The following is a 230,686-nucleotide window of genomic DNA, read 5'->3' as shown; positions in this document are numbered from 1 at the left end:
GGGGCGGGAGAATGAAGGAAACCTCCACCCCCGATACCGCGTACGTGCAGGACAAAACCTCCGACACCCCGCAGGACGCCGTCTCACGAATCGACGAAGGACAGCTGCGCGCCATCGCAGACCAGCTCCACGTTCCCTACGCCCATAGGACAGGCACCGAGCCAACCTCGGACATGCTGAGCCAGGCCCGCCCCGGCACCATGACCGCAATGACCCCCGACGGTCCGGGCCGCGTGGAACTCTACTGGCTGCTCTCCCTGGCCGCTTTCCTTCTGGCGATCAACGAACCTTTGCGGCACTTCACCGCCCTCCAATCGCTTCGGCCCGCCGTGCGGAAGGGGACCACCCCATGAACGGACACAACGCACGACGGCGGCGAAGCAGGCTGGCGCTCTACTCAGCACCACCTGCGCTGCTGGCGCTCGCTGTTGCGGCGAAGCTCCTGAGCGTTGGTGTCCTTGGCGCCTCTGCCGGGCAGTCCTTCGACGCCGGGGAGCAGGAGGGGGTGGCCGGTGCGGCGTCGTGGTTGCAGGTAGCAAACCTGGTGGAGCCACATAAGGGACTTTTCGCCTCCGGTGATGCCCATGTTCTTGCGGGAGACTTTGCCGCCGCGCGGGAGGACTTTGAAGCGGCGTTGGAGGCCGGCCCTGGTATGGACGAATGCAGGGTGCGAGTCAACCTTGTGTTGAGCATCGAGAAGCTGGGGGATGCGGCCGGGGAGCCGGAAGTAGCGGCCCGCTTGTTCAGGGAGGCCAAGGCCGGGGTAGAAAGCGCACCGCCGCAATGCCATGCTGTGGGTCCGGCTAACTCCGCAGGTGAGGGTGAGAACCTGGATGCGGCCCGGGATCGTCTCAACGGAAAGATCTCAGCGGGTGAGTCGCCGCGCAACGATCCATCCACGTCCAACCCGGATACCCGGACTTCCCCTAACGAGGAGCAACTCCGGCAGCTAGAGGAGAACGCCAAGCAGGCCCAGCTTGAACGTTCGGAGGGTCAGGAACGGGGCGAGTACCTGCGGGGGCCGGACAAAGCCCCGGGGGTGGACCGTCCGTGGTGAGTTGTTACACGACGTAGTTACGACTCCCAGAGAATTTCGTCGTCCACCACGCCGTCCTCGTCAGCTGCAGCCACCAACAGTTCGTCGGTGAAGTGTGATCCGAGGGTGAAATCCAGTACGAAGTATCGTTCCGGCTGGCCGGGATAGATGGCCACGTGGCCAAGCTTGAGGGCTTTCAGGAAGACGTCGTTGGTGAGCTGGCCTTTGTCTTTGACGCCGAAGACGGATTGGAGTTGCTCTTCCTTGAGCTGCGAACAGTGAAAATGGAGGAACTGTTGGGGGTTGGTGCCGTCCTGGTCCAGTTCGTCGGCGATCATTTCCCTGACTTGGTCCACGAGTTCGGGCAGGAAGCGCAACCTGTAGTCCACCTTGCGCATGGCCGCCTCATCGAAGTGATCGTGCGCAGTGACGTTGAGGTCCAACTCAAGCTGGTTGCCGCCAAGTTCGTGTCTCGCAACGAAGCAATGTTCACGCCCGTGGTTGAGCTCGATCTCCCCAAAATGTTTGCTCGCTACCTTGCCCATGTGATCAATCTAACCCCATCAACCGGCGGGTTCCAGCACTTCGCTCCAATTCACCCTTTGGGGTTCCGGCCCTTGACAGGAGCGGATTTCAGGGGGTGGAGGCCACTCTTTCCCGAGGTGTCCCTCAGGGTGTCAGCGAGCAGCTGTGTGAACAACTGCACTTGGGCTGTCCTCTTTTCATTGATGAGAAGAGCGAAGACGTTCCGGGCCAGGCGGATGTCCGGAACATCAAGAACTACGACGCCGGGTGGCCGGTTGCGCAGCGCCAGTTCCGGTACCAGCGATGCCCCCAGGCCGGCTGCGGTCATCTCCAGGCTGGCATGGAAGTCATCGCTGTAAGCCACCACGCGGGGGTGCAGGTTGCAGCTGGCGAAGAGGCGTTCGATGACCAGGGCATCGCTGGTGCCGGGGTGGTGGACGATCCATGGCATGTCCGAGAGGTGAGCCGCTTCGATCTCGGCGTCCTCCCGGATTTTCCATGATGCGGGCAGCACCACCCGGAAGTCGTCGTCGCCAATCCACTGGCGCTCCAGCGAATGCGGCCACGCCAAACCGGATTGCCCCACCTGATAAACCAATGCCACATCCAGTTCGCCGCCGGTGCGAAGTCCTTGGATGGTCTGGGCCGGTTCGGCCACTGAGACGCGGAGCTCAATGCCCAGTCTCTTCCACCGATCGTTCCGGAGGATCTCCGGCAGTACATAAGTGGCGAGGCTGGGGAAAATACCCAGTCTCAGCTCCTGGGCGGGGGAGTCGTTGGTCCTTGAAGCCGCGGCCATGAGAGCTTCGACGTCGGTCAGCACCTTGGACGCGTGCCGGGTCATGGTCACCGCGGCCTCGGTGGGAATGACGCTGCGGGCAGAGCGTTGGAAGAGTTCGACGCCGGTATCGCGTTCCAGCGCGGCCATCTGTTGGGACACTGCCGACGCTGTGTAGCCGAGCTGGGCGGCCGCTGCGGCGAAGGAACCCAGCCGGGTGACCTCCATCAACGTGCGGAGATGGAGAAGGTTGACCATCAGGCGATTTTAGCTGTTCGCCACGCCACATTTTCAAACTGTCACGACACGCCGTATCCGGGCGACACGCTGAAGATTAAATGTGGCTAAGTAGTCCACAGGGTGTGGATGACATCTCTCAATTTCGCGGAATCACGGACATTTTGAGGGCCCTTGCCTGTGGACGAGCGGTGGATTGAATGACATACTTGTAATACATCATCTTGGGGTTCCAGTTCGGCGCTTGCACTACATGTAGTATCGATTTACGGATTGAGCGGGAAACCAGCACAAGACAAAATCAGAGCGTGTTGGCTGTCACGGCAGCCCGCGGGCCGGTATCGGATTCAGTAATAAAGTTCCGGTTGAGCCCGCCAGATACGAAGAGAATCAGACTTCAACTTAGGGGACAGGGATCATGACCGTAACGGTTTACACGAAGCCGGCCTGTGTTCAGTGCAACGCAACCTACCGAGCACTCGACAAGAAGGGCATTGCCTACCAGAGTGTGGACATCTCCCAGGACGCCGAGGCCCTCGAGCGCCTCAAGGCACTGGGTTACCTGCAGGCGCCGGTTGTCGTCACCGAGCAGGACCACTGGTCTGGTTTCCGCCCGGACAAGATCGAGGAACTGGCCCAGGCCGTTTCCTCCGTGGCCTAAGTTTTATTCAAACTTCGCCACCACATCACACTAAGAATTCCTATGTAGTAGAGGTGACTCCCATGGCACCGCTGGCAGCGGCACCCGTACGCGATGCTGCGGAAGCTGTGACCACGAGGAGTCACCTCATCTACTTTTCCTCGACCTCCGAGAACACCAAACGATTCGTCCAGAAACTGGGTATGGATGCAGCACGCATCCCGCTTTATGCCCAGGACGCTCCGCTTCAAGCTCTGGAACCCTTCGTCCTCGTGCTGCCTACTTATGGCGGGACAAACGGCGAAGGTTCCGTGCCAAAGCAGGTCATCAGATTCCTCAACGATCCCAGGAACAGGGAACTGATCCGCGGTGTTATTGGAGCAGGAAACACTAATTTCGCGGACAACTATTGCGCGGCAGGCGACATCGTCTCCGTCAAGTGCAACGTGCCGCATCTTTACAAATTTGAACTCATGGGAACGCCGGAAGACGTTCAGCGGGTCAACGAAGGGCTGGAAAAGTTTTGGACACAACTGTCGCAGAAACAGAAGTAACCGGGGGCGCTGTGGACACGGTCAAGAAGCCGCTGCCTGAGGCCTTCAAGGGCTTGGGTTATCACGAGCTCAACGCCATGCTGAACCTGTATGGCCCCAACGGCGAGATCCAGTTTGAAGCTGACCGTGAAGCTGCGCACCAGTACTTCCTGCAGCACGTGAACAACAACACGGTGTTCTTCCACGACCTGGAAGAGAAGCTCGACTACCTGGTGAAGAACCAGTACTACGAGCGCGAAACCCTCGACCAGTACACGATGAACTTCATCCGCGATCTCTTCAACCGCGCGTACAAGAAGAAGTTCCGCTTTGAGACATTCCTTGGCGCTTTCAAGTTCTACACGTCCTACACGCTGAAGACTTTTGACGGCAAGCGTTTCCTGGAGCGCTACGAAGACCGCGTCTGCATGGTGGCACTGCACCTGGCCCGCGGCGACGAAGACCTGGCCAACCGCCTTGTTGATGAAATCATCGACGGCCGCTTCCAGCCGGCTACCCCCACGTTCCTCAATGCAGGCAAGGCACAGCGCGGCGAGCTCGTCTCCTGCTTCCTGCTCCGCATCGAAGACAACATGGAGTCGATCGCCCGCGCCATCAACTCCGCGCTTCAGCTCTCCAAGCGTGGCGGCGGTGTAGCTCTCTCGCTCACCAACATCCGTGAGCACGGCGCCCCGATCAAGCAGATCGAGAACCAGTCCTCCGGCGTTATCCCCGTGATGAAGCTCCTCGAAGACAGCTTCTCCTACGCCAACCAGCTTGGTGCCCGCCAGGGTGCAGGTGCCGTGTACCTGCACGCCCACCACCCGGACATCCACCGCTTCCTGGACACCAAGCGTGAGAACGCTGACGAGAAGATCCGCATCAAGACGCTCTCCTTGGGTGTTGTGGTTCCGGACATCACGTTCGAGCTCGCCAAGAAGAACGAGGACATGTACCTCTTCTCCCCGTACGACGTGGAGAAGGTCTATGGTGTTCCGTTCTCCGACATTTCGGTGACCGAGAAGTACTACGAGATGGTTGACGATTCTCGGATCAAGAAGACCAAGATCAGCGCCCGTGAGTTCTTCCAGACCCTCGCGGAGATCCAGTTCGAGTCCGGCTACCCGTACATCATGTTCGAGGACACCGTGAACCGGGCTAACCCGATCGACGGCAAGATCACCATGAGCAACCTGTGCTCAGAGATCCTGCAGGTTTCCTCGCCGTCCATTTACGCCGAGGACCTCAGCTACGAGACCGTGGGCAAGGACATTTCCTGCAACCTCGGTTCCATGAACATCGCCAAGACCATGGACTCGCCGGACTTTGGCCGCTCCATCGAGACGTCCATTCGTGCCCTCAGCGCCGTGTCCGACATGTCCTACATCAACTCGGTGCCGTCCATCGCTCAGGGCAACGCCCAGAGCCACGCAATCGGCCTTGGCCAGATGAACCTCCACGGCTACCTTGCCCGCGAGCACGTCCACTACGGTTCCGAAGAGGGCCTGGACTTCACCAACATTTACTTCTACACGGTGCTGTTCCACGCTCTGCGCGCTTCCAACCGTCTCGCCATTGAGACCGGCCAGAAGTTCGGCGGCTTCGAGAAGTCCACGTACGCATCCGGTGAGTTCTTCGACAAGTACACCGAGCAGGAATGGGTTCCGGCAACGGAGCGCGTCAACGAGCTCTTCGCCGGCCACCATATCCCCACCCAGGATGACTGGCGCGAGCTGAAGGCTTCGGTCATGGAGCACGGTATCTACAACCAGAACCTCCAGGCTGTACCGCCTACCGGTTCCATCAGCTACATCAACAACTCCACGTCCTCCATCCACCCGGTGGCCGCCAAGATCGAAATCCGCAAGGAAGGCAAGATCGGTCGCGTCTACTACCCGGCTCCGTACCTGACCAACGACAACCTGGAGTACTACCAGGATGCCTACGAAATCGGCTATGAGAAGATCATCGACACCTACGCCGCTGCCACGCAGCACGTGGATCAGGGCCTGTCCCTGACGCTGTTCTTCAAGGACACCGCCACCACGCGGGACATCAACAAGGCGCAGATCTACGCATGGCGCAAGGGCATCAAGACCCTCTACTACATCCGTCTCCGCCAGCTCGCGCTGGAAGGGACTGAGGTTGAGGGCTGTGTTTCGTGCATGTTGTAACCGAAATCGGTTGATTTCTGCGGCGATTGCCGCTGCAAAAACTAAAGAGTACGACGGCGGGTCACCACCCGCCGTCGTAGGCTTACCTCAAGAACACCATCGCTTAAGGGGATGACATGACCGAGAAGGTCAAGCTGCTGACACACGTCGAGGCCATCAACTGGAACAAGATCCAGGACGATAAGGACGTGGAAGTCTGGAACCGCCTCGTCAACAACTTCTGGCTGCCGGAGAAGGTGCCGCTGTCCAACGACGTTCAGTCGTGGCACACGCTGACCCCGGAAGAGCAGCAGCTCACCATGCGCGTCTTCACGGGCCTCACCCTGTTGGACACCATCCAGGGTACCGTTGGCGCTGTTTCGCTGATCCCGGACGCCATCACCCCGCACGAAGAAGCCGTGTACACCAACATCGCCTTCATGGAGTCGGTGCACGCCAAGTCCTACTCGTCCATCTTCTCCACCCTGTGCTCCACCAAGGAGATTGACGACGCCTTCCGCTGGTCCCTCGAAAACGAGAACCTGCAGAAGAAGGCTCAGATCGTCATGGATTACTACCAGGGCGACGATCCCCTGAAGCGCAAGGTCGCCTCCACTCTGCTGGAGAGCTTCCTGTTCTACTCGGGCTTCTACCTGCCCATGTACTGGTCTTCACGGGCCAAGCTCACGAACACGGCTGACCTCATCCGCCTCATCATCCGCGACGAGGCCGTGCACGGCTACTACATCGGCTACAAGTTCCAGAAGGGTTTGGAGAAGGTTTCCGAGGCCCGCAAGCAGGAAATCAAGGACTACACGTTCGAGCTCCTGTTCGAGCTCTACGAAAACGAAGTCCAGTACACGCACGACCTCTACGACGGCGTCGGCCTGGCCGAGGACGTCAAGAAGTTCCTGCACTACAACGCCAACAAGGCCCTCATGAACCTCGGCTATGAGGCCATGTTCCCGGCATCCGTCACCGACGTGAACCCGGCCATCCTGTCGGCCCTGTCCCCGAACGCCGACGAGAACCACGACTTCTTCTCCGGCTCGGGCTCCTCCTACGTGATCGGCAAGGCCGTCAACACGGAAGACGAGGACTGGGAGTTCTAAATCTTCACCTTGCTGTCGGTTCTTTCAGGGCCCCTCCCGCTTCGGCGGGAGGGGCCCTATTTTGTTGTCGCTCGCGATCCGCCAACAATTGGGAGCTCCGTCACGTTCTCCCGAAATGAAGCACTTCCTGTATGACGACGGATTCAGACTCTGTGGCGTCGTTGACCACCATCAATCGCGAGCACGTGAGCTAGATACGTGACGGTTCGTAAGGGCGTTATCATTCTGGATCAGCTAAGTCCCAAAGTCCTTGTCCGCGTTATGGAAGAGGCAGAGGCATACCGAGGCCGCCTACTGAAGAGGACACTGGCGCATCTGCTCGTCAGCATCGTGGTCTGGCTTTTCGTTTGGATGGCGTCACTGAACGTGGACATGTCCTACAACCCGATCTTAAGGCGGATCCCTGGAGCTTCGGTGTTGTCGGGCTTCGGACTGCTGGCCACTCTAGTAGTGGCCGTCCAGCTTCAGGCACGATCCTTGAAGATCACTGACAAAAGGAAACACCCTGGCCCGGTTGAATTCCTAGATATGGCGTGCCGGGTTATTTCCCTTGCTGCTACAGGCCTGATGATGGTGTCCTTCGGGCAGTCTTTTGATTTCGGTTCATGGCCAAACCCTCCGCGTTTCGATGCTGTTCGCGGCCTCGGGTCTTTGGCCCTCGGCGGGCTTCTATCGCTGTTCGCCAGTGATGCTGCAGAGCACTCTAAGTTGGTTGACACCACGGCAGATGCTTACCTATGGAAACTTGTTCGCGAGAAGAAATCGGTACTCAGAGCCTTACCCCGGAGAAGGGTCGGCGCCCCCCGCCGACCCACTTGCCACGTTGTCATAATGTTTGCCATTTATCCGGTGTCCAGTGGCATTGTGGCAGCGTCGCTGGCGGGTGGGAAGGCGTTCATTCCAACTGTGGTCATCACCGCCGGCCTGGCATTTCTGGCTGTAGACCGGCTAAGCAAAATCTGTGTCCTTTGGTACAACAAGCAGTGGTGGTCAGTGACGGGAAGTGTGGCCATGGGCATACTCCTGTGGGCGATTTTCACGAGTCCGTTTATGGTGGCTGCGCTGGATATGGCCGCGGGGGGTCGCTGGGGGGTAAAGGCCACAGAGATCCTCGGCGGCTTGTTCCAATTTCTGGCTTTCTATATGGTGCTGACAGCTTTCCCCTTTTACGCTGGCGCATGGATGTGTTATTCGTCTGCCCGAGGCCGGGGTCTGGTCCTTGAAGTCGCGGTGCGGAAAACTCTGAGACAACTTCTGGCGCTTAGAAGGCGAACCGCCCTTCATACAGGTGCTGCTTCAAAGGAGCGTCCGATTGGTGGACCCGTCATGAGGATCCTTTCGGGCATGACGAGACGAGCGCCCATAATCGCGCTGGCTGCAACCGGGGTTATCTTCGTCTTAGGGGTGAGCTGGCTTGTAGTTTTTGGCCCCGGCACCGTCTCGGAACTGTTTCCTGGGCAATGAGTGGTCCTGTTCCCCAAGCGTCAGTAGAACTTGCATCATTCAGGAGGTATCGGCGTCCATAGGCTGGTGCCCGGGTAGGGGTGGAGCCTTGGATTGGTAGGTGTGCCCGGTGGGGGTGCGGATTTCCAGGGTGTGCACGTCGGCCTGTACTGCACGGGTGGTCCAGCCGGGGTTTTCCTTGGTGTGATTGCATGCTTCGCACAGACCAGCCCCGTTTGCGAGGTTCGTTTTCCCTCCTGAACGCCACGGAACCACATGGTCTGTGTGCCGGATGGGCGCATCACAATACGGCGTCCGGCAAGTGTCATCACGGGTCTCAATGAATCGCCGCAGCCTTGCCGGGAAGAACCGGGCCTTGGAATCCGTTGCCAGGAGCTCTCCGGTGCCCGGCGCGGTGTAGAGCCGACGGAGCCAGACATCGAACTCCTGGTCTTGGGCCGACTGTGATGTCTGTATTGCTCCTAAGCTGTTTGCTGTCGGCGGTGCGGCTGCCACTGGTGCGGGGGCGGTTAGCTCGGGACCGGCGTGCCTGACGTCAGCCACCGGCACGGAGCATTCGGCGGGCGCTGACTTTTCGGCCTGCCCTGAGCTTCCTTTTGGCCCCAGGCCGAGAAGTTTCCTTCCCCACTCTGCCGGGACGATTCCATATCCCTTGAGCCGGGCCGGTTCACTATCGCCCTGAAAGAGCGTCCGGTCGGTCATGACAAGATCCAGGTTGATCCCAGAAAACCCACCCGGCGTGCCGGTAACCCGTTCAACCAGAGTGTCGGCCATGACCTGGCCACGGGTCGGGGCTACTCCACCAGACCCGACACCCCCGCCAGTGCCAGCACCACCTGTGGAACGGGCAGTATCAGCGGCCCGGGACAACGCGGCATAAGCCGCCACCCCCTGAGCTACCGGCAACAGCGCCGTCAGGTATGTCATGGTGTCCGGCGCCGGACGCAAACTCACCGTCCGCTCAGCAGCGGCACGGCTGGCACGACCCACCACCGACCGCGGATCACGCCGATACGCAGCAGCCTTCACCGCCGCAACAATCGCCTTATCACCCTTGCCATCAAAAGTCCCGGTATCGGCGGCGAGTTCCTCATCCACCGCGCACCGGTCCTCAACAGACAAACACGCCGTTTCCCTCACCAGCAGCGTGGCGCGCCATTCATTCAACTGCCCCGACCGCAGAGCCGTCAACGTCCGCGGCATCTCCACCACCAGCGCCTTCGCAAAACCCAGCAACCTCGACCCACGGTTCGGGGACTCCCGCCTCGCCAACGCCACCTGAGCCCCCACCCCTTTACCTTGGTCAGAGGCGGGAACGCCTTGCTGTGCCTGCTCCTGCCTCTGGGCCAGGTCAAAGGCAACAGCGATCTTGGCCTGCAAACTCGAGATAGCTGACTTCATATCTTCAAGCACCCGCAACTGCTGGATCAGATCACCACTGACGGTGCCCGACAGAACGAACCCTCCGGAGGTGGCAGGAAGACGCGCAGCGGAAACCGCCGCCTCCACTTGCCTTTCCCGAATCCGCTCCATGTCATAACTCTGGCAGGGGGCACTGACATTATTAGAGTCTCATTCCCGGGGAGGTGGCGACAGATCCGGCACTGAACCATCTCACCCTTGCTCACGTCTTCACATCAAGGGAGGATCATCACATCGTCGGGAGGATCGCCGTGGTGCAGCTGGAGAAGTTCGAGAAGTACTTGATCGAAGAGTTCTACGATGACTACCGCTCGGGAGAGATGTCGCATAAGACATTCACCCGGCGGGTGGCGTTCATCATGGGAAGCATGTCGGCTGCAGGGGCGGCCATGGCCTTGGTGGGTTGCACGCCGGAGGAGGTTCCCAAGACCACGGACCCGATGCCCACGCCATCGACCACGTCGTCGGCGGCTTCTCCGGGGAACACCGTGAACGCCACTACCGCGGTTCCCAACGCCAAGAGCCCGTTGTCCGTTCCAGAGGGCGCGGCGGGTCTGGTTACTGCCACAGTGAAGTTCGACTCCGGCGGGACGGAGATCAGCGGTTACCTCGCCCGGCCTGAGGGAAGCCAGAGGGGCCCAGGCGTGTTGATCTGCCACGAGAACAGAGGCCTCACCCCGCACATCCAGGATGTCGCACGGCGTTTTGCCAAGGAAGGGTATGCGGCGTTGGCACTGGACCTCCTCAGCAGGGAGGGCGGGACAGCGTCGATGGACCCGGATGCCGTCCCGGGCGCTCTGACGCAGGCGGGTGCCCAAAGGCACGTGGGTGACTTTAAAGCCGCCTTTGAGTACCTCAATGGCCAGGGTTATGTGGAGGAGGGCCGGATCGCGATGGTTGGCTTTTGCTTCGGTGGCGGGATCACGTGGCAGGCGTCAACAGAGATAGGCGGGCTCAAGGCCACATCGGCCTTCTATGGCCCCGCACCGGACTTGACCAAAGTCCCCACTCTCAAGCCGGCTGTGTTCGGTGTCTACGCCGAGAAGGATGCCCGCATCACCGGCTCCATGCCTCAACTCCAAGAGGCGCTGGATAAAACCAACGTCAAGCACCAGCTCAAGGTGTACCCCGGCGTTGACCACGCCTTCCACAACGACACCAGTGAACGCTACGTGGAGGCCCAAGCCACAGCAGCCTGGAACGACACCCTGGCTTGGTTTAAGGACAACGTCTAGGGGACCCTGCCCGAGAACTCAACGCTGCAAGCGCGCAGCCTCACTAGCCAGCTCGGCCTCCAAGGTCTCAATACTGGGCAGGCTCGCCACCAATTCGTCGGGCAAGGAATCCGCGAGGGAGGTCCGCCACTCTGCGATGCCCACGGGAGCGTTGAACCCACGCAGTGCATACTCGGCCACCACGCTGTTCTTCTCCTTACACAAAAGCAATCCGATGGTGGGCTTGTCGTCCGGGTGCGCCAGGAGATCGTCCACCGCAGCCATGTACATCCCAAGCTGGCCCAGGAACCCGGGTTCGAACTTCACGGCCTTGAGCTCTATCACCATGTAGCAGCGCAACTTCAGATGGTAAAAGAGCAGGTCCGCGAAGAACTCGTCGCCGGCAATCTCCAGCCGGACCTGCTCGCCCACAAAGGCGAAACCCTGGCCCAGCTCCAACAGGAATTTCTCCACATGCTTCACCAACTGCAGCTCCAGGTCCCGTTCAGTGTGCCGGTCACTCATGGACAAAAAGTCAAAGACGTAGGGGTCCTTGGTTGCCTGCTGCGCGAGATCCGAATCTGCAGGGACCATAGTGGCCGCAAAGTTGGTGATTGCTTGGCCTGATCGCTCATGGAGACGCGTTGAAATCTGGTGCGTCAGCACGTTGCGCGACCAACCGTGTTGGGCCGCTGCCGATGCGTACCAAAGGCGAGTGGCGGCGTCGTCGAGCTTTTCCAAGAGTGCGATCTGGTGGTACCAGGGCAATGTTGCAAGCGGCGCTTGCAACATTGGGAAGTCCGGCCAGGCTTGGGCGAAGCTCTTCATGTACCTCAGGTTTCTAGGGGAGAAGCCCTTCGCGTCCGGGAACCGGGTGCGGATGTCGGCGGACAGCCGGGTGACTACTTTGGCACCCCAGCCTTGCTCGGATTCACGTTCGGCCAGCTGCCGGCCAATGCTCCAGTAGGAGTTCAGCAACTCACTGTTGGCGGCCGCCAGAGCCCGGGTCCTGCCGACGCGGACCTGGTCAGCCACCGTGTTGAGCAGTGTGGGGTACCAGTGAGGCATGGACGAGGCCGCCGGGACACCCGGAAATGATGCCTCGGTGGCGAGCTCTTGGGACGGCATGTTGCTCCTGTCGATTGCTGGTGGCACCACGCTATGGGAAGGCACTGACAAAATAGACGGGTGAGTGAAGCCGGTGAATTCGTGGACTACACACTGCAGATGGAGTCCACCTGGGAGAAAGCTGCAGAGGCCAGTGAGCGTTTGGGCGGGACCTTGAAGGTGTATGGCGCGTCGGTGGGCGCAGTACGGGGAACCGTGAGGGACATGCTCAAGCGGTACAAAACCCTGGACCATGACGACGTTACTGCCTTGAGCTCGGAGTTGTGGGCTGAGCCTGTGTTCGAGAGGCGACTTGCAGCAGTGGTTCTGCTGCAGACCAAAGTCAGCGTTCTGGTCAACACGGACCTCACCCGTATAGAGGGTTTCATCAGGCAGTCCGGGACACGGGAACTGGTGGATCCCCTCGCCAAAGATGTGGTCCGCCCATTAATGGACCGGCTGGAAGGCCTCGCTAAAGAACGCGCGGAACGCGTATTGGAGCGCTGGGCCGCTGATCCGGACGCTGAACTGCGGCACGCAGCGGCTTTGGTGGTAGGCGCCGCGACCCCTTGATAAGCACCAACGACGCGCCTACTCTTTGCCTCACCACAGGCCAGTGAATTGAGAGGCAGGTTCGTTGATGAAATCGCTGTGGTTGGACCGGGAATCCCGCTTCATGTCCGACTCAATTCCCGAAGGAAAGCACTTTGACACCATAGTGGTGGGCGCGGGGCTCACCGGTATGGTGGCTGCCCTGCTGTTGTCCAGGTCCGGGCAGCGCGTGGTGGTCTTCGAAGCCAGGACACTCGGCGCTGTGACCACCGGTAACACCACCGGTAAGTTAAGCCTCCTCCAAGGAGGAGCCCTTTCGGCCTTGCGCGGCCAGTATTCGCTGAAGGTGGTGCAGGCCTATGTGGAGGCCAATAAGTCCGGCCAAGCCTGGCTGACGCAGTATATGGAGCAGCAGGGCATCCCGTTTCAACGCCGGACCGCGGTCACCTTCGCAACCACGGACGACGGCGGCCAGCGGCTCCGCAAGGAGGCTGCGGTTTCGCGGGACGCAGGTTTGGACGTCCACTTCAGCCGTGACGCCGGGCTGCCGTTCCCCATAGTGGAGGCTTTGGAACTCGAAGGCCAGGCCCAGATTCACCCCATGGATGTGCTGGAAACCCTTGCCAGGGACATTCGAGGCCATGGCGGCCTCATTGTCGAGGGCATGCAGGTGGAGAACGTAGCTTCCGGGCAGCCTATGGAGGTCTCCACGGGCAAGGGCACTTTCACTGCAGACACTGTGGTGATAGCTACGGGCACCCCAATCCTGGACCGCGGACTGTATTTTGCCAAGCTTGAGCCCAACCGCTCCTATGCGGCTGCGTTGAAGGTCCCGGGCGATCTTCCGACGGGCATGTATCTGTCCATCGATTCACCTACCCGCTCGCAGCGCACCCACCCTACACCCGAGGGAGAGCTGCTCCTGGTCGGTGGTTATGGGCACACGGCGGGCCGGGCGACATCACCTAAGTCGCATTTGGATGACCTGCTGGGGTGGGCCACCCGGCACTACCCCGGAGCAGAGGTCACCCATACGTGGTCGGCTCAGGATTACCAAGCCACCAACCTGATGCCGTTCTTCGGCAAGCTTCCTCGTGGCCACGGACGCATCTTTTTCGGCACCGGCTACAACAAGTGGGGGATGAGCAACGGGGTAGCGGCAGCCCTATCCATCACCTCGGACATCCTGGGCGGCCAATCCGATTGGGCCACCACCATCCATCACCGCGTCACCTCGCCCCAAGGAGCGCTCCAAGCCGTGCGGTTGAACGCGAGCACCACCAAGCGAATGGTGGAGGACAGGGCAAGAATCAAGGCCAATCCTGACATCACGGATCAAACGCGTCCAGCCGAAGGAACCGGCGTTGTGGGGCTGTACAAGGGTGAACCAGCCGCAGTGTCCACCGTGGACGGCAACGTTTGCATGGTTTCGGCCAGGTGCTCACACCTGGGTGGCATCGTGACGTGGAATGATGCCGAAAAATCGTGGGACTGCCCTCTGCACGGTTCGCGCTTCACCCCCGAGGGCAAATATCTTGAGGGTCCTGCAACCCATCATTTGCAGGAGTCGCCGGTCAAGAAGAAGGACTAGCTCAGCCGATCGATGCGCCGTTGGGCTTGATCGGCGGCGCGGCGTTGCTGGGTTGCGGCCCGCACGGCCCGTTTCTTTTCTGATTCCGCGGATTCTGCATCACGGGTGACTCCAATGAGCTCGGCTTCAAGGGTTGCCAGACGTTTCTTGAGGTCTTCAATGTCGGCTTTGAGTTTGGTTCGGCGATCAGCCAGTGCATTGACGGTGTCCCACGCTTCGGATGCTGCCGCTTCTGCTTCCCTGGCCGTTTGGTCGGCGACGTCGAACTCGCTGCGGGCCTCTTTCAGTGCTGCTTGCTGCTTGGCGGCCCGCCGATCGGCCAAGGACGTCGCTTCTTCCTTGGAGGACTTCTGTTGCGGTGCCTTCCCCTTGGGCGGAATGTCTTGGGACGTCGGAGTGCTCTTGGCGTGTGGTGGGGGCACCTTCTTGACTGATCTCTCGACTGATCGCTCTTGTGTAGCTTCGGTCGCTTCGTCATCGGGACCTGCCGCAGCTATTGCTCCTGCAAGGTCCACTGCTTCGAAGCCGCTGCCGCTGAGCCCTCTGACCAGCCTGCCCGTTCGTACCGCGGCGGCTGCCCCGGCATCGGCCATGGCCGCCCTGAAAGTCTGCTCAACATCGGACGTTGCGGCCGCGCTCAGTGGAGCCCCCAGCTCTGCAGCGAGATCCCTGGCCGAATGGACGGCTGTTGTCAGCTGACTTTGGCGTTGCTGCCCGAGTTCACGGAATGCTTCGGTGTCCTGCTCCTCCTGGGCGCCTCGTAACGAAATGCCAAAACGTACGACGCCGTCAATTACCTCGGGTTTGTGAACGGTCAGGATGTTGATGGCCCAGGCTCCGGCAGCCGGCTTGGGAAGGCTGCCGATCTCTTGAGCCAAGTCTTTTTGCCCGGCGTCCTTCGCTTTGCGCACCAGAGCAGTACGTTCCGCCGTGAATTCACGAGGTGTCACGGCGTACAGCTCCTGGGCGGCGTCGCGGAGGTCCATGGAATCATCCTAGGGTTTGACCGTAGGAGTCCGGGACCTGGTCTTCAGCGAAGCGCTGCTTAGGGTAGCCTAAGTCGAGTGGATCAGATCATGAGTTTGCCCTTCGGCGTCGCACTCGCAGCGCTCTTCGCGATTGTCATGATCCGTGTCAACGTTACTTATTGGATCGGGCGGGGGGCCATGGCCGGGTTCGCACATACCCGCTTCGGTGGTTCTTTGGAGCGGCCCAAAGCTGCCCGCGCCCAGGCGCTGATCCAGCGCTGGGGCCCGTACGCCGTCGTACTGTCTTTTCTGACTGTTGGCCTCCAAACTGCCATTAACCTCGCAGCCGGTGCCGCCCGTATGCCACTCCGACGATATTTGCCCGCAGCTGTGGCGGGTTCTGTGATCTGGGCCCTGCTCTACGCAACCATTGGTCTTGCCGCTCTGGAGGCATGGTTGGCGGTAGCCGCCGCATCACCTGGTGGAGCTGCTGTGGGCGTGGCGGTCCTGGTGACCGCCATTACGTGGGTTGTTGTGTTCCGTCGGCGTCGGGCAAGGGCCACATCAGCGGATACAGTGGTCTGAGTTCTACAGCTGGATCGGCGAAAGGCCTGGGTTGACTACTGCATTACCGGAACTGGCGGACGGCGACTTTTACTACGAATCACTGGGTGGGGGCCGCTACCGGTCCACCCTTCACGCCCAAGGTGCCTGGAATCCCCACGAACAACATATGGCTCCGGCGTCGGGCATCATCGCAGATGCCTTGGTCCGCCATGAGCCACGGAACGACGTTCGCCTGGCGCGGATCAGCTATGAAATCCTCGGGCTGATTCCCGGCGGTGAATTCCAGGTCACCACCTCGACGCTGAGGCCGGGAAGGACCATTGAACTCCTTCAGGCAGAGCTTTCGGCAGGGGGTCGCGTGGCTATCCGTGCCGCCGCGTGGCGCATGATCACCAGCGACACCAGCGCCGTGGCCGCGGTGGAGGATGAGTCCATGCCGGCCCCTGATGAATGCAAGCCATGGGATGGGGCGAGCGTGTGGCCCGGCGGTTACATCCGGTCTTTGGAGATGCGCATCGCTGAGGGACACCGTCCTGGTTCAGGCAAGGTTTGGATCCGGACGTCTCATCCGCTGACGAACCACAACGACAGCTCTGATGTGGCCCGCCTGTTGGGGCTGGTGGACACCGCGAATGGCATAGCCGCACGCGTTCCTCCGGGTGAAAACAGCTACATTTTTCCTAACGTGGATCTTCAAATCCATATGTATCGCGCTCCGTCCGGTGAATGGCTGGGTCTGGATAACAAGGTCTCTTTCGGAGCGGACGGCATCGGCCTGACCTCCACTGTGCTCCATGACCTCAACGGACCCTTCGGGCGGGCCGAGCAGATCCTGACCCTGAGGAAAAGCTGATGAGCGGGTTGGAAGCAGAGGCCCGCCAGCTCACTGTCTACCGCCAGAAGGAATCCATGGGTGCGGCTGCGGACCTTGATTTCGCTTTGGAGCTGCTTCAGCATGCCCGTAACGGAAATCTGGGCCCGTCCCTTCGCCTGTATCGACCACAGCCCACGGTTGCTTTCGGTCAGCGCGACGCCAACTTGCCAGGGTTTCAGGCTGCGGCAGAGGCGTGCCGGGAGCTGGGGTTCGAGCCGCTCATACGCAAAGCCGGAGGCCGCGCCGCTGCTTATCACCAAGGGACCTTGGTCATTGATCACATTGAGCCTCACCCTGACGCGCTCGTTCGCGCCAAAGCCCGTTTTTCCGAGTTTGGTGAGCTGCTGGCCGGAGCGCTGAGAAGCGTAGGCGTTCATGCCGCCGTCGGTGAGATTCCCGGTGAATACTGTCCGGGGGAGTTTAGTGTCCACGGCGAGGACCCCGATTTCCCTGCACACCGCATCAAACTGATTGGTACAGCCCAACGTGTGGTTTCCGGCGGGTGGTTGTTCAGTTCGGTGATTGTGGTGGAGGATTCCAAGCCCATTCGTGAAGTCCTGGCGGCGAGCTACGCGGCGCTTGGGTTGGAGTGGGATCCTGCCACTGCTGGTGCGGCCAATGACCTGCTCCCGCACCTGGATGTTCAGTCGGTGGAGGATGCCGTTGTTGAGGCTTACCGCGGGTACGCGGAAGTTCTCGACGGCGACTTCCGCAGCCTAGTGGGGTAGGGGCGTCAGCCCGTACCCCACTATTTGCGCTTGGTGTCAGTGCCCGCGGGCGATCCATTCATCCAGGTGCGGCTTCTCTGCGCCGATGGTGGTGGAATCGCCGTGTCCCGTGCGGACCACGGTTTCCTCCGGTAGTGGCAGGAGCTTTGTCCGGATGGACTCGATGATGGTGGGGAAATCGCTGTAGGACCGTCCGGTCGCACCGGGTCCGCCTTGGAAGAGCGTGTCTCCGCTGAAGAGTGTCTCTTCGCTTGCAAGGTGGAACGAAACGGATCCTGGAGAGTGTCCGGGAGTGTGGATCGCTTTCACCGTTGCGCCGGCCACGGTGAACTCGTCACCGTCCACGATCGCCACATCAGGGTCAACGTGGGGGAACACGGCCTTCCACAGCATCCAATCGTCCTGATGCAGGTGGATGGGAGCCGTGACGAGCTCCCGGAAAGCACCTGCGGAACTGATGTGGTCGTCATGGCCGTGTGTTAGCAGGATGGCTTTGACGTCTCGGCCACCCACGGCCGCACGGATTGCTTCAGGGTTGTGGGCGGGGTCGATGACGATGCATTCGGTGGCGTTGCCGATGATCCAGACGTTGTTGTCCACGTCCCAGGTTCCTCCGTCGAGGGAGAATGTCCCGGAGGTTACTACCTGATCGATCGTGAGGTTGCCGGCGCTCACAGTTCAACCACCGATCGGAGGACTGCGCCATCGTGCATTTTGTCGAACGCCTCTTCCACCTGGTCGATGGTGATGCGCTCTGTAACGAAGGCGTCCAGGTCCAGTTTGCCCTGCTTATACAGGTCCACGAGCATGGGGAAGTCGCGGGAGGGCAGGCAGTCGCCATACCATGAGGATTTGAGTGAACCGCCGCGGCCGAAGACATCCAGCAGCGGCAGTTCCAAGGTCATCTCCGGTGTGGGGACACCAACCAGGACAACGGTGCCTGCGAGGTCGCGGGCGTAGAACGCCTGCTTATAAGTTTCGGGACGTCCGACGGCGTCAATCACCACGTCTGCGCCGAAGCCGGCTGTCAAGGCCCGGATTTCCTCGATGGGGTCCGCTGCGGATGAGTCCACGGTGTGGGTTGCGCCGAGGTCCTTGGCACGCTGGAGCTTCTTTGCGTCGATGTCGACGGCAATGATGGTGGTGGCCCCTGCGAGCGCGGCGCCGGCGATGGCTGCTACGCCCACTCCTCCGCAGCCGATCACAGCAACGGAGTCGCCTCGCTTGACGTTGCCGGTGTTGAGCGCTGCGCCCAAACCTGCCATGACGCCGCAGCCGAGCAGGCCGACGGCGGCGGCATCGGCGTCGGGGTCTACCTTGGTGCATTGGCCGGCGGCGACCAGGGTCTTTTCGATGAACGCGCCGATGCCGAGGGCCGGTGAGAGTTCCGTGCCGTCTTCGAGGGTCATTTTTTGGGTGGCGTTGTGGGTGTTGAAGCAGTACTGGGCTTGGCCGCGGTTGCATGCGCGACAGTTGCCGCAGACTGCACGCCAGTTCAGGACGACACGGTCGCCCGGGGCTACGTCTGTGACGTCGGGGCCTACTGCGCTGACAACGCCGGTGGCTTCATGGCCGAGGAGGAACGGAAAGTCGTCGCTGATGCCGCCGAGTTTGTAGTGGAGATCGGTGTGGCAGACGCCGCTGGTGAGGATGTCCACCAAGGCTTCGCCGGGGCCGGGTTCCGGGACGAGGATGGTTTCCAGGGTTGCGGGGGCGCCTTTGGAGCGGACGACGACACCTTTGACTGCGTGGACCATGGGATGTTCCCTTCGGGCTTTTGGGGCGCGGGTCCTTTCTGTGGTGCAAAAAGGGCCCGCTACGGATTCCCATTCTGTCTATCACAGGTGGCAGACAGAGTGGGATTGTTCCGTGCGGGCCCAACAGCGGTGGTGTGGCAGACTATGCGGCCAGTCGGCTCTCCACCTCGGAAGCGGACGGGTTGGTGGCCGCGGTTCCGTCAGGGAAAAGCACGGTGGGTACGGTGCGGTTGCCTCCGTTGAGCTGCTCGACGAGTTCGGCCGTGCCATCTACTTCTTCGATGTTGATCTCGGTGTAGCCGATGCCCTTGGCGTCCAGCTGCTTTTTGAGGCGGTTGCAATAACCGCACCAGGTGGTCGAGAACATGGTGATGGTGCCGGAGTCGGGAGTGAAGTCCACAGAGCTCTCCTCAGTATGGGTTGTTAATGCAGGGTGGTTCGTCGGTAACAACGGTAACCCGCGTCCGAATAATTCCCGTTCGGCAGCAGGGCCGGGTTACGTCACATGCCGGTGCTGGTGCGTTGTCCGAGGAGAGGGCAGACTGTTGCCATGTGTGGACGTTATGTAATGGCTCGTGCGGTGGGGGACCTCCTCGCTGATTTTGACGCCGAACTTGAGAACGAGATTGCGCTGGAGAAGTCGTGGAATGTGGCTCCGACCGATGCCGTTCCTATTGTTTTGGAGAGGCTGATTGACGAGGACGTGAAGCGGCAGCTCCATGTGGCGAAGTGGGGTCTGGTGCCATCATGGGCGAAGGATCCCAAGGCTGGTGCCAGGCTTATCAACGCTCGAAGCGAGACGCTGTTGGAAAAGCCGTCCTTCAAGAAGGCCGCCGTTGCCAGGCGTTGCGCAGTTCCGGCAGACGGTTATTACGAATGGAAGAAGGGCGAGGGTAAGAACAAGCAACCGTATTATGTGCACCCGGGGGATGGCCACGGTTTGGTCTTTGCAGGCTTGTATGAGTGGTGGCGTGACCAGTCTGCATCCGATGATGATCCGGGGCGTTGGTTGCTGTCCATGTCCATCCTGACTGCCGATACCCCAACGGCGGATGAGGCCAAGACCCGGCGCAGTGCCTCGGTGTTTGACGAACTGACTGCCCTCCATGACCGCGTTCCCTTGCCGATGAGCACTGAGACGATGGAAGCGTGGTTGGATCCGAGGGAGAAGGACGCTCAAGGGTTGGTGGATCTGGTCCGCTCCAAGGCGCACGATGCCGCGGCCGGGTGGAGGTTGGACGCTGTGGGCGCAGCGGTGGGAAATGTCCGCAATAACTCACCGGAACTCATTGAACCGGTGGAAGCTCTCTTCTAGGAACTACAGGAACTACAAAGCGTCCAGGACCTACAGAGCTTCGGTGACGGGCACGCCGGATTGGAACTCCCGGCCATCGGCTTCGCTGAAGCCTGTCATGACGTGGCCTTTGCTAAGCCCGTGGATGGCAGACATCGGAAAATTCCCTGTGATGACGTTGCCGGAATGCTCTACGCCTTTGATGTCGTAGTTCTCCTCGGCACTGAGGGAGTGGTTGAACGAATAGAAGGAAATCGCCTCTCCGTTCATGAACTCTATGCCGAGCCTGCGCTGTGAGGAATAGTCCTCGCTGGCAGCAACAAGGCCCACGACGTAAGCGCCGGAGCCTGGTATGTTGCCATCGATTTCGAACCTTGCCACGAGGTTGTCGTCTTCGGCCGAGATGTTGACCTGCTTCAGGAGTGCATCATTGGTGCTCATGCCACAATCCTGCTCTGTGGACCGGCTGCCGTCCACCCCTTGACTTTCATCCCTCCAACAGACGCAGGATGTTGCGCGCCACTGTGGCTGTGTCAAGGTCCTGCCCCGTCCTCGCGGTCAGCAGGTGAAGGGCGAGCCCGTCGCTGTAGTCGGAGATTGCTTCCGCCCGGCTGCGTGCTTCAGATATGCCCATGGCGTCGAGCAATTGCGCCAAGGCTGATACCAGCCGCTCGTGCCCGGCAGTGACAACACCTGGCTGGTCTAGGGCAAAGGCGAACCTGGCGCGGGTCAGTTCGGCGTTCTGGTGCGCGAGTCCCATGACTGCTCCGGCGATCTGATCCGCCAAGTCGGCTACCGACGTCGGGATGTCCGTTCCACCCTGCTGCAGCAGGAGGCGGTCACGTTCTTCAACGCGGTCGACGGCGGCCCCCATGAGTGCTGCCCGGTTGCGGAAATAGTTCGAGGTAGTTCCGACGGCGACACCTGCCTGGGCGTCGACGGCCCTGTGCGTGAGTCCTTTGAGTCCCTTGGCAGCAACGACGGCGAGGGCGGCGTCGGCTAGTTCACTTCGGCGGTCCGGCATGGCGAAAGTCTAGCTTCAACCCCTACCGGCACTACAAATGTAGTAGTACTGTGAACCCATGGAAAAGGTGGACATCATTGGTGGAGGGATCGCCGGGCTGGCGCTCGCAGGAATACTGGACCCCGGCAAGTTCGACGTCACCATCTACGAGCAGCGCCCCGAACTCCCCACTGTTGGAACAACCCTCGCCATGTGGCCGGAAGCCCAACGCGCGCTCTCAGAGCTGGGGATACTCGGAGCTGCACGGAGTCGCGGAGCCAAGATCAAAACCGGCGCCCTCCGCCGCCCCTCGGGAGAACCCCTGCTGTCCATGGAAGGTGAAGGCCTCCTTGGAATATCCCGGCCCGAACTCCTGAGGCTGCTGGACACGGCAGTGCCTCGTTCCGTGAGCCGGGCAGTAGCCAGAGTGGACAAGCTGCCGGGTACTGCCGGGCTGACCGTGGGCGCAGATGGCGTCAACAGCATTGTCCGGCGGCACTTCAGAGGCCCGCAGAGCGAAGCAAGGCCAACACCATTCCTGGCCGTCAGGGGAGTCATCCCCGGAACCCCGCTCCCGGAGGACATCGGCGAATACTGGGGGCGTGGCGAGATATTCGGCTTGGCGCCAGCTGAGGGCGGAAGCAACTGGTACGCTTCATTCCGCTCAGACCTGGGGCCGGACAAAGTAGACGTCGCAGAAGCCCTCGAAGTGACACGAAACCGCTACGCAAACCACGCGAGCGCCGTACAGGAAGTACTCGCAAAGGCCAGGCTGGACACCACGCTTGCCCAACGCATCTGGATCTGCCCTCCCCTGATCAAATACTCGCAGGGAAACGTTGTGTTGATAGGGGATGCCGCCCACGCCATGACACCAAACCTGGGGCGGGGCGCCTGTGAAGCGCTGATCGATGCAGTGACACTGGGCAAACTTCTAAATGGGCTGCCCAGTGAAAAGGCGCTCGCAGCCTATGGCAGGAAGCGCATCATGCGCACGCAACTACTCCGGGTTGCTTCTTCCCTCATGGGGACTGTCGCCCTCGCCCAGGGTGCACAACCATGGCGAGACGCCTTGCTCAAGCAAGTTGGAAAGCGAGTATCGCGAACCCGGGAAAGGGCATCAACTTCGAACTAGGTTTTGTCAGGGCGTCGGCGTAAACTGAAATTATTCGAACATACTTTCGAATCATTATTCCGGCGTAAGAGGTGAAGGCATGGGGCTGTTCAGCGAGTCAGTAGGCGTGAGCTGCACGGACACCGGCCAGCCGCAGGAAGTCCACTGGAAAGGAACGCAGTACACCGTCACCAACGAACCCGTTCGCTGGTACGAGCGCCGGCAATGGTGGCTTGAAGAAAGCCGTGCACCCCTGGGAAGCGGAGCCGGCCTGGTTGACCACGAGATCTGGCGGGTACAACTGCTGCCTTCTTCCGCTGAACCGGAAACCAGCCACTGCATCACCCTCGATCTGGTCCGGCACCTGGGCAGCGGACGGTGGAGACTCGTGCGCATCCATGACGCCGCACCATCACGTGCAGTAGAACCCGACGAAGCAGCGTGAACCCTTGAGCTTCACCCATCTGCACGTCTCCACAGCCTTCAGCGCACACTACGGCGTCTCCTGGCCCGAAGAACTCGCCCAAGCCGCCGCAGCAGACGGAGCCACAGCTCTCGCCTGTACCGACCGTGACGGCCTGTATGGCACTATCAAACACCTCAAAGCATGCATGGACGCAGGCATCCACCCCATCGTCGGAGTAGACCTGGCCGTATTCGACGACGACGGCGACCACCGCACCCAAGTGGCGGGCCGCGTCGTCGTACTCGCCCACGGAAACAACAACGGCGCCGGATACAGGGCACTGTGCCGCCTCATATCCGACGCCCACGCGCGCACCTCCGGGAAAGCCGGGGGAGCAATCCCACCTGCGGTCACCCGAGGCGAACTCGCCTCCAGAACCCTGGACCCCAAAACCCTCAAACCAGTCCTCACCGTACTCGTAGGGCCCGACTCCGACGTAGGCCGGGCCATGGGCGGACGCAAATACCTCAAGCCCAGAACCCTCTTCAAACAATGGATCGACGCCATGCCCCCCGGCACCATGGTGGCCGAAGTCGTTTCCCACCTCAGCGCCCCCGGACAGCCACTCAGCACAGCCCACGCCGTACGCATGCTCAAACTCGCCATCGAATTCAACACCCCCGCAATACTCAGCAACGCCGTCCGCTACTGCGCCCAGGACGGCGCCGCCACTGCAGATGTACTCGACTCCGCACGCACCCTCAAATCCCTTCCGGAACTCTCAACTGAACCCCTCCTCCAGCCAACAGGGCAGGGATGGCTGAAGACCCCGCAACAAATGCACCAACTCGGCAAAGAAATCATGAACGCCGCGGGCCAGGGGAAAGCCGACCTCACCAAACTCCTCGCAAACACAGAAGCGCTCGCCGACAAATGCCGCATCGACCCCATTCTCGACATGGGTTGGAAGAAGCCGGTAGTCCCTGAAGCCTCCATCATCGGCATCACCGCAGACCCCATGGTTGAACTCACCCAACGCTGTGAAGCAGGAATCAACAGACGGTTCCCAGGCATCAACGGAAACCTGGAAAAAAACCTGCGCTCGCGGTTGGAGCATGAGCTGGAAATCATTGCCGGACTCGGTTTTGCTTCGTACTTCCTCACCGTGGCAGAGGTCACCACAATGATCCTCGATATGGGTGTCCGTGTTGCTGCAAGGGGATCCGGCGCGTCAAGTCTGGTCAACTACTTGATCGATATCAGTCAGGTTGACCCGATACGCCACGACCTTATTTTTGAACGTTTTCTCTCCGGCCGGCGGTCCACCCTGCCTGATATCGACATTGATGTGGAAAGTGCTGAAAGGCATAACGTCTACCGAAAGATTTTTGACCGCTTCGGGGCTGAACGAGTCACCCTGATGAGCATGCAAAACGGGTACAGGGCACGTGGTGCAGTGCGGGATGCGGGCATGGCACTGGGGATGCCTGACGAAGAAGTGGGCGAAATTGCCAAGCAGCTGTGGAGATTCTCTGCGCGCAAATTCCGTGAAGCCCTGGTGGAGAAGCCGGAGCTTCGGGATTTTGCGGGGCGGGTGGAACGAGGAGCCCTGGAGGAGAACCAGCAGCTGGATTTGCTGGTGGATCTTACAGAAAGGCTGGATCGCTTGCCCCGGCATATTTCCATGCACCCTTGCGGAGTGATTTTGGGAGATGCCACCCTCCTGGATAGAACTCCGGTCCAACCCAGCGGTATGGGTCTGCCCATGAGCCAGTTCGATAAACACGATATGGACCCCATGGGCATGCTAAAGCTGGATGTCCTGGGAGTGCGCATGCAAAGTGCCATGGCCTTTGCGGTCCGGGAAGTGATTCGGCTTCATCCTTCCAAAGCTGAGGTTGTCGCAGCGGGTAAGCACCCCGTGGAGCCGGGCGGGAATGGTCCCGACTACATTGCTCATGACGGCAGGATTAACCTCAATGCCGTCCCTTTCGACGATCAGGCCACCTTTGAGCTGATACGTAGTACCCACACACTTGGTTGCTTCCAGATCGAGTCCCCGGGGCAGCGTGAACTCATCGGAAAAATGGCTCCCCGGGAATTCAATGACCTCATCATCGATATCTCTCTTTTCCGGCCTGGACCCATGAAGTCGGACATGGTGCGGCCCTTCCTGGAGCATCGCCATGGGTTTGCTCCTGAGATTTACCCCCACCCGGACCTCAAGCCAGTTCTCCAGGAAACGCACGGGGTCACGGTTTTCCATGAGCAGATTTTGAAAACCTTCCACGTTATGACCAATTGCGGCTTGGACAGGGCCGACGAATTTCGTCGAGCCCTGGGCGACGAAGTACATGAGCCGGGAGTAGAAAAGTACTTCCGACGGGAAGCAATCAAAAAATACCCTCCAGAAGTGGTGGATAAAGTTTGGGGGACCCTGAAAGCCTTCGGTAGTTTTGGCTTCTGCAAAGCCCACGGTGCTGCATTTGCCGTACCTACCTATCAGTCAGCCTGGCTCAAGGCCCATCATCCCGAGGCCTTTCTTGCTGGATTGTGGGAACACGATCCCGGGATGTATCCCAAACGGCTGTTGGTCGCTGAAGCGCGCAGGCTGGGGATCCCCATCCTGCCTTTGGATATCAACAGGAGCAAGGCTGAATACAGGGTGGAGAAAATCCATCATGGCTCGGATCAGGGCAAGCTGGGCATCCGCTTGAGCCTGACTGGTATTTACGGGCTTTCAGGAGTGGAACTCAAGAGGATCGTTGCCGGGCAACCTTTCGATTCCCTGGCAGACCTGAGGGCGCGGGCGCGGGTCAGTAAACCGAACATCAAAAGACTGGCCCAGCTGGGCGCCTTTGATGCTTTGCATAAGGACTCCGGAGGAACTGCGAACCGTGCTGACCTTGTGCACCATCTGCAAGCGCTCCAAAGCAGCCCCTCCAAGAAGGCCCCCGATGTCATAGAAGGGCAGCTGTCCTTTGCGCTGGGCGATGTTGAACTGAGAAACCTTGCTCCTGAGCTTCCTGAGCCAACCATGGTGGATAACGTCAGGGCAGAACTTGATCTCATGGCGGTGGATGTCAGCGAACATCTGATGGAAAGTCATCGGCCACTCTTGGACAAATTGGGGGTCACCACGGCAGACAAGCTCCTGGGCTTGCGCAACGGGACCGAAGTCCTGGTAGCAGGGGTCCGAATTGCCACTCAAACCCCGCCCATGCGTGGCGGGCGTCGCGTTGTCTTCATCAGCATCGATGACGGTACTGGCTGCGTGGATTCGGTCTTCTTCCATGAGGCTCAGGAAGACTCCGGGCCTCTGTTGTTTGGTACCCGCCTCCTGCTTATCCGGGGGACCACCAGAAGGACCGGCCCCAAAGGAATCAGCCTCAGTGCCAGCAAAGCCTGGGACCTCAGCCGTCCGGAAGCGTTGCCTTATGCCGAGCTTCTCCCCGCCGAAACCGGGCTACCTGATGGATACACCCACCATGGGCCGCTCCACGGTATTTCCAGGAACCTTGCCATTACTGGTCTGGGAAGCTGAAACCTTGGCACAACCCTGCCTTGAGTAGCCTGATTTAGCCCCGGCGCGCTGCTTTGGCCACCTTCGCTGCAGCGGATACGATTGACGGTGGCTGGCTGTGGTCCCCGTACGCCACAAGCTATGAAGCCTTAACTATGAATAGGAGACACCCGTGTCAGATGCCCAACAGATCACCCTCATCGTCGATGGCGAAGAGACCAAGGTGACGGAAGGGACTACCGGCGCGGAACTCTTCTTCGAGCGCCGCGACGTCGTTGTAGCCCGTGTCAATGGTGTACTCAAGGACCTTGACCAGGTCCTCACCGAGGGTGCAAACGTCGAGGGCGTCACCATCGATTCCCCTGATGGACTCAACGTTCTTCGCCACTCCACGGCCCATGTCATGGCACAGGCTGTGCAGCAGTTGCGCCCCGACGCCAAGCTCGGTATCGGTCCCTACATCACTGACGGCTTCTACTTCGACTTCGACGTTGCTGATCCGTTCACCCCGGAAGACCTGCGCACGCTGGAAAAGATGATGCAAAAAATCATCAACCAGAACCAGAAATTCGTTCGCCGTGTTGTCACTGAAGACGAAGCCCGTGTGGCGATGGCCAATGAGCCCTACAAGCTTGAGTTGCTGGGCAAGAAGAACGATGCAAGCGACGCCGCTGAGGGCGTCAACGTTGAGGTCGGTGCCGGCGACATCACGATTTACGACAATGTGGATCGCAAGAGCGGTGAGAGCATCTGGTGCGATCTTTGCCGCGGACCGCACCTGCAGAACACCAAAATCATCGCCAACGCCTTCGCGTTGACCCGCTCTTCAGCTGCGTACTGGTTGGGTAACCAGAACAACCAGCAACTGCAGCGCATTTACGGCACGGCGTGGCCCACCAAGGAAGCCCTCAAGGCATACCAGGAACGCATCGCCGAAGCAGAGCGACGCGACCACCGCAAGCTCGGCGTCGAGCTGGACCTGTTCTCGTTCCCGGACGAACTGGGCTCGGGCCTTCCTGTCTTCCACCCCAAGGGCGGAATCATCCGCAAGGCCATGGAGGATTACTCACGCCAGCGCCACGTGGACGCCGGATACGAGTTCGTCTACACACCCCACATCACCAAAGGCCACCTCTATGAGGTCTCCGGCCACCTTGACTGGTACAAGGACGGCATGTTCCCGGCGATGCAGGTGGACGCCGAATTCAACGAAGACGGCACAGTGCGGAAGCCGGCGCAGGATTACTACCTGAAGCCGATGAACTGCCCCATGCATAACCTGATCTTCCGCTCCCGGGGGCGCTCTTACCGCGAACTTCCGCTGCGCCTGTTCGAATTCGGATCGGTGTACCGCTACGAGAAGTCCGGCGTTGTGCACGGGCTGACCCGCGTCCGCGGCATGACACAGGACGACGCCCACATCTACTGCACCCGCGAGCAGATGAAGGACGAGCTCACCACCACGCTGAATTTCGTTCTGGGCCTGCTCAAGGACTACGGGCTGGATGATTTCTACTTGGAGCTTTCCACCAAGAACGAAGAGAAGTTCGTTGGCGACGACGCCGCGTGGGAGGAAGCCACGCGCACTCTTTCCGAGGTCGCCGCAGCCTCGGGTCTGGAACTCGTTCCGGATCCGGGTGGAGCAGCATTCTATGGCCCCAAGATCTCCGTCCAGGCAAAGGATGCCCTTGGCAGGACCTGGCAGATGTCCACCATTCAACTGGACTTCAACCTGCCGGAGCGCTTCGAACTGGAGTACCAGGCGGCCGACGGCACACGCCAGCGGCCTGTCATGATCCACCGGGCACTGTTCGGTTCGGTGGAACGCTTCATGGGTGTGCTCACCGAGCACTACGCCGGAGCGTTCCCGGCTTGGCTCGCTCCTGTCCAGGTAGTTGGCATTCCTGTGGCCGAGACCTTCAATGACTACATGTTCGACGTCGTCGGCCAACTCAAGGCAGCGGGCATCCGTGCCGAGGTGGACATCTCCTCTGACCGGTTCCCCAAGAAAATTCGTACAGCCAGCAAGGACAAGATTCCGTTCGTCCTGATTGCCGGCGGTGAGGACGCCGAGGCAGGTGCCGTGTCATTCCGCTTCCGGGATGGCAGCCAGGACAACGGCGTGCCCGTGGCCGAGGCGGTCCGCAGGATCGTTGACGCCGTCAAGAACCGCGAGAGCTGACGGAACGGACACATAGACGGTGCAGGAGAACACAGGCGCGGCAGCTGGCCTTCCGGGTGACGCCGACGTAACCGATGACTTCGGATTGGCCGGCGTACCGGACGCGTTTCAGCGCCTGTGGACTCCACACCGGATGGCTTACATCAAGGGCGGGCAGGATCAATTCAAGAACAAGGACGACTGCCCGTTCTGTGTAGGACCCACGCGCTCAGATGAGGAATCCCTGATCGTCCACCGCGGGCGGACCTGTTACGTCGTCCTGAACCTGTTCCCCTACAACCCGGGTCATCTCTTGATCTGCCCCTACCGGCACGTTCCCGATTACACAGACATCACCGTGGAAGAAACCGCCGAGTTCGCCGACCTCACTCAGACGGCTATGCGCGTGTTACGGAAGGTTTCAAATCCGAGCGGCTTCAACCTGGGCATGAACCAAGGGGTGACAGGGGGTGCCGGCATCGCCGCGCATCTGCACCAGCACGTGGTTCCTCGGTGGGGCGGGGACGGAAACTTCTTCCCGATCATCGCACAGACCAAGGCCATCACGCAGACACTCGATGAGGTCCGCAAGCTTGTGGCTGAAGCCTGGCCGGGGGAGTCGAATGCTCAATAGGCATGCGCGCGGCTTCTTCACTTCACTTTTTACTCCTTTAGCGCGTTGGCTCCTGAGGATCGGTGTGTCTCCGGACGCCGTGACTATTGCCGGGACCCTAGGGGTGATTTTGGGCGGACTCGTCCTCTACCCGCTGGGCTTCCTATGGTGGGGCTCTCTGGTGGTCGCCTTCTTCGCCTTCTCGGACGTCGTCGATGGCATCATGGCGAGGCTGCAGGGCCGCAGCGGTGGCTGGGGTAATTTCTTGGATTCCACCTTGGACAGGCTCGCCGATGGTGCGATCTTCGCAGGCCTCACCATCTGGTATTTCACCGGAGGTGAAGATCCTGCTATTGGTACTGCCGCCGTCATCTGCCTGGTACTCGGCATGGTTGTTTCCTATGCCCGGGCTAAAGCCGAGTCCTTGGGCTACCAGGCGAGCGTGGGAATCGCCGAACGCGCGGAACGTTTGGCATCAGTGTTGCTCATCACCGGGCTTACGGGATTGGGCCTCCCACCGGTGGTGTTATTCGGGACCCTGGTGCTCCTGGCCCTGGCGAGTGTCATCACCATTGTTCAGCGCATGTCCACCGTCCGGCGGCAAGCCATGGCCGAAGCCGATGGAACTGCGCCGGCGTAAAGGCCAGTGAACCATAGCTCACGTGTGGAACTGGCAACCGACCAGAGTCGCTCGGCCGCAGTTGTGCACTTGACCTACCACAGCCCGTTGTCTTGCCCTCCAAGGTGGTAATGAATGTACTGCCAGCATGCAAGGTGCGACTACTATTACTAGTACTTGGTCACCTTGACCTGAAACCCGGTGTGCGCTGATTGCGGTCGTGTGGCTGCGCGTGCCTCCGGCAAGAAGGTCGTTTATCTACCCATAGGGGTTTTTGTGTCTACACCAGATGTAAGCAACGAAGCCGGTTCGTCCGCGAACAGCGTCACGGGCAGCAGCCGCGTTAAGCGGGGCATGGCGGAGATGCTCAAGGGCGGCGTCATTATGGACGTCGTTAACGTCGAGCAGGCTCGCATCGCCGAGGATGCCGGTGCCGTGGCTGTCATGGCGCTCGAGCGTGTCCCGGCCGATATCCGCGCCCAGGGCGGCGTGTCCCGCATGTCCGATCCGGACATGATCGATGCGATCATCGCTGCCGTGTCCATCCCGGTCATGGCCAAGGCCCGCATCGGCCACTTCGTCGAAGCCCAGGTCCTGCAGTCCCTCGGTGTTGACTACATCGACGAGTCCGAGGTCCTCACCCCGGCCGACTACATCAACCACATCGACAAGTGGAACTTCACCGTTCCCTTCGTTTGTGGTGCCACCAACCTTGGTGAGGCCCTGCGCCGCATCAACGAGGGCGCGGCCATGATCCGTTCCAAGGGCGAAGCCGGCACCGGCGATGTTTCCAACGCCACCGGGCACATGCGCAAGATCCGCTCCGAGATCGCCAAACTCGCAGCCCTTCCCGAGGACGAGCTGTATGTTGCGGCCAAGGAACTGCAGGCCCCGTACGAGCTGGTCAAGGAAGTTGCCGCCACCGGCAAGCTCCCCGTGGTGCTGTTCACCGCCGGCGGCATCGCGACCCCGGCTGATGCTGCGATGATGATGCAGCTCGGCGCGGACGGTGTGTTCGTCGGTTCCGGTATCTTCAAGTCCGGCAACCCGGCAGAGCGCGCCGCCGCCGTCGTGAAGGCCACCACGTTCCACGACGACCCCGACGTCATCGCCAAGGTCTCCCGCGGCCTGGGCGAAGCCATGGTCGGCATCAACGTCGACGACATCCCCCAGCCCCACCGCCTCGCAGAGCGCGGCTGGTAAACAGCTAAAGTAGTACGACGCCGGGCCGGTCACCTTCCAAGGTGACCGGCCCGGCGTCGTTCTACTCCAGTCCGCGGCGCTTCAGGAGGGGTCCCAGCTCTGCGTCGCGGCCCCGGAAGGCGCGGAACGACTCCAGGGGATCGCGACTGTTGCCCCGGGAAAGCAGCTCTGATCGGAAGTGATCGCCGTTCGCGCGTGTGAGGCCACCGTGTTCCTTGAACCACTCCACGGTGTCGGCGTCCAGCACCTCGCTCCAAATGTAGGAGTAGTAGCCCGCTGCATACCCCGCACCGGCGAAGATGTGTTGGAAATACCCGGTGCGGTACCGCGGCGGGATCAGCGGGTGCACGATCGCCGCATCAGCCAGCGCCTTGGTTTCGAAGGCGAGAACGTCCTGCGGAACTTCGGACTCGGACAGCACGTGCCACGCCACGTCCAGAAGTGCGGCCCCGAGGTATTCGGTGGTCGCAAACCCTTCTCCCCATAGCAATGACTCGTTGAGATTGTCCACGGTGTCAGGGGGGAGTGCCTCCCCCGTGGAATAGTGGCGAGCATAGTTGGCCAGGACCTCGGGCCACATGATCCACATTTCGTTAACCTGGGACGGATACTCCACAAAGTCCCGAGGTACGGACGTCCCGGAGAACCGCGGATAGGTCACGTCGGAAAACAGGCCGTGAAGCGCGTGGCCGAACTCATGGAAAACTGTACGGACTTCGTCCAAGGACAAGAGCGTGGGCTCACCCGGTGCCGGTTTGGTGATGTTGAGGTTGTTGATCACCACGGAACGGGTTCCCAGCAGGCTGGATTGTTCTACAAGGGAATTCATCCAGGCACCTCCGCGCTTTGACTCACGGGTGTAGTAGTCGCCCAGGAAGAGGCCCAGCCCGCTGCCGCCTTCATGTCGGACCTCCCAGATGCGGACGTCAGGGTGATAGCCTTCCAAATCATCGCGCTCATGGAAAGTCACCCCGAAGAGTTGTGTCGCAGCATGGAATACTCCGTCGTTGAGCAAAGTATCGAGGCTGAAAAAGGGGCGGAGAGCCTGTTCATCCACCTTAAACTTTTCCTTGCGAACCCGGGCAGAGTAGTACGCCCAATCCCACGGCTCAAGTTCGTGGCCGGCGACTTCCGCTAAAGCCTCCGCCTCCGATTCGGCATTCCTCACGGCTGCGGGGGCCAGCCTACCCAGCATTGCCTTGACCTCACTGAATCCGGGTGCCGTCTGCTGGTCAATCACCAGCTCAGCAAAGTTGGCAAATCCCAAGAGCGCCGCCTTCTCAGCCCGCAATCGGGCAGTGGCCTTCACCAGGTCACGAACGTCCAAGGCGCCGCCATCGGTGCCCCGTGCCAGGGATGCTTCGTAAAGCCGACGGCGGATGGCCCGGTTTTCCAAGGACGCCAAAGCGGGTTGGTTGCTGGGCTGGATCAGGGTCAGTAAGTACTTGCCGTCATGCCCCGCATTCCTGGCTGCTTCCGCGGCGCCGGTGATCGCTTCAGCCGGCAGCCCTGCCAGCTCCTCGGCGTCGTTCAGGAGAAGGGCGGCAGACTTCATGGCCTCTTTGACGCGTTGGCCAAATTCAGTGCCCAATCGTGAGAGCTCGGCGTTGACTTCACGCAGGCGGTGTTGTCCGGCGGCATCGAGCTGGATGCCTGACTGCCGGAACTCTTTGAGGTACTCCTGCACCAGCCGGGACGACTCCGCATCCAATCCTGCTGTGTCGATTGCGGCGAATCGCTCATAGAGTCCGCGATTCAGGTAAACCGCGTCTTGATGTGCTGACAGTTTGGGGGACAGCTCTGTTTCCAGCGCTTTGATGGCGTCCGAAGCGTCGGCGGAAACCAGTGTGAAGAAGGCTGCGGCAGCCCTGCTGAGCAGTTGTCCTGACCGTTCCATGGCCACGGCTGTGTTTTCCAGGGTGGCGGGCTCCGGGTTGTTCGTGATGCTGGCGATTTCATCCAGATGTGCGCTCAAACCCTCCTCTACGGCCTGGGAGTAATGCTCGGCCGAAATGCCGGCGAAGGGCGGAAGCCCATAGGGCAGAGGGCTGGGGCTCAAGAGTGGGTTGGTCATGAAGTGACTCTTTCACGTAAGAATCGTGTCCTCAAGAGCGGCACGCCCGGATGCGTCGGGCCAGCGCCGTAGGATGAAATTCATGGGCAAGATCACATTTTCCATGGGACGGTTCCGTACCCACCGGTCGGCACTCGTGGTGAGCGGTATAGCTCTAGCCCTGTCCCTGAGCGCCTGCGGTGTTCTTGCAGAAAACGATGACGCTGAACGCAGCACCGGCGCCTCGGCCCCTGCTGCCCAGACACCCAGTCCGACGCGCACTCCGGCACCAAACCCCACCCCGGGCAAAGGCCCCGCCTGTCCGGAGCTCCGCTGCACCTCCATCACGGTGACAGGTGACATGCTGGTTCATACCCAGCTCTGGCAACAAGCGAGATCTGACGCAGCTGCGGCGGGTCAGCCCGGCTACACTTTCGTCCCGCTTCTCGAAGGACAACGACGCTACATTCGCAACAGCGACCTCGCCATTTGCCACCAGGAAACACCCGTGGCTGGTCCGGAAGGGCCGTTCTCTGCCTACCCGTCCTTCAACGTACCGCCGCAAATCATTACGGCCTCAAAGGATGTTGGATACAAGGCCTGCACGACGGCCAGCAATCACACCATTGACCGCGGCACCGAAGGTTTGCTCCGGACGCTGGACGCCCTGGACGCAGCGGGCCTAAAGCACACCGGTTCCTACCGGACGGAGGCAGCATCCAAGGAGATACTCATGCTCCAGACGGACGCAGCCAAAGTGGCCGTGATTATTGGAACGTATGGCCACAATGGTCAGATCCCGGAATACCCGTGGCTGGTTGACGAGCTGGATCCGGCGGCCATGATCGCGAAGGCAAAACAAGCCAAGGCCCTTGGGGCCGACATCGTCCTGGGAGTCATGCACGCCGGCGACGAGTACGCCAGCGAGGCCAATGCCCAGCAGCAGGAGGTTGCGCACGCGTTGGTGGACAGCGGCCAGTTCACCATGATCTACGGCCACCACACGCACTCGGTGCTGCCGATCGAGAACTACAAAGGCACGTGGATTGTGTACGGGCTCGGCAATGGTGTCACTGAATTGTCACCGTGGTACGTCGTGAACAACGAAGGACTATTGGTCAGGGCACAATTCAGTCAAAACACCTCAGGTGTATGGACTGCTTCTGACCTCGCATGGGCCCCCTCGGTTATTGTTCGGGACCCCTATCGATGGTGTTCCGTAGCCAGCGACGCACCACAAGGGGTCTGCGCGACCCCTGCAGCCGATGCCGCAACCCACCAGCGAACCAAAGCGGTTGTAGAGTCCATGGGAGCAGCCACCGCGGGAGCGCACGAACTGCTGATCACCAAGGAAAAGTAGCGGCTACCGCGGCCGGCGGGCTGCGTGTTCGCGCGCAAGGCGGGCGTAATCGTCGTCGGGCTTTCCTGGCACGAAGCTGCCGAACTTGCGTTCGGCTGCTGTGCGGATCAGGAAGTCCGCAATGGCCGGGTTCTTTGGGAGCAAGGAACCGTGCAGGTAGCTCGCTACAACATTGTTGTAACGGGCGCCCTCGTGCCCGTCCTTGCTGTTGTTGCCTGCGCCTTTTGTCACCGTGCCTAATGGCTCGACGCCGGGCCCCAACGTAGTCTGCCCACTGTGGTTCTCATAGCCAAGGATGTCGCCGAACTCAGTGGACTTCATGGTCACGTTGCCAATAAGGCGCTCGTCAGTACCATGGGTTTCCACGTCCAGGATGCCGATGCCCGGAATCACAGGGCCCGTGCTGGTCTTGAAGAACTTCCCGAAAAGCTGGTAGAGCCCACAGATCACCAGCATGGGAGCGCCCTCGTCCGCCAGCTGCTTCAGCTGGCTGGCACGCGATTGGAGGTCGTCCTGGATCACCAGCTGGCCGCTGTCCTGCCCGCCTCCGCCCACAATGATGTCGAGGTCGTCAGGAAAGTCGTCGCCCACGTTGTACTCGAGAAGCTCCGGAGTGTAGCCATGCCACTTGATCCGTTGTTTCAGGACCAGGGCGTTGCCCCAGTCACCGTAGATGTTCATTTCGCGCGGGTAGAGCTGGAGAACGCGGAGCGTTCCCTTGCTGGGCTGTGCTGCCGGCGTGGGTTGTGCTTCCGAGGTCATGAGACCACCTCAACTATGGTGATTTTGGCCAGTTCGCGGCGAATGGCGAGCATGGAAGTGTAGGTACAGAAAACGCGCTTTGGCTTACCTCGCGAGCCGTCGATGAACGTTCGCAGGGCCGCCGTGATGTCCGGTTCGACCACTCCGAAGTGAACATCGTCATACTGCAGACGCAGCGCCATGTCGTAGGCGCGAACGCCGGTGAGGACCTCCACGCCATCTTCGCGCAGGGAGTCGAATTCAACGTCCCACAGCCAGGACATGTCCCTGCCGTCGGCGTAGTTGTCGTTGATGGCGATCATGGTGGCGTAGCCGCCGGCGGGGAAGGACTTCAGCCCGAGACGGAAACCACTGGGGTTCTTCACGAGCACCAGCTCCAGAGGCTGTCCGTCCACGGTGAGGCTCTCACCGCGCCCGAACGCGGGAGCAACTTCTCCCAAAGCCTTCACGAGCTTAGGTGTATCAACGGGCCCGGTTCCCAAGACGGACCTCGCCAGGGACAAAGCCGCCGCTGCATTGAAGATGTTGTACACGCCGCGTAGTTTCATCGTTGTGGTGACGGTTTCGCCGTCGAACTCAAAGTCGGCGTCCTGGGCTCCAACGCGTCTGAGTACGACGTCGGCTGCCGGCAGATCTACATCCTCACCTGTTTCAGCGGCAACGGAAGTGCCCGAAGGGGACGGGCCGATTGCCGTGGTGCGCATTTCGTCGTCGTTGGGGAAGGTGCTGCGCAAAGATTCGTCGAGGCCGAAGTATCGGACTTCGGGGTGGTGGACGGCATCGAGGGTATTGATGGCGTTGGCAATCCGGGCGACGCGTGGGTCTTCCCGGTTGAGGACAACTGTGCCGGTGGTCTTGGAGGCGATGTGCTCCAGCAGCCGGGCGGTCTTGTCAATTTCCCCGAAGCGGTCCAATTGGTCGCGGAGGACATTCAACAGGAGGCTGTACCGCGGCTCAACCTTGTTGACGAAGTGCACGGCATGGGCTTCGTCCAATTCCAGGATGGCAATGTCTGCGTCCAGCCGACCGCGCCAGTCCACATCACCCAGGAGCGAAGCGGCCACCCCACGGGTGAAGTTGCTGCCACTGCGGTTGGTGAAGACTTTCAGGCCTTGGCTTTCAAGGAGTTCCACCACCATCTTGGTGGTGGTGGTCTTGCCGTTGGTGCCGCTGACCACGGCTACGCCCAGGGGGAGCGAAGCCAGCGTTCGCTGCATGAAGCCGGGATCGATTTTCTCAACCACCAAGCCGGGAAAAGCTGAGCCTCCGCCCCGGAGTCGGGACAGTGTGCGGACCAGCTTGCCGAGGGGAACGCTGAAGGAAAGCATGCTCTGTAATATATCCCAGTCAGGGCATGGAACCGGCTACCTCGCGTGTGGGCTTGGTCAACGCTGACAGCGCCATATGGCCCTGGGCCTCTATGATGGTCGAATGACCAACCCCCTTTCTGACGCTTCGTCGCGCGTGGGTTCAGGACTCCGGATCGGCGTGCTGGCTCTTCAGGGCGATTTCCGCGAGCATATCCACGCTGTAGAGGCCGCTGGCGCCACCGGCGTGGGTATACGCCGCCCGTCAGAGCTTGACGACATTGACGGCTTGATCATCCCCGGCGGCGAATCAACCACCATTGACAAGCTCTCCCGGATTTTCGAAGTCCGTGATCCACTTCAAAAGCGGATCGCGGACGGCCTGCCGGTCTACGGCTCCTGTGCCGGCATGATCCTGTTGGCCGATGAAATCGCGGACCCTGCAACTGACCTGCACGGAAATCCGCAGCAGACCTTTGGTGGGCTGGATATCACCGTGCGCAGGAATGCCTTTGGCCGCCAGCGGGAGTCCTTCGAGACCGACCTGGATTTCAGGGGGCTTGAATTCAGCGCAGGGGAGTCCGGTGTGGATCCCGTTCACGCTGTATTTATCCGGGGCCCCTGGGTGGAACGCGTAGGTCCGGGCGTGGAGGTCCTTGCCCAGGTCGACCCCGACCACGCCAGCCACACGGCTACTTTGCACGGAGTGGCTAGAATTGTTGCAGTGCGTTCCGGTCAACTACTGGCCACCTCCTTCCATCCGGAAGTGACGGGAGAGAAACGCGTGCATGAACTCTTTATTCGAATGATCAGAGGAGAAGCGTAAAGCATGTCAGGCCACTCCAAATGGGCGACCACCAAGCACAAGAAAGCCATCATTGACGGCAGGCGTGCAAAGTCGTTCGCAAAACTGATCAAGAATATCGAAGTTGCTGCCCGCATGGGTGGTCCGGACCTCGCCGGCAACCCGGGACTTGAACTTGCCGTCACGAAGGCCAAGAAGACGTCGGTTCCCAATGACAACATCGACCGCGCCATCAAACGCGGCGCTGGCCTCACCGGCGAAGTGGTGGACTACACCGAGATCATGTACGAGGCTCGTGGTCCCCAGGGTTCGGCCTTGTTGATCGAATGTCTGACGGACAACAAGAACCGCGCTGCATCCGAGGTGCGCCTTGCAATCTCCCGCAACGGCGGCACCATCGCCGATCCCGGTTCCGTGAGCTACCTCTTCGCCCGCAAGGGTGTTGTGGTCCTGCCCAAGAACGGCCTCAGCGAGGACGACATCCTGATGGCGGTCCTCGATGCCGGAGCCGAAGAAGTCAAAGACAGCGGAGAGAACTGGGAAATCCACTCCGAACCCTCTGATCTTCAGGCCATCCGCGACGCCCTGAAAGAAGCGGGCATCGAATACGAGACAGATGAAGCCGAGTTCGTTCCCTCCATGCAGGTGGAACTGGATGTCGACGGCGCCAAGAAGTTCATGAAACTCGTGGATGCCCTGGAAGATCTTGACGATGTCCAGAACGTCTACAGCAATGCGGACCTCAGCGAGGAAGTCCAGGCTGCCCTCGACGCCGAATAGCCGGCCACGGCGCAGCGCGTCATTTTGACATTTAGCAGCTTCACAGCCACCAGAAAGGCCCGGACTTGACTCTTCGCGTATTGGGAGTCGATCCGGGCCTCACCCGTTGCGGTATAGGTGTGGTGGACATTGAAAAGAACCGCAGGGCCACCATGGTGGCCGTTGGGGTAGTGGGGACCTCTGCTGAGCTCACTCTGGATAAGCGCCTGCTGGTCATTGCCCAAGCCATTGATGAATGGCTGGACCTGCATCAGCCGGACGTCGTCGCCGTCGAGCGTGTTTTCTCGCAGATGAACGTCAGCACGGTCATGGGTGTGGCCCAGGCTTCGGGCGTCGTCATCGCTGCGGCCGCACGCCGTGGCATCCCCGTCGCGTTGCACACACCGTCGGAGGTCAAAGCCGCGGTAACAGGCAGCGGCACGGCCAATAAGGATGCAGTGACCAAGCTCGTTACCAAGATCCTGCGCCTGGATGCTCCACCGAAGCCTGCTGATGCTGCGGACGCTCTTGCGCTTGCCCTGACCCATGCATGGCGCGCAGGTAGTGGAATGGGTTCAGCTATCGGCGCGAACGGTAAGGGCGGTCTCACTCCCGCCCAAAAAGCATGGGCTGACGCGGAAGCAAAAGCGCGCCGCGCACGGTGATTGTCGGCTCGCCTTGTTAGGGTATTCGTAGATATGTTCGGATAGTCCGCTTTGGCCGCAGTGTTGACACAGTATTGCGGCAACGGAGCAGGCAGTATTTCAGGAGCCGGGTCTTGATCAGTTTTCTCCGTGGAACGGTAGCCCACGTTGGTTTGTCCACCGCTGTCATCGACCTCAACGGTGCGGGAATGAGTGTCTTTGCCACGCCGCAGACCTTGAGCCACCTCAAGACAGGAACAGAAGCCAAGCTCTTCACGTCCATGATCGTCCGTGAAGATTCCTTGACACTGTTCGGCTTCGCCGACGACGACGAACGGGAAGTCTTTGATGTCCTGCTCAGCGTCAGCGGGGTAGGGCCACGTCTGGCCTTGGCCGTCCTTGCCGTGCATGAACCGGAGGCCATCCGGGTGGCGGCGCACACTGGAGACAGCAAGACGTTTACCAAGGTGCCGGGAATCGGTCCCAAGGTGGCCGGCCGGATTGTCCTTGAGCTCGCCGGTAAGTTGGTTCCCCACGGGACCGGCACAGGCACTGCGCCCGCCGCTGCCCCAAACGCCGAATGGAAGCCGCAGGTTGTCGCAGCCATGACCAGCTTGGGCTGGTCCGAGAAGGACGCCAACGGCAGCATCGACAAAGCCATGGCAGACTCCCCGGAACTCGTGGACGCAGGAAACGTGGCCCAAATCCTCCGGGCAACACTGCGTTGGTTGGGTCAGGATGGGGCGCGCGCAGGCAATCGTGTAGGCAGCCGTGGCTGAGCAGTCACTCGTCAGCGGGGGAGAGGAACCGGAAGAGCGGGTCATTGAAGCCGCACTCCGGCCCAAGAACCTGCACGATTTCGTGGGACAGCATCGGGTCCGCAAACAACTGGCATTGGTACTCGAGGCATCCAAAATGCGTGGCCGCAGCGCCGATCACGTGCTGATGTCAGGGCCGCCAGGACTAGGCAAGACAACCCTTGCCATGATCATCGCAGCGGAAATGAACGCGCCGTTGCGTATCAGCAGCGGCCCGGCCATCCAGCACGCGGGAGATCTTGCCGCCATCCTTTCCTCCCTATCGGAGGGGGAGGTCCTTTTCCTCGACGAAATACACCGCATGTCCAGGCCGGCGGAAGAAATGCTGTACATGGCCATGGAGGACTTCCGCGTGGACATTGTGGTGGGCAAGGGCGCTGGTGCAACCGCCATTCCTTTGGAACTGCCACCTTTCACCTTGGTGGGCGCAACAACCCGAGCTGGGCTTCTTCCGGGGCCTCTGAGGGATCGATTCGGATTCACCGGGCACCTTGAGTTCTACTCCGTCGCCGAACTCGAGCTCGTCCTGCGGCGCTCCGCGGGCCTACTGGACCTGAAGGTCAACTCTGCGGGCTTTACGGAGATAGCGGGCCGGTCCCGGGGAACGCCACGTATCGCCAACAGACTGCTTCGCCGTGTCCGTGACTGGGCGCTGGTTCATGGCATTGAGCAGATTGATGCACGTTCAGCTTCAGCGGCTCTGGATATGTATGAAGTAGACGAGCGTGGATTGGACAGGCTTGACCGGTCCGTTCTTGAAGCCCTGATCACCAAGTTCAACGGCGGTCCAGTGGGATTGTCCACTTTGGCTATCGCCGTGGGGGAAGAACCCGAGACGGTGGAGACCGTGGCTGAGCCGTTCCTGGTCCGTGAGGGTCTTTTGGGACGCACTCCGCGGGGCCGGATCGCGATGGCGTCCGCCTGGACGCACCTTGGCTACGCCGTCCCGGCCGGGGTGTTCGGTCAGGAGACACTGGCACTGTTTGGTGAGGATGAAAACCACGCCGAAAGCGTGGATACCGTGGGTTAACACCCTCTGTTCAGCTTTTCCCACTAGACTGGTATGACGCTCGGCACGTTCGAGTCCTTGATCCATGCCCGCTCTGCGGATCTGCCAGGGACGTTGCCGTGAACCAAAACGTAAGTACAGAACGGAACTTCCCTGTGGATCCAATGACCATATTGCTGTTCGTCATGTTGGGACTCTTTGTCTTCATGATGTTCCGCCGCAACAAGAAGACCCAGCAGCAGCAGGCTGAGATGCAGTCAAAGTTCGCTCCCGGGGTTGACGTCATGACCAGCTTCGGTCTCTTTGGCCGCATCGTGTCCATCGACGAAGCCGAGAACAAAGTCGTGATTGAGCTTTCGCCGGGTAACCAGGCAACGGTTCACCGTCAGGCTGTCACCAAGGTGGTCGAGACCACCCCCGAGGAAGCGCCCGTTGTTCCGGATGATGCGTCATCCCTGACCGCCGCGCAGACGGAAGCTCCTGCCGCCGTCGAGACCCCGGAAGAAACCATCGCGCGCCTCAACAAAGAGGACAAGAAGGACAACTAGCACCGTCAGTCGCGGCGACACCGCGCAAGGCAACTTCTACGGCAGCGGAGAGCCGCCGGCAGACGCTTACCAGCGTCGGCCGGCGGCTGTCCGGCGATAACAGGAAGATCGATAATGGCACGGACCGGCCCCAAAAACTCAGCCCGCAGGGTGCTGACCTGGCTTGGAGCAATTTTCGTTGTATTAACCGCTGTCCTGGCTGGCGGAGTAGTGACTGGCAACGCCAGTTGGGCTCCCAAGCTCGCTCTGGACCTCGAGGGCGGAACCCAGATGATTCTGGCCCCCCGGGTAGAGGGTTCCAGCGAGATCAATGAGGAGCAACTCAACCAGGCAGTAGCCATCATCCGGCAGCGTGTGGATGGCTCCGGTGTTGCCGAAGCTGAAATTAGCACCCAGTCCGGCCGGAACGTTGTGGTCAGTCTTCCGGGTACGCCTTCCAAGGAGACCCGCGACCTCATTCAAGCTTCGGCTGACATGAACTTCCGCCCAGTCATCACTTATGGCGACCCGGCAGCCGTTCCTGCGGAGCAGCGCACACCTGAGGACCAGCTTCCCAAGCCCACGGCGGAGCCGGCGAATGCCAGCGACATCAACTGGGTCACCGCGGACATTGTCCGGGAATTCGAAGCGCTTGACTGTGTGAACCCGTCACCGGAAAAACGTGATCGTTCGGATCCCGCCAAACCGCTGGTCACCTGCGAGGCAGCCACGGACAAGACTCCGGCCATCAAGTACATCCTTGGGCCCGTGGAGGTCAAAGGCCAGGACATCAGCGATTCCACTTTTACCCAGGTTCAGGGCGCTCAGGGCTCCGTGACCAATTCCTGGGGCGTGAACATCGTGTTCAACGCGGATGCAACCGCAAAGTTCAAAGCAGTCACCGAACGCCTCAACCAGTTCTACGCTGCGGCGCAGGCCCAGGGTACTGATGATCCAAAGTCACAGTTCGCCATTGTCCTGGACGACAAAGTTCTTTCCGCCCCGCGCGCCTTGGCTGTGATCACTGATGGAAAGCCCCAGATCACTGGTAACTTCACCCAGGCGTCGGCAAAGGCCCTCTCCGATCAACTCCGCTACGGCGCCCTGCCCATCAGCTTTGAGATCCAGTCACAAGAGCAGATCTCCGCGACGCTGGGTGGCGACCAACTTCGCCTCGGCTTGCTTGCAGGGATGATCGGCCTGTTGCTTGTTGTTGTCTACTCGCTCTTCCAATACCGTGCCCTTGGGCTCGTGACCATCGCATCCCTTGTGGTGGCGGGTGTGCTGACCTATCTGGCGATCGCCATCCTCGGGTGGACGGAAAACTACCGTCTGTCCCTGGCCGGTGTGGCTGGTCTGATTGTGGCCATCGGCCAGACCGCGGACTCGTTCATTGTCTACTTCGAGCGCATCAGGGATGAACTGCGCGAGGGCCGTGGACTGGTTTCCGCTGTCGAGAACGGCTGGAAGCGTGCCAAACGGACAGTTCTGGCCTCCAAGGCCGTCAACCTCCTCGCGGCCCTGGTCCTCTACTTCGTTGCTGTTGGCAACGTCCGCGGCTTTGCCTTCACCCTTGGCCTGACCGCCCTGGCCGACCTTCTGGTGGTGTTCATGTTTACGCACCCCATGCTGCAGGTTTTGGCCCGCACCAAGTTCTTTGGTGAAGGACACCGTTTCTCCGGGCTTTCTCCCGACCGTCTCGGCGCAGTTCCGCTCTACCGTGGCGCCGGCCGGTTACGCACGCCGGACGAAAAGCCCGCTGTGGTCCGCCCGCGCAACACCGGTGCGGCTGCCGAAGCCGAACGTCGCATGACCATTGCCGAGAGGCGCCTTGCCGAGAAGGGCCAGCTCACTGGTACTTCGAACGGCACCAAGGAGGAGAAGTAATGACTACGAGCTTCGCAACCTTCGGCCATGAGCTCTACACGGGCAAGCGCTCGTACAACTTTGTAAAGTCGAAGAAGATTTGGTTCATCATCGCTGCGGTCGCCGTAGCGCTCTCCATCCTGGTTCCTGTCGCCAAGGGCGGCTTCAACCTCGGAATCGAATTCCGTGGCGGTTCCGAATTCACTGTTTCAAACGTGAGCACCACGGATGCAGCACTCGGCGAGAAGGCTGTTCATGACGTCGTGCCCGGAGCCATCCCGCGCGTTGCCAACGTGGCAGGCAACACCATGCGCATCCAAACGGACCAGTTGACCGACGACGAGACGAACCGCATCAAAGACGGTCTCACAAGCGCCTACGGGGTGACCGAGAACGAGGTAACGTCCAACTTCGTGGGACCAACCTGGGGCCAGGACGTGACGCGTCAAGCCCTTATTGGTTTGGTGGTCTTTGTTGGGTTGGCCGCTGTCCTGATGGCGCTGTACTTCCGAACCTGGAAGATGTCGCTGTCCGCACTTGTTGGCATGCTCGTCACGATGTTCACCACGGCGGGTGTCTACGCGCTGAGCGATTTTGAAGTCACGCCGTCGGCAATCATCGGGTTCCTGACCGTCCTCAGCTACTCGCTGTACGACACAGTGGTGGTCTTCGACAAGATCCGTGAAAATACCGCGGACATTTCCACGTCAACGCGCCGCACGTTCAGCGAAGAGGTCAATCTGGCTGTCAACCAAACGTTGGTCCGCTCCATCAACACCATGATGGTGGCTATCCTTCCGGTTGCGGCGATCCTCTTCATTGGGGCCGGACTCCTGGGTGCCGGCACGCTGCGGGACCTGTCCTTGGCACTGTTCGTGGGCATCCTCATCGGTACTGCCGCCACGATTTTCATCGCCGCACCGCTGTACGCTTGGCTGCGGCAGGGCGAGCCTGAACTGGTGAAGCAAGCCAAGAAGGTGGCTCACCGCAGGAATGAAGCCACAGTCCAGGTCTGAACTTAGCCCGAACAGCTAGTTGGGTTGCCTTGAGCCGGTCCCCGCATCAGTGCGGAGGCCGGCTCTTTGACTTGCCCGTGTCATCGTCATGTGCTGCCCGGTTGCAGAAGGATTCACCTGCGGGAATAGACTGGGAGAATTAAATCGCTTGTGAGGGGTACTTCTGTGGAAGAACGTGCGACGTCGGCACCACCGGCGGGCGGGGATGACAGCCGCAAAGCTGTGGCAGTTCCGGCAACGAGTGTGCCCGGACGGACTGCTGCTGCGGTTCCGGTCGATGCTCCCGGCGTGCGTCCCACCTTTCCGGGGCGGAGGGAACGCACCCGCTCCCGGCTTGCCCGCCTGACGGGCCGGGGCATTGCTCCTTACTCGCCCATTTTGGAACCACTGCTGCGTACAGTCCGGGCAAATAATCCCAAAGAGGATTTCGATCTGATCCAACGCGCCTTCGCGGTGGCAGAGCAGAGCCACCAAGGACAAAAGCGCAAGAGTGGTGATCCCTACATCACCCATCCGGTGGCAGTGGCCACCATCCTGGCTGAACTCGGTATGACAGGGACAACCCTGGCGGCTGCGTTGCTCCACGACACCGTGGAGGACACCCCGTACACACTGGCTGACCTGACACGGGACTTCGGCCCCGAAGTTGCCATGTTGGTGGACGGTGTCACCAAGCTGGACAAAGTCAGTTTCGGTGAGGCTGCCCAGTCTGAGACCGTTCGTAAGATGGTCGTGGCGATGGCCAAGGACATTCGCGTCCTGATGATCAAGCTGGCGGACCGCCTCCACAATGCGCGGACCTGGCGTTTCGTTTCCGCGGAGTCCTCATCACGCAAGGCCCGCGAAACTCTGGAGATTTTCGCACCCCTGGCGCATCGCCTGGGTATGAACACCATCAAGTGGGAACTTGAAGACCTCTCCTTCGCAGCGCTGTACCCCAAGGTGTACGAGGAAATCGTGCGAATGGTGGGCGACCGCACTCCAGAACGCGAAAAGAGCCTGAGCGTCATCCGCAACCAGATCGCTGATGACCTTCGGACCGCTCGGATCAAGGCGACCATCACAGGCCGGCCCAAGCACTACTACTCGATTTATCAGAAGATGATCGTCCGCGACAAGGACTTCGACGACATCAACGACCTCATGGGCGTGCGGGTTCTGGTGGATTCCGTGCGAGATTGTTATGCCGCGCTGGGGACTTTGCATTCACGGTGGAACCCGCTTCCGGGCCGGTTCAAGGATTACATCGCCATGCCCAAGTTCAACATGTACCAATCCCTGCATACCACCGTGATTGGCCCCGGCGGCAAGCCCGTGGAGATTCAGATCCGCACCCACGAGATGCACCGGCGTGCAGAATACGGTGTGGCAGCCCACTGGAAGTACAAGGATCAACCCAACCGGACCGCACAGGGACCCGGCAGCCCGCGTGACGGTGACATGGGTTGGCTGCGGTCGCTGGTTGATTGGCAACAGGAGACCTCCGATCCCGGAGAATTCCTTGATTCACTTCGCTACGAGATCAACGCCCGCGAAGTCTTCGTCTTCACCCCCAAGGGCGAGGTCATGGCCCTTCCGGCCGGGTCAACTCCTGTGGACTTCGCCTACGCTGTGCACACCGAGGTGGGCCACCGAACCATCGGCGCCCGCGTCAACGGGAAGCTGGTTCCACTCAACAGCGAGCTCAACCACGGCGACTGGGTTGAGATTTTCACCTCCAAGGCAGAAGGCGCCGGCCCCAGCCAGGACTGGCAGCACTTCGTCAAATCTGCCCGTGCACGCAACAAGATTCGCCAGTGGTTCACCAAGGAACGCCGCGAAGAAGCGATTGAGCGTGGCAAGGACATGCTGACCCGGGCCATGCGCAAGCAGAACCTGCCCCTGCAGCGCCTGATGACGCACGATGCTTTGTCCGCCGTGGCAGAGGACTTCCACTACGTTGACATTTCCGGGCTGTACGCCGGCGTAGGTGACGGGCACACGTCAGCTCAGTCGGTCATGGAAAAGCTCGTTGAGCACCTGGGCGGTCATGAGACACCCGACGAAGACCTGGATGAAGTCAGTATCCCCACCCAGGTTGCGAAGTCGAAGTTCTCTGACTCCGGCGTCATTGTGCGGGGTGTGGGCGATGTCTGGGTCAAGCTGGCCCGGTGCTGCACCCCGGTACCGCCGGATCCCATTCTTGGCTTTGTGACCCGTGGTTCAGGAGTCTCTGTCCACCGGACGGACTGCACCAATGTGTCGGGTCTCCGGGACCAGCCGGACAGAATTGTTGAAGTTGAGTGGGCACCCACCCAGTCCAGTGTTTTCCTCGTGGAAATTCAGGTAGAAGCCCTGGACCGGAAGTCCCTTTTGTCGGATGTCACCCGCATTTTGTCCGAGAATCATGTCAACATCCTCGCAGCGTCGGTGCATACCTCCAGTGACAGGGTGGCAATCTCGAAATTTGCCTTCGAGATGGGTGATCCAAAGTATCTGCACCACGTCTTGAACGCCGTCCGTCGGATCGACGGAGTTTTCGACGTCTATAGGACCACTGGAAACCGCAGGCGCAGCTAACAGGGCCTCAGCTGTCAGGGTCTCAGCTAGCGGGCTCTGGTGAGGCAAGTTGAGCCAGAGTGGCCAGGGCCCGTCTCTTGTGAGGGACGCGCGGACTCGCTTCGACGGCCAGAACGAGCAGCCGGAGCTTGATGCCGAGCTCTTCCCGTGCCAGGAGACGCTTCAGCGCAGGTAGAGCCCGGTCAGTTTCCACATGGAGGGCGATGTCAGCTGCGGTCCGAAGCGGGCTGCTGACCAGCATTCCTCCCAGGCTGACGACGTCCATCTGACCTAGCCGGACTTCGTGCAGGGTGCATGCGATGCTGCCCCGCATGCTGGAGATGCGGTGTTTCGCGTCAACCAGCAGAGACAGGTGCTCGGGTGCTTTGGCGCAACCGTAAATCCACGCTGCCGTGAGCCGACCGGCGACAACCTTGGTTCGGATGCGTTCCGGGAGTGTAAGGGCCGCTGCGCGGGCTCTGAGGCGGTGGGTGACAGTCACGCCAGGTGAGGCATAACTCTTCCCGTAGAGGGGCAGCAGGATGCCATCGAATGCCATGCCCTGCAGTTCGTTCCACGAGAAGATGCGGCTGGGGGAATAGAGCTCGGATATGACCGGCTCCTGCAATTGGGGGGCGGTAACAGCGAGGACCATTCACCGATCATTCCGCGTGGCCACCTTACGAGTACAGGCTCCGCCCGGGTTATGTGGATAACCCGGGCGGAGCCTGCAGAAAAAGTGCCTTCTCAGAAATCGCTAAGCGAGGTCACTGGCGGAGCGCTGGATCTGATCGAGCCATGCTTGACGTGCTTCCAGGGCTTCGCGCGCGGCCTTGATCCGGCGCTGGTCGCCGGCCTTTTCAGCCTTCTCCAGATCGTCCTTGAGGCCCGCAATGGCTGATTCGAGCTGTGACAAGGCGCTGTTGGTGCGGGCCTTGGTTTCCGGGTTGCTCCGGCGCCACTTGTCTTCCTCGGCCTCACGGACAGCGTCTTCAACCTTGCGAAGCCCGGCTTCGATCCTGCCCATATCGGCGCGGGGAACCTTGCCGGCATCTTCCCAACGGTCCCGGATTGACTGGAGGGCCTTCTTGGCAGCGTTGAGGTCGTTGATGGGCAGGAGTGCCTGCGCTTCAGCCACCAACTGTTCCTTCACGACCAGATTCGCCGTGTATTCCTGGTCGATCTGGTCATTGGCGGCCTGGCGGTTGCTGAAGAAGACGTCCTGGGCGGCGCGGAAGCGGCCCCACAGTGCGTCATCGTCCTTGCGGCTTGCCCGAGGAGTGGTCTTCCACTGGTCCATCAGCCGGCGGTACTCGCCTGCGGCGAATCCCCAGTCAGTGGAGGTGGAGAGTGCTTCGGCCTCTGCGATGAGGGCTTCCTTGGCGGACTTTGCAGCGGAGTTATTGCTGTCCAGCTGGGAGAAGTAGGCGCGGCGGTGACGATCAAAGACCGTCCGAGCCGAACGGAAGCGCTTCCACAGAGCATCTTCGTTGCTGCGACCGAGCCTGACCCCGCTCTTCTGCGCGGCCTTCCACGTTTCAAACAACTCGTTCATTCGTGCGCTGGAGGTCTTCCATTGGATCTGCGCGGGGTCCTGACCGGCTATTGTCTCAGCTTCGGCAACGATTGCTTCGCGTGCTGCGAGCTCACTGGCGCGCACTGCGTCGTGGGCGGCTTTCTCCGACTTTTCCAGTTCAACGATCTGGGCTGACAGAGCATCCAAGCGGGCCTCGGCAGCACGGATGTCGCCCACCATGTTGCGCTCCGCGAGCTGCTCACGCAAGTGTGTGACCGTCTTCTGCATGTCCGTGGCAGGGGCCTTTGACTCCACGCGGTGTTCGAGCAGAACAACCTGCGCAATGACGTCGTCGAACTTGCGGGCGAAGTAGCCAAGTGCCTCGTCCTTGCTGACGCCGGGGTACTGACCAACGGCGATTTCTTCGCCGTCCAATGTCAGGAACACATGGCCGTCACCCTCGGCGCGTCCCCATTTGGCTGCCTCGGCGAGCGAGGCCGCGGAAACCGCGGGTGCAGCAGGAACGACGGCGGCGGGAGCCTTGGGGCGGGCAGCGAAAGCAGCGGGGGAGGGCGCCGGCGACGGCGTCGGACGAGGAGCAGCCGGTGCTGCGGGCGAGGCGGTCGGCGCTTCCTCCGTGATCTCCCCGGCAGTCGGAGCTTCCTCGGCTGCCTGAGCTGACTCGGCTGCGTCGTCGGCCGGAGCTTCCCCAGCCACCTGAGCTGCCTCGTCGGCTGGAGCGGCTGCGTCTGCCTGAGGTGCCTCGCTGGCTGGAGCATTCTCCCCGGGAGCCGGCGCGCCGGAACCGTTGTTGCCGGTTGCCTCGACGGCTTCTTCGTTGGCCACTACTGCTGTTTCGTCGGATTTCTGACTGTCTGTCACCGCTAAAAGTCTTTCGCTTGGAGGGAACTGCTCAGGTAATGCACTCCGGGCCGGGCCTGGAGCTGGTTACTTCAGAGAAAACGAGTCTATCGTGACAGGTGCCACAGGGGCGCCGTCGCTGGCGTTTTCACCGGGTTTAAGGCCTGCTGCCGCAATCTTGGCAACGACGTCCAGGCCGCTGGTCACCTTACCCACCACGGTGTAACCGCCGGCAGTGTCAGCCGGAATGGTGGTGTCCTTGTAGACGATGAAGAATTGGTGTCCGTTGCCGTAAGCATTGTTGCCGGTACGTGCCACGGCAATCGTCCCCGCGGGGTATTTATTGTCCGCGGGAGTATTTTCCAGTGGGCCCCACCGGTAATTTCCGTCTTCGGACCCGTCTTCGGTCTTGGCGCCGCATTGAAGGAGTCCGAATGTTTCGGATGTGGTCAACCGGTGGCAGAACGCTCCCTTGTAGTAGCCGGCGTCGCTGAGGGACTTGAAGACGGCAGCAGCCTGCGGAGCCGCAGTTCCGTTCAGTTCAATGCCGAGTACGCCACTGTTCAAGGCGAGTTCGCCGGTGAAGGTCTTTCCAGCAGCCGTTTCCGGGCCGGGTACGTCGGCGCTGTTCGATGCTGCCGGGGAAGCGGACGGTGAGCTGAGCCCTGCTTCGGCAGCGGCGAACTCCGCCTCGGTGGGGTTGGAGCTGAAGACTGTCAGTTGCAGCACTACGGCCAACACAACCGCCACGCCGGCTGCACTCGCGGCGATGGTGTTGTCGCGTTTGCGTCGCTTGCCCTGTTCCTGCCGCAGGGCACGCTTGGCTTCCATCTGCCTGATGCGCCGTTTCGCTTCGCGGTCATCCCGCGACCTTGTTGCCAAGAGTCCTCCTGATTGTGTCCACTTTTGGTGGCGGCCGACAGGAACCGGGCATGCTGCATTAGATGTGCACGCGCGGAAAGCATAAACTGGCTGCCGCACATAGTTTATGCATGACCGGCTGGTCGTCCGCCCTGTAAACGCCGAAAGGGCGTTTAAAGCTGCGGTGTGATGCCAGCGTCAGCCTTTTTTGAGGAGACTTTCCACCATGGCACGTACCGCCTCCCTGTCCGGATTCCCCGAGTGGCTTCCCCAGGAGCGGTTGGTGGAACTCCATGTGCTGGATACGCTCCGGAAGACGTTCGAGCTCCACGGCTTTTCCTCCATTGAGACCCGTGCTGTCGAAACCGTTGGACAGCTTCTCCGCAAAGGTGAGATCGACAAAGAGGTCTACGGCCTGAGCCGGCTTCAGGACGATGAAGGTGAGGCTGCCAAGTCGGACAAGTCTGACCCGAACGCCTTGGCCCTTCACTTCGACTTGACCGTTCCCTTTGCCCGCTACGTGGTGGAGAACGCCGGCTACCTGGCGTTTCCCTTCCGCCGGTATCAGATCCAGAAGGTTTGGCGGGGCGAGCGTCCGCAGGAAGGCCGTGCGCGTGAGTTCACCCAGGCAGACATCGATGTTGTGGGCGACGGCGAACTGCCGTTCCGGTACGACGTCGAAATCGCGTTGGTCATCGCTGAGGCCCTCAGTGCGCTGCCGATCCCGGACTTCCGGCTCCGGATCAACAACCGCAAACTGGCCGAAGGCTTCTACCGCGGCATTGGCCTGACGGACACAGCGGGTGTACTGCGCAGCATCGACAAACTGGAGAAAATCGGCGCCGCCAAGGTGGCTGAGCTGCTGAAGAGTGAGCTCGGAGCCACGGACGAGCAGGCTGTATTGGCGCTGGAATTGGCTGGCATCCGAACGGAAGACACCTCATTCGTGGAACGAGTGCGTGCACTTGGAGTCAAGGACGACCTCCTGGAAGAGGGCCTGAATGAGCTTCAGCAGGTTATTGAGGCTGCCGTCCAGCGGGCCCCTGGCAAGGTTATTGCCGACCTCAGCATTGCCCGCGGCCTGGACTACTACACCGGAACCGTTGTTGAGACGGTGCTCGTGGGCCACGAGCAGCTGGGGTCCATTTGTTCCGGAGGCCGCTACGACGCGTTGGCGAGCAAGGGCAACCGCAAGTTCCCCGGCGTCGGCCTTTCCATTGGCGTGACCCGACTTGTGTCCCGCATCCTCAGCCAGGAATTGGCCACGGCCTCCCGATCGGTGCCCACGGCGGTGTTGGTTGCCTTGAACTCAGATGACAGCTGGTACGCGGCGCAGGACATCGCCGCCCAGTTGCGCGGCCGCGGCATTGCCACGGAAGTTGCCGCCAAAGCGGAGAAGTTCGGCAAGCAGATCAAGTTTGCGGACCGTCGCGGCATTCCGTTCGTGTGGTTCACCGACGACCACGGGAAGCACCAGGTCAAGGACATCCGCTCCGGCGAGCAGGTAGACGCGGACCCTGCGAGCTGGGCACCGTCGGAAGAGGATCTGCACGTCCGGATCACCACGGCCAGCTAGGCGCCAACCACTGTTCCCTGGTTGTGGCGGGAGCCTTGGCCGGGGCGGGTAAACTCGGACGGGACCGCTTTGCAGCGGTCCCTCTAAATTTCATGCTGAAAGGAATGCTGTGCTGCGCACACATGACCTCGGATCCCTTCGCTCCGAGCACATTGGACAAACCGTTACCCTGGCCGGCTGGGTGGGCCGCCGCCGTGATCACGGTGGCGTTGCATTCGTTGACCTGCGTGATGCCTCCGGTGTCGCCCAGGTGGTTGTCCGTGAGGAAGAGGTCTTCCACGGCCTTCGGAACGAGTACGTGCTGCAGGTGACGGGTACCGTCAACAAGCGTCCTGAAGGCAACGAGAACCCGGCTCTGGCCACGGGCGACATCGAGGTTATCGCGGACAACGTTGTTATCCTCAACACCTCCGAGCCTCTCCCGTTCCAGATTGACGAGCACGTGGAGGTCGGCGAGGAAGCCCGTCTTAAGCACCGTTACCTGGATCTCCGCCGCCCTGGCCCCGCCCGCAACATGCGTCTGCGTTCCGAGGCAAACCGTGTGGCGCGCGAACTCCTGCACCAGCGCGGCTACGTGGAAATCGAGACCCCGACGTTGACGCGTTCGACGCCGGAAGGCGCCCGCGACTTCGTGGTTCCGGCTCGTCTTGCCCCGGGTTCCTGGTACGCTCTGCCGCAGTCGCCGCAGCTTTTCAAGCAGCTCCTCCAAGTGGGCGGCTTCGAGAAGTATTACCAGATTGCCCGTTGTTACCGTGACGAGGACTTCCGTGCCGACCGTCAGCCGGAGTTCACGCAGTTGGACATCGAAGCCAGCTTCGTTGACCAGGACGATGTCATTGAATTGGGCGAGGCAATCGTCAAGGCCTTGTGGCAGTTGATCGACGTCGAGATCCCCACCCCGATCCGCCGCATGACGTACCTGGACGCCATGGCCAAATACGGGTCAGATAAGCCTGACCTGCGCTTCGGCGTCGAGCTGACTGAACTGACCGAGTTCTTCAAGGACACCAACTTTGGCGTCTTCAAGGCACCGTACGTTGGCGCCGTGGTCATGCCGGGCGGCGCTTCCCAGCCGCGGCGTACCTTGGACGGCTGGCAGGAATTTGCCAAGCAGCGTGGTCACAAGGGCCTGGCCTATGTCCTCTTCAAGGAAGACGGCGAATTGGCTGGCCCGGTGGCCAAGAACCTTACTGACGCCGAGCGCGAAGGTCTGGCGGACGCCGTTGGCGCCAAGCCCGGCGACTGCATCTTCTTCGCCGCCGGCGAGAAGTCCGCAGCCCGCGCCTTGCTCGGTGCTGCGCGAGTGGAAATCGGTCACCGTACCGGCCTGATCGATCCCAAGGACTGGGCTTTCGTCTGGATCGTGGACGCTCCCATGTTCGAGCCCGCTGCCGCAGCTGTCGCCTCCGGTGACGTCGCGGTGGGTGGGGGACAATGGACGGCTGTTCACCACGCCTTCACCTCGCCCAAGCCGGAGTTCCTGGACACCTTTGATAAGGACCCGGAGTCCGCTCTCTCCTACGCCTACGACATCGTCTGCAACGGCAACGAGATCGGCGGCGGTTCCATCCGTATCCATGAGCGCGAAGTGCAGGAACGCGTCTTCCAGCTCATGGGCCTGGACAAGGAAGACGCTGAAACCAAGTTCGGCTTCCTGCTGGAAGGCTTCAAGTACGGCGCGCCTCCGCACGGTGGAATGGCCTTGGGCTGGGACCGTGTGGTTGCTTTGCTCGCCGGAGTGGAGTCCATCCGCGACGTCATTGCCTTCCCGAAATCGGGCAACGGCTACGACCCCCTGACAGCTGCGCCGGCACCGATCACTCCCCAGCAGCGCAAGGAAGCGGGCGTCGACTTCAAGCCCGAGGCCAAGCCTGCCGCCAAGCCGGACACGAAGTCCGAGTAAACGGTAGCCAAAGGCTCTCCACCACGGTGGGGGGCCTTTGGTGTTCCCGCCGCCGAAACCCTCCTGTTGACGAAAAGGTGCCGCTGAATGGTGGAGCAAGCATTTTTGGAATCCCTCATGGACAAGGCCTGGCCTGCGCTGGAACGTGAAGATACGGGGGAGTGGGTCCTGCGTGCTTCGGGAGGTGTGACCCAGCGGGCCAATTCGGTGTGGCCAAGGAACCCTGCCGGTGGGCAGGAGGAAAGCCCGGGCATGGCGCAGTCCGTACGTGCTGCGGCGGAGTGGTACCGGCTTCGCCGGATTCCCTTGATCTTTCAGGTCTTTGACGACTCCCGCAGCGCCGCCCTTAATGCCTACCTGGATGGACAGCGCTACACGCGGCAGTCGGCAACGAAGATCATGGTCCGGGGCACGGAATCTCTGCCGGTGGACTCCTCCGGCCGGGACGTTGAAATCACTGATGAACCATCCGAGGAATGGCTACGGGTGTGGTGGGCCGTCGACGGCCGGGGAGGCGACGCTGAACTGTCGGTCGCTCACAGGATTCTCAGCGCCTGCCCTGCGCTGTACGCACTGGTGAGGGACGACGACGGCGTCCCGGCCGCCGTAGGACGACTCGCTTTGGTTGGTGGCTGGGGCGGGATTTACAGCATGGCGACGTCAACAGGGCACCGGAGGCGCGGATACGGGACCACGGTTCTGGCGGCGTTGTTGAACGCAGGGACCCATCAAGATCTTGAGGGATTCTGGCTGCTGGTCACCGAGGCCAATCACGGAGCACAGCGGCTTTACTCCCACGCCGGTTTCACTGACTACGGCAGCTACCTGTACCGGCAGGCACCTCTGAGGCGTGCGTCCAGCGGCTGCTAGTTCCGCGGCTGCTCCTCCGCCTGGTGTCAGGCCGGCGGATCAGTCACCGTAATGCGGACGGCGCAGGCGTCGGCAGCGCACTTTGCCAGCACTGATGCCTTTGGAGCCTGAACGTCCAGGAACGCCAGGCGCGTACGCCCGGCAATGGTGCCAAGGAGGGGCTGGGCAAGAACCTGATCCACCAGTGCGCGGTCGCCGCCCGGGACAATGTACTCAACGCGGTGATCGTTGAAAATGCGCGCAGCGTGTTCTGCCGTGGCCTTGGCGTCGAGGAATCGGTTGCCGCTCTTCGAAGCGAGGATGGCGGACCCGCTAGCGGCGGCCAGGGCGTAACCGCCCTTGCGTACCAGCAGCAAGCCAAGCCCCCGTTCCTGGGCTGCCAGCGAAGCCATGCGGGCCACTTCGGTTGTTCCCCGGCCAGGACGCCCGTCGGCGGGCCAGGGTGCCTTCAGGAGCGCACTCGCACCATCGGCCGCCCTCAGAAGTACCCCGCCGTCGTCGAGGTCTTCGCCAACAGGACCATGGCTCGCCACAAAACGGTCCACCCAGCCCTGCAATCTGTCCGCGGGTACCAAAGCGGTCCGGCTGCCGGGCCTCTGACGAGGGGCAGATGATCGGCGATCCACGTCGATGTCTCCTTTGCTGGAACTATGAGTAGCCTATCCATGTGGAAGATCTCTTTGGTGCCGGTGCAGTGGATGACGACGAGTCCGAGGATCTGCCCGTGTCAGGGGGTCCCTCCGATGCTCACTGGATGGCTTCCCAGCGGAGTCCGCTCGCCGTCAGAATGCGCCCGCGTTCTCTTGACGAGGTAGTGGGGCAGCAGCATTTGCTGGGGCAGGGTTCGCCGTTGAGGCAGCTGGCCGCGGGTGCTGATGCCGCAGGCCCGGCGGGCCCAAGTTCGGTCATCCTGTGGGGTCCACCCGGCACTGGAAAGACGACGCTCGCCCATGTCATTGCTCGCGGACCGGGGCGTAAGTTCGTTGAATTGTCTGCCATCACCGCCGGCGTCAAGGATGTTCGCCGCGTTATGGACGATGCCTTGACTGCCCGCGACCTCTACAAGAAGACCACCGTGCTCTTCCTCGACGAGATCCATCGTTTCAATAAAGCCCAACAGGATGCCCTGCTCCCTGGTGTGGAAAATCGTTGGGTGGTGCTGGTGGCGGCCACCACGGAAAACCCGTCCTTCTCCGTGGTCTCGCCACTCCTGTCCCGCTCGCTACTGCTCACCCTGAAGCCGCTCACCGATGACGACATTTCGGGTTTGCTGCAGCGGGCCGTGGCTGACGCCCGTGGCCTTGCCGGCCGCGTTGAACTCAGTTCCGAGGCGCTGGACCATTTGGTCCGCCTCTCCGGAGGGGACGCCCGGAGGGCTCTGACAGCGTTGGAAGCCGCTGCCGGAGTAGCCTTCGGTGACTCAGCCGCCGTCGAGATTTCCGACGACGATTCGACAGGAACTGATGAGTTCAGCGACACCGACGGCGAAACCGGGCTCGCGAAGGACAGCCTTCCTGAGGCTCCCGTGCTGGTGGAGCTCCGCCACACAGAACGTGCCCTTGATGCTGCGGCCGTTCGCTACGACCGCGCCGGCGATCAGCACTACGATGTGGCCAGCGCGTTCATCAAGTCCATTAGGGGCTCGGATGTCGATGCTGCTTTGCATTATTTGGCGCGGATGCTTGAAGCCGGTGAGGACCCGAGGTTTGTTGCACGGCGGATCGTGATCTCTGCTGCGGAAGATATTGGAATGGCCGATCCCACGGCGCTGCAGACCGCGGTGGCCGCAGCGCAGGCAGTGCAACTGATCGGCATGCCGGAGGGCAGGATTGTGCTGGCTGAGGCGGTGGTCCACCTGGCCACAGCACCCAAGTCCAACGCCGCGTACATGGGTTTGAACAAAGCCGTGGCAGATGTTCGTGCCGGATTCGGCGGTGGCATCCCCATGCACCTGCGCGATGCGCACTACCCGGGGGCAAAGCAGTTGGGTCACGGCAAGAGCTACAAGTACGCCCACGATGAACCACACGGCGTGGCAACCCAGCAGTATCCACCGGATGACCTGGTGGGTAAGGACTATTACCAACCCACTGGTAACGGAGCCGAACGCGATATCGCCGCCAGGCTGGAACGGCTCCGCAAAATCGTGCGCGGGGAGTAGGGCCCTGATCACGACGCCTGCAGATGATAGCCCTGCCCATGGTAGGCTTGATCCTTGTCTGGCATGGCCTGACGCACAATCCCACTGAAGATTCCTTCAATAGAGCTGTGCGCCCGGGCTAGTAGCAAGAGGTAGCGGTTGGCCGATGCTCTCCCTGATGGAGGCCAGTAACACTGACACACCGCAGTAATTGGAAGGACACAAGTGGCTAACAACACTCGTGCTCGCCGTACCGCACGTCTTTCGCGTGCACTCGGCATTGCTCTGACCCCCAAGGCCGCCAAGTACATGGAGCGCCGCCCGTACGGCCCCGGTGAGCATGGCCGTGCCCGCAAGAAGCAGGACTCCGACTACGCCGTACGTCTGCGCGAAAAGCAGCGTCTGCGCGCCCAGTACGGCATCCGCGAAGCCCAGATGACCCGCGCCTTCGAAGAAGCACGCCGCACCAAGGGCCTCACCGGTGAAAACCTGGTTGAGCTCCTCGAAATGCGTCTGGACGCCCTGGTGCTCCGTGCAGGCTTCGCCCGCACCATCGCACAGGCCCGCCAGCTGGTTGTGCACCGCCACATCATGGTTGACGGCGTCCGCGTGGACCGCCCGTCCTTCCGCGTTGGCGAAGGCCAGCTCATCCACGTTCACAGCCGCTCCGAGGTTATGCCCCCGTTCCAGGTGGCAGCTGCTGGCGCACACGTGCTCAACAACGTGCCGGCATACCTGGACGTCAAGATTGACGCCCTCCAGGCCCGCCTGGTTCGTCGCCCGAAGCGCTCCGAGGTCCCCGTGATCTGTGAAGAGCAGCTCGTCGTCGAATTCTACGCTCGCTAAATTTCAGCAGCGCATACAGAGAAGCCCGTGGCACACGCCGCGGGCTTCTTTGTATGTAAGGTACCGGGCCAATATAGGTAAGGTACTGGGGGAGGCCTTGCCCAAAGCCCGGAATCGGCTGGTGCGAGGCAGCGAAACGATCCAAGGAGAAGAGTTCTATGTCTGGTGGCGACATCGCCGGCCTCATCGCAGCAGGAGTGTTTGCACTCCTCGTCCTGCTTTTGGCCGTGCCCATTTTGAAGCTGGGTGGCGTTTTTGACGAAGTGCGGACTTCCATCCGTTCCATCAGCGATGGCGCCACGCCCCTGATGGATGAAGTGACTGCCACGGTGACCACCACCAACCAGCAGTTGAAGAAAGTTGACGGCATTGCCTCCAACGTCTCTGATGCCTCGGCCAACATCTCCGCGTTGTCCTCGCTTGTAGCAGCCACGGTGGGTTCACCCTTGATTAAGGTGGCTGCCTTCAGCTACGGCGTCCGTTCGGCTTTTGCTGGACGCCGCACCACTTCCTCCGGCCGCCGCAGCCGCTGACCCAACCAGCCGCTTCTCCAGCCAGCCGCTGAACTACAGGGAGACCTTATGAAACGAATTGTGTGGATGGGCATCGGCGTCGCCATCGGCGTCATCGCCTTCCGTAAGATCACCGAAGCCCAGGCCAATCTTGGTCCGGAAGGGCTGAACCGGGCTGTTGGCCGGATGGCCGATGGCCTGTTCGACTTTGCCGATGCCGTGCGTACGGGGACGCACCAACGCGAAGAGGAATTGCGGGCCGCGTTGGGTATCGACGATGCCGTATCGTCACGGCGCTAGCGGAGCGGTTCGCCCCCGCGCCCTCAACAGGGCAGAATGGAAAGCTGCGGAACGGCACCAGCCGGTACCGCGCACATCGTGTGCAGTGAATTGAGAAGGGTAAGTAATCAGCTAATGAAGTCGCAGGAGATCACCAAGCGCTGGGTGGACTTTTTTGTCAACAAGGGCCACACCGCCGTTCCCTCCGCGTCGCTCGTTTCCAGCGACCCGTCACTTCTCTTCACTGTGGCCGGAATGGTGCCTTTCATTCCCTACCTCACTGCGCGCGAAGAGCCTCCCTACAGCCGTGCCACAAGCGTCCAGAAGTGCATCCGCACCGGAGACATCGAAGAAGTAGGCAAGACTGCCCGCCACGGCACGTTCTTCCAGATGTGCGGCAACTTTTCCTTTGGAGATTACTTCAAGGAAGACGCCATCAAGTTCGCTTACGAGCTGCTGACCACCAGCGTTGATGACGGCGGTTACGGACTTCCTGCCGAGCGCCTCTGGGTGACTGTCTACGAAGAGGATGACGAAGCCAAAGAACTCTGGCTCAAGAACACCGGCATTCCTGCCGAGCGTATCCAGCGCATGGGCAAGGCCGACAACTACTGGTCCACCGGACAGCCCGGCCCGGCCGGTCCCTGCTCTGAGATCTACTACGACCGCGGCCCTGCTTACGGCATCGAAGGCGGCCCCCTGGCCGACGAAACCCGCTACATCGAAATCTGGAACCTCGTGTTCATGCAGTACCAGATCGAAAACGTCCGCTCCAAGGTGGACTTCGACATCGTGGGTGAACTGCCGCAGAAGAACATCGACACCGGCCTGGGCATGGAGCGTCTTGCGATGATCCTCCAGGGTGTTGAAAACATGTACGAGACCGACCAGGTCCGTCCTGTGATCGATAAAGCCGCTGAATTGTCCGGCCGCGAGTACACCTCAGCTGAATCCCCGGATGATCCGCACCACACCGACGATGTCCGCATGCGCGTTGTTGGTGACCATATTCGTTCTGCCCTGATGCTCATTGCTGATGGCGTCGCACCGTCCAATGAAGGCCGCGGCTATGTGTTGCGCCGCCTGATTCGCCGCGCCGTCCGCGCCATGCGCCTGCTCGGCGTCGAAAAAGCCTGCCTGCCGGAGCTGCTCCCTGCCTCCCGTGACGCCATGAAGGGTGTCTACCCGGTGGTGGAGACCGATTTCGCGCGCATCAGCCGCATTGCCTACGCCGAAGAAAAGGCATTCCTGCGCACCATCGCTTCAGGTACGGCACGATTGGAAGATGCTGTAGCGGAGTCTAAGGCTGCCGGCGTTCCCCTTTCCGGTGCTGACGCCTTTGCCTTGCACGATACGTACGGATTCCCGATCGATCTGACCCTGGAAATGGCCGAGGAAGCCGGCCTCAAGGTGGACGAGGCAGGCTTCCGTGCTCTCATGCTCGAGCAGCGCCAGCGTGCCCAAGCCGATGCGAAGGGCAAGAAGGGTGGCCACGCCGACCTCAGCGCCTATCAGGAGCTTCTGGGTAAGGGCGAAACGGTCTTCACCGGATACAACGAACTTGAGGGCGAAGCAAAGGTCCGCGGCATCGTCAGCGGTGGCCGGCCGGTAGCCCACGCTTCCACCGGCGAGGAAATCGAGCTTGTCCTCAACGAGACCCCGTTCTATGCCGAAGCTGGTGGCCAGTCTGCTGACACCGGCCTCATCACCGGTGACGGGTTCGTGGTGGAGGTCCTGGACGTGCAGCGTCCCATCAAGGGGCTCAGCGTGCACAAGGCGATTGTCCGCGAAGGTGAGATCGCTTCCGATGCCTTGGTGCGCGCCGCCGTCGATCGTGAACGTCGTCACGCTGCTGAGCAGGCCCACACCGGCACGCACATTGTGCATGCTGCATTGCACCAGATCCTCGGCCCTGAAGCTACCCAGCGCGGTTCCTTCAACAAGGCCGGATACCTGCGCTTTGACTTCGCCTGGGGCGAAGGCCTCAGCACAGCAACGCGGTCTGAAATCGAAGAGGTCTCCAACATCGCCATCCGGAATAACTACCGGGTTGACACCAAGGTGATGGGGCTCGCCGAAGCCAAGGCGCTGGGCGCTATGGCTTTGTTCGGGGAAAACTACGGCAGCGAAGTGCGCGTGGTGGAGATCGACGGCGCGTGGTCCCGTGAGTTGTGCGGCGGTACCCACGTGGCAAATACGTCCCTGATCGGCAGCCTTTCCCTGCTGGGCGAGCAGTCTGTTGGCTCGGGAAACCGCCGTGTTGAGGCCTTTGTTGGCTTGGACGCCTTCCGCCATCTGGCGGCAGAGCGGGCTCTGGTTTCCGAGCTTACGGATTTGCTGAAAGTTCCATCCGGACAGCTTGCTGACCGCATCTCCAGCACCCTGAACAAGCTCAAGGCTGCGGAGAAGGAGCTTGATCGCCTCCGCAAAGAGCAGCTCGCCGCAGCGGCCGCAAACCTTACGGGTACTGCCAAGGATGCTGCCGGTGTTCGGGTTGTAGCCCACGACGCCGGCCAGGTGGGCGGCGCTGATGATCTGCGCAACCTTGCCCTCGATCTCCGCAATCGTCTTGGCTCGGAAGCCTCCACCGTGGCTGTTGCAGGTGTCAGCAATGACCGTCCCGTCATACTGATTGCCACCAACGAGGCTGCCCGCGAAGCAGGGGTAAAGGCCGGAGCGCTGGTGCGTTTGGCAGCAGGGATTCTCGGCGGCGGCGGCGGTGGCAAGGACGATGTCGCCCAGGGCGGCGGCACCGACGCTGGGAAGGTCTCTGAGGCCCTCACAGCGGTGGTGGATGCGATTGCCAAGCGCTGACGGTGGATTCCAGTTCTGACAGTGACGTCTACCCCCATGGCATCAAGCTGGGGGTAGACGTCGGTACCGTTCGGGTGGGTCTGGCCATCTGCGATCCGGACGGGATCCTGGCCACGCCGTTCAAGACGGTTGGCCGGGACAGCAAGAAAAATTCCGATGTGCGGGTAGTCGTCAAACACGCTGTCGAACTGCCGGCGGTACAGATTTTTGTGGGCCTTCCCCGCACCATGAAGGGCGAGGAACGTGCGTCCGCGCAGATGGCCATGGACTACGCGGATCTCCTTACCAGCGAGCTTCAACGTGCTGGTTTGGACGTTCCCGTAAACCTCGTCGATGAGCGACTTTCAACTGTTACGGCACACCGCAACCTGCACGAAGCTGGCATGAGCAGCAAGAACCACCGTAAAGTGGTTGATCAGGTTGCCGCTGCTGGAATACTGCAGCACGCAATCGACATGCAAAAAGCCAGAGGAACGGACGTTGGCCGCCGAGTGCAGGCACCGGTGCAGTCCGAAAAACCCAGCAGTGCCCCAACGCTGCGGGCTGCCTCCGGTAGTGAATCCGATTCTTCTAAGAGGGGACTGCAACTGTGAGCCCGGTCAACAACGACCCCTCAAGCGGTACCGCCGGCGGCGGTATGCCGCTCACCCGCAAAGAGCTGCGGGCGCGTGAACGATTCCTCGCCACGCAGAACCACAATGTGGTACCCGTTCCCGAAGCGACTCCGGGGGAGGCGACTCCCTCGGCGGAGGGTGAGCCCGAGTTGCCCCGACCAGTCCCTGCGGTACAGCCTGCCCCGGGGGTTAAGCCCGCCCCGGCGGATACTCCTGCCGCTGTTGCACCCCCAACGCCTGTGGCACCGCCAACGCCAGTTGCACCGCCGACTCCAGTTGCACCGCCAATGTCCGCAGCGTCCCCGTCGCAGGCCCAGTCGCCTGTTGTTGTGGCTGATGATGCCCCGGTTCATATGGTTGAAGCGCACGATGAGCCCTATGGGCATCAGCAGGACCGCCAGCAACAAGACGTCCAGGAACAACACGATCAGGAGCAACACGTCCCCTCTTTCGAGCAGGGCGGGGTTGATCACGGAGATACTCCGCACGGTAATCTTCACCCCGATGATGCCCATCACGGTGATGTGGAACATGAAGCCCTTTCGGCAGAGCATCCCGAAGCACACGCCGACGGCCACGAGTACGCTGAACACGATGCCCACTACCAGCTCGGCATCCATGACGAACTCCACAATGACGTCCTTCTTCATGACGAGCACCCCCATGACCTCATTGCCCCCGCGGCGAGTCCGGCGTCCAAGGCTGCCGCGAAAAGAGCCCGGCGTCGGCGTCGTGTTGTGGCTCTTCTGATCACGCTGGGTGTCTTCGTAGCCGCAATAGCCATTGGTGCGCAGTTCCTGAAGCCCTTGCTGGGCATGGACAAAGTGACCGATTACCCCGGCCCGGGCACGGGGTCGGTAACCATCACGGTGCCCGAAGGCTCCGGTCCCAAGGCTGTTGCAAACGATCTGGTTGCCAATCGTGTGGTTGCCGATTCCGATGCTTTCGTCAAGGAGTTCCTCAACGAAGGCGGCGAACTCTCGCCTGGATCCTTCACTTTCCGGACTGAGATGAAGAATTCGGATGCTGTGGCCGTCCTGGTGAACAAGGACGCATCCAAGGTGATGTACTTTGCGCTGAGCGCGGGCCTGCGTATCAATGAATCCCTGGAGGCTATCTCCAAGGGTTCGGGCATTCCCATGCAGGAGCTCAACGCCTTGAATCAGGCACCCGGGCAGTTTGGTGTTCCCGCCAAGGCCAAGAGCCTGGAAGGCTTCCTTGCCCCCGGCGAATATCGGTTCGAACTCGGTACGTCCGCCAAGGACATCATCCGGAAGTTGGTGGCCACCACCCTCGATGAACTCAAGGCCCAAGGCGTTACCGACCCCGCCAAGCAGTACGACACCGTGACCATCGCCAGCATTGTTCAGGCCGAAGGTGGTCAGGCGGACTATGGAAACGTGGCTGGAGCAATTTACAACAGGCTCAAGCCCAACAACGTTGAGACCAGCGGCCTGATCCAGTCTGATGCCACGGTGACGTACGGTCTGGGCAAGAAGTCGTTCCACCTCACCGAGGAGGAAAAGGCTGATAAGTCCAATGCCTACAACACCTACGCCAACGTTGGGCTTCCGGTAGGGCCCATTGGCTCGCCGGGCAAAACGGCCATTGATGCTGCGGCCAAACCCACCCAGAACGATTACCTCTACTGGGTGACCATCAACCTGGACACCAAGGAGACCAAGTTCTCCAAGACGTTGGCTGAGCACAACACCTATGTTGAGCAGTACAACGCGTGGTGCCAGGCTAATGCGGGACGGTGTGTGTGAGTCGTCGTGCCGCAGTCCTGGGGCACCCGATTTCACATTCGAAGTCTCCGGCACTGCACTGCGCAGCTTACGCAAAGTTGGGTGTGGACATCGACTACTCGGCGATCGACGTCACTGTTGAGAGGCTCCCATCGTTCATGGAGTCACTTCGCGGTGATGACGCCTGGTGCGGCCTTTCAGTGACCATGCCGTTGAAGTCTGCCATGGTCAAGGAAGTGGACGAAGTCCGCGGCGCCGGCGCCCACCTTGGTGTCATCAACACAGTCGTTTTCGAGCACGACGCCGGACAGGTGCGTCGGGTGGGGTACAACACCGATGTGGCTGGCATCGTCGAAGCGGTCCGCTATGCGGGCGTGGTTGCCGCACCTCATGCGGCCATCCTTGGTGGTGGCGGCACGTCGGCTGCGGCCGTTGCTGCTGCGCAGCAACTTGGCGCCCACCACGTTGACGTTTTCGTTCGTGATGCGGGACGGGCCGGGGATGCGAGAGCCGCCGCGGCCGCCGTCGGAATTTCCCTTGCCGTCCGGCCCTTGACGGAAGCGGCATCTGCTGTGGCCGGGACGGACCTGGTCATCTCCACGTTTCCACCCCGTGCCGCCGATTCCTTGGCGGAGGAGCTGGCGGCGCTGCCCGGCAGCGGCGCCGGCGTCCTGCTGGATGTCGCTTACGATCCCTGGCCAAGCCGCCTGGCGGAAGTGTGGCAACGCCATGGGGGAGCGGTGGTCCCGGGCCTGGAGATGCTGATGTACCAGGCGGCCGAGCAGATCAGGCGCTTTAGCGGCTGTGACGTCGACGCCGCCGTCATAGATGTGATGTGCGACTCAGTCGGGCTTCCCCGGCGAGTGTTCTAGACGCCCTACATGGCAGGATTGGTTATATGTTGCGTTGGTTGACTGCCGGTGAATCCCATGGTCCGGCCCTGATCGGAATTGTTGAAGGCGTGCCTGCCGGTGTTGAACTCACCAGCGGGCAGATTCGTGACGCGCTGGCGCGTCGCCGCCTGGGCTATGGACGTGGTGCCCGCATGAAGTTTGAGCAGGACGAGGTCACCATCATGGGTGGTGTCAGGCATGGTCTTACCCAAGGCGGCCCAGTGGCCATCCAGGTTGGGAACACCGAGTGGCCCAAATGGGAGCAGATCATGTCAGCTGATCCTGTAGACCCTGAAGTCCTCGCCGATCAGGCCCGCAACGCACCGCTGACCCGTCCACGCCCTGGGCACGCAGATTTTACCGGTATGCAAAAATACGGCTTTGACGAAGCCCGCCCGGTCCTCGAGCGTGCCAGCGCGCGCGAAACGGCCACACGCGTGGCCCTTGGTACCGTTGCCGCCCAGTTCCTGAAGCAGTTGGGCATCGAGCTGGTCAGCCACACTGTTTCCATTGCCAGCGTGACCGTCCCCGAGGGCAGGCCCCTGCCGTTGCCGAGGGACGTCATAGCCCTCGACGCCGACCCCTTGCGATGCTTCGACCGCGAGACCTCTAATGCGATGGTGGCAGAGGTGGATGCCGCGCACAAAGAAGGCGAGACGCTGGGAGGCGTGGTAGAGGTACTGGCTTACGGGCTTCCGCCGGGACTGGGCAGCTACGTCCACTGGGATCGTCGACTGGACTCCCGTCTGGCCGCCGCGCTGATGGGCATCCAGGCCATCAAGGGCGTGGAAGTAGGCGATGGATTCCTGACGGCGGCCCGCCGTGGATCTGCTGCCCATGATGAGATCCTCAAGGATGACAACGGCAAGATTGTTCGCCAGACCAACCGGGCCGGTGGCATCGAGGGCGGCATGAGCATTGGTGAAGTGCTTCGCGTCCGGGCTGCCATGAAGCCGATCGCCACAGTTCCGCGCGCGTTGCGCACCATTGACGTCAGCACCGGGGAGCCTGCCAAGGCACATCACCAGCGCTCTGATGTTTGTGCCGTGCCCGCGGCCGGCGTTGTGGCCGAAGCCATGGTGGCATTGGTGCTGGCTGAGGCTGTGGCCGAGAAATTCGGTGGTGATTCTGTGCCTGAGACCCAGCGCAACCTGCAAAGCTACCTTGAAAGCATCCCGGCTACCTTGGACACGGTCGGCCGGTAGTGGTCCGCTCTATCCCGGATGGCCGGCCCATAGTTCTGGTTGGACCCATGGCCGTCGGAAAATCGGCGATAGGTCAGCAGCTGGCCCATCAGATGCGTCTGCCTTTTGTGGACACTGATGCTGTGGTTGTTGCCGCCCATGGCAGCATTGCCGATATTTTCGCAGGCAGGGGAGAACACGCCTTCCGCGAGATTGAAGCGCGGGCTGTGGCCAAGGCCATCGAGTCCGCGAAGATCGATCCGGCCATTATTTCCCTCGGCGGCGGAGCAGTGCTCGACTCCGGGACCCAGCAATTGTTGGGGGAGTGCACCGTGGTCTATCTGGAGTGTGATGCGGAAACGGTCGCTGACAGAATTGCACGCAACACCGGGCGGCCCTTGCTGCAGGGTGACGCCATGACCCGTTGGGAGGCCTTGTTCGCCACCCGACGTCCGGTTTATGAGCGTCTTGCAGACATTGTCATGGATGTCCGTACCGGATCCGTGGCGGAAATCGGCCTCCACTTGGAGGAGCGGCTGCTCCAGCATGCAGCCTTGAAAGAGGAAGTTGAAAAGTGAGCTCCGAAGCAACTGTCATCAAGGTGACCGGTCAGTCCGTTAATGAAAACTACGACGTCGTGGTGGGCCGGGGCCTGTTGGGCACCCTGCCGGCGAAGCTGGGCGAACGTGTCCGCCGCGTTCTGGTGATCCACCCGCGGGCGCTTCGCCTGACCGGCGATACTGTGCGGGACGAGCTCGAAGCTGCAGGCTTCACCGCGCTCACGGCCGAAATCCCGGACGCTGAAGAAGGCAAGCACATCCAGGTGGCGGCGTTCTGCTGGCAGGTGCTGGGTCAGAACGACTTCACTCGATCTGATGCCATCGTGGCTGTCGGCGGCGGTGCAGTAACTGACCTTGCCGGCTTTGTGGCTGCAACCTGGCTTCGAGGGGTCAAAGTCATCCACATGCCAACGAGCCTTCTCGGCATGGTGGATGCCTCGGTGGGCGGCAAGACCGGCATCAATACTGCCGAGGGCAAGAACCTGGTGGGCTCTTTCCACCCGCCGGCTGCTGTCCTGGCTGACCTTGACACTCTTCAGACCCTGCCGAAGAACGAGCTCATTTCCGGAATGGCAGAGGTGATCAAATGCGGTTTCATCGCGGATCCGGCCATCCTTGACCTCGTCGAAAAGAACACCGACGCCGTGATGGACCCCGGATCGGATGTTGTCCGGGAGCTTATCGAACGTGCCATCGCTGTGAAGGCTGAGGTCGTCTCCCAGGACCTGAAGGAATCGGGCCTCCGCGAAATCCTGAACTACGGGCACACCCTGGGCCATGCCATCGAACTCGTGGAACGCTACTCGTGGCGTCACGGTGCCGCTGTATCCGTGGGCATGATGTTTGCAGCCGAGTTGTCGCGAAGCGTTGGCCGTTTGTCCGACGCTGACGCCGACCGGCACCGCACTATTCTGGAAAGCCTCGGTCTGCCCACCACCTACCGCAAGGACCGCTGGCAAGGCCTTCTTGATGGGATGCGCCGGGATAAGAAGTCCCGTGGTGACCTGCTCCGGTTTGTTGTCCTCGATGGCGTGGCCAAACCGGGCATACTGGAAGTTCCTGACACCTCGCTCCTGTTTGCCGCCTACCAGGAGATCGCATCATGACCGTCACTCTTCGTGAAGGCGTCAGCGACTGGCCAACAGCCGGATTCCCGGGAGTCCGCCTGAACCCGGACACTTTGCTGCCAGTGGTTGTCAATGAGGAAGCCATGGAGTCCGCCCTTGCGGCCTCGGAGGACCCTGCAGATCGCATCATGGCCCTTCTTCTGGACAATCAGCCCAAGGAGGCAGCGGAGCTCCTGGCTGAGGCCCGCTACAAAGATCCGGAGTCGTTCCGGTTGAGGATTTTTGAGGCCGAAGTCCATCGGGCAACCAACCGGCTGGACCGTGCTGTCCAGTTGTTCAGGCACCTGTTGCAGGATGTCCAGGGCAGCCCGAAGGAAGCTATTGTGCACCAGTATCTTGGCCGGGCATATTTCGTCAGCGGCAACGCACTGGCAGCGTCCGAAGAATTCGCCAGGGCCTTGGACCTGCGAGTAGCCATGGCAGCTGATGCTGCGCTGATATATTCCTCAGCTGTTGCCCTTCAGAGGGCCCGGAATGTGCTGGAACTCGCTTCCTGAAGCCGGGTGGAACACTCCCCGCAAGCCTTTGGCACATTTGCCGGTAGAATGGTTCTTGGATTTTTGATAAATACGCGCTGGCGGGCCGATTGGTACGCCTGCTTGGCATAGATAGCTGGCAGTCAGAACCAGTGCGATAACCAGAGGATACGAGTGGCAACCACAAACGACATCAAGAACGGGACCGTACTGAAGCTCGAGGGCCAGCTCTGGAACATCATCGAGTTCCAGCACGTCAAGCCAGGCAAGGGCGGCGCCTTCGTCCGTACCAAGATGCGCAATGTCATGTCCGGCAAGGTGGTTGACAAGACCTTCAACGCCGGCCTGAAGATTGAAACCGCTACGGTAGACCGCCGCGATTACCAGTACCTGTACCAGGACGGCGAAGACTTCGTGTTCATGGATACCCAGGACTACGACCAAATCACCGTATCGGGTGCCACGGTGGGCGACGCCACAAACTTCATGCTTGAGAACCAGATGGTCAACATCGCCATCCATGAGGGCACGCCGCTGTACATTGAACTGCCCCCGAGTGTTGTCCTCGAAATCACCTACACGGAGCCGGGCCTTCAGGGCGACCGCTCCTCGGCAGGCACCAAGCCTGCAACTGTCGAGACCGGTTACGAAATCCAGGTTCCGCTGTTCGTTGAGCAGGGCACCAAGGTCAAGGTCGACACCCGCGATGGCAGCTACTTGGGCCGGGTCAACGACTAGTGAGCGCACGCGGTAAAGCCCGTAGCAGGGCTCTTGAAGTACTTTTCGAGGCGGAGCAGCGTTCCGTTTCGGCTTTCGACGCGATGACAGCGCGGCGGGAGAAGACCGACCTTGTCATCAACCCCTACACGGTGGAAATCGTCGAGGGTGTTGTTTCCATGCAGGCAACCATCGATGAGTTCCTGCAGACGTACGCCCAAGGCTGGACGTTGGAGCGGATGCCCTCGGTTGACCGCATCATCCTTCGTATTGGCGCATGGGAACTTCTCTACAATGACGAGGTTCCCGACGGCGTAGCCGTCAGCGAAGCTGTTGCTCTCGCGAAGACCATGTCCACGGACGAGTCGCCTGCCTTCATCAATGGGCTGCTTGGCCGGCTCCAGAAGCTGAAGCCCTCGCTCCTGGCATAAGGAGTTGTTGGCCGCTGAAGAACCCGCATCCACTGGATGCGGGTTCTTTTGTGTTTACTGGAGGACCGCTGCCCTAAGCGTTGGGATCTTTCTGAGGAGCTCGAACTCGTCATGCTGATGGACATGGACGTCGCGGCCGCTGAGAATCCGTTGGCGGGTAAATGCCAGGGCTGTGGCCCCTTTGATGAAGGCTCTCATCTGCGCACCACGCCCGCGCGAGGACGCCCAGCGAATAGCCTGCCTCCGGCCTCCGGAGGTACCCATCATCTCCACTTCTGCGGGAGTAAACCAGCCTGCCCGGGCATATTCGAGGAGACGTTGCCGGGTGAGTTTTCCTTCGGCAACCCTGAGGAGGAGGATGCCCACTGCCGCCACCAGGAAGATCGGGACTTGGACAACAAAGTACTCCACCAGGAAGTTCTGTCCCATGCTGTTCCAGCGGTTGTGCAGGAACATCGCAGGCAACAAGCCGATGAAGAAGGCCAGGACCGCGTACCCCGAATGCCATTTGCGGGCAGCGAAACCCATGATCAGTCCGGTTGTACCCGTGAAAACTGCGTGCGCGAAGGGCGACATGACACCCCGGAGGATGAAGATCCTGATGAGGTCAGTGCTTGGATCTGATGATGAGGCTATTTCGCGGCCGAAGTAGAGGATGTTCTCCGTGAAGGCAAAGCCCGCGGCAATGGTGAAGGCAAACACCACCCCATCAACAGGTCCGTCAAAATATTTGCGTGCTGCCAGGATCAGGACCAGCAATCCCAGCGACTTGGTGAATTCCTCCACGATGGGGGCTTGGACCGTTGCCATGAAGTAGGTGAATGCTTCTTCGCTGGAGGTGGGAGCTGCAAGTGCGAAGAGCGGCTGGATAAGCAGTGTCCCGGCAATGGAAACCGCGGCACCCCACGTGAAAGCGAACCACAGGAGCCTTTTTGGTTCGGGTTCCCAGCGATCTATCAGGCGTACCGTCAGCAGCACTACGGAGAGTGGAATCAGTGAGGCAATGAAGCCGATGACAAACCCGCTGATGCCGGTGTTGCCGAGGAGAAACGGCACCACCAGGAACAGGCTGCCGAGGACCAGCACGGTTGCTCCGATGAGTAAAGGGAGCGTCCCCCAGGACCGGCGAGGCTGCGGCGCTGGCGGCATGGCCCAGGTTTGCTGCGGGAGCGTCGTCGGGTTGCCTGGGGCCGGTTGGTAATTACCGGGCTGGACGCGGCCAATCCACGTTGGGTTGGCGCCAGGTTCCAGGTAGGGACGCGGATAAGGTTGTCCGCCTGGTTGGCCGTGGTGGTTCATGGTCATGGGCAAGAGCCTATTCCACGGCACGGAGTGTGAGCTTAAACTCACGCGTCACTGCGGTCCCCGCTGAGGTGGGAAAGGGGCGCTGTGGTAGTTTTGAAAAGCAAATATTCCTTTTTTAATTCCGTCCCGTGAGGCGGGGAAAGGGGAGACGAGCGATGACTGAAGTCACTTCAGCACACGTGCCGTCGCGGGTTGTCCTCAATCAGGCGGACATTGATCGTGCGCTCACTCGTATCGCCCACGAGATCCTCGAAGCCAACAAAGGCTCCCAGGACCTGGTCCTGTTGGGCATTCCCAGCCGGGGCTACCCTCTGGCCGTGCGGCTTGCCAACAAGATCGCGGCAGCCGACCCCACGGTGAACGCCGACACTATGGTTGGCCAGTTGGATGTCACCATGTTCCGTGACGATCTCTCACATCAGCCCACACGGCCCCCACGCCACACCCGGCTTCCACTCTCAGGCATAGACAACAAGGTTGTTGTCCTGATCGACGACGTCCTGTACTCAGGCAGGACCATTCGAGCCGCTTTGGACGCCTTGGTCGATCTTGGCCGCCCACGCATCGTCCGTCTTGCGGTGCTGGTGGACAGGGGACACCGTGAGCTTCCCATCCGCGCGGATCACGTGGGCAAGAACCTGCCCACTTCCTCATCGGAGAAGGTCCGGGTCCATCTCGAGGAGATCGATTCCGTAGACGGCGTGCCCGTCAACGAGGTTGTTATCGAGGCCGGTAAATGAAGCATCTTCTTTCCACCGAAAACCTCAGTCTTTTCGACGCCATCCGTGTTCTGGACACGGCGGAGGAAATGTCCGCCGTCGGCGAGCGTGAAGTAAAGAAGCTCCCGGCACTGCGCGGCCGGACGGTGGTGAACCTCTTCTTCGAGGACTCCACCCGTACCCGCATTTCCTTTGAGGCGGCAGCCAAGCGACTGTCAGCCGATGTCATTAACTTCGCCGCCAAGGGATCCTCGGTATCCAAGGGAGAGTCCCTCAAGGACACTGCACAGACGCTGGCAGCCATGGGCGCGGACGCTGTCGTCATCCGCCACTGGGCCTCCGGCGCGCCGCACCGGCTTGCAGCCACTGACTGGATTGATGCAGCAGTCATCAACGCCGGCGACGGTACCCATGAGCACCCTACCCAGGCATTGCTGGATGCTTTCACCATGCGTCGGCACTGGTCACGGGTCAATGGCATTGAGTCCACGGGCGCAGACCTCAAAGGGATGCGCGTAGCGATTGCCGGCGATGTCCTGCACTCCCGCGTTGCCCGTTCCAATGTCTGGTTGCTCAAGACCCTCGGCGCCGAGGTCACGTTGGTGGCGCCACCCACCCTGCTGCCCATCGGCGTCGAGCACTGGCCTTGCAAGGTCAGCTACAACCTGGATGAGACGTTGGAAGCGGGCGTTGACGCCATGATGATGCTGCGTGTCCAGGGTGAGCGCATGAACGCATCGTTCTTCCCCTCTACCCGCGAGTACTCGCGCCGCTGGGGGTTCGACGACGCAAGGCTCCGTGCGCTGGACGATCTCGGCATGAAGGACACCATCATCATGCACCCCGGCCCCATGAACCGTGGCCTGGAGATTTCATCGGCAGCCGCAGATTCGCCGCGTTCAACTGTTCTCGCCCAGGTGCGAAACGGTGTTTCGGTCCGTATGGCCGCTCTTTACCTGCTGCTCTCCGGGGATTCCCGTGAAGCCGTTCCGAACGCAAGCCAGTCCAGCAAGGAGACCAACTGATGGCCCAGAACAGCTACCTGATTCGTGGGGCCGCCATCCTCGGCGGCGCAGCTGAAGACCTCTTGATCCGCGACGGTGTCATTGAAGCCCGCGGTACGGACTTGTCTGCGGACGACGCAACAGTGATCGACGCCCAGGGCCTCGTTGCACTGCCCGGCATGGTGGACGTGCACACCCACTTGCGCGAACCCGGCCGCGAAGACGCCGAAACAGTGGAGACCGGCACCCGCGCTGCCGCCCTGGGCGGTTTCACAGCTGTCCATGCCATGGCCAACAGCAACCCGGTGGCTGATACTGCCGGCGTCGTGGAGCAGGTTCATAGCCTTGGCCGAGCATCGGGCTGGGTGGACGTCCGCCCCGTCGGTGCGGTCACCGTAGGTTTGGCGGGCGAGCAACTGGCAGAGCTGGGCGCCATGGCCGATTCCCGCGCCCAGGTCCGGATGTTCTCCGACGACGGCATCTGCGTCCACGATCCCGTGCTGATGCGCCGCGCCTTGGAGTACGTCAAAGCGTTCGACGGCGTAGTGGCCCAGCACGCGCAGGAACCGCGCCTTACCGCCGGGGCACAAATGAATGAAGGCGCGGTGTCGGCCGTGCTTGGACTCACCGGCTGGCCCGCTGTTGCCGAGGAAAGCATCATCGCCCGCGACGTTCTGCTTGCCCAGCATGTTGGTTCCCGCCTCCATGTGTGCCACGTCTCCACGGCCGGTTCCGTGGAGATCGTTCGCTGGGCCAAGGCCCGTGGAATCAATGTCACCGCCGAGGTCACTCCGCACCACCTGCTGCTCACTGATGAGCTGGTCCGCAGCTACGACCCCGTCTACAAAGTCAACCCCCCGCTACGCACCGATGCCGACGTGCAGGCCCTCCGGGAGGGCCTGGCCGACGGCACCATCGACGTCGTGGGAACAGACCACGCCCCGCACCCCAGCGAGCATAAGGAATGCGAATGGGCGCAAGCAGCCATGGGCATGACCGGTCTTGAAACCGCACTGTCCGTGGTGCAGGAGACCATGATTGAAACCGGCCTCATGACGTGGGCTGATTTCGCCAGGGTTACCTCGTTCACCCCTGCAGTCATTGGGCGCGTCGCCGATCAGGGCCGTCCCTTGGAGGTTGGCGAACCTGCCAATGTCATCCTGGTGGACCCGGCTGCGCGTTGGACTGTTGACCCGCATAAAATGGCAACCATGGGCCGCAATTCACCGTTCAAGGGCAAGGAGCTGCCCGGATCCGTGGTGGCAACCTTCTTCAAAGGCCACCCCACGGTCCTTGATGGCCAGCTCAACACGCCGTACAGGTACCCGGCGGTCGGCAGCAACTAATGGACAACCAATCACTGACCGTGCTCATCACGGTGCCGCTGATTGTCGTCGTCCTGGCGATGATCTGGCTGGGATGGCGCAACAGGCTAAGGCGACAAGCCGACGTCGAACGCCTCCCCGAGGTGCCGAAGCAGCTGACGCCGGCCACGGTAGTGGCAGACGGCCAATACGTGGCCACCACAACGGCCGGCGATTGGCTGGACCGGATAGCAGTCCAGGGCCTGGGTATCCGCACCAACGCTGAACTGAGCATCCACGCCGAAGGTGTGCTGTTCGACCGAGCGGGTGCCGCTCCGGTCTTCATCCCGCGCTCAGCTCTGGTCGACAGCCGGGAAACCAATGGCATGGCCGGAAAATTCGTCGAAAAAGACGGACTCCTGGTCATCAACTGGAAGCTTGGCTCCCGGGAACTGGACACCGGATTCCGTTCCAGGCATGCAGCCGACAAGCAGCTCCTCCTCGAAGCCCTCCAAGAATTGATCTCCGCAGCCCCTCAGGCAGAAGCCGATAGTGGAAAGTAATAAAGTGACGGATAGTAAAGCAGCCACCACACCCACCCCCTCAGCAGCAGTACTCGTGCTCGAAGACGGCCGCATGTTCCGCGGCCGCAGCTACGGAGCCCAGGGAACCGCTCTCGGTGAGGCAGTCTTCGCCACCGGCATGACGGGCTACCAGGAGACCATTACCGATCCCTCCTACGCCCGCCAGCTGGTGGTGCAGACAGCGCCGCACATCGGCAACACCGGCGTCAACAGCGAAGACGCTGAATCCCGCCGCATCTGGGTGGCCGGGTACATCGTGCGCGACGCCGCCCGTCGCCCCTCCAACTGGCGTTCCGAGCGCAGCCTCGATGAGGAACTGGTGGAGCAGGGAATCGTCGGCATCCAGGGCGTAGACACCCGGGCCATCACCCGCCACCTCCGTGAGCACAAGACCATGCGGGCCGGCATTTTCTCCGGTGAGGCCGCGCACGCCACCGACAAAGAACTGCTGGACGCTGTCCTCGCCAGCGCCCCCATGGAAGGCGCAGCCCTGGCGGAGGAAGTCTCCATTGACGAGGCTTACGTCGTGGAACCAAAGGACCACGGCTGGGAAGGCGAGCCGCGCTTCTCCATCGCAGCCGTTGACCTCGGCATCAAGGCCATGACTCCGGTGCGTTTCGCAGAGCGTGGCGTGCGCGTGCACGTCCTTCCGGCCACCTCCACCCTGGAGGATGTCAACGCTGTCAAGCCCGACGGCTTTTTTATGTCCAACGGTCCAGGAGACCCTGCAACCGCTGACAACCAGGTTTCGTTGCTGCGTTCGGTACTGGATGAGAAGCTCCCGTACTTCGGTATCTGCTTCGGCAACCAGATCCTCGGCCGGGCCCTGGGCTTTGGCACCTACAAGCTCCGTTACGGCCACCGCGGCATCAACCAGCCCGTCATGGACCGCCGGACCGGCAAGGTGGAAATCACCTCGCAGAACCACGGCTTCGCCGTTGACGCCCCGTTGAACGGGGCCACCGTGGCACCGGAAGAACGATACGGACGTGTGGAAGTCAGCCACATTTCGCTCAATGACGACGTCGTCGAAGGACTCGCCTGCCTCGACATCCCCGCCTTCTCGGTCCAGTACCACCCCGAAGCTGCGGCCGGACCGCACGATGCTGCGTACCTCTTCGACCGCTTCATCGACCTCATGGCCGACACCAAGTCCAAGGCCACAGGCGCCAACTCCAACGACTCCAAGACTGAGGACAAGAAGTAATGCCCAAGCGTACAGATCTCAAGAGCGTCCTTGTCATCGGTTCCGGCCCCATCGTTATCGGCCAAGCGGCTGAGTTCGACTACTCCGGTACCCAGGCACTTCGCGTCCTGAAGGAGGAGGGCCTGCGGGTCATCCTGGTGAACTCCAACCCGGCCACCATCATGACGGACCCCGAATTCGCCGATGCCACCTATGTAGAGCCCATCACTCCAGAGGTGGTGGAAAAGATCATCGCCAAGGAGCGCCCGGACGCCATCCTGCCCACCCTCGGCGGCCAGACTGCGTTGAACACGGCCATCGCGCTGGACAAGAACGGTGTGCTGGAGAAGTACAACGTGGAACTCATTGGCGCGAACATCGCCGCCATTGAGCTCGGCGAAGACCGTGAGAAGTTCAAGGGCGTCGTGGAGCGTTGTGGCGCAGAGTCCGCACGCAGCCACATCATCCACACCATGGAAGAAGCCTTCGCTGCTGCCGAGGACCTCGGCTACCCCATGGTGGTCCGCCCGTCCTTTACCATGGGTGGCCTAGGCTCCGGGCTGGCTTACAACGAGGACGACCTCCGCCGCATCGTCGGCCAGGGCCTGCAGTACAGCCCCACCACCGAGGTCCTGCTTGAAGAGAGCATCCTCGGCTGGAAGGAATACGAGCTTGAGATGATGCGCGACAAGAACGACAACGTCGTTGTGGTCTGCTCCATCGAGAACTTCGACCCCGTGGGTGTCCACACCGGTGACTCCATCACGGTAGCTCCGGCCCTGACCCTCACGGACCGCGAGTACCAGAAGCTGCGCGACGTCTCCATCGCGGTCATCCGCGAAGTTGGTGTGGACACCGGTGGTTGCAACATCCAGTTCGCCATCGATCCCGCAACAGGCCGTGTAGTGGTGATCGAGATGAACCCCCGCGTATCCCGTTCCTCCGCGTTGGCCTCCAAGGCAACCGGCTTCGCCATCGCCAAGATCGCCACCAAGCTTTCCCTTGGTTACACCTTGGACGAAATCCCCAACGACATCACCCAGAAAACCCCTGCCTCTTTCGAGCCGACGTTGGACTACGTGGTAGTGAAGGTTCCGCGCTTCGCTTTCGAGAAGTTCCCGGCAGCGGATAACACCCTGACCACCACCATGAAGTCCGTGGGCGAAGCCATGGCCATGGGCCGCAACTTCACCGAGGCCCTCCAGAAGGCCCTTCGCTCATTGGAACAGAAGGGCTCACAGCTGGACTTCAGCTCCGTACCGGAGTACGAGGTTGCCGAGCTCATCGAGAAGGCCAAGCGCCCCACCACGGAACGACTGCACCAGGTGCAGCGTGCGCTCCTGGGTGGCGCCACGGTGGAAGAGGTCTTCCAAGCCACCAAGATCGACCCCTGGTTCCTGGACCAGCTGCAGCTCCTCAATGAGACGGCGCAGGAGATCCGCAAGGCCGGTGTTCTCACTGAGGAGATGCTGCGCAACGCCAAGCGTCACGGCTTCTCAGACGAGCAGATCGGTGCATTGACACATAACAATGAGGCAGTAGTCCGGGGCGTCCGGCAAGCACTGGGTATTCGTCCGGTCTACAAGACGGTGGACACCTGTGCCGCTGAGTTCGCTGCCTACACGCCCTACCACTACTCGTCCTATGACGAGGAAGACGAAGTAGGCCTGCACGCCAAGCCCTCCGTCATCATCCTGGGCTCCGGGCCCAACCGCATTGGCCAGGGCATCGAGTTCGACTACTCCTGCGTCCACGCCTCCATGGCGCTGCGCAAGGCCGGCTACGAGACCGTCATGGTCAACTGCAACCCGGAGACCGTCTCCACGGACTACGACGTCTCCACGCGCCTTTACTTCGAGCCGCTGACCCTTGAGGACGTCCTTGAGGTCATTGCTGCAGAGGAGCGTACCGGTGGAGTCATGGGTGTCTTCGTCCAGCTCGGTGGCCAGACCCCGCTGAAGCTGGCCCAACAGCTCGCTGATGCCGGTGTTCCGATCCTGGGCACTTCGCCGGAAGCGATCGACCTGGCGGAGCACCGCGGCGCCTTTGCCCGCGTCCTGGATGAAGCCGGACTGACCTCCCCGAAGAACGGCACCGCCGTGTCCTTCGAGGACGCCAAGAAGATCGCCGACGAAATCGGCTACCCGGTGCTGGTCCGCCCGTCCTACGTCCTGGGCGGCCGCGGCATGGAGATCGTCTACGACGAAGCAAACCTCTCCCGTTACATCGCCAATGCCACGGAAATCACCCCGGACCACCCGGTGCTGATTGACCGCTTCCTCGAAGATGCTGTCGAAATTGACGTCGACGCACTTTTCGATGGCACCGACATGTACCTCGGCGGCATCATGGAACACATCGAGGAAGCCGGCATCCACTCCGGTGACTCCGCATGCGTGCTTCCGCCGATTACCTTGGGCAACAACGTGATTGAGCGTGTGCGCACGGCAACCCGGGCCATCGCCGAAGGTGTTGGCGTCCGAGGCCTCATCAACATCCAGTTCGCGCTGGCCTCCGACGTCCTGTACGTCCTTGAAGCCAACCCGCGTGCTTCCCGCACCGTTCCTTTCGTTTCCAAGGCGACAGGCGTGCAAATGGCCAAGGCCGCTGCGCTCATCGGCACAGGTGTCACCATCAACCAGCTCCGCGGCGCCTACAAGATGCTGCCGGAAACCGGTGACGGTTCCACCCTGCCTTTGGACGCGCCGGTTGCCGTCAAGGAAGCGGTCCTTCCGTTCAGCCGCTTCCGTACTCCTGAGGGCAAGGTTGTGGACTCCCTGCTCGGCCCGGAAATGCGCTCCACCGGTGAAGTCATGGGCATCGACAAGCACTTCGACACCGCGTTCGCCAAGAGCCAGGCCGCAGCGAACAACGCCTTGCCCACCCAGGGCAAGATCTTCGTCTCGGTAGCCAACCGTGACAAGCGCTCAGTGATTATGGGCGTCAAGCGCCTCTCGGACCTGGGCTTCGAGATCGTTTCCACCGGTGGCACCGCTGACGTCCTGCGCCGCAACGGCATTCAGGCAACCCCTGTGCGTAAGGTGGCCGAGGGCAGCAGCGCAGAGGGCGAAGGCACCATTGCGGATCTGGTCATCGCCGGCGAGATCGACATGGTCTTCAACACACCCTCCGGCGGCGAAGCCCGCAGCGACGGTTACGAACTCCGTGCTGCGGCAACGTCCATTGGCATTCCCTGCATCACCACCGTTGCCGAGTTCAATGCCGCAGTGCAGGCCATTGAGGCACTGCGCACTTACGAATGGTCGGTGACCAGCCTGCAGGAGCACGCAGCCAACCTGTCAGCGGCAATGGAAGCAGCCAATGCCTGAGTCTGCTTCACCACAGCAAGGCCAGCAGCCGGCCGGGGAGTCTTTCGGATCCCGGCTGGCTGCGGCCATGGCCGCGCGCGGCCCGCTCTGCGTCGGAATCGACCCCCACCCGCAGCTCTTGGCCGATTGGGGATTGACCGACGACGTCGCCGGCTTGGAGCGCTTCTCGCTGACGGTGGTTGAGGCCGTGGCTTCCCTCGCTGCCGCGGTCAAGCCGCAGGTGGCGCTCTACGAGCGCCACGGCTCGGCCGGCATGGCTGTGCTGGAACGGACGCTCACCGCCTCCGCGGATGCGGGCGTGCTCAGCATCGCCGACGCCAAGCGTGGCGACATCGGCTCCACTATGGCCGCCTATGCGGATGCCTGGCTGCGTGACGGTTCTTCCTTGGCCGCGGACTCGGTGACGCTTAGCCCGTACCTGGGCTTTGAGTCGCTGCGCCCGGCATTGGACCTTGCTGCGCAGTATGGCAGGGGAGTGTTTGTGCTTGCACTGACATCGAACCCTGAAGGAAAGTCTGTGCAGCACGTCGGTGGAAGTGATTCCGTGGCGCGTAGGATTGCCGCTGCCGCGGCCCTCGAGAACCAGCGGTACAGCGGTTCCATGGGGTCAGTTGGCCTGGTGGTAGGGGCAACCATCGGCTCTGCCTTGGATGATCTGGATATTGAACTCGCGCCTGTGCGCGGTGCAATATTGGCCCCTGGCCTCGGTGCCCAGGGCGCCACTCCAGCTGACCTTCGCACAACGTTTGGCGCTGCTTACCCCACGGTCCTGGCCACTTCCAGCCGGGGGATCCTGGCGGCAGGACCGTCCTTGGCAAGCCTCCGTGCTGCCACTGAGGAAACTTTGCGCGGACTTCGCTTCGAGTAAGTTGTCCATGCTCATTGCGCAACCGGGCCCCTGCCGGTAAGTTCAGGATCAGTCCGCGTGATCTGGATCACATGTGCGATCTGACAGGGGTTTGGCAGTGGGCCTTAAAGAGCTGACACCGCAGGAGCGTTCAGATGCGCTTGAGAAAGCTGCCAAGGCGCGGTCAGTGCGTGCCGCCGCCAAGGAGAGACTCAAGCGCGGCGAAGTCAGCATTGCTGAGTTGATTTCCTCCGGAGCCACCGACGACGCGATTGCGCGCATGCGGGTAGTGGAGTTGTTGGAGGCCCTGCCGGGTATCGGGCCCGTCAGGGCTGCCGGGATTATGGCGGAGATTGGCATTGCAGGATCGCGGCGCATCAGAGGCCTGGGAATTCATCAGGCCCGGGCGCTGGTAGATTTTATGGATACCCAGCAAAGCGTTTGACGCATCTCCCCGAAGGAATCCGTGAGCAAGAAACCCGGACTGACTGTCCTTGCAGGCCCCACTGCCGTTGGCAAGGGAACCGTATCCACCTACATCAGGGACAACTATCCAGAGGTTTGGCTCTCAGTCTCGGCAACCACCAGGGCTGCGCGTCCGGGTGAAAAGGACGGGGTCCACTATTTTTTCAAGTCTGCTGAGGAGTTCGACTCCCTGGTGGCAGAGGGTGAACTCCTGGAGTGGGCTGTGGTGCATGGCCAGAACCGCTACGGGACCCTTCGAAGCACAGTTGATGCCGCTATTGCAGACGGTAAGTCTGTACTTCTGGAGATCGACCTCCAGGGCGCGCGACAGGTAAAAGCTGCCGTCCCGGACGCGAATTTTGTGTTCCTGGCGCCGCCCAGCTGGGACGAAATGGTTCGCCGACTGGTGGGCCGCGGCACCGAAACTCCCGAGGAACAGCAGCGCAGGCTGGAAACCGCTAAACTGGAACTTGCTGCTGAACCGGAGTTTGACCACACCGTCATCAATGACGACGTTCGCCGGGCAGCGGACGAGCTTGTTTCACTCATGGGGCTTACCCCGCACCAGCGCTAAGCGCTTGCATTTGTTGGCCCGCTAAAATTTGGAGAATTCGTGTCCACGAACCTTGAAGGCATCATCAACCCGCCGATCGATTCGCTGCTTGAGGCTGCTGATTCCAAGTACGGCCTGGTCATCTTCGGCGCCAAGCGCGCCCGCCAGATCAATGCCTACTACGCTCAGCTGCACGAGGGCCTGTTCGAGTACGTCGGCCCGTTGGTTGACACCAAGCTGAACGAGAAGTCGTTGTCCATCGCTCTGCGCGAGATCAACGAAGGCTTGCTGGTTTCCACGCCGATCGAGCCTGCAGAATAATAAAGACTGCCTGTTGACGGAGGTCACGTGCGCATAGTCCTCGGAGTCGGGGGAGGGATCGCAGCCTATAAGGTTGCATCGCTCCTCCGGCTTTTTACTGAATCCGGTCACAAGGTGACGGTCATCCCTACGGAAGCCGCTACCCGATTCGTCGGAGTGGCCACGTGGGAAGCCCTCTCCGGTAACCCTGTGAGCAACAGCGTCTTTGACGACGTCGAGAAGGTCAATCATGTCCGTCTAGGGCATGAGGCAGACCTGATAGTAGTTGCTCCTGCTACCGCTGACCTTTTGGCTAAAGCAGCAACCGGACACGCGGGCGACCTCCTTACCAACACCCTCCTCATGGCCCACGGGCCGGTTCTGTTTGCACCCGCCATGCACACGGAAATGTGGCAGCACGCCGCAACCCAAGCCAACGTGGAGACCTTGCGCAGCCGTGGTGTCACCGTGCTGGAGCCTGCCTCCGGTCGCCTGACGGGTGCCGATTCGGGTCCCGGACGCCTGCCCGAGCCCGAGGCAATTTTTGCTGCGGCCATGGCTCTTACAGAAGCCGCAGAACAGACCCAGGCTGTTACCGCCGCGGAGCAGACGCTGGCAGAGCGGATCGTGACGATCTCTGCCGGTGGCACGCGTGAAGCTCTGGACCCGGTCCGGTTCCTTGGAAACCGCTCGTCCGGCAAGCAGGGTGCGGCACTGGCTGCTGCAGCCTTGGCTGCCGGGGCAACTGTGAGATTTATCGCGGCTCACATGGACGTTGAGCCGCCTGCCGGCGTCGAGCTCGTCCGCGTTGAATCCGCCTTGGAACTGCGTGAGGCAGCGCTGAAAGCGGCGGCGGATTCCGACGTCGTGATTATGGCAGCCGCCGTGGCGGACTTCCGTCCGGCAGAGGTCTCGGATACGAAAATCAAGAAGGTGGACGGCGAGGACGCGCCCGTTGTGCGGTTAATCCGGAACCCGGACATCCTGCACGAGCTCGTGGAGCGTCGTAATGCCGATGGCGGCCAACAGTTGATTGTAGGGTTCGCAGCCGAAACCGGTGACGCCCATGGCGACGTCCTGGAGCATGCAACAGCCAAGCTCAAGCGCAAGGGCTGTGACCTCCTGGTGGTGAACCAGGTGGGCATTGGCCGGGTGTTCGGACAGGATGAGAATTCCGTCGTTATCTTGTCCGGTCACGGTGCGGACCCTGAGTCAGCCGCCGGCTCGAAGGCCGACGTCGCCGCTGCCGTCATTGATCGGGTAGGGGCCGAACTCACCCGGGTCTTCCCGGCCATGTAACTGAGCCCACACCCCAATTCTTAGCAAAGGGACACACGGCAAATACCGCCGTCCCGCAACCCAGTAAGGTGGTCGAGTGACTTTACCGCTGCACCATGAACACCATGGCACCCCGTCCAAGCTCAGGCTCTTCACGTCCGAATCGGTCACCGAAGGGCACCCGGACAAGATCTGCGACCAAATCAGCGACTCCATCCTGGACGCCCTGTTGGCTGCCGATCCTGAATCCCGTGTGGCCGTTGAAACCATGGCCACTACAGGTTTGGTGCACGTGGCTGGTGAGGTCACCACCGACGCTTACGTAGAAATTCCGCAGATTGTCCGCGAAACCATCCTGGGCATCGGCTACGACTCGTCCGCCAACGGTTTCGACGGCGCCCGTTGTGGTGTGTCCGTGTCCATCGGCCAGCAGTCAAACGACATCGCCGGTGGCGTGTTCAACTCACTTGAGGCCCGCGAAGGCCGCCAGGAGGATGACTATGACCTCCAGGGTGCCGGCGATCAGGGCATCATGTTTGGCTATGCCAGCGACGAGACGGCGTCCTACATGCCAACTCCCATCTGGCTGGCGCACCGTTTGTCAGAACGCCTCACCGAAGTCCGCAAGAACGGCGAGCTGGCCTACCTGCGTCCGGACGGCAAGACACAGGTCACGGTAGGTTACGACGGCGACCGGCCGGTTTCCGTGGAAACGGTGGTCATCTCCAGCCAGCACGCTGAAGACGCCAGCCTCGAGCAGCTGCGCGCGGACTTGGCCAGCTATGTGATCGACCCCGTCATGTCGGCGTCCAACCTGGATATCGCACACGCTGCGAACATTCTGAACCCCGCGGGCGCGTTCGTCATTGGTGGTCCGGTAGGCGATGCCGGGCTCACAGGCCGAAAGATCATCGTGGACACTTACGGTGGTTTCGCACGCCACGGCGGTGGCGCATTCTCCGGCAAGGATCCGTCCAAGGTGGACCGCTCGGCAGCTTACGCCATGCGGTGGGTTGCCAAGAATGTTGTGGCCGCCGGACTGGCCAAGCGTGCTGAGATCCAAATTGCCTACGCAATCGGCCAGGCACGCCCTGTTGGAACCTACGTTGAGACGTTCGGCACGGAAACCGTTGATCCGGCCCGCATCAGTGAAGCAATCGATGAGCTGTTCGACCTCCGTCCGCGGGCCATCATCGACGCCCTGGATCTCAAACGGCCCATCTATGCCAAGACGGCGGCCCACGGTCACTTTGGTCGCGACGACCCGGATTTCACGTGGGAACGGCTGGACCGGGTGGCGGACCTGAAGGAATACTTCAACGCCTGAGGTGTTGTTCCTGCAAGCCGTCCTGAGTGCTGATGTTGTTTTGTCGGTGCTTCGTGGTTGGCTGAAGCCAGAGAGATGCCCGCAGCGGGTCAATCCCGCTGTGGGCATTCCCGGTTAAGAATGCGTGGTGCATTTTCTGCGCTCAGAGTTGGAGGTGAAGTATGGCAGGACACGAGGCCCAGCCATCGTTGCTTCAACCATCGCTGCTGCAGGGTTTCCCGGACCGGGGTCCTGTCAACGGACCTCCGTTGGCAGCTGTGAATCCCGTTGCGCGCGTCGTTCTGGAGTCTTCCGTGCCGCACCTGGACAGGCCTTTCGACTACAGTGTTCCCGCGGAGCTCTCCGAAACTGCGGTCCCCGGTGTTCGGGTGAAAGTGAAGTTCAACGGCCAGGAGCTCAATGGTTACATCGTCGAGCGCCGTGCGGACTCGGATGCAGCCCACCCGCTGACGGCCCTGCATAAAGTTGTGTCCCCGGTTGCTGTCCTGACCCCGGCTATCAACGAGTTGGCCGGCAGGGTCGCTGCCCGGTACGCCGGTACGCTCAGCGATGTTCTCCGGACGGCTGTCCCTCCCCGTATGGCCAAGGTGGAGAAGGAATTCTTGGCCGGGGACCTCGACGCCGACGCAGCGGACCTGAAACCGTTCACGGAGGCCCGCGCGTGGGCGGCGTACTCCAACGGAGCGCCGTACCTGCAGCACCTTGCCAGTGGTGGTTCACCCAAAGCTGTCCTCACAGCTCTCCAAGGATTCGGCCCCGATGGTTGGCCGGCCATGATTGCTACGGCCGTTGCCACAGTTCGTAAATCGGGACGTGGCGCGGTTGTGGTGGTGCCGGATTATAGGGACCTTGAGCAGTTGGAGGCGGCGCTTGCCAACGTCCTGCCGTCTTCCGACGTCGCCCGGCTGACGGCGGACGACGGGCAAACTCCCCGCTATAGGAACTTTCTGCGGCTACTGAGCGGGACAGCGGGAGTGGCCATTGGTACCCGTTCGGCGGCCTATGCTCCTGTTCGCGATCTGGGTCTGGTGGTGTGTTGGGACGACGGCGACGACCTCCACATCGAGCAACGGGCACCTTATGCGCACACCAGGGAAGTACTGCTGTTGCGTGCCGAGCAGGAGAACGCCGCATGCCTCATGGCCTCCCACAACCGAAGTACCGAGCTCCAACGCCTTGTTGAAATGCAGTGGGCGGTGCCCCTTGAAGCGCCGCGACGTACTGTCCGCGCCACAGCACCCAGAGTTCTCAATACCGCTGACAGTTTTGAACAAGAACGTGATCCTCTGGCACGTATTGCGCGCTTGCCGGGCGCAGCGTGGCGGGCGGCCAAGGAGGGCCTGGAGCGGGGTCCTGTCCTGGTCCAAGTGGCCCGGGCCGGATACGCCCCGTCGTTGGTATGCGAGACGTGCCGGGAACTTGCCCGCTGCAATGCCTGTCAGGGGCCGCTGGCCGTATCAAGCAGCTCGGCCATGCCGGCATGCCGGTGGTGCTCCACGCCGGCCCCGCAATGGCGCTGCACGCACTGCAGTGGAACACGACTCCGCCGGGGAGCAGCTGGCGTGATGCGGACGGCCGAAGAACTGGGACGGGCTTTTCCCGGTAAAGCGGTGGTGACCTCTTCAGGCGAGCACGTCAAGGCCAGTGTGCCGGATACTCCCGCTCTGGTGGTCGCAACGGTGGGCGCTGAGCCTGTTGCGCCCAACGGTTACGCGGCCGCCCTGTTGCTGGACGGCAACTCGTTACTTCGGCGGGAGAACCTGCGGGCGGGAGAGGATACGGTTCGCCGATGGTTCAACGCCGCCTCCCTGGTGAAGCCGGCCACTCAAGGTGGACTTGTAGTGATCACCGCTGACGACACGGCGGCGACGGGGGCACTGTTGCGGTGGGACGCCTCCGGCTTTGCCTCACGTGAACTGGCGCTTCGGAAGGAACTTCAGCTGCCTCCTGCAGTCAGGGTAGCTTCCGTGACCGGGGCAAGGGCCGACGTCGCGCATTTCAGCGACGCCTTGGAGTCCAACGCCGGGCTGGCCTCGGCAGCAAAACTCCGAAAAGCCGGGCCTGCGCCCGTAGTGTTCTCCGGCAGCGGTCAGCTGTCCGGCGGGCAATCGTCAGGCGCTGAGGCTGATGCTGACGTCAGGACGCTCTACTTCATTCCCTACGGAGACGCTGCGGAAACCACGCGTGCTATGCGGGCCGTGAAGGCAGCCAGCGCCGCCAAGCGGACCTCAGGACCCGTTCAGTTGCGCCTGGACGGGGTGGACGTCCTCTGACGCAGGGCTACCACTTCCTCGGCTGCAGCAAGGAGCTGCCGCGCCGATTCGTCCCAGTTGAACTCTGCCGCACGCTCTGCGGACCTGCGGGAGCGTTCCTGCCAGAGAGATTCCTCGCCCAGCGCAGTTACAGCCGCCGCGAACTCCACGGGTGACTCCGGGTCTACGTAGCTGACGGCATTACCGCCGACTTCACGGAAGATCGGTATATCGCTTGCGATCACAGGGGTTCCCAGGGCCATGGCCTCCACCAACGGCAGGCCGTAGCCCTCGGCGCGTGAGAGGCTGATCAGCGCTGTGGCCCTGAGCAGGAGTTCGTCGTACTCTCCATCAGTAACACCGTTGTGGAATACCACCTTGGCTCCTTCAGGAACCATCGCCTCCAATTCTGCCTTGCGCTGCGGAGTGATCCTGCTCAGCAGGTGAAGGGTGTACTGGTGCAGGCCGGACATGCCCCGGATCATGGTTTCCACGTTCTTGTACGGCATGAAAGAACCCATGTAGAGCAGGGACTTGTCCGCGCCGGCTTCAGGCGCGCGAGGCTTTTGACCGGGTTGGGGTGCGTTGCCCACAATCCGCACGGGCCGCTTTGTCAGCCTGTACTTGGCCATGAGCGCCTCGGTAGTGCGGCTGATGGTGGCTACGATGTCCGCGCGGTTGAGTAGGAGCCGCTGCGGCCAAAAGGCCTTGTGGTAAAGCCTCCACAACAGGCGCACCGGGGCTGGCAGGAAGCCCGGGGGAGTCGGGTGCTCGTAGTAAATGAGGTCGTGGAGGGTCAATACCAGCCCGTACCGGCGGCCCAAGGTGCCCATGGTCTGCATGGGACACACCACCACGTCAGCGCCCAGGGGGTTGACCTTGCGCGCGACGAACAACTCCAAAGGAGACAAGGGGCTGTTGACCATCACATACGGAACGTCGGGCAGCAGGGCCAGTTGGCGTTTGTCGCTGATCAGCATGGTGACGTCGGCGATTTTGGACGTTGCGGCTATGAGGCTGGAACCGTAGCGGCTGATGCCATCGTGGTGGTCCGTTCGGGTAAAGCGGGCATCGATGACAATTTTCACGCGGGATGTTCCTCCAGAAAGGTGCGGATTGCTTCTGCCGCCGGAACCGGCGTCTCATAGTGGATTAAATGCCCGACGCCGGGAATCACTTCCAGCTTTGCCTCGGGTAGGCGTCTCATGAGTTTGTACTGGTTGGGAAGGGTGGCTATTTCATCCTTCTCGCCGGCGACCAGCAGCACGGGAAGAGTTAGCTGTTCGGCGACCTCGGCCACGTTGCCTGAGACGGAAGCCTTGAACGATTCGAGCAGGCTTTTTCTGTCTGCGAAGGCACTGAAGTAGGCGTCGTGCTGGGCATGGATGAAACGGCGCAGGTTCTTGTCGTTGGTTTTGGCCATGGTGATGCTCATGATGCGAACGATCAGCCGATTCCTCAGCACCGCCAGTCCCAGAGGGCGGGGAAGTTTGGCGGAGGCCTGGTAGTAGAGCACCGCAAGCTTTGTCATGAGGCCCTTGGGACCCTCCAATGCCGGCGCAGCGATTGGGTTGATCAGGATCAGCGGGTAGACGACTCCCGGATTCGCCGCGGCAAAATGGCTGGCGACGATTGATCCGAAGGAGTGCCCAAGCAGGACAGTTTTGTGATCCAAGCCGAGCGCCGCCATGAAACCGGAGATGAACTTTCCGTAGCGTTCAACGCTGTGTTCGTCCTCAACGAAAGGTTCTGAGCTGCCGAAGGCAGGCAAGTCCGGCATGATGATGCGCATTTCCGGAAGTTGATCAGCGACGCGCAACAGCCCGTGGTGGTCTCCCCGGAAGCCATGGATGACCAGAATGGTGCGTGTCATCGGAGAGACAGTGACCGGCTCGTACGTCCAGTACGCTACGTTGCTGCCGTCCACCTCAACGTCCGAGGCACGCGTCCGCCCCGCCAGGGATTTGCTGAAGAATTCACTGGGGGCCTGTGCACCCTGGGGGGAGTGCGCGGTGTCCACATTGTCCATTGCTTGGTTCCTAGTTCACGTTGTCCGGGTGGGACCCGGTCCGATGGTGCCGTTCGAGCGCGGCTATGCCGTCCATGTCCGCGGCGTCCAGTTCAAAATCAAAGACAGCATAGTTTTCCTTGATCCGTCCTGCCGAGCTTGCCTTGGGGATGACCAGGTTCCCCAGTTGCAGATGCCAACGCAAAATGACCTGTGCCGGAGTTCTTCCGTACTTATCGGCGAGCGACACAATGGCAGGGTCAGCCAGGACCTGCCCGCGGCCGAGGGGGCTCCAAGCCTCGGTGGCGATTCCCAACTGATCATGCAAGGTCCGCAGTCTGGTTTGCTGCAGCCAAGGGTGCAGCTCGATCTGGTTGACCGCGGGGACAACTTCTGCCTTCTGCATGAGTTCTTCAAGGTGTCCGGGCTGGAAATTGGAAACACCGATCGCCCGCACTTTGCCCTCCCGGTACAGGGTCTCCAATGCTTTGTAGGTCTCTGCAAACAGTCCCCGCCCGGCACAGGGCCAGTGGATGAGATAGAGGTCCACAAAGTCCAGCCCGAGGTTGGAGATGGAGGTATCGAACGCCCGGAGCGTGGCATCGTAGCCGTGGTCATCGTTCCATACCTTGGTGGTGACGAAGACGTCTTCGCGCGCAAGTGCGTGCACGGATTCGCCGGAGCCTCCGGTACCTCTGTTCGCTTCAGCGGCGTCTCCGATCGCACCGCCAAGCGCCCGGCCCACCCCCACTTCGTTGCCGTACATCGCTGCTGTATCGAATCTCCGGTAGCCCTCGCCCAAGGCTGTGGCAACCAATGCCTCGGCGTCTGTGGCGGGAACTTTGTAGAGTCCGTATCCCATGCGGTCCATCTGTACGCCGTTGTTGAGTGCCAACTTGTTCGATGTCAGCTTGGTGGGGGATCTCATAGCAACGACTCTACCCATTCCTTGCACGATTGCTTCAGGAATGGTTGTTGAAACTCACCAGGCGTCGGGCTGAGGCTTCGTCCAGAATAAGGTCAGTTGCCAGTCCTGCTGCCAGGGCTCCCTGGAGTCCGTTGATCTTGGAGGCCCCGGAGACCACGCAAATCCGGCGCCTGACTTGGCGCAACTGTTCATGGCTTGGACCGGTTGACCTCGCATTCAAGGTGATGCCGTCCGATGACCCATCGCTCCGGAAGAAGACGGTCGCCACGTCGCCAACGACGTCGTCTGCGGCCAGCATGGTGAGATCGTATTCATCGAGGTAACCACCGGCGTACACGTGGCTGGGGTAGTCCGAATCAACGGATCCGACGCCGAAAATGGCGATGCTCATGCGGGCCTGCAAGTCCAGGATGCGTTGAACGCTGCGCTCATTCCACATGGCGGTCTTGGTGGAGGCATGATCAAAAAAGGCCGGAACAGGGAACTGCTCCACGCGCGCACCGTACGCGCTGCCGAAGCGTCTCATGATGTCGCTGGCATAGGTAATGCCGGTGGTTTGCATGTTTCCGGCGCCGTTGAGTTGAACCACGATGCTGTCATGGGTGACCTTGCGGGTTAGGTGCCGGCTGACCGCGCTCAGTGTTGCGCCCCAGGCGACGCCGATGATGGCATTTGAGTCCACAAGGGGTCCGATTGTTCGTGCAGCCTGCATGGCTACGCGGTCCAGGGTCTCTGCTTCGTTGAGAGTATCCAGCACCGGAACCACGTGGACGTCCACTCCGTATTGGTTCCGGATCTGGCTTTCCAGCTCCGGGCCGGTATCAAAAGGGCTTCGAATCTGGACCTGAACCAAGCCGGTTTCCCGCGCCGAGGACAACAGTCTGGACACTGTGGATCGGGACGTCCGGAGCTCGCGGGCAATAGCATCCATGGTCAGGTCCTGCAGGTAATACATCTGTGCAGCCCGGAGTGCATCCGAGTGACGTGATCGTGCCATCTCATTTCCTTCCTGCACGTTTGTGCAAATAGCTTGACTCCATTTTCCACCTTCGCCAGATTAGTGGTGAACGGTGCAGCAGCGAGTGGCGCGGCGCACGAACCAAGCCCAAGGGAGCAGTTTTGGGACACAACAAGATTTCCGGTACCTCACAGCACACACAGCGCGACTCCGTCGTTGCACTGCAGGAGCGGCCCTCGGCCAAGGTACTCATCATCGGCGGTGGCATCAATGGTGTCGGAACGTTCCGCGATCTTGCCCTTCAAGGCGTCGACGTGGCGCTTGTTGAACGCGGGGATTACTGCCAAGGTGCCAGCGGCGCTTCTTCGCACATGATCCACGGCGGCATCCGCTACCTGGAAAACGGCGAGTTCCGCCTGGTCCAGGAATCAGTGGTTGAGCGCAACCGCCTCCTGCGGATTGCGCCGCACTACGTGAAGCCACTGCAGACCACCATCCCCATCTTCAGCACGTTCTCAGGCATCTTGTCCGCACCCATGCGCTTCCTCACCCACAAACAGGGCAAGCCCAAGGAGCGCGGCGCGTTCCTCATCAAGGTTGGCCTGAGCATGTACGACTTCTTCTCCCGCGACGGCGGAAGCGTACCCCGCCACCAGTTCCGCGGCCGCACCAGGGCCTTGGCCGAGCTTCCCAAGCTTCACTCCGGTATCAAGTACGCGGCTACCTACTTTGATGCCTCGGTTCACAACCCGGAACGCCTCACCCTTGATGTCCTGCAGGACGGAGAAAAGGCAGGCCGCGGCGGGGGCCTGCCGGGAGGAAGCGCCCGCGCCAGCAACTACGTCTCGCTCGTGTCCATGGGCTCGGACGGAGCCCGGCTTCGTGATGAACTGACCGGCAAGGAATTCGACTTCCAGGCTGACGTCATCGTCAACACCACAGGTGCCTGGGTAGACCTCACCAACCAATCCATGGGGGCCGTCAGCAAGTTCATGGGAGGCACCAAGGGATCCCACATCGTCCTGGACCACCCGGAACTGCTCGCAGCATGCAACGGCCGGGAAATCTTCTTCGAGCACACCGACGGCCGCATCGTCCTCATCTACCCCATGGGAGACCGCGTCCTGGTAGGTACCACGGACGTGGACGCTGATATGTCCGAAGACGCAGTGTGCACCGAAGAAGAAATCGACTACTTCTTCGACCTCGTCGGCCACGTGTTCCCCACCATCAAGGTGGAACGCGAACAGATCGTCTACAGCTTCGCTGGCGTCCGCCCGTTGCCTCGCCACGACGAAACCCAGCCGGGATTCGTCTCACGCGACTACCGCATCGAACGCAGCGTACGCACCGGCCGCGACGCCGTCACAACGCCGGGCGGTAAGGCCGCCGTCGTCCTCAGCTTGGTGGGCGGCAAGTGGACCACCTTCCGCGCCCTGGCCGAACACATGACCAACGACGTCCTCCGCGAACTGGGCATGGAACGGAAAGTCTCGACGGCGAAGCTCGCCATCGGCGGCGGCGCCGGCTTCCCGGCCACTGAACAAGGCGAACAGGAATGGATCAAAAAGCACATGGGTCCTGGCCTGGACGCCGACCGCGTAGCTGTCCTGCTGACCCGCTACGGAACCCGGGCAGATGCAGTTATCGAGTACCTGAACGCGGGACAGGACACGCTGCTGCGTGCCACGCGCGAGCTCAGTGTCCGGGAGCTGACTTACATGGCAGAACACGAGCAAATCGGGCACCTGGTGGATGTCCTCATCCGCAGGACCTCGCTGGCATTCCGTGGGCTGGTTACCGGCGAGCTGCTCAACGAGATCGCTGCAGCATTGGCCGAGCCGCTCGGTTGGGACGCAGCCACCCGTGAAGCGGAAATCCGCCACGCCCAGGAAGTACTGCAGCGGTTCCACAAGGTTGACGTGCACAGTCTCGTAGCCTGAGCACAAGCAGCGGAAAACAGCTTGACCGTCCCAGCGTGCGGTAGGGACGGAATGGGGTAGGTGGGCCCGCCAGGGGACCACCACGCCGGGACGGTTCCGGAGACAACGGAACCGTCCCAACAGCCTCTTCACCCGCGAGGAGGCTGACAACAGAAAAATGAGGAGTCAAAGATGTCTCTTGGAATTGTTTTCCTTTCCGAAGTATTCGGAACCATGATGCTGACCCTGCTGGGTTGTGGCGTCGTGGCAAACGTTGCGCTCAAAGGCACCAAGGGCAACAACGGTGGATTCTTGATGGTGACGTGGGGCTGGGGTATTGCGGTCTTCGCGGGCGTTTTCGTGGCTGCAAAGTCCGGTGCGCACCTTAACCCGGCTGTCACCCTGGGCCTGCTGGTCAATCAAAAAGCAGAGTACGCCCCCGGTGTGCCCGTCGATTTCGCGTCCACCCTGACGTACTTCGGTGCTGAACTACTGGGCGCTTTCCTGGGCGCAGTTGTCTGCTGGCTCGCTTACAAGCAGCACTTCGATGAAGAACCCCTCGCTGCGAACAAGCTGGGCACCTTCTCCACCGGTCCGGCCATCCGTTCCACCCCGTGGAACCTCATCACAGAAATCATCGGCACGTTCGTCCTGGTCTTCGTCATCCTGACCTTCGGCGGCACACCCTCCGGCCTCGGCCCGCTTGCCGTTGCACTGCTTGTTGTCGGTATCGGCGTTTCCCTCGGTGGTCCCACCGGCTACGCCATTAACCCTGCACGTGACCTCGGCCCCCGCATCGCCCACGCCCTCCTCCCCATCAAGGGCAAGGGCAGCAGCGACTGGGCCTACTCCTGGATCCCGGTGGTCGGACCGCTGGTTGGTGGCGCCCTCGCAGGGCTCGTGGCCTTGTGGGTTCCCGACATCATGCCTGCACTCGCCGGCTAATACTGCAAACACTCGCAACACCCATCCGCACGTCGTAAATCACCACCTGAGCACCAACAACAAAAGACAAGGACGTCACCATGAATCAATACGTCATCGCCATCGACCAAGGCACCACCAGCTCCCGCGCCATCGTCTTCGACCACGCGGGCAACATCGTCTCCACCGGCCAGATGGAGCACGAGCAGATCTTCCCCCAGGCCGGCTGGGTGGAGCACAACCCCGCCGAGATCTGGAACAACACCCGCGAAGTAATTGCTGCCGCCCTGTCCAAGGCGAACCTGACCCGGCACGACATCGCCGCCGTCGGCATCACCAACCAGCGCGAAACCGCTGTCGTCTGGGACAAGAACACCGGCGAGGCCGTCTACAACGCCATCGTCTGGCAGGACACCCGCACGCAGCCCATCGTCGACGAACTGGCACAGGACGGGGGAGTGGAACGCTTCAAACAGAAGGTCGGGCTGCCCTTGGCCACCTACTTCTCCGGTACCAAGATCAAGTGGATCCTGGACAACGTGGACGGTGCCCGGGAGCGCGCCGAGGCCGGCGACCTTCTCTTCGGCAACACCGATGCCTGGGTTCTGTGGAACCTGACCGGCGGCGTCGACGGCGGTGTACACGTCACCGATGTCACCAACGCCTCCCGCACCCTGTTCATGGATCTCGAGACCCTGCAATGGGACCAGGAAATCCTGGACATCTTCGGTGTACCGGCGTCCATGATGCCCGCCATCAAGTCCTCCTCCGAGGTCTACGGCCACGTCCACACCTCGCAACTGCTCCGGGAAACGCCTGTAGCAGGCATCCTCGGTGACCAGCAGGCGGCAACTTTTGGCCAGGCCGCGTTCCAGCCCGGCGAAGCCAAAAACACCTACGGCACCGGCTGTTTCCTGATCTTCAACACCGGCGAGGAAATCGTTCACTCCAAGAACGGCCTCCTCACCACCCTCGGATACAAGCTGGGCGACGCCAAGCCGCACTACGCGCTTGAAGGCTCCATCGCCGTCACCGGGTCCCTGATCCAGTGGCTCCGCGACAACCTCGGCATGATCAGCTCCGCCCCTGAGGTGGAGGAACTCGCTGCCGGCGTAAAGGACAACGGCGGCGTTTACATCGTCCCGGCCTTCTCAGGCCTGTTCGCACCCTACTGGCGGGCAGACGCACGCGGCGCCATCGTGGGCCTCACGCGTTTCGCCAACAAGGGCCACATCGCCCGTGCGGCACTGGAGGCCACCGCCTTCCAGACCCGCGAGGTCCTCGACGCCGTCAACGCAGACTCGGGAGTTCCGCTCACCGAGCTGAAGGTCGACGGCGGCATGGTCGCCAACGAGGCACTCATGCAGTTCCAGGCAGACATCCTGGGCGTGCCGGTGGTCCGTCCGAAAGTTGTTGAAACAACGGCCCTCGGTGCTGCGTACGCAGCCGGCCTGGCCGTCGGATTCTGGAAAGACCTGGGCGAGCTCAGCGCCAACTGGAACGAAGACAAGCGCTGGGAGCCGCAGCTGCCGGCAGAAGAGCAGGAGCGTCAGCTGCGGCTCTGGAAGAAGGCCGTGACAAAGTCCATGGACTGGGTCGACGAGGACGTTAAGTAGTCTGACCTGACGTTGACGGCAGCCGCGCCTGCCCCGCCCGCTTCGCGGTGCCCACCACACCCGGGCGAGGCGCGGCTGCCGTCAACTCAACCATCAGCTCTGTAAGCCGCTCGATGCGAACTGGGAGTTTAATCGTGCGCTATTGTAGATCTATGCGTGCGATCCTTCTGCTTAGCTAGCCGCCCGGCAATACATAGCCGTGCGGCCGCCCCTCCATTGTTGAGGGGCTTTTGTGTGTCCGGGACATTCCGGTGCCAGAGCAGGAGTCAGAACCGCCATCGAAGAACAGAAGAGGGCAGCAGTGAGCGTTCAGCCGGAGACAACCGGAACAGCACCAACAGCCGCAGCCGAAGCGCCCGAAGAGGGCGTCTACAGCTTCGCTGCGATGGAAGCCAAATGGCCGCAGGTATGGGAGGACCTCAAAGTCTTCACGCCTGCCGACGACGGTTCGCGGGAACGCCGCTACGTGTTGGACATGTTCCCCTACCCCTCCGGCGACCTCCACATGGGCCACGCCGAAGCGTTCGCAATGGGTGACGTCGTTGCGCGTTACCTGCGCCAGAAGGGCTTCGACGTTCTGCACCCCATCGGATGGGACTCGTTCGGTCTGCCCGCGGAGAACGCTGCGATCAAACGAAACGCCCACCCCAGCGAGTGGACGTACGCCAATATCGATACCCAGGCGGCCTCGTTCAAGCGCTACGCCATCTCTGCCGACTGGTCCCGCCGCATCCACACATCGGACCCCGAGTACTACCGGTGGACGCAGTGGCTGTTCAAGCGCTTCTACGAGCGTGGCCTGGCCTACCGCAAGGACTCGCCCGTCAACTGGTGCCCCAAGGACCTCACCGTCCTGGCTAACGAGCAAGTAGTCAATGGGGCTTGTGAGCGCTGCGGAACTGCTGTCACCAAAAAGTCCCTGAACCAGTGGTACTTCAAGATCACCGACTACGCCGACCGTCTGCTCGAGGACATGGACCAGCTCCAGGGCCACTGGCCCGAGCGCGTTCTGGCCATGCAGCGCAACTGGATCGGCCGCTCAGAGGGCGCCCACGTGCGCTTCGTCATCGAAGCCACGCAAGACCGTGCCGAGCGCGAAGTCACCGTGTTCACTACGCGGCCGGACACCCTCTACGGTGCAACGTTCTTCGTGGTTGCAGCAGATGCACACTTGGCGCTGGACCTGGTAACCCCGGAACAACATGATGAACTCATGGCCTACCGCGAAAAGGTCAAGGCGCTCTCGGAAATCGAGCGCCAGTCCACCGAGCGCGAGAAGACCGGCGTCTTCACCGGCCGCTACGCCATCAACCCCCTCAACGGCGAAAAGCTGCCGGTGTGGGCCGCTGACTACGTCCTGGCGGACTACGGCACTGGTGCCATCATGGCCGTGCCGGCGCACGACCAGCGTGACCTCGACTTTGCCAGGACTTTCGGACTTCCCGTCCGCGCTGTCCTGGACACCGGCGCCGAAGATCCGGCGGAGACGGGCGTTGCCACTGCTGGCGAAGGCACGCTCAAGAACTCCGGCGAACTGGACGGGCTCACCAAGTCTGAAGGCATCCCCGCAGCGATTGAGATCCTTGAGAAGCTTGGAACCGGCGAGAAGTTCGTCAACTTCCGGCTGCGTGACTGGCTGCTGAGCCGTCAACGCTTCTGGGGTACTCCCATCCCCATCATCCACTGCGGTGAATGTGGCGAAGTCCCTGTGCCCGATGACCAGCTCCCAGTCAGGTTGCCGGACAATTTGCGCGGTGAGGCGTTGTCGCCCAAGGGAACTTCGCCGCTGGCCGCCGCCGTCGAGTGGGTCAACGTTGAATGCCCCAACTGCGGACGAGCTGCGCAGCGGGACACCGACACCATGGACACGTTTGTGGACTCGTCCTGGTACTTCCTGCGGTTCGTGTCACCCGACTTCACCGAGGGCCCGTTTGATCCCGACAAGATCAACAACTGGATGCCGGTAGGACAGTATGTGGGCGGTGTGGAGCACGCCATCCTGCACCTCCTCTATGCGCGCTTCTTCACCAAGGTCATCAAAGACATTGGCCTGATTGAAGCCAACGAACCGTTCTCAGCACTGCTCAACCAGGGGCAGGTACTCAACGGTGGCAAGGCCATGAGCAAATCCCTCGGCAACGGTGTGGATTTGGGCGAGCAGTTGGACAAGTTCGGCGTGGACGCCGTCCGTCTCACCATGGTCTTTGCCTCCCCGCCGGAGGACGACGTCGACTGGGCCGACGTTTCGCCGTCGGGTTCGGCCAAGTTCCTCGCCCGTGCCTGGCGCCTTGGCCAGGACGTCAGCAGCGAACCCGGTGTCGATCCTGCTACCGGTGACCGGGCCCTGCGCACGGTCACGCACAAAACCATCGCCGACGCCGCCGAACTGTTGGACAACAACAAGTTCAATGTGGTGGTTGCCCGCCTGATGGAGTTGGTCAACGCAACCCGTAAAACCATCGACTCGGGTGCAGGTGCCGCTGACCCGGCCGTTCGTGAAGCGGTGGAAGCCGTTGCAGTGATCCTGAGCCTCTTCGCGCCCTACACCGCTGAAGACCTGTGGAACACCCTCGGTCACCCGGCTTCAGTAGCAAATGCAGGCTGGCCGAAGCACGACGACGCACTGCTGGTGCAGGACACCGTCACTGCTGTGGTTCAGGTCCAAGGTAAGGTTCGTGACCGCTTGGACGTTTCGCCGGACATCACGGAGGACGAACTGCGTGAGCTCGCCCTGGCCTCGGACAACGTCCAGCGCGCCTTGGACGGCCGCGGTATCCGCACCGTCATCGTGCGGGCACCTAAACTGGTGAACATCGTTCCTGCCTAGCAGGGACAGTGCGGCCGCCGGCAGACTGCCGGCGGCCGGCCATCATCTTTGGAGGTCGCGTGCCTGAGCGAGAACCACCCGCATGGATTTGGCTCAAGGAAAGAGTGGCGCGTCTTCGCCAGCCCACGGCGCCGGTTACTGTGGCGGACGTGCCGTTGGCCGCCGTCGTCAAAACCGCAATCGTTACTGATTCCGCGGCTGCCCTGCCGCCGGACTGGGTGTCCGCCTTCACGGCCGATGGGCGCCTCGCCGTTGTTCCCATGCCAGTGATGGTAGGGACCGAAATCTACGGTGAGGGCGAAGACGACATCACCCAAACCCTGTCGCTGGCTCTCGCGTCAGGCGCCTCGGTGAAAACGTCACGGCCATCGCCCGGGCAGTTTGAGCAGGCGTACCTCGCTGCGCAACGCCGGGGTTTCGAATCCGTGGTGTCCATCCATATTTCTTCCGAACTCTCCGGAACCGCCGATGCCGCAAGGCTGGCCGCTGCGAGGGTCACCATTCCGGTCGAAATAGTGGATTCGCGCACGGTGGGAATGGCCCAGGGAATGGGCGTGCAGAGTGCCGTCGTAGCGGCAGCCGATGGTCAGGGGGCGGCCGAAGTCCGCGGTTTCGCGGAAAAGCGCATGGAGCGCACGAAGGTCTATTTTTACGTGCCCAGCCTCGAGCAACTGAGGCGGGGTGGCCGGATCGGTGCGGCAGCATCCCTGTTCGGTACCGTCCTGGCTATAAAGCCCATACTGGCGGTGGACGACGGAAGGATCGTCCCGCTGGAAAAGGTCCGTTCCGCTGTGCGCGCCATAGCTCGCCTTGAGGAGATTGTTGCCGCCGACGTGGCCTCCAGGCCGGCCGGCCAGCAAAGGTTGGCGGTTCACCATTTTGGTAATCAACTGGAAGCCGAAGCTTTGGCGGCCCGCTTGAACGAGAAATGCCCGGAGTGCCCGGCGCCCCAAATCAGCGCTCTCCCGGCCGTGTTGGCAGCACATGCAGGACTGGGCGTGCTCGCGGTCATCGTTGGGGAGAGCAGCACGCCAACGGACTGATCCTTGGGCTCTCTTATCCACATAGGGCACCTCACCCCCATCGTTCCCGCAGTACGAGCCATAGGCTCGAAAGATGCCACGCCGGAACCGGGATGCCTCCCCAGATGCCGCCATGCAGGCAGCCCGTCAGCGTTACGCATCCCGCTTGGGTACGGATACCCAAACCCTTCCGCTGCTGCAGTTGCCCCAAGGCTCCGGGCAGGCCTTTGATGATTCAAACCCTGAAAGCCGCGTGCATCACGCACGCACCCGGTGGCGGACCCCGTGGCCGGTTGCTGTCCTCCTGGTCATCGTAGGAGTTGGCTTTATCGCCTGGCACTTATGGCAGTCTGCTGTGGGACAGTCCAGTTCCGAACCCCTGAGTCCCACGTTTTCTTCCGGACCTGCTGTGCCGGAGTCATCGGAGTCACCGCAAGCGGCTGCCTCCGGGAGCGTGGTCGTACACGTGGCCGGTGCGGTACATAAGCCCGGAATCGTGTCATTGCCGCAAGGCAGCAGGGTCTTTCAGGCAATAGAAGCCGCCGGGGGTGCTGTACCCAACGCGGAACTCAATGGTCTCAACCTTGCTGAGGTGCTAAGTGACGGCCTCAAAGTTCATGTGCCGCTGATCGGCGAGATGCAATCCGCACCTTCTCCACTTGCCGGCGGTTCCCTCAGCCCCGGTGGAACCGCCGCCCCTACGGCAAAGGGGGCCAAGGTCAACATCAACACTGCATCGTTGGAGGAACTGGGCACCCTACCCAGAGTGGGGCCCGTGACTGCGCAAGGAATCATTGACTGGCGGAAAGAGCATGGCCCCTTCGCTTCTGTAGATGAACTTGACGCCGTTGACGGCATTGGACCCAAACTCATGGAGTCCCTCAAAGAACTTGTGACGGTCCAGGGTGGCTGAGTCAGCGGGGGTGGCCGGGGTCGCCCGGACTCGAGGCGGCTCTGGTTCATCAAAGCGCGCGGATTTGAGACTGGTCCCTGCCGTGCTGGTCACCTGGTCCATTGCTTGCGCAGGATCCCTCATCGCTGCAGCATGGTCCGCAGCACTGGCGGGAGTCTTGGCGCTGGTGGTGGTATTGCTGCTGCTCAGGACATGGCGGCACCGGCGGGCAGTGCCACGGGCAAGAACAATTTCTGCAACCCTGGCCGTGGCATCCGTCCTGGGTGCAGCCGTGGCTGTTAGTTGTGCTGTCACCGCCAACACGCAAGAAGGTGGGCCGTTGGCTAAAGCTGTGGCGGAAGGAAACGGTGTCCTCCTTGAAGTTCGAATCACCGGAGTTCCTGCGGAGGTGTCTGCGCCGGGCCATTCAGGTGGAAACCGGTGGTCGGTGGCCGCGGGTTTGGTCAAGGTCACGTCCAAGGGTTCTGTGACACAAGGCTCTGCGGACGTGATGGTGGTCGGCGGAAGTGGCTGGCAAGACGTACAGCCCGGGCAGATCGTCAGAACCTCAGGAACGTTGAAGGCTGTGCGGGAGGGACAAGAGCAGGCGGCCCTCTTGTCCGCATCATCCGCACCCGTTGTCATCGCTTCTGGATTTGATGTCCGCCAGTCCGCCGCCGAGGCAAGAAGACAATTCGTCGCGGCCTCTGCATGGTTGCCTTCGGACCCGGCCGGTCTGATGCCCGGAATGGTCACCGGGGATACCAGTGCGCTCCCGGAGAGTCTAGAGGCAGATATGAAGACAACAGGAATGACGCACCTCACTGCCGTCAGCGGGGCGAATTGTAGTTTGCTGCTGGGTGGCTTCATCCTGTTGGCTAGATGCCTCAGGGTAAGCCGTCCGGTAGCCGGCGCTATTGCTGTGTGCGGACTGATGGCTTTTGTTGTCCTGGTAGGTCCGGAGCCGAGCGTTCTACGAGCTTCCGTCATGGGGAGCGTAGGCCTGGCAGCCATGGTGGGGGGCTTGAGGGGGCGATCCCTGACCTTCCTTTGCGTGGCCACCATCACCCTGCTGCTGCTGGATCCGAGCATGGCGTTAAACGTCGGGTTCCTGCTCTCTGTTCTGGCAACTCTGGGTATCGTCTTGCTGGCCGCCCGAATTGCCTCATGGATTCCTTCCGTGGTGCCGCGCTGGCTGGCCGCGGGTATTGCGGTACCGCTCTCCGCGCAAGTGCTGTGCGGTCCGGTCCTCGCGGCCCTCCAGCCGCAGTTCACACCCTATGCCCTGATCACCAACGTAGTGGCTGGTCCGTTGATAGCGCCGGTAACCATCTTTGGAACCATTGCCGTTCCAATTGCCACCCTTTTTCCGTGGTTGGCGGTGGTGCCCGTCGCTGTGGCTGGAGTCTGCGCGGGAGCGGTGGCCGGGATAGCGCGGTTCTTCGCCCATTTGCCCGGGGCGGCACTGCCGTGGGCCGAGGGCCCGGCCGGAGTCATTGCCATGGTGGCTCTTTCAGTTTTATCAGTAGCGGTGTTCTGGATGATGCTGCACCCGACAGGAGTCATGTATCACGTCAGGATGCTGCACCGCGCGGTGATGCTGACGCTGGAGCGCGGTGCCAGGGGTAAACATGGCAGACTTGAATCCTGCAATAAACCGTCCGGAAGGAACTACCAGTGGCTGCTGCCCAAAACACCCGGGCCAAGAGCGTCGCGGCAAACACCGTCAGCTGGCGGGATGCCGCGCCGGCTGCCGTAGTCCTGATCGTGGGCCCGGAAGAGTATCTGGGGATCCGCGCAATGGACGGCATCCGTAGCCACGTGCGAAGTGCTAACCCGGAGGTTGAGCTCAGTCGGCTGAACGCGGGCTCCTACGAGTCCGGATCCCTGGCCATGACCGTGACGCCGTCCCTCTTCGGCGAGGGAAAGCTCATTGAGGTTGAGGGCCTTGAGGCAATGAACGACGCCTTTCTGGCCGACGGATTGGCCTACCTCCGGCATCCGGACCCGGACGTAGTCCTCGTCCTTCGCCACGCCGGGGGAGTCCGGGGCAAGAAGCTCCTCGACGCCGTGAAGTCCGCCGGCTGGCCCGTCATTGACTGTCAACCGCTTAAGAAGGACTCTGACAAGACCGCGTTTGTCGTCTCGGAGTTCAGGGCTGGCGGACGACGCATAGAGGGCGAAGCTGTCCAGGCATTGGTGAACGCGGTGGGTGCCAATCTGTCCGAGCTTGCTGCTGCCTGCAGCCAGCTCATTGCCGATGCCACCACTGCTGTCACGGCCGAAACCGTGGAACGCTACTACGGTGGCAGGGTGGAAGCCACGGCCTTCAAAGTTGCCGATGCCGCCATGGCCGGCAACGGGCCGGTGGCCTTATCCACCCTGCGGCACGCCCTGGCCACCGGTGTTGATCCGGTTCCCTTGGTAGCGGCTCTTGCTGCCAAACTGCGGACCTTGGCCAAAGTTGCCGGCGCCAATGGTTCGCCGGCCACCATTGCCAGGAATCTGGGAATGCAGCCGTGGCTTGTGGAGCAGGCGCAGCGGGATGTCAGGCGCTGGACCCCTGAAGGCTTGATCCGCTCCATCCAAGTCATTGCAGAAGCCGATGCCCAAGTGAAAGGCGAGTCACGGGACCCTGTCTACGCAGTTGAGCACGCGGTCACGGTAATTGCCACCTCGGCCAGTCGCCGCTGATGTCGGCCGCGGCCTGTGCGCGTCGGTGCTGACTGGTCTGCATAACTCAAAGGCCGGTTAAACCCAAAGGCCGGCACCCACTGGGCGCCGGCCTTTTGATCAGCTCAGTCGAACTGGAAAAACCTTAGAGTGCGTTGACCTTCTTGGAGATCGCCGACTTGCGGTTTGCAGCGTTGTTCTTGTGAATAACGCCCTTGCTGACAGCCTTGTCCAGCTTGCGGCTGGCAGCAACAAGTGCAGTTCCAGCAGCATCCTTGTCAGCAGACTCAACGGCGGTGTTGACGGCGCGGATGGCCGTCTTCAGCTCAGACTTGACGGCGTTGTTACGCAGGCGAGCCTTCTCGTTGGTGAGGATGCGCTTCTTCTGGGACTTGATATTAGCCACGTATGAACTCTCTTTTTAATGCGGAAATGGTCTAGAGGGTTTTCAGGTTGGCCATCGACTGAGCGGCGTGGGGATGCCTATGGCAGCCAACCATGTGTGGCCGTCGACCTGCACGGACACACAGCTATAAAGGATAGCAGAAAGTCGGGACTCGCGCCGACTCCTGGTCTCAGTGCAGCTAATGCCGCTCTTGAAGGGCGCGGACTACCTCTTGGAATTGAGCCTTTTCCAGGACGGCGCCTTCGCGCCGGACGGCCTCAGGATCCAGGCGAATGATGCGGCCCACGTTGATCTCACTTGGCCTGCCTTGCCGATCCCAGGAACCTGCACCGATATCAACGTAGTTTCCGGCCCTGTTGCCGTTGTCGTGGTCCTTGGAGGTCAGCATGAGCCCTAGAAGCCACTGCCCGTCCCGCCCAATGAGGAGTACGGGGCGGTCTTTTCCTTTAGTGTGGTCTTCTTCGTACGGGACCCAGCTCCACACGATCTCACCAGGATCCGGTTGGCCATCGGGCTTGGGGGAGTAGCTGACCCTGACCGAACCGCGAAAGTCGCCGGGGTAGGGACCCGGTTGACGCTCGACGGCGGTCCGCCGGCTTCGCTGGCTGGAGGGACCTTGACCGGTGGCGCCGGAGGGGGTGCCGGCTTTGGTGGTGCTGCCTCCCAGAGCCTTGAGTGATCGCAGGAGGAGTTTGCCCAAGGGGCGCAAGTCGAAAGCCATGTGACAACGCTACAACCGTCTACGGCTGAAGCCGGGCACGCAATGTACGGCGAAGCGCCGGTTCATGGGAGACTAGAGGATCAGATGCGCGGCGTGTTCCGGCTGGCCTTTGCCCAGTTGCAGGAATTGCCGTGCGAGTGTCGACAGTAAGGATCCTGCGTGTCTCCCATGGCCCGCACCGCACCGGTGCCCGCCGCAACAGATCCGGCCATCATCCGGAACTTCTGCATTATTGCCCACATCGACCACGGTAAGTCCACCCTGGCCGACCGCATGCTGCAGTACACCGGCGTCGTTCAGCAACGCGACATGAAGGCCCAGTATCTGGACCGTATGGATATCGAACGTGAGCGCGGCATCACCATCAAGTCCCAGGCTGTCCGCATGCCGTGGGAACTCGATGGCCAGAGCTATGCGCTCAACATGATCGATACACCCGGCCACGTTGACTTCACCTACGAGGTCTCCCGCTCCTTGGCGGCCTGTGAAGGTGCAGTGCTGCTGGTGGATGCTGCCCAAGGTATCGAGGCTCAGACTCTTGCCAACCTTTACTTGGCGATGGAAAACAACCTCACCATCATTCCCGTGCTGAACAAGATCGACCTCCCGGCCGCCCAGCCTGAGAAGTACGCGGCGGAGCTTGCCAACCTCATCGGTGGTGACCCTGAGGACGTCCTCAAGGTTTCCGGCAAAACCGGCGTAGGCGTAGAGGCGCTGCTGGATAAAATCGTCCGCGACCTCCCCGGCCCCGTGGGCGATCCCAATGCTCCGGCCCGTGCCATGATCTTCGATTCTGTGTATGACACTTACCGCGGCGTCATTACCTACGTCCGAGTGGTGGACGGCATGCTGCATCCCCGCGAACGCATCCAGATGATGTCCACCCGGGCTACTCACGAACTCCTGGAAATTGGTGTCAGCTCCCCGGAGCCCACACCTTCCAAAGGCCTGGGTGTGGGGGAAGTGGGATACCTGATTACCGGTGTAAAGGACGTCCGTCAGTCCAAGGTGGGCGATACTGTCACCAACCTCGCCAAACCCGCGTCGGAGTCGCTGAGCGGTTACGCTGACGCCAAGCCGATGGTCTTCTCCGGTCTTTACCCCTTGGACGGTACGGACTACCCGGTCCTGCGTGACGCTCTTGAAAAGCTGATGCTTAACGACGCTGCGCTTGTCTATGAGCCGGAGACGTCCGCTGCACTGGGCTTCGGCTTCCGCGTTGGATTCCTGGGCCTTCTGCACCTCGAAATCACGCGTGATCGACTCGAACGCGAGTACAACCTGGACCTTATCTCCACTGCACCCAACGTGGAGTATGAGGTAACGCTTGAGGACAAGAAGGTCATCCACGTCACCAACCCGAGCGAATACCCCACCGGTAAGATCTCCGAGGTCCGGGAGCCCATGGTGTCCGCCACCATCCTCGCTCCTAACGAGTTTGTCGGTTCCATCATGGAACTGTGCCAAAGCCGCCGTGGCCAGATGCGAGGCATGGACTATTTGTCCGAGGACCGCGTTGAACTCCGCTACTGGATCCCGTTGGCCGAGATCGTTTTCGACTTCTTCGACCTCCTGAAGTCCAAGACGCGCGGTTACGCCTCACTGGACTGGAAGGCTGACGGCGAGCAGGTGGCCGATCTGGTCAAGGTCGACATCCTGCTGCAGGGTGAACAAGTTGATGCCTTCAGCGCCATCACCCACCGCGATAAGGCCTACGCCTACGGCGTGATGATGACCGGCAAGCTCCGTGAGCTGATTCCCCGGCAGCAATTCGAAGTGCCCATCCAGGCTGCCATCGGATCCCGCATCATTGCCCGCGAGAGCATCCGGGCCATCCGTAAGGACGTTCTTGCCAAGTGCTACGGCGGTGACATCACCCGTAAGCGCAAGCTGCTCGAGAAGCAGAAAGAGGGCAAGAAGCGCATGAAGATGGTCGGTCGCGTGGAGGTGCCCCAGGAGGCATTCATCGCAGCCCTGACCACCGATGAGTCCAAGGACAAGGCCAAGAAGTAAATGCCCAGCGTCCTCCCTTTGGGTGACCCGGCACCTGCGGATGGCATCTTGCCTCCGCAGGTGTTGGCCGGCGTCGAGCACCGCAAGTTCGGGCTCTATGTCCACATACCGTTCTGCGCCGTGCGCTGTGGCTACTGTGATTTCAACACTTACACTGCCACCGAACTCGGTGGCGGCGCCTCCCAGGACGCGTACGCCTCTACGGCGGTCTCTGAACTGGACTTCGCCTCTCTGGCACTGGACGCCTCGGGGTTACCCCGTCGTCCCCTCAGTACTGTTTTCTTTGGGGGTGGCACGCCCACCCTTCTCCCGGCAGAGGACCTGGCCCGGATCCTTAGGGCCGCCATCGGCCATTGGGGGCTGGAACCCGGCGCCGAGGTAACTACCGAAGCCAACCCGGATTCAGTAACTCCTGAATCCCTGAAGCTTTTGGCCGACGCAGGCTTCACCAGGGTCTCCTTCGGCATGCAGTCAGCCGTACCCCACGTGCTCAAGGTCCTGGACCGCACCCACACACCGAGCCGGGTGCCTCTTGTTGTGCAGTGGGCGCGGGAAGCCGGCCTCTCCGTGAGCCTGGACCTTATCTACGGCACCCCTGGAGAGTCCATGGGTGACTGGCAGCTGTCACTCGAAACCGCTTTGTCGTACCAGCCGGACCACATCAGTGCCTACGCTCTGATCGTTGAGGATGGCACTAAGCTGGCCGCCCAGATACGCCGGGGCGAGGTGCCCGGGATTGATGACGACGACCACGCCTCCAAATACGAGCTTGCCGACAAAATGATCTCCGAAGCGGGCTTGCACTGGTACGAGGTCAGCAACTGGTCGCGGACGCCGGACCAGGCTTGCCGGCACAATCTTGCCTACTGGCGGGGAGATGACTGGTGGGGCATCGGTCCAGGCGCCCACTCCCACGTGGGGGGTGTCCGGTGGTGGAACGTCAAGCACCCCACGGCGTACGCCTCGAGGCTCGGGAGCGCTAGCTCTCCGGCTGCCGGGCGGGAAACCCTCGATGCCGATACCCGGGAAGTCGAACGCATTATGCTGGAGGCACGGCTCGGCACAGGGTTGTCCGTAGATGCCTTGGACGCGATCGGACGGCACGCGATGGCCGGGCTTATTGCCGACGAATTGGTGGACCCTGTTCAGGCGTTCAAGGGCCGTTTGGTCCTTACGCTGAAGGGTCGTCTCCTGGCTGACGCCGTAGTTCGAAGGATCCTGCCCGACTGACCCGCGGGCTCATGCCCGTCGGAGCAAACAGTCCTGGACGAGCGGAGGTGAGCTACTTAATCCAGCGCAGGTTGACCTTGTAACGGTGAGGCTGCCCGTGGTTTACCCTGATGCCCGCCGAGACGGAGAAACACGTCAGGGCAACCCAGATCGCGGTGGCGATGACGGCGAAGATGTTGCCGACCACAGGAAGCAGGACCAAAATGTTGGCCAGAACTGCTGCGATGGTGGGAGGCAGCGTGAAGTTCAGCGCTTCTTTGGATTCCTGTGCGGTGAACGGTCCACGATCCCGGAAAATCAGGTAAATCAGAAGGGACGGCAGGCATCCCAGGATGCCGCCAAAGTGGGCCAGAGTAGCCCATTGCCTGTCCTCGCTGGCTGTCAACGGGAGTGCGTTGGCAGGCGCGCCATGGTACTGGGGCCGGCCTGCGGCGCTGCCCGGTTCTTCAGGAGCGTTATCTGCCACGTTGTCTTCCCTTTGCTTTAAAGATGCTGCGGTGTTGCTGTCCCAGAATACCGGCACCGACGCACTTGCCGGGACCAACGCCCCGTTGACACGGTAGTTGCTGATACCTGAAGGACTCCACCTCAAGGAACCGTCAAAAAATCGATGACTTCTTCCACCCGTCCCAAGAGCGATGGCTCAAGGTCGGCATAGGTGCGGACTGCGCCCAGAAGGCGTTGCCAGCCCAAGCCTATGTCCTCAGGGGTCTCATGGGGCCAGCCGAACGCGCTGAGGATTCCGGTCTTCCAATCGATCCCGCGGGGTACGGCGGGCCAGGCCCCAATGCCCAGGACCTTGGGCCTGATCGCCTGCCAGACATCCACGTAGGGGTGTCCAACAATGAGGACGTTTCCCGCAGCCCCCGGGACCGTCATGGCCTCGGCGGCAATTCGGGACTCTTTGGACCCGGGCACAAGGTGGTCCACGAGGATTCCAAGCCGGCGGCCTGAGCCGGGATTGAAGTCGGCGATGGCGGACTTCAGGTCATCAACGCCGTGCAATGGCTCCACCACGATGCCTTCCACCCGGAGATCATCACCCCAGACCTTCTCCACCAGTTCGGCGTCGTGCTTTCCTTCCACCCAAATGCGGCTGGCCTTGGCTACCTGTGCCCGTTGCCCCTGGACCCTGACGGAACCCGAGGCCGTCCGGCCGGATGGAACCCCGGATGCAGCGGTGCGGGGGGCGGGAGGCATCAAGCGGATAGCCTGACCTTCGAGCAGGAAGCCAAAGCCCAGCTGGAACGATTTGGTCTTTCCACGCCGGTCTTCCAAGGAGACCACGTGCATTCCGCCCGACTTCTCAACGCGGGTCACTTCACCCACCCAGCCCGACTGCACGTCCTCGAGGACCATTCCCCGCTGCACGGCTACTTCCGGCAGCTTCTGTTTGGCCGGAGCGGACAGATCCTGCGGGCCCCAATTGTTCAAAGCCAAGGGATTCCTACCTTTGTGCTGGTTTACGGTGCGGGCCGAAGCCGCCCGCGGCAGGTTTCAATGCTAACAACGGGGTGGCTCATACTAGACTTGTTAGCACTTGGGCATGTTGAGTGCTAAGTGTGGAGGTCTGAGCGGGATCCCGCGTTGACCGGTCGGAAGAACCATGGCAGTCGTCAGGAGGTGGAGCATTGAGTGAGCCGCGCAAGCTCGAAGTGCTGCGTGCCATCGTTGAGGATTACGTGCATTCCAGGGAACCTGTCGGGTCCAAGGCCCTCGTGGAGCGGCATCATCTTGGCGTTTCCAGCGCTACCATCAGGAATGACATGGCGGTTTTGGAAGAGGAAGGCCTGATTGCGGCGCCTCACACCAGTGCCGGTCGAATCCCCACTGACAAGGGCTATCGCCTTTTCGTTGACCGCATTTCGCAGGTCAAACCGCTCTCAGCGGCCGAGCGCAGGGCCATCCATTCTTTGCTCGAGGGCCCCGATGATGTCGACGACATCTTGGAGCGCACCGTAAGGCTTCTGTCACAGCTGACCAACCAGGTGGCCGTTGTGCAGTACCCGCATTCGAACCGCGCGCTTGTTCGCCACGTGGAATTCGTCCTCTTGGCCCCTCAACAGGTCCTCGTGGTCCTAATTGCGGACACCGGCAGCGTGGGGCAGAAGGTCATCGACGCTGGGTCCGATGTGAGCAATGAGGCCCTGATGCTCCTGAGGTCCCGGTTCCTGGGCAACATTGCCGGCACACAGCTGGCGCTTTTGCCTCAAGTGCTTCCTTCTGTCGTTGCGCTGTGTCCGCCGGAACTGCGCAGTCTGGCGCAGACGTTGGCCCAGGGGCTTCAATCGTTGAGCGACACCAGCCGCGAAGAGCGCATCCTGATGGCTGGAACGGCAAACCTGGCCCGCTCCAACGTTGACTTCCCCCTGAGCATAGGCCCTGTGCTGGAGGCGCTCGAGGAACAAGTTGTCATGCTCCGGTTGTTATCTGACATGGGGGATGATCCCCGCGGCGTTACGGTGAGCATTGGACGCGAGAATCCCTACGATGGCTTGGCGGAGGCCTCCGTCGTAGCTACGGGCTATGGCTCCGGTGCCAAGGTGGGGATTCTTGGTCCCACACGCATGGACTATCCCACCACCATGGCAGCAGTACGAGCCGTGGCCCGTTACCTTTCCCGCATTCTCGGCGGCTAAACACCGGTCCGAGGAAACATCCGTAGTACAACAAGGAAGAGATACCGACTTTGAGCAGCCACTATGACGTTTTGGGAGTCTCGCCGGAAGCCACCGGGGAAGAGATCAAAAAGGCGTACCGCAAGTTGGCGCGGAAACTGCACCCCGACGTAAACCCCGGTGAAGATGTCGCGGAACAGTTCAAGGCCGTGACCCACGCCTACGAGGTGTTGTCCGATCCCCAAAAGCGCCGGGTCTATGATGCCACGGGCAATGAAAACGGCACTGACAACGGTTTCGGTGGCGGCTACGCCGGCCAGGGTTTTGCCTTCCAGGACATCTTCGACACCTTCTTTGGTGGCGGCGGTCAGGGCGGACCGGCCTCCCGGGTCCGGCGGGGCCAGGACGCGCTCATCAGCGTCCGCATCGATTTGAAGGACGCCGTCTTCGGCGTCAACAAGAAGCTTGAAGTGGATACCGCCGTGATCTGCCCCACGTGCGATGGCAGTTGCTGCCGCCCGGGCACCCACCCGGAACGCTGCGACATCTGCGGTGGCAGCGGCCAGGTCCAACGGGCAGTCCGTTCCATCCTGGGCCAGGTCATGACTGCCGCCCCTTGCGGTTCGTGTGAAGGCTTCGGCACAGTCATTAAGGACCCCTGCAACGAGTGCAATGGACAGGGCCGCATCCGCAGTCGTCGTTCCCTCACCATCAAGGTTCCGGCCGGTGTCGCCACTGGTACACGCATCCAGCTGTCCGGGCAGGGTGAAGCGGGCCCCGCTGGAGGCCCCGCCGGCGATCTCTATGTGGAGATCCGGGTCAACAACGACTCCATGTTCATGCGTGAAGGCGACGACCTCCACGCAACACTAAGTGTGCCCATGACCGCTGCGGCACTTGGCACCGAACTGCAGCTGGACACCTTCGACGGCGCGCAGGACATCGACGTCAAGGCCGGTACCCAATCCGGCGAAGTCATTACCCTGCGCGGCTTGGGTGTTACGCACCTCCGGGGTTACGGACGCGGCGACCTCAAGGTGCACTTGCACGTGGAGACCCCGACCAAGCTCGACCCCGCCCAGGAGGAACTCCTGCAGCAGCTCGCCAAGCTGCGCGGCGAGCAGTTTACCGAGGGAAAGCTGGTGGCAAGCGGCGGAATGTTCGCGAAGCTTCGGGACAAGCTCGGTAACCTGTAGCGGTGAGCAATCCGGTTTTCTTTACACCGGCGGGAAGCCTTAACCAGCTGATCCCCGGGTCCACATTTGTGTTGGAAGGTGCTGAGGCGCGCCATGCCGTCACCGTCAAGCGACTGGCCGTGGGTGAGCCCGTGGACATAGCCGACGGTTCGGGCATGCGGTTGACTGGCGCCGTGGTTGACGCCGGTTCCAGCACCCTCACAGTGAAGGCATCCGAGGTAGTCCTCGAGGACCAGCCGGCGGTCCGGCTGGTGCTGGTTCAGGCACTTGCCAAGGGCGATCGGGACGAACTCGCCATCGAGACTGCCACGGAACTCGGAATAGACGCCGTCATTCCGTGGCAGTCCGAGCGGGCGATCGTGCGTTGGAAAGGCGAACGGGCCGCCAAGGCGCACGCGAAGTGGCAGTCCGTGGTCACGGCGGCAGCCAAGCAGGCGCGGCGTGCTTGGATTCCTGAGGTACGGTCCATGATGGACACTGCCGCTTTGGCGAAGGCCGTCGCGGCCGCTGATGTGGCCATCATCCTGCATGAAGACGCCAAGAACCCCCTGCGGACCGTCCTTGAAGAGTCGGTTGCGGTCCGGACTGGAGATGATGGGATCCCTCGCGAGGTCCTCTTGATTGTCGGACCGGAGGGTGGCATCTCACCAAGAGAGGTAACGCGGCTCAGTGACGCCGGTGCCGTCACGGCACTTCTGGGTCACCACGTGTTGAGGTCCTCGACGGCGGGACCCGCCGCCGTCGTTCTTGCAAGTGACGTCCTGGGCCGCTGGTAGCCGCCCCGCAGCTCGTCGAACCCGCAGCTAACCGACGTTGAACAGGCGGGTGTCGGTGCTCGTTTCGATGGTTGCGCCGGCCTCATCCACTTGTGAAACCCGCAGCTCATATTTGCCGGCCTTCAATGTGGCACTGAAGGTGAAGGCTCCGTATTGACCAGGCTCACCGGTTGCTTGCGTTCTCCCGGTGAGCAGGCTGCTCTTTTCGCCCTTGCCATTTTCCTGCAGGATCTGCCAGCTGACCGGCTTTGAACTGTCGGTGCTGCGGCCATTGAACTTGACCACTCCGGTAGGCAGTGTTGTTTCCTCTTGCGGATCGATGATCCACAGAGGTGCCACCAAGGATGCGTTCCGTTCCATGGGTTGGCCGAGCTTTACCTGCCCAAACGCCATGTAGTCCGTGTGTCCGTCAACCAGGATGACAACCTGGATCTGCTGGCCGGAGTTGATGAGCCCCGAGGACGAGGCTGCCGCCGTCGCCGTGTAGACCAATTGCTGGACAGCGCGCTGCGCCATTCCGGCGTCGAGGTTTGAGTTGAAGGCATCCCGCGAAATATCAACGGTGATGACGTTCTTGCCGGAGATGGAGGTGGCCAGGCTTTCGGGGGCCTGCCAGGGGGTGAAGAAGTCGTGGTCCAGGGGTTTTTCGGACATCATGATCCGGAGTGCGGTGGTCACGGGGTTTCCGTCGCTGGAGATATCCCTGAACTCACGGTAGAGATAAACCTGTTCCTTGCTGCGTCCAATCCAGTAAACCGGGATCTTCGTGGAAGCCTGCGTAGTTTCCAGCGGTGCCTGGCTGGCTGGCGCGTCGTTAACGCTGACGGATGGCGAACTCGTGCCGGTTTGGGAATCGCCGCCGTTGGCTATGCAACCAGTGAGCAACAGGACAGCAAGCATCGCCGGCACAGCGATAACGGATTTTGTCCGTCTGCGCGCGCCATCTCCAATGCTTCCTGGCTCCGAAATGGGTGTCCTGCCTAACCTTGTGTCTCATGGCGGCCCCAGCCGCCGATTCCCAGCCAACGGAGCCGGGCCGCAGGATGCTTGGATGCCACCCGCTATGCCAGCTTGGCACATCGTCGACGGCGGTCGGCCGGGATTGCGCGGATCAGCGCCAACTGAAACATGATTGATACCCGCTTGATGCCGAGTTGAGACAAAATGTACGCCATGACGGCAGGCGCCGGATGATGCCGGTGGTTTCGGTTCATCGCAGGCCGGGCTGGCGTAGGATTGAAGACATTCCGGCATCCGGACGTGCCCCATACAGCGGCCACGAATGCCGAATCGATGGCAGGTAGCACGACCAACCGGAGGAGAAAAGGCCTAAGGCCAACACTATGAGTGAATCTTTGAACGGGCGGCTTAGGACCGGAAACGGCAACCAGCCGCCCACCGAGTTCCCGCACACACTACCGGGTACGCGCACGGAAGTTGTCACGTTCGACAACTCCGACCAGATGGTTCACTCGTTGGGCAGCCACGACGAAGCCTTGCGGTACATCGAGGAACAGTTCCAGGACGTCAGTTTCCATGTCCGTGGCAACGAGCTCTCCATGACAGGCCCTTCCACCGTCATTCCACGCGTTATGCGTCTGTTGGAGGAAGTCCGTGGGCTCGTGGCGAAGGGGACCGTGGTGACTCCGGACATCCTTCAGCAGCTCGTGTCCCTTCTGAGGGCCCAGTCCGTGCAGAATCCTGCCGATGTGCTGACCCACAACATCCTCTCAAGCCGCGGTAAGACTATCCGGCCCAAGACGCTGAATCAGAAGAATTACGTTGACGCCATTGATGAGAACACCGTCATCTTTGGAATCGGCCCGGCAGGTACCGGCAAGACCTATCTTGCAATGGCCAAAGCGGTGCAAGCCTTGCAAACGAAGGAAGTCAGCCGGATCATCCTGACCCGGCCAGCCGTGGAAGCGGGGGAACGGCTGGGCTTCCTCCCCGGCACGCTGAGCGACAAGATCGACCCCTATCTTCGCCCACTATATGACGCCTTGCACGACATGATGGATCCCGAGTCCATTCCCCGCCTGATGGCTGCAGGAACCATCGAGGTAGCCCCGTTGGCCTATATGCGCGGACGCACGCTGAACGACGCCTTCATCATCCTGGACGAAGCCCAAAACACCACACCGGAGCAGATGAAGATGTTCCTTACACGTCTGGGTTTCGGTTCAAAAATGGTGGTTACCGGTGATGTCACGCAGATCGACCTGCCGTCCGGATCGACGTCCGGCCTGCGAATCGTCAGGGAAATCCTGAAGGGAATCGACGACGTCAATTTCTCGATCCTGGAAGCGGCTGACGTCGTGCGGCACCGTTTGGTTGCCGACATCGTTTCCGCCTACAGCGCATGGGATGACGCACATAGCAGCGACGTCGCGAGCACACAATATAAACCCGGAGCGCACTACAAACGTGGAGAACGTCAATGAGCATTGAAGTAAACAACGAGTCCGGTGTAGCGGTGGACGAGGCCCAACTGGTGACGTTGTCCCGCTTCATCTTCGAGCGTTTGTACATCCATCCCCAGGCAGAACTGTCCATCCTCCTTGTCGATGAACCGGCCATGGAGAAACTGCACATCGAACTGATGGACGAGCCCGGGGCTACGGACGTTTTGTCCGTACCCATGGACGAATTGACGCCGGGCACCCCGGACAAGCCCACGCCACAAGGCATGCTGGGTGACATCGCCATCTGCCCGCAGGTGGCAGAGGTGCAGGCAGCAAACGCAGGCCACGCGACGCAGGATGAGATGCTGCTCCTGACCACCCACGGAATTCTGCATCTGCTTGGCTTTGACCACGCAGAGCCGGAGGAAAAAGAAGAGATGTTCGGTTTGCAGCGGGAACTGCTGTCTGAATTCCTGGGCAAGGATGCCCCCATGGAGACCATGCAGTGACCTCGATCATCCTGGTCGGCATGGCGCTGGTGTTCCTCAGCTTCGTTGCACTGCTGACTGCAGCCGAGGCTGCATTGAACTTCCTGCCCCGGCATGAGGCCGAACAATCCATAGTGCGGAGCAAGGGCAAGGCCCTGGGCGGTATCCTCAAGAACCCGATCGCACATATGCGCGCTCTGCGTTTTTGGCGGGTCTGGTTTGAAATGGCGGCAGCAGTCGCCGTCGCCGTGGTCCTCCACAGTTTGCTGGACAACGTCTGGCTCGCCGGACTTGCAGCTACGGGGATCATGGCGGTGATCGGGTTTGTACTGGTCGGCGTTTCGCCCCGGCAGTTGGGCCGGGCGCACTCCGGACCCGTCGTTCGTTTCACCGCCCCGCTCATCAGGTTCCTCTGCTGGATACTAGGGCCCATCCCCGGCTGGTTGGTGGCGCTGGGACAGGCAGTCGCCCCCGGTGCCCCAAGTGGCGACGACGCTTTCGTCAGCGAGGAAGAGTTTCGCGAATTCGTCGATCGTGCCGCCGAGTCGGACATGATCGAAGACAATGAGGCAGAACTCATTCATTCGGTCTTTGATTTTGGTGATACTTTGGTGCGTTCCGTCATGGTACCCCGCACCGATATTGTGAGCATCGGTACGGGCTCGAATCTCGAAACGGCAATGGGCCTTTTCCTGCGGTCCGGTTACTCAAGGATCCCCGTCATCGGGGAGAACACCGATCAGATCCGTGGGATTTTGTACCTCAAGGATGTGGCTGCGGCCATGCATCGGAGGGAACCAGGACTGCAAGTTCACGATGTTGATTCACTCGCCCGGGACGTGCGGTATGTCCCGGAATCGAAGCCCGTGAGCGACCTCCTCAGGGAACTCCAGAAAGAGTCCACACACGTAGCGATCGTCATCGACGAGTACGGCGGCACCGCCGGGTTGGTCACCCTCGAGGATCTTATCGAGGAAATTGTTGGCGAGATCGTGGATGAGTACGACGCCGCCGCCGAAGAGGCCGTTCACCTCGATGATGGTACATATCGAGTAAGCGCCCGCATGAGCATCGATGACTTGGGTGAACTTTTCGACATCGATCTGGACGACGACGAGGTGGATACAGTAGGCGGTCTGCTCGCAAAGGCCCTTGGGCAGGTTCCCATTGTGGGGAGCGCCGTTGAAGTGAACGGAATATCGCTCCGGGCAGATAGGCTGGAGGGTCGCCGAAACAGAGTCAGCCACATCATTGCGGCAGCCATGCCAAAGGAAGACACTGACTTTGAAGACCTACTCGATGACGCCGACTCAACGCAACAGGGAGTTCCACGTGAGCAAGCAAAATAACAAATTTGACGCCGATGCAGACTTCGGTGGCTTCCACGCTGGCTTCTCGGTGCTGGTGGGCCGGCCCAACGCGGGTAAGTCGACGCTGACCAACGCGTTGGTTGGCCAGAAAGTGGCCATCACCTCGGCCAAACCGCAAACTACACGGCACACCATTCGCGGTATCGTCCACCGCGATGATGCCCAATTGATCCTTGTGGACACTCCCGGCCTTCACCGCCCACGTACCCTGCTGGGGAAGCGGCTCAACGAACTTGTTGCAGACACCCTGGCGGAAGTCGATGCCATCGGTTTCTGTCTGCCGGCCAACGAAAAAATCGGCCCCGGCGACAAATACATCGCCGCTCAGCTGGCCGCCGTCGGACGCAAGCCCATCGTGGCACTGGTGACCAAAACCGACCTGGTGGATCGTCAGGCGTTGACGGAGCAATTGCTCGCCGTCGCCGCGTTGGGCCGCGAGGTTCTTGGCGAGCAGGGCTGGGCCGACATCGTCCCTGTCTCTGCCGCCGACGGTTTTCAGGTCTCCACTGTTGCAGACGTCCTGATCAGCCACATGCCGTCCTCACCTCCGCTGTATCCTGACGGCGAGCTGACTGACGAGCCTGAGGCCGTCATGATCGCAGAGCTGATTCGCGAAGCGGCCCTTGAGGGCGTCCGCGATGAACTTCCCCACTCGCTCGCTGTGGTGGTGGAGGAAATCGTTCCCCGCGAAGGCCGGACCGAGGACAACCCGCTGTTGGATGTTCGCGTGAACCTTTACGTTGAGCGGCCTTCCCAGAAGGCCATCATCATCGGCAAGGGCGGAAGCCGTTTGCGAGAGGTGGGAACCAACGCCCGAAAGGGTATTGAGACTCTGCTCGGCACCCGCATCTACCTCGATCTTCACGTCAAGGTGGCCAAGGATTGGCAGCGCGATCCCAAGCAATTGGTCAAACTCGGCTTCTGATTCGCGTCGCTGGATCCGGCGTGGCTTGAGGCCCGATAAGGAACTTCCCAGAAACGGCAACTATGATTGCGGGGATCCAGCTGTTTGATGAAAGGTAAACCGAATAGTGCGACGTCGTGACGCCCGCCCGCAGGGCACCGGCACCGCTGGCCCCGCGGGGGCACGCCATGGTGAGGATGCCGACGGCACCCCTCGCCATATGAGGGTGCCCAAGGGGCTGCCACTTTGGTTGAAGATCGTCACCGGCGTAGTCTCCGTTGCCCTGGTTGCCGGCGTTGCCTTTGCTGCTTTTTGGTTTATCCGGCTGCAGAACAACATCACCAAGGCGCCCTTGAGCGCCGGGGAAACCCGTAATGCCGGTGACCCGCTGGTGGATGACAAAACGGATCGACTGCAGATCCTGATCCTTGGCTCCGATACCCGTGACGGAAAGAATGCCGAATACGGTAGCACCGAGGACTCCACCGGCTATGGCCATTCCGATGTCATGATGCTGTTGGACATCTCCGCGGATAACAAACGCGTCAATGTGCTGAGTTTCCCGCGAGACCTGTTGGTGGATGTGCCGCAGTGCACCGACCGCACCAACAACCAGACATTCCCTGCCCGCAGCGGCGTGATGATCAACGAGGCCATGGCTGAAGCTGGAATCGGTTGCGCCGTGGATACGGTCAACAAGCTCACCGGTTTGGAAATCGACCACTTCATGATGGCCGATTTCAACGCAGTCAAGGAGCTTTCGCATGCTGTGGGTGGCGTGAACGTTTGCGTCAGTGATCCGGTCTTTGACCCGGATTCCCGGCTCCGCCTCGCCAAGGGGGATTCCTTGGTGGAAGGCGAACAGGCTTTGGCATTCCTCCGGACCAGGCATGCTTTCGGCGATGGAGGTGACCTTGGCCGCATCAAGGGTCAGCAAGCGTTCCTTTCATCCCTCACCCGGAAGCTTAAGGATGAGGGGACTCTGGGTAACCCGCAGAGGCTGCTGCAGATCGCAGATGTGGTCACGCAGAACCTGACCGTGGACGAGGGCCTGGCGTCAGTTCCTTCACTGTTGACCATTGGCGGGCGACTCAAGGACATTGATGTTTCCAAGGTGGCGTTCGTAGCGGTGCCCACGCAGCAGGCAGCGGTGGACCTTAACAGGTTGGAGCTCGTCGAGCCCCAAGCATCACAGCTGTTCGCCGCGCTTCGTGCCGATCTTGACCTCACGACGCCTGGTGCGACGTCCACTCCTGTACCGAGCGAAAGCCCGGCCCCACAGCCCACGGCTACTACGCCTGCCGCACCTGCGTATGACAAAGCGATTCAGCCGGTGGCCGTCGCCAACGGCAGCGGCGTTCCAACCAGGGCGCAGGAGCTCATGACCGTGCTCACTGGCAACGGCTTCGCCCAGACGGTGTCCTACTTGGCTAATCCGGTGGATCAGACGGTGCTTTATTACGGACCGGGCTTTGCGGACGTTGCTGCTGACGTAGCTACACTTTTCGGCATCCCTGCCGCTCAGGTTCAGGAGTCCCCGGGTGTGGCGGGAGTGCAGCTTTACGTGGGTACTGACTTCGGCACGGGGACCGCTTACGGTGCGGCTTCGGTGCCGTCCGATGTAGTCAACCAAACAGCTAACGATGCCGTGTGCCAACAGGTGAATCCCCTGTACATCGATCAGCAATAGGTTCCATGCATTAGGAGCAAACAACAACGGCCGGCCAGTTTTTGAACTGGCCGGCCGTTGTGTCATGCGGGTACTACCAGATGCTGACGCGTTCCCCGGGTTCCATCCACATGCCGTCGGTTTCAGTCACGGCGAATGCTGCATGGAATGCGTCGAGGTTACGGGCAATGGCGTTGGTGCGGAACTCGTTGGGGGAGTGGGGGTCGGTAGCCAGTCTCCGGATGGCTTCTTCAGTGCGGATCACTTGGCGCCAGCCGGCAGCCCACGACATAAAGAATCGTTGGAATCCCGTGAAGCCGTCAATGACCTCCGGCTCGGCTCCGTTCAGGCTCAGGAGGTAGGCCTTGTAGGCAATCGTCAGGCCTCCGAGGTCGCCGATGTTCTCGCCCAGGGTCAGCTTGCCGTTGACCTTATGCTCCGGCGCAGCATAGGGGGACAAAGCGTCGTATTGGGAAACCAACTTCGCCGTCAGGGCTTCGAAGGCTGTCCGGTCGTCCTCGGTCCACCAATTGCGGAGCGCGCCGCTGCCATCGAATTGGGATCCTTGGTCGTCGAAACCATGGCCGATTTCGTGACCGATCACCGCGCCGATGCCGCCATAGTTCACCGCGTCGTCTGCATCCGCAGTGAAGAACGGGGGCTGAAGGATAGCCGCAGGGAAGACGATCTCATTGAGCATTGGATGATAGTAGGCGTTGACCGTCTGGGGTGTCATAAGCCACTTTGTCAGATCGACCGGCTTGCCGATTTCATCCAAGTGCCGGTTCACGTCCGCATCATGGGCACGCTCGACGTTGCCAAGAAGATCCGTGGGGTCGATCTCGACGGCAGAGTAGTCGATCCATTTTTCCGGGAAGCCGATTTTTGGACGGAATGCGTCCAGCTTTTTCAGGGCTTCCTTCTTGGTTTCCGCACCCATCCACGCCAGGGAGGAGATGCTCTCCCGGTAGGCTTCGATCAGGTTTGAGACCAGCGTCTCCATCCTTGCCTTGTGTCCCGCAGGGAAGTGCCGATCAACATAGATCTGGCCCACGGCCTCGCCGAGGGCTGCTTCGACCACTGCCACCCCGCGCTTCCACCGCTCTTTGTTCTGTGGCGTACCGCTAAGCGTGGTGCCGTAGAAGTCGAAGTTCGTGGAGACGAACCCTGATGACAGGTACGGGGCGGCCGAGCTGAGAACCCGGAGTGTCAGCCATTCCTTCCATGCTTCCAGCGACTCGGATTCCAGCAAAGCCGCAGCGCCCGCAAAGAAGTCCGGAGTGCTCACCACTATTTCACTCCGCTTTGCTGCGTCTACCCGCGCTGCCTGGAACCACGTGTCGAGCAGGGGGAAGATTGCCACTGCTTCATCTGCGGTCTTGAGGTTGTAGGTCTTTTGGGGGTCGCGCAGGGTGACGTTGTCCCAGTGGTGGGACGCCAGGGCGGTTTCCAGTGCGACGATGCGCTGTGCGGAAGCTTGCGCGTCCGCGATACCCGCGAGATTGAAAAGCTTTGAAATGTATTCACCGTAGGCAGCCACGATGCCCGCGAACTTTTCTTCGCGGTAGTAGGACTCGTCCGGCAAGCCCAGGCCCCCTTGCCCGATATACAGGAGGATGCGTTCGGGGTTGCCGGCGTCCGGAGCAGGATAGATGGAGAAGAGCCCGGAGACGTCTGAGCGGAACAGGCGTCCCATCAGGGCAGCCAGTTCCTCCACAGAGCCCACCGCCTGCACCTCATCAAGGCGGCTTCGCACGGGGTCCATACCTTTTGCTTCGACTGCTTCTTCGTCCATGAAGCTGGCGTAGAGACCGCCGACTTTCTGTTCGACGCCGGTGGCTGACTCTCCCTTGGCGGCCGCTTCTTCGATGATCGCCTTGACGGCCAATTCGGCGCCATCCCGCAAGGCGGTGAAGGTACCTTCCAGCGGCCTGTCGTCGGGGATCGTTGTGCTGTTGAGCCACGCGCCGTTGACGTGCTGATAAAGGTCGTCCTGGGGCCGGACGCTGTGATCGATATTCGAAAGAGAGATCCCCGATTGTGGCACTGTGGCTCCTTGTGTGGACACTGCAGCCGGCGTTGCCACCGTCGCGGCGTCTGCATAGTGGACGTTGCATGAGGTGTTGCACTGTCATCATACGCATCGTGTTACTGTGAATTTGTGCGTACGGCGATGCTTCTTCTTAGCTGCCGCGGCGAGGCCTGAAAGCTATCTGAAGCTGGGCCATCCTCGCCGCGGAGTTCCGTTGTGTCCGGCTAAGCTTTCACTTAGTTCTTAGAGAAAAGGCCACACGTCATGCGTAATGCACAAAAGCCCTCCGGTATGCCGATTCACCGCTACCTGCCGTTCCAGGACCAGATCTCCGTTGAGGTTCCGGACCGTACTTGGCCCGACAAAGTCATCACCAAGGCTCCGCGCTGGTGCGCAGTTGACCTGCGGGACGGCAACCAGGCGCTGATTGATCCCATGAGCCCGGCTCGCAAGCTGAAGATGTTCCAGCTGCTCGTCAAGATGGGCTACAAGGAGATCGAGGTTGGTTTCCCGTCAGCGTCGCAGACCGACTTCGACTTTGTTCGCCAACTCATTGAGGGTGGCCATATTCCGGATGATGTCAGCATCCAGGTTCTGACGCAGGCACGTGAGCATCTGATTGAGCGCACCTACGAGTCTTTGGTTGGCGCCAAGCAGGCAATTGTTCACCTGTATAACTCCACGTCCGTTCTGCAGCGTCGCGTGGTGTTCAACCAGGACGAGGACGGCATTTTGGACATTGCGCTTCAGGGTGCGCGCTTGTGCAAGAAGTACGAAGAGACCCTGACGGATACGCACATTACGTATGAGTACTCGCCTGAGTCCTTCACCGGAACCGAGCTCGAGTACGCCGCTCGCGTGTGCAACGCCATTGCCGACGTCTTCGAGGCATCGGCTGACAAGCAGGTCATCATCAACCTGCCGGCCACTGTCGAAATGGCAACGCCCAACGTCTACGCCGACTCCATCGAGTGGATGCACCGAAACTTGCACCCTCGCGAGGGAATCATCATTTCCCTCCACCCGCACAATGACCGCGGCACCGGCGTCGCTGCTGCTGAACTCGGTTATCTGGCCGGTGCCGATCGCATCGAAGGCTGCTTGTTTGGCAACGGCGAACGAACCGGCAACGTGGACTTGGTAACGCTGGGCTTGAACATGTTCGTCCAGGGTGTGGACCCCATGATCGATTTCTCCGATATTGATGAAATCCGCCGCACCGTGGAGTACTGCAACCAGTTGCCCGTTCCGGAGCGTTCACCGTACGGTGGCGACCTCGTCTTCACCGCCTTTTCCGGTTCACACCAGGACGCCATCAAGAAGGGCTTCGAGGCGCTGGAGAAAGACGCTGCTGCCGCCGGAAAATCGGTTGATGACTTCACCTGGCAGGTGCCGTACCTGCCCATCGATCCCAAGGATCTGGGCCGCAGCTACGAAGCTGTGATCCGCGTCAACTCGCAGTCCGGCAAGGGCGGCGTGGCTTATCTGCTGAAGAACGAGCACAACCTCGATCTGCCCAGGCGGGCCCAGATCGAGTTCTCCGGAGTTATCCAGCGTCGTACGGACGCCGTGGGTGGCGAGGTCAGCGGTGCCCAGCTGTGGCAAATCTTCCAGGACGAATACCTGCCCTCTGAAGAAGAGCAAGCACAGTGGGGCCGATATGGACTGGGCAGTGTAAGCACTGAGACTGACGAGTCGGGTGCTATGACCATGAACGCAAACCTGCGCATCGACGGCGTCGAAGTCCGCCGGACCGGCCACGGCAATGGTCCCATAGCGGCATTGTTGGACATCCTGCACCACGACGGCGTTGACGTGCGGGTGCTGGACTACAGCGAGCATGCCCTGTCCGAGGGCGGCAGCGCAAGTGCGGCGGCGTACGTCGAATGTGCTGTTGGAGAGCGCGTTTTGTGGGGCGTTGGAATTGACCCCAGCACCACCACGTCTTCCCTCAAGGCGCTGATTTCGGCCGTAAACCGGGCTGTCCGCGACGCTCAGGCTTAAGCACATGCCGTGTGGTGACGGGAAATACCGTCACCACACGGTCCGGCGAACACTGCCGGACCCCGGCAAAGTGCGAAGATTAGTTATGGCCAATCCGTCGTTTGCAGCACGGTCCTATCGGGACGATGCCGTGGTGCTCCGCACCCACAAGTTGGGCGAGGCGGATCGCATCATTACGTTACTGACCAAGCACCACGGCCAGGTTCGTGCCGTGGCCAAGGGCGTCCGCAGGACCAGCAGCCGTTTCGGGGCGCGGCTTGAGCCTTTCATGGTGGCTGACCTGCAACTTGTTCAAGGCCGGACCTTGGACATTGTGACGCAGGCCGTAGCGAAGGGTGCGTACGGAAGCAGCATCGCCGCCGATTACGGACGTTTCACCGTGGCTGCAGCCATGACAGAGACTGCTGAGAAGCTCACTGATGTCGACACCGAATCAGGGACTGCGCACTACAATCTGCTGGTGGGTGCTTTGGCTGCCTTGAGCCGATCGGACCATCCGCCGGAACTGATTCTCGATTCCTATCTTTTGCGGGCGTTGGCCACAGGTGGCTGGGCACCGAGCTTCACCGATTGCGCACGTTGTGGCCGCCCCGGCCCTCATACAGCATTTGCAGCTCCCGTGGGAGGCATGGTCTGCAGCGACTGCAGGCCCCCGGGTTCGCCGGCCCCCGCGCCGGAGACTGTGGTGCTGCTTGGTGCCTTGCTGACTGGCACGTGGAGCGTCGCTGATGCGTCGGACCCGCGGCACAGACGGGAGGCGGCGGGCTTAGTGGCAAGCTACCTTCAATGGCACCTCGAACGGGCCTTGAAATCACTCAAACACGTGGAGCGAAGCTGACAGTGGCACTTGGTAAGAAGAATAAAGCAACCATGGCTAGGACGGCTCCGGTAGTCGCCCCTTACAGGCACCCTTCCGGGGCGGTACCGCCAAGCATTCCAAGTGAGCTCATCCCGCAGCATGTGGCGATAGTCATGGACGGCAACGGGCGGTGGGCCAATCAGCGTGGTCTCCCGCGGGTAGAGGGGCACAAGGCGGGGGAGCCGGCCCTCCTGGACGTCATGGCAGGAGCCATTGAACTCGGAATCAAGTACGTCAGCGTCTATGCGTTCTCCACAGAGAACTGGCGCCGATCACCCGAGGAAGTCCGTTTCCTCATGGGATTTAACAAGGATGTACTACGCCGCCAGCGCAACCAGCTGGACGAGTGGGGTGTGCGGATCCGCTGGGCCGGTCGCCGACCCCGCTTGTGGGGTTCGGTGATCAAGGAGTTGGAAGAGGCCGAGGACTACACTCGCGCCAATGACACCTGCACCCTGACCATGTGTGTTAATTACGGCGGCCGCGCAGAAATTGCCGACGCCGTCTCAGCCATCGCGCACGACGTCGCCGCCGGCCGTCTGAAGCCGGGATCGGTGTCGGAGAAGACGATTCAGAAGTACTTGGATGAACCGGACCTTCCTGACGTGGATCTTTTTCTCCGCAGCTCCGGGGAGCAGAGGCTGTCCAACTTCCTCCTGTGGCAATCCGCTTATGCGGAGTTCGTCTTCATGGACACCTTGTGGCCGGACGTCGACCGGCGGACGTTGTGGGACGCCGTCGAAATTTATGCAAAACGGGACCGTCGCTATGGTGGGGCCGTGGACGCTGCGACGGCCGTGAAGTAGCACGCCAGCGAAGTAGCATGCACTTGCTAAATCAGTACGGATAAGCAGCCAGCCACACCGCCACGTCCCGGTAAGCCTGTTGGCGGACGGTCCGCCGTGAGAGAAAGACGTCGTGCAGGGCTCCGGGATAGCGGAACACAGCAGTCCGCCGGGCAAGGCCCAGGGCCCTCCGTGAGGTCTCCTCGACGTCGATGACCGCATCGGCGCGCATTAGGTCCGGAGTCCATTCGGCTTGGATCCGTGTCCGCCCGGACAGAAGAACCAACACGGGCGCGTCGATGTTGAGCTTGCGCTCTACGGCTGCGTGGCCTGCCAGCACCGCTTTTGTCCATCCAGCCCGGATGGGAAACGAAGCCCGCGGCCGCCACACCGGATCCAGGATCCACTCACCATGTCCCTCGTTGCTGACGCTTTCCCAGTACGCAGGCATTTCCGGAAATCTGAAAGGACGCTTGGGATCGGTCCGGGCGAATGGTTCAACCAGATGCATGGCGATGCTGCGGACCAAGCTACTTCCCTGGAGTTCGAGCCACGGCGAGTTCAGGACGAGTGTACCCACCCGGCCGGGATGGCGGTCCGCCCAGAGGGCAGCGATCAACCCGCCCAAGGAGTGGGCGAGCATGTGGATGGTAGGCGACGTGGAACTACCCGTCCTTCGCGCGACATCCCGTTCGATCTCGCGTAAGGCCGCTGCGAGGTCTTCGTCGTAGACGCCGAGGTCCGAGGTGTAGCCAGGTGTCTGCCCTGGCAGCAGGCTGCGGCCGAACTTCCGCAGGTCCAGGGCATAGAAATGAAAGCCGGATGCCGTCAGGTACTCGGCAAGTTCGGTTTGCAGGAAATAGTCAGCCCACCCGTGCAAATAGAGAACTACTCTGGGTGCTCCGCCGGGATCAGCTGGTGCGGGGCGTCGTTTGCGCTTCGTAAAGGAGGCCAGGAAGTCAAGCATCCCTGGCGGGGACGGCTGGGTTGCCGGCGGTGCGTACCTGACGAGCGTGGCCGTGACCGGCCCTTCTTCATCGGCTTTCATAGGCAAGCGCATGCACTCGTATCCGTGGCCAAGAATGTCCGGTTGCCACAGCGAAACCGACTCCTCCGTGGTGGTCATGTGTCTCCTCCCCGCCGACGCTCCGGCTCCTTGTTGTCCATGAATCCGTTGACCCACCGGGCAAGCCGTGCATAGGCGTCTTTCCGCACGGCCGGGGCAGAGAGAAAGACATCGTGGAGGGCTCCATCGATGCGTTCCAGGGTAACTGTCCGCCCCAAAGCCATGGCCCGCAAAGCGATGACACCCACGTCGAGCACGGCATCGGAACGGCGCATCGATTCCTGCCACACCATACCGTTGGCGCTGGTGGTGGACGTCAGCACGAGGACCGGCATCTCCAGCATCAAGCCGCGGGCCACTTGTGCATGGCCGGCAAACACAGCACTCAGCCAGCCGGCTCGGACCGGAAACGCAAGCGGAGGCCGGTAGTTTTCATCCAGGGTCCATTCCCCTTCAGCGGTACTGCTGATGCTCCGGAAGTAGAAGCCGCGCTCAGGCAGCCTCAAGATGGTCTCGGGGCGGATCCTAGCAAGCGGAGACACCATGGCTTGCGCGGCGCGTCGCACCAGTGAACTGCCGTGCATCTCCAGCCATGGGCTGTCGAGGACCAGGTACTGGACCCTATCGGGATGGCGGCTGGCCCACAGCGCTGCCACCAAACCCCCGGTTGAATGGCCCATCAGTGTCAGGCTTCCGGTTGGGGAAACACCACGATCCGCATGAATGGTGGTGATGGCTTCTTCAATCTCGGCGTCGTAGTCGGTCAGGTTGGCAACATAGCCGCCCGGCATGTCGGCACGGAGGCTCCGGCCATGGTTGTGCATGTCCAGCGCGTAAAAATCGTAGCCTTGGTTGGCCCAGAAGCCCGCCAGCTCCGTATTGAAGAAGTAGTCACTCCAACCGTGCAGGAAAAGTATGGCGCCGTAGCGCTTTGCCGGTGGCTCGGGGTCGTCGCTGGCCTGAATTCCTGGCTGGGCCCTGTACCGGATCAGCGTGGCATGCCGGATGACGCCATCCGGGCCCGCGGCCTCAAGGCCGCAGGATTGGAAGTCGGTTCCCAATATGTCAGCGGTCCACTCCATGGCTCCAGCTTAGACACTGGCAGCGGCGTGCCGGCCGGCAGCCCTCCCGGTGAAGAGGCAACCTCCCAGGAATGTCCCTTCCAAGGCCCGGTAACCGTGGATACCACCGCCTCCAAAGCCGGCCGCTTCGCCGGCAGCATAGAGGCCGGGGATGGCCATACCGTCTCCGTCAAGCACCCGGGAGTGCAGATCCGTGGTAATTCCGCCCAGGCTTTTCCGCGTCACCACAGAAAGGCGTATGGCAATCAGGGGACCGTGCCGAGGGTCCGTTAACCGGTGCGGGAAAGCAACCCGCATGAGCTTGTCCGTAGCGAATCGGCGCGCCGCCCTGATGGCGGCCAGCTGGGGGTCTTTGCCCAATCCGCTGCTCACCTGGTCATCCCGCGCACGGATCACTGCCGCAAGTTCAGCAGCGTCAATCAAGTAGGCTCCTGAGAGCTGGTTCATACGTTCGGCAAGACCCGCAGGAGATGAGGCCTGAAGAAAGTCAGCGCCCCGGTCCAAGAAGCGTTGAATGGGCGCGTCCGTCGTGGGTCGCAGACGCGATGCGAGCAGACGTACGTCCTTATTCGTGAGGTCAGGATTCTGTTCGGAGCCGGACAGTGCCAGTTCTTTGAGGGCGATGGTGCGGTTCAGGACAAACCAAGAGTATCCATGTCCCGTACCCACAATGTGTCGAAGTGCTCCCTGTGAGTCAAAGCCCGGGAACAATGGCGCGGGCAGCTGATGGCCTTCTGCATCCAGCCATAGGGAGGAAGGCCCGGGCAGAATCCGGATTCCATGATTGGGCCACACGGGGTGGTAGTTGTGGATTCCTTCAGGGTAATGCCACATTCTGTCGCCGTTGATCAAGGAACCGCCAGCGGATTCAACCGCGGACAGGAAGTCGCCGTCAACGGACGCCGGTACTCCGCTGAGCATGTCCTCCGGTGCAGTGTTGCCCGGCCATTGCCGGCGGACTGCTGCGTGGTTACCTCCGATGCCGCCGGTCGTCACCACCACGGCGCCTGCCTTTGCCTCAAAGCTCCCTGCGACCCTGCGTCCGGACTGCTGGCCTCGCGCCGCCGTCGACCCCTCCAGTACGTCTCCGGAAACGCCGGTGACCCTGCCCGCTGCCCTGGTCAGCGACGCTGCGCGGTGCCTGAAGTGGAGACTTATTCTGCGGTTATCAACGCCCTCGCGCACCTTGGCGAGGAACGGCTCTACCAGCGCGGGTCCGGTTCCCCACGTGACGTGGAACCGGGGGACTGTGTTGCCGTGGCCCCGCGGCCCGTAGCCGCCACGCTCCGCCCATTGCACCAGCGGAAAAATGCCAACACCGAGGCTCCGCAGCCATTGACGTTTCTCGCCTGACGCGAAGTCGACATATGCTTCGGCCCATTTCCTTGCGTTGCCGTCTTGGATCCGATCAAATGCTGCCGACGCAAGCCAATCTGATAGGGCGAGTTCAGCGTTGTCCTTCACTCCCAACCGCCGCTGCTCCGGCGTGTTGACCATGAAGAGTCCGCCAAATGACCAGTGCGCCTGGCCGCCGACGGATGCCTCCGGTTCCTGGTCCAGGACTGCCACGGTCTTGCCGGCTGCATACGCAGTGGCAGCGGCAACCAGCCCGGCTAAGCCCGCGCCTATCACCACAATGTCTGCACTGACCTTTTGGGTTCCATGATCTGCATCACGATTATCCAGCGGCATGCCTACATGCTAGCGCCAGGGCAGGTCACGGGTTTGGTGAGTGGTGGGTAAGCGGGAAAACTAGGATCATGCGTGTTTACCCCACATTCTTTAAGTTGGCCTTCTCCTGGATGGATGCCGAGAAGGCCCACAAGATCGGCTTCCAAGGAATCCGTGCGGCCCACCGTTCCGGTGTTGGGAGGATCCTTGCCAAAATGACAACTCCTGATCCTTCCCTCCGCACGGAGGCGCTGGGGCTTACCTTTCCCTCCCCGTTCGGCCTGGCGGCAGGATTCGACAAGGAGGGCCACGGCATCGAAGCCTTGTCCGAGCTTGGATTCGGACATGTAGAAGTGGGGACCATTACGGGCCAGGCACAGCCCGGTAATGAAAAGCCGCGCCTCTTCCGCTTGATAGAGGACAAAGCGGTCATCAACCGGATGGGGTTCAATAACGACGGCGCCGCCGCAGTCGCGCCCAGACTCAAGGCAGCACGGGCTGCTTTGCAGCGGCTGCACCCGGACGTCCGGCCGATGATCGGGGTCAATATCGGCAAGACCAAGCTGGTTGAGCTCGAGGACGCTACCGAGGACTACCTGGTCAGTGCCCGGAGCCTGGCGCCCGCGGCAGATTACCTGGTGGTGAATGTAAGCTCTCCCAACACTCCGGGGCTGCGTCTGCTGCAGAACGTGGAAAGCCTGCGGCCCCTTCTCCGCGCTGTTGGCGACGCCGCCGACGAAGCGGCCGGGCGGCACGTTCCCCTGTTGGTCAAGATTGCGCCGGACCTCTCCAATGAAGATATCGACGACGTCGCGCGGCTTGCCCTGGACCTGAAACTTGACGGAATCATAGCCACCAACACCACCATTTCCCGCGACGGGCTCGTCTCCGACGCTGCGAAGGTGGAGTCTCTTGGCGCGGGCGGCTTGTCGGGTGCGCCCCTCAAGCAGCGATCCCTCGAGGTGCTGCGCAGGCTCAAGAACTCGGTAGGGGATCAGCTTGTCCTCATTGCAGTTGGTGGCGTTGCCACCCCGCAGGATGTTCAGGACCGGCTCGATGCCGGGGCCACGTTGGTGCAGGGCTACACTGCTTTCCTTTACGAAGGTCCTTTCTGGGCTTCGAGAATCAACAAAGGTCTTGTGAAACTTCGCCGACGGGCGGCCGCATAATCGTGGCCACCTAACCTGGAAGCATACAAAGAGACCCCGGACCAATGGTCCGGGGTCTCTTTATTTGCTTGAGGGTTGTGGCGCCTAGGCGGGGTACTGTCCGCGCTTCACCTGAGGTTTCGGAAGACGTAGCTTGCGGAACTGAAGGGCGCGCATGCAGCCGTACCAGATGCAACCACGTTCCACTTCACCGAACTTCTCCGTAAGGCGCTTGCGAAGTTTGCGGGAGAGGATGAAGACGTCCACAAAGACTGCAAGGAACATGATCCAGAAGCCAATAAGGACGTAGCTGATGCCGGCGCTGGTGGGCGGGATGATCAGGGAGATCACTACGAACAGCAAAGCGCCGAACATGAGGTACTCACCCAGGCTGAAGCGTGCGTCAACGTAGTCACGTGTGTACCGCTTCTGGGGGCCCTTGTCCCGATAGGGGAGAAATTTCTCGTCTCCCGTATCAAGGGCCTGCCGCATTTTCTGCCGCTGGTCCTGGATGGCCACCCTTTCCGCTGCCTTGGAGGCCTTACGATCGGTGGGAACCAAAGGGCGCTTGCGGGCCGCTTCCTGGTCCTTCCGCTTGGGCGTAGGGGCGCCCTTTCCAGCACCGGGCTCCGGTGCGGTGGCGTAGGCCTGATCTACTACTGATTGAGCGCTGGGCTCTTCCTTTTTGCGTCCGAACACCCATACAGAATACCCCTCGGGAAGGTGGTGCAGGTTACGTGTCCCATAGCCCGGACCCTCTGGCTTATGTGCAGCCTTGTGGTTCGGGCCGTGCTTGCCTCGGGGGAGAATCCCCGACGGTAAAGTGTGGCCCATGACTTCAGCACATGCGGACATCCCGCAGAACAAGCAAGGGCTCTCCGGCTCCACTCCTGTCGAGGCACTGACCACGGCTGTCAACGAATCCTTTGACGCTACTGTCGCATCGTTGGAAGACCTGGTGGCTATTCCCGGTATTGCGTGGCCGAGTTTTGATCCCAAGGAACTTGACCGGAGCGCTGACGCCGTCGCCTCCCTGGTCAAGGAATCCGGTATGGAGGACGTCCGTATCCTTCGATGCAACAAGGCTGACGGTACGCCCGGTGGTCCTGCCGTCGTCGCGCGCCGACCTGCCGCCGCAGGCAAGCCGACCATCCTGCTGTACGCCCACCACGACGTCCAGCCTCCGGGTGACAGCAGCCTCTGGAACTCCGAGCCCTTTGTCGCTCAAGAGCGGAATGGCCGCTTGTATGGTCGGGGTGCCGCCGACGACAAAGCAGGCATCATGGCGCACCTTGCCGCCTACAGTGCCGTGACAAAAGTCCTGGGGGACGACTTCGGGCTCGGCGTGACCTTCTTCTTTGAAGGCGAAGAAGAAGCCGGGTCACCTACCTTCCGCACTTTCCTTGAGGAGCACCAGGAACTTCTCCGGGCGGATGTGATCGTCGTTGCCGACTCCAGCAACTGGAAGGTGGGCGTGCCTGCCCTCACTACCAGCCTTCGCGGCCTGGTTGACGGAACTTTCGAAGTGCGCGTCTTGGAGCACGCGGTCCATTCAGGCATGTTCGGCGGCCCCGTGCTCGATGCCCCTACTCTTTTGTCGCGGCTCATAGCCACCCTTCACGACGACGCCGGGAATGTCGCAGTGGCCGGCCTCGTCGGCCGGGACGAGGTGGCAGTTGATCTCACCGAAGCTGACTACCGGGCCGATGCATCCGTGCTCGACGGCGTGAGGCTCGCCGGAAGTGGAACCATCGCCTCGCGTTTGTGGACCAAGCCGGCATTGTCCATCATTGGCATGGACGTCCCGGCCGTAGATGTTGCATCCAACACCCTCATACCGTCGGCGCGGGCAAAGTTCAGCATGCGGTTGGCGCCGGGGCAGGACCCGGAAGCCGCCATGACGGCGCTCAAGCAGCACGTCGAATCCCATGCCCCGTTCGGCGCCAGGGTGACGTTCACGCCGGGGGAGAGGGGCAATGCCTTTTCCACCGATACGACGTCCGCTGCAGCGCGGGTGGCTTTGTGGGCGCTGGGGGAATCGTGGGGAGTCCAGCCGGTGGAAATGGGGATCGGAGGCTCCATCCCGTTCATCGCCGATCTCCTGGAGATGTATCCGGATGTCCAGATCCTGGTCACCGGCGTCGAGGACCCTGATTCCCGTGCGCATAGTGCCAACGAATCATTGCATATAGGAGACTTCCGGCATGCAGTGTTGGCGGAGGCCTTGATGTTGGCCCGGCTGAACGCCGAAGGCCTGGCCGGGTAGGCTCCTGCGGCGCGCGGGGAACAACCACTTGCAGTCTGTGGTTACGTCAAGAGTTATAGCTAAGGGCCTGCGCGACGTAGCATTAGCTATAACCCGTACGTAATTGGGTAAGGGCAGGCAGCGTTCCGGCGCCGCCGCCAAGAGCTTCATAAGAAGGTAGGCCAATGAGCACTGCAACCAACGAAAACAGCACCGGAGCACAGCTCGTCACCAACGACGACGAACTGGCCACGCACGAGGTCAATCTGACCGACGTCGCCGCGGGCAAGGTCCGCAGCCTCCTCGAGCAGGAAGGGCGCACAGACCTCCGACTGCGCGTTGCAGTCCAGCCTGGCGGATGCTCGGGCCTGATCTACCAGCTCTACTTCGATGAGCGCTTGCTCGACGGAGATGCTGTGCGCGATTACGACGGCGTTGAGGTGGTAGTGGACAAGATGAGCGTTCCTTACCTCAGTGGTGCCAGCATCGACTTCGAAGACACCATTTCGAAGCAAGGATTCACCATCGATAACCCGAACGCCGGCGGGTCTTGCGCCTGCGGCGATTCGTTCCACTGATGTGAGCCATCGCCGCATGTCGGCGCCCCTTCGAGCGAGTTTGAATTCGTTCGGAGCCACGGCGCTGACATGTGCGCGAAAACCGCGTGATAGCGGTAAGCTCTACATCGGGTAGTAAAACTTTTAGTGTGCCCGGTGAGCCTTCGGCCTGCCGGGAGACAGCAACAAGAGGAAGGGCCGTCTGTGAGTTCGCAGAACCGAACCGGCAGCCGACGCATAAAGATCACATCGATCACTGGCTTGGCACTAGCCGGCGCGTTGGTTTTGACCGGATGTTCACCAGAGGTAGAGAAGGGTTGGCTGCCTACAGAGCGCGGCACGACCAACCACACTGACCGGATCATGGACCTCTGGGTCAACTCATGGATCGCCGCCTTGGCAGTCGGTATCATCACGTGGGGCCTCCTGGTCTGGTGCATCATCGCTTACCGTCGCCGCAAGGGCACCACGGGTTTCCCCAAGCAGCTCAGCTACAACCTGCCGCTCGAGGTCTTCTACTTGACCATCCCGCTCTTCATGGTGCTGGTGTTCTTCTACTTCACCGACCAGGACCAGCGTGCGATCGATGACCGCTCCCAGCCTGCCGACGTCGTTGTTGACGTCCGCGGCAAGCAGTGGGCATGGGACTTTAACTACAAGCAAGGTGAGGTCATCAATGAAGACCTCCACGAGGCGGGCGTTCAGGCCCACCTGACCGGCAATGAAGTCGACAAGGAACTGCTCCCCACCCTGTACTTGCCCGTAGGCAAGTCCGTGGACCTGGAGCTCAACTCCCGCGACGTCATCCACTCATTCTGGGTACCCGCCTTCCTTCAGAAGCGCGACATGATCCCGGGCAAGACGAACTACATCAGGTTCACCCCCACCAAGGAGGGCACCTTCGATGGCAAGTGTGCCGAACTCTGCGGTGAATACCACTCCGAAATGCTCTTCCGCGTCAAGGTTGTCTCCGAGTCTGAATTCCAGGCTCACATGGACAAGCTTCGCCAGGAAGGCAACACGGGCCTCCTCGGTGCGGAATATGACCGCAACCCGAACCTGAACGAATCCAAGTAAGGGAAGCGACGTGGCTACGTACACTCAATCCGCACCGGGGGTTCTCGAAGCTCCGGTAGTTCCTAAGTCCAAGGGGCGCATCGTCGTCAACTGGATCACCTCCACCGACCACAAGACCATCGGGTACATGTACCTGATCGCGTCCTTCGTGTTCTTCTGCCTCGGTGGCGTCATGGCGCTGTTGATCCGCGCTGAACTGTTCGAACCCGGCATGCAGATCCTGCAGACCAAAGAGCAGTACAACCAGATGTTCACCATGCACGGCACCGTCATGCTCCTGATGTTCGCAACGCCGCTGTTCGCCGGCTTCGCCAACGTCATTATGCCGTTGCAGATCGGCGCCCCCGACGTCGCCTTTCCCCGTCTGAATGCTCTGGCGTTCTGGTTCTTCCTTTTCGGTTCCACCATCGCCGTGTCCGGCTTCATCACCCCGCAGGGTGCTGCATCCTTTGGCTGGTTCGCTTACGCGCCGTTGTCCAACACGACGTTCAGCCCCGGCGTAGGTGGTGACCTCTGGGTCTTTGGCCTGGCGCTGTCCGGGTTCGGAACCATCCTTGGTGCCGTCAACTTCATCACCACCATCATCTGCATGCGTGCACCGGGCATGACCATGTGGCGTATGCCGATCTTCACCTGGAACACGCTTGTTACGGCGATCCTGGTTCTGATGGCCTTCCCGCCGCTTGCAGCTGCCCTGTTCGCGCTCGGTGCCGACCGCCGCTTTGGAGCGCACATCTTCGATCCCGAGAACGGCGGTGCAGTCCTTTGGCAGCACCTGTTCTGGTTCTTCGGACACCCCGAGGTGTACATCATCGCGCTGCCGTTCTTCGGTATTGTCTCGGAGATCTTCCCGGTCTTCAGCCGGAAGCCGATCTTTGGCTACAAGGGTCTTGTTTACGCAACTATCGCCATCGCCGCTCTGTCCGTTACCGTGTGGGCTCACCACATGTACGTGACCGGATCCGTGCTGTTGCCGTTCTTCGCGTTCATGACCATGCTCATCGCTGTTCCAACAGGTGTGAAGTTCTTCAACTGGATCGGTACTCTCTGGCAGGGCTCCATCACGTTCGAAACTCCCATGCTGTGGAGCATCGGCTTCCTGGTGACATTCCTCTTCGGCGGTCTGACCGGCATCATCCTGGCGTCGCCGCCACTGGACTTCCACGTCTCCGACTCCTACTTCGTGGTGGCTCACTTCCACTACGTCGTCTTCGGTACCGTCGTGTTCGCGATGTTCGCAGGCTTCTACTTCTGGTGGCCCAAGTGGACGGGCAAGATGCTCAACGAGCGCCTTGGCAAGATTCACTTCTGGCTCCTGTTCCTGGGCTTCCACGGCACCTTCCTGATCCAGCACTGGCTCGGTGTTGAAGGCATGCCGCGTCGATACGCCGATTACATGCCGCAGGACAACTTCACGTGGATGAACCAGTTCTCCACCATCTCCTCCTTCGTCCTGGGTGCTTCGCTTCTGCCGTTCTTCTGGAACGTCTACATCACGTGGCGAAGCAACAAGAAGGTTGAAGTTGATGATCCTTGGGGCTTCGGCGCTTCGCTTGAATGGGCAACATCCTGCCCGCCGCCGCGCCACAACTTCACCTCCTTGCCCCGTATCCGCTCCGAGCGCCCGGCCTTGGACCTTCACCACCCGGAGTTGGCCCAGGTTCACACCGCCGAAGCCCCGTCACCCGCAGCAGCTGTTTTGGGTAACGCAGACCAGAGGGACGTCAGCAAATGAAAATCGAATCGTGGCTCTTTGGGGCCGGAGTCTTCTTCTTCATCCCCGTAACCATCGTTTACGGTTTCTTGACGGAATGGACTGAATGGGTCGGCGTACTGGGAATCCTCCTGGTGGGTGGTCTGGCCGGCATGATCGGCGCCTACCTCGGGTTCACCGGTAAGCGCATTGGTCTTCGGCCCGAGGACCGCCCCGACGCTGAGATTCATGAGGGCGCCGGTGAGCAGGGCCACTTCAGCCCCTGGAGCTGGTGGCCGCTGGTTCTGGGCCTGGCATGTGCCGGTGGCTTCCTCGGATTGGCAGTGGGTTTCTGGATCACCTACGTGGCTGGTGGCCTCGCCATCATCGCCCTGGTTGGTTGGGTCTTCGAATACAGCCGTGGAGACCACGCCCACTAAGTAATTGGTGACACAAAGATGGGCCCCACCTTGTGGTGGGGCCCATCTTCTTTAACTTCATCCCGTAGGTCAGTTGCCCACAGGGCCGAGCGCGTCCGCCCAAGGGGCCAGAGGCGTCTCGCGAGTGCGCCGAGATGGCTCTTAGCGGGCCTGTGTGCCCTCCAGGACGGCTGAAAGAGCGAGGAGCGCTCTCTCCGCCATCGGGATAGTCTGATCGCCGCTGAGATCCTCAGGAGCGATGTTTAGGTAGACTTCGCAACCTTGGTCGAAGTCCTCGGTCATTACTTCAAGAAGAGAACGGGCATCAACGGGTGCTCCGTTGTGCTTGCGGATGGTCACCGGCAGCCCGGTTTCCGTCACAGCACGAACAAATACCGCGGCCGCCCGTGCATGCAAGCCAATCTCGGCGGCCACGAAGGTTTTCTGCTCCGGCAACCCGGCTCCTTTGATACGCGACGGACTCCGTCTGAAAAATGTTCCACACAAGCCTAGCCGCCGGGGTGGTGGTCTTCCACCGCGGACTTCGGTGGTCTAGACCTGCGGTCCTGCTGAATTATCCTTGGAACATGACTCAATTGCTGGACATCTGCCGTGGCTGAGGCAGCAAGCATAGCCGGTGAGATCGACCGCTCCAGCGGCACCCCCATCTATGTTCAGCTCCGCGAGATCCTCAGGACGTTCATTGTCCAGTCCTGCCCGCCCGGGTCCGCGCTTCCATCCGAGCGGGACCTGTCAGAACGGTTCGGGTTGGCGCGAATGACTGTCCGGCAGGCTATTGACGCCCTCGTAGGCGAAGAGGTCATTGAGCGGGTGGTCGGCCTCGGAACGTTTGTCAGGAAGCCAAAGCTGGATCTGCAGGTGAAGTTGACCTCCTACAGCGAGGAGATGCAGCGTCGCGGGATGGTGCCCGCCGCCAAGGTCCTGAGCTTCGAACAGATTGCTGCCAGCGCTTTCCTGGCCAGGGAACTTCAACTGGACGAGGGCACTCCACTGGTGCGGTTCAGGCGTTTACTGCTTGCCGATAACGAGCCTATGAGCGTAGACGAGAACTTCATACCTGCCCATCGAGTGCCTGGCTTGCTCGACGAGGCACCTCCAACCTCGCTATATAACGTTCTGAGCGAACGATTCGGCTTGGTTATGGAGTGGGGCGAAGACATGATTGAGGCCACTGCGGCTTCTCCGTCCACTGCCAGGCTTCTGAATGTTGACGTCGGAGCACCGCTGCTCAAAATACAACGTCACGCGTTTGTAGCCCGTGCGATGGTTGATTATTCGGTTTCCTACTACCGGGCTGACCGATACAAGCTCTGGGTGCCCTTGCAGCGGCCTGGCATCCGTCCCACACGGAACTATTCCTCGGGGTACCGCACTCAATAACCCCGGCAGTACCTGTAGCGGCACAAACGAAGGGCCCGGTCCATGTGGACCGGGCCCTTCGTGTGGTTTGAGTAATGAACCGCTAGTGGCTCAGACTCTTCTGCTCTTCTCCAGCTGCTATGGCCTCGTGGTGGCCATGAGCGTGGGCTGCTTCGAGTTCCGCAGGCGTTGCAGGGGCAACACGGTCTTCGAAGAACCAGCGGGAGAGTGCCGCACGGCGCTTCTCCTTACGGGTAACAACGCCATGCTCGTTCGGCTGGGCCGGGATGGGAGCCGGTGACTCGAACCCGACAAGCTTGTAGCGCTTGTATTCATCCAGCGGGGCGTGGACCTCGATGAACTCACCGTGGGGGAGCCGCACGATACGGCCTGTTTCGCGGCCATGAAGTGCGATTTCGCGGTCCTTGCGCTGAAGGGCAAGTGCGATTCGCTTGGTCACGATGAAGGCGATGATGGGGCCAATAAAGAACAGGGTCCGAAGCCAGTACGTCACATCATTCAACGACACGTGGAAGTGCGTGGCAATGAGGTCCGAACCGGCAGCTGCCCACATCACGCAGTACCAGGTGAATCCGGCAACACCGATAGCAGTGCGGGTAGGGGCGTTGCGCGGACGGTCCAGGACGTGGTGCTCGCGGTTGTCCTTGGTAACCCAGCGCTCGATCCACGGGTACATGAACAGCACAGTGAAGATGATTCCGGCCGGTACAAGAGCGGGAAGCAGGACGTTCAATGTGAGGGTGCGACCGAAGATGACCCATTCGAAGTGGAAGTCATTGATGACACCGGGCATGAGGCGCAGGGCACCATCAACGAACCCGATGTACCAGTCAGGCTGGGTACCGGCCGAAACCGGGGAGGGATCGTACGGGCCGTAGTTCCAGATCGGGTTGATCGTGAATGCAGCAGCCATGAGTGCCAGGACACCGAAGACGATGAAGAAGAATCCGCCGGCCTTGGCAGCGTACACCGGTCCGAGGGGGTAGCCGACGACGTTTCCGTCATTGCGTCCTGGGCCGGGGTACTGGGTGTGCTTGTGAACAACCACCATGAATAGGTGGATGACAATCATCAGGAGGATGAGGGCCGGTACCAACAGGATGTGCAGAACGTAAAGACGGCCGATGATGGCCGTGCCCGGGAACTCTCCACCGAAGAGGAAGAAGGACGTGTACGTTCCGATGACCGGGATGGACTTGATAACACCATCAATGATGCGCAGGCCGTTGCCGGACAGAAGGTCATCGGGGAGGGAGTAGCCGGTGAAGCCGGCAGCCATTGCGAGGATGAGCAGCACGCCGCCCACAACCCAGTTCATTTCACGGGGCTTACGGAACGCGCCGGTGAAGAAGACACGCAGCATGTGAACACCGAGGGAGGCCACGAACAACAGTGCTGCCCAGTGGTGAACCTGGCGCATGAACAGGCCGCCGCGAACGTCGAACGAGATGTTCAGCGACGAGCTGTAAGCAACGGACATTTCGACGTTGTACAGCGGCGTGTACGAACCCTGGTAGTGGGTTTCCGCCATGGACGGGTCGAAGAAAAAGGTCAGGAAGGTACCTGACATCAGCAAGATGACGAAGGAGTACAGCGCCACCTCACCGAACATGAACGACCAGTGGTCAGGGAAGACCTTCCGGCCGAACTCGCGCAGGATGCCGGAACCGCCAACACGCTCGTCCACGAAGTTGGTGAAACTACCAACTTTGGTCTTCGGAACGAAGGGGGCTTCAGCTGTTGATGAGGCGCTCATGCTCGTCACGCTCCCAGTAACTCGGTCCTACAGGTTCTCTGAAGTCGCTGGTAGCGACGAGGTAGCCCTCTGCGTCAACTGCGATGGGCAGCTGCGGGAGCGGACGGCTTGCCGGTCCAAAGATGACCTTGCATTCTTGCGTCAGGTCGAATGTGGACTGGTGGCAGGGGCACAGAAGGTGGTGCGTCTGCTGCTCGTAAAGAGCAACCGGGCAACCGACGTGCGTGCAGATCTTGGAGTAAGCAACGATGCCGTTGTAGCTCCAGTTTTCACGACCCTCTGAGGGGTTCAAGGAGTCCGGGTCCAGGCGCATCAACAGAACGACAGCTTTAGCCTTCTCGTTCAGTTTGCCTTCGTGGAGTTCATTGAGACCTTCGGGGATCACGTGGAACGCAGAACCAATGGTGACGTCCGAGGCCTTGATGGGGGTGCCATCAGGATCACGGGTCAGGCGCTTGAGTTTGTCGCCCTCAGGCGCCCACATTGTGTGTGCCAAAGCGTCGTCCGGCCGCGGACCCAGATCGCCGAAGATAGCGAGGGCAGGCAGGGGAGCGAGGGCAACGGCACCAAGAAGGGTATTGCGGATCAGCGGGCGACGCTTAATGCCGGTCTCGTCCACGATGTCGTCAACGATTCGCACAGCAGCCTGGCGATCTTCTTCAGTACGGATAGCGTGGCGCTCTTCCGACACTTCGTGATCGGGCATCAGGGCCTTGGCCCAGTGCACGATTCCAGTGCCAATACCCAGCATTGCGAACGCAGTGCCCAGACCCAGAAGGAGGTTCTGGGTGCGGATGGTCGCAATCGAGGTATCGTCGCCCAAATCGATGGCAAAGTATGCCACCAGGAACACCAGCGTACCGATGACGGAGGTGCCAAACAGAATGGCTACCTGACGCTCGGCGCGCTTTGCGGCTACCGGGTCCGTGTCAGCCAGGCGCAAACGATGCGGAGGAAGTCCAGGATCCTGGAACTTCTCCACCTCATTCTGACCAGCCGTAGCTACGGTGCCCGAGTGGTTCGGACTGCCGTCACTATGGTTGCCCATAATTCGCCTCATCCTTCTCTCGTTGTCTCGGCCGGGGCCGAGTTATTTTCAGTTTCAAACTGCTGACCGTGCAGCAGAAGTTTCGTGTCCGGATTAGGACGTGCGGGACGTCAACCAGATGGTGAATGCGATGATGACGCCCAACCCGGCGACCCAGACAAACAGACCTTCGGATACCGGACCGAGTGCGCCAAGATCAGCGCCGCCGGGAGAACCGTTGGATTCAATGGTCTTCAGGAAGGTGATGATGTCGCGCTTGTCTTCAGGCGTGACGTTGGAGTCGCTGAAGACGGGCATGTTCTGCGGACCGGTAACCATGGCCTCATAAATGTGTTCAGCACTCACGCCTGCCAACGCGGGGGCAAACTTGCCCCGGGTCAGGGCACCACCGGCAGCTGCGGCATTGTGGCACATGGCGCAGTTGACGCGGAAGAGTTCGCCACCGTTGGCTGCGTCTCCCTTTCCGTCGAGGAGGTTTGCCTCGGGAATGGCCGGACCTGCGCCGAGGGATGCAACATAAGCAGCAAGTTGCTTGGTCTGCTCCGCGTTGAACTGCGCGGGCTTCTTCTGGGCCTGCGGGCCACTCATCTGCATGGGCATACGGCCGGTGCCAACCTGGAAGTCAACTGCAGCAGCACCCACGCCGACCAGCGAGGGGCCGTCCTGGGTTCCGCTGGCACCCATGCCGTGGCAGGTGGCGCAGTTGGCGGCAAAAAGCTTGCCGCCTTCTTCTACGTCACTCGCGCTGAAGCTTGTGGTGTCGGCCTTGGCCTGGTTGACAGTTGTGGCAACGGCGTACAGCCCACCAGTGAGGAGGAGGCCCATCAGCAACAGCGCAATGGCTGCCAGTGGGTGACGTCGCTTCTGCGATAGTGCCTTCACGTGGTGGTTCCTTTTTTCGATCCTGCGTCGGCTCCGCGAGCCGCTTCTTGAAATTCTGCCTCTTGTAGAAAAAGAGTCAAGGCCGGGCTTACTTGAGTACGTAGATGACCAGGAAGAGGCCGATCCACACAACGTCGACGAAGTGCCAGTAGTACGAGGTGACGATCGCCGATGTTGCTTCAAAGTGGCCGAACTTCTTGGCTGCAAAGGCTCGACCCATGATGAACAGGAACGCGATCAGGCCGCCAATGACGTGCAGGCCGTGGAAGCCGGTAGTCATGTAGAAGGCAGAGCCATAGGCGTTGGACGACAGGGACACGTGCTCTGAGACGAGCATGGCGTATTCCGTGGTCTGGCCGGCCACGAAGAAAGCTCCCATGATGAACGTCAGGGCAAACCATTCGGTCATGCCCCACCGTGTGAACTGCAGGAGCCCACCGGTACGGCGCGGCTCGAGTCGCTCGGCGGCAAAGACGCCCATCTGGCAAGTAAAGGAACTTGCCACAAGGACGATGGTGTTGACGAGCGCAAACGGGAAGTTGAGCTTGGCCGTCTCCTCGGCCCACATCAATCCGGATGTGGAGCGCAGGGTGAAGTACATGGCAAAGAGGCCGGCGAAGAACATCAACTCACTGGACAGCCAAACAACGGTTCCAACAGAAACCAAGTTGGGGCGGTTCAGCGTCGGGTGCGCCGGGGTACTGGGGGCATGGGTCGCAGATGTCACAAGGACATTATGTCTGTAAAAGTCCAGACTTCCCAATGCAAACCACCGATTCAGGAGACTTTTTCTACAAAGACGCGAATTCGCGCGGAAAAGTTCCCGGTCGCGTTCACATTGGTCATCGGCGTGGCTGGGTCGATAGCATCAGGGAGTGACTTCTCCGGCAACGGCACCTGCAGCCAGCAATACCTGGCCAGGGCTCATCTCAGCACTGATCAACGGCGACAACCTTGCAGTGGGCAACACAGAGTGGGCCATGAACACCATCATGTCCGGAGAGGCGACGCCGGCTCAGATTGCGGGGTTCCTTGTTGCGCTCCGTGCCAAGGGCGAGACGGTCGAAGAGCTGGCCGGTCTTGTTGAGGCCATGGTCCAGCATGCCAACCCCATCAATATTTCCGGTGAGAAGCTGGACATTGTCGGAACCGGTGGAGACCGCCTGAACACGGTAAATATCTCCACCATGGCTGCCCTTGTTGCTGCCGGCGCGGGGGCCAAAGTGGTAAAGCACGGCAACCGAGCTGCATCTTCCACTTCCGGGTCGGCCGACGTTCTAGAGGCGCTGGGCGTTCGTTTGGATCTGTCAATCGAGCAGGTGGCCCGGAACGCAGAGGAGGCGGGAATCACTTTCTGCTTCGCGCAGGTCTTCCACCCCTCATTCCGGCATACCGCTGTTCCGCGCCGTGAACTGGCTGTTCCCACGGCTTTCAATTTCCTTGGGCCGATGACCAATCCCGCGCACGTTCAAGCTTCGGCTGTGGGTGTTGCCAACGCCCGCATGGCGCCGTTGGTGGCAGGAGTCCTGGCCCGCCGCGGCAGCCGGGGGCTGGTATTCCGAGGAGACGACGGCCTCGATGAGTTGACCCCCACAGGGTCATCGACGGTCTGGGAAATCAGGAACGGAACCGTCAGGGAGCAAATCTTCTCGCCTCAGGTCCTCGGTATTCGTCCTTCGACGGTTGCTGACCTTCGCGGAGGGGACGCCGCTGCCAATGCGGCCGTAGTGCGCGATATCCTCGACGGCAAACAGGGGCCTGTACGCGACGCCGTACTACTGAATGCGGCTGCTGGATTGGTGTCAATCGATCTGGACGCCGAAGGGAGCCTTGAGGACCGGATGCGGACCGCTTTTGCCCGGGCGGCGAAATCCGTGGATTCAGGCAAGGCTGCCGGAGTGCTCGCCAAGTGGACTGCTCTTAGCCAAAGCTGAAGACCAGCCGTCCCGCTGCTACTCGAAGCCGAGTGCGAAGGCTGCGTCGAGGTCGTGCTGGGAATAGGCGCGGAAGGCAATGTGTGTGGTGGTGTGGACCACCGAGGCAACCTTTGACAGGCGGTCCGCGATCACATCGGCAAGCTCGTCGTGTTTAGTCACCCTGGCCACCGCAATGAGGTCCCACTCTCCGGTGACGGAGTACACCTCGCTGATGCCCTGAATGGCCGAAATCTGCTCGGCGGTCTCCGGTATGCGTGAGGCATCGGTTTTGATCAGGACGAAAGCGGTGATCACGTGGGGCCTTTCCGAAAATGCATCGTTGCGGACGTTTTCCAGCCTAGTGCATTCCCCCGTACAGGGGGTTGATCAGACCCGGCGTTGCCGTCGGCGCGATACCCTCATGAGCGATGAAGTGATAAGCCGGTATCCGAGCAGGAAAATGCCAAGGGTGACCAAAGCCACCAGGACAAAAGGCAGCACGACGGTTTGGCTTGTAACAGCCCGCAGCAGCATTCCCACAGCGACTGCGCCGAGCCATATGAAAACTCCGGACGGCCATGCAGCCATGGGCGCCCGCCAAGCACGTGCAACCACCCAGGCGATCGCTGCCCCGGCCAGGAACGGCCACGCTGTGGCAAAAGCTCCCGAGATGATGTCACCGCGGGCGTGCGCGTCCCGTCCAACGGCGGCGAAGGCAAGAATCAAGAAAAGATCGGCAAGGGCTGCGGGTATCCACAGTCGTGAGGGTGAAGACATACTCCCGACACTATCCGGGGCATCCCTCCCACGCGAAAGTTACCTCCAGGTGCTGCTGCGGTGATCAGGGGAATTCGCGTCGGCCGTTGTGTGGGCGATGTCACGGTATTAGCCTCTGACGGGGGACCAAGGAGTCTCAACAAGAAGGAGAGCCGACCAATGACAACCCGCCTCAATCCGTACATTTCATTCCGGGACAATGCTCGGGACGCCATAACGTTTTACGAGTCCGTCTTTGGCGGTGAACTGAACATCAGCACTTTCGGCGACTACCAAGCCAGTGACGATCCAGCAGAGGCCGGCAAAGTCATGCACGCCATGTTGGAAACTCCCGGCGGATTGACGTTGATGGCTGCCGACACCCCGAATGGCATGGAGTACAACCCCGGCGACAATATCTCCGTTTCCTTGAGTGGAGAGTCGTCGGATGAAGCCGAGCTCCGCGGTTACTGGGACAAACTCGTCGACGGCGGTACGGTCACCGTGCCCCTCGAGATGGCACCTTGGGGTGACACTTTTGGAATGTGCGTCGACAGATTCGGGATCGGCTGGTTGGTCAACATTGCAGGGGCCCAGGAGTAGTAGCTGGGCGCTGTGATCACCCTAGGTGATGCGCCTTCCGTCAGAGGTGAGCCTGTTGCCCATGTGTTTGGGAGTTCGCAGCACTATGCATCTGTCGAGGATCTCTGCGAACGGAAGCCTCTCGCCCAGCTGCCTCTCCAGGGGTGTCATGTCTTCAACCCGCCGAAGCCATACCAGCATCAGGATTGAGTAGAGCCCGCCGGTGGTGGCGACCAGACGGACCTCGTGCAGGCCGACGAGCTTTTCTGCAACGGATTCCACCATCGTGGCCGGAACGCGCAGGAAGTACCAAACGGCGACTGGCCAGGGGGAGTAGGGTCGCGCAACCTCCAAGCGCAACACCATGCGCTTCTCGGCAAGGATGGTGGACAGCGCGTTTCTTGCCCGCGTGGTGCTGATCCCAAGCGTTTCGGAAATCTCCGCCACGGAGGCTCGGCCGTTGGAACGCAGAATGCCGGCAAGTTGGTCTTCGATCTCTGCGGAGATGCCTCTTGGGGCGGCTGCAGGCTGTGGAATACTCGATTCCAGTTGGCGCGCCTCGTGGTCCTGGAGCGAGCGCAGCCGCCAGAGCTGCGCATCGGCGAGGAGCCTGATACCACGGTGTGTACGGGTGCCGATCACGCCTGCCACGTTTGTAAGCCGGTCCAGCACAAACCCTGCCAAGTCGGCGTCAGTCCGGCACAGTAACGTCACCACCAGATCCCGGCCGCCGATGGTTTGGTCAATGGAAAGTACTTCGTCGTCGCGGGCGAGATCCTCTGTTGCCTCGGCAATGCGTGAAGGTGTGCATTCCACCTCAATGATTGCGCCCACATATTTCGCTCCGGGTCCCCGGTAGCTTGCCAACCAGGCCAGCCCCTGATCCTGAAGAGCGCTCCAGCGCCTGGCGAGGGTAACAGCGTCTGCCCCGACGATGGGCGCGAGTGTGGCCCAAGGTGCTCGCGGACGAATCTGCAGGGCATGAAGAAGCCTCAGGTCACGGCTGTCCAAGTCGTAATCCTGCATTGAACACCCACTTCCCCTCAATTCGCTGCGTTTTCCGTGGCGTTTTGATCGTGCTGCCTAGATTCTAGGGTCCGCGAAGAACTCTGACGACCAAGAGGGGCCATGTGCGCTGCGAACCTGATCTACCCGCAGTTAGCCGCGGATCCAAAGCCATGCGCCTGCGGAGGGACATTGTGCGGCCAGCGGCGGGGGAGTGGGGCGACCGTGCCGAACCCCGCCCTGCAGGCGGTCGAGGGTCTGGAGAGGGCCGAGCCGCTTGGGTGGTGTGACGTGTCTTTGGTTTCCGCGGTGCGGGCTGGGCAGTTTTCTGCCTTTGCCGAACTTTTTGGTAGGTACAAAAAACTCGCCGCGTACGTGGCCCGGGTGGAGACCGACAATCTGTCGGACGTGGACGATGTTGTGGGGGAGGCAATTGCGTCTGTGTTTCAGGCTCTGGCTAGTGGCAGGGGACCGGCGGACTCTTTCAGGGCCTATCTCGTGACCACTGTGCGAAGAACGGCACATCGTCGCAACGTACAGGCGAGGCGCGCTGGCTTCTTGAGCGACCTCCTGAATGGGGATGGCGACACCGGATATGAGGATCCCTATCTCCGATCCTTGGAGACGTCCTCGCTCATTGAAGCATTCCGGTCCCTGCCGATGCGTTGGCAGGCTGTGCTTTGGTACAGCGAGGTGGAAACCATGAAGCCGGCAGCGGTGGCGCCGATCATGGGATTGACGCCGAACGGTGTATCGGCGTTGCTCATACGTGCGCGGAAAGGACTTCGGCAGGCATATTTCCAGGATCACGTTCTCGTAAAGGCAACGGACTCTTGTGCTGACGTGTCGCAGCATTTCGGGAAATTCGTCCTCAACGACGGACGAATGCCAGGCAGCGCCAGGATTCGACGGCATGTGGATGAGTGCCCGAAGTGCGAGGCGGGCCTAGCTACTCTGCACCAGATGCGCAGCGCAATAAAGGGTTCAGGAAAATCGACGGGGTAGGGTCACTTTCAGACTACTTTACATAATGTAGATTATCGGCGTTCAAATAACGGGAGTGGAAGTAGCTGCGAGAACTCCCGTCCCGCGACGTATCCAACGTTTGCGCAGGTCAGAACGCTTTGACGAGGAAGAAAGTGTTCTCGGCTCGGACTTGAATTTGCGCCCGGATCCCTTGCGCCTGTAGGTTTCCTGCATCTAATGCATGTTTCCATGGTTTAGGGGTCGTTGTGAGTGGTGCCGTTCCGGGTTTTGTCCCGCGGATGCTGGTGGATCCGGACATTGGGCTGTTCCGTGCTGATGAACGGATTTTTACGGCCATGCTGGATGGCTGGCGGGCACAGATGCTTGCCCGTGGCCTCACGACGCAGACCATCAAGCAGCGTTGCCAGCTGCTGGGGCGTTTTCAGCGCTTCACGGGTGAATTTCCGTGGCAATGGCGCCCGGCCGATATCGATGATTTCCTGGCCGATCTGCGTTCTGGCGACAAGCCGATCGGCCTGAAGACGTTGCGCTCGTACAGCAACGCCGTGGCGATGTTCTGCTCGTTCCTGACCCATCCTGGCTATGGGTGGGGCGAGTTCTGTGAACGGACATTCGGCGATATTCCGAGCCAGATCTGCTTCGAGTGGAACACGCCACGGCACACCACCGATGATGCTGTCCCGGCGAAGAAGCGCTCATTCACGAAGGCGGAACTGCAGCGTCTTTTCGACTACCTCGATGACCTTGTCGACCGTGAATACGCCGCCGGCAGCAAACGCTGGCTGCCCCTGTTCCGCGACTCGGTGGCGTTCAAGGTCTGCTACGCCTACGGGCTTCGCCGGCGCGAAATGACCATGCTGGACCTGGAAGATTTCGGCCCGAATCCGCACGTCAGCGACTACGGCCGGTTCGGAGCAGTCCAGGTTCGATTCGCCAAAGGCACGGCAGGCTCAGGACCCAGAAGGCGGACCGTGTTGACCGTGCCGGAGTTCGACTGGGTCGTGGACCAGCTCAAGACCTGGACAGCCGGCGGCATGCGGCAACAGTTTCCGACAGCTGAACGGTCCTCGGCGCTGTGGCCCAGTGAGCGTGGCGCCCGGATGTCCCTGGGCTCTTTCGGTGATGCGTTCGCTGCCGCGCGGGATGCCGTCGGTCTGCCCCAGGAGCTGGGCCTGCACTGCCTCAGGCATTCCTACGTGACCCACCTGATCGAAGCCGGTTATGATGCGGCCTTCGTGCAGACGCAGGTTGGCCACTCCTATGCGTCGACTACCGGGCTCTATACCTCGGTATCGTCGGACTTCAAGCAGAAAACCGTGCAGCAGATGATTGCACGCCGCATCGCGAACTTGGAGGACCCAGATGCCTGAACAGCGCCGGATCGGCTACCGCTGGAACCTGCGAGCCCTGATGGCAAAGCAGAACCTCTGGAAGACCACCGAACTGATGCCGCTCCTGAAATCCCGTGGCATCAACCTCTCCGAAAGCCAGGTCTACAGGCTGGTCACCTCCACGCCGGAGCGCATTCCGGCAAGGACATTCGCCGCGCTCTGCGACATCCTGGACTGCACACCAAACGACCTTTTCGAACCTTTCGTGGAGATGCGCGCCGCAGCGACAGCGAACGCCCCCAAGCGCAGTGAAGACCTCGGCATCCAACCCGGCAACCCGATCGCCCGACGCGTCCGGCTCGTCGCTCCCGAGGACGGTGAGTAGGCCCCGTAAGGCAGAGGACCCCACCCGCTGGCCTGTCCCCTGCGGCCGCTGCGGCCAGCACCACCAAACAGTCGCGCGCTGGCCCGACGGCGGAGTCTGCGGCTACTGCTATCAGCAGGCAAAACGCACCCGCGGGGTCTGCGAATGCGGCCACGACGGCATCCTGCCCGGAATCATCGATGAACAGCCGGCATGCCGGAACTGCTCGGGCGTTCGGCTCAATCTCGACTGCCAGGGCTGCGGCGCCGAAGACGAGCTCTATACCGGTGCGCACTGCTGGGCCTGCGTCCTCGGCGACGTCGTTGATAACCTCCTGACCAACCCGGCCACGGGAATCATCGCCACGGAACTGATCCCGCTGGCCGCGGCATTAAAGACCATGAAACGGGCCAACAGCGGCATGACCTGGATCCGACAAAAGCACGTCACAGCCTTCCTTCGAAACCTCGCCACCGCACCCACCATCAGCCACGCAACCTTCGACGAACTACCCGACTCACGCACCCGCGAATACGTCCGGGGACTCCTCATCGAACACGAGGTGCTCCCCCAAACGAAATGCTTTCCTGACCCGCTACGACAGCTGGGCAACCCAGGCCATGAACCGCGTCAGCGACCCCCAGAACCTTGACGTGATCCGCCGCTACATCCGCTGGCACCACCAACGGCGCATGAATCTCATGGACGAAGTTACGCGCGGCACTTTTCTTCGTGCCAAGCAAGAAGTCACCGTCGCCATCGACCTCCTAAACTGGCTCACCAACCACGGCATCAAACTGCCGGAACTCCAGCAATCCCACCTTGATGTTTGGCAAGCCGAAGGACCCACGACCAGGCGCATCGCTGAGCGCTTCCTCAAATGGGCCATCAAAACCAAAGCCGCCCCAGCTGGGCTCACCATCATTCCGCACCGCCGCGGCACGAGCCCACGACTCCCCAAAGCTGGACAAGACCAAGCACTCCACCACATCATCCACACCGATGAACTGGAAACCCGCGACCGGGCCGCGGCCATCCTGATCCTCGTCTTCGGACAACAGGCAGAGAACATCGCACGGCTAACCTGGGACGACGTCAGCGTCACCGACGAACTGGTCACCGTTCAACTGGGGACTCTCCAGATCGCATTGCCGGATCCCCTTGCACAGCCGTGGCGGGAGCTCGCCGCAAACCCGGGCCACGAACTGACCGCCGCGCACCCCAACACCAAGTGGGTATTCCGCGGAGCATCACCCGGACGCCACATCCACCCAGGACACCTCACAACCCGCCTCAGCAAACTCTTCAGCACCCGCGCCGCACGCCTGGGAACACTCCACGAACTCACCAAACTCGCACCCGTGGCCATCATCGCCGAAACCCTCGGCTACTCCCCCACCACCATCGAACGCCACGCCACAGACTCAGCCGCCGCCTACGCCCAATACATAGCGGCACCAAGACAGGCAACGTGATGCTAAACGGAGCGGAAATTCCACGGATTCCCGACAGGAGGAATCTCTAGAAATAGCAAGTACAAATGCCCAAGAGCACGATGAATGGCCCCGGCAATTCGATACTTGGCTGGGTCAGTTTCCCATCCAACAACGTGAATCTGATGGCGCGCCCAGTCCAGGATCGACTGGAGTTCATCGAAATCAGGCTCTGGTGGCGTTGAGCTAGCCAAGGCCTCTTCAATCACAGCGCGCACCCTGCGTCCGCCATCGGTGGCGGACAGGAGGGCGCCTTCAATGCGAAGCCAAGCTTCGAGAGAGTAACGCGCGCCAGCCTGCTCGTCGCCATGCCAGCGACGCGGTTGAGTCGGCGTAACTTCGTCTCTAGACGGAGAGCGACGGCCGGCAGCCTTCTGCAGTCTACGAAGCTCGGCATACTCCGATTCGAGCCTGAGGTGGACCTCTCGTTCTGCCTCCAAGAGGTCCATCGCGGGCAGAAAGAAGTCCGGCTCACGCCAAGAACAATCCAACTTCGCCTCAAGGTAGGCCCAAGTAGGCTCAAACGCGATCGGCCGGGCAAGTTGGATCCATGAACCTAATGCCCTGAAGCGAGGGCCAAGAGGCAACGACGCATCCCGCACCCGCTTTGCCTCACGTCCGAAACCCATTGGCTCATCATAGGTGGCCAGGCAATTACTCCGCTGACGCAAGAAGCATCGAGAGAGCCAGGAAGAAATCTCGCCCGGAAGGGCGACTACTCCCGGCTCACGAATACCCGTGCATGCCAGTTAAAGCGCGGGAGTAGAAGTAGCTGCCGGGCCAGCGTGTTCTATGCCGGCCGGCAGCTCGCGGAGGTGTCAGGCGCCTACGTACGCTGCCAGGTGTTTGCCGGTCAGCGTCGATTTCCCGGCCACAAGCTCTGCGGGCGTTCCGGCGAAAACGATCGTGCCGCCGTCGTGACCCGCGCCAGGTCCGAGATCTATGATCCAGTCCGCGTGTGCCATTACAGCTTGGTGGTGTTCGATCACAATCACTGATTTTCCCGACTCCACCAGTCGATCCAGCATGCCCAGCAGGTTCTGGACATCGGCCAGGTGCAAGCCGGTGGTTGGCTCGTCGAGAATGTAAATGTCACCTTTTTCAGACATTTGCGTGGCCAACTTGAGTCGCTGGCGCTCACCGCCGGACAGTGTGGTGAGGGGCTGGCCGAGTGTTAGGTAACCGAGCCCAACGTCGGCAAGGCGATCGAGAATTTTGTGGGCAGCCGGGGTTCGGGCCTCCCCCTCGCTGAAAAAGACTTCCGCCTCATCTACAGACATTGCAAGCACCTCTGCAATATTCCGGCCCCCCAACTGATACTCAAGAACAGCCGCCTGGAAGCGCTTTCCTTCACATTCTTCACAGGGTGATTCAACGGTGGCCATGACGCCGAGATCCGTGTAGATGACACCTGCACCATTGCACGTGGGGCAGGCGCCTTCGGAGTTCGAACTAAAGAGCGCCGGCTTAACGCCATTGGCTTTGGCGAATGCCTTTCGGATAGGTTCCAGCAGTCCGGTATACGTGGCGGGATTACTCCTGCGCGAGCCCCGAATGGCACCCTGATCGATCACGAGGACGCCGTCCCGCTTGGCTACGGAACCATGAATCAGGGAACTCTTGCCGGAGCCGGCCACCCCGGTGAGGACACAAAGAACGCCAAGGGGGATGTCGACGTCGACGTTCTTGAGGTTGTTCGTTGAGGCGTCCCGGATTTCCATGTGGCCCGTAGCGGAACGAAAGCTGTCCTTGATGGCCGCCCGGTCGTCCAGATGGCGTCCCGTGATGGTGTCGCTCCCCCGCAATCCCTCGAGGTCGCCCTCAAAACATACTGTGCCGCCTCCGGTACCGGCACCGGGCCCAAGGTCAACCACGTGGTCGGCAATCGCGATCGTCTCCGGCTTGTGTTCGACCACCAGCACAGTGTTGCCCTTGTCCCGAAGCTGTAGCAGCAGTTGGTTCATGCGCTCGATGTCGTGGGGGTGAAGGCCTATGGTGGGTTCGTCAAAGACGTAAGTGATATCGGTGAGTGATGAACCCAGATGGCGGATCATCTTGGTCCGCTGGGCCTCTCCCCCGGACAACGTGCCGGCCGGCCGGTCAAGGGACAGATAACCCAAACCAATTCCGGTGAAGGAATCCAGAAGGTGCTGGAGGCCCTTCAGTAACGGAGCAACGGAGGGTTCATCCAGCGAGCGGACCCAGCCTGCGAGGTCGCTGATCTGCATAGTGCAGACGTCGGCGATGCTCTTGCCGTTGATCTTGGAGGACCGGGCTTCGGGGCTAAGGCGTGTACCTTCGCATTCCGGGCACGTGGTGAAGGTGATGGCACGCTCCACAAACGCGCGGATGTGGGGCTGCAGGGCGTCTACGTCCTTGCTGAGCATCGACTTCTGGATCTTGGGGATGACGCCTTCGTAGGTGAGGTTGATGCCCTCCACTTTGATCTTGGTGGGCTCCCGGTACAGGAGATCGTGGAGTTCCTTCTTGGTGAATTTGGCAATGGGTTTGTCCATGTTGAAGAACCCTGAGCCGCTGAAGATTCGCCCGTACCAGCCATCCATGGTGTATCCGGGAATGGTGAGCGCGCCTTCGCTCAAGGACTTGGAGTCGTCATAGAGGGCCGTGAGATCAAAGTCATTGACCGCCCCCATGCCCTCACATCGGGAACACATTCCGCCCAGGCGATTGAACGAGGCCTTCTCGGTCTTCGTTTTGCCTTCGCCGCGTTCGACGGTGATGGCGCCACTGGCCTTCACCGTGGGAACATTGAAAGAGTAGGCGTTGGGTGAGCCGATGTGGGGTTGGCCGAGGCGGCTGAACAGGATCCGCAGCATGGCATTGGCGTCTGTTGCGGTACCCACTGTGGAGCGCGGGTTGGAGCCCATCCGTTCCTGGTCCACAATGATCGCGGTGGTCAAACCTTCAAGGTTATCGACGTCGGGGCGGGCCAGGGAGGGCATGAAACCCTGCACAAAGGCACTATAGGTTTCGTTGATCATGCGTTGTGACTCTGCCGCGATAGTGGCAAAAACCAGTGAACTCTTCCCGGAGCCGGAGACGCCTGTGAAGACAGTGAGCCGGCGCTTCGGGATTTCGATGCTGATGTCTTTGAGGTTGTTTTCACGTGCACCTTGGACCCGGATCAGATCGTGGGTATCCGCAACGTGGGACCCCGGAGATTGTGTGTCCGTGCTCGCGGCAATAGTCATGATTTCTCCATCTGTTAGGCGGCGCTGCAAAACAGTCCCTCGTCGGCGTCGCCTGGCTCACACTGACCAGCCTCGGCCAGTAGCTTCGATTCTGCCATTGTCTTCCAAGGTTTACTCGCTAAGAATGAAGCATGCCGGTATACATGAGGTCCCTTGAAACCGCAGTTCCGCAAACCATCCTTGTCCAGCAGCAAGCCCGAGACGTCTTCGCATCACAGCCCGGACTGACACGGCTGGGAACCCGACTAGTCAGCACATGCTTCGACTCAGCAGCCATAGACACCCGATACACCGCCGTAGCCGAACTCAGCCTAGATGCGCACCCCGAAAATCCGCAGTTTTTTGACCCCGAAACCAACCAGGTCCTCAGCCCCAGCACCAAGGTCCGGAATGAGATCTTCGCAACCGAAGCCACCAAGTTGTTCGTCGAGGCCGGCAAAGCTGCAGTGGCCCAGGCGCCGGGTATAGATCTTGATGACATCACCCACGTGATCACGGTGTCCTGCACCGGTTTCTTCAACCCCGGTCCTGACTACAAGGTGGTCCGCGCTTTAGGCCTCAATCCTGCCGTGCAGCGGTACCACCTGGGATTCATGGGCTGCTACGCGGCCTTCCCTGCCCTCAAAGCAGCCAAGCAGTTCTGCGTTGCAGACCCCACAGCGGTTGTCCTGGTGATCTGCGTAGAACTCTGTTCCCTGCATGTGAGGACGTCGAACGATCCCGACACCATCATGGGATCGGCGATTTTCGGTGATGGCGCGGCGGCCGCGGTCGTAAGTGCCCGGGAGCTGCAAGGGCCGGAACCGGCCATCCGGCTCGATCACTTCGAAACGGTCCTGACGCCGGTGGGCGAGGAAGCCATGGCCTGGAACATTGGGGACGAAGGATTCGAAATGGTCTTGGGATCGTACGTTCCGCACATCATTGAAGAACACATCACCGGTGCCTTGGCGCCACTGCTCGCCAAAGAGCCATCGTTGGATGGCTTGCCCTACCGAGATATTACCCACTGGGCCATACACCCTGGCGGCCGAAGCATCCTGGACAAAGTCGAGTCCAAACTGGAACTGACGCAGGAGCAGCTGGTCCCGGCCCGGGAGACTTTACGGGAATACGGCAACATGAGCAGCGCCACGGTGTTGTTCGTCCTCAAGTACATGTTGGAGAGGGCAGCAGCCGAACATGAGGAACGGATCTGCTCCATGGCATTCGGTCCGGGTCTGACGGTGGAAACGGGACTCTTCACGCTGGTCTCCCCTGCTCTGTGAGTCCATTTGGGTCCCTGCGGGTCAGGGATGTGAAAGCCGTCGAGGAGATGGACAGGGTCGATTGCGACCCCACACGCCTCTACAGGACTTATGCGCGCTTCCCGGTGGTGAACGCCTTGCTGTCGGGATGGCACGGGACGTATCGTCAACGTCTCCTTCCGTTGCTGGCCGAGCACAGTGCGGTTTCGGTGCTGGACATCGGGTGTGGTAGCGGCGACGTAGCCCGGAGCCTGGTTCGGTGGGCCCGGCGGGACGGATTCCGGCTTACGGTGACGGCAATCGATCCGGACGAGAGGGCCTTCACCTTTGCGTCCCGCAAGCCTCCAGTGGAGGGGGTCGTGTACCTCAATGCCCACAGTTCCGAGCTCGTCGCTGACGGCCGGAAGTTCGACGTCGTCATCTCCAACCACATCCTTCATCACCTCGACCCAGGGCAGCTTGCGGAGGTCCTTCACGATTCCGAGTCGCTGAGCCGGGGGCTGTGCCTGCATAACGATCTCAACCGAAGCAACATCGCATACATGCTGTTCATGGCAGGCTTCTGGCCTTTGGGTGTGGGCTCATACATCTGTGGTGATGGCTTGACGTCCATCAGGCGCAGTTACACCGCGGAGGAACTAAGAGCTGCCGTTCCGGCCTCGTGGTCGGTTGAGAGAAACGGCCCGTGGCACCACTTGCTCGTCCGTGCGCTCGAGGATGATCGTGACTGACGTCGTGATCGTTGGTGCCGGGCCGGTAGGGCTGTTCATGGGCGTGCTGTTGCTTCAGCAGGGGCATCAGGTCCGGATCCTTGAGCGCCGGAGCAGCAGGAGCAACCGTTCGCGGGCTATCGGAATTCACCCGCCGGCACTGGCGGAGCTGGCGCGCGCAGGTGTTGCGGACCATCTGATAGCAGCCGGTGTCCGCATCAATCGGGGTGTCGCTTACAGTCAGAGGCGCAGGGTGGCCGAACTCGGGTTCGACGGAGATGCCCGCTATCCCTACATTCTGGCTGTGCCGCAGACGGTCACTGAGAAGACGTTGGAGCTGGCGGTGCATGATCTGGACGTCGGAGCCATTGTCCGGGGTGCCCATGTTCGGGAGGTTGCGGAAGAACGCGGCTCCGTGCGTACCGTTGCGAATTGTCCTGGCGGCGTTCAGGAGTTCAGAAGCCAGCTGGTGGTGGCTGCCGACGGCGCGCACTCAGCCATTCGCCGCCATTACCTGCCGGGTTTGCAGGCACGGGGCTATCCGGACTGCTACATTATGGGCGATTTCCCGGATGCCACCGGCCATGGCTCCGATGCGGTGCTGTACTTGGAGCCTGCCGGAATCGTGGAGTCCTTCCCCCTGCCACAAGGTCTCCGCAGATGGGTGGTGAGGCTGGGCTCGCCGGAAAAGAACCCGACGGCGGATAAGCTGGCCGACTTGGTCCTGGCCAGGACCGGTGAGGTGCTCCATGTTCCCGGCAACTCGATGCTCAGCGCCTTCGAAGTACGGTCGCGCCTGGCTCAACTCATGGTTCACGGCAGAGTGGTGCTGTTGGGGGACGCAGCCCACGAAATCAGCCCCATCGGAGGGCAGGGCATGAACCTTGGCTGGTTGGATGCTGCGGCGCTGGCCCCGATCATCGATGCTTCTTTCCGCGGTGCCGACATCGGGCCCGACCTAGCGGACTTTGAGAAGTCCCGCAGAAAGGCGGCGCGCCGCGCATCGCGCCAGGCTGGACTCAACATGGCTCTGGGAAGACCTCTCCCGCCTTACGTGATGTCAGTCAGGAATGCAGCTTTCGCAATGGCCTTGGACATGCCGGCAATTTCAGGGCTGGTGGAGCGACGCTTCACCATGCGTTAGGTGCTCCGGGGCTGGGCTATTCGGGGGTTGTGTAATAGCAGTCGTACGTATCCTGGCTGGTGATCAACCCGTCCCGAAGCTCAAAGACAGCAGTGCTCCTGGCTCGGATGGTATCGCCACGGTCCCAGTGTGGAAGGTCAAGCAGCAAGGTGGCAGACCAGTTCATTTCCAGCACCACACGGTTGTCCTGGCTCGTTGTCCGGACCACCTCAAACTTCTGATCGGAAACGATGTCCTTGCTGTGGTCGGCGCCGGCCAGGGTCTCGGCAAGGTTCCGCGTTGAGCCGGTTTTGGACAGAGCATGCGGCCACTCGGTGAGCTTGAAATCGTCCGCCAGGAAGGGTCGGATTTCAGCGGCCCCGCCGCCGGCTTCCACCGTTCGAACGAACCCGAGTACACAATCCAAAGGGGTGGAATCGATCATCCATTGAGCCTAGCCCAACTCGGGAACGCCTTGTGGAGCGTTAGGCTCACTGTATGACGCACCAACCTCATCCGGGGGCCACGAGCCCTGCCACGGACTACAACCCGATCCGCATTCGTGACGCTGTTCGCCGGTTGCTGGATACGGAGGGGCTTCCGCCCATTATTCAGGCCGGACACCCCGTATTGCGTCAGCTGGCAGCGCCATACGAAGGCCAGCTCGACGATGCGGAGTTGGCGGCTTTCATTGAGCAGATGAGGGCTGTCATGCATGCCGCACCGGGAGTCGGTTTGGCAGCTCCCCAACTGGGCATCCCATTGCAAGTGGCCGTACTGGAGGACAGATACCCGGTGGAACCGGAGTCAGCTGCCGTGCGTCACCGGGAGCAGCTGGAATTCCTGGCCATCGTCAACCCGCAGTACCGCCCGCTCGGAACCGAGACCGCCTCGTTCTATGAGGGGTGCCTCTCGGTCAGCGGGTATCAGGCGGTAGTGACCCGTCACCGGAACGTGGAGTTGCGCTACACCAGTCCAACGGGCGAGTCCACGGAAGCCTGGTATTCAGGGTGGCAGGCCCGCATTGTGCAGCACGAAACGGATCACCTCCACGGCATCCTGTACTTGGACCGGGCCGAACTGCGATCGTTATCCAGCAATGCCGAGCACTCGGCGCGCTGGTCTGCTCCGGAGATTGACGAGGCTCGCCGGGCGCTTGGATTCTTTCGCTGACTCCGGCTAGTCATCCAGGTTATTGACCTCGGTGGGGAGGTACCGTGCCCACCAGCGGAGGATGTGCTCGAAGCGTTGCCTTCGGTGATGGGGGGTGCCGGACCGTGACAACTCGTGATCCTCGCCGGGGAAGATCAGCAAGGAGGTGTCCACTCCCTTCGCCTTCAGATGCGAGTAGTAGCGCTGGCCCTGTTCGATGGGGCACCGAAGATCGTTCTCGCTGTGAATGACCAGGGTGGGTGTATCGACACTTGAGACTACGGCCATGGGACTTTGAGCCTCCATTTGTTCCGCTGTTCCTCCGGTGTATTCGGTCCCGAAGAACCAGCCGATGTCAGCTGAACCTGCAAAGCTGACGGGGTCCAGGAAACCGCGCTCCACGATCGCGCCTTTGAACCGGTGGTCGTGCGCGATGGTCCAGGCGGTGAGATAGCCGCCGTAGGAGCCACCCATGATTCCCACGCGTTCCTTATCCAAGACGGCAAACGAGGCCAACGCTGAGTCCAGGAATGCCAGCACGTCCTGCATGTCCACAGTCCCCATGCGCTCCTTGACGGCACGGCCGTGGGCTTGTCCGTAGCCGGATGACCCGCGTGGATTACACATCACAACGGCGTAACCGGCAGCAGCATAGACCTGGGCTTCGTCAAAGAAAGCACCGGTGTATTGGGCGAAAGGGCCGCCGTGGATGGAGAGGAGGACGGGGTGGGGACCAGGTCCGTCAGGGAACACCACCCAACCGTGCACAGGGTGCCCATCGGCGGATTCGGCATCGAAATCCAAGGGCTCCACCACCCGGGAGTTGTTGCGCAAGGGTGCGGAGAAGTCCGTGAGGAGGCGGATCTCGCCGCGTTCCAGGGAGGCGACGTCCCCCACTGTGGAGGCGTCCGAGAAACTCACGGCCATTTCGCCGTTTGCAGCCACTGTGGCCCCGGTAACCACCTTGGCGCCATGAACCAGGGGTGTGATCCCGCCGATTGCGGTGACATCGAGCAGCTCGACGCTTCCCAGCGCTGTATTCAGAACCAGAACGCTGTCGGGACCGCTGGGCTCCAGCGGTCCCGACACATCCAAATGCTCGACGTCGGTCAGCGCCACCGCTTCTCCCCCAGCAATGGGCATGGCATACAGAACCGCGTTCCGGGCCACGAAGTCCTTGCCGGTGTCACCCAGGTCCTGCGCGGTGTAAAAGAGCCACTGGCCATCCGTGGAGGGGCGCACAGCCGTGACGGTCTGCAGGCTCTTGTTGGAAGGTTCGACGGCGGTTGGCTGGCCGCCGTCGGCGTCCACCCGATAGACGGAGGTGACAAGATCGTCGTCGTGTCCTTCATGGAGGGCGGCGACGAAGTAAAGGCGGGTGCCGTCGGCTGAAAAGCATGGTGACTCATGGTCTGAGTCACCAAAAGTGACCTGCCGTGCAGAGGGAAGTCCTGTCATCCCATGTGCGGGCTGTTCGTGCGCAGCCCTACCCCTCGCAGCGACTGCCGGCTCGCCGCCCAGTTCCGGCACTTCGACCACAAACAACTGCTGGCGCTGGTCAGCGGTGTAGCCGATGCCGTTCATCCGGTACTGGTTGGCGGTGATCAATCGGGCGTCTTCTCCGCCGGAGGTGACCCCATCCATAGTTCCGTAGCGTCCTTGTTCCGGCACCCGGGATTGGAACACAATGCGGTGGGAATCAGGTGCCCACACGAACCCACCTACGCCCGCGTGCTGCTCGGTGATCTGCTGCGGCTCGCCACCTGCGGCTTCCACGACAAAGAGTTGCGGCTTACCGTCCGGATCGCACCTCAGGAAGGCAAGAACAAGGCCGTCCGGGGAGAACGCCGGGGAACTGTCCCTGAATCCTCGTGTGATGCGTCGCGAATACTTGGTGGTGTCCAAGGGAATGCTCCACAACTGACCCACATAACTGTCAGCATCAAAATCCGGCCGCGTGACGGAAACCACCGCCTTGGTGCCATCGGGGTGGATTGCCGGGGCGGATACGGAGTTCAGCAGATGCAGTTGCTCGGGTTTCACGATGGTGAGCCTAGCCCGGCACTTGGGCCCCAGGCCCTAGACACTCCGGCCGCCGTAGGATTGGAGCCATGTTGTCCGATGCCGTTGCTGCCCTCCGTTGTCCTGTTTGCCAAGGGGCGCTCCAGCTCAGTCAGGGCCAACAGCAAACCCTCGTCTGTGAGGCCGGGCACCAGTTCGACGCCGCAAAACAGGGCTACTTCAACCTGCTGACGGGCAAAGGCACGGTCTTCGAAGCGGACTCGGCAGATATGGTTGCCGCGCGGTACAGGTTTCTGGACGCAGGGCACTACTCCGGACTCGCGCAGGCTGTAGCAGCAGCGGCTACCGGATCACTTCAGCGCCCCGGGGCCGTGGTTCTCGACGCAGGTACTGGCACAGGCCACTACCTGCGGGCGGTCCTTGAGCGGTCCGGGGCATCAGGAATCGGTGTGGACATCTCCAAATTCGCGCTGAGGCGTGCCGCCCGGCTCAATCCGGAAGCAGCCAACCTGGTATGGGACATCTGGCGTCCGCTGCCCATGATGGACAACACCGCGGACGTTGTCACTGTAGTTTTCGCACCGCGAAACCCCGCAGAGTTTGCCAGGGTGCTTCGGCCGGGCGGCTCGTTGCTCGTTGTGACGCCCCGGCCCGGCCACCTTGCCGAGATCGCAGCCCGGGCAGGCATGCTCAGCATTGAGGATGGCAAAGAGGAGCGGCTGGTGGACTCCATGCGGGAATATTTCGACTCCGGCACCAGCCAAAACCTCGACCTTCCCCTGACACTGAGCGGCCCGGAGGTGGCCGACCTCGCCTACATGGGTCCGGCCGGACACCACGTGCAGCGCGAAGAGTTGGCGGAGTTGGCCGCTGTGGAAGGTTCAGTGGCCACCACTGCGAAGTTCCGGATCAGCGAATTCGCCGTGTCCTGACGTGGGACGGAACGTCGGGCTAGGATGGAGGAACAGCGACTGTGATCCCGCCCGCGGGATCCGGGACCAAGGGGGAAATGATGTTCGAATGGCTCGGCGAGAATTGGTGGGCTCTCTGGCTCACAGTCTTCCTCGCGTTCGCAGTGGTGGAGATGCTTACCCTCGACCTCTTTTTCATCATGCTGGGCGGCGGAGCCCTGGCCGGGCTGATCGCCGACTTCGCGGGAGCCGATTTCTGGCTTCAGATCGTGATTTTCTCCGTGGTCTCCCTCCTGATGATTGTCTTTGTCCGGCCTGTTGCCATGAAGCACCTGCATAAGGGGCCTGCGGAACAGCGCAGCAATATCGACCGACTCATCGGTCAGTCCGCCCTCGTCATCGAAGCCGTGAGTGGAACCAGCGGACTGGTCAAGATCGGCGGCGACGTGTGGAGCGCCCGCAGCACGGCCGGCGTTCTTGATGCCGGTGCAACAGTCCAGGTCACACGGATTGACGGTGCGACGGCGGTAGTAGCCTCGCCCGCCGAGAACAGCCCGCGCTAAAGCGCGCCTTTGAATTTCAGCGGTTGCCGATGCGGGCAGCCTGCCCGCGTTCAGCCGCATCAAACCACGCAATTGGGGAATGAAGGAGATGTATGGACGGCTTAGGAGGAACAGCAGCAGCAATTGTGCTGATTGTTCTCGTCATTTTTGTCATCATCGTGTTGGTCCGTTCGGTGAGGATCATCCCGCAGGCACGTGCCGGCGTCGTTGAACGCCTCGGCAAGTATCAGCGGACACTCAACCCGGGACTGACCATCCTGATCCCGTTCGTCGACCGGCTCCTGCCGTTGCTCGACCTCCGCGAGCAAGTAGTGTCTTTCCCGCCTCAGCCGGTCATCACCGAGGACAACTTGGTGGTCTCGATCGACACCGTTGTCTACTTCCAAGTTACCGATCCCCGGGCCGCAACCTACGAGATCGCCAACTACATCCAGGCTGTGGAACAGCTGACCACCACCACACTTCGTAATGTGGTGGGCGGGCTCAACCTTGAAGAAGCACTCACATCCCGCGATCAGATCAATGGTCAACTGCGTGGTGTCCTGGACGAAGCAACGGGTCGCTGGGGCATTCGCGTGTCCCGTGTGGAGTTGAAGGCGATTGATCCGCCCCACTCCATCCAGGACTCGATGGAAAAGCAGATGCGCGCTGAGCGTGATCGTCGTGCAGCCATCCTGACCGCCGAAGGCACCAAGCAGTCGCAGATCCTTACCGCCGAAGGCCAGCGGCAAGCTGCCATCCTCGCGGCTGAAGGTGACGCGAAGGCGGCCATCCTGAGGGCTGACGGTGAAGCCCAGGCCATTCAGAAGGTCTTCGATGCCATTCATAAGGGCAACCCGGACCAGAAGCTCCTTGCGTACCAGTACTTGCAGACGCTTCCCAAGATCGCTGAGGGAAGCTCGAACAAGCTCTGGATCATTCCCAGTGAAGTCGGCGAGGCACTCAAGGGCATCGGCGGTGCACTCGGAGGCAACAACGGGGACTCCCCCGTCGGGCTCTTCGGCGGTGCTGAAGAGGCCAGGGCGTCCGAGCCTGCGGGAACACCCCAGCAGCCACGGCCTGCTGAATAACGCAAAGCGCAACGCCTCCGAGCGGTCAGCCATCCAGGCTGGCCGCTCGCTGTTTGTTCCTTCTTTTGAGTAGTGGGCGAAGATCCGCGTATAATGGGATATTTGTCCGGCTGGTTCAGCGTGGATGGAACATAAAAGCTTGGCCAGGCGTTGCAATTAGTGATGCAAGGTGTGCAGAAGTAGTCCGTAAGGGACGTGAAAACGGCTTACGGCTAGCGCGGGGTTCCTGCTCCGCGAACAGACAGAGGGAGTAATCATGAGCGATCGCAGCCTGCGGGGTATGCGTCTTGGCGCCCAAAGCATGGAAACAGAATCCGGCGTTGAACCGGCACCGCGCCAGCGGGTCGAGTACCGTTGCGAGGATGGCGAGCAGGTCTTCGTAACCTTCTCCTCCGAAGCCGAAATTCCCCCCGTTTGGGTATCCAAGACCGGCAAAGAAGCGCTGCTGGTTGATGGCGAGCGTCCTGTGGATGCCAACGAGAAAGCTGTCCGCACCCACTGGGACATGCTTCTGGAACGCCGCAGCCTTCCCGAGCTCGAACAGATCCTTGAGGATCGTCTGAACATCCTGCGTGAGCGCCGCGGAGAGCGCCGCTCCGCCTAGACGGTCACAGACTGTCAACAGAAAGGCCGGGTCCGGAATCCCTCACGGGAGCCGGACCCGGCCTTTCTGTGTTCTGAAAGTGTGGAGTTGCGTGTTGGGGTTACTTAGCTTCTGCCGATGACTTGCGGGTGAGCTTTGCCCACCGGGCTGCGAGTCCCCATTTGGTGACGTTGATCATTGCCTCAACCACGATGTTGCCGCTCATCTTCGATGCACCGAGCTCTCGCTCGACAAACGTGATGGGGCGCTCTTCGATGCGGAGCCCAAGCTTGGCCACGCGCCATGCAAGATCCACCTGGAAGCCATAGCCAACGGACTCCACCTCGTCCAGGTTCAACGCTTCCAGCGTGCTGCGTCGGAAGGCTCGGTAGCCCCCGGTGACGTCCTTGATCTTGACGCCCAGCATAATGCGGGCGTAGGTGCTGCCGATGCGGGAGATTGCCTGGCGGTAGAGCGGCCAGTTAACTACGCTGCCACCTGGAACCCACCGGGAGCCCATGGCAAGATCTGCCCCGTCCTCCACGGCCTTAAGCAGAAGAGGCAACTGCTCCGGCTTGTGCGAACCGTCGGCATCCATTTCCACCAGGACGTCATAGCCTGCGGCCAGTCCCCACTTGAAGCCTGCGATGTAGGCAGCTCCAAGGCCTTCCTTCCCTTTGCGGTGAAGGACATGCACCTGGCTGTCCTTTGCTGCGAAGTCGTCGGCAAGCTTTCCCGTGCCGTCAGGACTGTTGTCGTCGACCACCAGGACATCGGAGTGCGGCACTGCTGCGCGCAACCGTCCCAATGTCACGGGGAGCGATTCCAGCTCGTTGTAGGTGGGAATGATCGTCAAGACACGCAAGAAGAGGCCTTTCCTTGATGGAGCGGTCAGTGCGCCCGAGCAGCCTGGCGGCTTGCAATCTGGCGCAACTCTCCATTATAGGACGACGGCGGGGACGCATTTGGCGGCTGTGATGACAGACACAGGCCACGCTTTCGTCGCCGCGGACATCAGACCCGCAGTGACTCGTGGGCGAACAATTCGTGTCCCTCCCGGACGGTTTGTAGGCAACGGGGGTCGCTGCCGGTGTCCAGGGCCGGCAAGAGCGGCGTCCGAGCGCGGGGATCCGTGCTCCATGACTGCACCCGGCTATCAGCCACCTGGACCATCAGTTCATCCACTTCCCACACGGCGAAACTCGCCGGAGCGCCTGGTACCAGCTGCCCCATGAGGGGGTTCCGGTGCTTGGTAGCCCGCCACCCCGCCCGCGTGTGCCCCAGGAAAGCGGCACGAGCCGAAATTCTCTGTTCCGGGTTGCTGTGCTCCAAGCAGGCTCGAACGCTCGCCCACGGGCGGAGGGGGGTTACCGGGCTATCGCTTCCGAAGGCTATGGGGACGCCGCTCGCGTAAAAGGAAGCAAACGGATTCATCTTCTGGCTGCGGGCACCCAAACGCTGCTCGTAGAGACCACCTGCAGCACCCCATAAGGCGTCGAAAACAGGCTGAACACTGACCGACACGGAGTACTTGGCCAAACGATCGATGGCGGACTGGTCGGCCATTTCCACGTGTTCGAGTCTGTGGCCGGCTGCCCGGATACGCTGCTCCCCCACCTCGGCCGCTGCGGCGTCAAAGGCGTCCAGCACAGCGCCCAGACCGGCATCACCTATGACGTGGAAGCCGGCTTGGATCCCCAGCAGCGACGTGGCTACAAGGTGGTTGGCGGCCTCGTCCACTGAAAGGTACAAACTCCCGCGTTGACCGCCGGCATCGGAGTAATCCTCTGCGAGGGCCGCCGTGCGGGATCCGATTGAGCCGTCCATGTTGAGGTCACCAGCGAGGCCCAGCACCTTGGTGCCCAAGCTATCCAGAATGGCCTGCGCTTGCTCCTGTGAGGCGGCAAGCTCGCCCCAGTAAGGGAGAACCTCCGGCATGTTCGCGAGCTCGTTCCAAGACGTGGCCATTCTCAGGTCCTCAGGCCCGCAAATGTGAGGTGCGGACATCTCGGCCATGGCAACGTAGCCGTGGGAAGCTGCTTCCTGCAGCGCCGATTCCTGGTAGCTTCGCCGGTCCGGCTCCTTGAAATTCCTGGCAGTGAGGCGGGCGGCCGTATGTGCTGCCCGGACCACGCGGGCTTCCCCGGAAAAGCCGTCCAAGGTGGTAAGCCCAGCTGCCGCAGCAAGCGAGGCCGAAACGAGGGCTGAATGGACGTCGATGCGTGAGAGGTAGACGTGCCGTCCGCCGGCCGCTCTTTCGATCTCTTCCAACGTTGGGAGGCTGGGATCGTTCCACGTCGTTTCATCCCAACCATGGCCCAGCACCGGACCAGTGCCGCCGGCGGAGGCAACGGCGTCGAGCAATTCCCTCGATGAGCGGACCGCGTCCAGCTGCAGTCCCGACAGGGCAAGGCCCGTCTCCGTCAGGTGTGCATGGGAGTCGACAAAGCCCGGAGCAAGGAGGGCGCCCCGGAGGTCGATGATCTCCATGGACGAGTCGGCAATGGACGTCGCGGCCTGCTCGGAGCCCACCCAGGCAACGGTATCGCCGTCCACCACCATGGCTGTGGCAAAGGGATCTGCCGCAGTATAGATCGAACCATTTCTGTACATAGTGACCTTGCGGCCCTTGGTGTTGCGGTCCGGGCCGGTTGGCGCGCCTGGCTGGTTCATGCGTTCTGCTCCTTGAACATGGAAAGCTGTCTTTCGGGGAAGGTGGGCTAAGCCACCGTGGAGTAGGCCACCACACCGCGGCGGACCACATCGATTGATTCCCGGCATATGCGTGCCACACGTGGGTCCAGCTGCGGGATCTTGGCCAGCTGGTCAAGGAGGTCCACCACTTGCTTGGCCCACCGTACAAAGTCTCCGGCTGCGAGGTCGGTGCCGCTCAGCACGTCCTGAAGGTGGCGGCCCCTGGCCCACTTGTACATGGGCCACACCAGTCCAAGTTCCGGTTCGCCGGTCAAAGGCAGCCTGTTGCGTTCCTCAGTATCTTCGAGTTGGGACCACTCGCGGATAACGATGTCGACGGCCGATTCCAGTGACACAGAAGGCATCTTGGGCCGCAGCCCGCGGTCTTCCCGTTTGGCCTGGTACACCAAGGTGCTCGCCAAAGCGGCCAGTTCAGCAGCGTCGAGGTCGTCGATGGCGCCGCGACGAACAGTCTGGGAAATGAGCAGGTCCTTCTCGCCGTAGATCCGGCGAAGCCTCTGTCCGTCGGCACTTATGGTGACGTGTCCGGCGTCGTTCGTTTCCAGGTAACCGTAAACCGAAAGAACATCGCACACACGGTCGAACGTCTTGGCAATAGTGTTGGTCCTGCTTTGGATTTGGCGGACCAGCCCGTCGGTCTCCCGGCGCAGCTTCCACCAACGCTCCGACCACCGTGCGTGGTCTTCGCGTTCGCTGCAGCCATGGCAAGGATGGGCCCTGAGCGCCCGCCGAAGATCCGCGATCTTCTTTTCCTGATCCGGCAGGCGGGCTCCGAGACCAAAGTCTTCGTGCCTGCTGTTACGCCGGCTGTGGGGAGCGTCTTCGCTGATGGCGTGCCGCATGGCTGAAGCGAGGTCCCGGCGCGCCTTGGGAACCTTGGCGTTGAAGGACTTCGGGATGCGGATACGCGTCACCGGAGACACCGGGCCATCGAGGTCGTGGACGCCGATGCGTCGCAGCTGGTTGTCGGAGGTGAGCACCGAGGGCCGCGGTTCACGCGCATTCCGGTCCACCTCCAGCACCACAGCGTGTCCCGCGAGCCGGCCGCTGTAAATGCTGATCACATCGCCGGGAATTAATCGCGTGAGGGAATCAGCAACATGGGACTTCCGGGCGCGTTGGTGGTCGCGGGCGGCGAAATTCTCAGCATCGCTGAGTTCGCGCCGGAGCTTGCCGTATTCTGTGAAGTCGCCCAGGTGGCACTGCATGGATTTGGCGTAGCCTGCCAGCGACTCTTCACGCCCACGCACCTGCCGGGCAAGTCCAACAACGGATCGGTCAGCTTGGAACTGGGCAAAAGAGGATTCGAGGATCTCACGTGCCCGGACCCGTCCGAACTGGGCAATCAGGTTGATGCTCATGTTGTACGTAGGACGGAAACTGGAGTTCAACGGATAGGTGCGTCGGGAGGCCAGTCCGGCCACTGCGGCGGGGTCTGTACCCGGCTGCCAAAGCACCACGGCATGGCCTTCGACGTCGATGCCGCGACGTCCGGCACGCCCGGTGAGTTGGGTGTACTCCCCCGCCGTGATGTTGACGTGCGATTCCCCGTTGAACTTTTCCAGCTTTTCAAGCACCACGCAGCGCGCGGGCATGTTGACACCAAGAGCCAACGTTTCGGTGGCGAACACAGCCTTGACCAGGCCGTCGGCAAAGAGCTTCTCCACCACTTCCTTGAAGGTTGGAAGCATGCCCGCGTGGTGGGCAGCGAGGCCCCTGATGAGCCCGTCCCGCCAACCCCAGAACCCGAGGACATCGAGGTCGTCAGCCGGAATCTCGTGGCTGGCCTCGTCCACCCGCTGGGCGATGATCTGTTGTTCCTGCTCGGTGGTCAGCCAGAGGCCTGATGCTGCACACTGCGCTACGGCTGCGTCACAACCTGCCCTGGAGAAAATAAACGTGATGGCAGGCAAGAGGTCCTGGCGCCTGAGGCTCTCGATCACCTGGGGACGGCTTGCCTTGCGGACTGGACTACGCTGCTCTGACTGTTGCCGCTCGTCGCGATAGCGGTCCTGACGACGGCGGCTTCTGCCGCCGTGTCCAAACCGGCCATTCATGCTCATCCGGCTTTCCGAACGGGCCATGGCCAGCAGGTCCGGGTTGACCTCGAATTCGGGGCCGGTAACTGCCTGACGAGCCGTGACGGCTGACGAGCGCTTGGATGAGACGCGCCGGCGATCCGTGGTGGTGGGCTCGGCCATGACCTCTTCTGCATCGGAGAGGTCAGGCACCTCCGTTTCCTGTGCTCCCGGGGCTTGGGGCGCGATTTCGTCAAAAGAGGTGTCACCGGCAAAGAGATCCACTATCTCCCGCCCCACCATGACGTGCTGCCAGAGGGGCACAGGGCGGTGCTCGGAAACGATCACGTCTGTATCGCCCCGCACAGTGTCCAACCAGGCGCCGAACTCTTCGGCGTTGGACACTGTGGCACTCAGCGAGGCAACCTGCACTTCGCTGGGCAAATGGATGATGACCTCTTCCCACACTGCGCCGCGGAAACGGTCGGCCAGGTAGTGGACTTCGTCCATCACCACATAGCCCAGGTCTCCCAAAGTTTCAGAATCGGCGTAGAGCATGTTCCGAAGGACTTCGGTGGTCATAACCACCACAGGAGCTTCGCCATTGATGGTGGTGTCGCCCGTCAGCAGACCAACGTTTGCCGCACCGTATTTCGCGGCCAGTTCCGAGTACTTCTGGTTGCTCAATGCCTTGATGGGAGTGGTGTAAAAGGCTTTGAGTCCCCGTTCCAACGCCAAATAGATCGCAAACTCGCCAACGATCGTCTTTCCGGCGCCGGTGGGAGCTGCTACAAGGACGCCGCGGCCCTCCTGAAGCGACCTGCACGCTTCGCGTTGGAAGTCGTCCAGTTCGAAGTCCAGGGAGCGGGCAAACGCTCCAAGGTAAGTTTTTGACTCAGCCGCCCGCTGGGCTGCCGCCTGGTAACGGTCTGATGGAGATGAAGACCCGGAAATGGAGGACATGCATCAAGCCTAGTGGGCCAAGGTCTAGAGATTCTCCAGATCCGAGGCCGGGGTTGCGATGTCTGCCGTGGCTTCAGTCTCAGCGGCGCGCTTGATGGCCCTGCGCTCACGGCGCCTGTCATTCAATACGCAAATACCGATTGCCGCGAAGAACAGGATCAGCATGGGGGCAGCAAGATAGAACATGCTCATAGCGTCGGCCCCCGGAGCGGCCATCGCAGCGAACAGGCACACCAGGAAAATAGTGATTCGCCAACTCTTGATGAGTTGCTTGCCTTTGATGATTCCAGCAAGGTTCAACCCCACCAGGACCACGGGTATAAGGAAGGCGATACCAAAGGCCAGCAGGAGCCGGAGGACAAAGGCCAAATAAATTTCAGCACTGATGAAGTTTGAACCGCCCACCGGGGTGAAATCGGTCAGCACCCGCACGGCGTTGGGGAGCACAAGCCACGCAAGCAGCACACCACCGATGAACAGCGGTACCGCAGCTGCCACGAAGGACAGCGCAAGACGCCGCTCCTTCTTGTGGAGTCCGGGGACAATGAAGGCCCACAGCTGGTAGATCCAGACAGGGCTGGAAAGGATGACGCCGAGGAAGACCGAAACCTGGACCATGAGGTCGAAGGAACTGGCCACGCCATCAAAGTTCAGTGTGGCAGCGCGTCCCTCCTTTTCGTTGAGGTCCTTGATCGGCTTGATCAATGCTTCCAGGAGGGGCTGGTAGACGATGAAGCCCACCACTGTTCCCACTATGACGCCGATTGCAGCCTTGAAGAGCCGGTTGCGCAGCTCCTTGAGGTGATCCAGGAGCGCCATCCGGGCTTCGGGGTTGGCTTTGCGCCCCTTCGTTTCTACCACTTCTCTTTAGACGCGGTTGGAGGGCGGTACGTCAGTTTCGCCGTTGTTCTTGGCCTTGACGTCCGGGTGGCCTACAACCTTGCCTTCGACGGCGTCGGAAGCGTCCTGGGAGTCTTTTGCCTCCGTGGAACCATCCTTCTTCATCTCCCGGACTTCAGACTTGAAAATACGCATCGACTGCCCGATGCTGCGCGCCATGGACGGCAGCTTCGGCGCTGCAAAGAGCACCAGGGCGAGAACGATGATGATGATGAGATGCCAGCCTTCGAGCCTCATATGGGGAGGTCCTTTCCTTTTGGATACATCCTACGTCTATCTGAATTCAATGTCGTGCAGGGACTGCGGCTGACCCCGCTCGGCTTTGCGCTTGACGCGCCGTTGACGACGAACTTCCTGACGGAAGGCTTTGGCCGTCAGGTAATCATGACGCATCTGCTCCGGGGAGGCAAAAATTGCGGACCCCGGTTCGGGACGCGGTTCCGCTGCTTCAACGTCGGAGGTTTCCGGGGCAGGGGAAAGATTGCTGAAACGTTTACCCGCGGCACCCAACTCTTGAACAGTTGACATGAATTTTCTGTACAAGCGGTAACCCAGTGTCAGGTGAAGGAGCAACGAAAGGGCTATAAGCGCGATCCATAACAGGATCCAGAACCACCAAGGCATTTGAGTAGTCTAGCCAGCCTTGGTGCCCGACGGTGAGTCGTACTGAGCCAGGGCGGCGTCGATCCACTTCCGGGTTTCCTCCCGCACGGACAGCGGTTCGAGAATCCGGACCGCGCCGCCATGCTGGGATACAAACATGGGCAGCCACCCTGCGTCGCCAAACCTCACCTCGGCGAGCAGACCGCCGTCGGGCAGTTGTGCGGTTCTTTCGGCGTAGTAGTCATCGGCAAGGCCGGCACCTTGGCGGGTCAGTTGGAGGGTCACCAGGACGTCGTCGTCACCGGGCGTGAACAACCGGGCCGGGAAGTCCTGCCCGGCAGTTGCAGCCACGGAGACAGCCCGGCCATTGGCCTCCAGGGCTTCCACCCTGTCCAACCGGAAGTTTCTGATGCCGGCCTTGCTGTGGCAGTAGGCCTCGAAGTACCAGGTATTGTCCAGGGAGTAGAGCCTCAGGGGGTCGACGTCGCGCTCGGTCACTTCGTCGCGTTGCAGCGAGAAGTAGCTGAGCCGCAGCTGCCTGCCTTCCCTGATTGCTTGGGTTATCGCGGCAAAGGCTTGTGATTGCTCTGGCGCCACGGATTGGCCGGATACGGAGCCGGCCAGTCTCGCTGCCTGCCCCGCAGCACCTGTCAGCTTGATGGTGACTGACTCCAGCGCACTGGCTGACTCGTCCTGGGGCATGCCTGCCAAGGCAGGCAGGTCTCCCAGCATGGCCAGTCCGGTCAGCAACGCTGCGGCTTCGTCTTCACTGAAACGCACGGGACGATTCAGATCCAGGTGTTCGGAAATGTACACGTGATCGTTTTCCCATTGGATGTCCAGAAGATCGTCCGGATACCCCTCGGGCAGGCCGGAGCAGATCAGGATCTTCAGGTCATCGATCAACGCCTTGCGGCTGATGCCAAAGTGATCAGCGACCTGTTGGATATGCAGGCCCTGATGGTGGACCAGGAACGGCACCAGTTGCAGCATGCGGGCAAGTTGATCTTCGGACGTGCGCTTCCGTGCCCGGGGCGTACGGCCCGCTTCAGGAAATTCAACAGGCACTGGCGGAGCGTCATCAAAGTCTGCGGCAGCTTGGAGGCGGCGGACGACGGCGGAGCGCAGTTCGGCGGGTCCCTCCACCTTGAGGTGGGGGCCATAGGATGCCAGCTCTTCTGCCAGTTGCTCCGGATCCCTAAAATCCACCACTATGCGGTCACGGTCACTGTGCTCCGGGGACCCTTCGGCGGGAGCAGACCTCTTGCGCAGGGCAAGCAACCTGTTCTTTTCGACATCCAAGGTGGCTTGCCGGATAGGGAGCTCGTTGAGTTCGTCCAGCTCAGCCCGGGCGTCGAAGCCTTCCGGGGGGTGGAAGGTGCTGGTGGCGACCACGCTAACTGCGGTGGTCATCCGCGAGAGCCTGAAGAGCCTCTTGGCTCCCCTCCCCCGGTCCAGGCCCACGAGGTACCACTGGCCGAAGCGGCTGCCCAAGCCCCAAGGCTCCACTTCCCGGACTTCCTCCAGCCCCGTGCTGACCGCAAGGTAGCCGAAGCGGACCGGGTGCTTGCCGTGCATGGCCGCAACGACGTCGTCGAAGGCTTGTCCAGCGGGTTTGATCCGTGGCTGAACTCCAGCAGGGAGATCCACGTCCGTGAAGCCTCCTGCGGCCTGCAGCTTGCGGACGGCGTTGGCCGCTGCCGTTCCCAGCGCGGCCCGTTCCCACAGCTGTGCAGAAAGCAAGAGCACGGTGCTCTCCGCAGGCGTCAGGTTCACATCAGGTAGCCGGTTGGAGTCCTTGCCGATGCGGTAACGCGCAGAGGCGGGGTCGTCCGCGCCGAAGTTTCGCGGATCCATCAAAGTCTCGATCTCGAAGCCAAACTGTTTGAGATCCACTTTGTCGCGCTCGAACATCCGTCCAAAGGCGACGTCATTCTCAGCTGAATCGTGGTACACCTTTTCACGCAGCACGGCACGTGGAAGGCCAACTTTGGTGTTGAGCAAAGCAAGGAGAAGGTTCAGGAGGCGTTCAGTGCGGGATGCGGACACCCTTGCTACGTTACTAAAAACCAGCCGGAAAGCAGCAAGGCGCGTCACCGCCCGGCAAAACCGGAAGGTAACGCGCCCTGCGAAAAACCGATAAGTCCTAGCGGACAGCCACGAGGTCGACGACGAAAATCAAGGCCTCGTTGGGCTTGATGGCTCCACCGGCGCCACGTGAGCCGTAGGCAAGTTCCGAGGGGATCTCCAAGCGACGGCGGCCGCCGACCTTCATGCCGAGCAGGCCCTGGTCCCAGCCCTGAATGACCTGGCCGACGCCCACGCGGAAGTCCAGAGGAGCGCCGCGGCCCCAGGAAGCGTCAAATTCTTCTCCCGTGGACCAGGCAACGCCCACGTAGTGAGTGGACACGGTGTCCCCTGCCTTGGCTTCGGGACCAGTGCCCTCGATCAGGTCAGTGATGACGAGGTCTGTGGGGACGTCGCCTTCCGGGAAGTCGATTTCGGGCTTGGTGCGGTCAAAGTCGCGCTGACCAAATGACATGGTTGCTCCTTAGGTTATGGGGGCGGAGAGAGATTTCAGGAACCAGCTTAGCCAGAACCCGCGCGGGGTTTTACTTCTTAGCGGTGATCTCAACGACGAACACCAGCGGGCCCGCAGGCTTGCCCTGGGCAGCAGCGCTTGCACCGTACGCAAGATCAGTGGGAATCGTCAGGAGAACCTTGGAGCCGACCTTCTGGCCTGTAAGTCCAAGCGTCCAGCCCTTGATGACCTGGTTCAAGCCGAACGTAGCGGCCTCGCCCCGATCATAGCTGGAGTCAAACTTGGTGCTGTCTTCCCAGCGCCAGCCAGTGTAGTTGGCATCGATCGTGTCAGTGTCTTTCAGTTCCTCACCCGTACCCTCGGAGAGGACCTTAACAGAAAGGCCTGCCGGGGCATCAGTCTTGGGAATTTCCACCGAGGGTGCGCCCTTGTCATCGAAGGTCACCTTGGGAAGTTTGCCGTCCTTGTCCAGCTGATCGGTCTCCTCCTTGTTGAGAAGACCAGGCGCGTTCTTGGCTGAGGCAATCTTGAAGACCACCAGCTGGGAGGAGGCAGGCGCCGAGGCAGAGGAGTTGCCCGGAGCAGCGATGGCTACATGACTGCCCACTTTGGCGCCGATGATGGCGTCAAAGATGAGTTCATTGCCGCTTTTCATCTGTTCGGAAAGTTCGATCGCCTGGGGCCCCTTGGCGTAACCGTCCTCAAGTGTCTTGCCATCGGTACCATCGACCGCGATGAACACCAGTTCAGCGATTTGCCCCATCTTGACCGGCTCGCCGTCACCTTCTTTGACCACCTTGACGGTGGGTCCAGTCACGGCCAGAGGCTTGGAGAATTCAATGCCGGGCGCTTTGTCATTGCCGTTGTCCGTGATCTTTAGGGAGTCGAGCTTGGAGACGTCACCTACTGACTTGCTGGTGGGCTCAGTAGCCGGGGTGTCTCCACCTCCGCACGCGGTCATGAGCAACAGGGCTGGCAGGAGAATTGCTAGGAGTCGGCGCACAAAAAGACACTTTCGTCGGGGCAAAGGGACACTCGGAAAGGCGCATAGCGCATCCAAGCAGGGTGTATCTCGGTAAGAGACCACTATCCAGAGTAGCCCGTGAAGCTGGGAGTCAGCTTACAAAGCCCTTTAGCCCATGGAATCCAGGAGGGCATCCACCCGCTCATCAACGTTCCGGAACGGATCTTTGCACAAGATGGTTTGGTGTGCGCGATCGTTCAGTTTCAGGTGCACCCAGTCCACCGTGTAGTCGCGGCCCAGCTCCTGTGCTCGTCGCACAAAATCTCCCCGCAGTTTCGCGCGCGTTGTCTGTGGTGGAGCGTCCACGGCATCTTTGACATCGGTTTCGGTGACCAGCCTGCGTGCTGCACCACGGGCCTGCAGCAGGAAAAAGATGCCGCGTTGCCGTGAGATGTCATGGTAGGTGAGGTCCAGCTGGGCAATGCGCGGTGAGTCGAGGCTGAGGTCGTGCCGCCGCATGTAACCGTCCATGAGCTTCTTTTTGATGGCCCAGTCCACTTCGGTATCAATGGTGCTGGTATCGCCGCTTTCAATGGCGTTCAAGGTTCGCTCCCACAAGTCCAGGATGAGTGGAACGTGGGCGTTGTGGGCACCATTGGCGGCTACGAACTCGGTGACCTTATTGAGGTACTCGCGCTGGATATCCAACGCAGTCAGCTGCCGGCCGTTGGCCAAGCGGACCAAGGCGCGGCCGCTGAGGTCGTGGGAGATTTCGCGGATGCTGCGGATGGGATTCTCCATGCGCATGTCGCGCATGATGACGCCCGCCTCGATCATGCGAAGGATGAGGTCCACCGTTCCGACCTTCAGCAAAGCCGAGGTTTCGGACATATTGGAGTCCCCCACAATCACATGCAGGCGACGGTAAAACTCGGCATCTGCGTGAGGCTCATCGCGGGTGTTGATAATGGGCCTGGACCTGGTGGTGGCGGAGGACACGCCTTCCCAGATGTGGTCGGCGCGCTGGGAGAAAGCGAACGTGGCACCGTGGGGTGTCTTTAGTACCTTGCCGGCCCCGGCTATCAATTGACGTGTCACCAGGAAAGGAATCAATATTTCGGCAAGGCGGGAGAACTCCCCGCGCCGCGGTATGAGGTAGTTCTCATGGCTGCCGTAGGAATTGCCCGCAGAATCGGTGTTGTTCTTGAAGAGGTACACAGTTCCGTTGAAACCCTCCGCGGCGAGCCTTGCCTGAGCCTCATCCACGAGGTCGTCAAGGATCAGTTCACCGGCCCTGTCATGGGCGATCAGCTGTGCGAGGTCGTCACACTCTGCGGTGGCATACTCCGGGTGCGACCCCACATCAAGGTAAAGCCGTGAACCGTTGGTAAGGAAAACGTTGGAGGACCTGCCCCAACTGACCACCTTGCGAAAGAGGTACCGTGCAACTTCCTCGGGGGCCAAAGGGCGGGAATCAGGGCTGGAATAGGAAATTCCGAACTCCGTTTCGATGCCAAATATCCGCTTATCCATCTCAGCTCTCCTCTGTGAGCAACCGGGTCATGTCTTCCGGCAACAGCCGCCTGAACGCCCTGCGTGATCCGCGATTGCTTTCGGAAGCGCGGTACAGCACGGCAGCTTCGACGGCGGTGGCGGGCAGCTCGTCGATTTCCTTGTTGGTGGCCAGGGCACGCAGAGCCAGTCGCATGGCCCCCGCCAAGGTGAGTTCCGGCTCCCACTCCCCGCTGACGACGTCGGAAATCTGGTCAGCGAGTCCGCCCATCACCACAAACCCGTTTTCATCGGCGATTGATCCGTCGAAGGTCAAACGGTAGAGGTGGTCCTCCTCCCGGGTGAGACCAACCTCTGCCACCGCCAATTCCACCTCAAACGGTTTTTGCTCGGCGGTAAACACCGCTCCGAGGCTCTGAGCGTAGACACTTGCCAGGCCGCGGGCAGTCACGTCCTCACGGTCGTAGGAGTAGCCGCGGACGTCTGCATAGCGGACTCCTGCTTGCCTGAGGCTTTCAAATTCGTTGTACTTGCCCACCGCAGCGAAGGCGATTTTGTCGTAGATTTCACCGATCTTGTGAAGCGAAGGTGAAGGGTTTTCGGCGATCAGCGCGATGCCATCGGAGCAGCTGATGACCACAACAGATCGCCCACGCGCTATGCCCTTCCGCGCGAAGTCCGCACGGTCCTTCATTAACTGCTCGGGAGAGACGTAGAACTGCTGTGTCATATCAGGCCTCCCGTCCGGCGGCAGCCCGCGATTCAACAATTGCGCCGGCAACCGCGGCCAGATCCCGGTCAGGGACCCGCCGGTTGCCGGATCGATCGACGGTATAAACCACCGGCCACAATTGGCGAACGGGGTCGGGCCCGCCAGTGGCGGAGTCGTCATCTGCGGCGTCATAGAGTGCCTCAACAGCTACTGCTACGGCGTTTTCCGCAGACAAATTAGGCTTCCAGAGCTTCTTGAGCGCGCCGCGGGCGAACACGGAACCGGAACCGACGGAGTGATGCTCCTGTTCTTCGTACCGGCCGCCTGTGACGTCGTAGGAGAACAAACGGCCCACACCGGAGCTGTGGTCGAAGCCTGCAAACAAGGGAACGACAGCCATCCCCTGCATCGCCATGGGCAGGTTTCCGCGGATCATGGCGCCCAGGCGGTTGGCCTTGCCGACCAGGCTGAGGAGCGTGCCCTCGATCTTTTCGTAATGCTCCAGCTCAACCTGGAAGAGCCGCGTGATGTCAATTGCCAGGCCGGCCGTACCAGCTATGCCGAGGACTGAATACTCGTCCGCCGGAAACACTTTCTCGATGTGCCGGCTGGCGATGATGTTGCCCATGGTCGCGCGCCGGTCCCCCGCCATCAGCACTCCACCTGCGTACGTCAAGGCAACGATGGTGGTGGCGTGCGGGGACGACGGCACCATGCCGACGGGTAACGATTGATTAAAGGGAAGGAGTTCGGGACGCGAGCGTTGAAGATGCTCCGTGAAAGAAGACGTTGCCTGGGTGGCCAGGGGGCCGGTTGATGGGTCCTGCATTGCTGCACTCCTTCGACTCTGCATTCCGATGCCCGGCGGCCTTACGCCGACCGGGCAGTACATCCTCTGGCGGGTCCGCCTACTGTCCGCCCTTTTGGACAAACGCCCTGACGAACTCTTCGGCGTTGGATTCCAAAACGCCGTCAATTTCGTCGAGAAGGTCATCCACTCCTTGCGTCGCGTCCGACGCCTGTGCCTCCGGTGCTGCCGGGGGCGCTTCGGGTGCGTCCACTTCGGTCTCGGTTTCCCGCGACTGTGGTTGTTGCTGCTCCTGTGCTGCCATTTTCTTTCTCCCTACTGTCAGTCCCCTGTTGACGGAGACTTCCTACTGCCATAGTGCCACGCCGACCGATGCTGCGGACGGCTTTAACCAACGGCGAATAATCCTGTGGCGGGCATCCATCAGCTCCTGGCCGGTGGCGGCGTCTGACCCAACAATTCGGCCAGGAAAGAAGCAGCATCCGGGTGACGGTCAAAGAGGGCGCCGGTCAAAGCCCGGGTTCCCCTCAAAGGCTCCCGGGTAGGCACCCGCTGCAGTTTCCCCAGCCCCGGAACATCAAAAATCACCGAGTCCCAACTGGCGCCTACAACATCTTTTCCGAATCTGGAGACGCACCGCCCGCGGAAATAAGCGCGGGTGTCCGACGGCGGTTCGGTCACCGCCCGGGTGATGTCGCCTTCGTCCACGACGCGCATCATCCGGTTCCTGGAGAGCAGCCTGTAGTAGAGGCCCTTCTCAGGCCGGATATCAGACCATTGAAGATCCACCAAGCCGAGCCTGGCGTCGTCCCATGCCAACCCGTCGCGGTTTCGGTAGCCCTCGAGTAGTGACTTCTTGGCCACCCACTCGACTGTAGAGGCAGCGGCATCAGGATCAATCCCCAGCGTTGTCAGCGTGGACTCCCACTGGGACAGGACCTGGTGCGTGTGGCCATCTCCGGTGACGGAATCCGCCACCCCTGTCTCTTGGGCCAGCTTGGAAGCTGCCTCGAAATACATCCACTGCAGATCGAGGGCTGTTACCCGCCTTCCGTCGAGGAGCCTGACGGTTGTGGCCAGCGTGGTGTCGTGGCTGACGGCTTGGAGCGCCTGGACGGGTTCGTGAACCTCGATCCTGGGAGCCTGCCCCGCTTCAATGAGGCTAAGAACCATGGCCGTGGTGCCAAACTTCAAAAAGTTGGAGGCCTGGCTGAGGTTTGCGTCCCCAATGATCACATGGAGGCGACGGTACTTGTCCGCTGTCGCGTGGGGCTCGTCCCTGGTATTGATGATGGGCCGGCGGATGGTTGTCTCCAGTCCCACTTCTGCTTCGAAGAAGTCTGCCCGCTGGCTGATCTGGTAACCGGGCGTGGAGCTATCCTGCCCCAGCCCCACCCGGCCCGCGCCACAGATGACCTGGCGGGAGACGAAGAAAGGCGTGAGCCCGCGGATGATGTCCCCGAAGGGCACCGAGCGTGGCATGAGGTAGTTCTCATGCGAGCCATAGGACACGGACTTGTTGTCAGTGTTGTTCTTGTACAGGTTGATCGCCGGGAGCGAGGCGTCGGCAGCTACCTTCCGTACCGTGGCCAGGGCCACCAGATCCCCGGCGGCGTCCCATGCCACGGCGTCGCGTGGGTTGGTGACCTCCGGACTGGAGTATTCAGGATGCGCGTGGTCCACGTAAAGGCGTGCACCATTGCCGAGGACCATGTTCATCAACAGTGAACCGGACTCGTCTGCGCCGTCCAGCTCCAGCTCCTGGCGGCCATAAGCCAAGGCGACCGCTTCGGCGTCGAGCACTGGCGGTTGATCCGTCAGTTGGCTGGGATCCGCCGCTGCCCTGTCCACGGTCCAACCGCGGGCGTCGTGCAGCGGTTCCTCATCCGTGTAGTCCCACCGGGTCTCAGCCCCGCCGGCCGCCCGTTGCCGGGTCACGGTGGCGTAGGCCTGAATGATCCGGGCGGACATCATGGTGGCGTTGGCCCCCGGAGCTGACGGCGCATGGATCCCATATTCAGTTTCCGAGCCCATGACGCGCATGGCGCCGCCTGCGGGAAGCTTCTCTGCGGGTGAACCTTCGGGCCTTGCTGTCACAGGTACTGACCCGTGTTGGCAGTGGTTTCGATGGACTTGCCAGGCTCCTGGCCTGCCTTGCCCTGGACGATGGTCCTAATGTAGGTGATCCTTTCGCCCTTCTTACCGGAAATCCTTGCCCAGTCATCCGGGTTGGTGGTGTTGGGCATGTCCTCATGCTCACGGAATTCATCCACCACGGCGCGGAGCAAGTGATCGATCCGAAGACCCTTCTGCTGTGAGGTCAGCAAGTCCTTGATGGCGTATTTCTTGGCACGGTCCACCACGTTTTGCACCACCGCGCCGGAGTTGAAGTCCTTGAAGTACAGCATCTCCGTATCTCCGTTGGCGTACGTCACCTCAAGGTACTCATTGGACTTCTCAGTGGAGTACATGGCCTCCACTGTGTGCTGGACCATGGCATCCACCGTGGCCTGCACATCGCCGCCGTACTCGGCCAAATCCTGGGGGTGGAAGGGCAGGTCAGTGGTGATGTACTTTGCGAAGATGTCGGCTGCAGCTTCGGCGTCGGGCCGTTGGATCTTGACCTTCACGTCGAGGCGACCTGGACGCAGGATGGCAGGATCGATCATGTCCTCACGGTTGGAGGCACCAATGACGATGACGTTGTCCAAACGCTCCACGCCGTCGATTTCACTGAGCAGCTGAGGCACGATGGTGGTCTCAACGTCGGAAGAAACGCCGGTGCCGCGGGTGCGGAACAGCGAGTCCATCTCGTCGAAAAAGACCACCACGGGGCTGCCATCTGAAGCCTTCTCGCGGGCACGGGAGAAGATCAAGCGGATGTGGCGCTCAGTCTCACCCACGTACTTGTCCAGGAGTTCTGGACCTTTGATGTTGAGGAAGTAGCTCTTGAGATCGGTATTGCCGGCACGCTCTGCTGCCCTGGCGGCAAGGGAATTCGCTACTGCCTTGGCGATCAGGGTTTTGCCGCATCCTGGAGGGCCGTAGAGCAAAATGCCCTTAGGCGCTTTGAGCCCATGCTCGCGGTAGAGGTCCGGATGGAGGAACGGCAACTCCACGGCGTCCCGGATCTGCTCGATCTGCGGGCCAAGGCCACCGATATCCTGGTAGGTGATGTCCGGAACTTCTTCAAGGACGAGGTTCTCCACCTCGGCGCGCGGTACCTTCTCCAACGCGTAGCCCGTCCGTGAATCCAGTGACAAGGCGTCGCCCACCTTCAGGTGAAGGCCTTGGAGCGCCCCGGACAACCGGACCACCCGCTCTTCATCGGCGCGGCCAACCACCAGCGCACGGTCCTTGCCAAGCATTTCCTTGAGCGTGACCAATTCGCCGGCGCGTTCGTAGCCGAGGCCTGCCACCACCAGCAGCGCTTCGTTAAGCAGGACTTCCTGCCCCACCGCAAGCTGGTTGAGGTTCACGAGCGGGCTGACACCTACACGCATCTTGCGCCCGGCATTGAAGATGTCCACGGACTCTTCGGTAGCTGCCTGCCCTGAACTGCCAGGGGCGGGCTGCTTCCGCGGGTTGATCTGCACCACGGTCCCAAAGCTGTAAGGAGGTTGACCCTCCTGCTCCAGAGCGCCCTTCAAGCGAAGAATCTCAGCCTTGGCTGTTTCCAGCATGCTGACGAGCTTGCTGTTGTTCTGGGTCGCGGCTGCCAACTGGCGGTCGATGTGGCGAAGCTTGTCCCGAAGGATATTGATTTGCCGTTCGGCAACCGTCAGTTCACCCGAGGTCTCCGGCGGTTGAACGGCGCTGAACCTCCGGCCTGCCGTAGTCTCCGCTTCGCCGTTTGCATCGTCCGGCGTCGGCCGTCCAAGGTCGTTGTTTGACGTATCCACGATTCATCAGCCCCTTCCTGCGCTTAACAAGACCTTAGTCCCGAAAAGCTCAGGGCGCCGGGTGACATTCGGAATGCGAACCCTATTGTGACCTTTGTCAGTTTGTGACTGGAGGGTCATCCTGAACATTGGTCCCTGCGATTGCGTCACGTGCTGCGCGCCGAAGTTTCTTGTCAGACACGGAGCGCTCCCCCACCGCTGCAGGGGTCCACGCGTTGAGGTCCTCTTCGCTGAACTCGGTCTTGGATGGACGGCGCTTCACGGAAATTCCGGTGACACCGTCAGCAAGACGGCGTGTGACCAGCAGGAATCCGGTGTGGGCGACCATGCGGTGATCCGGACGGACCGCGAGGCCCTCGAGGTGCCAACCACGAACCATCGATTCCCAGGCATCCGGTTCGGTGAAGCGGCCGTCCGCGCGGATTGCTTCGGCGGTGCGGGACAGCTGGGTGACGGTGGCGACATAGTTGATCCAAACCCCGCCCGGAGCCAGGACAGTGGCTACCGCGTCCAAGCACTCCCATGGTGCGAGCATGTCCAGGACAACCCTGTCCACGGAGCCCGGAGCTTCGGCTTTGATGACCTCTTCCTGGAAATCGCCCAAGGAGATCTGCCATGCGGGATGGGGGCCGCCAAAGATGGTTTCTACGTTTCCCCGGGCGATGTCCGCGAATTCCTCGCGGCGCTCGAAGGAATGCAGGTAGCCCCCGTCCCCGACTGCGCGCAACAAGGAAATGGACAGAGCGCCCGAACCCACACCGGCTTCGACAACCCGCGCGCCGGGGAAGATGTCCGCCATGGTGACAATCTGGGCGGCATCCTTGGGGTAAACCACAGCAGCGCCCCGGGGCATGGACAGCACGAAATCAGAGAGCAGGGGACGCAACGTCTGGTACTGCTGACCGACGTTGTTGCTGACCACGGAACCATCAACTTTCCCGATGATTTCATCGTGGTTCAGGAAACCGCGGTGGGTGTGGAAAGCGCCGCCTACTTCCAGTGTGATGGTGTTCATCCGGCCACGCTCGTCCGTGAGCTGGACCCGCTCGCCCACACGGAAAGGCCCGCGGCGTCGTGCAGCGCCCGTCGGCTGCACAGCCGAGCCGATGGCCGACTGGTCAGTGCCTGTGCTTGCTGCGGGGGCGGCGGTTTCGCTGCTCATGTGGTGTTCCTCGCTCCTGTACGGCTTGGCCGCGGTGTGTGACCGGCTGGTGGGCGCCAAAAAAATCATTGGCTCTTGTTATGCATATCGGCCGGCAAGTAACTCTACCGGCAAGACAGTCAGGCGCGCCCGCTCCTGCGTGCTTCCTTACCTGTTATGGCGGTCACTACTGCCTGCTGCCGAAGCAGCCCGGTGACGATTCCATTGTGGTCCACCACAGCGTATTCGCCGCCGTCCAGGCGAGCCAGGTACTGGATCAATTCCTGGCCCTTCGACCATTCCGGGACGTAAGCCCCGGCGGCCAGGGCATGAGCCACGGCGGTGACCGGCGTCGTCGTCGCATGTGCGGCCGCCACAGCGAGCGTTGCACCGAAATCCACCACACCCTGTGGCTTGCCGTCAGGACCGCAAATCACGACGGCGGGACTTCCGGTCGGTGAAATGTCCAGGACGTCAGCCACGGATGCCGAGTTCGGCACACCTACTGCTGGCTCAGCGAGGCCGGCAGCACTGACCAGGTACAGGCGGCTGCGGAGCTTAGCGTGGTGGATGGAGCTGGAGGCGCCCATCCAGAGGAAACCGCAGACAAGCACGGTGACGGTGGTGTACATCAGATCCGGCCATTGCCCCCTCAGGAAAGGGACCACGATGAACCAGATAACAAGTGCCACCACAATGATCCGGCCGGACCATCCTGCTGCAATGGTGCCCTTGTCCTGGCTGCCCGTAGCTTTCCAGACCGCAGACTCAACCAATCGACCCCCGTCCAGCGGCATCCCCGGGAGAATGTTGAAGATTCCAATCAGCAGATTGGCCATCACTACTATGTCTGTCAGCGTCCCGGCAACTCCCTTGAACTGGGCAACGGAGTCGATCGAGAACATCACTGCGGCTACCACGAAGTTGGATGCCGGGCCGGCCAACGCCACAACCACGGAACGCCCCGGAGAGGCGGTGAAGTTCTCGAACTGTGTGTGTCCGCCCCAAAGATTGATGACAATTTTCTCGGTGGGCCAGTGGAAGACTTTCGCACTGAGGGCATGGGCGAGTTCATGGATAAGAACTGATAACGCCAGGAGTAACGCGACCGCCAACCCAACGAGGTAAGCCCAGTTGCCCAGTCCTGGTATGAAATCCATGATGAACGGACCGTAGAAGACCACGGTGATGGCTGCTATGACAAACCACGAGTACGCGAGGTAGACCGGCACGCCGGCAATCTTCCCCAAAGGGATGCCGTCACGTTTTTTGCTTTGCGAATGGTGCGGTGTGGACGGGCTGGTCACCTAGCTGGCCCCTTCAAGCAAGTTCGCTGCTGCGAAACGGTGAGCTACCAGCTCTTGCAGATCGGGAGCGGCACGGCCAACCAACGTGGGCCACATGATCATTCGTGGATCGTCCGGAAGGGGCACCTGATGGGGAATTCCCACAGTAATCACCCCCGAAGCAATGGCTGCCGTTGCGCCGGGGATGGAATCTTCGAGCGCGACGCAGTGGTGGATGCTAACGGAGGGGTCGTCCAGCTTGAGCCGTTCAACTGCCGTGAGATAGGCCTCCGGGTGCGGTTTTCCGTGGGTGACAGTATCGCCGGTGACCATGAACTCGAAGTAGGGCTTGGGTAGGCTTTCCACCACCACACCGGCCAGGGGCCCTTCGGACATGGTCACCAGTGCGCAGCGAATGCCTGCCTCGTGGAGTTCATCCAGCAGCTCGCGGGCGCCTGGCCGCCAGGGAACCTCTTTGCGGACCTGGGCGATCACTTGTGCACTCAAGGTGTCTACGATTTCGCGGGCCTCCAACCTGACGCCTGCGGCCTGCAGGACGGCTGCCGAGTGCAGTAAGGACTGTCCCACCAACTGCATGGCCTGCTGGTGGGACCAGGTCCCGCCGTGGGACTCCACCAGCGCACGCTCGGCCGCTATCCAATAGGGTTCGGTGTCCACGAGTGTGCCATCCATATCCCAGAGCACGGCTTTGAGGAGGGGCTGGCTGGGTGAGGAATGCATGGTTTCCAGTCTACGTGGAACCAAGCGCGCGGCCGTCCGCGGGTTGCGCTGTGGGCGAATCGCGGACACGCTTCGGGGTGAAATGCCATGCATCCACAAGGGTCTTGGACGTAGGGTGAGTGGATGAACAGTGTGGACGGGACCCCCGAAGGACAGGACATCACCGCGGAGCCCGAGCGTTTCCTCAAGGAACCCGCGGACGGCCGGCGTGTCACCGTAATGCTTGCCGCGTTTGAGGGCTGGAACGATGCCGGTGAGGCCGCCAGCGATGCTCTGCACTACTTGAACAAGCTCTGGGACGGCAAGAAGGTGGCCACCGTGGACGCCGAGGAGTACTACGACTTCCAGTTCACGCGGCCCACGGTGCGCCGGACGTCCTCAGGCGCCCGAAAGGTGAAATGGCCGTCAACCCGGATTTACAAGGCTGAGGTTCCGGACAGCAACGTGGATGTGGTCCTGGTTCTCGGCACCGAACCCTCATACCGCTGGCGTGCTTACACCACAGAATTGCTGGTCCATGCGGAAGCGCTCAAAGTGGACTCCGTGATTTTGGTGGGCGCACTGCTGGCCGATGTCCCCCACAGCCGTCCGATTCCGGTGAGTACTACCACCGAGGACAGTTCACTGCGGGAGCGCCTGAACCTGGAGGCATCCCAATACGAGGGACCAGTGGGCATTGTGGGTGTGCTCGCAGAGTTCGCAATGCTGGCAGGGCTGCCCACAGTCTCATTGTGGGCAGCAGTACCTCATTATGTCGCCCAGCCGCCCTCCCCCAAAGCACAGCTGGCGATTCTGCACAGGATCGAAGACCTCCTCCAAGTTCCTTTGGACAGCCAGCCATTGGCTGAAGAATCTGAGGCTTGGGAACGCGGAGTAGACGAGCTTGCAACAGAAGACCCTGAGATTGCCGCCTATGTGCGGCAGCTGGAAGAAGCGAAAGATACAGCTGACCTGCCGGAGGCCTCAGGCGAATCCATTGCCCGTGAATTCGAGCGGTACCTGAAACGGCGCGGTAAAGAACGTCCCTAAGAGGACAAACCCCTCAAACAAGCAACGGCCCTGGCATGATGCCAGGGCCGTTGTTGGTTTTTCTTGGGAGTCGCTTAGAGCTCAACCCCGAGCAGAGCATCAATGGCGTCAGTAACAAGGGCGGCATCCGTAGCCGAGCTGACCGCGTCGGCGCGAATCGCTTCCCCTGCCCAATGGTCGACGACGGCGATGGCCCCCGGGGCGTTGAGGTCGTTGGCCAGTTCACCGCGCATGGCCGCTGTCAAGGCCGCAGCAGATCCAGCAGGGGCGTGATCCACAGCTATGCGCCACCGCTTGAGACGGTCTTTGGCTTCTGCAAACCCGGCATCGGTCCATGACCAGTCGGAGCGGTAGTGATGGGCCAGGATTGCCAGACGTATTGCCGCGGGTTCCTCACCGGCAGCGCGAAGTTTTGAGACAAGAACCAGGTTGCCTTTGGACTTGCTCATCTTCTCTCCGTCCAGCCCCACCATTCCGGCGTGCGCATAATGGCGCGCAAGCGGAACTCCGGAGAGTGAATAAGCATGGCCGGCGCCCATTTCATGGTGCGGGAACACCAAGTCGGAGCCACCACCCTGAACGGTGAAGGGTGCAGGAAGATACTTTTGCGCGATCACCGTACATTCGATGTGCCAGCCGGGACGGCCGTCGCCGAGGGTGGCGCCGGGCCAGCTCGGCTCGCCCTCACGGGCAACCCGCCACAGCAAAGGATCCAAGGCGTGGCGTTTGCCCGCCCGGGCCGGGTCTCCACCGCGTTCAGCGAACAATTCCAGCATGTCCTTCTCACCCAGGCCGGAAACATCGCCCAGCGTCCAGGCGTCTGTGGCGTCTGAGCGCTTGCCGGCGGTCTCGACGTCGTAGTAAACATCGCCGTCGGGCTCTCCTTCGGAGCCGGCAACCCGGTAGGCAACGCCGTCGGCGATCAGTTGCTCAATGGCCGGAACAATGTCCGGGATGGCCTCCACAGCGCCGATGTAGTGGTTCGGCGCGAGGACGTTCAAAGCGTCCATATCTGTCTGGAACAGCTCGATTTGGCTCTGGGCCAAGTCACGCCAATCCACTCCGGTAGCTGTAGCCCGCTCCAAGAGGGGGTCATCAATATCCGTGACGTTTTGGACGTAGGAGACCCGGACGCCGGAATCGCGCCAAGCGCGGTTCAGGAGATCAAACGCCACATAACTGGCTGCGTGTCCCATATGAGTCGCGTCATACGGGGTGATGCCGCAGACATACATCGACTGCTCCGGCTGCTTCTCAACGTCCACCACCCGCCCAAGGGCTGTGTCATACAGCCGTAGTTGCGGCAGGCTGCCGGGCAGCTCAGGTACAGGGCGGGAGGTCCACGATTTCACGACTTAACCTTAGTGCTAGGCGCTGATCACGCCGAAACCGAGGAGGACATACAAGGCCAGACCCAGGAGGATCCGGTACCAAACGAACAGGCGGTAGCTGCGGGTGGAGACGAATTTCAGGAACCAGCCGATGATGATGTAACCCACCACGAAGGCGATGACCGTGGCCAGCGCAGTCTCCGGGAGGCCGTAGGGCCCGCCCAAGCCTTCGTTTGAAACCGTTTTGTAGAGCTGGTACAGGCCACTGCCGAACACTGCCGGTATGGCCAGGAGGAAGGAGTACCTGGCGGCGGCTTCACGGGTGTACCCCATCAGGAGGCCGGCGGTGATGGTGCCGCCCGAGCGTGACACGCCGGGGATCAAGGCCATCGCTTGGGCGAAGCCGTAAAGAATGCCGTGCTTATAGCTCAGTTGGGTGAGATCCCTCTCCTGCCGGCCAATGGCATCGGCTACAGCAAGGATCATGCCGAACACGATCAGCATGGTGGCCACAATCCACATGCTGCGCAGCACTGACTCGATCTGGTCCTGGAACAACAGGCCGAGGATGATGATCGGCAGGCTACCGATGATCACCAGCCAGCCCATCCGGGCATCCGGGTTGTTCCGCTCTACCTTCCCTGTGAGGGAGCCGAACCAGGCCCGGACGATCCTTACGATGTCGCGCCAGAAGTAGACAATCACGGCGGTTTCAGTTCCCAGCTGCGTAATCGCCGTGAAGGCAGCGCCGGGGTCTGAGGCATTGGGAAGGAACGAGCCGACAATCCGCAGGTGTGCGCTCGAGGAAATCGGGAGGAATTCGGTGAGGCCCTGCACCAGGCCCAGCAAGGCTGCTTCTATCCAGTTCACGTGAATAGACCCTACGTCATGAAGTCCTCTAACTCCCCGTAAGCTAACTGCTATGCAGCAGCGTTATGTCGGAAACAGCGGATTCCGTGTGTCCTCATTGTCCCTCGGAACCATGTCCTGGGCACAGGAGACCGACGAACAGGACGCTGCTGAACTCCTCCACGCATTCGTTGCCGGGGGCGGCACCGTGGTGGACACAGCAGCGTCCTACGCGCAAGGGCGGGCAGAAGCCATGTTGGGATCCATGCTGGGCGATGTAGTGGCCCGGTCCGAGATTGTGATCTCCACCAAAGCCGGCGTGTCGTCAGCAGACTCCAGGCGAAGCGTCAACGCATCGCGGGGTGCACTGCTGTCCGCCCTTGATGCCAGCCTGGCCAGGCTGGGCACTGATTACATTGATATCTGGTTCGCTCACGAGTGGGATCCGAATGTACCACTGGACGAAACTCTCTCTGCCTTGGAACTAGCCCAGCGAAGCGGACGTGCCCGCTACGTTGGGATATCCAACTACAACAGCTGGCAGACAGCCAAGGCAGCGGCCGTGGCCGGTTTTACCCTGGTGGCAAACCAGTCCGAATACTCCCTCGTCCAACGCAAAGCCGAGGAAGAACTCATCCCTGCCGTGGAAGACGCCGGACTGGGGCTGATGGCCTGGGCGCCTTTGGGCCGTGGTGTGCTGTCCGGTAAATATCGTGGACAAATACCTGCCGATTCCCGTGCCGCACAAAGCCGCCTTGCCGGTTACATTGAGCCCTATCTGGAATCGCGGGCGTCGCGCGTGGTTGAAGCAGTGGCGATGGCAGCCCGCGGACTGGGCCGCACTCCCCTAGACGTGTCCCTCAGCTGGTTGCTCGCCCGGCCGGGGGTAGCCACCGCAATCGTTGGCCCCAGGAACGCTGTTCAGCTCAAGGAACTGCTGGACGCGCAACTGACGGTTCTGCCGGCTGAGATTGCCCGCGCCCTGGAGGACGTTTCAGCAGCGTAGCTGGGTCTACTGGCGGTCCAGAATGTCCAGCAAGTAGCTTCCATAGCCGCTTTTTGCGAGCTTTGCAGCCTGCTGGCGGAGTCCGTCGTCGCTCAGGTATCCCATGCGCCAAGCCACCTCTTCGGGAGCCCCGATCTTCAAACCCTGCCGGTTCTCCGTGGTCCGGACGTAGTTTGAAGCGTCATTGAGGTCGCTGAAGGTGCCGGTGTCCAGCCAGGCAGTGCCCCGTGGAAACTTCTGCACATGCAAGCGGCCAAGTTCCATGTATTTCCGGTTGATATCCGTGATCTCCAGTTCCCCGCGCGGCGACGGTTGCAGGTCTTTCGCCATGGCAACAACGTTGTTGTCATAAAAGTAGAGCCCTGGAACGGCATAGTTGCTTTTGGGGACTGCGGGCTTTTCTTCAATGGAGACGGCCATTCCATGATCGTCGAACTCCACCACGCCGTACGCGGACGGATCCTTGACCCAGTAGCCGAAGATCGCACCGCCGTGGACGTCGGTGTAGTGCCTCAGCTGGTTGCCCATGCCGGGTCCATTGAAGATGTTGTCACCCAGGATCAGCGCCACGTTGCCGTTTCCGATGTGGTCCTCGCCCAGGATGAACGCCTGGGCAAGGCCGTCCGGGGTGGGCTGCTCTGCGTAGCTGAGATTGATGCCGAACTGTGAACCATCTCCGAGGAGCCGCTGGAACTGCGCGGCATCGCCGGGCGTGGTGATGACAAGAATGTCGCGAATTCCCGCCAGCATCAGCGTGCACAGAGGATAATAGATCATCGGCTTGTCGAACACCGGAACCAGCTGCTTACTGATTCCGAGCGTGATGGGATGAAGCCTTGAACCCGTTCCACCTGCAAGAACAATTCCTCGCAAACCTGCCGTCCTCACCTGTGCCCAGTATTGCCGCTGGCGGTTACTCTAGGGCCATGCAGAGAATCCTTGTCACCGGCGGGGCCGGATTCATCGGATGCAACTTTGTCCACTACATCATGGAGCACACCGGGCTTCATGTCACGGTATTGGACAAACTGACGTATGCCGGGAACATCGAATCTCTCTCCGGGCTGCCGCCGGAGCGCTTCACCTTCGTCAAGGGAGACATTTGCGATGCAGTGTTGGTTGACAAGCTGACGGAATCCGTTGAAGCGGTGGTGCATTTCGCAGCAGAGTCCCATAACGACAATTCGCTGCAGGATCCCCGACCCTTTCTTGATACAAATCTTGCGGGAACGTTCACCATGATCGAAGCCGCACGAACGCACGGCACGCGATTCCATCACATTTCCACCGATGAGGTCTATGGCGACTTGGCGCTGGACGATCCCCACCGCTTTACGGAGAATTCCGTGTATCGGCCAACGAGTCCCTATTCGGCAACGAAAGCCGGCTCGGATATGTTGGTGCGCGCGTGGGTGCGCTCATTCGGCCTCAAAGCAACCATTAGCAATTGCTCCAACAATTACGGCCCGTACCAGCACGTGGAGAAATTCATACCGCGGCAGATAACCAACATCCTGGACGGGAACCGGCCACATCTTTACGGCAGCGGGCGGAATATTCGTGACTGGATCCACGTGGAAGACCATTCCTCCGCAGTCTTGGCAATTTTGGAGGGCGGACGCGTGGGCGAAACCTATTTGATAGGCGCAGACGGCGAAAGGTCCAACCGGGAGGTGGTTGAGATGCTGCTCTCCCTCGCAGGACGGCCGCGCGAAGCATATGACCTGGTCACGGACAGGCCAGGTCATGATCTGCGGTACGCCATCGATTCGGGCAAACTTCGGCGTGAGCTCGGTTGGGCGCCCCGCTATTCGGACTTCGACGCCGGACTGGCTGACACCGTCCAGTGGTACAAGGACAACGAACAGTGGTGGAGACCGCAGAAAGCGGCCACGGAATCCAAGTACGCAGGTCAAGGGCACTAAGGCGTGGAACAGGGACGCCAGCTACGTTCACGGGCCACGCCCATCCCCGGACTGCTGCTGTTTGAGCTTCCTGTTCATGGGGATGGCAGAGGATGGTTCAAAGAGAACTGGCACCGGGGCAAGATGCTTGATGCCGGGTTGCCGGACTTTGGCCCGGTGCAGAACAACATCTCCTTCAACGCAGTTCGTGGAACGGTTCGCGGTATCCATGCGGAGCCTTGGGACAAGTTCGTTTCACTGGCCTCCGGACGGATCTTCGGCGCGTGGGTGGACTTGCGGGAGGGGCCAACGTTCGGGACGCTGTTCACCGCAGAACTGACCCCCGGCGAGGCCATCTACGTCCCCCGCGGCGTGGGCAACGCATTCCAGACCCTGGAGGACCACACCGCCTACACGTACCTGGTCAACGACCATTGGAGCACGGAGGCACAGAAGGACTACACGTTCCTTAACCTCGCCGACGAGGATGTGGCAGTTCCCTGGCCGATCCCCTTGGATCATTGCGTAATCTCCGCGCCGGACCAGAAGCACCCACGGCTGGCAAACGTCGTGCCAGTGCCCAGGCGGCGCACTCTGGTCCTTGGAGCGGACGGCCAGTTGGGCACTGGCCTTCGGAGTGCCTTCGCGGGTGACTCCACAGTGGAGTTCGCGGGCCGCGCGCGGTTCGACATCACCTCCGAGGACTCCTATCGGGCTGTGAACTGGCGCGAATATTCCGCCATCATCAACGCCGCCGCGTTCACCGCGGTAGATGTCGCCGAAACACCGGAAGGCCGGGCTGCTGCCTGGAGCATCAACGCCGCCGCCGTTTCCCGCTTGGCGCGTACCGCCGTCGAGCATTCACTAACTCTTGTCCACATCTCCAGTGACTACGTTTTCGACGGCACAGCAGAGGTTCACCTCGAGGATGAGCTTCCAGCTCCCCTGGGGGTCTACGGCCAAAGCAAGGCTGCCGGCGACCTCGCGGCGGGCATCACGCCAAGGCATTACATCGTCAGGACTAGTTGGGTAGTGGGCAGCGGCAGGAACTTTGTTCGAACCATGGCGGCGTTGGCCGCGAAGGGTGCCTCGCCAACGGTGGTGAATGACCAATGGGGGCGATTGAGTTTCGCGTCCGACATCGCAGCGGGCATTCGTCACCTGCTCCTCAACAAAGCCCCGTACGGGACGTACAACCTCAGCAACGGTGGCAACCCCCAGACCTGGTTTGAGCTGGCCCGCGATGTCTACCGCCTTGTGGGCGCCGATCCGAATCTGGTGCGTCCGATCGGCACCGCCGACTACGCAGGACCCCGCACTGCTCCAAGGCCGCGCAGCAGCGTCCTGGATTTGTCCGGTATCCGCGCGACCGGATTCGATCCACCCCCGGCAGCACAGCGTCTGGCCGAGTACATCAAAGGCCTGGAACTCTAGCGGAGTCCTGCGAAACGTCCTAAAGTAGCCGTACGGCAGCCTCTTGCAGGAGGCCGGGAGACAACTCAAATAAACATGTTGACACGGCGGCACTGGTCCGCCACCGACGATCCAGGCAGTGCAGCAGCCTCGGATCGTCGGCCACATGGTGATGCCTTGAGTTGGAGCCGAGAATGCTGCTACCGAAAATCATGCCCGTGGGAGATCTCCTCCACAGGGCAGTCCCCCACTTTTACCCGCGTCGCGGCGTCCCCGCCGGCGTACCCCAGGGCGAGGACCACCACAGTGTGGCCGCTTCCGCAGAGACGGTGGCTAAGGCTCCTTGGGTGAATCTGGGCGGGGTCCCGGTCAAGCTCATGGAGGCTGAGGGCGCGCTTCGGGAAATTTTGGATCGCGCCGGCTCCCCCGATGCTCCCCCTCTGGGCGTCTGCTCCGCAAACCTGGACCATATCCGACACTTCGGAACCGGAAGCCGCTGGATAGGCACTTTGGACCCGCCCGCGCCTGTTGAATGGTTAACCCTGATTGACGGCGCCCCCCTGGCCACCCAGGCTCGGCGCCTGACGTCAAAGACATGGCCCCGGCTTGCCGGCAGCGACCTCATTCACCCCTTCCTGGCAGGAGCAGCGGCACGCGGCTTGCGCCTGGGTTTTCTGGGAGGTTCGGAAGAGACCCAAAAACTGATCGCAAGCAAGTTCGTAACCGAGCGGCCTGAGCTGAAGGTAGTTGGTTGGTGGGCTCCCGCCAGGTCCACGCTGGGAGACGCAGCAGCCTCCCGCAGGCTCGCCCGGGAGATACGGGCGGCATCGCCCGATGTCCTGATTGTTTGCTTGGGAAAACCCCGACAGGAACTGTGGATAGCCGAGTACGGTCACCTGACCGGCGCCAAGGTCCTGCTGGCATTCGGTGCCGTGGTCGATTTCCTGGCGGGGAACGTCCGGCGGGCTCCCTCCTGGGCCAGTTCGCACAGCCTTGAGTGGGCATGGCGCCTGATGCTGGAGCCACGCCGCTTGGCACGCCGTTATTTGGTGGAGGGGCCGGAGGCATACGTGAAGTTGCGGACCGCCAGCAGTTCCGACGTCGAGCCAAGAAAGCTGCTTTCCAGCGCCGCATACGCTGTCCCGGAACCCGTGCCCAGCCGGGCTCCGGGATCGTTCGTCCCGGCCACCGAAGCGGCCGACGTCGCCGTCGTGGTTGTCACCTACAACAACGCTGACGACGTCGGGCCGCTGGTGGCGAGCCTGCGCAAGGAAGCAGCCGATGTTTCCATCAAAGTGGTGGTGGCGGACAACTCCCCGGATGAGAGCACGCTGCGTGAGCTCGCACACCACCCCGACATCACAGCAGTGCGAACGGGCGGAAACCTCGGCTATGCGGGCGGAATCAACGCTGCGTTCTCTGTTGCAGGGGAAGCAGGAAGCTACCTCATCCTGAACCCGGACCTCCGCGTGGAACCAGGCGCGGTGGCCGCCATGCTCCAGCGGATGGATGAGCAGGGAGCCGGCATGGTGGTACCGGTCCTGTTGGACGATGACGGAAGCATCTACCCGTCGCTACGCCGTGAACCGGGCGTTCTGCGAGCGCTGGGTGATGCTGCTTTGGGTAGCCATGCGAAGGGCAGGCCGGGTTGGTTGTCGGAGATGGACTTTGACACTGAGAGCTATTTGCACGGGCACCGGGTTGATTGGGCCACGGGTGCGGCTCTGCTGATTAGCTCTGCGGCGTCGGAGGCGGTGGGTGCTTGGGATGAGCAGTTCTTTTTGTATTCGGAGGAGACGGACTATTGCCATCGGGTGAGGTCGGCGGGTTTCTCCATTTGGTTCGAACCCGCTGCCCGGATGTGGCATGAACGTGGTGGTTCGGGGTCATCTCCGCAGTTGACTGCTTTGATGTCGGTCAACAGGGTGCGGTATGCAGAGAAGTATCTTGGACGTGGGCGGGCGTTGGCATTCCGTGGTGCTGTGTTGGCTGCGGAAATTGCGCGGTTGAACAAAGCCGGGCATCGGGATGCTGCATTGGCGGTCCTTATGCAGCGGCGTTGGGAGAGGCTCCCGCACGCGACGCGGACCACGACGGCAGCCACGCCATGACTGTTACCCATCCTTCCGGTGCGGTGATCATCCCGGCGCATAATGAGGCCGGTGTTATCAGCAGGACGCTTGAGGCGTTGAGCGAGGTCATCGCGTGGGGCACAGTTGATGTGGTGGTGGCATGTAACGGGTGTAAGGATGCCACGGAGGCTATCGCGTCGAGGTACGGGGGTGTTCAGGTGCTTCACGTGCCGGAGGCTTCCAAGACTGCGGCGTTGAACGCTGCCGATCAGGCAACGCAGCGATGGCCGCGCGTGTACCTGGATGCCGATATTGAAGTCAGTGCCCCTGCGCTTCATGCAGTTTTTGTTGCTTTGGAGGATGGGACTTTGCTGGCTGCCCGTCCGGCTTTTCGCTATGACACCGAGGGCGCTTCGGTATTGGTGCGCTCGTATTACCGTGCCCGTTCCCGTATACCGGGCAATGCCGAGGCGCTTTGGGGTGCGGGTGCTTATGGGTTGAGTTTCACCGGGCATGAGCGGCTGGGGTCTTTTCCCCCTCTTACTGGTGATGACTACTATGTGGATCGGCTCTTCTCTGCCCATGAGAAGGCGGTGTTGGCTACGGTTCCTGTGGTGGTGCGGACGCCCCGGACGTGCAAGGCGTTGATGTCTGTTCTTAGGCGCACGTATCGGGGCAATGCGGAGCAGGATCTCGTATCCGGCGGTGCCTCCACGGCGAGGACTGTACGGCAGTTGCTTGCCTCCGTCAGGGGGCCGCTGAGCGTTTTTGATGCCGCCGTTTACGTCGTGTTCGCCGGTGCGGGCCGCCGTCGTGCGCTGTTTGGCCCTCAGGCGCTGCCTGGTTGGGAGCGGGACGACACCAGCCGTTAGTCAGAAGCCGCAGCTGCCCCCGCCTTCAATGCTGTAAAGGTGGACGGCGTTGCCGTCGGCGAAAGTGTCGGTGAAGGTTCCGGCCACTATGGGGATGGTGCGGTTTTCGTCGATGACGACGGCGGTGCTGCCGCCGCATTTCAGCGTGAAGGTCGCTGCGCCGCCGGTGTTCTTGTTCGCTCCCGCGAAGATGTAGACGTGGCCGTTGTGGAGTTTGGTGGCGAGGTCTACGGGGCCGGTGACTGTGGTGGCGCCGTCAAGGAAGGGGGCGTTGAGGACGGGTGCGAGGTCTGTGATTTGCTTGTTCACGGAAGTGAGTGTGGGCACTATGTCTTTGCCGCAGTCCCTAATGACGTGTTGGGTGACGCATGGGCCGCCGAAGTTGTGGTTGAAATAGATGATTCCCCGGGCGCCGTGGATGAGGCTGCTCCAGACTGCGGCCTTGAGTTCAGGGCCGGTGATTGTTGTGGTGTTGGGGACATCGCCTGAAGGATGGCCATTCTCTACGAACGCCCACACAGGAATTCTGGTGGCGGGGTCCTGCAGATTCCGTAGCCTGTCGATGGTCCAGCCATAGTTGGCAGCTAGTCGGCATTCCTCTCGCGTCAGGTCTCTTGCATAGCCAACAATGGCACCTCCTTCGCCTTTGCCGCAGATGTTGGGATCGGTGAACCAGTAGTTATCCGCGGAGACCACATCCTGGACTCCCCTGATGAATCCGTGGGCTTCCTGGTCGGATTCCCAGAAGGTGACGCCTTTTCCGTAGTTGGAGTAAAGCAAGACGTTCTGTGGTGCGTATGCCCGCCGTTCCTTCTGTATGGTGTACCCGCATGGTGTGCCTTCGGGAAAACACGGTGCGCCGTCCCCTGGGTATCTGCCGGTCCATCGGGCGTCCCCCGGGCCTGCCCACATGTCCACTTCGTCGCTCAAGACGTAGCCCGCGGCAGCAGCGTGCCGAAAAGTTGGCAGCGCATACATGCCGGAGTCTTTGATCAACTGCACGTCGGAGTTCCCTGTCAGTTCAACGTAGGTGTTGATGCCGGCTGCCGAGTCCATGGCTGTGTTGCCTTTGTCCAGGACGCTTTCCAGCCACACCCCCAGAGGAAAGAAGGATGGGTCTGTTGGAAGGCTGTTGGCAAATTTCCCGTAGTAGTCCGGTCCTCCGTCCACGTCGCGCAGTGCCAGGGACGTTCCGGGCGCGGACCCGCTGCTGGGGGAACTTCCGGGAACCGGCAGGGCTGAGGGCGTGGGGGTCCGGCTTGATCCCACGACGGCGATCAGGCTGACGGCCGCGATTGCGAGCGCAGAACCGGCCCAGAGGCCAACTGTTTTGCCCTTCATTGTTTCCCTTTCCGGGAGTTGGTTCAGATCCGTGCTGCCATGATGCGGGCGCTCTTGGAGACGTCGTAGGATTCGCCAAGAGTTATCCGCGCCCGCTGTCCCATGGCTGCAGAGCGCGAGGGGTTGTGGAGGGTGTGCAGTATTGCCGCTGCCAGGGATGCGGGATTACCGGGATCGACCAAGGTGCCGGACTGTCCGGTAGCTATCAGGTCCGGGACGCCCCCGGCTGATGTGGCTACCACGGGAACCTCCATGGCCATGGCCTCCATGATGGCCACACCCAGTGGTTCCTGGTGGCTGGCCAAGGTGAAGATGTGTGCTCTTTGAAGTTCTTCCTTGACCCTGTGCTCCGGAACGGCACCGAGGAGCGTTACCCGCTGTGTGAGATCGAGTTCCTTGATGAGGTTTTCCATGGCTTGCCTGTAGCCCTTTCCTCCGATTTCGTCCTCGCCTGCGATGGTCAACTCGACGTCTATTCCGGTGTCTGTGATCAGACGGACCGCTGTGAGGAGTTCCTCGTGACCTTTGCTGGGGTTGAGCCGGGCACAGCAGAACAGCCGTGCAGGTCCTGCACCGTCCCACGGGACGTAAGGTGCGGTGCGTGTGAAGGCGGCCAGTTCCACCCCCATGGGGGCGACACTGACGTCCGCAGGCATGACGTCCTCAAGTTGCTGCAGGGTTTCACTCAGTAGCCGTTCGGTGATGACGAGGGAGAATTTGGCGTTGAGCCATTTCTGGTGCTGGTTTGGGCCGTAGTCGCTGAGGGGGCCATGGAGCGTCAGGCTGTAGGTGATGCCGGTGATCATATGGGCGAACAGGGCTACCTGGGCGGCGTGGGCGCAGGAATGGACATGTATGTGCTGCCACCCTCTGGTGCGCGCGTGCCGGGCCAGGGCGGCTCCTGCCCAGAGCAGTCCTGCCGTTTGCAGAACGTCGCGGGTCTGAGCCGGGGTCAGTGCGGGCTGCCGGTGGATGCCGGACGCTGCTACCAGCGTGTCAAGGTGGCGGAGTCCGGCCAAGGCCGTCGTGGCTGTGCCGCCGATGCCGGACAGGCCCGGTGGGACCAGGTAATGAATCTTAGGTAGTTGGTCCTGTGCCCAGGGAGGCACGGTCCCGGGCTGCTGTGGACGGCGGGTGGAAACTGGCTCCGGCTGGTGCCCGAGGTCGGTCAGTGCTTTGAGTTCACGCCAGAAGAAGCTGTGCGTCTGACCTGGGAATTCCGGCACCAGGTAACCAAATCTGGTCATTGCTGCATCGTCCCCAACCGTTAGCGGCTGTTGGTTGGTTGAACAGATGGTGTGGTGGTGGTTCTTCTATCTTCGTGGGGTTCAAGTGGGTGGATTGCCACCAGGGGCTCCGAAATCGGCAGAGCCTTGTCGTCGAAGGTTGGGTCCTTACCCGGCAGTACTAGCGTCGGGTTGCTTTCGGAGATCTTACGCAAGCTGCGCTTGCGGGGATCGTTTTTTGATTTACTCTCCCGATTCCTGGTGGTCTCCACCGCGCGCGCCAGCGAGACTGCGCCAAGTGTGAGAACCAGACCGGCAACCACCACGACGATGACGGACCTCAACCTGCTGGAGAACTGTTCTGTGGCTTTCTCTGGTGAAGCTACGACCAGTGCCGTGAACAGGTATCTATCAGAGGCGCCGTTGATCGCTTGGATGGTCCTTAGGTCTTGCTCCAGGCGCTCCCCCAGCGCCTTGGCGGTGCTGATTGCCTGGGCCTTGTCATCTGAGATTCCGGAGATGTCGATGAGGAAGGCGTCCGAGGGCCGTTCTACCTTGTAGTCCGTGCTGAGCCCTTGTTCTGCAAGGAAATCGCCCGTAGCAACATCGTTCAGACGGGTCACAGCTACCTGGGCTACGAGGGAAGTGTCGGCAGAGCGCAGGTAGGGGTTGTCAGTGTTGAGCAAGCCCAGGGCAGGATCCTTTTCGATCTGTTCCGCCGTTGGTACCTGTGGGGCGACTATGGCGTAGGTGGTGCGGGCTTCGTATGTTCTGGGGGCGTAGGAAAACATGTAGACCGCCGCCACCGCCGTCAGCAACAGGACGGGGAGTACGAAGATTTTGTAACGCCACAGGGTTTTGATGACGGCTACGGGGTCCATGATCTCTCCTTGGGGAGTAGTTTCTTCGTGTTAAGCGGCGGCCGCGTTCGGCCCTCTGGTGCAGCAGGATATTTTTGATGTTCGAGCTCCCGCCGCACCATGTTCCACGTTCCTCCGGACAGCCCGACGATGAAGGGATAGGCGAGCGCGAAGACCGGGAATGACATGGAGTCGAACGTCAGGGAGCAGATGGCGGCAACGATTCCGGCAGCGGCGACGGCGCCCGCGAAGCATCGCAATGCGGGAAGGCGGGAAGCACGGGCGGCGAGGAGGGCGGATATGCCTGGGAACGTCAGGTAGGCGATCATGCCCACCAGACCCACCAGACCGATGGTGACTGTTGCGTTCAGATATTGGTTGTCGAGGATGTGTATGGCGTTGGTTGGCATGTAGTTTCCCGGACCTACGCCGAAGAACGGATGTTCATCCACCATTGCCGCCACCCGGGGGTAGTTGTTGGTTCGCGTGGTAATGGACGGGTCGCTTTCTCCCGCTGTCAACGATGCTCCCAGAGTGCCAACCAGGCCAGGGACGCCGAGAAACAAGACGGCTACGATCACGGGGGCCGCAACGAAAGCCCAACGCCTGGCAACCCGGGGCAGGAAAGGCAGGAAAACAGCCATTCCGGCCAGCAGGCCGAGGATCCCTGAGCGCGAGACTGTTGAGGCGATGGCGAAAACCAAGAGTGCTGTGATGGTCCAATGCACCCATTTCCGGCCTTTTTGATCGTACAGGCTCCGCCATATGGACAGCGGAAGAAGCATTGCGCAGACAACAGCCATCTCGATTGAATGGAAGGTGCTCCCCGAGACACGCATCAACGACCCACGTATCTGGAATGTTGTGTTTCCCCCGTTGTTGGTGAACCCGGGCATCGCCATTTGCAGGAACTGCATGGGATCAACACGGAAGAAGAATTGAACAGCCGCCACGAGACAGCAAAATGCCGCACCAGCCAACAGGGCCCGCGTCAAGGCCATGGCTGCGTTCAGCGTCCTCACGGCTTCCGCCGTCACCAGAATGATTCCTGCACTGGCCAGCAGGAGAATCAGCCATCTGTCAGCTGCAGCGCGTGCAGGGCTTTCGCTTCCTCCCGTGTAGCCGGAGTACATCGCCGCATAGGAGGCACATGTTCCCACCCAGAGGATAACCAAGCCCATGCGGCCGGGATGGCGGGTGTCCAGGGGGTTGGTCAGGCCAAAAAGGACAGAGCACAGCCAAACCGCCAAAAGAAGCAACGCAATCATCAGCGGCAACGTCCCTACAGCTCCCAGCGGTTTGAGCACCATATTGGAGGGAAAGAAGAAGATAGCGAAAGCGGCAAATTTAATCAACAACGGCAGGTGTGCGCGGGGGGATAGTCCGCTGACGTTGAGATCATCCAGCCCCATGGGCGCCGGCGCGGGCTGGAGATTCATGCGATTCCTGGAGATCCTCATAACAACCCCGGACTTCCGGGCTCGTTGGCGCAGACCAATTCAATAACCCTGGCAAAGTTCTCCCGTGACACTGACCAGTCCAGACGCCCCCGTTGCGCAATGGCCGCCGCACGTGCGGCTATGTTGGGGGCTTCCACTGCTTGTGCAAGAGCCTCGGCCATCCGGCCGGGGGTTGCCGGAGCCCACACGACGTCGGGGTCCCTCATCACCTGTTCCGAGAACGTCGATTCATTGATGACGGGAACATTGCCGGCAGCCATCAACTCTTCGGGGACAAGGGAGATGTTGGTGTAGGAGATCGCAAGTCCGGCGATGGTGCGGTTGTACAGTCTGTTCAATTCGGCAGGGCTTAGATTGCCGTGGTTGTTCACAGGGATGGACCATCCTGTGATCCTGTCCCCGTATACGTGGATCTCCTGCTCCGGGTGCAAGGAGTGGAACTGCTCCAAGGCCAGCTTGGCCAGGAGGTACCCGCGTCGATCCACAGCACGCTTCGCGTAATAGACCACCCCCTGGCGGGGCGCCTGACGTTCTCCGGCGTCCAACAGTCGGTACGTTGCGGTGTCACAGGCGAAGGGCACCGTCGCGGCGGGTTCCTGGCCTATTTCCGCTTTCATGACGGGGGTGATCATTTCTCCGAGGGCGATGTTGGTGAACCCCAGGCGATAACTGTTCTCAGCGAGCCAATACAACGTTCCCCGGGGGTAGAAGTAGGGCTCGTAGTCCTGGATGAAGTAGAAGCCATGCACGTCCGGTCCCCGACGGGTCGCGGCCGCATATGCGGTTGGCCACGAACTTGCGACCACCGCGTCCAAACCTTCGAGACCTTCGGCAACACTTCTGATGCCGGCATCAACGTCCGGCCAGTATTGCCGGATGACGGAGGCGTGACGGGAAACGTCGTCGCTGTTTCGATCGTAGAGATACAGTGTGCAGCGGTGGCCGCGGTCAGCCAGGCCCTGGACCATGCGGAAGAAAGTGGTGTGTCCGCCCGAGCCAGGTCCCGGAGGCGTGCACACCCACCCGACGTCAAGGCTGCCCGTTCTGGGACGTGGCTTGTCCACAGCGCCTCGCCTTGCCGCCTCCATAATGTCTTCAGGACGAAGGGGTAGCACAGGCTCATCCAATGCCAGGTTTTCAAGGGCTTTGGCGGCTGTCCTTTGCAGCACCTTCTTAGTGACCGAACGCCAGCCATGCTCTCTGGCGTGGGTAAGAACGCGGCGGTAAATGCTTCTCACTGGAGATCACCCCGTTCGGACCCGAGCGAGGAGTCAAGGTACGACCGCAGCGCACGCCTGCGCACGTCCAGCGGTATCCCGGCCTTGGCGGAGAGCATCACCACATTCTTGTTTTGGGTTGCCCCGCTGAGGAGGCGTTCGATTTCTGCCTGGCTCAGGGGTACCTCGGCGGTGTGGACAATCCCCAGCATTTCGCTGACGGCCGGGACCGTTCCGCCGGAGACTTCATCTACGTAGAGGCCATACAACATCATTTCGGAAAAATGCAGTTGTGCTCCCACTGCTGTGGGCCAGTCCCTACCCGTGACATTTTGGATGTGCTGAAGCATGTTTCTCACTACAGCGGGCTCCCATAGGCACGGCCAGCAAATGTAGTCCGCCAAGTCGGAGGCCGGTGGGGGCGCAAGGCCAAGGAGCCGGCGTGCCGTTACATGCCAGAGTCTGTGCCCTGGAAGGGTGTGATCAACGGCACCGGGAGCGCGGTACAGAGTCACTCGACCGTCCTTGCGGAATGTATCGAGGGTTGTCTCGCGTATAAGGATGCTGTCGGAGTCCAGAAGCAACGCCCCGTCAACATTAAGCCTCGCAACTACGGCCAGTTTGATGATTTGTTGGACGATCCAGCCGCGGATCGGCGGCCAGGGGCGGGCGGAATTGATCCATACATTGACTCCCGGGAGCCTGGTGAAAGACCGCGGAAGAAATTCCCGGGCACCGTGCACCTCTGTCCTGGGCCCGCCAAGGCCGGCGAAAGCATGGAGGTCATGATCCGGCACGATGATGTGGTGAGTGACGCCGGGCGCAGTCATCTCAAGGACGGATCGGTTCAGGTCCAAGCACAACTCCCGGTCAGGCAAATAGCTCGGGGTAACCACTGCCAGATCGGCACCTGGAACCGGGCCTGGACCCATGATCGGCAGGTTCGGAATCATGACCGACCCTCCATCGCTGGCGTGTTCCCGGGCAGGGGTTGGCCTTTACGGAGCAGGCCACGCACTGTCCGCAGGAGTACTTTGCCCTGCCGGAACGTCAGCAGGGCATAAACGAATCCGCCCAAGCAGCATCCCAACACGAGTGCCATCACAGGGTCCGTGATGCTGAACGTGGCGATCCGGGCCGAGGATCCCGCAACCACGGCCGCCGCAAGAGGGGCAATACTTCCACGCAACAACTCCCCGGCGCGGACGCCCAGCACTGACGCAAGAACCATGACGTACATAGGTATGACAATCAGGCAGGCAACAGCCGCGTGGGCCACGCCGGCGCCGGCAATCCCCCACCACCGGATACTGAAATACAGTGCGGGTGTGAGGGCAACAAGCCACGCCACCTGGACCCAAAAGAGCCATACAGTCCTCCCTGCACCCACGCTCAAGTCGGCAAAGAGTTCCACAAGAATCCGTGCGGCCCCAAAAACGCCGAGGGTCGCCAGCGCGATGCCTGCAGGCGCCCACGCTTGTCCGTAGGCTGTGACCATCAGCGGCTCTGCAAGTGCGATGATCATCGCCGAGATAGGGAACGCGCAATACGAGACCCCCGCAACAAACCGCCCCGCCAATTCCCCAAGGGTGCCCTCGGCGAATAGCCTGCCGAAAGTGGGCACCGCGGTGGCACGGATGACTGCCGTGATCACCGAGCTCGGAAGACCGGCCAAATTGAAGGCCAACAGATAAAGACCCAGGGCGGCCGGGTCCAACATTCGGCCAATGAGGAGGTAATCCATGTTGAGGGTCACAAACACCACCAGGTTGGCCATGGCCAACGGCATGCCCAGGCGCAGGACCTCCTTGGCCACCGCGCGGTCAAAGCCGGGGGCATACCTCCTTGGCGTGATGACCCAATACCCAACCATGGCGAAGAACTGGCCGCCCACCCTGGACCAGGCCAGCGCCATGGCCCCCCACCCATCCAGCGCCATGGGAACAACGAGCACCAGCACTACCGCCACACTGCCAACGTCAACGACAACCCGCGGCTTCTGCAGGAACTCACGCCACACCATGGTGGACGGAACAGCACCAATACCTTGGAACAGGATGGTCAAAGAGAGTACCTGGATCACTGGAGTCGCCGCGGGGTCGTCAAAAGCTGCAGCCAAAGCAGGAGCCAGGAGCACGGCTCCGGCAGTCATCACTGCGCTGGTCACCAAAGAAATGGAGAAAACAGTTGGTCCGATCCTGTCCGGATCCCCGTTGCCCCTGGCCAACGCCGCTGTAGCACCCAGCTCTGCCATGTTCGTGGCGATGGTTTGCACCACAATAGCCACGGCCAGGGCACCGAAATGCTCGGGCGCAATCATCCGGGCCACGATGATGGTGGTGGCGAATTGGACGATCCTGCCGAGGGCCATGTTGACCCCGCCCCACAGCGTGGCGCTCGCGGACCGGGCGCCCAGAGTGCGGTCCGCACCGCTACCGGTCGTCATGAAATTCCTGTCATGGCCCACAAACGCCAGCGGACGCGCTCAAGCTGGCTCCGGACAAACTCGGCAGCACTCGTTGCCGGCCGTGGCCGACCGCCACGTGAGACACGTGTGATCCTGGCCTGAAGCGCGTTCGCCCTATGGACATTCCCCGGGACATCCTGCAGACACTCAATGAACTTACGCAACTCAATGGCAGTTTCCAGCGAGCCGCCACGGATGACTTCCCTTGCCCCCAAATGCGAGGCTTCCTTGCTGAGCGCACCCTTGGCCCGCCGCAACTGGCGAACCCGCTTTTCTGACGTAATCGGAAAACGGACATCTTCAAGAACCCGGAAGGCCTCAAGCCGATGCTGGAGGTCCACCGCCGCCGCAGCGAACTCCGTTTGGTGCATGTTGTTCCCATGAACCCGGTAGAAAGCCTGCACCGGCCCGTTGACCCGCCCAACATCCCAGGAAGCAGCCGCACGCAACCAATACTCCAAGTCCCCCGAATGTGGCAGCGAGGCACTGTAAGCGCCAACACTCAACACCGTCTCGGTCCGCATTACCACCTCGGGGGACAGAATGAAATTCCGTCCGCGGGCACACGCAAGTGCGAGCCACCGGCTACCCTCCCACACCGTCCACGTGGTGCGCCCATGCAAGGCAACAGGCGGGGGCTGATCAACGAAGTCCTTCGGCAACCCATAAACCATCCCCACGTTCGGGTTGGCCTCCATCAAAGCCACAGCACGCCCCAGTGCACCGGGAGCGATCACATCATCGGCCGAAAGCAGCGTCACGTAACGGCCCCGGGCCCTGGAAAGTCCGTCGTTGTAAGTGGCAATATGCCCTTGGTTCTGCCCATGATGGACCACCGAAACCCGGGGATCCGCTGCGGCAAGCCCCCACGCGATCGCTGCGCTGCCATCCGTGGACGCGTCATCGACCACGATGACGTCCACTTCCACCATCTCCTGCGACAACGCACTATTGACAGCCTCCGGCAGATACCGCCCGTAGTTGTAGCAGGGAATCACCACCGTCACCGTCGGCCGGTTCACCAGGGGCCTGGGCCGCATCACTTTCATTTCACGCCCTCCAGCTCAGGAGAATTACCCCGCCGAATCACCCGGGCCGGCACACCCGCCCAGGTTTCATCCTCAGGAACATCGGCAAGGACAGCGGCCCCCATGCCGATGGTCGCTTTCGCCCCAATGCTCAGGCGCTCGCGGACACTGGCGTTCATTCCGAGGTATGCCGCCCTGCCGATGTGGACGTTTCCTCCGAGCGAGACGCCGGAGGCCAACGTGGCATAGTCGCCGATCACGTCGTCGTGGGTGAAGGTAACCCCCGGCATGGCAACAACATGGTTGCCGATGGTCACGGACGCCGTCATGCTCACGTGGGCGAGGATGATGCTTCCCCGGCCAATCACGCAGCCCTCGGGAACATGCACCGACGGATCTATCGCCGTGGCATAGCGGTCTTCAGCCAAGCCCAAAGCACGGAGCCTCAGCACGACGCTTTCCCGGCCGCTCCCCGTTCCAATGCAAATCAGCAGCAATGCGTGGGGGTAATTCATGGCCTCACGGATCGGACCGAGCACGTGGGCGCCGTCCACGACGCGGCCCAGCTTGTCCTCGTCGTCGTCCAGGATCCCTACGACGTCGAACGGCCCGCTGCTGCGGACCATGGCAAGCACCTCCCGGGCGAGGCCGCTTGCAGCAATGAGAAGTAGCTCGCTCATGGCTGTCCCGCCGCGCGCAGTACGGAGTCGATGACCCTAACTTGGTCGTGCAGTGCAAGTTCGTGGTAAAGCGGGAGGATCAGGGTGTGGTCGGACAACCATTCAGTGACTCCCAGTTCAGCGGCACCTGTATCGGCGCCTGCATAGGCAGGTTGCCGGTGCGCGGCCATGATCCCGCGACGGGCAGATATCCCGTCCGAGGCCAAATGTGCCATCAGAACCTCGCGTCCGACGGGGAAGGCCGGGCCCACCTCAAGCCAGCACGACTGGAAGTTGCTCATGCCGTACTCCGGATCGCTCACCAGGCGGAGACCTTCCACGCCGGCAAAGGCTTGGGCGTAGGTCGCTGCGAGTTCGCGGCGACGCCGGACAACCGCTTCGAGGCGGCTGAGTTGGACGATTCCGACGGCGGCCTGAAGATCGGTCATGCGGTAGTTGAACCCGATTTCGAGGTACTCCTCCGGGGCGGCGAGGAGGCTGGCGTGCCGGTCGGCGGCGGAAACGCTCATTGCATGTTCACGAAGTCGCCGTGCCCTGTCACCGAAGTCCTGGCGCGCAGTGGTGAGCATGCCGCCCTCTCCGGTGGTGAGGATTTTCCGCGGGTGGAATGACCACGCTGACAGCTCCGCGGTGGAACCCACCGGTTGTCCGCGGTAGAGGGAGCCGATGGCGCACGCCGCGTCCTCCACCACAATGATTCCGAGAGGATCGCAGAGTGCCCGGATGGGTTCCAAGTCAACCGGGACTCCGCCCTGGTCAACGGCTATGACCGCTTTGGTGGCAGGAGTCAGTGCAGCTTTGATGGTCGCAGCGGTGACGCAGCCTGTATGAAGATCGACATCGGCAAAAATTGGCCTGGCGCCGACGTATGCAGCAGCATTGGCGGTAGCAATGAAGGAGAAGGACGGCACCACGACGTCGTCACCGGCTCCTACGCCGGCAACAACAAGGGCCAGGTGCAGTGCGGAGGTACAACTCGAGGTTGCGATGGCGAATCCGGCATGCTGGCCAGCTGCAAAAGCGTCCTCGAATTCCCGCACCTTGGGGCCTTGGGCTACCCAGCCGGAGGCGACGACTTCAGCAAGCGCCTGCGCCTCTGCCTCGCCCAGCCATGGCTTCATGACATCAATACGGCCCAGCTGGGTTTCGGAGATAGTCATCGCACACCCACTGCCGGAGCCGTGGGGCGGGCTACCGCGCGGCCTGCGGCGATCTCTTCCCGCAGCGGACGCCACCAGGAGACCAGCGAGCGCAGCCCGTCTTCCAACGCTATGGCGGCCTCGAAGCCCAGGTCCTCGCGTGCTGCCGTGACGTCTGCGAGGCGTCTGGCAACTCCGTTGACAGCCCGTTCCGGGCCGTGTTCCACATCAAGGGGTGAGTCCATGACTTTGAGCAGCGTTTGAGCCAGTTCCGCCAGGCTGGTTTCGGTACCGCTGGCTACGTTGTAGACGCCTTCGCGTACTTCGCTGAGGGCGGCGAGGACATTGGCTCTGGCAACGTCCTCGGTATGGATGAAGTCCATGGTTTGGTCTCCGCTGCCGAAAATCACAGGGGGCAGGCCATCGACTATTCGCTCCATCCAGCGAACCAGGACTTCGGTGTAGAGGCCGTGGACGTCCATGCGGGGCCCGTAGACGTTGAAGTACCTCAGGAGGACGTAGTTCAGGCCTGACATGGCGCGGAAACTCCGGGCCATTCCTTCGTTGAAGGACTTTGCCGCGCCGTAGAAGGTGTCGTTGTTGTGATGATGGTGGGTTTCCTTGGTGGGAAATGCCTCGGCCATGCCGTAAACGGAGGCACTTGATGCTGAGATCAGTTTGTCCACTTTGTGTGTTGCAGCAGCCTCGTAGACGTTGAAGGTCCCGTCCACCAGGACTTCCAAAGCAAGCCGTGGTTCTTCCGCGCATTGGGTGATGCGGATGGCCGCTTGATGGAAGAGGAGGTCCTTGCCCCTGGTAAGGTCGTGGACGAGGTCGCGGTCGCGCAGGTCGCCTTCGATCAGCTGCACCCGGCCAGTGGCGAGGGCTTCGCCGAGGTTTGCGCGGCGGCCCCGGACCAGGTTGTCGAGCACGTCCACGTGCGCCGCGCCGGCGTCGAGCAGCTGGTCAACCAGCGTCGATCCGATGGTCCCGGCGCCTCCGGTAACCAGCACGTGTGCTCCTGGAAGCTCTTTCACCGTACAACCTGGAGGGAGACTTCATTCCCGGCGACAATGGTTGATTGTCCGTCAGTGCTCAAGCTTCGGGTGACGGCTTCGAGCACAGACAGGACGCGGAGCCCGGATTCACCGCTGGTCCGTGGTGTTGTCCGGTTGCGGATGGAGGAGGCAAGTTCGCTTACTACTTGGCCCAGGGGTTCCCGTTCCTGCAGGGCCGGGGACCATGTGTCCCCCAGCCGGTAGGAAATAGCTGAGGTTCGTTTGTCTGCGGCAGACCTGGGTTGGTGCTCCAGGCTGACCCCGCGGTCGTAGACGCTGAGGCGCTGCTGGGGGTTGAGGTCGTCCCACACAAGGGTCCTCTTTGACCCTCCGATGATCATTTGCCGGATTTTGGTGGGACTGAGCCAGTTCACGTGGATATGGACCATGGCGTCGTTGGGCAGACCGAAGGTCAGGTGTCCAACGCAGTCCCTGCCGGTTCCCAGCGGATCCGCGCCGTGGGCGGAAATCTCCGTGGGATGCAGCCCGCCGGGCAGGACGAAGTCCAGGATGGACAGGTCATGCGGTGCCAGGTCCCAGAAAACGTTGACATCCGGTTGGACGAGGCCGAGGTTGATGCGGACGGAGTCGACATACAGGATGTCGCCCAAGGCGCCACTGGCTACCAGCTCCTGAATCTTGAGGACCGCTGGGGTGAAACAGTAGGTGTGGTCTGCCATGAGGACCAATCCCCGCGCCTTTGCCTCTTCCACCATTTCCAAGCCCTTGGTGCGGCTGTCGGCAAGTGGCTTCTCCACCAGGACGTGTTTGCCTGCGCGCAGGGCTGTCATCACCACTCCATGGTGGGTATGCGCGGGAGTCGCTACGGCTACGGCATCCAGATTGTAGGTATCCAACAGCTCGTCCAGGGATTCGACGACGGCCACCCCGCCCACTGTCTCCGCGAGCTTGAGGCCCCGCTCGACGTCGAGATCGCAGATGGCAACAAGATCCCAGTCCGGGCTGGCTTTAAGGTTCCGGGCAAGATTGGGGCCCCAGTACCCTGCCCCGACCACAGCAATGCGGAGCCTGGGCAATAGCCCGTGGCCGTTCAATTGTCCTGATGGAATGGTTCGTATGGTCATTTCCCACTCTGCTTCTGTGTTGACAGCGCGATTCGTTTGGTGTTGGTCAGCTCTTGGCTAGTAGGCTCCGGTCGGTTGGATCATTGCCTTGAAAGTCCGCCACATGATCATCAGGTCTCCCGCTATTGACCAGTTCTCCACGTAGTAGAGGTCCAGTCGAACGGCCTCGTCCCATGGAAGGTCGGATCGCCCGTTGATCTGCCACAGGCCCGTGATGCCGGGTTTGATGAGGAGCCGGCGGTGCGTATGGCGTTCATAGCCGCTCACCTCCCTGGCCAGCGGCGGCCGGGGCCCCACCAAGCTCATATTGCCCACCAGGACATTCCAGAACTGGGGCAGTTCATCCAGGGAGTATTTACGCATCCAACGCCCGCACCGGGTGATACGCGGATCCCCGCGGATCTTGAACAGGACGCCCGCGCCCTCGTCCTGGGTAGTGAGCTCCTCCAAGCGGGATTCGGCGTCCACCACCATGGACCGGAACTTGAGCATGTGGAAGGTGCTGCCTCGCCGGCCAACCCGTTCCTGGCGGAAAAGGATAGGCCCGGGGCTGTCGTGGTGAACTATGGCGGCCAGGAGAAGCAAGACCGGTGACAGGACCAGCAATGCCGACGCCGAAACCGTAATGTCCATCAACCTCTTCAGAGTGTGCTTCCCCCCGGAGTAGTGCGGGATGTCCACGTGCATCAGTGGAAGTCCCTCCACCGGCCGCCAGTGGATGCGGGGGCCGGCTACGTTGGTCAGGGCGGCCGCGAGGACAAGTTCTGCCGCGTTTTCCTCCAGCCGCCATCCGAGCTCCTGAATGAATTGGTTTCCCCCGGGCACGGGGCCAGCCACAATGACCGCGTTGGCACCTGTCTGCCGGACGGTGTCGGCAATACCGTAGATCGATGACAGGACGGGGACGCGACGTTCGTCAACCTTCAGGACCGCACCGCGACGGGCGCCCGGGAGGCATGCTCCGAGGATGTCGTAGGCGGTGCCGGACTTTCGGTTGATCTGTTTGATGACGTACCGGACATCCTGGGGTTCGCCAACAACGATTGCACGGGAAAGGCAGCGTCCACGGGACTTCTCGTGACTCAGCCATCGGCGGAAACTCCACCTGCTGCCGGTGAGCGCCACCAGGCCAAGCGGCAAGGAAACGATGACAAATGAACTCACGGCATCAATACGGAAAACCACGGCCACAATGCCCAGGAAACCAAAGACGCGGAAACTGGCTGACAGAACGCGCTTGTATTCCTCCGGCCCAACGCCAAGGACCTTAGGATCGCGGGTGCGGTAGACCTCCAGCGAACCCAACCAAAGGAGTCCAAGTATCAGCCCCAATACCAGGTGCCGTGAGTAGCCAGGGCTTTGGGCGGAAAGGGACAGGCCATCGGTGTTGAGAACAAAGCCGGCGAAGACCGCAGCAGCGACCAACGCGGTGTCTGTCATGCGGAGACTGTTGGTCAGGGAGTGCGCCCAATCGTCGCCGCCCCGGGCAGTGGGCTTAACTTTTGGCGCTCTGCGGGTGACTGACGGCACGAAATCCAGGGTGACCTCGGATCTTGGTGCCGCCAGTCCCGCCTTTTCAGCCCGTTGTGCAGCAACGGACTTGTCAATCCAGGGAGACGCCGGCGGATTGACGTCGACGATGGCAGTTTTTGCTGGAAAGACTGAATGCGCTGAGGCACGGTCCGCACCCTGGGGTGCCGCTACCTTGCCCGTACGCAAGACTGGAACTTTCACCATGTCAGCCTTCTTCGCAGACCTGCCATTGCCTACATATCAGTGAAGCGGCGGCTCTGTGGTGACGCACCAGTAGTCGGTACTCAAGTTTGCGCAGTATTACCCATCACGCCTACGTGCGAGTACCTATCCGGGGAGGACGGGACTACGTGTTTTTGGTGTCATTCCCTGTGGCGCGAACGGCAGAAATCCAGGCGGGAGTGGGATCTTTTGACGCCGGGAGGGGCATAAAAAAACCGGCCACCCAAGGTGGCCGGTTCATGAGGGTGTTCAGTCCTCCACGATTTCCAAATCTTCGTCCAGGACATCGTCGTCTTCTTCATCCTCGTCATCGAAGACCTGCAGCGGAGTAACCTCGGAGTAGGCCTCGTACAGCGCATCTTCATAGACCTCAAAGGCATCAGCGACGGCGAAAAAGGCCGACTCAACGTTGGGGTCACCTTCACCTCTCCGAGCCGATGCGGCGGCCAGATGTTCTTCCAGGGCGGCGGTCAGTGATTGAAGCGCGACACGCGGATCGATGCTCATGACTTCACGTTAGCCGGAAAAAGACGAAAATGGAGAGGGATGAGAGAACAATTTCCAGGCAGCTCCGTAGAGCGCCAACGAGACTATGCACGTCAGTACGAATACCTCGTTCTGACGGTGGGACCTGACGATTCGTTGCCGGACGCCCGGCGCCGGCTGGCCGAACATTCCGAATACGGCAAGTGGGAACTCGAACGCAGCGTGCTTTACCTGGGAGGCGGGCGGCGCTTCTGGCTTCGCCGCAAGGTCTACTCCGTGCAGCGAACCGTCTGAACCCTGCGACACCACCGGCCGGGTTGATGCAGCTAGTCCTCCAGCGGCCCCAACCATGCATTTGCCACAGTGTTATGGGCGGATTCGTCGTTGGAAGGATGGAAGATTCCCGCCAGGACATCCCTGTAAAGGCGCTCCATCTCGGAACCGCGGAAGTAGCTGGATCCTCCTGTCACCCGAATGGCCAAATCCACCACGTGGCGTGCGTTTTCCGTTGCCCGGGACTTGAGTCCCACAAGTTTGGGGAACCACTGGGCTCCGTGGTCCACCAGGTTGTCCACATCCCTGGCCAGGGACGAGATTTGCGGGGAAATGCCGTCCATCGCCAAGGCGGCATCGGCCACCTTCCAACGGATATCGGGATCCTGGGCGTAGCTCCGGCCACCGTGCTTCGCCGAAACCCTGCGCTTGACGTTCGCTACCCCAAGGGTGAACGCACGCTCGGCAACACCGGTATACACAGCGGCGAGCAACGTCTCAAAGCACGCGAAAATCGCGAAGAACAGCAGGTCCTTACCGGGACCCACCGGCAGTTTGCGGAAGATCCGCTCCGGCGGAACAACAGCACCGTGCAGGAGGGTGGTGTTGGACGCGCTGGCACGCATTCCCAGGGTGTCCCAGTCGCTCAGGGTTTCATGGCCCGGCTCATCTCGCCTGAGAAAGCCGAAGACCAGCTCCCCTGCACCGTCCCGGGCGTCGGCATCCTTGCCGAAGGTTCCCAGCCGGGTCCAGCCACGGGAGAGGCTGGTAAAGATCTTCCTGCCCGTGAACCGGTAACTTCCGTCCGGCAGCGGCTCGGCAACCGTGCCGGAATCGAACAGCATGGAGTCGTTGCCGGCCTCGGAAATGCCGAACGCAAAAATCTCACCCTGCCCCGCCTCCTTCAACACGAAATCCAATGACGTGTCCCCGCGCGCGGTCATGACCTGCGCGACTCCGGTCCAGACCAGGTGCATATTGACGGCCAATGCCGTTGCGGGCGCGGCCGTAGCGAGACGCTGCTGCAACGCAGCCACCGCTTCGAGCCCGAGCCCAAAACCGCCGTCGGCCTCTGGCACGAACAGCTTGAGGTAACCGGCAGCGGCCAGTTCATCAAGGTCTTCGTGGAAGAACTGGTTGTTGTCGTCGTAGCCTGCCGCGCGGCCACGGAGCCGTTCAAGCAGTTCGTCGGGAAGGATTTCTTCGGGACTCACGGCGGGGACCTCCTCGTTAGTAGTTGCTTAGCAGGGTGTTCAGGACCCGTGCGCCGAACTGGAGGGACTCGGCCGGCACGCGCTCGTCAACCCCGTGGAACATTCCCGTAAAGTCGAGCTCGTCGGGCAGCATCAGCGGGGCGAAACCATAACCGGTGATACCAATCTTGCTCAACGACTTATTGTCGGTGCCCCCTGAGAGTGTGTAGGGAAGGACTTTCGCGCCCGGATCTTCAGTGTGCAGGGCATCGATCATGGAATCCACCAGGTTCCCTGCAAAGGGCACTTCCAAGGAAACATCCTTGTTGACATAGCTGATGTCGATGCCGTCGCCGGCGAGTTCCTTGATGGTCTCGAACACCAACTCCTGCTGGCCCGGCAGCGTGCGGCAGTCAACGAACGCCTCGGCTGACTCCGGGATGACGTTGTGCTTGTAACCGGAGCGCAGGTACGTGGGATTGGAAGTGTTCTGAAGGGTGGCGCCGACGAAGCGAGCTACAGTACCAAGCTCCTTGAGGAGGATGTCCGGGTTGTCGGCGTCGAACTCGACGCCGGTCAGTTCAGTCACGCCGTCCAGGAACTGTCGAGTGGTGGGTGTCAGTTCCACGGGCCACTTGTATTCCCCGATCCGGGTGACGGCCCCTGCCAACCGGGTGACAGCATTGTCAGTATTGATTTGAGAGCCGTGGCCCGCCCTGCCATGCGCAACCAAACGCAACCATGACAATCCCTTCTCAGCGGTCTGCAGCAGGTAGGTCCGCTGGCCACCGATCGTGGCGGAGAATCCACCCACTTCCGAGATCGCCTCGGTGGCCCCGTCGAAAAGTTCACGTCGGTGTTCGACGGCGTAGCGTGCCCCGTAGGTGCCGCCGGCCTCTTCGTCGGCGAAGAAAGCAAAAATGATGTCGCGCTTTGGCTTGCGGCCCGTCCGGGCGAAGTTGCGCATGACTGAAAGGATCATGGCATCCATGTCCTTCATGTCTACGGCGCCGCGCCCCCAGATCAGTCCGTCCTTCAGTTCGCCGCTGAAGGGGTCAACGCTCCATTGATCCTTGAGGGCGGGAACGACGTCCAAGTGACCGTGAACTACCAGCGCGTCGGCTGAAGGATCCTCCCCGGCCATGCGGGTTATCACGTTCGCGCGGCCCGGGGCCGACTCGAAAATCTCGGCTTCGAGGCCGACTTCGGTGATCAGGCCGGCCGTGTACTCTGCTGCTGCCCGCTCACCCGGGCCGGTGTCGTCGCCGAAGTTGGAGGAGTCAATCCTGATGAGTTCCTGGCAGATCCGGACAACTTCATCTTCAGGGCGGATGACAGACATGGAAACTCTCCTTGCGTGGCTGGGCTGCAGGTTCCGGCGACGCACGCTGCGGTCTTCGCGGCATCTGGCGTCCCTTGTTCCATCAGCCTACCCATCAGCGGTTGCCGGCGTCCGGAATATTCGCCGTGGTAAGGGCCTGAGATGATGACACCCTCGCCCGGACCAGGGCCGATTTTTCAGCGACCTGAAACCGTGTTAGAGTTTTTCTCGCTGCTTCGGAGGAAAGTAAAGCACCGGAAGGTGCCCAACAAACTATCTGAACACCACCTGCGCGGGTGGCGGAATGGCAGACGCGCTAGCTTGAGGTGCTAGTCCTCGAAAGGGGGTGGGGGTTCAAGTCCCCCTCCGCGCACCATCGCAAGGCCTGGAATCCATGGATTTCGGGCCTTGTTTTGTTTGTATGAAGAACATGCGAGACAGTGCGAGTTTCATCACAACTGTTTCTTTAGTTGTCATTAATGAACAGTTTCTTTAGTTGCCGTTAACGAACAATGGCGGCGGGCACCTGGTGGTGGCCGCCGCCGTTGTTGCTGGTGGATCATGGCAAGGCAGTAACGCTTCCGGTGAAGTGCCGCCTGCCGCTGCGGGGATTCCACGCCACGTAGTCCGAGCGTTCCCAATGCCCCGAATCCGACTGCAGCGTTGTGATGTCCAAGGCAACCCGCGCTGGAAGGAAGACCGGGGCTTCGAATGAGACATTCCAGGCAAATGAGTCCGCCTTGACGGCTCCGACGTCGGCCAGCGCGCGGGAGGCCAGGTACATGCCGTGGGCAATGGATCCCCGCAACCCCAAAGCCTTCGCCGAAAGCACACTTAAGTGGATCGGATTGAAGTCGCCGGAAACCGCGGCGTAGCTTCGGCCGGTGTCCAGGTTGAGTTGCCACAGAGCGGTGGGATGCGGAGGGACAAAATCGCTGGCATCCAAGGCACCGTTCGGACTGCCCGCTTTGTCGATACCCGGCAGGAAGACACCCTTGGCCAAATAGGTTGAAACGCCCCGCCACAGCAAATCATCGCTGGAACCCGCCCGGACTTCGGAAACTACGTCCAGCTGGGTTCCTGCTCTATGCCCGGCAAGGCTCTCCGCCCAGGATCGGATGTCCAGTTCCTGGGCGAACTGAATGGGAGCCAGCTGTTCAATGCGGTTTTTCAGGTGGATCATGCCAAGAAGCGGCAGCGGAAAATCCTCGCGGTTCATGACGCTCATGGACACAGGAAATGCCAAAGCATGCACGTAGCCGGCGGGGAGGGTATCACTGGCTGTCTCCCCCAGCAGATGTTGGTAGGCGGTGAGGTTCTCGACGTCGGCCCGCACTCCCCTGACCTCGTGGCTGACAGCTGGAAGCCGCTTCTTGCCGGTGGAGGATCCAAGGACCCGACGGCGGGCTGCCGCGGCCGCTGCATTGACGTACAGCTTGGACAAGGACGGCAGTTCGCCCAGGACAACTGGCTGCGGATGGTTCATGCTCCCACCAGTTGCTGCCCGCATACGCGCAGTACTTCTCCGGAGATTCCGCCGGCAGCGTCGCTTGCCAGGAAGGCGATGGCCTCGGCCACATCCTGGGGCTGGCCCCCCTGCTTGAGGGAGTTGAGCCTACGGGCGGCCTCACGGATCGCGAAGGGCATTTTTGCCGTCATCTCGGTTTCAATGAAACCAGGAGCTACGGCGTTGATTGTCCCGCCGAAAGGTTCCATCAGGGCCGCTGTGGACCTGACCATCCCTATGACGCCACCCTTGGACGCGCCGTAGTTGGTCTGCCCCCTATTTCCAGCGATGCCGCTGGTGGAAGCAACCGAGACGATGCGCGGTGATTCCTTGAAATGCTCCGATGCCAGAAGGGCTTCGTTAATCCTCAGTTGGGCGGCGATGTTGACCGCGATGACTGACTGCCAGCGGCCCTCGTCCATGTTGGCCAGCAGCCTGTCACGGGTGATTCCTGCGTTGTGGACCACGATGTCGAGCCGGCTATGGCGTTCCACCGCGTGTTCGATGATCCGGTGTCCTGCGTCATCCCGGCTGATATCAAGCTGCAGGGCGGTCCCGCGTACTTCGTTGGCTACTGCTGCCAGATGATCCCCGGCTGCCGGGATGTCCACAGCTACCACTTTGGCTCCGTCGCGGTGCAGGGTTCTGGCGATTGCTGCACCAATGCCGCGGGCCGCGCCTGTAACAACTGCTACTTTGCCGGCGAGTGGCTTGTAGGCGTCGTTCGGCAAGCTGCCGGACGTTGAGCGGACGGTGATGAACTGTCCGTCCACGTAGGCGGATCGGCCTGAGAGGAAGAACCTTAGCGCCCCCAGTGCTGAGGGACTGGTTGTTGCCAGATGCTCGTCCAAGTGCTCGTCCAGGAGAATGCCGTTGGCTGTGGCGCCCGCCCGCAGTTCCTTGGCAAGGGAGCGCAACATCCCATCAATGCCCTGCCGCGCAGCAGCCGATGCCGGGTTGCGGGCTGACTGCGATGTCCGGGAGATAGTGATGACACGACCGTTGGGCGATAGGTCCCGCAAGGAAGCGGCCGCGGTCAGTACTGGTTTGCCCAGGTCCTCGGGGTGCTGGACGGCATCAAGGACCAGGATGATAGCCCCCAGCTTTTCCTTAGGCAACGCGTTGCGCCTGACGTCCAAACCCCATCCAAGCATTGTGGTGGCAAGGTCATCTGCGCCGGCGCTGTCGCCGCTTACCAGGACCGGACCGGTAACGAGGGGTGCGCCGGGTTCGTGGCGTCGAAGAACCACCGGTTGAGGCAGACCGAGCTTCTTGGCCACGTCCTTCCCTAGTCCCTGACTTACAAGCTGTGTGTACTTATCAGTCATCGCGCTCCCCCTTAAGCTGCTTCCAGAATCGCAACGACACCCTGACCGCCGGCGGCGCACACGGAAATGAGGCCACGGGCAGGGCGGCCGTCTACGCTGCCCTTCTCATGCAGCATTTTTGCAAGGGAAGCTACGATCCTGCCACCTGTAGCGGCAAACGGATGGCCCGCAGCTAGCGAGGATCCATTGACGTTGAGCTTGGCACGGTCCACCTTTCCCAGTGCGCCATCCAGGCCCAAACGCGTCCTGCCAAAATCTTCGTCCTCCCACGCGGCAAGGGTGCTGAGCACCGTCCCGGCGAAGGCTTCATGGATTTCGAAGAAATCGATGTCCTCGAAGGTAAGGCCGTGGCGGGCCAGGAGGCGTGGCACAGCGAAGACCGGCGCCATGAGGAGGCCGTCCTTGCCATGGACGAAGTCCACGGCGGCCGCCTCGCCGTCCAGGACCGTAGCGAGCTTGGGCAGGCCGTGGGCGTCCGCCCATTCCCCCGTTGCCAGGAGGACCGTTGATGCGCCGTCTGTCAGGGGTGTGGAGTTGCCAGCGGTCATAGTGGCCTCGGAGCCGAGCGTCTTCCCAAAGACGGGCTTCAGGGTGGAGAGCTTCTCCAAGGTGGTGTCCGCGCGCAGGTTTGAATCCCGGTTCAGGCCGCGGTACGGGGTGATGAGGTCATCAAAGAAGCCCCGCTCGTACGCGGCCGCCAGATTGCGGTGGCTGTTGTAAGCAAGCTCGTCCTGGGCTTCCCTGGTAATTTTCCATTGTGCGGTTGTGAGGGCCTGGTGCTCACCCATGGACAATCCCGTGCGGGGCTCTCCGGTGTTGGGCGCGTCCGGGGCCAGATCCTTGGGCCGGATCCGGCCGATGATCTTTAGTTTCTGCACCGTGGTCTTTGCCCGGTTCAGATCCAACAGGATTTCACGCAATCCTTCACTGACAGCAATCGGGGCATCGGATGCCGAGTCCACCCCACCGGCGATACCTGAATCAATCTGTCCCAACTTGATCTTGTTGGACAGTCCCAGGACTGTCTCCAAACCTGTGGCACAGGCTTGTTGGAGGTCGTATGCGGGGGTTTCCGGAGACAAAGCAGAGCCGAGCACAGCTTCCCGGGTGAGGTTGAAGTCCCTTGAGTGTTTGAGGACCGCCCCGGCTGCTACCTCGCCGATGCGTTCGTCCTGGAGCCCGAACCTGGCAATGAGTCCTTCCAAGGCCGCGGTCAGCATGTCTTGATTGGAGGATTTTACGTAGGCGCCGCCGGTGCGGGCGAACGGGATGCGATTGCCGCCTACGATGACCGCCGAACGCGATGCTTGTGGGGTGGTAGCCGGTTCCAAGGGCCCGTTCGTTGTCACGTCTGCTGCAGCCATGCTTGTCTCCTTCGATCAATGCCAGTTACTGATACCCAGCGTACCTGATACGCTGGGTATCGTGAACAGTCGCCACGAAGAATCCGCCGAAGCCGCCGGCTCCCCGCAGCTTGCCGTTGAAGTACCCGGTGCAGTGGACGCAGACGCGGTAGTGGATGGACGTGCAGCCCGGTGGCAGTCCCACCGTGAAGAGCGCCGGCGCGAACTCATCAAAACCGCGCGAAGAGCCGTCCACAGTCTTGGAAGCGATGCCTCCATGGAGGAGATCGCCGGGGCCGCCGGAACATCCAAATCAGTCTTTTACCGCTACTTCGGGGACAAGGCAGGTCTCCAGCAAGCCATGGGTGAAGTAGTGCTGGGGCAAATGCAGCGACGCATGCAGGAGGCCACCCAGCTGGCGCAAACTCCTCGCGAGGGACTCTTTGCCATGGTGTCGGCATATCTGCAGATGGCCGAATCCAGCCCTAACGTCTACGCCTTCATCACCCGGCTTACTCCCGGGGAGGCTTCGGCCCAGGATGCCATCGCGGCCTCGGGCGCCTTGGGCAACTTCTTCGAACAAATCACGGACATGATCGCAACTCCCATGCGGGAGCACCTTGGCGGAGAGAAGGAAGCGGTCATCGTGTACTGGCCCACAGCCGCTATTGGACTCGTGAGGAATGCCGGCGAAATGTGGCTCGGCAGCCCCGCAGGCAGCACCAAACCCGATCAGGCAACCATGGCCGCCCAGATCACGGACTGGCTGTGCCTGGGCATCGCCCCGGAACTTAGAAGCACCACCTGACATCAGCAATGACTCATCAGTTGTCGGAACCAAAGAAGGAAGCAACATGACTGAAGTAGTGGACCGGGCTTCATCCGCCCAGCAACCCTCCGGCCGCGAAGAAGCCACCCCCGGCGCCGAGCCGGTGGTGGACGTAGCCGCCCTCGGAGAGCAGCTCCTTGGAAAATGGGCGCATATCCGCCACGAAGCCCGCAAGGTGGCGGGGAACCCGGTGGTGCAGAAGATCGAAGGCCTGCATCACACCGAGCACCGCGCCCGCGTGTTCGAGCAGCTGAAGTTCCTGGTGGACAACAACACTGTCCATCGCGCGTTCCCCACCCGTCTGGGCGGTTCGGATGACCACGGCGGCAACATCGCCGGCTTCGAAGAGATCGTCACTGCTGATCCGTCCCTACAGATCAAGGCCGGCGTCCAGTGGGGCCTCTTCGGCTCTGCAGTGATGCACCTGGGCACGGTGGAACATCAGGATAAGTGGCTCCCGGGCATCATGAGCCTGGAGATTCCCGGTTGCTTCGCCATGACTGAAACAGGCCACGGCTCGGATGTCGCCAGCATTGCAACCACGGCGACGTATGACGAAGCCAGCCAGGAATTCATTATCAATACCCCCTTCAGGGCGGCGTGGAAGGACTACATCGGCAACGCGGCAAACGACGGCCTTGCCGCAGTGGTCTTTGCCCAGCTGATCACCAAGAACGTCAATCACGGTGTCCACGCTTTCTATGTGGAGCTCCGCGATCCAGCTACCAAAGAATTCCTCCCGGGTATCGGCGGCGAGGACGACGGCATCAAGGGCGGCCTGAACGGCATCGATAACGGCCGGTTGCACTTTACCGAGGTTCGCATACCGCGCACCAACCTCCTGAACCGCTACGGCGATGTAGCTGTGGACGGCACGTACTCCTCCACCATTGAGAGCCCCGGACGCCGCTTCTTCACGATGCTTGGAACGCTGGTCCAGGGCCGCGTTTCCCTTGACGGTGCCGCAGTGGCCGCGAGCAAATTGGCGCTGAAAACGGCCATCCAGTACGCCACCGAGCGTCGACAGTTCAATGCCTCGTCCAGCACCGACGAAGAGGTCCTTTTGGACTACCAGCGGCACCAGCGACGCTTGTTCACCCGGTTGGCAACTACCTACGCGGCCAGCTTTGCCCACGAGCAGCTCCTGCAAAAGTTCGACGACGTCTTTTCCGGCGCCCACGACACCGACGCGGACCGTCAGGACCTGGAGACATTGGCGGCCGCGCTCAAGCCACTCAGTACCTGGCATGCCTTGGACACCCTGCAGGAGTGCCGCGAAGCGTGTGGCGGCGCGGGCTTCCTGATCGAGAACCGATTTGCGTCGCTTCGTGCGGACCTGGACGTTTATGTCACGTTTGAAGGCGATAACACCGTCCTGCTGCAGCTGGTGGCCAAGCGGTTGCTGGCCGACTATGCCAAGGAATTCCGGAGTGCCGACTTTGGCGTCCTGGCCCGCTACGTGGTAGATCAAGCCGCGGGTGTCGCATTGCACCGGACGGGTCTGCGGCAAGTTGCCCAGTTCGTGGCCGATACCGGTTCAGTCCAGAAGGCAGCACTGGCTTTGCGGGACGAGGAAGGCCAGCGAACCCTCCTGGCTGACCGCGTCCAGTCCATGGTTGCAGAAGTCGGTGCTGCACTGAAGGGGGCCAACAAGCTTCCCCAACACCAGGCCGCTGCTCTCTTCAACCAGCACCAGCATGAGCTCATTGAAGCTGCCCAGGCACATGCTGAACTCCTGCAGTGGGAAGCCTTCACCGAGGCCCTCGCGGAGGTCAAGGATGAGGGAACCAAGCGGGTCCTGACCTGGCTCCGGGACCTGTTCGGCTTGTCCCTGATCGAGAAGCATCTGTCCTGGTACCTCATGAACGGAAGGTTGTCGATGCAGCGTGGCCGTACCGTAGGCACGTACATCAACCGCTTGCTGGTGAAGATCCGCCCGCACGCGGTGGACCTTGTGGACGCCTTTGGCTATGGTCCTGAGCACCTGCGTGCCTCCATTGCCACCGGCGCGGAAGCAACCCGGCAGGATGCGGCGCGTGAGCACTTCCGCGAGCAGCGAGCCAACGGCAGTGCTCCTGCGGATGAGAAGACGCTAATGGCACTGAAGGTCTCGAAGAGCCGCTAGCAGCAGGCCGCTTACGAGCGGTGAACAATTGCGGAACTATTGAAAACCACGACGGCGCCGTCCCCGCCTGAGGGGGACGGCGCCGTCGTGGTTTTGCTGTTCTTCAGAGCCGAGGGTTAGCGCAAAACCGACCGGTAGACCTCAAGCGTTGTTTCCGTGATGGACTCCCAGGAGAAGTGCTCTTCAGCGCGGCGCCGTCCTGCGATGCCCATTTCGCGGGCACGGGCGGGATCGGCCACAACCTGGTTCAATGCCGCGGCGAAGTCGCTGACGAACTTTTCCGGCTCCAACGGCGTACCCGTGCCATCGGTTACCTGCTCAAGTTCCACCAGAAGGCCCGTTTCGCCGTGCTGGACAACCTCGGGAATGCCGCCCGTGGCACTGGCCACCACTGCGGCACCGCAGGCCATGGCTTCGAGGTTCACGATGCCAAGGGGCTCGTAGATCGACGGGCAGGCAAAGGCCGTGGCGTGGCTGAGGACCTGGATGAGTTCCCTACGCGGCAACATCCGCTCAATGAGGATGACGCCCTCACGCTTGGCCTGCAGTTCCTCAATGAGGCGTGCGGTTTCGGCAGCGAGCTCGGGAGTGTCCGCAGCGCCGAGGCAGAGCACCAGCTGGACGTTGTCAGGCAGGCTTGAAGCGGCTCTCAGCAGGTACGGCACGCCCTTTTGACGTGTATTGCGGCCAACGAAGACCACGCTGGGCTTGGCGGGATCGATGCCCAAGGCCCGGATTGCATCGTCCTCTTCATCACGTTCCCACAGGGAGACATCGATTCCGTTATGGACGACGCGCACCTTGTCCGGGTCCACGTCAGGGTAGCTGCGCAGAATGTCCTGCCGCATGCCATCGGAGACGGCGATGATCGCCGCCGCAGCTTCATAAGCCGTCTTCTCCACCCAGGAAGACAAGGCGTAACCGCCACCCAGCTGTTCGGCCTTCCACGGACGCAGCGGCTCCAGGCTGTGAGCGCTGAGTACGTGCGGAATGCCATGGAGCAGCGAGGCGAGGTGTCCAGCCATGTTGGCGTACCAGGTGTGCGAGTGGACAAGGTCCGCCCCCGCAATGTCCGGAACGATCCTCAAGTCGACGCCGAGGGTCTGGATGGCAGCGTTGGCATCGCCGAGGTCTTCGGGTGTGGCGTAGGACGCCACCGAAGCCCCGTGATAGTCGGCGTCACGGGGCGCGCCGAACGCCCGAACATGAAGGTCGACGTGCTTTGCCAGCACCCGGCTGAGCTCGGCAACGTGGACACCGGCACCGCCATAAATTTCCGGAGGGAATTCTTTAGTCACAATGTCTATTCGCACGCTAACCAACGTAGTCGTTCCGGCGTATGTGTTCTAGTGTGAAAGAGTCCGGAAAATCGGACTTTTGGGGGATACGAAGACGTACGGGGAGCTGTGACCATGGCGTTGAAGAAAGTTTTGGCAATCGTATTGGCAGGCGGGGAAGGCAACCGACTCATGCCGCTAACGGCGGATCGGGCCAAACCAGCCGTTCCGTTCGCAGGCGGCTACAGGTTAATTGACTTTGCACTGTCCAATCTCGTTAATTCGGGATATTTGAAAATCGTCGTGCTGACGCAGTACAAATCGCACAGCCTCGACCGGCACATCTCGGAAACCTGGCGCATGTCAACGCAGCTGGGCCGCTATGTGGCATCTGTACCGGCGCAGCAGCGCGTGGGCAAAAGTTGGTTCCTTGGCAGTGCCAATGCAATTTATCAGTCGCTGAACCTCATCCACGATGACGCCCCGGACATCGTGGTAGTGGTCGGCGCTGACCACGTGTACCGCATGGATTTCTCCCAAATGGTGGAGCAACACATTGCCAGCGGCGCCAAAGCCACGGTTGCTGCAGTACGGCAACCGCTGAACATGGCCAACCAGTTCGGCGTGATCGAGGTAGACCAGAACGATCCCCGGAAGATCGCCGCGTTCGTGGAAAAGCCGGCCAGCACCCCCGGGCTGGCAGCCGACCCCACGCAGTTCCTGGCCTCCATGGGCAACTACGTCTTCAACGCAGACGCCCTCGTTGAAGCGCTGCATGTGGACGCGGAACGCCTCGATACCAAGCACGATATGGGTGGCGACATCATTCCTTACTTCGTGGACCAGGGAGAAGCCGGCGTCTATGACTTCACCCTTAACGACATTCCCGGTGCCACCGACCGCGACCGGACCTACTGGCGCGACGTCGGTACCATTGACTCGTTCTACGACGCTCATATGGACCTGATCTCCCCCGTGCCGATCTTCAACCTCTATAACTCCGAGTGGCCGATCTACACGCGCCAGAGCATCTCGCCGCCAGCGAAGTTTGTCCGTGGTGAGAACAACACAGTGGGAACAGCCCTGGATTCCATCGTTGCCAGCGGCGTGGTGGTTTCCGGCGGAATCGTTGAGGGATCCGTCCTCTCCAACGACGCCTATGTGGCTGCCGGTAGCCGGGTCCAGGACTCCGTGCTCATGGATAAGGTCCGTGTGGGCGAGGGCGCCGTCATCAGGAGGGCAATCCTGGACAAGAACGTCAAGGTGCCCGCGGGCGCGGCTATCGGCCTGGACCCCGCCTTGGATAAGGCCCGAGGTTACAAGGTCACCGAATCCGGCATTACCGTGCTGGCAAAGGGCCAGGTTGTTCCCGAGCCCGGTGAAGCCGAACTTGCGTTGTCCGCACAGCATCGGCGTGGGTTGCCGGAAGCGGTCAAAGCGGCCACGCATGACGATCCCGATATCCGCGACTCAGCGGAAAAGGTGGCAGCCGGCATCCAATCACGCGTAGCGGACGCCGCTGCGCAGGGTGCGTCGCATTAGCCCGTAGGCGCACCGCCGGCACCCACAGAACCCGAGGCAGGCCACTGGCTCCCAAGGCTGTAAAATCAGGTCAATGAGCTCCACCGATCTGACGCCTGAAGAGATCCAGGCCTGCCTCAAGGTTCTGACCACGATCCACGTCTACGACGAAGAGCACCCGGACTACGTTGCTGTCCGCCGTGCCACCGGCAAGATGTTCAAAGCCGTCAAACGGCACCGGCGCGTCACCAAGCGCGACTCCATCGCGGAAGCAGACAGGGCTGTCATTGCCCTCACTGCTACCGCAGCCCCGGACCGCATCGACGACGAAACCCGCGGAAACAAGCTGGCCCCTTCCACCACCGGGGAAATTGCAGGGCACCTCATTCGCTCCCGCCCCTGCTACATCTGCAAAAAGCACTACACGCAGGTTGACGCGTTCTACCACCAGCTTTGCCCCGAATGCGCGGCTTTCAGCCACAGTAAGCGCGATGCCCGCACTGATCTCACGGGACGGCGCGCATTGTTGACCGGCGGGCGCGCCAAGATCGGCATGTACATTGCCTTGCGCCTGCTCAGGGACGGCGCCCACACCACCATCACCACCCGCTTTCCCAAGGACGCTGCGCGTCGATTCGCTGCCATGGAAGACAGCGGCGAATGGTTGCACCGGCTCCGGATTGTGGGCATCGACCTCCGTGACCCGGCACAAGTGATGGCTTTGACCGACTCTCTTAATGAAGCCGGCCCGCTGGACATTATCATCAACAATGCAGCTCAGACCGTGCGACGCTCGGGCAATGCGTACAAGCCCTTGGTCGATGCAGAAGACGAGCCCTTGCCGGCGGCGCTTGACGTTGCCAACGGCGGGCCCGAGCTGGTGACATTCGGGCACGCACATGACAAGCACCCGCTTGCCCTCGCCAGCAGCGTCACCGAACACCCGGTGCTGGCCGGCGATGCGATCACCTCTCTGGCGCTCTCCACGGGATCAGCATCACTGGAACGCATTGAATCGGGAACAGCGATCGACGCCGGCGGCCTGGTTCCGGACCTCGCCGCCATCAACAGCTGGACCCAGGTGGTGGACGAGGTGGATCCCTTGGAGATGCTCGAGGTCCAGTTGTGCAACGTTACGGCGCCCTTCTTGCTGGTCAGCCGTCTCAGGGACGCCATGAAACGGTCCACAGCCCACAGGAAGTACATCGTTAACGTCTCTGCCATGGAGGGCCAGTTCTCCCGCGCTTACAAAGGCCCGGGACACCCTCACACCAACATGGCCAAGGCTGCGTTGAACATGATGACCCGGACCAGCGCACAGGAAATGCTGGATTCCGATGGCATCCTCATGACCGCGGTAGATACCGGATGGATCACTGACGAACGGCCGCACTACACGAAGGTCCGGCTCATGGAGGAAGGGTTCCATGCTCCTTTGGACCTGGTGGACGGTGCTGCGCGTGTCTACGATCCCATTGTGATGGGTGAAAAGGGCGAGGACCAGTACGGGGTCTTCCTCAAGGACTACAAGCCGTCTCCTTGGTAGAAAGACGTTAGGTTTGAGTACAGACAAGGCCCTTAAGAGCGACTCTTAAGGGCCTTGTCTGTACATAAACTCCTAGGCGAGGCGGGTAATCTCCACGGATACAGAGAGTCCCGAACCGCCTCCCCCTGACAAGATGCCCTTCAAGGGCGGAACGTCCCGGTAGTCACGGCCGCGTGCCACTGTGACGTGGTAATCCCCTGCAGGCTTGTGGTTGGTGGGGTCCCAACTGCGCCATTCTCCATCCCACCATTCCAGCCAGGCGTGTGATTGGCCGGCTACGGTTTCGCCGATGTCCGCCGAGGACCGGGGGTGGATATAGCCGGAGACGTACCGCGCCGGAATGCCGCTGCAGCGTAAGGCACCGATCGCCAGGTGTGCCAGGTCCTGGCACACGCCCTGGCGTTGGGACCAGGCCTGTTCGGCATTCGTGGTGACGCCGGTAGTGCCCTTCATATACGTCATCTCACCGGCCATCCACGCGAACACTGCGAGAGCGGCCTCATGGGGGTTCTTTCCCCGCACAACGTCGGGAATGATCCCCAGGACTTCCTCGCCTGGCCCGCTAAGACGGGACTGAGGCAGCCAGTCGCTGAACTCGTCCTGGACCTTCTCCGAGGCTATGACGTCCCATCCCACGATGTCATCCTCGGTTGCCACCCGTTCCGTGCGGTGCACCTCAACAGTGGCTGTAGCGAGGACTTCAAGGCTTTCGTGCGGCATTTGCATATCGAACGCGGTGACACGCGTTCCCCAATAGTCACGGTAGGTGCTGACGGATGCCTGATGGGGTGAAACTTTCAGCGACGCCTCCAGGACCACTTGTTGACCGTCGGTCAGCGGGGTCATGCGGGCCTCGTTATAGGACAAGGTCACGCGTCGGTTGTACTTGTAGGCGGTTTTGTGAACGATGCTCAGCCGGGTCATGAAACTTCTCCCACCCAGGCGTGCTCGTCAGCCTGATTGAAGTACTTACGGGAAATTGCGTCCGACGCTTGAGTCACTGCCTTCTGCACACGTTCCATGTGCTCGGGCAGTTCGGACATGAGATCGTCCGTGCGGTGGAACTCCAGGAAGGTGCGGGCCTGGCCCACGATCCGTCGGGCATCGTTGATGAACCCGACGCGCTGCGCCGAAGGATCCAACTTGGCCAGGCAATCATCGGCATCACGCAAGGCATACACAATCGAACGCGGGAACAATCGGTCCAGGAGCAGGAATTCTGCCGCGTGCTGGTCCCCGAATGCAGCCCTGCGGGTCCGGATGAACGACTCATACGCTCCCGCACACCGGAGCATGTTGACCCATGACATCCCAGCGGATTGGACATCGCGCGTGGACAACATGCGGGCCGTCATATCGGCGCGTTCCAGTGAGCGGCCGAGCACCATGAACAACCAGCTCTCATCGTGGCTGACCGTGGTGTCCGCGAGCCCGCGGACCATGGCGGTGCGCTCCAAAACCCAATTGCAGAAGCGGTAGGTTCCTACAACGTCCTTGCGATGCTGATTGAGGCCGTAATAAGTGGTGTTAAGGCTTTCCCAAAGGGACTGTGAGACAGTCTCGCGGGCCCGGCGTGCATTCTCACGGGCTGCGCCCAAAGAACCCGCTATGGAGGATGCGCTGTGCTTGTCATAGGCCAGCGCATGGAGGAGTTCGGGGAGGCCGAACTCTTCCCCTTGCGGCTTGGCACCCATCACGGCAAGGAGCTCCCGCGCGACGCTTCTCTGTTCCTCAAGGGGCAGGTGGTTCAAACGCTCAAGGTGTACATCCAAAATTCTGGAAGTACCGTCGGCACGCTCAACATAGCGTCCGATCCAGAAGAGTGACTCAGCAATGCGGCTCAGCATGGAACTGCCTCCTTCGCGTGGTGCAGATCGAAGTTCAAGTGTTGGTGGAGCGCGTTCACTGCTGCTGCTCCGTTTGGCGGTCCCGCCAATTGCTTTCCACCGGCCACACGGATACCTGCTCACGTATGGTGACGGATTGGCGGGGAATAATCTCGGCCGGCAACTGCGGCGAGTCAGCCAAAACCCAAGTGTCTTTGGAACCGCCACCCTGGCTGGAGTTCACTATCAAAGAGCCTTCTTTGAGCGCCACCCGGGTGAGGCCTCCGGGCAGGACCCAGACGTCGTCGCCGTCGTTGACTGCGAAAGGACGCAGGTCCACATGCCGCGGCCCGAACTTGTCGCCGGAGAGCGTCGGTACTGTGGAGAGCTGCAGGACAGGCTGGGCGATCCAACCGCGGGGATCGGCAATGACGCGCTTGCGCAAAGCGTCAAGCTCGTCCTTCGTGGCATCCGGTCCGATGACCAGGCCTTTACCACCGGAACCGTCCACAGGTTTGACCACCAGTTCGTCGAGGCGGTCCAGAACATGCTCCCTGGCTTCCTTTTCCTCAAGCCGGAAAGTGTCAACGTTGGCGATGATCGGCTCTTCGTGAAGGTAGTACCGGATCAAGTCAGGGACGTAACTGTACACGAGCTTATCGTCCGCCACCCCGTTGCCTACAGCGTTGGCAATAGTCACCCCTCCGGCCCGTGCGGCGTTGACCAGGCCCGGGCAACCGAGCATGGAATCCGAGCGGAACTGCAACGGGTCCAGGAAGTCGTCATCGATGCGCTTATAAATCACGTCCACGCGCTGCTCACCGGCTGTGGTGCGCATGTAGACACGGTTGCCGCGGCAAATGAGGTCCCTGCCTTCAACGAGCTCGACGCCCATGAGCCCTGCAAGGAGGGTGTGCTCGAAGTAGGCGCTGTTGAAGACGCCCGGTGTCAGGACAACCACGGTGGGGTCGTCCACGCCTGCGGGAGCGGTCTTGCGCAGTGCGGAGAGGAGCCGCCTGGGGTACTCCTCCACAGGCCTGATGTGCTGTTGGCCGAAAGCCTCGGGCAAACCCTTGGCCATGGCGCGCCGGTTCTCCAAGACATAGCTGACGCCCGAAGGTACGCGGACGTTGTCTTCAAGGACGCGGAAAGTTCCGGCAGCATCCCTCACGACGTCGATCCCTGAGACATGGACCCGGACGCCACCTGACGGTTCGAAGCCGTGCACCGCGCGGTGAAAGTGCGCGCTGGTGGTCACCAGCTGCCGGGGAATCACGCCGTCGGTGACAACGGCCATTCGTCCGTAAACGTCATTGAGGAAGGCCTCAAGTGCCTTGACGCGTTGGGCTACGCCTCTCTCCAGCACATCCCACTCATCGGCGGGAATGACGCGCGGGACAATATCCAGGGGAAACGGCCGCTCCTCCCCCGCGTAGTCGAATGTCACGCCACGGTCCAGGAAGGTGCGCGCCATGGAGTCGGCACGGGCGGTGACATCGGCCAGGGAAAGCTCGCGGAGAGCCCCGGAAACCTGACCGTAGGATCTTCTGGCAACGTGGCCTTGGGCAAACATCTCGTCATAGGCGCCAGTGCGGGAAGCAGCCTCGGAGTAATCCTGGAATAGGTCAGACATGGGATTCAGGTAATCACCTTTTTGAGTCGAGCGCATTTCGCGCTGGTTGTGTCGCCGTTTCCGGGTGCTCCCGGTTCGCCTTCCGTGCCCCCATCCGGCAGGGTTGAGGCATGCCCTTCAACAGTCCCGCGCCCCGCTTGTCCCGGCTGGGGCCAGGCTTGGTCCTGAGCATCGCCGCCACGGGTCTTGCCTTCGCGATCCACAGCGTCTTTCCGGCTGTCCCGGCGATGACGCTAGCCGTTGCCTTGGGACTGCTTTCAGCAAATATACCGGGCACGGCTATCCTGGCCGCGGGGCGCGCCCGGCCAGGCCTGGACTTCGCGGGAAAGCACCTTATGCGTGCCGGAATTGTGCTCTTGGGCCTCAAGGTCAGCATCGGCGACGTCATCGGCCTGGGGTGGCTGTCGTTGCTGCTGATCGCCGGGGTTGTCCTGGTGAGCTTTGCGGGAACCTATGGGCTGGCGCGTCTGCTGCGTCTGCCCGGGGAAGCTGCCCTGCTCATTGCCACCGGCTTCTCCATCTGCGGCGCATCCGCGATCGGCGCCATGGCAGCTGTGCGACGCATCAAACATCAAGACACGGTGCTCCCCGTGGCACTGGTAACCCTCTGCGGTACCCTCGCCATCGGTGTTTTGCCGCTGCTCATGCACCCCTTGGGCCTGAACCCTGAACAGTTCGGAGCGTGGACAGGCGCCTCGGTGCATGACGTCGGCCAAGTAGTTGCCACTGCGCAAACTGCAGGTACATCGGCGCTGGCGATCGCCGTCGTCGTCAAATTGACGCGTGTGGTCCTACTGGCCCCGGTTGCGGCTGCCGCCGGGGTGCACCAACGAATCATCCATGTAAGGAAGCGTGCCAGCAGCACAAGCGATGGGGCTGGTGGTATCGACGGGCGGTTCCCGCCGATTGTTCCTCTGTTTGTGGTCGGGTTCCTCGCCACGGTGGCACTGCGCTCACTGGGCTGGGTGCCGCAGACCGGTCTGGAAATGGCGGCCGCTGTCCAGGACATCCTCCTGGCGACTGCCCTGTTCGGGCTGGGTTCGGCGGTGCGTGTACGCACCCTGATTCATACGGGAGGGCGCGCCGTTCTGGTGGCGCTGGGCTCTTGGCTGCTCATCGCATCGCTGGGCCTGGGGGCCGCGTGGATCATGATTAGATAGCTGTGTGTCGAATCACAATCTCTCGCGCGATGAAGCCGCAACCCGTTCAGCCCTGATCACCACCCACAGCTACGACGTCACCCTCGATGTCCGCGACGCGGCAGATCCCGCCGTCGCCGGTTACCCGAGCATCAGCACGGTCACTTTCTCAGCCGAACCCGGCTCCGCCACCTTCATGGATTTCATCAGCGGCGGCATCGAGTCCGTAGTGCTGAACGGCCTGACGCTTGACCTGCGGTCAGTGGTGGACCGTCACAGGATCATCCTGGAAGGCCTCGCTGCCGAGAATACCGTGACGGTGACAGGGACGGCGCTGTACAGCCGCTCAGGCGAGGGAATGCACCGCTTCGTGGATCCTGCGGATGGCCAGTGCTACCTCTACACGCAGTACGAACCGGCGGACAGTCGCCGCGTGTTCGCCAATTTCGAACAACCGGACCTCAAAGCCGAGTTCACCTTCCATGTGATCGCTCCAATCGGCTGGGAAGTCGCTTCCAACGGAGTTGAGGTGGCCCGCACGCCGGTTCAGGGCCAGCCGACTGCCGCGCGGTGGGATTTTGCCGCTACCAAGCGAATGTCCACCTACATCACCACGGTCCTTGCCGGCCCCTACTTCAAGGCCACGGACCACTGGGGAACAACGCTCGACGACGGCACTCGCCTGGACGTGCCACTGGCACTTTACTGCCGGGCTTCGTTGGCCGACTCCTTCGATGCCGATCACCTGTTCGGGTTGACCAAGAACGGTCTGGCCTTCTTCAACGACCTTTTCGCCTACCCCTACCCTTGGGGCAAGTACGATCAAGCGTTCGTGCCCGAATACAACCTCGGCGCCATGGAAAACCCCGGGCTCGTGACATTCACTGAAAAATACGTGTACGCCTCACGGGCCACCGACGCCCAGTACCAGGCCCGCGCCAATACCCTCATGCATGAGATGGCCCACATGTGGTTCGGAGACCTGGTGACTATGAGTTGGTGGGATGACCTCTGGCTCAAAGAGTCGTTCGCCGACTACATGGGGACACTGGGGGTGGACCGTGCCACGGATTGGGACACGGCATGGGTGAACTTCGCCAGCAAGCGCAAAGCCTGGGCCTATGTGCAGGACCAATTGCCCACCACGCACCCGATCGTGGCGGATATTCCGGACCTTGAAGCCGCCAAACAGAACTTTGACGGGATCACCTATGCCAAGGGTGCGTCGGTGTTGAAGCAGCTGGTTGCCTATGTTGGCTTTGATGCCTTCATTGCAGGATCCCGTCAGTACTTCAGGGATCACGCCTTCGGGAACACTTCCCTCCAGGATCTCCTGGCGGCCCTCAGCGCGGCCTCGGGACGGGATCTGGCCGGATGGGCCCGGCAGTGGCTGCAGACATCCGGCATCTCCACTATTTCGGCCGAGATTGTGGAAGACGACGGGATACTCGGTGCGGTGACGCTCCGGCAGGACGCCATCGATCCCCTCACCGGTCACCAGGAACTCCGTCCGCACCGTATGCGGCTGGGCCTGTATGACGCCGACTCAACGGGTGCCTTGGTAAGGACCGAAAGCATCGACGTAGACGTTGCAGGACCCAGCTCACTGGTGACGGAATTGCAGGGAAGGCGCCGGCCAGCGCTGCTCCTGGTCAACGATGACGACCTCAGTTACGTCAAGGTCCGGCTGGACAGCCGATCCGAACACACGGTAAGGACATCACTGAACAGGATTTCGGATCCTATGGCACGTGCTCTCTGCTGGACTGCGCTTTGGGATTCGGCCAGGGATGGCGTCACACCGGCGGCCCGTTACGTGACCGCCGTCGAGCAGTTCGCGCCTTCGGAAACGGGCATAGGTGTCCTGCTCAACGTGCTGGGCAACGCTGCCAGTGCCATCGAGCGTTATGTCTCCGCGGCCACGCGCGAGGGCGTGCGGAAGGATTTTCTGGGAGTAGCCGCTGAGCAGTTGATGGCTGCTGTTCCCGGCTCTGACCAGCAACTTGCCTGGGCCAGGACCGTGGCTGAGGTTTCCAGGCACGGTGCCAGCCAGCTCCCCCTGGCGCGGGGAATACTGGAAGGCACCACCGTGGTGGAAGGCCTGGCCGTGGACGCTGAACTGCGCTGGAGCCTGTGGCAGGCGTTGGCAGCCCATGGGCAGGCGACCCTCGCTGAGCTGGACCGGGAGCTTGACGCTGATACCACAGCATCGGGCAAGGAGGGCTATGCTCTGGCCTCGGCCGCCCGTCCGGAGGCCTCAGTTAAGGCCGCAGCCTGGGATTCCATCGTCAACAGCGCCGGTCTTTCCAACGAGATCCTCAGCGCCACCATAGCGGGGTTCGTCACTGCTCCCGGAGAGCTTCTTGAACGCTACATCGAGCCCTACTTCGAGTGCCTTGAACGAGTGTGGTCCGAACGGAGTATTGAAATCGCGGGCCGAATAGTCCGTGGACTCTTTCCCGGAGCCCAAAATCTCTCCGAAGGCATGCGGCCCACTGAGCACCCTGTCCTCATCCGGGCGGACCAGTGGTTGCATGACCACCCTGAGGCGCCCCGTGCCCTGCGCCGCATCCTCATCGAACAACGGAGCCACCTGTTGCGGGCGCTGACCGCCCAAGCGGCAGGCTGAACGACGGGAAAGGTTGACAGCAGGATAGGTACACCGGAAATGACCCGGGGAACGCCTAGGGAACCCGGTTCAGCCATTCCTCAGTGCCAAACTTCTCATTCACACGCTGCCTGGCTTCGTCGAGCTCACTATCGGTGAGCCGTGATTCAACGGCACCGTAGCGTTCGATGAAGACATCCTTCATGGCCTCAATGATTGCCGACCGTGCAAGACCTGTCTGGCGACGCAGGGGGTCCACGCGCTTCTTGGCGCTCCGGGTTCCTTTGTCCGAGAGCTTTTCCTTGCCGATGCGCAAGACCTCCACCATCTTGTCGGCGTCGATGTCGTAGCTCATGGTGACGTGATGGAGCATGCCGCCGTTAGCGAGCCTTTTCTGTGCGGCACCACCGATCTTGCCTTGATCGGTGGCGATGTCATTCAAGGGCACGTAGAAGGCAGTAATGCCCAGTTTCTCCAAGGCTGCCATGACCCAGGCATCGAGGAATGCGTAGGAGTCAGCAAAGCTGATGCCGTCCACCAGCGTCTGCGGCAGGTACAGGGAATAGGTGATGCAGTTTCCGGCCTCCATGAACATGGCACCGCCACCACTGATGCGACGCACCACGGAGATACCATGCCGCATGACCCCGTCCGGATCCACCTCGTTCCGCACCGACTGGAAGCTGCCGATCACCACGGATGGTTCTTCCCAGTCCCAGAACCGCAACGTGGGATTGCGTCGACCGGCTCCCACTTCTGCCGTGAGCACCTCATCCAGCGCGACGTTCACCTGCGTGGGCAGGACTGACGGTGGGATGACTTCCCACTGGTGGTCCGCCCAGCCTGTGGCCTTGGACAGTGCGCGACGGACTGCTACCGCCACCGCTTCGGCGGAGAAGCCGAACATGACGGTGTTTTCGGGGAGGCCGCCCGTGACGGCAGCGGCGATGTCCGCCGCTGTTGAGTCTTCAGGAAGTCCGGTCAGCGCGCGGTTGATGTCCTCAAGGGCTTCATCGGGCTCCAGGAAAAAATCGCCGCTCAGCGAAACATTGGTAAACCGTCCATCAACCACCACCAGGTCAACTACTACGAGTTTGCCGCCCGGTACTTTGTATTCGCCGTGGAGGCGCGTGCCGTCGTCATGGGTGGGCTGTTCGTGGGCAGGGTGGGAAGTCATGGTTTCCATCTTGCCGGAAAACGCAAAAGCCCGCATTGCCGGAAGTCCAGCAATGCGGGCCTTGAAAGCCTTGGGGTGAAGTGGGTTACTTCGAGCCGCCGAAGCCCTTGAAACGAGCGTTGAAGCGCTCGACGCGGCCAGCGGAGTCCATGATGCGCTGCTTGCCCGTGTAGAACGGGTGGGACTCCGAAGAGATTTCGACGTCGATAACCGGGTAGGTGTTTCCGTCTTCCCACTCGATGGTCTTCGAGGAAGACACGGTGGACTTGGTCAGGAACTGAGTACCGGAGGCCAGGTCGTTAAAGACAACAGCTTCGTACTTCGGGTGGATATCAGACTTCATAATGGGACCTTTTGTTCACGCAACTGGATTTTGCCAGCTGCCAGGTATGAATGGAGGTGGTCCGTGGCTGCAATGCGAACATTCCAGCGGGCGGGCCAACAACCAATCATAGCGGAAACGCCCATGCCAGACGAACCGGACTCAGTGCTGCGGACGAAGCTCCCAGAACGCCACTGCCGAGGCAGCTGCGACATTGAGTGAGTCCACACCTGCGCGCATGGGAATCTTCACGGTGAGGTCGACGGCGGCCAGCGTCTCCTCACTCATGCCGGCACCTTCGGTCCCCAGCACCAAGGCGAGTTTCGGGTAGTTTCTGGCGGCGAGTTCGTCCAGGGTCAACGCATCATCGGTCAGCTCCATGGCGGCCACCGTGAAGCCTTGCTCCTGCAGGCCTGCCAAGCTCTCAGGCCAGCTTTCCAAGCGCGCCCACGGTATTTGGAAGACCGTTCCCATGCTGACCCGAACGCTGCGCCTGTATAAGGGGTCCCCGCACCTGGGCGATACCAGCACGGCGTCCACACCCAGCGCCGCAGCTGAGCGGAAGATGGCGCCAACGTTGGTGTGGTCCACGATGTCCTCCAGCACAGCCACGCGTTGCGCGTTGCTAAGGAGCTGCGCCAGCGGAACGGGGGCTGGCCGGTGCATTGCAGCCATCGCTCCGCGGTGCAGGTGGAAGCCGGTGATCTCTTCCAGCAGTGCAGCTTTGCCAATGAAAACCGGAACGTCGGGATACGCCTGGAAAACATCGTCCAGGTCCTCAAGCCACTTCTCCGCCAGGAAAAAGGAGCGTGGCTGATGGCCTGCGGCCAGTGCCCTGCGGAGGACCTTGGAGGATTCGGCGATGTACATGCCTTCCTGGGGCTCCCGGAGCTTCCGAAGATGAACATCGGTCAGCGTTGTGTAGTCGCTGACGCGGGGATCCTCGGCCGACTCAAGGTAGTGGAACGTCAAGGTGCGGTCACTTCAGCAGGTTGGCGATCATGAAGCCCAGTGCCACGATGCCGAGGACGAAGATCACGGCCCGCAGGACCTTCGGGGACAGCTTTCGGCCTACCTTTGAACCGATCAAGCCGCCAATGGTGGAGCTTACGGCGATGATGAGGACGAACAACCACTCAATACGGTCGAACGCAAAAATCAGGTAGGAAACGGCGGCAACCATGTTGACGCCCAGCACCAGGATGTTCTTCATGGCATTCGCGTTTTGCATGGTGCCTGAGAGGAAGACCCCCAGAATCCCCACCAGCAAGATTCC

At 61.2% G+C, this 230,686-nt stretch carries 208 protein-coding genes and 1 tRNA gene (2 of these 209 running past the window's edge); 118 read left to right on the top strand and 91 right to left on the bottom strand.

Going from position 1 to position 230,686, the window contains the following annotated elements:
• A protein-coding gene (locus LDN70_RS11975) for a vWA domain-containing protein (RefSeq protein WP_223940412.1) crosses the window boundary here: on the top strand, window positions 1-353 show its end. The gene continues 649 nt to the left of window position 1, outside the view; 353 of the gene's 1,002 nt are visible here — the last part of the coding sequence; the start codon falls outside the window, past its left edge; the stop codon is at window positions 351-353.
• A complete protein-coding gene (locus tag LDN70_RS11970; RefSeq protein WP_223940411.1) occupies window positions 350-1,057 on the top strand; it encodes a hypothetical protein in 708 nt (235 codons plus the stop codon). Before LDN70_RS11975 ends, LDN70_RS11970 begins: the two co-directional genes overlap by 4 nt.
• Before the next feature lie 17 nt (window positions 1,058-1,074).
• Here LDN70_RS11970 and LDN70_RS11965 read toward each other — a convergent pair whose 3' ends face one another.
• Together LDN70_RS11965 and LDN70_RS11960 are read right to left on the bottom strand one after the other, a co-directional pair.
• Window positions 1,075-1,581, bottom strand: coding sequence for a DUF2004 domain-containing protein (locus LDN70_RS11965; RefSeq protein WP_142939029.1), 507 nt, complete (start codon window positions 1,579-1,581; stop codon window positions 1,075-1,077).
• 50 nt (window positions 1,582-1,631) lie between these two features.
• The gene (locus LDN70_RS11960) at window positions 1,632-2,597 is read right to left on the bottom strand and encodes a LysR family transcriptional regulator (RefSeq protein ID WP_142939030.1); all 966 of its coding nucleotides are present in this window, start codon (window positions 2,595-2,597) and stop codon (window positions 1,632-1,634) included.
• 397 nt (window positions 2,598-2,994) lie between these two features.
• On the opposite strand from LDN70_RS11960, the gene nrdH reads away from it, so the two are divergent.
• The 5 genes from nrdH to LDN70_RS11935 all read left to right on the top strand — a co-directional run bounded on the left by nrdH (window position 2,995) and on the right by LDN70_RS11935 (window position 8,478).
• Complete coding sequence (gene nrdH, locus LDN70_RS11955; RefSeq protein WP_142939031.1) at window positions 2,995-3,237, top strand: glutaredoxin-like protein NrdH; 243 nt, start codon at window positions 2,995-2,997, stop codon at window positions 3,235-3,237.
• A gap of 62 nt (window positions 3,238-3,299) precedes the next feature.
• The gene (gene nrdI, locus LDN70_RS11950; RefSeq protein WP_223940410.1) at window positions 3,300-3,770 is read left to right on the top strand and encodes a class Ib ribonucleoside-diphosphate reductase assembly flavoprotein NrdI; all 471 of its coding nucleotides are present in this window, start codon (window positions 3,300-3,302) and stop codon (window positions 3,768-3,770) included.
• 32 nt (window positions 3,771-3,802) lie between these two features.
• A complete protein-coding gene (gene nrdE, locus LDN70_RS11945; RefSeq protein WP_214814948.1) occupies window positions 3,803-5,923 on the top strand; it encodes a class 1b ribonucleoside-diphosphate reductase subunit alpha in 2,121 nt (706 codons plus the stop codon).
• Window positions 5,924-6,039: 116 nt separating this feature from the next.
• Window positions 6,040-7,014, top strand: a complete 975-nt coding sequence (gene nrdF, locus LDN70_RS11940; RefSeq protein ID WP_166840537.1) for a class 1b ribonucleoside-diphosphate reductase subunit beta — start codon at window positions 6,040-6,042, stop codon at window positions 7,012-7,014.
• 198 nt (window positions 7,015-7,212) lie between these two features.
• Window positions 7,213-8,478, top strand: coding sequence for a hypothetical protein (locus LDN70_RS11935; protein WP_223940409.1), 1,266 nt, complete (start codon window positions 7,213-7,215; stop codon window positions 8,476-8,478).
• 39 nt (window positions 8,479-8,517) lie between these two features.
• On the opposite strand, the gene LDN70_RS11930 is transcribed toward LDN70_RS11935, so the two are convergent.
• Window positions 8,518-10,011: an HNH endonuclease gene (locus LDN70_RS11930; RefSeq protein WP_502773741.1), complete on the bottom strand. Its 1,494-nt coding sequence runs from the start codon at window positions 10,009-10,011 to the stop codon at window positions 8,518-8,520.
• Window positions 10,012-10,151: 140 nt separating this feature from the next.
• Here LDN70_RS11930 and LDN70_RS11925 point away from each other — a divergent pair, with 140 nt between their 5' ends.
• Window positions 10,152-11,135 (top strand): dienelactone hydrolase family protein, encoded by a 984-nt coding sequence (locus tag LDN70_RS11925; protein ID WP_223940408.1) that lies wholly within the window; start codon window positions 10,152-10,154, stop codon window positions 11,133-11,135.
• 18 nt (window positions 11,136-11,153) lie between these two features.
• Here LDN70_RS11925 and LDN70_RS11920 read toward each other — a convergent pair whose 3' ends face one another.
• Window positions 11,154-12,242, bottom strand: a complete 1,089-nt coding sequence (locus tag LDN70_RS11920; protein WP_223940407.1) for a PDDEXK nuclease domain-containing protein — start codon at window positions 12,240-12,242, stop codon at window positions 11,154-11,156.
• A gap of 60 nt (window positions 12,243-12,302) precedes the next feature.
• Between LDN70_RS11920 and LDN70_RS11915 the strand changes: the two genes are divergently transcribed.
• Window positions 12,303-12,794 carry a DNA alkylation repair protein gene (locus tag LDN70_RS11915; RefSeq protein ID WP_142939037.1) on the top strand — a complete coding sequence of 164 codons (492 nt, stop codon included), beginning with the start codon at window positions 12,303-12,305 and terminating at the stop codon, window positions 12,792-12,794.
• A 67-nt stretch (window positions 12,795-12,861) separates the two neighbouring features.
• The gene (locus LDN70_RS11910) at window positions 12,862-14,364 is read left to right on the top strand and encodes an FAD-dependent oxidoreductase (RefSeq protein ID WP_223940406.1); all 1,503 of its coding nucleotides are present in this window, start codon (window positions 12,862-12,864) and stop codon (window positions 14,362-14,364) included.
• Here LDN70_RS11910 and LDN70_RS11905 read toward each other — a convergent pair.
• Window positions 14,361-15,350: a hypothetical protein gene (locus LDN70_RS11905; RefSeq protein WP_223940405.1), complete on the bottom strand. Its 990-nt coding sequence runs from the start codon at window positions 15,348-15,350 to the stop codon at window positions 14,361-14,363. The two genes, LDN70_RS11910 and LDN70_RS11905, sit on opposite strands and share 4 nt — an antisense overlap.
• A 78-nt stretch (window positions 15,351-15,428) precedes the next feature.
• On the opposite strand from LDN70_RS11905, the gene LDN70_RS11900 reads away from it, so the two are divergent.
• From LDN70_RS11900 to LDN70_RS11890, 3 genes are read left to right on the top strand one after another with little or no spacing between them, the layout of a single operon-like run.
• Window positions 15,429-15,917 carry a DedA family protein gene (locus LDN70_RS11900; RefSeq protein WP_223940404.1) on the top strand — a complete coding sequence of 163 codons (489 nt, stop codon included), beginning with the start codon at window positions 15,429-15,431 and terminating at the stop codon, window positions 15,915-15,917.
• Between the two features lie 31 nt (window positions 15,918-15,948).
• Window positions 15,949-16,752 (top strand): thioesterase family protein, encoded by an 804-nt coding sequence (locus LDN70_RS11895; RefSeq protein WP_223940403.1) that lies wholly within the window; start codon window positions 15,949-15,951, stop codon window positions 16,750-16,752.
• Complete coding sequence (locus LDN70_RS11890) at window positions 16,752-17,501, top strand: lipoate--protein ligase family protein (protein ID WP_223940402.1); 750 nt, start codon at window positions 16,752-16,754, stop codon at window positions 17,499-17,501. Before LDN70_RS11895 ends, LDN70_RS11890 begins: the two co-directional genes overlap by 1 nt.
• Before the next feature lie 36 nt (window positions 17,502-17,537).
• On the opposite strand, the gene LDN70_RS11885 is transcribed toward LDN70_RS11890, so the two are convergent.
• The 3 genes from LDN70_RS11885 to LDN70_RS11875 form a co-directional block, all read right to left on the bottom strand.
• Complete coding sequence (locus LDN70_RS11885) at window positions 17,538-18,176, bottom strand: MBL fold metallo-hydrolase (protein ID WP_142939043.1); 639 nt, start codon at window positions 18,174-18,176, stop codon at window positions 17,538-17,540.
• Window positions 18,173-19,258 (bottom strand): S-(hydroxymethyl)mycothiol dehydrogenase, encoded by a 1,086-nt coding sequence (locus tag LDN70_RS11880; protein ID WP_142939044.1) that lies wholly within the window; start codon window positions 19,256-19,258, stop codon window positions 18,173-18,175. Before LDN70_RS11880 ends, LDN70_RS11885 begins: the two co-directional genes overlap by 4 nt.
• Before the next feature lie 142 nt (window positions 19,259-19,400).
• The gene (locus LDN70_RS11875; protein ID WP_018777778.1) at window positions 19,401-19,658 is read right to left on the bottom strand and encodes a mycoredoxin; all 258 of its coding nucleotides are present in this window, start codon (window positions 19,656-19,658) and stop codon (window positions 19,401-19,403) included.
• A 168-nt stretch (window positions 19,659-19,826) separates the two neighbouring features.
• Here LDN70_RS11875 and LDN70_RS11870 point away from each other — a divergent pair, with 168 nt between their 5' ends.
• On the top strand, window positions 19,827-20,573 hold the full coding sequence (locus LDN70_RS11870; RefSeq protein ID WP_238703412.1) for an SOS response-associated peptidase: 747 nt from the start codon (window positions 19,827-19,829) through the stop codon (window positions 20,571-20,573).
• 30 nt (window positions 20,574-20,603) lie between these two features.
• Here LDN70_RS11870 and LDN70_RS11865 read toward each other — a convergent pair whose 3' ends face one another.
• Both LDN70_RS11865 and LDN70_RS11860 read right to left on the bottom strand, forming a co-directional pair.
• Window positions 20,604-20,993, bottom strand: coding sequence for a hypothetical protein (locus tag LDN70_RS11865; protein WP_014921999.1), 390 nt, complete (start codon window positions 20,991-20,993; stop codon window positions 20,604-20,606).
• Window positions 20,994-21,039: 46 nt separating this feature from the next.
• Complete coding sequence (locus tag LDN70_RS11860; RefSeq protein ID WP_142939046.1) at window positions 21,040-21,576, bottom strand: TetR/AcrR family transcriptional regulator; 537 nt, start codon at window positions 21,574-21,576, stop codon at window positions 21,040-21,042.
• Window positions 21,577-21,634: 58 nt separating this feature from the next.
• On the opposite strand from LDN70_RS11860, the gene LDN70_RS11855 reads away from it, so the two are divergent.
• The 7 genes from LDN70_RS11855 (at window position 21,635) to pdxS (ending at window position 31,194) form a co-directional block, all read left to right on the top strand.
• Window positions 21,635-22,690: an FAD-dependent monooxygenase gene (locus tag LDN70_RS11855; RefSeq protein ID WP_223940401.1), complete on the top strand. Its 1,056-nt coding sequence runs from the start codon at window positions 21,635-21,637 to the stop codon at window positions 22,688-22,690.
• A 79-nt stretch (window positions 22,691-22,769) separates the two neighbouring features.
• On the top strand, window positions 22,770-23,114 hold the full coding sequence (locus LDN70_RS11850) for a DUF6504 family protein (protein WP_223940400.1): 345 nt from the start codon (window positions 22,770-22,772) through the stop codon (window positions 23,112-23,114).
• Window positions 23,115-23,118: 4 nt separating this feature from the next.
• Entirely contained in the window at window positions 23,119-26,619 is a 3,501-nt protein-coding gene (locus LDN70_RS11845) for a DNA polymerase III subunit alpha (protein WP_223940399.1), read from the top strand.
• A gap of 151 nt (window positions 26,620-26,770) precedes the next feature.
• Window positions 26,771-28,780, top strand: a complete 2,010-nt coding sequence (thrS, locus tag LDN70_RS11840) for a threonine--tRNA ligase (protein WP_142939050.1) — start codon at window positions 26,771-26,773, stop codon at window positions 28,778-28,780.
• A gap of 19 nt (window positions 28,781-28,799) precedes the next feature.
• Entirely contained in the window at window positions 28,800-29,393 is a 594-nt protein-coding gene (locus tag LDN70_RS11835; RefSeq protein ID WP_166840592.1) for an HIT family protein, read from the top strand.
• Window positions 29,383-30,012, top strand: coding sequence for a phosphatidylinositol phosphate synthase (gene pgsA / locus LDN70_RS11830; RefSeq protein ID WP_223940398.1), 630 nt, complete (start codon window positions 29,383-29,385; stop codon window positions 30,010-30,012). The genes LDN70_RS11835 and pgsA overlap by 11 nt, the downstream gene beginning before the upstream one ends.
• A gap of 255 nt (window positions 30,013-30,267) precedes the next feature.
• Complete coding sequence (gene pdxS / locus LDN70_RS11825; RefSeq protein WP_017197521.1) at window positions 30,268-31,194, top strand: pyridoxal 5'-phosphate synthase lyase subunit PdxS; 927 nt, start codon at window positions 30,268-30,270, stop codon at window positions 31,192-31,194.
• A gap of 61 nt (window positions 31,195-31,255) precedes the next feature.
• Here pdxS and LDN70_RS11820 read toward each other — a convergent pair whose 3' ends face one another.
• Window positions 31,256-33,268, bottom strand: coding sequence for a M3 family metallopeptidase (locus LDN70_RS11820; RefSeq protein WP_223940397.1), 2,013 nt, complete (start codon window positions 33,266-33,268; stop codon window positions 31,256-31,258).
• Window positions 33,269-33,341: 73 nt separating this feature from the next.
• On the opposite strand from LDN70_RS11820, the gene LDN70_RS11815 reads away from it, so the two are divergent.
• Complete coding sequence (locus LDN70_RS11815; protein ID WP_223940396.1) at window positions 33,342-34,607, top strand: CapA family protein; 1,266 nt, start codon at window positions 33,342-33,344, stop codon at window positions 34,605-34,607.
• Window positions 34,608-34,610: 3 nt separating this feature from the next.
• Here the strand turns inward: LDN70_RS11815 and LDN70_RS11810 are convergent, their stop codons facing one another.
• Window positions 34,611-35,369 (bottom strand): type 1 glutamine amidotransferase, encoded by a 759-nt coding sequence (locus tag LDN70_RS11810; protein ID WP_223940395.1) that lies wholly within the window; start codon window positions 35,367-35,369, stop codon window positions 34,611-34,613.
• Window positions 35,366-36,697: a Mur ligase family protein gene (locus tag LDN70_RS11805; RefSeq protein ID WP_142939057.1), complete on the bottom strand. Its 1,332-nt coding sequence runs from the start codon at window positions 36,695-36,697 to the stop codon at window positions 35,366-35,368. Before LDN70_RS11805 ends, LDN70_RS11810 begins: the two co-directional genes overlap by 4 nt.
• Before the next feature lie 103 nt (window positions 36,698-36,800).
• Between LDN70_RS11805 and pdxT the strand changes: the two genes are divergently transcribed.
• From pdxT to LDN70_RS11760, 9 genes are all read left to right on the top strand, one after another.
• Window positions 36,801-37,502: a pyridoxal 5'-phosphate synthase glutaminase subunit PdxT gene (gene pdxT / locus LDN70_RS11800; RefSeq protein WP_142939058.1), complete on the top strand. Its 702-nt coding sequence runs from the start codon at window positions 36,801-36,803 to the stop codon at window positions 37,500-37,502.
• A 3-nt stretch (window positions 37,503-37,505) separates the two neighbouring features.
• Entirely contained in the window at window positions 37,506-38,261 is a 756-nt protein-coding gene (locus LDN70_RS11795; RefSeq protein WP_166840600.1) for a YebC/PmpR family DNA-binding transcriptional regulator, read from the top strand.
• A 65-nt stretch (window positions 38,262-38,326) separates the two neighbouring features.
• The gene (ruvC, locus tag LDN70_RS11790; RefSeq protein WP_223940394.1) at window positions 38,327-38,905 is read left to right on the top strand and encodes a crossover junction endodeoxyribonuclease RuvC; all 579 of its coding nucleotides are present in this window, start codon (window positions 38,327-38,329) and stop codon (window positions 38,903-38,905) included.
• A 113-nt stretch (window positions 38,906-39,018) separates the two neighbouring features.
• Window positions 39,019-39,663 (top strand): Holliday junction branch migration protein RuvA, encoded by a 645-nt coding sequence (gene ruvA / locus LDN70_RS11785; RefSeq protein WP_142939061.1) that lies wholly within the window; start codon window positions 39,019-39,021, stop codon window positions 39,661-39,663.
• Complete coding sequence (ruvB, locus tag LDN70_RS11780) at window positions 39,656-40,732, top strand: Holliday junction branch migration DNA helicase RuvB (protein ID WP_024816851.1); 1,077 nt, start codon at window positions 39,656-39,658, stop codon at window positions 40,730-40,732. Before ruvA ends, ruvB begins: the two co-directional genes overlap by 8 nt.
• Before the next feature lie 143 nt (window positions 40,733-40,875).
• A complete protein-coding gene (gene yajC / locus LDN70_RS11775; RefSeq protein WP_024816850.1) occupies window positions 40,876-41,259 on the top strand; it encodes a preprotein translocase subunit YajC in 384 nt (127 codons plus the stop codon).
• A gap of 114 nt (window positions 41,260-41,373) precedes the next feature.
• Complete coding sequence (gene secD / locus LDN70_RS11770; RefSeq protein WP_142939062.1) at window positions 41,374-43,125, top strand: protein translocase subunit SecD; 1,752 nt, start codon at window positions 41,374-41,376, stop codon at window positions 43,123-43,125.
• The gene (gene secF, locus LDN70_RS11765) at window positions 43,125-44,120 is read left to right on the top strand and encodes a protein translocase subunit SecF (RefSeq protein WP_142939063.1); all 996 of its coding nucleotides are present in this window, start codon (window positions 43,125-43,127) and stop codon (window positions 44,118-44,120) included. Before secD ends, secF begins: the two co-directional genes overlap by 1 nt.
• A 165-nt stretch (window positions 44,121-44,285) precedes the next feature.
• Window positions 44,286-46,679, top strand: coding sequence for a RelA/SpoT family protein (locus LDN70_RS11760; RefSeq protein ID WP_024816847.1), 2,394 nt, complete (start codon window positions 44,286-44,288; stop codon window positions 46,677-46,679).
• Between the two features lie 22 nt (window positions 46,680-46,701).
• Here LDN70_RS11760 and LDN70_RS11755 read toward each other — a convergent pair whose 3' ends face one another.
• The 3 genes from LDN70_RS11755 to LDN70_RS11745 all read right to left on the bottom strand — a co-directional run bounded on the left by LDN70_RS11755 (window position 46,702) and on the right by LDN70_RS11745 (window position 49,917).
• Entirely contained in the window at window positions 46,702-47,313 is a 612-nt protein-coding gene (locus LDN70_RS11755) for a hypothetical protein (RefSeq protein WP_142939064.1), read from the bottom strand.
• 102 nt (window positions 47,314-47,415) lie between these two features.
• The gene (locus tag LDN70_RS11750) at window positions 47,416-49,056 is read right to left on the bottom strand and encodes a DUF349 domain-containing protein (protein ID WP_223940393.1); all 1,641 of its coding nucleotides are present in this window, start codon (window positions 49,054-49,056) and stop codon (window positions 47,416-47,418) included.
• Window positions 49,057-49,122: 66 nt separating this feature from the next.
• Complete coding sequence (locus LDN70_RS11745) at window positions 49,123-49,917, bottom strand: peptidylprolyl isomerase (protein WP_208095845.1); 795 nt, start codon at window positions 49,915-49,917, stop codon at window positions 49,123-49,125.
• A gap of 205 nt (window positions 49,918-50,122) precedes the next feature.
• Between LDN70_RS11745 and hisS the strand changes: the two genes are divergently transcribed.
• The 3 genes from hisS (at window position 50,123) to LDN70_RS11730 (ending at window position 54,245) form a co-directional block, all read left to right on the top strand.
• Window positions 50,123-51,472: a histidine--tRNA ligase gene (hisS, locus tag LDN70_RS11740; RefSeq protein ID WP_223940392.1), complete on the top strand. Its 1,350-nt coding sequence runs from the start codon at window positions 50,123-50,125 to the stop codon at window positions 51,470-51,472.
• 109 nt (window positions 51,473-51,581) lie between these two features.
• Window positions 51,582-53,375, top strand: a complete 1,794-nt coding sequence (gene aspS, locus LDN70_RS11735) for an aspartate--tRNA ligase (RefSeq protein WP_142939067.1) — start codon at window positions 51,582-51,584, stop codon at window positions 53,373-53,375.
• Window positions 53,376-53,462: 87 nt separating this feature from the next.
• Window positions 53,463-54,245 carry a GNAT family N-acetyltransferase gene (locus LDN70_RS11730; protein WP_223940391.1) on the top strand — a complete coding sequence of 261 codons (783 nt, stop codon included), beginning with the start codon at window positions 53,463-53,465 and terminating at the stop codon, window positions 54,243-54,245.
• Between the two features lie 26 nt (window positions 54,246-54,271).
• Here LDN70_RS11730 and LDN70_RS11725 read toward each other — a convergent pair whose 3' ends face one another.
• Window positions 54,272-54,871, bottom strand: a complete 600-nt coding sequence (locus tag LDN70_RS11725; protein ID WP_166840610.1) for a Vms1/Ankzf1 family peptidyl-tRNA hydrolase — start codon at window positions 54,869-54,871, stop codon at window positions 54,272-54,274.
• Between the two features lie 41 nt (window positions 54,872-54,912).
• Between LDN70_RS11725 and LDN70_RS11720 the strand changes: the two genes are divergently transcribed.
• The 14 genes from LDN70_RS11720 (at window position 54,913) to nusB (ending at window position 68,586) form a co-directional block, all read left to right on the top strand.
• Entirely contained in the window at window positions 54,913-56,406 is a 1,494-nt protein-coding gene (locus LDN70_RS11720; RefSeq protein ID WP_166840612.1) for a replication-associated recombination protein A, read from the top strand.
• 204 nt (window positions 56,407-56,610) lie between these two features.
• Window positions 56,611-57,231, top strand: a complete 621-nt coding sequence (rpsD, locus tag LDN70_RS11715; protein ID WP_142939071.1) for a 30S ribosomal protein S4 — start codon at window positions 56,611-56,613, stop codon at window positions 57,229-57,231.
• 158 nt (window positions 57,232-57,389) lie between these two features.
• Entirely contained in the window at window positions 57,390-57,764 is a 375-nt protein-coding gene (locus tag LDN70_RS11710) for a DUF948 domain-containing protein (protein ID WP_142939072.1), read from the top strand.
• A gap of 48 nt (window positions 57,765-57,812) precedes the next feature.
• Window positions 57,813-58,043 (top strand): hypothetical protein, encoded by a 231-nt coding sequence (locus tag LDN70_RS11705; protein WP_187697181.1) that lies wholly within the window; start codon window positions 57,813-57,815, stop codon window positions 58,041-58,043.
• A gap of 114 nt (window positions 58,044-58,157) precedes the next feature.
• Window positions 58,158-60,836: an alanine--tRNA ligase gene (gene alaS / locus LDN70_RS11700; RefSeq protein ID WP_223940390.1), complete on the top strand. Its 2,679-nt coding sequence runs from the start codon at window positions 58,158-58,160 to the stop codon at window positions 60,834-60,836.
• A gap of 2 nt (window positions 60,837-60,838) precedes the next feature.
• On the top strand, window positions 60,839-61,429 hold the full coding sequence (ruvX, locus tag LDN70_RS11695; protein ID WP_142939074.1) for a Holliday junction resolvase RuvX: 591 nt from the start codon (window positions 60,839-60,841) through the stop codon (window positions 61,427-61,429).
• Window positions 61,426-63,219: an endolytic transglycosylase MltG gene (gene mltG, locus LDN70_RS11690; protein WP_223940389.1), complete on the top strand. Its 1,794-nt coding sequence runs from the start codon at window positions 61,426-61,428 to the stop codon at window positions 63,217-63,219. The genes ruvX and mltG overlap by 4 nt, the downstream gene beginning before the upstream one ends.
• The gene (locus LDN70_RS11685; RefSeq protein ID WP_142939076.1) at window positions 63,216-64,070 is read left to right on the top strand and encodes a shikimate dehydrogenase; all 855 of its coding nucleotides are present in this window, start codon (window positions 63,216-63,218) and stop codon (window positions 64,068-64,070) included. The genes mltG and LDN70_RS11685 overlap by 4 nt, the downstream gene beginning before the upstream one ends.
• Window positions 64,071-64,096: 26 nt before the next feature.
• A complete protein-coding gene (gene aroC, locus LDN70_RS11680; RefSeq protein ID WP_142939077.1) occupies window positions 64,097-65,296 on the top strand; it encodes a chorismate synthase in 1,200 nt (399 codons plus the stop codon).
• On the top strand, window positions 65,296-65,853 hold the full coding sequence (locus LDN70_RS11675; protein WP_142939078.1) for a shikimate kinase: 558 nt from the start codon (window positions 65,296-65,298) through the stop codon (window positions 65,851-65,853). Before aroC ends, LDN70_RS11675 begins: the two co-directional genes overlap by 1 nt.
• Window positions 65,850-66,941, top strand: a complete 1,092-nt coding sequence (aroB, locus tag LDN70_RS11670; protein WP_142939079.1) for a 3-dehydroquinate synthase — start codon at window positions 65,850-65,852, stop codon at window positions 66,939-66,941. Before LDN70_RS11675 ends, aroB begins: the two co-directional genes overlap by 4 nt.
• Window positions 66,938-67,459, top strand: coding sequence for a tetratricopeptide repeat protein (locus tag LDN70_RS11665; protein WP_142939080.1), 522 nt, complete (start codon window positions 66,938-66,940; stop codon window positions 67,457-67,459). Before aroB ends, LDN70_RS11665 begins: the two co-directional genes overlap by 4 nt.
• A 153-nt stretch (window positions 67,460-67,612) precedes the next feature.
• Window positions 67,613-68,176, top strand: a complete 564-nt coding sequence (efp, locus tag LDN70_RS11660; RefSeq protein ID WP_011774957.1) for an elongation factor P — start codon at window positions 67,613-67,615, stop codon at window positions 68,174-68,176.
• Window positions 68,176-68,586 (top strand): transcription antitermination factor NusB, encoded by a 411-nt coding sequence (nusB, locus tag LDN70_RS11655; protein WP_011774956.1) that lies wholly within the window; start codon window positions 68,176-68,178, stop codon window positions 68,584-68,586. Before efp ends, nusB begins: the two co-directional genes overlap by 1 nt.
• A gap of 54 nt (window positions 68,587-68,640) precedes the next feature.
• On the opposite strand, the gene LDN70_RS11650 is transcribed toward nusB, so the two are convergent.
• Window positions 68,641-69,891, bottom strand: a complete 1,251-nt coding sequence (locus LDN70_RS11650; protein WP_502773730.1) for a PrsW family intramembrane metalloprotease — start codon at window positions 69,889-69,891, stop codon at window positions 68,641-68,643.
• A 155-nt stretch (window positions 69,892-70,046) separates the two neighbouring features.
• Here LDN70_RS11650 and pyrR point away from each other — a divergent pair, with 155 nt between their 5' ends.
• The 13 genes from pyrR to LDN70_RS11585 all read left to right on the top strand — a co-directional run bounded on the left by pyrR (window position 70,047) and on the right by LDN70_RS11585 (window position 85,060).
• Window positions 70,047-70,631: a bifunctional pyr operon transcriptional regulator/uracil phosphoribosyltransferase PyrR gene (gene pyrR, locus LDN70_RS11645; protein WP_024816826.1), complete on the top strand. Its 585-nt coding sequence runs from the start codon at window positions 70,047-70,049 to the stop codon at window positions 70,629-70,631.
• Complete coding sequence (locus LDN70_RS11640) at window positions 70,628-71,635, top strand: aspartate carbamoyltransferase catalytic subunit (RefSeq protein ID WP_223940387.1); 1,008 nt, start codon at window positions 70,628-70,630, stop codon at window positions 71,633-71,635. The genes pyrR and LDN70_RS11640 overlap by 4 nt, the downstream gene beginning before the upstream one ends.
• Window positions 71,635-72,960 carry a dihydroorotase gene (locus LDN70_RS11635; protein WP_223940386.1) on the top strand — a complete coding sequence of 442 codons (1,326 nt, stop codon included), beginning with the start codon at window positions 71,635-71,637 and terminating at the stop codon, window positions 72,958-72,960. The genes LDN70_RS11640 and LDN70_RS11635 overlap by 1 nt, the downstream gene beginning before the upstream one ends.
• Window positions 72,960-73,481, top strand: a complete 522-nt coding sequence (locus LDN70_RS11630; RefSeq protein WP_223940385.1) for a PH-like domain-containing protein — start codon at window positions 72,960-72,962, stop codon at window positions 73,479-73,481. The genes LDN70_RS11635 and LDN70_RS11630 overlap by 1 nt, the downstream gene beginning before the upstream one ends.
• 73 nt (window positions 73,482-73,554) lie before the next feature.
• Window positions 73,555-74,709, top strand: coding sequence for a glutamine-hydrolyzing carbamoyl-phosphate synthase small subunit (carA, locus tag LDN70_RS11625; protein WP_238703418.1), 1,155 nt, complete (start codon window positions 73,555-73,557; stop codon window positions 74,707-74,709).
• On the top strand, window positions 74,709-78,017 hold the full coding sequence (gene carB, locus LDN70_RS11620) for a carbamoyl-phosphate synthase large subunit (RefSeq protein ID WP_166840633.1): 3,309 nt from the start codon (window positions 74,709-74,711) through the stop codon (window positions 78,015-78,017). The genes carA and carB overlap by 1 nt, the downstream gene beginning before the upstream one ends.
• Window positions 78,010-78,885, top strand: coding sequence for an orotidine-5'-phosphate decarboxylase (gene pyrF, locus LDN70_RS11615; RefSeq protein ID WP_223940384.1), 876 nt, complete (start codon window positions 78,010-78,012; stop codon window positions 78,883-78,885). Before carB ends, pyrF begins: the two co-directional genes overlap by 8 nt.
• A 97-nt stretch (window positions 78,886-78,982) precedes the next feature.
• Window positions 78,983-79,309: an integration host factor, actinobacterial type gene (mihF, locus tag LDN70_RS11610; protein ID WP_142939088.1), complete on the top strand. Its 327-nt coding sequence runs from the start codon at window positions 78,983-78,985 to the stop codon at window positions 79,307-79,309.
• Between the two features lie 21 nt (window positions 79,310-79,330).
• On the top strand, window positions 79,331-79,903 hold the full coding sequence (gene gmk / locus LDN70_RS11605) for a guanylate kinase (protein WP_011774946.1): 573 nt from the start codon (window positions 79,331-79,333) through the stop codon (window positions 79,901-79,903).
• Window positions 79,904-79,942: 39 nt separating this feature from the next.
• Window positions 79,943-80,203 (top strand): DNA-directed RNA polymerase subunit omega, encoded by a 261-nt coding sequence (gene rpoZ / locus LDN70_RS11600; RefSeq protein WP_017197559.1) that lies wholly within the window; start codon window positions 79,943-79,945, stop codon window positions 80,201-80,203.
• A 27-nt stretch (window positions 80,204-80,230) separates the two neighbouring features.
• A complete protein-coding gene (gene coaBC, locus LDN70_RS11595) occupies window positions 80,231-81,481 on the top strand; it encodes a bifunctional phosphopantothenoylcysteine decarboxylase/phosphopantothenate--cysteine ligase CoaBC (RefSeq protein ID WP_223940383.1) in 1,251 nt (416 codons plus the stop codon).
• Window positions 81,482-81,557: 76 nt separating this feature from the next.
• Entirely contained in the window at window positions 81,558-82,787 is a 1,230-nt protein-coding gene (gene metK, locus LDN70_RS11590; RefSeq protein WP_142939090.1) for a methionine adenosyltransferase, read from the top strand.
• Between the two features lie 161 nt (window positions 82,788-82,948).
• The gene (locus LDN70_RS11585) at window positions 82,949-85,060 is read left to right on the top strand and encodes a primosomal protein N' (RefSeq protein ID WP_223940382.1); all 2,112 of its coding nucleotides are present in this window, start codon (window positions 82,949-82,951) and stop codon (window positions 85,058-85,060) included.
• Here LDN70_RS11585 and LDN70_RS11580 read toward each other — a convergent pair.
• Genes LDN70_RS11580 through LDN70_RS11565 form a run of 4 tightly spaced genes read right to left on the bottom strand, consistent with a single transcriptional unit; the run spans window position 85,027 to window position 88,972 of the window.
• Entirely contained in the window at window positions 85,027-86,127 is a 1,101-nt protein-coding gene (locus LDN70_RS11580; RefSeq protein WP_223940381.1) for a glycosyltransferase family 4 protein, read from the bottom strand. The two genes, LDN70_RS11585 and LDN70_RS11580, sit on opposite strands and share 34 nt — an antisense overlap.
• The gene (locus LDN70_RS11575) at window positions 86,124-87,068 is read right to left on the bottom strand and encodes an alpha/beta fold hydrolase (protein WP_223940380.1); all 945 of its coding nucleotides are present in this window, start codon (window positions 87,066-87,068) and stop codon (window positions 86,124-86,126) included. The genes LDN70_RS11580 and LDN70_RS11575 overlap by 4 nt, the downstream gene beginning before the upstream one ends.
• A 10-nt stretch (window positions 87,069-87,078) precedes the next feature.
• Window positions 87,079-87,975: an aldo/keto reductase gene (locus tag LDN70_RS11570; RefSeq protein ID WP_165450193.1), complete on the bottom strand. Its 897-nt coding sequence runs from the start codon at window positions 87,973-87,975 to the stop codon at window positions 87,079-87,081.
• A 34-nt stretch (window positions 87,976-88,009) separates the two neighbouring features.
• Entirely contained in the window at window positions 88,010-88,972 is a 963-nt protein-coding gene (locus LDN70_RS11565; protein ID WP_166840647.1) for a sugar-binding transcriptional regulator, read from the bottom strand.
• 122 nt (window positions 88,973-89,094) lie between these two features.
• On the opposite strand from LDN70_RS11565, the gene LDN70_RS11560 reads away from it, so the two are divergent.
• The 8 genes from LDN70_RS11560 (at window position 89,095) to holA (ending at window position 100,830) form a co-directional block, all read left to right on the top strand.
• Complete coding sequence (locus LDN70_RS11560) at window positions 89,095-90,876, top strand: glycerol-3-phosphate dehydrogenase/oxidase (protein ID WP_142939096.1); 1,782 nt, start codon at window positions 89,095-89,097, stop codon at window positions 90,874-90,876.
• 171 nt (window positions 90,877-91,047) lie between these two features.
• The gene (locus LDN70_RS11555) at window positions 91,048-91,800 is read left to right on the top strand and encodes an MIP/aquaporin family protein (RefSeq protein ID WP_142939097.1); all 753 of its coding nucleotides are present in this window, start codon (window positions 91,048-91,050) and stop codon (window positions 91,798-91,800) included.
• An 80-nt stretch (window positions 91,801-91,880) separates the two neighbouring features.
• A complete protein-coding gene (gene glpK / locus LDN70_RS11550) occupies window positions 91,881-93,395 on the top strand; it encodes a glycerol kinase GlpK (protein WP_223940379.1) in 1,515 nt (504 codons plus the stop codon).
• Between the two features lie 301 nt (window positions 93,396-93,696).
• Window positions 93,697-96,222, top strand: a complete 2,526-nt coding sequence (gene leuS / locus LDN70_RS11545) for a leucine--tRNA ligase (protein ID WP_223940378.1) — start codon at window positions 93,697-93,699, stop codon at window positions 96,220-96,222.
• A 59-nt stretch (window positions 96,223-96,281) separates the two neighbouring features.
• On the top strand, window positions 96,282-97,265 hold the full coding sequence (locus LDN70_RS11540) for a DegV family protein (protein ID WP_446698053.1): 984 nt from the start codon (window positions 96,282-96,284) through the stop codon (window positions 97,263-97,265).
• Between the two features lie 73 nt (window positions 97,266-97,338).
• Window positions 97,339-98,157, top strand: coding sequence for a helix-hairpin-helix domain-containing protein (locus LDN70_RS11535; protein ID WP_223940377.1), 819 nt, complete (start codon window positions 97,339-97,341; stop codon window positions 98,155-98,157).
• A 64-nt stretch (window positions 98,158-98,221) separates the two neighbouring features.
• A complete protein-coding gene (locus LDN70_RS11530; protein ID WP_223940376.1) occupies window positions 98,222-99,895 on the top strand; it encodes a ComEC/Rec2 family competence protein in 1,674 nt (557 codons plus the stop codon).
• Window positions 99,814-100,830 carry a DNA polymerase III subunit delta gene (holA, locus tag LDN70_RS11525; RefSeq protein WP_223940375.1) on the top strand — a complete coding sequence of 339 codons (1,017 nt, stop codon included), beginning with the start codon at window positions 99,814-99,816 and terminating at the stop codon, window positions 100,828-100,830. The genes LDN70_RS11530 and holA overlap by 82 nt, the downstream gene beginning before the upstream one ends.
• A gap of 124 nt (window positions 100,831-100,954) precedes the next feature.
• Here the strand turns inward: holA and rpsT are convergent, their stop codons facing one another.
• Both rpsT and LDN70_RS11515 read right to left on the bottom strand, forming a co-directional pair.
• Window positions 100,955-101,215 carry a 30S ribosomal protein S20 gene (gene rpsT, locus LDN70_RS11520; RefSeq protein WP_011774926.1) on the bottom strand — a complete coding sequence of 87 codons (261 nt, stop codon included), beginning with the start codon at window positions 101,213-101,215 and terminating at the stop codon, window positions 100,955-100,957.
• Window positions 101,216-101,393: 178 nt separating this feature from the next.
• Window positions 101,394-101,936 (bottom strand): type II toxin-antitoxin system PemK/MazF family toxin, encoded by a 543-nt coding sequence (locus tag LDN70_RS11515; RefSeq protein ID WP_223940374.1) that lies wholly within the window; start codon window positions 101,934-101,936, stop codon window positions 101,394-101,396.
• A 159-nt stretch (window positions 101,937-102,095) separates the two neighbouring features.
• On the opposite strand from LDN70_RS11515, the gene lepA reads away from it, so the two are divergent.
• Complete coding sequence (lepA, locus tag LDN70_RS11510) at window positions 102,096-103,949, top strand: translation elongation factor 4 (protein WP_187697191.1); 1,854 nt, start codon at window positions 102,096-102,098, stop codon at window positions 103,947-103,949.
• Window positions 103,950-105,179 (top strand): radical SAM family heme chaperone HemW, encoded by a 1,230-nt coding sequence (hemW, locus tag LDN70_RS11505; protein ID WP_223940373.1) that lies wholly within the window; start codon window positions 103,950-103,952, stop codon window positions 105,177-105,179. It begins immediately after the preceding gene.
• Between the two features lie 52 nt (window positions 105,180-105,231).
• Here the strand turns inward: hemW and LDN70_RS11500 are convergent, their stop codons facing one another.
• A complete protein-coding gene (locus tag LDN70_RS11500; RefSeq protein ID WP_026005318.1) occupies window positions 105,232-105,645 on the bottom strand; it encodes a DUF4870 domain-containing protein in 414 nt (137 codons plus the stop codon).
• 122 nt (window positions 105,646-105,767) lie between these two features.
• The gene (locus LDN70_RS11495) at window positions 105,768-106,619 is read right to left on the bottom strand and encodes a DUF3097 domain-containing protein (protein ID WP_223940372.1); all 852 of its coding nucleotides are present in this window, start codon (window positions 106,617-106,619) and stop codon (window positions 105,768-105,770) included.
• Window positions 106,620-106,810: 191 nt separating this feature from the next.
• Between LDN70_RS11495 and hrcA the strand changes: the two genes are divergently transcribed.
• From hrcA to LDN70_RS11480, 3 genes are read left to right on the top strand one after another with little or no spacing between them, the layout of a single operon-like run.
• Window positions 106,811-107,818, top strand: a complete 1,008-nt coding sequence (gene hrcA, locus LDN70_RS11490; RefSeq protein WP_062069563.1) for a heat-inducible transcriptional repressor HrcA — start codon at window positions 106,811-106,813, stop codon at window positions 107,816-107,818.
• Window positions 107,819-107,868: 50 nt separating this feature from the next.
• The gene (gene dnaJ / locus LDN70_RS11485; RefSeq protein ID WP_142939107.1) at window positions 107,869-108,993 is read left to right on the top strand and encodes a molecular chaperone DnaJ; all 1,125 of its coding nucleotides are present in this window, start codon (window positions 107,869-107,871) and stop codon (window positions 108,991-108,993) included.
• Window positions 108,994-108,995: 2 nt separating this feature from the next.
• Window positions 108,996-109,769 (top strand): 16S rRNA (uracil(1498)-N(3))-methyltransferase, encoded by a 774-nt coding sequence (locus LDN70_RS11480; protein WP_223940371.1) that lies wholly within the window; start codon window positions 108,996-108,998, stop codon window positions 109,767-109,769.
• Window positions 109,770-109,796: 27 nt separating this feature from the next.
• On the opposite strand, the gene LDN70_RS11475 is transcribed toward LDN70_RS11480, so the two are convergent.
• Entirely contained in the window at window positions 109,797-110,669 is an 873-nt protein-coding gene (locus LDN70_RS11475; RefSeq protein ID WP_223942637.1) for a GerMN domain-containing protein, read from the bottom strand.
• Between the two features lie 443 nt (window positions 110,670-111,112).
• On the opposite strand from LDN70_RS11475, the gene LDN70_RS11470 reads away from it, so the two are divergent.
• From LDN70_RS11470 to LDN70_RS11450, 5 genes are all read left to right on the top strand, one after another.
• A complete protein-coding gene (locus LDN70_RS11470) occupies window positions 111,113-112,213 on the top strand; it encodes a PhoH family protein (RefSeq protein ID WP_142939109.1) in 1,101 nt (366 codons plus the stop codon).
• Complete coding sequence (gene ybeY, locus LDN70_RS11465) at window positions 112,210-112,683, top strand: rRNA maturation RNase YbeY (RefSeq protein WP_142939110.1); 474 nt, start codon at window positions 112,210-112,212, stop codon at window positions 112,681-112,683. The genes LDN70_RS11470 and ybeY overlap by 4 nt, the downstream gene beginning before the upstream one ends.
• Window positions 112,680-114,011 carry a hemolysin family protein gene (locus tag LDN70_RS11460; protein WP_142939111.1) on the top strand — a complete coding sequence of 444 codons (1,332 nt, stop codon included), beginning with the start codon at window positions 112,680-112,682 and terminating at the stop codon, window positions 114,009-114,011. The genes ybeY and LDN70_RS11460 overlap by 4 nt, the downstream gene beginning before the upstream one ends.
• Complete coding sequence (gene era / locus LDN70_RS11455; protein WP_374206996.1) at window positions 113,995-114,957, top strand: GTPase Era; 963 nt, start codon at window positions 113,995-113,997, stop codon at window positions 114,955-114,957. The genes LDN70_RS11460 and era overlap by 17 nt, the downstream gene beginning before the upstream one ends.
• 106 nt (window positions 114,958-115,063) lie before the next feature.
• Entirely contained in the window at window positions 115,064-116,626 is a 1,563-nt protein-coding gene (locus LDN70_RS11450) for an LCP family protein (RefSeq protein WP_223940370.1), read from the top strand.
• Between the two features lie 73 nt (window positions 116,627-116,699).
• Here the strand turns inward: LDN70_RS11450 and LDN70_RS11445 are convergent, their stop codons facing one another.
• Window positions 116,700-118,652, bottom strand: coding sequence for a M13 family metallopeptidase (locus LDN70_RS11445; protein WP_223940369.1), 1,953 nt, complete (start codon window positions 118,650-118,652; stop codon window positions 116,700-116,702).
• Window positions 118,653-118,901: 249 nt separating this feature from the next.
• On the opposite strand from LDN70_RS11445, the gene leuA reads away from it, so the two are divergent.
• The 3 genes from leuA to LDN70_RS11430 all read left to right on the top strand — a co-directional run bounded on the left by leuA (window position 118,902) and on the right by LDN70_RS11430 (window position 122,306).
• A complete protein-coding gene (leuA, locus tag LDN70_RS11440) occupies window positions 118,902-120,641 on the top strand; it encodes a 2-isopropylmalate synthase (protein WP_091467727.1) in 1,740 nt (579 codons plus the stop codon).
• A gap of 85 nt (window positions 120,642-120,726) precedes the next feature.
• Window positions 120,727-121,479, top strand: a complete 753-nt coding sequence (gene recO / locus LDN70_RS11435; protein ID WP_142939115.1) for a DNA repair protein RecO — start codon at window positions 120,727-120,729, stop codon at window positions 121,477-121,479.
• Window positions 121,480-121,481: 2 nt separating this feature from the next.
• Window positions 121,482-122,306, top strand: a complete 825-nt coding sequence (locus LDN70_RS11430) for an isoprenyl transferase (protein ID WP_223942636.1) — start codon at window positions 121,482-121,484, stop codon at window positions 122,304-122,306.
• 31 nt (window positions 122,307-122,337) lie between these two features.
• Here the strand turns inward: LDN70_RS11430 and LDN70_RS11425 are convergent, their stop codons facing one another.
• The 3 genes from LDN70_RS11425 to LDN70_RS11415 are packed head-to-tail and all read right to left on the bottom strand — an operon-like array spanning window position 122,338 to window position 126,125.
• Complete coding sequence (locus LDN70_RS11425; protein ID WP_223940368.1) at window positions 122,338-123,411, bottom strand: alpha/beta hydrolase; 1,074 nt, start codon at window positions 123,409-123,411, stop codon at window positions 122,338-122,340.
• Window positions 123,408-124,433, bottom strand: a complete 1,026-nt coding sequence (locus LDN70_RS11420; protein ID WP_223940367.1) for an alpha/beta hydrolase — start codon at window positions 124,431-124,433, stop codon at window positions 123,408-123,410. The genes LDN70_RS11425 and LDN70_RS11420 overlap by 4 nt, the downstream gene beginning before the upstream one ends.
• 9 nt (window positions 124,434-124,442) lie before the next feature.
• On the bottom strand, window positions 124,443-126,125 hold the full coding sequence (locus LDN70_RS11415; RefSeq protein ID WP_223940366.1) for an FAD-binding dehydrogenase: 1,683 nt from the start codon (window positions 126,123-126,125) through the stop codon (window positions 124,443-124,445).
• Between the two features lie 68 nt (window positions 126,126-126,193).
• Here LDN70_RS11415 and LDN70_RS11410 point away from each other — a divergent pair, with 68 nt between their 5' ends.
• On the top strand, window positions 126,194-127,273 hold the full coding sequence (locus LDN70_RS11410) for a quinone-dependent dihydroorotate dehydrogenase (protein ID WP_223940365.1): 1,080 nt from the start codon (window positions 126,194-126,196) through the stop codon (window positions 127,271-127,273).
• An 84-nt stretch (window positions 127,274-127,357) separates the two neighbouring features.
• On the opposite strand, the gene LDN70_RS11405 is transcribed toward LDN70_RS11410, so the two are convergent.
• Window positions 127,358-127,951: a DUF3043 domain-containing protein gene (locus tag LDN70_RS11405; protein ID WP_142939120.1), complete on the bottom strand. Its 594-nt coding sequence runs from the start codon at window positions 127,949-127,951 to the stop codon at window positions 127,358-127,360.
• Between the two features lie 133 nt (window positions 127,952-128,084).
• Here LDN70_RS11405 and LDN70_RS11400 point away from each other — a divergent pair, with 133 nt between their 5' ends.
• The 5 genes from LDN70_RS11400 to LDN70_RS11380 all read left to right on the top strand — a co-directional run bounded on the left by LDN70_RS11400 (window position 128,085) and on the right by LDN70_RS11380 (window position 133,264).
• Complete coding sequence (locus tag LDN70_RS11400) at window positions 128,085-129,518, top strand: dipeptidase (protein WP_142939121.1); 1,434 nt, start codon at window positions 128,085-128,087, stop codon at window positions 129,516-129,518.
• A gap of 164 nt (window positions 129,519-129,682) precedes the next feature.
• The gene (locus tag LDN70_RS11395) at window positions 129,683-130,075 is read left to right on the top strand and encodes a HesB/IscA family protein (RefSeq protein ID WP_011774901.1); all 393 of its coding nucleotides are present in this window, start codon (window positions 129,683-129,685) and stop codon (window positions 130,073-130,075) included.
• A gap of 183 nt (window positions 130,076-130,258) precedes the next feature.
• A complete protein-coding gene (ctaC, locus tag LDN70_RS11390; RefSeq protein ID WP_062069602.1) occupies window positions 130,259-131,131 on the top strand; it encodes an aa3-type cytochrome oxidase subunit II in 873 nt (290 codons plus the stop codon).
• 10 nt (window positions 131,132-131,141) lie between these two features.
• Window positions 131,142-132,866 (top strand): aa3-type cytochrome oxidase subunit I, encoded by a 1,725-nt coding sequence (gene ctaD, locus LDN70_RS11385; protein ID WP_011774899.1) that lies wholly within the window; start codon window positions 131,142-131,144, stop codon window positions 132,864-132,866.
• Window positions 132,863-133,264, top strand: coding sequence for a cytochrome c oxidase subunit 4 (locus LDN70_RS11380; protein WP_142939122.1), 402 nt, complete (start codon window positions 132,863-132,865; stop codon window positions 133,262-133,264). The genes ctaD and LDN70_RS11380 overlap by 4 nt, the downstream gene beginning before the upstream one ends.
• 141 nt (window positions 133,265-133,405) lie before the next feature.
• Here LDN70_RS11380 and LDN70_RS21140 read toward each other — a convergent pair whose 3' ends face one another.
• The gene (locus LDN70_RS21140) at window positions 133,406-133,699 is read right to left on the bottom strand and encodes an HPr family phosphocarrier protein (RefSeq protein WP_165450194.1); all 294 of its coding nucleotides are present in this window, start codon (window positions 133,697-133,699) and stop codon (window positions 133,406-133,408) included.
• Between the two features lie 156 nt (window positions 133,700-133,855).
• Between LDN70_RS21140 and LDN70_RS11365 the strand changes: the two genes are divergently transcribed.
• Entirely contained in the window at window positions 133,856-134,644 is a 789-nt protein-coding gene (locus LDN70_RS11365) for a GntR family transcriptional regulator (protein ID WP_223940364.1), read from the top strand.
• Between the two features lie 82 nt (window positions 134,645-134,726).
• Here the strand turns inward: LDN70_RS11365 and qcrB are convergent, their stop codons facing one another.
• The 4 genes from qcrB to ctaE form a co-directional block, all read right to left on the bottom strand.
• Entirely contained in the window at window positions 134,727-136,400 is a 1,674-nt protein-coding gene (gene qcrB, locus LDN70_RS11360; RefSeq protein WP_142939125.1) for a cytochrome bc1 complex cytochrome b subunit, read from the bottom strand.
• Complete coding sequence (qcrA, locus tag LDN70_RS11355) at window positions 136,378-137,448, bottom strand: cytochrome bc1 complex Rieske iron-sulfur subunit (protein ID WP_142939126.1); 1,071 nt, start codon at window positions 137,446-137,448, stop codon at window positions 136,378-136,380. Before qcrA ends, qcrB begins: the two co-directional genes overlap by 23 nt.
• Before the next feature lie 93 nt (window positions 137,449-137,541).
• Window positions 137,542-138,330 (bottom strand): cytochrome bc1 complex diheme cytochrome c subunit, encoded by a 789-nt coding sequence (qcrC, locus tag LDN70_RS11350; protein WP_142939127.1) that lies wholly within the window; start codon window positions 138,328-138,330, stop codon window positions 137,542-137,544.
• An 88-nt stretch (window positions 138,331-138,418) separates the two neighbouring features.
• Complete coding sequence (ctaE, locus tag LDN70_RS11345; protein ID WP_142939128.1) at window positions 138,419-139,057, bottom strand: aa3-type cytochrome oxidase subunit III; 639 nt, start codon at window positions 139,055-139,057, stop codon at window positions 138,419-138,421.
• 148 nt (window positions 139,058-139,205) lie between these two features.
• Here ctaE and trpD point away from each other — a divergent pair, with 148 nt between their 5' ends.
• The gene (gene trpD, locus LDN70_RS11340) at window positions 139,206-140,264 is read left to right on the top strand and encodes an anthranilate phosphoribosyltransferase (protein WP_223940363.1); all 1,059 of its coding nucleotides are present in this window, start codon (window positions 139,206-139,208) and stop codon (window positions 140,262-140,264) included.
• Window positions 140,265-140,282: 18 nt separating this feature from the next.
• On the opposite strand, the gene LDN70_RS11335 is transcribed toward trpD, so the two are convergent.
• Together LDN70_RS11335 and LDN70_RS11330 are read right to left on the bottom strand one after the other, a co-directional pair.
• The gene (locus tag LDN70_RS11335) at window positions 140,283-140,561 is read right to left on the bottom strand and encodes an Lrp/AsnC family transcriptional regulator (protein ID WP_017197606.1); all 279 of its coding nucleotides are present in this window, start codon (window positions 140,559-140,561) and stop codon (window positions 140,283-140,285) included.
• 72 nt (window positions 140,562-140,633) lie between these two features.
• Window positions 140,634-141,023, bottom strand: coding sequence for a DUF3054 domain-containing protein (locus tag LDN70_RS11330; protein ID WP_142939130.1), 390 nt, complete (start codon window positions 141,021-141,023; stop codon window positions 140,634-140,636).
• A gap of 159 nt (window positions 141,024-141,182) precedes the next feature.
• On the opposite strand from LDN70_RS11330, the gene LDN70_RS11325 reads away from it, so the two are divergent.
• Window positions 141,183-141,605 carry a VOC family protein gene (locus tag LDN70_RS11325; RefSeq protein WP_142939131.1) on the top strand — a complete coding sequence of 141 codons (423 nt, stop codon included), beginning with the start codon at window positions 141,183-141,185 and terminating at the stop codon, window positions 141,603-141,605.
• A gap of 21 nt (window positions 141,606-141,626) precedes the next feature.
• Here LDN70_RS11325 and LDN70_RS11320 read toward each other — a convergent pair whose 3' ends face one another.
• Entirely contained in the window at window positions 141,627-142,610 is a 984-nt protein-coding gene (locus tag LDN70_RS11320) for an Lrp/AsnC family transcriptional regulator (protein WP_223940362.1), read from the bottom strand.
• 102 nt (window positions 142,611-142,712) lie between these two features.
• Here LDN70_RS11320 and LDN70_RS21240 point away from each other — a divergent pair, with 102 nt between their 5' ends.
• The 5 genes from LDN70_RS21240 (at window position 142,713) to LDN70_RS11295 (ending at window position 146,746) form a co-directional block, all read left to right on the top strand.
• Window positions 142,713-143,594, top strand: coding sequence for a sigma-70 family RNA polymerase sigma factor (locus LDN70_RS21240; protein WP_223940361.1), 882 nt, complete (start codon window positions 142,713-142,715; stop codon window positions 143,592-143,594).
• A gap of 260 nt (window positions 143,595-143,854) precedes the next feature.
• Complete coding sequence (locus tag LDN70_RS11310; RefSeq protein ID WP_223940360.1) at window positions 143,855-144,946, top strand: tyrosine-type recombinase/integrase; 1,092 nt, start codon at window positions 143,855-143,857, stop codon at window positions 144,944-144,946.
• Window positions 144,939-145,292: a helix-turn-helix domain-containing protein gene (locus tag LDN70_RS11305; RefSeq protein WP_216925664.1), complete on the top strand. Its 354-nt coding sequence runs from the start codon at window positions 144,939-144,941 to the stop codon at window positions 145,290-145,292. Before LDN70_RS11310 ends, LDN70_RS11305 begins: the two co-directional genes overlap by 8 nt.
• Window positions 145,285-145,923 (top strand): hypothetical protein, encoded by a 639-nt coding sequence (locus tag LDN70_RS11300; protein ID WP_223940359.1) that lies wholly within the window; start codon window positions 145,285-145,287, stop codon window positions 145,921-145,923. The genes LDN70_RS11305 and LDN70_RS11300 overlap by 8 nt, the downstream gene beginning before the upstream one ends.
• Window positions 145,892-146,746: a hypothetical protein gene (locus LDN70_RS11295; RefSeq protein WP_223940358.1), complete on the top strand. Its 855-nt coding sequence runs from the start codon at window positions 145,892-145,894 to the stop codon at window positions 146,744-146,746. The genes LDN70_RS11300 and LDN70_RS11295 overlap by 32 nt, the downstream gene beginning before the upstream one ends.
• Before the next feature lie 836 nt (window positions 146,747-147,582).
• Here LDN70_RS11295 and LDN70_RS11290 read toward each other — a convergent pair.
• Window positions 147,583-149,976: an ATP-binding cassette domain-containing protein gene (locus tag LDN70_RS11290; protein ID WP_223940357.1), complete on the bottom strand. Its 2,394-nt coding sequence runs from the start codon at window positions 149,974-149,976 to the stop codon at window positions 147,583-147,585.
• Between the two features lie 131 nt (window positions 149,977-150,107).
• Between LDN70_RS11290 and LDN70_RS11285 the strand changes: the two genes are divergently transcribed.
• From LDN70_RS11285 to LDN70_RS11275, 3 genes are read left to right on the top strand one after another with little or no spacing between them, the layout of a single operon-like run.
• Window positions 150,108-151,244 carry a type III polyketide synthase gene (locus tag LDN70_RS11285; RefSeq protein ID WP_142939144.1) on the top strand — a complete coding sequence of 379 codons (1,137 nt, stop codon included), beginning with the start codon at window positions 150,108-150,110 and terminating at the stop codon, window positions 151,242-151,244.
• Window positions 151,241-151,954 (top strand): class I SAM-dependent methyltransferase, encoded by a 714-nt coding sequence (locus LDN70_RS11280; protein WP_223940356.1) that lies wholly within the window; start codon window positions 151,241-151,243, stop codon window positions 151,952-151,954. The genes LDN70_RS11285 and LDN70_RS11280 overlap by 4 nt, the downstream gene beginning before the upstream one ends.
• On the top strand, window positions 151,947-153,077 hold the full coding sequence (locus tag LDN70_RS11275) for an FAD-dependent oxidoreductase (protein WP_223940355.1): 1,131 nt from the start codon (window positions 151,947-151,949) through the stop codon (window positions 153,075-153,077). The genes LDN70_RS11280 and LDN70_RS11275 overlap by 8 nt, the downstream gene beginning before the upstream one ends.
• 16 nt (window positions 153,078-153,093) lie before the next feature.
• Here LDN70_RS11275 and LDN70_RS11270 read toward each other — a convergent pair whose 3' ends face one another.
• Window positions 153,094-153,501: a nuclear transport factor 2 family protein gene (locus tag LDN70_RS11270; RefSeq protein WP_142939147.1), complete on the bottom strand. Its 408-nt coding sequence runs from the start codon at window positions 153,499-153,501 to the stop codon at window positions 153,094-153,096.
• 53 nt (window positions 153,502-153,554) lie between these two features.
• Between LDN70_RS11270 and LDN70_RS11265 the strand changes: the two genes are divergently transcribed.
• A complete protein-coding gene (locus LDN70_RS11265; RefSeq protein ID WP_223940354.1) occupies window positions 153,555-154,229 on the top strand; it encodes a peptide deformylase in 675 nt (224 codons plus the stop codon).
• A 6-nt stretch (window positions 154,230-154,235) separates the two neighbouring features.
• Here the strand turns inward: LDN70_RS11265 and LDN70_RS11260 are convergent, their stop codons facing one another.
• Entirely contained in the window at window positions 154,236-156,251 is a 2,016-nt protein-coding gene (locus LDN70_RS11260; protein ID WP_223940353.1) for a S9 family peptidase, read from the bottom strand.
• A gap of 68 nt (window positions 156,252-156,319) precedes the next feature.
• Here LDN70_RS11260 and LDN70_RS11255 point away from each other — a divergent pair, with 68 nt between their 5' ends.
• From LDN70_RS11255 to LDN70_RS11240, 4 genes are all read left to right on the top strand, one after another.
• Entirely contained in the window at window positions 156,320-157,162 is an 843-nt protein-coding gene (locus tag LDN70_RS11255; protein ID WP_223940352.1) for a putative RNA methyltransferase, read from the top strand.
• A gap of 80 nt (window positions 157,163-157,242) precedes the next feature.
• Complete coding sequence (locus LDN70_RS11250) at window positions 157,243-157,704, top strand: NfeD family protein (protein ID WP_105691804.1); 462 nt, start codon at window positions 157,243-157,245, stop codon at window positions 157,702-157,704.
• Between the two features lie 92 nt (window positions 157,705-157,796).
• Window positions 157,797-158,774, top strand: a complete 978-nt coding sequence (locus tag LDN70_RS11245; RefSeq protein ID WP_166840685.1) for an SPFH domain-containing protein — start codon at window positions 157,797-157,799, stop codon at window positions 158,772-158,774.
• Window positions 158,775-159,030: 256 nt separating this feature from the next.
• On the top strand, window positions 159,031-159,378 hold the full coding sequence (locus LDN70_RS11240; protein ID WP_011774875.1) for an RNA polymerase-binding protein RbpA: 348 nt from the start codon (window positions 159,031-159,033) through the stop codon (window positions 159,376-159,378).
• Between the two features lie 100 nt (window positions 159,379-159,478).
• On the opposite strand, the gene LDN70_RS11235 is transcribed toward LDN70_RS11240, so the two are convergent.
• From LDN70_RS11235 to LDN70_RS11150, 18 genes are all read right to left on the bottom strand, one after another.
• A complete protein-coding gene (locus LDN70_RS11235; RefSeq protein ID WP_166840687.1) occupies window positions 159,479-160,222 on the bottom strand; it encodes a polyprenol monophosphomannose synthase in 744 nt (247 codons plus the stop codon).
• Window positions 160,223-160,371: 149 nt separating this feature from the next.
• Complete coding sequence (locus LDN70_RS11230) at window positions 160,372-162,030, bottom strand: amidohydrolase (RefSeq protein WP_223940351.1); 1,659 nt, start codon at window positions 162,028-162,030, stop codon at window positions 160,372-160,374.
• 47 nt (window positions 162,031-162,077) lie between these two features.
• Complete coding sequence (locus LDN70_RS11225) at window positions 162,078-165,053, bottom strand: DEAD/DEAH box helicase (protein WP_223940350.1); 2,976 nt, start codon at window positions 165,051-165,053, stop codon at window positions 162,078-162,080.
• A gap of 24 nt (window positions 165,054-165,077) precedes the next feature.
• On the bottom strand, window positions 165,078-165,914 hold the full coding sequence (gene tatC / locus LDN70_RS11220; RefSeq protein ID WP_142939154.1) for a twin-arginine translocase subunit TatC: 837 nt from the start codon (window positions 165,912-165,914) through the stop codon (window positions 165,078-165,080).
• A gap of 6 nt (window positions 165,915-165,920) precedes the next feature.
• The gene (gene tatA / locus LDN70_RS11215) at window positions 165,921-166,190 is read right to left on the bottom strand and encodes a Sec-independent protein translocase subunit TatA (protein WP_223940349.1); all 270 of its coding nucleotides are present in this window, start codon (window positions 166,188-166,190) and stop codon (window positions 165,921-165,923) included.
• 36 nt (window positions 166,191-166,226) lie between these two features.
• Window positions 166,227-166,577: a hypothetical protein gene (locus LDN70_RS11210; protein ID WP_223940348.1), complete on the bottom strand. Its 351-nt coding sequence runs from the start codon at window positions 166,575-166,577 to the stop codon at window positions 166,227-166,229.
• Window positions 166,578-166,586: 9 nt separating this feature from the next.
• Entirely contained in the window at window positions 166,587-168,605 is a 2,019-nt protein-coding gene (locus tag LDN70_RS11205) for a helix-turn-helix transcriptional regulator (RefSeq protein ID WP_223940347.1), read from the bottom strand.
• Window positions 168,606-168,702: 97 nt separating this feature from the next.
• Window positions 168,703-169,098, bottom strand: coding sequence for an FKBP-type peptidyl-prolyl cis-trans isomerase (locus LDN70_RS11200; RefSeq protein WP_017200957.1), 396 nt, complete (start codon window positions 169,096-169,098; stop codon window positions 168,703-168,705).
• Between the two features lie 70 nt (window positions 169,099-169,168).
• Complete coding sequence (locus LDN70_RS11195; RefSeq protein WP_223940346.1) at window positions 169,169-170,101, bottom strand: FKBP-type peptidyl-prolyl cis-trans isomerase; 933 nt, start codon at window positions 170,099-170,101, stop codon at window positions 169,169-169,171.
• Window positions 170,102-170,230: 129 nt separating this feature from the next.
• The gene (pafA, locus tag LDN70_RS11190; protein ID WP_142939159.1) at window positions 170,231-171,595 is read right to left on the bottom strand and encodes a Pup--protein ligase; all 1,365 of its coding nucleotides are present in this window, start codon (window positions 171,593-171,595) and stop codon (window positions 170,231-170,233) included.
• A 1-nt stretch (window position 171,596) separates the two neighbouring features.
• Window positions 171,597-172,304 carry a proteasome subunit alpha gene (prcA, locus tag LDN70_RS11185; protein ID WP_142939160.1) on the bottom strand — a complete coding sequence of 236 codons (708 nt, stop codon included), beginning with the start codon at window positions 172,302-172,304 and terminating at the stop codon, window positions 171,597-171,599.
• A gap of 1 nt (window position 172,305) precedes the next feature.
• Window positions 172,306-173,115, bottom strand: a complete 810-nt coding sequence (gene prcB / locus LDN70_RS11180) for a proteasome subunit beta (RefSeq protein ID WP_223940345.1) — start codon at window positions 173,113-173,115, stop codon at window positions 172,306-172,308.
• A 79-nt stretch (window positions 173,116-173,194) separates the two neighbouring features.
• Complete coding sequence (locus LDN70_RS11175; protein ID WP_142939162.1) at window positions 173,195-173,398, bottom strand: ubiquitin-like protein Pup; 204 nt, start codon at window positions 173,396-173,398, stop codon at window positions 173,195-173,197.
• 119 nt (window positions 173,399-173,517) lie between these two features.
• Window positions 173,518-175,191 (bottom strand): depupylase/deamidase Dop, encoded by a 1,674-nt coding sequence (gene dop, locus LDN70_RS11170; protein ID WP_502773722.1) that lies wholly within the window; start codon window positions 175,189-175,191, stop codon window positions 173,518-173,520.
• Complete coding sequence (gene arc, locus LDN70_RS11165) at window positions 175,188-176,996, bottom strand: proteasome ATPase (protein ID WP_223940344.1); 1,809 nt, start codon at window positions 176,994-176,996, stop codon at window positions 175,188-175,190. Before arc ends, dop begins: the two co-directional genes overlap by 4 nt.
• A gap of 97 nt (window positions 176,997-177,093) precedes the next feature.
• Window positions 177,094-178,158: a tRNA (adenine-N1)-methyltransferase gene (locus LDN70_RS11160; RefSeq protein ID WP_223940343.1), complete on the bottom strand. Its 1,065-nt coding sequence runs from the start codon at window positions 178,156-178,158 to the stop codon at window positions 177,094-177,096.
• Between the two features lie 119 nt (window positions 178,159-178,277).
• Window positions 178,278-179,444, bottom strand: a complete 1,167-nt coding sequence (locus tag LDN70_RS11155; protein ID WP_223940342.1) for a site-2 protease family protein — start codon at window positions 179,442-179,444, stop codon at window positions 178,278-178,280.
• The gene (locus LDN70_RS11150) at window positions 179,445-180,257 is read right to left on the bottom strand and encodes an HAD family hydrolase (protein ID WP_223940341.1); all 813 of its coding nucleotides are present in this window, start codon (window positions 180,255-180,257) and stop codon (window positions 179,445-179,447) included.
• 30 nt (window positions 180,258-180,287) lie between these two features.
• On the opposite strand from LDN70_RS11150, the gene LDN70_RS11145 reads away from it, so the two are divergent.
• A complete protein-coding gene (locus tag LDN70_RS11145) occupies window positions 180,288-181,193 on the top strand; it encodes a PAC2 family protein (RefSeq protein ID WP_142939166.1) in 906 nt (301 codons plus the stop codon).
• A 74-nt stretch (window positions 181,194-181,267) separates the two neighbouring features.
• On the opposite strand, the gene mshC is transcribed toward LDN70_RS11145, so the two are convergent.
• Window positions 181,268-182,545, bottom strand: a complete 1,278-nt coding sequence (gene mshC, locus LDN70_RS11140) for a cysteine--1-D-myo-inosityl 2-amino-2-deoxy-alpha-D-glucopyranoside ligase (protein WP_223940340.1) — start codon at window positions 182,543-182,545, stop codon at window positions 181,268-181,270.
• 15 nt (window positions 182,546-182,560) lie between these two features.
• Window positions 182,561-183,394 carry an undecaprenyl-diphosphate phosphatase gene (locus tag LDN70_RS11135; RefSeq protein ID WP_166840700.1) on the bottom strand — a complete coding sequence of 278 codons (834 nt, stop codon included), beginning with the start codon at window positions 183,392-183,394 and terminating at the stop codon, window positions 182,561-182,563.
• 52 nt (window positions 183,395-183,446) lie between these two features.
• Between LDN70_RS11135 and LDN70_RS11130 the strand changes: the two genes are divergently transcribed.
• Window positions 183,447-184,379: an aldo/keto reductase gene (locus tag LDN70_RS11130; protein ID WP_142939169.1), complete on the top strand. Its 933-nt coding sequence runs from the start codon at window positions 183,447-183,449 to the stop codon at window positions 184,377-184,379.
• Window positions 184,380-184,385: 6 nt separating this feature from the next.
• Here LDN70_RS11130 and rfbA read toward each other — a convergent pair whose 3' ends face one another.
• Window positions 184,386-185,252 carry a glucose-1-phosphate thymidylyltransferase RfbA gene (gene rfbA, locus LDN70_RS11125; protein WP_142939170.1) on the bottom strand — a complete coding sequence of 289 codons (867 nt, stop codon included), beginning with the start codon at window positions 185,250-185,252 and terminating at the stop codon, window positions 184,386-184,388.
• A gap of 53 nt (window positions 185,253-185,305) precedes the next feature.
• On the opposite strand from rfbA, the gene rfbB reads away from it, so the two are divergent.
• The 4 genes from rfbB (at window position 185,306) to LDN70_RS11105 (ending at window position 190,640) form a co-directional block, all read left to right on the top strand.
• Entirely contained in the window at window positions 185,306-186,304 is a 999-nt protein-coding gene (gene rfbB, locus LDN70_RS11120) for a dTDP-glucose 4,6-dehydratase (protein ID WP_142939171.1), read from the top strand.
• Window positions 186,305-186,307: 3 nt separating this feature from the next.
• Window positions 186,308-187,717 carry a sugar nucleotide-binding protein gene (locus tag LDN70_RS11115; RefSeq protein ID WP_223940339.1) on the top strand — a complete coding sequence of 470 codons (1,410 nt, stop codon included), beginning with the start codon at window positions 186,308-186,310 and terminating at the stop codon, window positions 187,715-187,717.
• 173 nt (window positions 187,718-187,890) lie between these two features.
• The gene (locus tag LDN70_RS11110) at window positions 187,891-189,807 is read left to right on the top strand and encodes a WecB/TagA/CpsF family glycosyltransferase (RefSeq protein WP_142939173.1); all 1,917 of its coding nucleotides are present in this window, start codon (window positions 187,891-187,893) and stop codon (window positions 189,805-189,807) included.
• Window positions 189,804-190,640: a glycosyltransferase family 2 protein gene (locus tag LDN70_RS11105; protein ID WP_166840705.1), complete on the top strand. Its 837-nt coding sequence runs from the start codon at window positions 189,804-189,806 to the stop codon at window positions 190,638-190,640. The genes LDN70_RS11110 and LDN70_RS11105 overlap by 4 nt, the downstream gene beginning before the upstream one ends.
• On the opposite strand, the gene LDN70_RS11100 is transcribed toward LDN70_RS11105, so the two are convergent.
• The 14 genes from LDN70_RS11100 to LDN70_RS11035 form a co-directional block, all read right to left on the bottom strand.
• The gene (locus tag LDN70_RS11100) at window positions 190,641-191,981 is read right to left on the bottom strand and encodes a hypothetical protein (RefSeq protein ID WP_223940338.1); all 1,341 of its coding nucleotides are present in this window, start codon (window positions 191,979-191,981) and stop codon (window positions 190,641-190,643) included.
• A 23-nt stretch (window positions 191,982-192,004) separates the two neighbouring features.
• Window positions 192,005-193,228, bottom strand: a complete 1,224-nt coding sequence (epsE, locus tag LDN70_RS11095; RefSeq protein WP_223940337.1) for an exopolysaccharide biosynthesis GT4 family glycosyltransferase EpsE — start codon at window positions 193,226-193,228, stop codon at window positions 192,005-192,007.
• Window positions 193,229-193,248: 20 nt separating this feature from the next.
• On the bottom strand, window positions 193,249-194,088 hold the full coding sequence (locus LDN70_RS11090; protein ID WP_223940336.1) for a YveK family protein: 840 nt from the start codon (window positions 194,086-194,088) through the stop codon (window positions 193,249-193,251).
• Window positions 194,076-195,506 (bottom strand): O-antigen ligase family protein, encoded by a 1,431-nt coding sequence (locus tag LDN70_RS11085; RefSeq protein WP_223940335.1) that lies wholly within the window; start codon window positions 195,504-195,506, stop codon window positions 194,076-194,078. The genes LDN70_RS11090 and LDN70_RS11085 overlap by 13 nt, the downstream gene beginning before the upstream one ends.
• A gap of 17 nt (window positions 195,507-195,523) precedes the next feature.
• Entirely contained in the window at window positions 195,524-196,765 is a 1,242-nt protein-coding gene (locus tag LDN70_RS11080) for a rhamnosyltransferase WsaF family glycosyltransferase (protein ID WP_223940334.1), read from the bottom strand.
• The gene (locus tag LDN70_RS11075; RefSeq protein WP_223940333.1) at window positions 196,762-197,697 is read right to left on the bottom strand and encodes a DUF6492 family protein; all 936 of its coding nucleotides are present in this window, start codon (window positions 197,695-197,697) and stop codon (window positions 196,762-196,764) included. Before LDN70_RS11075 ends, LDN70_RS11080 begins: the two co-directional genes overlap by 4 nt.
• On the bottom strand, window positions 197,694-199,190 hold the full coding sequence (locus LDN70_RS11070) for an oligosaccharide flippase family protein (protein ID WP_223940332.1): 1,497 nt from the start codon (window positions 199,188-199,190) through the stop codon (window positions 197,694-197,696). The genes LDN70_RS11075 and LDN70_RS11070 overlap by 4 nt, the downstream gene beginning before the upstream one ends.
• Window positions 199,187-200,251 (bottom strand): glycosyltransferase family 2 protein, encoded by a 1,065-nt coding sequence (locus LDN70_RS11065; RefSeq protein WP_223940331.1) that lies wholly within the window; start codon window positions 200,249-200,251, stop codon window positions 199,187-199,189. Before LDN70_RS11065 ends, LDN70_RS11070 begins: the two co-directional genes overlap by 4 nt.
• 5 nt (window positions 200,252-200,256) lie before the next feature.
• Window positions 200,257-200,919, bottom strand: coding sequence for an acetyltransferase (locus tag LDN70_RS11060; RefSeq protein WP_142939182.1), 663 nt, complete (start codon window positions 200,917-200,919; stop codon window positions 200,257-200,259).
• Window positions 200,916-202,079, bottom strand: coding sequence for a DegT/DnrJ/EryC1/StrS family aminotransferase (locus tag LDN70_RS11055; RefSeq protein WP_223940330.1), 1,164 nt, complete (start codon window positions 202,077-202,079; stop codon window positions 200,916-200,918). Before LDN70_RS11055 ends, LDN70_RS11060 begins: the two co-directional genes overlap by 4 nt.
• On the bottom strand, window positions 202,076-203,095 hold the full coding sequence (locus LDN70_RS11050) for an NAD-dependent epimerase/dehydratase family protein (protein WP_223940329.1): 1,020 nt from the start codon (window positions 203,093-203,095) through the stop codon (window positions 202,076-202,078). The genes LDN70_RS11055 and LDN70_RS11050 overlap by 4 nt, the downstream gene beginning before the upstream one ends.
• Window positions 203,092-204,201: a Gfo/Idh/MocA family protein gene (locus tag LDN70_RS11045; RefSeq protein ID WP_223940328.1), complete on the bottom strand. Its 1,110-nt coding sequence runs from the start codon at window positions 204,199-204,201 to the stop codon at window positions 203,092-203,094. The genes LDN70_RS11050 and LDN70_RS11045 overlap by 4 nt, the downstream gene beginning before the upstream one ends.
• A 57-nt stretch (window positions 204,202-204,258) precedes the next feature.
• Complete coding sequence (locus LDN70_RS11040; RefSeq protein WP_223940327.1) at window positions 204,259-205,938, bottom strand: sugar transferase; 1,680 nt, start codon at window positions 205,936-205,938, stop codon at window positions 204,259-204,261.
• A 267-nt stretch (window positions 205,939-206,205) separates the two neighbouring features.
• On the bottom strand, window positions 206,206-206,463 hold the full coding sequence (locus tag LDN70_RS11035; RefSeq protein WP_142939187.1) for a hypothetical protein: 258 nt from the start codon (window positions 206,461-206,463) through the stop codon (window positions 206,206-206,208).
• A gap of 39 nt (window positions 206,464-206,502) precedes the next feature.
• Between LDN70_RS11035 and LDN70_RS11030 the strand changes: the two genes are divergently transcribed.
• Window positions 206,503-206,736 carry a DUF5703 family protein gene (locus LDN70_RS11030; RefSeq protein WP_011774832.1) on the top strand — a complete coding sequence of 78 codons (234 nt, stop codon included), beginning with the start codon at window positions 206,503-206,505 and terminating at the stop codon, window positions 206,734-206,736.
• A 32-nt stretch (window positions 206,737-206,768) separates the two neighbouring features.
• On the opposite strand, the gene LDN70_RS11025 is transcribed toward LDN70_RS11030, so the two are convergent.
• Window positions 206,769-207,929 carry an acyl-CoA dehydrogenase family protein gene (locus LDN70_RS11025; RefSeq protein ID WP_142939188.1) on the bottom strand — a complete coding sequence of 387 codons (1,161 nt, stop codon included), beginning with the start codon at window positions 207,927-207,929 and terminating at the stop codon, window positions 206,769-206,771.
• A 16-nt stretch (window positions 207,930-207,945) separates the two neighbouring features.
• Window positions 207,946-209,250 (bottom strand): M20/M25/M40 family metallo-hydrolase, encoded by a 1,305-nt coding sequence (locus tag LDN70_RS11020; protein ID WP_223940326.1) that lies wholly within the window; start codon window positions 209,248-209,250, stop codon window positions 207,946-207,948.
• Between the two features lie 269 nt (window positions 209,251-209,519).
• Here LDN70_RS11020 and LDN70_RS11015 point away from each other — a divergent pair.
• A tRNA-Leu gene (locus LDN70_RS11015) sits at window positions 209,520-209,605 on the top strand.
• A 183-nt stretch (window positions 209,606-209,788) separates the two neighbouring features.
• On the opposite strand, the gene LDN70_RS11010 is transcribed toward LDN70_RS11015, so the two are convergent.
• From LDN70_RS11010 to LDN70_RS11000, 3 genes are read right to left on the bottom strand one after another with little or no spacing between them, the layout of a single operon-like run.
• On the bottom strand, window positions 209,789-210,715 hold the full coding sequence (locus LDN70_RS11010; protein WP_223940325.1) for a MaoC/PaaZ C-terminal domain-containing protein: 927 nt from the start codon (window positions 210,713-210,715) through the stop codon (window positions 209,789-209,791).
• Window positions 210,712-212,064: a 3-oxoacyl-ACP reductase gene (locus tag LDN70_RS11005; protein ID WP_223940324.1), complete on the bottom strand. Its 1,353-nt coding sequence runs from the start codon at window positions 212,062-212,064 to the stop codon at window positions 210,712-210,714. Before LDN70_RS11005 ends, LDN70_RS11010 begins: the two co-directional genes overlap by 4 nt.
• A gap of 11 nt (window positions 212,065-212,075) precedes the next feature.
• Complete coding sequence (locus LDN70_RS11000) at window positions 212,076-213,428, bottom strand: acetyl-CoA C-acetyltransferase (RefSeq protein WP_142939192.1); 1,353 nt, start codon at window positions 213,426-213,428, stop codon at window positions 212,076-212,078.
• Here LDN70_RS11000 and LDN70_RS10995 point away from each other — a divergent pair.
• Both LDN70_RS10995 and LDN70_RS10990 read left to right on the top strand, forming a co-directional pair.
• Entirely contained in the window at window positions 213,427-214,215 is a 789-nt protein-coding gene (locus tag LDN70_RS10995; RefSeq protein ID WP_142939193.1) for a TetR/AcrR family transcriptional regulator, read from the top strand. The genes LDN70_RS11000 and LDN70_RS10995 overlap by 2 nt on opposite strands.
• Window positions 214,216-214,261: 46 nt before the next feature.
• On the top strand, window positions 214,262-216,361 hold the full coding sequence (locus tag LDN70_RS10990; protein WP_223940323.1) for an acyl-CoA dehydrogenase family protein: 2,100 nt from the start codon (window positions 214,262-214,264) through the stop codon (window positions 216,359-216,361).
• Window positions 216,362-216,477: 116 nt separating this feature from the next.
• On the opposite strand, the gene glgA is transcribed toward LDN70_RS10990, so the two are convergent.
• Window positions 216,478-217,674 carry a glycogen synthase gene (gene glgA / locus LDN70_RS10985; protein ID WP_223940322.1) on the bottom strand — a complete coding sequence of 399 codons (1,197 nt, stop codon included), beginning with the start codon at window positions 217,672-217,674 and terminating at the stop codon, window positions 216,478-216,480.
• A 93-nt stretch (window positions 217,675-217,767) separates the two neighbouring features.
• On the opposite strand from glgA, the gene glgC reads away from it, so the two are divergent.
• Window positions 217,768-219,180: a glucose-1-phosphate adenylyltransferase gene (gene glgC / locus LDN70_RS10980; RefSeq protein ID WP_223940321.1), complete on the top strand. Its 1,413-nt coding sequence runs from the start codon at window positions 217,768-217,770 to the stop codon at window positions 219,178-219,180.
• Window positions 219,181-219,253: 73 nt separating this feature from the next.
• Window positions 219,254-220,705 (top strand): SDR family NAD(P)-dependent oxidoreductase, encoded by a 1,452-nt coding sequence (locus tag LDN70_RS10975; RefSeq protein ID WP_223940320.1) that lies wholly within the window; start codon window positions 219,254-219,256, stop codon window positions 220,703-220,705.
• A 72-nt stretch (window positions 220,706-220,777) separates the two neighbouring features.
• Here the strand turns inward: LDN70_RS10975 and LDN70_RS10970 are convergent, their stop codons facing one another.
• From LDN70_RS10970 to LDN70_RS10960, 3 genes are read right to left on the bottom strand one after another with little or no spacing between them, the layout of a single operon-like run.
• On the bottom strand, window positions 220,778-221,629 hold the full coding sequence (locus LDN70_RS10970) for a transglutaminase family protein (RefSeq protein ID WP_142939198.1): 852 nt from the start codon (window positions 221,627-221,629) through the stop codon (window positions 220,778-220,780).
• On the bottom strand, window positions 221,626-222,552 hold the full coding sequence (locus LDN70_RS10965) for an alpha-E domain-containing protein (protein WP_142939199.1): 927 nt from the start codon (window positions 222,550-222,552) through the stop codon (window positions 221,626-221,628). Before LDN70_RS10965 ends, LDN70_RS10970 begins: the two co-directional genes overlap by 4 nt.
• A 55-nt stretch (window positions 222,553-222,607) precedes the next feature.
• Window positions 222,608-224,164, bottom strand: a complete 1,557-nt coding sequence (locus LDN70_RS10960) for a circularly permuted type 2 ATP-grasp protein (RefSeq protein WP_142939200.1) — start codon at window positions 224,162-224,164, stop codon at window positions 222,608-222,610.
• 110 nt (window positions 224,165-224,274) lie between these two features.
• Between LDN70_RS10960 and LDN70_RS10955 the strand changes: the two genes are divergently transcribed.
• Both LDN70_RS10955 and pepN read left to right on the top strand, forming a co-directional pair.
• Entirely contained in the window at window positions 224,275-225,324 is a 1,050-nt protein-coding gene (locus LDN70_RS10955; RefSeq protein ID WP_142939201.1) for a YeiH family protein, read from the top strand.
• A gap of 4 nt (window positions 225,325-225,328) precedes the next feature.
• Complete coding sequence (pepN, locus tag LDN70_RS10950) at window positions 225,329-227,932, top strand: aminopeptidase N (protein ID WP_223940319.1); 2,604 nt, start codon at window positions 225,329-225,331, stop codon at window positions 227,930-227,932.
• Between the two features lie 55 nt (window positions 227,933-227,987).
• Here the strand turns inward: pepN and lplAB are convergent, their stop codons facing one another.
• The 4 genes from lplAB to LDN70_RS10930 form a co-directional block, all read right to left on the bottom strand.
• On the bottom strand, window positions 227,988-229,097 hold the full coding sequence (gene lplAB / locus LDN70_RS10945; protein ID WP_502773815.1) for a lipoate-protein ligase LplAB: 1,110 nt from the start codon (window positions 229,095-229,097) through the stop codon (window positions 227,988-227,990).
• A 76-nt stretch (window positions 229,098-229,173) separates the two neighbouring features.
• Window positions 229,174-229,431: a type B 50S ribosomal protein L31 gene (locus tag LDN70_RS10940; RefSeq protein WP_142939204.1), complete on the bottom strand. Its 258-nt coding sequence runs from the start codon at window positions 229,429-229,431 to the stop codon at window positions 229,174-229,176.
• Between the two features lie 141 nt (window positions 229,432-229,572).
• Complete coding sequence (locus tag LDN70_RS10935; RefSeq protein WP_166840742.1) at window positions 229,573-230,382, bottom strand: TrmH family RNA methyltransferase; 810 nt, start codon at window positions 230,380-230,382, stop codon at window positions 229,573-229,575.
• Between the two features lie 7 nt (window positions 230,383-230,389).
• Window positions 230,390-230,686, bottom strand: partial view of a sulfite exporter TauE/SafE family protein gene (locus LDN70_RS10930; RefSeq protein WP_142939206.1) — the final stretch only. It continues 489 nt past the right edge of the window; only the last 297 of its 786 coding nucleotides appear in the window; the start codon falls outside the window, past its right edge — the gene reads right to left on this strand; its stop codon occupies window positions 230,390-230,392.

This window comes from Arthrobacter sp. StoSoilB22, from assembly GCF_019977315.1.
Classification (GTDB): domain Bacteria; phylum Actinomycetota; class Actinomycetes; order Actinomycetales; family Micrococcaceae; genus Arthrobacter.
The sequence above is the reverse complement of the archived record's forward strand: the minus strand, read 5'-3'. Positions and strand labels throughout refer to the sequence as shown.

Coding starts and splice junctions, on each gene's coding strand:
- LDN70_RS11890 (WP_223940402.1), top strand. CDS start 16,752: ATGAGCGGGTTGGAAGCAGAGGCCCGCCAGCTCACTGTCTACCGCCAG.
- LDN70_RS11420 (WP_223940367.1), bottom strand. CDS start 124,433: ATGGAGTGGACCGCTGACATATTGGGAACCGACTTCCAATCCTGCGGC.
- LDN70_RS11905 (WP_223940405.1), bottom strand. CDS start 15,350: ATGGACCTCCGCGACGCCGCCCAGGAGCTGTACGCCGTGACACCTCGT.
- epsE (WP_223940337.1), bottom strand. CDS start 193,228: ATGACCAGATTTGGTTACCTGGTGCCGGAATTCCCAGGTCAGACGCAC.
- LDN70_RS11110 (WP_142939173.1), top strand. CDS start 187,891: ATGCTGCTACCGAAAATCATGCCCGTGGGAGATCTCCTCCACAGGGCA.
- nrdF (WP_166840537.1), top strand. CDS start 6,040: ATGACCGAGAAGGTCAAGCTGCTGACACACGTCGAGGCCATCAACTGG.
- LDN70_RS11045 (WP_223940328.1), bottom strand. CDS start 204,201: ATGACCATACGAACCATTCCATCAGGACAATTGAACGGCCACGGGCTA.
- LDN70_RS10970 (WP_142939198.1), bottom strand. CDS start 221,629: ATGACCCGGCTGAGCATCGTTCACAAAACCGCCTACAAGTACAACCGA.
- LDN70_RS11225 (WP_223940350.1), bottom strand. CDS start 165,053: ATGTCCTCCATTTCCGGGTCTTCATCTCCATCAGACCGTTACCAGGCG.
- LDN70_RS11470 (WP_142939109.1), top strand. CDS start 111,113: ATGAGTGAATCTTTGAACGGGCGGCTTAGGACCGGAAACGGCAACCAG.
- leuA (WP_091467727.1), top strand. CDS start 118,902: ATGCGTAATGCACAAAAGCCCTCCGGTATGCCGATTCACCGCTACCTG.
- LDN70_RS11910 (WP_223940406.1), top strand. CDS start 12,862: ATGAAATCGCTGTGGTTGGACCGGGAATCCCGCTTCATGTCCGACTCA.
- LDN70_RS11535 (WP_223940377.1), top strand. CDS start 97,339: ATGCCACGCCGGAACCGGGATGCCTCCCCAGATGCCGCCATGCAGGCA.
- LDN70_RS11860 (WP_142939046.1), bottom strand. CDS start 21,576: ATGCCGGACCGCCGAAGTGAACTAGCCGACGCCGCCCTCGCCGTCGTT.
- LDN70_RS11870 (WP_238703412.1), top strand. CDS start 19,827: ATGGCTCGTGCGGTGGGGGACCTCCTCGCTGATTTTGACGCCGAACTT.
- LDN70_RS11200 (WP_017200957.1), bottom strand. CDS start 169,098: ATGTCATTTGGTCAGCGCGACTTTGACCGCACCAAGCCCGAAATCGAC.
- LDN70_RS11060 (WP_142939182.1), bottom strand. CDS start 200,919: ATGAGCGAGCTACTTCTCATTGCTGCAAGCGGCCTCGCCCGGGAGGTG.
- tatA (WP_223940349.1), bottom strand. CDS start 166,190: ATGAGGCTCGAAGGCTGGCATCTCATCATCATCATCGTTCTCGCCCTG.
- pdxT (WP_142939058.1), top strand. CDS start 36,801: ATGACCAACCCCCTTTCTGACGCTTCGTCGCGCGTGGGTTCAGGACTC.
- LDN70_RS11105 (WP_166840705.1), top strand. CDS start 189,804: ATGACTGTTACCCATCCTTCCGGTGCGGTGATCATCCCGGCGCATAAT.
- LDN70_RS11555 (WP_142939097.1), top strand. CDS start 91,048: ATGTCTCTTGGAATTGTTTTCCTTTCCGAAGTATTCGGAACCATGATG.
- rfbB (WP_142939171.1), top strand. CDS start 185,306: ATGCAGAGAATCCTTGTCACCGGCGGGGCCGGATTCATCGGATGCAAC.
- LDN70_RS11055 (WP_223940330.1), bottom strand. CDS start 202,079: ATGACTATCTCCGAAACCCAGCTGGGCCGTATTGATGTCATGAAGCCA.
- LDN70_RS11090 (WP_223940336.1), bottom strand. CDS start 194,088: ATGGACCCCGTAGCCGTCATCAAAACCCTGTGGCGTTACAAAATCTTC.
- prcB (WP_223940345.1), bottom strand. CDS start 173,115: ATGCAGGACCCATCAACCGGCCCCCTGGCCACCCAGGCAACGTCTTCT.
- LDN70_RS11400 (WP_142939121.1), top strand. CDS start 128,085: ATGACTTCAGCACATGCGGACATCCCGCAGAACAAGCAAGGGCTCTCC.
- LDN70_RS11210 (WP_223940348.1), bottom strand. CDS start 166,577: ATGCCTTGGTGGTTCTGGATCCTGTTATGGATCGCGCTTATAGCCCTT.
- LDN70_RS11330 (WP_142939130.1), bottom strand. CDS start 141,023: ATGTCTTCACCCTCACGACTGTGGATACCCGCAGCCCTTGCCGATCTT.
- LDN70_RS11515 (WP_223940374.1), bottom strand. CDS start 101,936: ATGGCTTTCGACTTGCGCCCCTTGGGCAAACTCCTCCTGCGATCACTC.
- lplAB (WP_502773815.1), bottom strand. CDS start 229,097: ATGGAAACCATGACTTCCCACCCTGCCCACGAACAGCCCACCCATGAC.
- LDN70_RS11475 (WP_223942637.1), bottom strand. CDS start 110,669: ATGCTTGCTGTCCTGTTGCTCACTGGTTGCATAGCCAACGGCGGCGAT.
- LDN70_RS10990 (WP_223940323.1), top strand. CDS start 214,262: ATGACTGAAGTAGTGGACCGGGCTTCATCCGCCCAGCAACCCTCCGGC.
- LDN70_RS11710 (WP_142939072.1), top strand. CDS start 57,390: ATGTCTGGTGGCGACATCGCCGGCCTCATCGCAGCAGGAGTGTTTGCA.
- yajC (WP_024816850.1), top strand. CDS start 40,876: ATGACCATATTGCTGTTCGTCATGTTGGGACTCTTTGTCTTCATGATG.
- LDN70_RS11970 (WP_223940411.1), top strand. CDS start 350: ATGAACGGACACAACGCACGACGGCGGCGAAGCAGGCTGGCGCTCTAC.
- nrdH (WP_142939031.1), top strand. CDS start 2,995: ATGACCGTAACGGTTTACACGAAGCCGGCCTGTGTTCAGTGCAACGCA.
- LDN70_RS11020 (WP_223940326.1), bottom strand. CDS start 209,250: ATGTCTGTCATCCGCCCTGAAGATGAAGTTGTCCGGATCTGCCAGGAA.
- LDN70_RS11865 (WP_014921999.1), bottom strand. CDS start 20,993: ATGAGCACCAATGATGCACTCCTGAAGCAGGTCAACATCTCGGCCGAA.
- LDN70_RS11295 (WP_223940358.1), top strand. CDS start 145,892: ATGAACCGCGTCAGCGACCCCCAGAACCTTGACGTGATCCGCCGCTAC.
- LDN70_RS11240 (WP_011774875.1), top strand. CDS start 159,031: ATGAGCGATCGCAGCCTGCGGGGTATGCGTCTTGGCGCCCAAAGCATG.
- LDN70_RS11635 (WP_223940386.1), top strand. CDS start 71,635: ATGGCCCAGAACAGCTACCTGATTCGTGGGGCCGCCATCCTCGGCGGC.
- LDN70_RS21240 (WP_223940361.1), top strand. CDS start 142,713: ATGTGCGCTGCGAACCTGATCTACCCGCAGTTAGCCGCGGATCCAAAG.
- alaS (WP_223940390.1), top strand. CDS start 58,158: ATGAAGTCGCAGGAGATCACCAAGCGCTGGGTGGACTTTTTTGTCAAC.
- LDN70_RS11965 (WP_142939029.1), bottom strand. CDS start 1,581: ATGGGCAAGGTAGCGAGCAAACATTTTGGGGAGATCGAGCTCAACCAC.
- pyrR (WP_024816826.1), top strand. CDS start 70,047: ATGACTGAAGTCACTTCAGCACACGTGCCGTCGCGGGTTGTCCTCAAT.
- LDN70_RS11880 (WP_142939044.1), bottom strand. CDS start 19,258: ATGGTCCACGCAGTCAAAGGTGTCGTCGTCCGCTCCAAAGGCGCCCCC.
- LDN70_RS11960 (WP_142939030.1), bottom strand. CDS start 2,597: ATGGTCAACCTTCTCCATCTCCGCACGTTGATGGAGGTCACCCGGCTG.
- pgsA (WP_223940398.1), top strand. CDS start 29,383: ATGCTCAATAGGCATGCGCGCGGCTTCTTCACTTCACTTTTTACTCCT.
- hisS (WP_223940392.1), top strand. CDS start 50,123: ATGGCACGTACCGCCTCCCTGTCCGGATTCCCCGAGTGGCTTCCCCAG.
- LDN70_RS11795 (WP_166840600.1), top strand. CDS start 37,506: ATGTCAGGCCACTCCAAATGGGCGACCACCAAGCACAAGAAAGCCATC.
- LDN70_RS11575 (WP_223940380.1), bottom strand. CDS start 87,068: ATGGACAATGTGGACACCGCGCACTCCCCCCAGGGTGCACAGGCCCCC.
- LDN70_RS11270 (WP_142939147.1), bottom strand. CDS start 153,501: ATGATCGATTCCACCCCTTTGGATTGTGTACTCGGGTTCGTTCGAACG.
- hemW (WP_223940373.1), top strand. CDS start 103,950: ATGCCCAGCGTCCTCCCTTTGGGTGACCCGGCACCTGCGGATGGCATC.
- LDN70_RS11630 (WP_223940385.1), top strand. CDS start 72,960: ATGGACAACCAATCACTGACCGTGCTCATCACGGTGCCGCTGATTGTC.
- LDN70_RS11565 (WP_166840647.1), bottom strand. CDS start 88,972: ATGGCACGATCACGTCACTCGGATGCACTCCGGGCTGCACAGATGTAT.
- qcrB (WP_142939125.1), bottom strand. CDS start 136,400: ATGAGCGCCTCATCAACAGCTGAAGCCCCCTTCGTTCCGAAGACCAAA.
- LDN70_RS11065 (WP_223940331.1), bottom strand. CDS start 200,251: ATGCGGCCCAGGCCCCTGGTGAACCGGCCGACGGTGACGGTGGTGATT.
- LDN70_RS11730 (WP_223940391.1), top strand. CDS start 53,463: ATGGTGGAGCAAGCATTTTTGGAATCCCTCATGGACAAGGCCTGGCCT.
- LDN70_RS11070 (WP_223940332.1), bottom strand. CDS start 199,190: ATGACGACCGGTAGCGGTGCGGACCGCACTCTGGGCGCCCGGTCCGCG.
- LDN70_RS10995 (WP_142939193.1), top strand. CDS start 213,427: ATGCTTGTCTCCTTCGATCAATGCCAGTTACTGATACCCAGCGTACCT.
- carA (WP_238703418.1), top strand. CDS start 73,555: ATGTTCCGCGGCCGCAGCTACGGAGCCCAGGGAACCGCTCTCGGTGAG.
- LDN70_RS11665 (WP_142939080.1), top strand. CDS start 66,938: ATGACCGTCACTCTTCGTGAAGGCGTCAGCGACTGGCCAACAGCCGGA.
- LDN70_RS10965 (WP_142939199.1), bottom strand. CDS start 222,552: ATGCTGAGCCGCATTGCTGAGTCACTCTTCTGGATCGGACGCTATGTT.
- nrdI (WP_223940410.1), top strand. CDS start 3,300: ATGGCACCGCTGGCAGCGGCACCCGTACGCGATGCTGCGGAAGCTGTG.
- LDN70_RS11425 (WP_223940368.1), bottom strand. CDS start 123,411: ATGACCACCACGGAGGAGTCGGTTTCGCTGTGGCAACCGGACATTCTT.
- LDN70_RS11820 (WP_223940397.1), bottom strand. CDS start 33,268: ATGACCAACCCACTCTTGAGCCCCAGCCCTCTGCCCTATGGGCTTCCG.
- aroC (WP_142939077.1), top strand. CDS start 64,097: ATGTTGCGTTGGTTGACTGCCGGTGAATCCCATGGTCCGGCCCTGATC.
- qcrA (WP_142939126.1), bottom strand. CDS start 137,448: ATGGGCAACCATAGTGACGGCAGTCCGAACCACTCGGGCACCGTAGCT.
- LDN70_RS11010 (WP_223940325.1), bottom strand. CDS start 210,715: ATGAACCATCCGCAGCCAGTTGTCCTGGGCGAACTGCCGTCCTTGTCC.
- LDN70_RS11150 (WP_223940341.1), bottom strand. CDS start 180,257: ATGCATGGCATTTCACCCCGAAGCGTGTCCGCGATTCGCCCACAGCGC.
- LDN70_RS11145 (WP_142939166.1), top strand. CDS start 180,288: ATGAACAGTGTGGACGGGACCCCCGAAGGACAGGACATCACCGCGGAG.
- LDN70_RS10940 (WP_142939204.1), bottom strand. CDS start 229,431: ATGAAGTCTGATATCCACCCGAAGTACGAAGCTGTTGTCTTTAACGAC.
- LDN70_RS11285 (WP_142939144.1), top strand. CDS start 150,108: ATGCCGGTATACATGAGGTCCCTTGAAACCGCAGTTCCGCAAACCATC.
- LDN70_RS11325 (WP_142939131.1), top strand. CDS start 141,183: ATGACAACCCGCCTCAATCCGTACATTTCATTCCGGGACAATGCTCGG.
- LDN70_RS11320 (WP_223940362.1), bottom strand. CDS start 142,610: ATGCAGGATTACGACTTGGACAGCCGTGACCTGAGGCTTCTTCATGCC.
- LDN70_RS11245 (WP_166840685.1), top strand. CDS start 157,797: ATGGACGGCTTAGGAGGAACAGCAGCAGCAATTGTGCTGATTGTTCTC.
- glpK (WP_223940379.1), top strand. CDS start 91,881: ATGAATCAATACGTCATCGCCATCGACCAAGGCACCACCAGCTCCCGC.
- LDN70_RS11930 (WP_502773741.1), bottom strand. CDS start 10,011: ATGGAGCGGATTCGGGAAAGGCAAGTGGAGGCGGCGGTTTCCGCTGCG.
- LDN70_RS11290 (WP_223940357.1), bottom strand. CDS start 149,976: ATGACTATTGCCGCGAGCACGGACACACAATCTCCGGGGTCCCACGTT.
- LDN70_RS11255 (WP_223940352.1), top strand. CDS start 156,320: ATGTTGTCCGATGCCGTTGCTGCCCTCCGTTGTCCTGTTTGCCAAGGG.
- LDN70_RS11850 (WP_223940400.1), top strand. CDS start 22,770: ATGGGGCTGTTCAGCGAGTCAGTAGGCGTGAGCTGCACGGACACCGGC.
- LDN70_RS11815 (WP_223940396.1), top strand. CDS start 33,342: ATGAAATTCATGGGCAAGATCACATTTTCCATGGGACGGTTCCGTACC.
- secF (WP_142939063.1), top strand. CDS start 43,125: ATGACTACGAGCTTCGCAACCTTCGGCCATGAGCTCTACACGGGCAAG.
- LDN70_RS11705 (WP_187697181.1), top strand. CDS start 57,813: ATGAAACGAATTGTGTGGATGGGCATCGGCGTCGCCATCGGCGTCATC.
- LDN70_RS11000 (WP_142939192.1), bottom strand. CDS start 213,428: ATGGCTGCAGCAGACGTGACAACGAACGGGCCCTTGGAACCGGCTACC.
- ybeY (WP_142939110.1), top strand. CDS start 112,210: ATGAGCATTGAAGTAAACAACGAGTCCGGTGTAGCGGTGGACGAGGCC.
- LDN70_RS11855 (WP_223940401.1), top strand. CDS start 21,635: ATGGAAAAGGTGGACATCATTGGTGGAGGGATCGCCGGGCTGGCGCTC.
- prcA (WP_142939160.1), bottom strand. CDS start 172,304: ATGACACAGCAGTTCTACGTCTCTCCCGAGCAGTTAATGAAGGACCGT.
- LDN70_RS11130 (WP_142939169.1), top strand. CDS start 183,447: ATGCAGCAGCGTTATGTCGGAAACAGCGGATTCCGTGTGTCCTCATTG.
- LDN70_RS11085 (WP_223940335.1), bottom strand. CDS start 195,506: ATGAATCTCCAGCCCGCGCCGGCGCCCATGGGGCTGGATGATCTCAAC.
- LDN70_RS11100 (WP_223940338.1), bottom strand. CDS start 191,981: ATGAAGGGCAAAACAGTTGGCCTCTGGGCCGGTTCTGCGCTCGCAATC.
- LDN70_RS11305 (WP_216925664.1), top strand. CDS start 144,939: ATGCCTGAACAGCGCCGGATCGGCTACCGCTGGAACCTGCGAGCCCTG.
- LDN70_RS11380 (WP_142939122.1), top strand. CDS start 132,863: ATGAAAATCGAATCGTGGCTCTTTGGGGCCGGAGTCTTCTTCTTCATC.
- LDN70_RS11410 (WP_223940365.1), top strand. CDS start 126,194: ATGCGTGTTTACCCCACATTCTTTAAGTTGGCCTTCTCCTGGATGGAT.
- LDN70_RS11650 (WP_502773730.1), bottom strand. CDS start 69,891: ATGACCATGAACCACCACGGCCAACCAGGCGGACAACCTTATCCGCGT.
- recO (WP_142939115.1), top strand. CDS start 120,727: ATGGCCAATCCGTCGTTTGCAGCACGGTCCTATCGGGACGATGCCGTG.
- LDN70_RS11250 (WP_105691804.1), top strand. CDS start 157,243: ATGTTCGAATGGCTCGGCGAGAATTGGTGGGCTCTCTGGCTCACAGTC.
- LDN70_RS10975 (WP_223940320.1), top strand. CDS start 219,254: ATGAGCTCCACCGATCTGACGCCTGAAGAGATCCAGGCCTGCCTCAAG.
- LDN70_RS11035 (WP_142939187.1), bottom strand. CDS start 206,463: ATGAGCATCGATCCGCGTGTCGCGCTTCAATCACTGACCGCCGCCCTG.
- LDN70_RS11570 (WP_165450193.1), bottom strand. CDS start 87,975: ATGAGATCCCCCACCAAGCTGACATCGAACAAGTTGGCACTCAACAAC.
- LDN70_RS11075 (WP_223940333.1), bottom strand. CDS start 197,697: ATGATTCCGAACCTGCCGATCATGGGTCCAGGCCCGGTTCCAGGTGCC.
- LDN70_RS11230 (WP_223940351.1), bottom strand. CDS start 162,030: ATGAACCAGCCAGGCGCGCCAACCGGCCCGGACCGCAACACCAAGGGC.
- LDN70_RS10960 (WP_142939200.1), bottom strand. CDS start 224,164: ATGTCTGACCTATTCCAGGATTACTCCGAGGCTGCTTCCCGCACTGGC.
- LDN70_RS11005 (WP_223940324.1), bottom strand. CDS start 212,064: ATGACTGATAAGTACACACAGCTTGTAAGTCAGGGACTAGGGAAGGAC.
- LDN70_RS11030 (WP_011774832.1), top strand. CDS start 206,503: ATGAGAGAACAATTTCCAGGCAGCTCCGTAGAGCGCCAACGAGACTAT.
- LDN70_RS11040 (WP_223940327.1), bottom strand. CDS start 205,938: ATGGTGAAAGTTCCAGTCTTGCGTACGGGCAAGGTAGCGGCACCCCAG.
- pafA (WP_142939159.1), bottom strand. CDS start 171,595: ATGGATAAGCGGATATTTGGCATCGAAACGGAGTTCGGAATTTCCTAT.
- LDN70_RS11810 (WP_223940395.1), bottom strand. CDS start 35,369: ATGACCTCGGAAGCACAACCCACGCCGGCAGCACAGCCCAGCAAGGGA.
- LDN70_RS11805 (WP_142939057.1), bottom strand. CDS start 36,697: ATGCTTTCCTTCAGCGTTCCCCTCGGCAAGCTGGTCCGCACACTGTCC.
- LDN70_RS11640 (WP_223940387.1), top strand. CDS start 70,628: ATGAAGCATCTTCTTTCCACCGAAAACCTCAGTCTTTTCGACGCCATC.
- LDN70_RS11920 (WP_223940407.1), bottom strand. CDS start 12,242: ATGCCGTCCCAAGAGCTCGCCACCGAGGCATCATTTCCGGGTGTCCCG.
- LDN70_RS11160 (WP_223940343.1), bottom strand. CDS start 178,158: ATGAGCAGCGAAACCGCCGCCCCCGCAGCAAGCACAGGCACTGACCAG.
- pyrF (WP_223940384.1), top strand. CDS start 78,010: ATGCCTGAGTCTGCTTCACCACAGCAAGGCCAGCAGCCGGCCGGGGAG.
- LDN70_RS11175 (WP_142939162.1), bottom strand. CDS start 173,398: ATGGCAGCACAGGAGCAGCAACAACCACAGTCGCGGGAAACCGAGACC.
- LDN70_RS11310 (WP_223940360.1), top strand. CDS start 143,855: ATGCTGGTGGATCCGGACATTGGGCTGTTCCGTGCTGATGAACGGATT.
- LDN70_RS11755 (WP_142939064.1), bottom strand. CDS start 47,313: ATGGTCCTCGCTGTTACCGCCCCCCAATTGCAGGAGCCGGTCATATCC.
- LDN70_RS11265 (WP_223940354.1), top strand. CDS start 153,555: ATGACGCACCAACCTCATCCGGGGGCCACGAGCCCTGCCACGGACTAC.
- LDN70_RS11415 (WP_223940366.1), bottom strand. CDS start 126,125: ATGCCGCTGGATAATCGTGATGCAGATCATGGAACCCAAAAGGTCAGT.
- secD (WP_142939062.1), top strand. CDS start 41,374: ATGGCACGGACCGGCCCCAAAAACTCAGCCCGCAGGGTGCTGACCTGG.
- LDN70_RS10955 (WP_142939201.1), top strand. CDS start 224,275: ATGCCCTTCAACAGTCCCGCGCCCCGCTTGTCCCGGCTGGGGCCAGGC.
- carB (WP_166840633.1), top strand. CDS start 74,709: ATGCCCAAGCGTACAGATCTCAAGAGCGTCCTTGTCATCGGTTCCGGC.
- LDN70_RS11395 (WP_011774901.1), top strand. CDS start 129,683: ATGAGCACTGCAACCAACGAAAACAGCACCGGAGCACAGCTCGTCACC.
- LDN70_RS11585 (WP_223940382.1), top strand. CDS start 82,949: ATGGCAGGACACGAGGCCCAGCCATCGTTGCTTCAACCATCGCTGCTG.